This window comes from Arminella tubonensis, assembly GCF_003240585.1.
Classification (GTDB): domain Bacteria; phylum Pseudomonadota; class Alphaproteobacteria; order Rhizobiales; family Rhizobiaceae; genus Rhizobium; species Rhizobium tubonense.
The window spans coordinates 227,241-455,568 of record NZ_PCDP01000036.1; the positions used below are offsets into that span (position 1 = coordinate 227,241).

At 59.9% G+C, this 228,328-nt stretch carries 216 protein-coding genes, 2 pseudogenes and 2 riboswitches (1 of these 220 running past the window's edge); of the genes and pseudogenes, 117 read left to right on the forward strand and 101 right to left on the reverse strand.

The features are described 5' to 3' along the window. The 3 genes in view from cobN to cobO are tightly spaced (each overlapping or abutting the next) and all read left to right on the forward strand, a layout consistent with a single transcriptional unit that may run on beyond the window. A protein-coding gene (gene cobN, locus CPY51_RS15980) for a cobaltochelatase subunit CobN (protein ID WP_111161200.1) crosses the window boundary here: on the forward strand, positions 1–243 show its 3' portion. 3,798 nt of this gene lie to the left of the window's left edge; only the last 243 of its 4,041 coding nucleotides appear in the window; the start codon falls outside the window, past its left edge; it ends in the stop codon at positions 241–243. Beyond that, complete coding sequence (locus CPY51_RS15985) at positions 240–839, forward strand: dimethylsulfonioproprionate lyase family protein (protein WP_111161201.1); 600 nt, start codon at positions 240–242, stop codon at positions 837–839. Before cobN ends, CPY51_RS15985 begins: the two co-directional genes overlap by 4 nt. Further along, on the forward strand, positions 836–1,480 hold the full coding sequence (gene cobO, locus CPY51_RS15990) for a cob(I)yrinic acid a,c-diamide adenosyltransferase (protein WP_111161202.1): 645 nt from the start codon (positions 836–838) through the stop codon (positions 1,478–1,480). Before CPY51_RS15985 ends, cobO begins: the two co-directional genes overlap by 4 nt. Positions 1,481–1,570: 90 nt before the next feature. Here cobO and CPY51_RS15995 read toward each other — a convergent pair whose 3' ends face one another. The 3 genes from CPY51_RS15995 to CPY51_RS16005 all read right to left on the reverse strand — a co-directional run bounded on the left by CPY51_RS15995 (position 1,571) and on the right by CPY51_RS16005 (position 2,969). After that, entirely contained in the window at positions 1,571–1,873 is a 303-nt protein-coding gene (locus CPY51_RS15995) for a type II toxin-antitoxin system RelE/ParE family toxin (protein WP_111161203.1), read from the reverse strand. Further along, positions 1,870–2,118, reverse strand: a complete 249-nt coding sequence (locus tag CPY51_RS16000; RefSeq protein WP_111161204.1) for a type II toxin-antitoxin system ParD family antitoxin — start codon at positions 2,116–2,118, stop codon at positions 1,870–1,872. Before CPY51_RS16000 ends, CPY51_RS15995 begins: the two co-directional genes overlap by 4 nt. Positions 2,119–2,183: 65 nt before the next feature. Further along, positions 2,184–2,969, reverse strand: coding sequence for a TSUP family transporter (locus CPY51_RS16005; RefSeq protein ID WP_111161416.1), 786 nt, complete (start codon positions 2,967–2,969; stop codon positions 2,184–2,186). 206 nt (positions 2,970–3,175) lie between these two features. Between CPY51_RS16005 and CPY51_RS16010 the strand changes: the two genes are divergently transcribed. The 14 genes and pseudogenes from CPY51_RS16010 to CPY51_RS16075 all read left to right on the forward strand — a co-directional run bounded on the left by CPY51_RS16010 (position 3,176) and on the right by CPY51_RS16075 (position 16,453). Continuing rightward, the gene (locus CPY51_RS16010) at positions 3,176–3,538 is read left to right on the forward strand and encodes a cobalamin biosynthesis protein (RefSeq protein WP_111161417.1); all 363 of its coding nucleotides are present in this window, start codon (positions 3,176–3,178) and stop codon (positions 3,536–3,538) included. 346 nt (positions 3,539–3,884) lie between these two features. Beyond that, positions 3,885–4,844 carry a nucleoside hydrolase gene (locus tag CPY51_RS16015; RefSeq protein WP_111161205.1) on the forward strand — a complete coding sequence of 320 codons (960 nt, stop codon included), beginning with the start codon at positions 3,885–3,887 and terminating at the stop codon, positions 4,842–4,844. A 321-nt stretch (positions 4,845–5,165) separates the two neighbouring features. Then, on the forward strand, positions 5,166–6,008 hold the full coding sequence (gene cobA, locus CPY51_RS16020; protein WP_111161206.1) for a uroporphyrinogen-III C-methyltransferase: 843 nt from the start codon (positions 5,166–5,168) through the stop codon (positions 6,006–6,008). Further along, positions 6,005–7,312 (forward strand): cobyrinic acid a,c-diamide synthase CobB, encoded by a 1,308-nt coding sequence (locus CPY51_RS16025; RefSeq protein ID WP_111161207.1) that lies wholly within the window; start codon positions 6,005–6,007, stop codon positions 7,310–7,312. Before cobA ends, CPY51_RS16025 begins: the two co-directional genes overlap by 4 nt. Then, entirely contained in the window at positions 7,309–8,313 is a 1,005-nt protein-coding gene (gene cobD, locus CPY51_RS16030) for a threonine-phosphate decarboxylase CobD (RefSeq protein WP_111161208.1), read from the forward strand. Before CPY51_RS16025 ends, cobD begins: the two co-directional genes overlap by 4 nt. Then, positions 8,310–9,287 (forward strand): adenosylcobinamide-phosphate synthase CbiB, encoded by a 978-nt coding sequence (gene cbiB, locus CPY51_RS16035; protein WP_111161209.1) that lies wholly within the window; start codon positions 8,310–8,312, stop codon positions 9,285–9,287. The genes cobD and cbiB overlap by 4 nt, the downstream gene beginning before the upstream one ends. 147 nt (positions 9,288–9,434) lie before the next feature. Continuing rightward, positions 9,435–9,857: pseudogene (locus tag CPY51_RS16040) on the forward strand (L,D-transpeptidase); the annotation flags it as partial. A 238-nt stretch (positions 9,858–10,095) separates the two neighbouring features. Beyond that, positions 10,096–10,374, forward strand: coding sequence for an acyl carrier protein (locus tag CPY51_RS16045; RefSeq protein WP_046797252.1), 279 nt, complete (start codon positions 10,096–10,098; stop codon positions 10,372–10,374). 123 nt (positions 10,375–10,497) lie between these two features. Further along, entirely contained in the window at positions 10,498–10,971 is a 474-nt protein-coding gene (locus CPY51_RS16050) for a 3-hydroxyacyl-ACP dehydratase FabZ family protein (protein ID WP_111161211.1), read from the forward strand. A gap of 43 nt (positions 10,972–11,014) precedes the next feature. Beyond that, complete coding sequence (locus CPY51_RS16055; protein ID WP_111161212.1) at positions 11,015–12,220, forward strand: beta-ketoacyl-ACP synthase; 1,206 nt, start codon at positions 11,015–11,017, stop codon at positions 12,218–12,220. A 14-nt stretch (positions 12,221–12,234) separates the two neighbouring features. Beyond that, the gene (locus CPY51_RS16060) at positions 12,235–13,521 is read left to right on the forward strand and encodes a beta-ketoacyl-ACP synthase (protein WP_111161213.1); all 1,287 of its coding nucleotides are present in this window, start codon (positions 12,235–12,237) and stop codon (positions 13,519–13,521) included. 54 nt (positions 13,522–13,575) lie between these two features. Further along, positions 13,576–14,604: a zinc-binding dehydrogenase gene (locus CPY51_RS16065; RefSeq protein ID WP_111161214.1), complete on the forward strand. Its 1,029-nt coding sequence runs from the start codon at positions 13,576–13,578 to the stop codon at positions 14,602–14,604. A gap of 4 nt (positions 14,605–14,608) precedes the next feature. Beyond that, the gene (locus CPY51_RS16070) at positions 14,609–15,541 is read left to right on the forward strand and encodes a lipid A biosynthesis lauroyl acyltransferase (RefSeq protein ID WP_111161215.1); all 933 of its coding nucleotides are present in this window, start codon (positions 14,609–14,611) and stop codon (positions 15,539–15,541) included. Positions 15,542–15,712: 171 nt separating this feature from the next. Then, entirely contained in the window at positions 15,713–16,453 is a 741-nt protein-coding gene (locus CPY51_RS16075; protein ID WP_338049435.1) for a PAS domain-containing protein, read from the forward strand. Between the two features lie 52 nt (positions 16,454–16,505). Here CPY51_RS16075 and CPY51_RS16080 read toward each other — a convergent pair whose 3' ends face one another. After that, the gene (locus CPY51_RS16080; RefSeq protein WP_195909545.1) at positions 16,506–17,441 is read right to left on the reverse strand and encodes a zinc ABC transporter substrate-binding protein; all 936 of its coding nucleotides are present in this window, start codon (positions 17,439–17,441) and stop codon (positions 16,506–16,508) included. A 107-nt stretch (positions 17,442–17,548) separates the two neighbouring features. Between CPY51_RS16080 and CPY51_RS16085 the strand changes: the two genes are divergently transcribed. Genes CPY51_RS16085 through CPY51_RS16100 form a run of 4 tightly spaced genes read left to right on the forward strand, consistent with a single transcriptional unit; the run spans position 17,549 to position 20,683 of the window. Further along, positions 17,549–18,478: an ATP-binding cassette domain-containing protein gene (locus CPY51_RS16085; RefSeq protein ID WP_111161217.1), complete on the forward strand. Its 930-nt coding sequence runs from the start codon at positions 17,549–17,551 to the stop codon at positions 18,476–18,478. Beyond that, positions 18,471–19,298 carry a zinc ABC transporter permease subunit ZnuB gene (znuB, locus tag CPY51_RS16090; protein ID WP_111161218.1) on the forward strand — a complete coding sequence of 276 codons (828 nt, stop codon included), beginning with the start codon at positions 18,471–18,473 and terminating at the stop codon, positions 19,296–19,298. The genes CPY51_RS16085 and znuB overlap by 8 nt, the downstream gene beginning before the upstream one ends. Continuing rightward, positions 19,295–19,690: a Fur family transcriptional regulator gene (locus CPY51_RS16095; RefSeq protein WP_111161219.1), complete on the forward strand. Its 396-nt coding sequence runs from the start codon at positions 19,295–19,297 to the stop codon at positions 19,688–19,690. Before znuB ends, CPY51_RS16095 begins: the two co-directional genes overlap by 4 nt. A 51-nt stretch (positions 19,691–19,741) precedes the next feature. Beyond that, on the forward strand, positions 19,742–20,683 hold the full coding sequence (locus CPY51_RS16100; RefSeq protein ID WP_111161220.1) for an alpha/beta hydrolase: 942 nt from the start codon (positions 19,742–19,744) through the stop codon (positions 20,681–20,683). On the opposite strand, the gene CPY51_RS16105 is transcribed toward CPY51_RS16100, so the two are convergent. Further along, complete coding sequence (locus CPY51_RS16105; RefSeq protein WP_111161221.1) at positions 20,684–21,214, reverse strand: gamma carbonic anhydrase family protein; 531 nt, start codon at positions 21,212–21,214, stop codon at positions 20,684–20,686. 16 nt (positions 21,215–21,230) lie between these two features. Beyond that, positions 21,231–21,929 (reverse strand): fumarylacetoacetate hydrolase family protein, encoded by a 699-nt coding sequence (locus CPY51_RS16110; RefSeq protein ID WP_111161222.1) that lies wholly within the window; start codon positions 21,927–21,929, stop codon positions 21,231–21,233. Between the two features lie 230 nt (positions 21,930–22,159). Between CPY51_RS16110 and CPY51_RS16115 the strand changes: the two genes are divergently transcribed. Both CPY51_RS16115 and dusA read left to right on the forward strand, forming a co-directional pair. After that, positions 22,160–22,357, forward strand: coding sequence for a hypothetical protein (locus CPY51_RS16115; RefSeq protein WP_111161223.1), 198 nt, complete (start codon positions 22,160–22,162; stop codon positions 22,355–22,357). A 192-nt stretch (positions 22,358–22,549) separates the two neighbouring features. Beyond that, positions 22,550–23,593 (forward strand): tRNA dihydrouridine(20/20a) synthase DusA, encoded by a 1,044-nt coding sequence (gene dusA, locus CPY51_RS16120; protein ID WP_111161224.1) that lies wholly within the window; start codon positions 22,550–22,552, stop codon positions 23,591–23,593. A gap of 114 nt (positions 23,594–23,707) precedes the next feature. Here dusA and CPY51_RS16125 read toward each other — a convergent pair whose 3' ends face one another. Beyond that, on the reverse strand, positions 23,708–23,917 hold the full coding sequence (locus tag CPY51_RS16125; protein WP_111161225.1) for a cold-shock protein: 210 nt from the start codon (positions 23,915–23,917) through the stop codon (positions 23,708–23,710). Between the two features lie 557 nt (positions 23,918–24,474). On the opposite strand from CPY51_RS16125, the gene CPY51_RS16130 reads away from it, so the two are divergent. Then, on the forward strand, positions 24,475–24,897 hold the full coding sequence (locus CPY51_RS16130) for a cupin domain-containing protein (protein ID WP_111161226.1): 423 nt from the start codon (positions 24,475–24,477) through the stop codon (positions 24,895–24,897). 174 nt (positions 24,898–25,071) lie between these two features. Then, entirely contained in the window at positions 25,072–25,689 is a 618-nt protein-coding gene (locus CPY51_RS16135) for a J domain-containing protein (protein ID WP_420820705.1), read from the forward strand. A gap of 239 nt (positions 25,690–25,928) precedes the next feature. On the opposite strand, the gene CPY51_RS16140 is transcribed toward CPY51_RS16135, so the two are convergent. Together CPY51_RS16140 and CPY51_RS16150 are read right to left on the reverse strand one after the other, a co-directional pair. Next, on the reverse strand, positions 25,929–26,882 hold the full coding sequence (locus tag CPY51_RS16140) for a retron St85 family RNA-directed DNA polymerase (RefSeq protein ID WP_111161228.1): 954 nt from the start codon (positions 26,880–26,882) through the stop codon (positions 25,929–25,931). A gap of 217 nt (positions 26,883–27,099) precedes the next feature. Next, entirely contained in the window at positions 27,100–27,831 is a 732-nt protein-coding gene (locus CPY51_RS16150) for a retron St85 family effector protein (protein ID WP_146260138.1), read from the reverse strand. 502 nt (positions 27,832–28,333) lie between these two features. On the opposite strand from CPY51_RS16150, the gene CPY51_RS16155 reads away from it, so the two are divergent. Continuing rightward, entirely contained in the window at positions 28,334–28,549 is a 216-nt protein-coding gene (locus CPY51_RS16155) for a hypothetical protein (protein WP_111161419.1), read from the forward strand. Positions 28,550–28,725: 176 nt separating this feature from the next. Here CPY51_RS16155 and uvrB read toward each other — a convergent pair whose 3' ends face one another. Continuing rightward, positions 28,726–31,803, reverse strand: a complete 3,078-nt coding sequence (uvrB, locus tag CPY51_RS16160; protein ID WP_111161231.1) for an excinuclease ABC subunit UvrB — start codon at positions 31,801–31,803, stop codon at positions 28,726–28,728. A gap of 112 nt (positions 31,804–31,915) precedes the next feature. Beyond that, complete coding sequence (locus CPY51_RS16165; RefSeq protein ID WP_195909546.1) at positions 31,916–32,722, reverse strand: RDD family protein; 807 nt, start codon at positions 32,720–32,722, stop codon at positions 31,916–31,918. A 233-nt stretch (positions 32,723–32,955) separates the two neighbouring features. Here CPY51_RS16165 and CPY51_RS16170 point away from each other — a divergent pair, with 233 nt between their 5' ends. From CPY51_RS16170 to CPY51_RS16180, 3 genes are all read left to right on the forward strand, one after another. Continuing rightward, the gene (locus CPY51_RS16170) at positions 32,956–34,212 is read left to right on the forward strand and encodes an arsenic transporter (protein WP_111161420.1); all 1,257 of its coding nucleotides are present in this window, start codon (positions 32,956–32,958) and stop codon (positions 34,210–34,212) included. Between the two features lie 152 nt (positions 34,213–34,364). After that, positions 34,365–35,885, forward strand: a complete 1,521-nt coding sequence (locus CPY51_RS16175) for a DUF1800 domain-containing protein (protein WP_111161233.1) — start codon at positions 34,365–34,367, stop codon at positions 35,883–35,885. 99 nt (positions 35,886–35,984) lie between these two features. Further along, the gene (locus tag CPY51_RS16180; protein WP_244598698.1) at positions 35,985–37,163 is read left to right on the forward strand and encodes a DUF1501 domain-containing protein; all 1,179 of its coding nucleotides are present in this window, start codon (positions 35,985–35,987) and stop codon (positions 37,161–37,163) included. Here CPY51_RS16180 and CPY51_RS16185 read toward each other — a convergent pair whose 3' ends face one another. From CPY51_RS16185 to CPY51_RS16210, 6 genes are all read right to left on the reverse strand, one after another. After that, positions 37,164–37,502, reverse strand: a complete 339-nt coding sequence (locus tag CPY51_RS16185) for an ArsR/SmtB family transcription factor (RefSeq protein WP_195909547.1) — start codon at positions 37,500–37,502, stop codon at positions 37,164–37,166. After that, positions 37,489–37,935: an SRPBCC family protein gene (locus CPY51_RS16190; RefSeq protein WP_111161235.1), complete on the reverse strand. Its 447-nt coding sequence runs from the start codon at positions 37,933–37,935 to the stop codon at positions 37,489–37,491. The genes CPY51_RS16185 and CPY51_RS16190 overlap by 14 nt, the downstream gene beginning before the upstream one ends. Positions 37,936–38,015: 80 nt before the next feature. Beyond that, the gene (locus CPY51_RS16195) at positions 38,016–38,627 is read right to left on the reverse strand and encodes a LysE family translocator (RefSeq protein ID WP_111161236.1); all 612 of its coding nucleotides are present in this window, start codon (positions 38,625–38,627) and stop codon (positions 38,016–38,018) included. A gap of 84 nt (positions 38,628–38,711) precedes the next feature. Beyond that, complete coding sequence (locus tag CPY51_RS16200) at positions 38,712–39,524, reverse strand: AraC family transcriptional regulator (RefSeq protein WP_111161237.1); 813 nt, start codon at positions 39,522–39,524, stop codon at positions 38,712–38,714. An 11-nt stretch (positions 39,525–39,535) separates the two neighbouring features. Next, positions 39,536–40,126: a hypothetical protein gene (locus CPY51_RS16205; protein ID WP_111161238.1), complete on the reverse strand. Its 591-nt coding sequence runs from the start codon at positions 40,124–40,126 to the stop codon at positions 39,536–39,538. A gap of 2 nt (positions 40,127–40,128) precedes the next feature. Next, the gene (locus CPY51_RS16210; RefSeq protein WP_111161239.1) at positions 40,129–40,518 is read right to left on the reverse strand and encodes an acyl-CoA thioesterase; all 390 of its coding nucleotides are present in this window, start codon (positions 40,516–40,518) and stop codon (positions 40,129–40,131) included. Positions 40,519–40,724: 206 nt separating this feature from the next. Between CPY51_RS16210 and CPY51_RS16215 the strand changes: the two genes are divergently transcribed. The 4 genes from CPY51_RS16215 (at position 40,725) to CPY51_RS16230 (ending at position 44,438) form a co-directional block, all read left to right on the forward strand. Beyond that, complete coding sequence (locus CPY51_RS16215; protein ID WP_111161422.1) at positions 40,725–42,032, forward strand: extensin-like domain-containing protein; 1,308 nt, start codon at positions 40,725–40,727, stop codon at positions 42,030–42,032. 69 nt (positions 42,033–42,101) lie between these two features. Then, positions 42,102–42,359 carry a hypothetical protein gene (locus CPY51_RS16220; protein WP_111161240.1) on the forward strand — a complete coding sequence of 86 codons (258 nt, stop codon included), beginning with the start codon at positions 42,102–42,104 and terminating at the stop codon, positions 42,357–42,359. 394 nt (positions 42,360–42,753) lie between these two features. Then, positions 42,754–43,680 (forward strand): ABC transporter ATP-binding protein, encoded by a 927-nt coding sequence (locus CPY51_RS16225; protein ID WP_111161241.1) that lies wholly within the window; start codon positions 42,754–42,756, stop codon positions 43,678–43,680. After that, positions 43,677–44,438 (forward strand): ABC transporter permease, encoded by a 762-nt coding sequence (locus CPY51_RS16230; RefSeq protein ID WP_111161242.1) that lies wholly within the window; start codon positions 43,677–43,679, stop codon positions 44,436–44,438. The genes CPY51_RS16225 and CPY51_RS16230 overlap by 4 nt, the downstream gene beginning before the upstream one ends. A gap of 14 nt (positions 44,439–44,452) precedes the next feature. On the opposite strand, the gene CPY51_RS16235 is transcribed toward CPY51_RS16230, so the two are convergent. The 5 genes from CPY51_RS16235 to CPY51_RS16255 all read right to left on the reverse strand — a co-directional run bounded on the left by CPY51_RS16235 (position 44,453) and on the right by CPY51_RS16255 (position 46,908). Next, positions 44,453–44,872, reverse strand: coding sequence for a type II toxin-antitoxin system VapC family toxin (locus CPY51_RS16235; RefSeq protein WP_111161243.1), 420 nt, complete (start codon positions 44,870–44,872; stop codon positions 44,453–44,455). Next, positions 44,869–45,108 carry a FitA-like ribbon-helix-helix domain-containing protein gene (locus CPY51_RS16240; RefSeq protein WP_111161244.1) on the reverse strand — a complete coding sequence of 80 codons (240 nt, stop codon included), beginning with the start codon at positions 45,106–45,108 and terminating at the stop codon, positions 44,869–44,871. The genes CPY51_RS16235 and CPY51_RS16240 overlap by 4 nt, the downstream gene beginning before the upstream one ends. A gap of 78 nt (positions 45,109–45,186) precedes the next feature. Continuing rightward, the gene (locus CPY51_RS16245) at positions 45,187–45,888 is read right to left on the reverse strand and encodes a TIGR02281 family clan AA aspartic protease (RefSeq protein ID WP_111161245.1); all 702 of its coding nucleotides are present in this window, start codon (positions 45,886–45,888) and stop codon (positions 45,187–45,189) included. After that, positions 45,885–46,106, reverse strand: a complete 222-nt coding sequence (locus CPY51_RS16250) for a DUF1289 domain-containing protein (RefSeq protein WP_111161246.1) — start codon at positions 46,104–46,106, stop codon at positions 45,885–45,887. Before CPY51_RS16250 ends, CPY51_RS16245 begins: the two co-directional genes overlap by 4 nt. Positions 46,107–46,125: 19 nt before the next feature. Next, positions 46,126–46,908 (reverse strand): adenosylcobinamide-GDP ribazoletransferase, encoded by a 783-nt coding sequence (locus CPY51_RS16255; protein WP_111161247.1) that lies wholly within the window; start codon positions 46,906–46,908, stop codon positions 46,126–46,128. A gap of 136 nt (positions 46,909–47,044) precedes the next feature. Here CPY51_RS16255 and cobT point away from each other — a divergent pair, with 136 nt between their 5' ends. Further along, positions 47,045–48,061 (forward strand): nicotinate-nucleotide--dimethylbenzimidazole phosphoribosyltransferase, encoded by a 1,017-nt coding sequence (cobT, locus tag CPY51_RS16260; protein ID WP_111161248.1) that lies wholly within the window; start codon positions 47,045–47,047, stop codon positions 48,059–48,061. 124 nt (positions 48,062–48,185) lie between these two features. Then, complete coding sequence (locus tag CPY51_RS16265; RefSeq protein ID WP_195909555.1) at positions 48,186–48,569, forward strand: diacylglycerol kinase; 384 nt, start codon at positions 48,186–48,188, stop codon at positions 48,567–48,569. Here the strand turns inward: CPY51_RS16265 and CPY51_RS16270 are convergent, their stop codons facing one another. Beyond that, positions 48,570–50,099, reverse strand: coding sequence for a sensor histidine kinase (locus CPY51_RS16270; protein WP_111161250.1), 1,530 nt, complete (start codon positions 50,097–50,099; stop codon positions 48,570–48,572). Positions 50,100–50,223: 124 nt separating this feature from the next. Here CPY51_RS16270 and CPY51_RS16275 point away from each other — a divergent pair, with 124 nt between their 5' ends. The 3 genes from CPY51_RS16275 to CPY51_RS16285 all read left to right on the forward strand — a co-directional run bounded on the left by CPY51_RS16275 (position 50,224) and on the right by CPY51_RS16285 (position 51,995). Continuing rightward, positions 50,224–50,793 carry a thermonuclease family protein gene (locus tag CPY51_RS16275; RefSeq protein ID WP_111161251.1) on the forward strand — a complete coding sequence of 190 codons (570 nt, stop codon included), beginning with the start codon at positions 50,224–50,226 and terminating at the stop codon, positions 50,791–50,793. A 2-nt stretch (positions 50,794–50,795) separates the two neighbouring features. Then, on the forward strand, positions 50,796–51,440 hold the full coding sequence (locus tag CPY51_RS16280; protein WP_111161252.1) for a uracil-DNA glycosylase family protein: 645 nt from the start codon (positions 50,796–50,798) through the stop codon (positions 51,438–51,440). Positions 51,441–51,506: 66 nt separating this feature from the next. Next, positions 51,507–51,995: an Lrp/AsnC family transcriptional regulator gene (locus tag CPY51_RS16285; RefSeq protein ID WP_111161253.1), complete on the forward strand. Its 489-nt coding sequence runs from the start codon at positions 51,507–51,509 to the stop codon at positions 51,993–51,995. Positions 51,996–52,053: 58 nt separating this feature from the next. Here CPY51_RS16285 and CPY51_RS16290 read toward each other — a convergent pair whose 3' ends face one another. Then, positions 52,054–52,926: an NAD(P)-dependent oxidoreductase gene (locus tag CPY51_RS16290; RefSeq protein ID WP_111161254.1), complete on the reverse strand. Its 873-nt coding sequence runs from the start codon at positions 52,924–52,926 to the stop codon at positions 52,054–52,056. Positions 52,927–53,173: 247 nt separating this feature from the next. Between CPY51_RS16290 and CPY51_RS16295 the strand changes: the two genes are divergently transcribed. From CPY51_RS16295 to CPY51_RS16315, 5 genes are all read left to right on the forward strand, one after another. After that, on the forward strand, positions 53,174–54,142 hold the full coding sequence (locus tag CPY51_RS16295; RefSeq protein WP_111161255.1) for an aliphatic sulfonate ABC transporter substrate-binding protein: 969 nt from the start codon (positions 53,174–53,176) through the stop codon (positions 54,140–54,142). A gap of 213 nt (positions 54,143–54,355) precedes the next feature. After that, positions 54,356–55,324 (forward strand): aliphatic sulfonate ABC transporter substrate-binding protein, encoded by a 969-nt coding sequence (locus tag CPY51_RS16300; RefSeq protein WP_111161256.1) that lies wholly within the window; start codon positions 54,356–54,358, stop codon positions 55,322–55,324. A 31-nt stretch (positions 55,325–55,355) separates the two neighbouring features. After that, on the forward strand, positions 55,356–56,531 hold the full coding sequence (ssuD, locus tag CPY51_RS16305) for an FMNH2-dependent alkanesulfonate monooxygenase (RefSeq protein WP_111161257.1): 1,176 nt from the start codon (positions 55,356–55,358) through the stop codon (positions 56,529–56,531). A 26-nt stretch (positions 56,532–56,557) separates the two neighbouring features. Beyond that, complete coding sequence (ssuC, locus tag CPY51_RS16310) at positions 56,558–57,394, forward strand: aliphatic sulfonate ABC transporter permease SsuC (RefSeq protein ID WP_111161258.1); 837 nt, start codon at positions 56,558–56,560, stop codon at positions 57,392–57,394. Positions 57,395–57,404: 10 nt separating this feature from the next. Further along, the gene (locus CPY51_RS16315) at positions 57,405–58,214 is read left to right on the forward strand and encodes an ABC transporter ATP-binding protein (RefSeq protein ID WP_111161423.1); all 810 of its coding nucleotides are present in this window, start codon (positions 57,405–57,407) and stop codon (positions 58,212–58,214) included. Between the two features lie 146 nt (positions 58,215–58,360). Here the strand turns inward: CPY51_RS16315 and CPY51_RS16320 are convergent, their stop codons facing one another. The 5 genes from CPY51_RS16320 to CPY51_RS16340 form a co-directional block, all read right to left on the reverse strand. Next, entirely contained in the window at positions 58,361–59,176 is an 816-nt protein-coding gene (locus tag CPY51_RS16320) for a class I SAM-dependent methyltransferase (protein WP_111161259.1), read from the reverse strand. A 43-nt stretch (positions 59,177–59,219) separates the two neighbouring features. Further along, positions 59,220–59,486 carry an usg protein gene (locus CPY51_RS16325; RefSeq protein WP_111161260.1) on the reverse strand — a complete coding sequence of 89 codons (267 nt, stop codon included), beginning with the start codon at positions 59,484–59,486 and terminating at the stop codon, positions 59,220–59,222. Positions 59,487–59,703: 217 nt separating this feature from the next. Further along, the gene (locus CPY51_RS16330) at positions 59,704–60,534 is read right to left on the reverse strand and encodes an ABC transporter permease (protein ID WP_111161261.1); all 831 of its coding nucleotides are present in this window, start codon (positions 60,532–60,534) and stop codon (positions 59,704–59,706) included. Further along, on the reverse strand, positions 60,531–61,334 hold the full coding sequence (locus CPY51_RS16335; protein WP_111161262.1) for an ABC transporter permease: 804 nt from the start codon (positions 61,332–61,334) through the stop codon (positions 60,531–60,533). Before CPY51_RS16335 ends, CPY51_RS16330 begins: the two co-directional genes overlap by 4 nt. A 112-nt stretch (positions 61,335–61,446) precedes the next feature. Beyond that, positions 61,447–62,226, reverse strand: coding sequence for a transporter substrate-binding domain-containing protein (locus tag CPY51_RS16340; RefSeq protein ID WP_111161263.1), 780 nt, complete (start codon positions 62,224–62,226; stop codon positions 61,447–61,449). A 352-nt stretch (positions 62,227–62,578) separates the two neighbouring features. Here CPY51_RS16340 and CPY51_RS16345 point away from each other — a divergent pair, with 352 nt between their 5' ends. Next, the gene (locus CPY51_RS16345; protein ID WP_111161264.1) at positions 62,579–64,966 is read left to right on the forward strand and encodes an OmpA family protein; all 2,388 of its coding nucleotides are present in this window, start codon (positions 62,579–62,581) and stop codon (positions 64,964–64,966) included. Between the two features lie 48 nt (positions 64,967–65,014). On the opposite strand, the gene mobB is transcribed toward CPY51_RS16345, so the two are convergent. Genes mobB through CPY51_RS16360 form a run of 3 tightly spaced genes read right to left on the reverse strand, consistent with a single transcriptional unit; the run spans position 65,015 to position 67,094 of the window. Beyond that, positions 65,015–65,536, reverse strand: coding sequence for a molybdopterin-guanine dinucleotide biosynthesis protein B (gene mobB / locus CPY51_RS16350; protein ID WP_111161265.1), 522 nt, complete (start codon positions 65,534–65,536; stop codon positions 65,015–65,017). Further along, entirely contained in the window at positions 65,533–66,174 is a 642-nt protein-coding gene (gene mobA / locus CPY51_RS16355) for a molybdenum cofactor guanylyltransferase MobA (protein WP_111161266.1), read from the reverse strand. Before mobA ends, mobB begins: the two co-directional genes overlap by 4 nt. Before the next feature lie 8 nt (positions 66,175–66,182). Continuing rightward, on the reverse strand, positions 66,183–67,094 hold the full coding sequence (locus CPY51_RS16360) for a DMT family transporter (RefSeq protein ID WP_111161267.1): 912 nt from the start codon (positions 67,092–67,094) through the stop codon (positions 66,183–66,185). Between the two features lie 333 nt (positions 67,095–67,427). On the opposite strand from CPY51_RS16360, the gene CPY51_RS16365 reads away from it, so the two are divergent. Then, the gene (locus CPY51_RS16365) at positions 67,428–69,971 is read left to right on the forward strand and encodes a methyl-accepting chemotaxis protein (RefSeq protein ID WP_111161424.1); all 2,544 of its coding nucleotides are present in this window, start codon (positions 67,428–67,430) and stop codon (positions 69,969–69,971) included. Positions 69,972–70,038: 67 nt separating this feature from the next. Here CPY51_RS16365 and moaA read toward each other — a convergent pair whose 3' ends face one another. Next, positions 70,039–71,028, reverse strand: a complete 990-nt coding sequence (gene moaA / locus CPY51_RS16370; RefSeq protein WP_244598707.1) for a GTP 3',8-cyclase MoaA — start codon at positions 71,026–71,028, stop codon at positions 70,039–70,041. 205 nt (positions 71,029–71,233) lie between these two features. Between moaA and CPY51_RS16375 the strand changes: the two genes are divergently transcribed. Further along, complete coding sequence (locus tag CPY51_RS16375) at positions 71,234–71,608, forward strand: gamma-butyrobetaine hydroxylase family protein (protein WP_111161269.1); 375 nt, start codon at positions 71,234–71,236, stop codon at positions 71,606–71,608. A 93-nt stretch (positions 71,609–71,701) separates the two neighbouring features. Here CPY51_RS16375 and CPY51_RS16380 read toward each other — a convergent pair whose 3' ends face one another. Beyond that, positions 71,702–72,769 carry a sensor domain-containing diguanylate cyclase gene (locus CPY51_RS16380; RefSeq protein WP_111161270.1) on the reverse strand — a complete coding sequence of 356 codons (1,068 nt, stop codon included), beginning with the start codon at positions 72,767–72,769 and terminating at the stop codon, positions 71,702–71,704. A gap of 242 nt (positions 72,770–73,011) precedes the next feature. Next, positions 73,012–74,403, reverse strand: a complete 1,392-nt coding sequence (gene fumC, locus CPY51_RS16385; RefSeq protein ID WP_111161271.1) for a class II fumarate hydratase — start codon at positions 74,401–74,403, stop codon at positions 73,012–73,014. A 425-nt stretch (positions 74,404–74,828) separates the two neighbouring features. On the opposite strand from fumC, the gene CPY51_RS16390 reads away from it, so the two are divergent. Continuing rightward, a complete protein-coding gene (locus tag CPY51_RS16390) occupies positions 74,829–76,718 on the forward strand; it encodes a L,D-transpeptidase family protein (RefSeq protein ID WP_111161272.1) in 1,890 nt (629 codons plus the stop codon). 80 nt (positions 76,719–76,798) lie between these two features. Here CPY51_RS16390 and CPY51_RS16395 read toward each other — a convergent pair whose 3' ends face one another. Next, positions 76,799–77,476 (reverse strand): HAD family hydrolase, encoded by a 678-nt coding sequence (locus tag CPY51_RS16395; RefSeq protein WP_111161425.1) that lies wholly within the window; start codon positions 77,474–77,476, stop codon positions 76,799–76,801. A gap of 222 nt (positions 77,477–77,698) precedes the next feature. On the opposite strand from CPY51_RS16395, the gene rpiA reads away from it, so the two are divergent. The 3 genes from rpiA (at position 77,699) to gor (ending at position 80,551) form a co-directional block, all read left to right on the forward strand. Then, on the forward strand, positions 77,699–78,400 hold the full coding sequence (gene rpiA / locus CPY51_RS16400) for a ribose-5-phosphate isomerase RpiA (RefSeq protein ID WP_111161273.1): 702 nt from the start codon (positions 77,699–77,701) through the stop codon (positions 78,398–78,400). Between the two features lie 13 nt (positions 78,401–78,413). Further along, positions 78,414–79,019 carry a DUF2059 domain-containing protein gene (locus CPY51_RS16405; protein ID WP_111161274.1) on the forward strand — a complete coding sequence of 202 codons (606 nt, stop codon included), beginning with the start codon at positions 78,414–78,416 and terminating at the stop codon, positions 79,017–79,019. Positions 79,020–79,165: 146 nt separating this feature from the next. Continuing rightward, complete coding sequence (gor, locus tag CPY51_RS16410) at positions 79,166–80,551, forward strand: glutathione-disulfide reductase (RefSeq protein ID WP_111161275.1); 1,386 nt, start codon at positions 79,166–79,168, stop codon at positions 80,549–80,551. 41 nt (positions 80,552–80,592) lie between these two features. Here the strand turns inward: gor and CPY51_RS16415 are convergent, their stop codons facing one another. Together CPY51_RS16415 and CPY51_RS16420 are read right to left on the reverse strand one after the other, a co-directional pair. Continuing rightward, complete coding sequence (locus CPY51_RS16415; protein ID WP_111161276.1) at positions 80,593–81,909, reverse strand: TadE/TadG family type IV pilus assembly protein; 1,317 nt, start codon at positions 81,907–81,909, stop codon at positions 80,593–80,595. A gap of 244 nt (positions 81,910–82,153) precedes the next feature. After that, entirely contained in the window at positions 82,154–83,449 is a 1,296-nt protein-coding gene (locus CPY51_RS16420) for a TadE/TadG family type IV pilus assembly protein (protein WP_244598708.1), read from the reverse strand. A 440-nt stretch (positions 83,450–83,889) separates the two neighbouring features. On the opposite strand from CPY51_RS16420, the gene CPY51_RS16425 reads away from it, so the two are divergent. Beyond that, positions 83,890–85,263, forward strand: a complete 1,374-nt coding sequence (locus CPY51_RS16425; protein ID WP_111161278.1) for a class II 3-deoxy-7-phosphoheptulonate synthase — start codon at positions 83,890–83,892, stop codon at positions 85,261–85,263. 209 nt (positions 85,264–85,472) lie between these two features. Beyond that, positions 85,473–85,901 (forward strand): GFA family protein, encoded by a 429-nt coding sequence (locus CPY51_RS16430; protein ID WP_111161279.1) that lies wholly within the window; start codon positions 85,473–85,475, stop codon positions 85,899–85,901. A gap of 10 nt (positions 85,902–85,911) precedes the next feature. On the opposite strand, the gene CPY51_RS16435 is transcribed toward CPY51_RS16430, so the two are convergent. Further along, positions 85,912–86,442 (reverse strand): DUF1003 domain-containing protein, encoded by a 531-nt coding sequence (locus CPY51_RS16435; protein WP_111161280.1) that lies wholly within the window; start codon positions 86,440–86,442, stop codon positions 85,912–85,914. Between the two features lie 84 nt (positions 86,443–86,526). Further along, positions 86,527–88,458, reverse strand: coding sequence for an LTA synthase family protein (locus CPY51_RS16440; protein WP_195909548.1), 1,932 nt, complete (start codon positions 88,456–88,458; stop codon positions 86,527–86,529). A 177-nt stretch (positions 88,459–88,635) separates the two neighbouring features. On the opposite strand from CPY51_RS16440, the gene CPY51_RS16445 reads away from it, so the two are divergent. From CPY51_RS16445 to CPY51_RS16470, 6 genes are all read left to right on the forward strand, one after another. Continuing rightward, entirely contained in the window at positions 88,636–90,315 is a 1,680-nt protein-coding gene (locus tag CPY51_RS16445; protein WP_111161281.1) for an NAD+ synthase, read from the forward strand. Between the two features lie 6 nt (positions 90,316–90,321). After that, positions 90,322–91,152, forward strand: coding sequence for a TolB family protein (locus tag CPY51_RS16450; RefSeq protein WP_111161282.1), 831 nt, complete (start codon positions 90,322–90,324; stop codon positions 91,150–91,152). A 169-nt stretch (positions 91,153–91,321) separates the two neighbouring features. Then, positions 91,322–91,530: riboswitch (cobalamin riboswitch) on the forward strand. 42 nt (positions 91,531–91,572) lie between these two features. Then, the gene (bluB, locus tag CPY51_RS16455) at positions 91,573–92,268 is read left to right on the forward strand and encodes a 5,6-dimethylbenzimidazole synthase (RefSeq protein ID WP_111161283.1); all 696 of its coding nucleotides are present in this window, start codon (positions 91,573–91,575) and stop codon (positions 92,266–92,268) included. Positions 92,269–92,587: 319 nt separating this feature from the next. Then, positions 92,588–93,667, forward strand: coding sequence for a coiled-coil domain-containing protein (locus tag CPY51_RS16460; protein ID WP_111161284.1), 1,080 nt, complete (start codon positions 92,588–92,590; stop codon positions 93,665–93,667). 56 nt (positions 93,668–93,723) lie between these two features. Beyond that, positions 93,724–96,234, forward strand: a complete 2,511-nt coding sequence (locus tag CPY51_RS16465; protein ID WP_111161285.1) for a phosphocholine-specific phospholipase C — start codon at positions 93,724–93,726, stop codon at positions 96,232–96,234. A gap of 178 nt (positions 96,235–96,412) precedes the next feature. Beyond that, positions 96,413–98,842, forward strand: a complete 2,430-nt coding sequence (locus CPY51_RS16470) for a phosphocholine-specific phospholipase C (RefSeq protein ID WP_111161286.1) — start codon at positions 96,413–96,415, stop codon at positions 98,840–98,842. A gap of 114 nt (positions 98,843–98,956) precedes the next feature. Here CPY51_RS16470 and CPY51_RS16475 read toward each other — a convergent pair whose 3' ends face one another. From CPY51_RS16475 to CPY51_RS16490, 4 genes are all read right to left on the reverse strand, one after another. Next, positions 98,957–100,123: a DUF2865 domain-containing protein gene (locus tag CPY51_RS16475; RefSeq protein ID WP_111161287.1), complete on the reverse strand. Its 1,167-nt coding sequence runs from the start codon at positions 100,121–100,123 to the stop codon at positions 98,957–98,959. A 176-nt stretch (positions 100,124–100,299) separates the two neighbouring features. After that, entirely contained in the window at positions 100,300–100,944 is a 645-nt protein-coding gene (locus CPY51_RS16480) for an acyl-homoserine-lactone synthase (RefSeq protein ID WP_111161288.1), read from the reverse strand. A gap of 206 nt (positions 100,945–101,150) precedes the next feature. Then, on the reverse strand, positions 101,151–101,882 hold the full coding sequence (locus CPY51_RS33825; protein ID WP_111161289.1) for a helix-turn-helix transcriptional regulator: 732 nt from the start codon (positions 101,880–101,882) through the stop codon (positions 101,151–101,153). A gap of 161 nt (positions 101,883–102,043) precedes the next feature. After that, on the reverse strand, positions 102,044–104,356 hold the full coding sequence (locus CPY51_RS16490) for an NADP-dependent malic enzyme (RefSeq protein WP_111161290.1): 2,313 nt from the start codon (positions 104,354–104,356) through the stop codon (positions 102,044–102,046). A gap of 252 nt (positions 104,357–104,608) precedes the next feature. Here CPY51_RS16490 and CPY51_RS16495 point away from each other — a divergent pair, with 252 nt between their 5' ends. Together CPY51_RS16495 and CPY51_RS16500 are read left to right on the forward strand one after the other, a co-directional pair. Further along, entirely contained in the window at positions 104,609–105,415 is an 807-nt protein-coding gene (locus tag CPY51_RS16495; RefSeq protein WP_111161291.1) for a UDP-2,3-diacylglucosamine diphosphatase, read from the forward strand. Between the two features lie 149 nt (positions 105,416–105,564). Beyond that, entirely contained in the window at positions 105,565–106,803 is a 1,239-nt protein-coding gene (locus tag CPY51_RS16500; RefSeq protein ID WP_111161292.1) for an MFS transporter, read from the forward strand. On the opposite strand, the gene dgcA is transcribed toward CPY51_RS16500, so the two are convergent. Continuing rightward, positions 106,755–107,738: an N-acetyl-D-Glu racemase DgcA gene (gene dgcA, locus CPY51_RS16505; RefSeq protein WP_111161293.1), complete on the reverse strand. Its 984-nt coding sequence runs from the start codon at positions 107,736–107,738 to the stop codon at positions 106,755–106,757. The two genes, CPY51_RS16500 and dgcA, sit on opposite strands and share 49 nt — an antisense overlap. A gap of 112 nt (positions 107,739–107,850) precedes the next feature. Between dgcA and CPY51_RS16510 the strand changes: the two genes are divergently transcribed. The 4 genes from CPY51_RS16510 (at position 107,851) to CPY51_RS16525 (ending at position 111,933) form a co-directional block, all read left to right on the forward strand. After that, positions 107,851–109,011 (forward strand): ABC transporter permease, encoded by a 1,161-nt coding sequence (locus tag CPY51_RS16510; protein WP_111161294.1) that lies wholly within the window; start codon positions 107,851–107,853, stop codon positions 109,009–109,011. 82 nt (positions 109,012–109,093) lie between these two features. Further along, the gene (locus tag CPY51_RS16515; RefSeq protein ID WP_195909557.1) at positions 109,094–109,900 is read left to right on the forward strand and encodes an ABC transporter ATP-binding protein; all 807 of its coding nucleotides are present in this window, start codon (positions 109,094–109,096) and stop codon (positions 109,898–109,900) included. A gap of 9 nt (positions 109,901–109,909) precedes the next feature. Continuing rightward, positions 109,910–111,280 carry an MlaD family protein gene (locus CPY51_RS16520; protein WP_111161296.1) on the forward strand — a complete coding sequence of 457 codons (1,371 nt, stop codon included), beginning with the start codon at positions 109,910–109,912 and terminating at the stop codon, positions 111,278–111,280. A gap of 38 nt (positions 111,281–111,318) precedes the next feature. Beyond that, positions 111,319–111,933, forward strand: coding sequence for an ABC-type transport auxiliary lipoprotein family protein (locus CPY51_RS16525; protein ID WP_111161297.1), 615 nt, complete (start codon positions 111,319–111,321; stop codon positions 111,931–111,933). A 10-nt stretch (positions 111,934–111,943) separates the two neighbouring features. On the opposite strand, the gene CPY51_RS16530 is transcribed toward CPY51_RS16525, so the two are convergent. Then, on the reverse strand, positions 111,944–112,342 hold the full coding sequence (locus CPY51_RS16530) for an SRPBCC family protein (protein WP_111161298.1): 399 nt from the start codon (positions 112,340–112,342) through the stop codon (positions 111,944–111,946). Between the two features lie 197 nt (positions 112,343–112,539). On the opposite strand from CPY51_RS16530, the gene gndA reads away from it, so the two are divergent. Continuing rightward, a complete protein-coding gene (gene gndA, locus CPY51_RS16535) occupies positions 112,540–113,988 on the forward strand; it encodes an NADP-dependent phosphogluconate dehydrogenase (protein ID WP_195909549.1) in 1,449 nt (482 codons plus the stop codon). A gap of 74 nt (positions 113,989–114,062) precedes the next feature. Here the strand turns inward: gndA and CPY51_RS16540 are convergent, their stop codons facing one another. Further along, entirely contained in the window at positions 114,063–115,100 is a 1,038-nt protein-coding gene (locus CPY51_RS16540) for a LacI family transcriptional regulator (protein ID WP_111161300.1), read from the reverse strand. A gap of 446 nt (positions 115,101–115,546) precedes the next feature. Between CPY51_RS16540 and CPY51_RS16545 the strand changes: the two genes are divergently transcribed. From CPY51_RS16545 to CPY51_RS16590, 10 genes are all read left to right on the forward strand, one after another. Beyond that, positions 115,547–116,785, forward strand: a complete 1,239-nt coding sequence (locus CPY51_RS16545) for an ABC transporter substrate-binding protein (RefSeq protein WP_111161301.1) — start codon at positions 115,547–115,549, stop codon at positions 116,783–116,785. Positions 116,786–116,872: 87 nt separating this feature from the next. Then, a complete protein-coding gene (locus CPY51_RS16550) occupies positions 116,873–117,763 on the forward strand; it encodes a carbohydrate ABC transporter permease (RefSeq protein ID WP_111161302.1) in 891 nt (296 codons plus the stop codon). A gap of 11 nt (positions 117,764–117,774) precedes the next feature. Continuing rightward, positions 117,775–118,671, forward strand: coding sequence for a carbohydrate ABC transporter permease (locus CPY51_RS16555; RefSeq protein ID WP_111161303.1), 897 nt, complete (start codon positions 117,775–117,777; stop codon positions 118,669–118,671). 3 nt (positions 118,672–118,674) lie between these two features. Further along, positions 118,675–119,766: an ABC transporter ATP-binding protein gene (locus CPY51_RS16560; RefSeq protein WP_111161304.1), complete on the forward strand. Its 1,092-nt coding sequence runs from the start codon at positions 118,675–118,677 to the stop codon at positions 119,764–119,766. Positions 119,767–119,865: 99 nt separating this feature from the next. Next, positions 119,866–122,328 (forward strand): beta-mannosidase, encoded by a 2,463-nt coding sequence (locus CPY51_RS16565; protein WP_111161305.1) that lies wholly within the window; start codon positions 119,866–119,868, stop codon positions 122,326–122,328. Between the two features lie 95 nt (positions 122,329–122,423). Then, entirely contained in the window at positions 122,424–123,185 is a 762-nt protein-coding gene (locus tag CPY51_RS16570; protein WP_111161306.1) for a sugar phosphate isomerase/epimerase family protein, read from the forward strand. A gap of 12 nt (positions 123,186–123,197) precedes the next feature. Beyond that, positions 123,198–124,331, forward strand: a complete 1,134-nt coding sequence (locus tag CPY51_RS16575) for a Gfo/Idh/MocA family protein (protein ID WP_111161307.1) — start codon at positions 123,198–123,200, stop codon at positions 124,329–124,331. A 167-nt stretch (positions 124,332–124,498) separates the two neighbouring features. Beyond that, the gene (gene mgrA, locus CPY51_RS16580) at positions 124,499–125,530 is read left to right on the forward strand and encodes an L-glyceraldehyde 3-phosphate reductase (RefSeq protein WP_111161308.1); all 1,032 of its coding nucleotides are present in this window, start codon (positions 124,499–124,501) and stop codon (positions 125,528–125,530) included. Between the two features lie 104 nt (positions 125,531–125,634). Then, positions 125,635–127,245, forward strand: a complete 1,611-nt coding sequence (locus CPY51_RS16585; RefSeq protein WP_111161309.1) for a glycoside hydrolase family 43 protein — start codon at positions 125,635–125,637, stop codon at positions 127,243–127,245. A 188-nt stretch (positions 127,246–127,433) separates the two neighbouring features. Next, a complete protein-coding gene (locus tag CPY51_RS16590; RefSeq protein ID WP_111161310.1) occupies positions 127,434–127,733 on the forward strand; it encodes an RcnB family protein in 300 nt (99 codons plus the stop codon). A 104-nt stretch (positions 127,734–127,837) separates the two neighbouring features. Here CPY51_RS16590 and CPY51_RS16595 read toward each other — a convergent pair whose 3' ends face one another. After that, positions 127,838–134,179 (reverse strand): apolipoprotein A-IV repeat region-like domain-containing protein, encoded by a 6,342-nt coding sequence (locus tag CPY51_RS16595; protein ID WP_111161311.1) that lies wholly within the window; start codon positions 134,177–134,179, stop codon positions 127,838–127,840. 473 nt (positions 134,180–134,652) lie between these two features. Between CPY51_RS16595 and CPY51_RS16600 the strand changes: the two genes are divergently transcribed. Both CPY51_RS16600 and CPY51_RS16605 read left to right on the forward strand, forming a co-directional pair. Further along, positions 134,653–135,021 (forward strand): Hpt domain-containing protein, encoded by a 369-nt coding sequence (locus CPY51_RS16600; RefSeq protein WP_111161312.1) that lies wholly within the window; start codon positions 134,653–134,655, stop codon positions 135,019–135,021. A gap of 204 nt (positions 135,022–135,225) precedes the next feature. Beyond that, a complete protein-coding gene (locus CPY51_RS16605) occupies positions 135,226–135,546 on the forward strand; it encodes a 2Fe-2S iron-sulfur cluster-binding protein (RefSeq protein WP_111161313.1) in 321 nt (106 codons plus the stop codon). Between the two features lie 305 nt (positions 135,547–135,851). Here the strand turns inward: CPY51_RS16605 and CPY51_RS16610 are convergent, their stop codons facing one another. After that, a complete protein-coding gene (locus CPY51_RS16610) occupies positions 135,852–136,478 on the reverse strand; it encodes a DUF922 domain-containing Zn-dependent protease (protein ID WP_111161314.1) in 627 nt (208 codons plus the stop codon). A gap of 102 nt (positions 136,479–136,580) precedes the next feature. Here CPY51_RS16610 and folP point away from each other — a divergent pair, with 102 nt between their 5' ends. Genes folP through folK form a run of 3 tightly spaced genes read left to right on the forward strand, consistent with a single transcriptional unit; the run spans position 136,581 to position 138,320 of the window. After that, the gene (folP, locus tag CPY51_RS16615; protein WP_111161427.1) at positions 136,581–137,444 is read left to right on the forward strand and encodes a dihydropteroate synthase; all 864 of its coding nucleotides are present in this window, start codon (positions 136,581–136,583) and stop codon (positions 137,442–137,444) included. Further along, positions 137,441–137,809, forward strand: a complete 369-nt coding sequence (gene folB / locus CPY51_RS16620; RefSeq protein WP_111161315.1) for a dihydroneopterin aldolase — start codon at positions 137,441–137,443, stop codon at positions 137,807–137,809. The genes folP and folB overlap by 4 nt, the downstream gene beginning before the upstream one ends. Next, positions 137,802–138,320, forward strand: a complete 519-nt coding sequence (gene folK / locus CPY51_RS16625) for a 2-amino-4-hydroxy-6-hydroxymethyldihydropteridine diphosphokinase (RefSeq protein WP_111161316.1) — start codon at positions 137,802–137,804, stop codon at positions 138,318–138,320. The genes folB and folK overlap by 8 nt, the downstream gene beginning before the upstream one ends. 15 nt (positions 138,321–138,335) lie before the next feature. Here the strand turns inward: folK and CPY51_RS16630 are convergent, their stop codons facing one another. From CPY51_RS16630 to CPY51_RS16645, 4 genes are all read right to left on the reverse strand, one after another. Beyond that, positions 138,336–138,875: a hypothetical protein gene (locus CPY51_RS16630; RefSeq protein ID WP_111161317.1), complete on the reverse strand. Its 540-nt coding sequence runs from the start codon at positions 138,873–138,875 to the stop codon at positions 138,336–138,338. A gap of 132 nt (positions 138,876–139,007) precedes the next feature. Then, on the reverse strand, positions 139,008–140,093 hold the full coding sequence (locus CPY51_RS16635; protein ID WP_111161318.1) for a YcjF family protein: 1,086 nt from the start codon (positions 140,091–140,093) through the stop codon (positions 139,008–139,010). Further along, a complete protein-coding gene (locus tag CPY51_RS16640; protein WP_111161319.1) occupies positions 140,090–141,562 on the reverse strand; it encodes a YcjX family GTP-binding protein in 1,473 nt (490 codons plus the stop codon). The genes CPY51_RS16635 and CPY51_RS16640 overlap by 4 nt, the downstream gene beginning before the upstream one ends. An 81-nt stretch (positions 141,563–141,643) precedes the next feature. Next, on the reverse strand, positions 141,644–142,153 hold the full coding sequence (locus tag CPY51_RS16645; RefSeq protein WP_111161320.1) for a SixA phosphatase family protein: 510 nt from the start codon (positions 142,151–142,153) through the stop codon (positions 141,644–141,646). Positions 142,154–142,434: 281 nt separating this feature from the next. On the opposite strand from CPY51_RS16645, the gene dksA reads away from it, so the two are divergent. Next, positions 142,435–142,854, forward strand: a complete 420-nt coding sequence (gene dksA / locus CPY51_RS16650) for an RNA polymerase-binding protein DksA (protein ID WP_111161321.1) — start codon at positions 142,435–142,437, stop codon at positions 142,852–142,854. 132 nt (positions 142,855–142,986) lie between these two features. On the opposite strand, the gene CPY51_RS16655 is transcribed toward dksA, so the two are convergent. Further along, on the reverse strand, positions 142,987–144,348 hold the full coding sequence (locus CPY51_RS16655; protein ID WP_111161322.1) for a flagellar biosynthetic protein FliO: 1,362 nt from the start codon (positions 144,346–144,348) through the stop codon (positions 142,987–142,989). A gap of 351 nt (positions 144,349–144,699) precedes the next feature. Here CPY51_RS16655 and cckA point away from each other — a divergent pair, with 351 nt between their 5' ends. Next, positions 144,700–147,306 (forward strand): cell cycle histidine kinase CckA, encoded by a 2,607-nt coding sequence (cckA, locus tag CPY51_RS16660; protein ID WP_111161323.1) that lies wholly within the window; start codon positions 144,700–144,702, stop codon positions 147,304–147,306. A 24-nt stretch (positions 147,307–147,330) separates the two neighbouring features. Here the strand turns inward: cckA and CPY51_RS16665 are convergent, their stop codons facing one another. The 3 genes from CPY51_RS16665 to CPY51_RS16675 all read right to left on the reverse strand — a co-directional run bounded on the left by CPY51_RS16665 (position 147,331) and on the right by CPY51_RS16675 (position 150,209). Further along, complete coding sequence (locus CPY51_RS16665; RefSeq protein WP_111161324.1) at positions 147,331–148,227, reverse strand: DMT family transporter; 897 nt, start codon at positions 148,225–148,227, stop codon at positions 147,331–147,333. Between the two features lie 67 nt (positions 148,228–148,294). Then, positions 148,295–149,221, reverse strand: a complete 927-nt coding sequence (locus CPY51_RS16670; RefSeq protein WP_111161325.1) for a pseudouridine-5'-phosphate glycosidase — start codon at positions 149,219–149,221, stop codon at positions 148,295–148,297. Positions 149,222–149,264: 43 nt separating this feature from the next. Further along, positions 149,265–150,209, reverse strand: coding sequence for a carbohydrate kinase family protein (locus CPY51_RS16675; RefSeq protein WP_111161326.1), 945 nt, complete (start codon positions 150,207–150,209; stop codon positions 149,265–149,267). 240 nt (positions 150,210–150,449) lie between these two features. Between CPY51_RS16675 and recA the strand changes: the two genes are divergently transcribed. The 3 genes from recA to CPY51_RS16690 all read left to right on the forward strand — a co-directional run bounded on the left by recA (position 150,450) and on the right by CPY51_RS16690 (position 155,371). After that, the gene (recA, locus tag CPY51_RS16680; RefSeq protein WP_111161327.1) at positions 150,450–151,538 is read left to right on the forward strand and encodes a recombinase RecA; all 1,089 of its coding nucleotides are present in this window, start codon (positions 150,450–150,452) and stop codon (positions 151,536–151,538) included. Positions 151,539–151,708: 170 nt separating this feature from the next. Further along, positions 151,709–154,369, forward strand: coding sequence for an alanine--tRNA ligase (alaS, locus tag CPY51_RS16685; protein ID WP_111161328.1), 2,661 nt, complete (start codon positions 151,709–151,711; stop codon positions 154,367–154,369). Between the two features lie 141 nt (positions 154,370–154,510). Then, positions 154,511–155,371: an AraC family transcriptional regulator gene (locus CPY51_RS16690; RefSeq protein ID WP_111161329.1), complete on the forward strand. Its 861-nt coding sequence runs from the start codon at positions 154,511–154,513 to the stop codon at positions 155,369–155,371. Between the two features lie 34 nt (positions 155,372–155,405). Here the strand turns inward: CPY51_RS16690 and CPY51_RS16695 are convergent, their stop codons facing one another. The 3 genes from CPY51_RS16695 to CPY51_RS16705 form a co-directional block, all read right to left on the reverse strand. Continuing rightward, entirely contained in the window at positions 155,406–156,035 is a 630-nt protein-coding gene (locus CPY51_RS16695) for a glutathione S-transferase family protein (protein ID WP_111161330.1), read from the reverse strand. Positions 156,036–156,142: 107 nt separating this feature from the next. Next, the gene (locus tag CPY51_RS16700; protein WP_111161331.1) at positions 156,143–157,123 is read right to left on the reverse strand and encodes a LamG domain-containing protein; all 981 of its coding nucleotides are present in this window, start codon (positions 157,121–157,123) and stop codon (positions 156,143–156,145) included. 69 nt (positions 157,124–157,192) lie between these two features. Then, positions 157,193–158,404, reverse strand: a complete 1,212-nt coding sequence (locus tag CPY51_RS16705) for an NADP-dependent isocitrate dehydrogenase (protein ID WP_111161332.1) — start codon at positions 158,402–158,404, stop codon at positions 157,193–157,195. A 233-nt stretch (positions 158,405–158,637) separates the two neighbouring features. Here CPY51_RS16705 and CPY51_RS16710 point away from each other — a divergent pair, with 233 nt between their 5' ends. The 5 genes from CPY51_RS16710 (at position 158,638) to CPY51_RS16730 (ending at position 164,591) form a co-directional block, all read left to right on the forward strand. Next, positions 158,638–159,180, forward strand: coding sequence for a hypothetical protein (locus tag CPY51_RS16710; RefSeq protein WP_195909550.1), 543 nt, complete (start codon positions 158,638–158,640; stop codon positions 159,178–159,180). A gap of 68 nt (positions 159,181–159,248) precedes the next feature. Continuing rightward, entirely contained in the window at positions 159,249–161,234 is a 1,986-nt protein-coding gene (locus CPY51_RS16715) for an FUSC family protein (protein WP_111161333.1), read from the forward strand. Positions 161,235–161,327: 93 nt separating this feature from the next. Further along, positions 161,328–162,155, forward strand: coding sequence for an RNA methyltransferase (locus tag CPY51_RS16720; RefSeq protein ID WP_111161334.1), 828 nt, complete (start codon positions 161,328–161,330; stop codon positions 162,153–162,155). After that, the gene (murI, locus tag CPY51_RS16725) at positions 162,136–162,936 is read left to right on the forward strand and encodes a glutamate racemase (RefSeq protein WP_111161335.1); all 801 of its coding nucleotides are present in this window, start codon (positions 162,136–162,138) and stop codon (positions 162,934–162,936) included. Before CPY51_RS16720 ends, murI begins: the two co-directional genes overlap by 20 nt. A gap of 137 nt (positions 162,937–163,073) precedes the next feature. Further along, positions 163,074–164,591: a helicase HerA domain-containing protein gene (locus CPY51_RS16730; RefSeq protein WP_111161336.1), complete on the forward strand. Its 1,518-nt coding sequence runs from the start codon at positions 163,074–163,076 to the stop codon at positions 164,589–164,591. A gap of 3 nt (positions 164,592–164,594) precedes the next feature. Here the strand turns inward: CPY51_RS16730 and CPY51_RS33480 are convergent. After that, positions 164,595–164,726, reverse strand: a pseudogene (locus tag CPY51_RS33480) (TA system VapC family ribonuclease toxin); the annotation flags it as partial. Then, a complete protein-coding gene (locus CPY51_RS33485; RefSeq protein WP_111161337.1) occupies positions 164,719–164,940 on the reverse strand; it encodes a CopG family transcriptional regulator in 222 nt (73 codons plus the stop codon). The gene CPY51_RS33485 and the pseudogene CPY51_RS33480, both read right to left, overlap by 8 nt. 305 nt (positions 164,941–165,245) lie before the next feature. Here CPY51_RS33485 and rpsD point away from each other — a divergent pair, with 305 nt between their 5' ends. The 4 genes from rpsD to CPY51_RS16760 all read left to right on the forward strand — a co-directional run bounded on the left by rpsD (position 165,246) and on the right by CPY51_RS16760 (position 168,694). Next, positions 165,246–165,863, forward strand: a complete 618-nt coding sequence (gene rpsD, locus CPY51_RS16745) for a 30S ribosomal protein S4 (protein ID WP_111161338.1) — start codon at positions 165,246–165,248, stop codon at positions 165,861–165,863. A gap of 65 nt (positions 165,864–165,928) precedes the next feature. Beyond that, positions 165,929–166,858: a glutaminase gene (locus tag CPY51_RS16750; RefSeq protein ID WP_111161429.1), complete on the forward strand. Its 930-nt coding sequence runs from the start codon at positions 165,929–165,931 to the stop codon at positions 166,856–166,858. Positions 166,859–166,921: 63 nt separating this feature from the next. After that, entirely contained in the window at positions 166,922–167,797 is an 876-nt protein-coding gene (gene ttcA / locus CPY51_RS16755; protein WP_111161339.1) for a tRNA 2-thiocytidine(32) synthetase TtcA, read from the forward strand. A 72-nt stretch (positions 167,798–167,869) separates the two neighbouring features. Beyond that, positions 167,870–168,694 carry an inositol monophosphatase family protein gene (locus CPY51_RS16760; protein WP_111161340.1) on the forward strand — a complete coding sequence of 275 codons (825 nt, stop codon included), beginning with the start codon at positions 167,870–167,872 and terminating at the stop codon, positions 168,692–168,694. A gap of 57 nt (positions 168,695–168,751) precedes the next feature. Here CPY51_RS16760 and CPY51_RS16765 read toward each other — a convergent pair whose 3' ends face one another. The 4 genes from CPY51_RS16765 to CPY51_RS16780 form a co-directional block, all read right to left on the reverse strand. Continuing rightward, complete coding sequence (locus tag CPY51_RS16765; RefSeq protein WP_111161341.1) at positions 168,752–170,032, reverse strand: multidrug effflux MFS transporter; 1,281 nt, start codon at positions 170,030–170,032, stop codon at positions 168,752–168,754. A gap of 13 nt (positions 170,033–170,045) precedes the next feature. Then, positions 170,046–171,278, reverse strand: a complete 1,233-nt coding sequence (locus CPY51_RS16770; RefSeq protein WP_111161342.1) for a multidrug effflux MFS transporter — start codon at positions 171,276–171,278, stop codon at positions 170,046–170,048. Positions 171,279–171,416: 138 nt separating this feature from the next. Beyond that, entirely contained in the window at positions 171,417–171,752 is a 336-nt protein-coding gene (gene grxD, locus CPY51_RS16775) for a Grx4 family monothiol glutaredoxin (protein WP_111161343.1), read from the reverse strand. 270 nt (positions 171,753–172,022) lie between these two features. Next, positions 172,023–173,951, reverse strand: a complete 1,929-nt coding sequence (locus CPY51_RS16780; protein ID WP_111161344.1) for a methyl-accepting chemotaxis protein — start codon at positions 173,949–173,951, stop codon at positions 172,023–172,025. Positions 173,952–174,408: 457 nt separating this feature from the next. Here CPY51_RS16780 and CPY51_RS16785 point away from each other — a divergent pair, with 457 nt between their 5' ends. Next, positions 174,409–175,560, forward strand: coding sequence for a hypothetical protein (locus CPY51_RS16785; protein WP_111161430.1), 1,152 nt, complete (start codon positions 174,409–174,411; stop codon positions 175,558–175,560). Positions 175,561–175,585: 25 nt separating this feature from the next. Here CPY51_RS16785 and CPY51_RS16790 read toward each other — a convergent pair whose 3' ends face one another. From CPY51_RS16790 to CPY51_RS16805, 4 genes are all read right to left on the reverse strand, one after another. Beyond that, on the reverse strand, positions 175,586–175,819 hold the full coding sequence (locus tag CPY51_RS16790; RefSeq protein WP_111161345.1) for a BolA/IbaG family iron-sulfur metabolism protein: 234 nt from the start codon (positions 175,817–175,819) through the stop codon (positions 175,586–175,588). A 23-nt stretch (positions 175,820–175,842) separates the two neighbouring features. After that, positions 175,843–178,074, reverse strand: a complete 2,232-nt coding sequence (gene purL, locus CPY51_RS16795) for a phosphoribosylformylglycinamidine synthase subunit PurL (protein ID WP_111161346.1) — start codon at positions 178,072–178,074, stop codon at positions 175,843–175,845. Positions 178,075–178,201: 127 nt separating this feature from the next. Beyond that, positions 178,202–178,783 carry an acyloxyacyl hydrolase gene (locus tag CPY51_RS16800; RefSeq protein WP_111161347.1) on the reverse strand — a complete coding sequence of 194 codons (582 nt, stop codon included), beginning with the start codon at positions 178,781–178,783 and terminating at the stop codon, positions 178,202–178,204. Between the two features lie 134 nt (positions 178,784–178,917). After that, a complete protein-coding gene (locus CPY51_RS16805; protein WP_111161348.1) occupies positions 178,918–180,336 on the reverse strand; it encodes an aminotransferase-like domain-containing protein in 1,419 nt (472 codons plus the stop codon). 102 nt (positions 180,337–180,438) lie between these two features. Between CPY51_RS16805 and CPY51_RS16810 the strand changes: the two genes are divergently transcribed. Continuing rightward, a complete protein-coding gene (locus tag CPY51_RS16810; RefSeq protein WP_244598700.1) occupies positions 180,439–180,684 on the forward strand; it encodes a DUF1127 domain-containing protein in 246 nt (81 codons plus the stop codon). Positions 180,685–180,702: 18 nt separating this feature from the next. Here CPY51_RS16810 and CPY51_RS16815 read toward each other — a convergent pair whose 3' ends face one another. The 7 genes from CPY51_RS16815 to CPY51_RS16845 all read right to left on the reverse strand — a co-directional run bounded on the left by CPY51_RS16815 (position 180,703) and on the right by CPY51_RS16845 (position 186,749). After that, entirely contained in the window at positions 180,703–181,107 is a 405-nt protein-coding gene (locus CPY51_RS16815) for a hypothetical protein (protein ID WP_111161349.1), read from the reverse strand. A gap of 130 nt (positions 181,108–181,237) precedes the next feature. Then, complete coding sequence (gene purQ, locus CPY51_RS16820) at positions 181,238–181,909, reverse strand: phosphoribosylformylglycinamidine synthase subunit PurQ (RefSeq protein WP_111161350.1); 672 nt, start codon at positions 181,907–181,909, stop codon at positions 181,238–181,240. Continuing rightward, positions 181,906–182,163, reverse strand: a complete 258-nt coding sequence (locus CPY51_RS16825) for a hypothetical protein (protein WP_111161351.1) — start codon at positions 182,161–182,163, stop codon at positions 181,906–181,908. The genes purQ and CPY51_RS16825 overlap by 4 nt, the downstream gene beginning before the upstream one ends. 19 nt (positions 182,164–182,182) lie before the next feature. Further along, the gene (gene purS / locus CPY51_RS16830; RefSeq protein ID WP_111161352.1) at positions 182,183–182,425 is read right to left on the reverse strand and encodes a phosphoribosylformylglycinamidine synthase subunit PurS; all 243 of its coding nucleotides are present in this window, start codon (positions 182,423–182,425) and stop codon (positions 182,183–182,185) included. A gap of 18 nt (positions 182,426–182,443) precedes the next feature. Beyond that, positions 182,444–183,208 carry a phosphoribosylaminoimidazolesuccinocarboxamide synthase gene (gene purC / locus CPY51_RS16835; protein ID WP_111161353.1) on the reverse strand — a complete coding sequence of 255 codons (765 nt, stop codon included), beginning with the start codon at positions 183,206–183,208 and terminating at the stop codon, positions 182,444–182,446. A gap of 265 nt (positions 183,209–183,473) precedes the next feature. After that, positions 183,474–185,996: a sensor domain-containing protein gene (locus CPY51_RS16840; RefSeq protein WP_195909558.1), complete on the reverse strand. Its 2,523-nt coding sequence runs from the start codon at positions 185,994–185,996 to the stop codon at positions 183,474–183,476. Positions 185,997–186,194: 198 nt separating this feature from the next. After that, the gene (locus tag CPY51_RS16845) at positions 186,195–186,749 is read right to left on the reverse strand and encodes an RBBP9/YdeN family alpha/beta hydrolase (RefSeq protein ID WP_111161433.1); all 555 of its coding nucleotides are present in this window, start codon (positions 186,747–186,749) and stop codon (positions 186,195–186,197) included. A 260-nt stretch (positions 186,750–187,009) separates the two neighbouring features. Between CPY51_RS16845 and CPY51_RS16850 the strand changes: the two genes are divergently transcribed. Further along, entirely contained in the window at positions 187,010–187,810 is an 801-nt protein-coding gene (locus CPY51_RS16850) for a DUF2189 domain-containing protein (RefSeq protein ID WP_111161354.1), read from the forward strand. Positions 187,811–187,873: 63 nt separating this feature from the next. On the opposite strand, the gene purB is transcribed toward CPY51_RS16850, so the two are convergent. The 4 genes from purB to CPY51_RS16870 all read right to left on the reverse strand — a co-directional run bounded on the left by purB (position 187,874) and on the right by CPY51_RS16870 (position 191,649). Continuing rightward, positions 187,874–189,175: an adenylosuccinate lyase gene (purB, locus tag CPY51_RS16855; protein ID WP_111161355.1), complete on the reverse strand. Its 1,302-nt coding sequence runs from the start codon at positions 189,173–189,175 to the stop codon at positions 187,874–187,876. A 100-nt stretch (positions 189,176–189,275) separates the two neighbouring features. Next, a complete protein-coding gene (locus CPY51_RS16860; protein WP_111161356.1) occupies positions 189,276–189,788 on the reverse strand; it encodes a hypothetical protein in 513 nt (170 codons plus the stop codon). Then, the gene (rpe, locus tag CPY51_RS16865) at positions 189,775–190,461 is read right to left on the reverse strand and encodes a ribulose-phosphate 3-epimerase (RefSeq protein WP_111161357.1); all 687 of its coding nucleotides are present in this window, start codon (positions 190,459–190,461) and stop codon (positions 189,775–189,777) included. The genes CPY51_RS16860 and rpe overlap by 14 nt, the downstream gene beginning before the upstream one ends. Positions 190,462–190,566: 105 nt before the next feature. After that, a complete protein-coding gene (locus tag CPY51_RS16870) occupies positions 190,567–191,649 on the reverse strand; it encodes a branched-chain amino acid ABC transporter substrate-binding protein (RefSeq protein WP_111161358.1) in 1,083 nt (360 codons plus the stop codon). A 168-nt stretch (positions 191,650–191,817) separates the two neighbouring features. Between CPY51_RS16870 and CPY51_RS16875 the strand changes: the two genes are divergently transcribed. Both CPY51_RS16875 and CPY51_RS16880 read left to right on the forward strand, forming a co-directional pair. Continuing rightward, positions 191,818–192,312: a flavin reductase gene (locus tag CPY51_RS16875; protein ID WP_111161359.1), complete on the forward strand. Its 495-nt coding sequence runs from the start codon at positions 191,818–191,820 to the stop codon at positions 192,310–192,312. Between the two features lie 26 nt (positions 192,313–192,338). Further along, on the forward strand, positions 192,339–192,656 hold the full coding sequence (locus CPY51_RS16880; RefSeq protein ID WP_111161360.1) for a TfoX/Sxy family protein: 318 nt from the start codon (positions 192,339–192,341) through the stop codon (positions 192,654–192,656). Positions 192,657–192,710: 54 nt separating this feature from the next. On the opposite strand, the gene CPY51_RS32315 is transcribed toward CPY51_RS16880, so the two are convergent. From CPY51_RS32315 to CPY51_RS16910, 6 genes are all read right to left on the reverse strand, one after another. Continuing rightward, complete coding sequence (locus CPY51_RS32315) at positions 192,711–193,133, reverse strand: hypothetical protein (protein WP_146260139.1); 423 nt, start codon at positions 193,131–193,133, stop codon at positions 192,711–192,713. Positions 193,134–193,316: 183 nt separating this feature from the next. After that, complete coding sequence (locus CPY51_RS16890) at positions 193,317–193,739, reverse strand: NUDIX domain-containing protein (RefSeq protein WP_111161362.1); 423 nt, start codon at positions 193,737–193,739, stop codon at positions 193,317–193,319. A gap of 14 nt (positions 193,740–193,753) precedes the next feature. Beyond that, on the reverse strand, positions 193,754–195,343 hold the full coding sequence (locus tag CPY51_RS16895; RefSeq protein ID WP_195909551.1) for a DEAD/DEAH box helicase: 1,590 nt from the start codon (positions 195,341–195,343) through the stop codon (positions 193,754–193,756). A gap of 234 nt (positions 195,344–195,577) precedes the next feature. Continuing rightward, positions 195,578–196,876 carry a M23 family metallopeptidase gene (locus CPY51_RS16900; protein WP_111161364.1) on the reverse strand — a complete coding sequence of 433 codons (1,299 nt, stop codon included), beginning with the start codon at positions 196,874–196,876 and terminating at the stop codon, positions 195,578–195,580. Positions 196,877–196,994: 118 nt separating this feature from the next. Beyond that, positions 196,995–197,822: a ferritin-like domain-containing protein gene (locus CPY51_RS16905; RefSeq protein WP_111161365.1), complete on the reverse strand. Its 828-nt coding sequence runs from the start codon at positions 197,820–197,822 to the stop codon at positions 196,995–196,997. Then, positions 197,819–198,307 (reverse strand): peroxiredoxin, encoded by a 489-nt coding sequence (locus tag CPY51_RS16910; RefSeq protein ID WP_111161366.1) that lies wholly within the window; start codon positions 198,305–198,307, stop codon positions 197,819–197,821. Before CPY51_RS16910 ends, CPY51_RS16905 begins: the two co-directional genes overlap by 4 nt. A 137-nt stretch (positions 198,308–198,444) precedes the next feature. On the opposite strand from CPY51_RS16910, the gene CPY51_RS16915 reads away from it, so the two are divergent. Beyond that, on the forward strand, positions 198,445–201,858 hold the full coding sequence (locus CPY51_RS16915; protein WP_195909559.1) for a YhdP family protein: 3,414 nt from the start codon (positions 198,445–198,447) through the stop codon (positions 201,856–201,858). 48 nt (positions 201,859–201,906) lie between these two features. On the opposite strand, the gene tyrS is transcribed toward CPY51_RS16915, so the two are convergent. After that, positions 201,907–203,163, reverse strand: coding sequence for a tyrosine--tRNA ligase (tyrS, locus tag CPY51_RS16920; RefSeq protein WP_111161368.1), 1,257 nt, complete (start codon positions 203,161–203,163; stop codon positions 201,907–201,909). A 129-nt stretch (positions 203,164–203,292) separates the two neighbouring features. Here tyrS and CPY51_RS16925 point away from each other — a divergent pair, with 129 nt between their 5' ends. Continuing rightward, positions 203,293–204,417 carry an anhydro-N-acetylmuramic acid kinase gene (locus tag CPY51_RS16925; RefSeq protein ID WP_111161369.1) on the forward strand — a complete coding sequence of 375 codons (1,125 nt, stop codon included), beginning with the start codon at positions 203,293–203,295 and terminating at the stop codon, positions 204,415–204,417. 40 nt (positions 204,418–204,457) lie between these two features. Here the strand turns inward: CPY51_RS16925 and CPY51_RS16930 are convergent, their stop codons facing one another. The 3 genes from CPY51_RS16930 to CPY51_RS16940 form a co-directional block, all read right to left on the reverse strand. Then, positions 204,458–204,664 carry a toxin-antitoxin system HicB family antitoxin gene (locus CPY51_RS16930; RefSeq protein ID WP_111161370.1) on the reverse strand — a complete coding sequence of 69 codons (207 nt, stop codon included), beginning with the start codon at positions 204,662–204,664 and terminating at the stop codon, positions 204,458–204,460. A gap of 84 nt (positions 204,665–204,748) precedes the next feature. Beyond that, positions 204,749–205,081, reverse strand: a complete 333-nt coding sequence (locus tag CPY51_RS34095; RefSeq protein WP_206607257.1) for a putative toxin-antitoxin system toxin component, PIN family — start codon at positions 205,079–205,081, stop codon at positions 204,749–204,751. Between the two features lie 59 nt (positions 205,082–205,140). Further along, positions 205,141–205,818: an alpha/beta hydrolase gene (locus CPY51_RS16940; RefSeq protein WP_111161371.1), complete on the reverse strand. Its 678-nt coding sequence runs from the start codon at positions 205,816–205,818 to the stop codon at positions 205,141–205,143. A 222-nt stretch (positions 205,819–206,040) separates the two neighbouring features. On the opposite strand from CPY51_RS16940, the gene CPY51_RS16945 reads away from it, so the two are divergent. From CPY51_RS16945 to sufA, 8 genes are all read left to right on the forward strand, one after another. Continuing rightward, positions 206,041–207,207, forward strand: a complete 1,167-nt coding sequence (locus tag CPY51_RS16945; protein ID WP_111161372.1) for a cysteine desulfurase family protein — start codon at positions 206,041–206,043, stop codon at positions 207,205–207,207. A 147-nt stretch (positions 207,208–207,354) separates the two neighbouring features. Next, positions 207,355–208,824, forward strand: a complete 1,470-nt coding sequence (gene sufB / locus CPY51_RS16950; protein WP_111161373.1) for a Fe-S cluster assembly protein SufB — start codon at positions 207,355–207,357, stop codon at positions 208,822–208,824. A gap of 65 nt (positions 208,825–208,889) precedes the next feature. Then, the gene (locus CPY51_RS16955) at positions 208,890–209,231 is read left to right on the forward strand and encodes a GIY-YIG nuclease family protein (RefSeq protein WP_111161374.1); all 342 of its coding nucleotides are present in this window, start codon (positions 208,890–208,892) and stop codon (positions 209,229–209,231) included. Positions 209,232–209,332: 101 nt separating this feature from the next. Beyond that, positions 209,333–210,088 (forward strand): Fe-S cluster assembly ATPase SufC, encoded by a 756-nt coding sequence (gene sufC, locus CPY51_RS16960; RefSeq protein ID WP_111161375.1) that lies wholly within the window; start codon positions 209,333–209,335, stop codon positions 210,086–210,088. Positions 210,089–210,110: 22 nt separating this feature from the next. Next, entirely contained in the window at positions 210,111–211,412 is a 1,302-nt protein-coding gene (gene sufD, locus CPY51_RS16965; RefSeq protein ID WP_111161376.1) for a Fe-S cluster assembly protein SufD, read from the forward strand. A 14-nt stretch (positions 211,413–211,426) separates the two neighbouring features. Continuing rightward, the gene (locus tag CPY51_RS16970; protein ID WP_111161377.1) at positions 211,427–212,668 is read left to right on the forward strand and encodes a cysteine desulfurase; all 1,242 of its coding nucleotides are present in this window, start codon (positions 211,427–211,429) and stop codon (positions 212,666–212,668) included. A 10-nt stretch (positions 212,669–212,678) separates the two neighbouring features. Further along, complete coding sequence (locus CPY51_RS16975) at positions 212,679–213,059, forward strand: SUF system Fe-S cluster assembly protein (protein ID WP_111161378.1); 381 nt, start codon at positions 212,679–212,681, stop codon at positions 213,057–213,059. 77 nt (positions 213,060–213,136) lie between these two features. Further along, positions 213,137–213,526: a Fe-S cluster assembly scaffold SufA gene (gene sufA, locus CPY51_RS16980; RefSeq protein WP_111161379.1), complete on the forward strand. Its 390-nt coding sequence runs from the start codon at positions 213,137–213,139 to the stop codon at positions 213,524–213,526. A 27-nt stretch (positions 213,527–213,553) separates the two neighbouring features. Here the strand turns inward: sufA and CPY51_RS16985 are convergent, their stop codons facing one another. The 4 genes from CPY51_RS16985 to gcvT all read right to left on the reverse strand — a co-directional run bounded on the left by CPY51_RS16985 (position 213,554) and on the right by gcvT (position 218,412). After that, positions 213,554–213,865 (reverse strand): addiction module antidote protein, encoded by a 312-nt coding sequence (locus tag CPY51_RS16985; protein ID WP_111161380.1) that lies wholly within the window; start codon positions 213,863–213,865, stop codon positions 213,554–213,556. A 157-nt stretch (positions 213,866–214,022) separates the two neighbouring features. Continuing rightward, positions 214,023–216,887, reverse strand: a complete 2,865-nt coding sequence (gene gcvP / locus CPY51_RS16990) for an aminomethyl-transferring glycine dehydrogenase (RefSeq protein ID WP_111161381.1) — start codon at positions 216,885–216,887, stop codon at positions 214,023–214,025. Next, positions 216,887–217,249, reverse strand: a complete 363-nt coding sequence (gene gcvH / locus CPY51_RS16995) for a glycine cleavage system protein GcvH (RefSeq protein ID WP_111161382.1) — start codon at positions 217,247–217,249, stop codon at positions 216,887–216,889. Before gcvH ends, gcvP begins: the two co-directional genes overlap by 1 nt. 26 nt (positions 217,250–217,275) lie before the next feature. Further along, a complete protein-coding gene (gene gcvT, locus CPY51_RS17000) occupies positions 217,276–218,412 on the reverse strand; it encodes a glycine cleavage system aminomethyltransferase GcvT (RefSeq protein WP_111161383.1) in 1,137 nt (378 codons plus the stop codon). Positions 218,413–218,564: 152 nt separating this feature from the next. Further along, positions 218,565–218,653, reverse strand: a riboswitch (glycine riboswitch). 193 nt (positions 218,654–218,846) lie between these two features. Here gcvT and CPY51_RS17005 point away from each other — a divergent pair. Further along, entirely contained in the window at positions 218,847–219,392 is a 546-nt protein-coding gene (locus tag CPY51_RS17005) for a copper chaperone PCu(A)C (protein WP_111161384.1), read from the forward strand. Here the strand turns inward: CPY51_RS17005 and CPY51_RS17010 are convergent, their stop codons facing one another. Further along, on the reverse strand, positions 219,393–219,665 hold the full coding sequence (locus CPY51_RS17010; RefSeq protein ID WP_111161385.1) for a hypothetical protein: 273 nt from the start codon (positions 219,663–219,665) through the stop codon (positions 219,393–219,395). Between the two features lie 152 nt (positions 219,666–219,817). On the opposite strand from CPY51_RS17010, the gene crcB reads away from it, so the two are divergent. From crcB to CPY51_RS17045, 7 genes are all read left to right on the forward strand, one after another. Beyond that, complete coding sequence (crcB, locus tag CPY51_RS17015) at positions 219,818–220,195, forward strand: fluoride efflux transporter CrcB (RefSeq protein WP_111161386.1); 378 nt, start codon at positions 219,818–219,820, stop codon at positions 220,193–220,195. A 134-nt stretch (positions 220,196–220,329) separates the two neighbouring features. Further along, complete coding sequence (locus tag CPY51_RS17020; protein ID WP_111161387.1) at positions 220,330–221,325, forward strand: RluA family pseudouridine synthase; 996 nt, start codon at positions 220,330–220,332, stop codon at positions 221,323–221,325. Then, positions 221,322–221,975, forward strand: coding sequence for an HAD-IA family hydrolase (locus tag CPY51_RS17025; protein ID WP_111161388.1), 654 nt, complete (start codon positions 221,322–221,324; stop codon positions 221,973–221,975). Before CPY51_RS17020 ends, CPY51_RS17025 begins: the two co-directional genes overlap by 4 nt. A 9-nt stretch (positions 221,976–221,984) precedes the next feature. Continuing rightward, positions 221,985–222,770: an ATP12 family chaperone protein gene (locus tag CPY51_RS17030; protein WP_111161389.1), complete on the forward strand. Its 786-nt coding sequence runs from the start codon at positions 221,985–221,987 to the stop codon at positions 222,768–222,770. 57 nt (positions 222,771–222,827) lie between these two features. Further along, positions 222,828–223,313 (forward strand): hypothetical protein, encoded by a 486-nt coding sequence (locus CPY51_RS17035; protein ID WP_244598701.1) that lies wholly within the window; start codon positions 222,828–222,830, stop codon positions 223,311–223,313. 94 nt (positions 223,314–223,407) lie between these two features. Further along, entirely contained in the window at positions 223,408–224,940 is a 1,533-nt protein-coding gene (locus CPY51_RS17040; protein ID WP_111161390.1) for an acyl-CoA carboxylase subunit beta, read from the forward strand. A gap of 111 nt (positions 224,941–225,051) precedes the next feature. Beyond that, positions 225,052–225,447: a DoxX family protein gene (locus tag CPY51_RS17045; RefSeq protein WP_111161391.1), complete on the forward strand. Its 396-nt coding sequence runs from the start codon at positions 225,052–225,054 to the stop codon at positions 225,445–225,447. A 13-nt stretch (positions 225,448–225,460) separates the two neighbouring features. On the opposite strand, the gene sugE is transcribed toward CPY51_RS17045, so the two are convergent. From sugE to CPY51_RS17070, 5 genes are all read right to left on the reverse strand, one after another. Then, positions 225,461–225,775 (reverse strand): quaternary ammonium compound efflux SMR transporter SugE, encoded by a 315-nt coding sequence (gene sugE / locus CPY51_RS17050; protein WP_111161392.1) that lies wholly within the window; start codon positions 225,773–225,775, stop codon positions 225,461–225,463. 126 nt (positions 225,776–225,901) lie between these two features. After that, on the reverse strand, positions 225,902–226,735 hold the full coding sequence (fghA, locus tag CPY51_RS17055) for an S-formylglutathione hydrolase (protein ID WP_111161393.1): 834 nt from the start codon (positions 226,733–226,735) through the stop codon (positions 225,902–225,904). Beyond that, positions 226,732–227,199 (reverse strand): YaiI/YqxD family protein, encoded by a 468-nt coding sequence (locus tag CPY51_RS17060; RefSeq protein ID WP_111161394.1) that lies wholly within the window; start codon positions 227,197–227,199, stop codon positions 226,732–226,734. Before CPY51_RS17060 ends, fghA begins: the two co-directional genes overlap by 4 nt. Before the next feature lie 103 nt (positions 227,200–227,302). Continuing rightward, positions 227,303–227,878, reverse strand: a complete 576-nt coding sequence (gene gfa / locus CPY51_RS17065) for an S-(hydroxymethyl)glutathione synthase (RefSeq protein WP_111161395.1) — start codon at positions 227,876–227,878, stop codon at positions 227,303–227,305. 103 nt (positions 227,879–227,981) lie between these two features. Next, a partial coding sequence (locus CPY51_RS17070) for a zinc-binding dehydrogenase (protein ID WP_146260101.1) occupies positions 227,982–228,328 on the reverse strand: 347 nt, incomplete at its 5' end.

The window sequence follows — 228,328 nt, forward strand, 5'->3', positions numbered from 1 at the left end:
TATCTCTTTGCCTTCGCGGCAACGACAGGCGCCGTACGCGACCATCATTTCGAGGCAGTCTACCAGGCATTTGTCGCGGACAGCCTCGTTCGCAATTTCATGGAAGAGAAGAATCCCGCCGCACTGGAGGAGATGAAAGGCAAGCTGATGGAGGCAATCGACCGGCAGCTCTGGACACCGCGCAGTAATTCGGCGCGTTTCGACCTGATGGCGAACAAGCAAGGCAGGGAGATCCGTGCATGAAGTCGCCTGCCGACCTCCTCAACGGCTTTCGGAACTATCTCGAGTCCCTGAATGACGATGGGCTGTCCCGATTCTCCGACGGGTTCAACTGGGAAATGACAGAGCGGAAGTTGGCGCCACGCATTCTGCCAGTTGTCGGTTATCTTGAAACCCCGGCTCCGAATGTGGGATCAGCCGAGATGGAGTTGCTAGCTGGTCTCAAGGCTGCTGCCGGCGTGCTTCAGTGGGGGCAAACCTACGGAGCCGGCGACTTTGGGGCGGATTTTCTGGAGCGCTACGGCTGGGTGGAGCTTTTCGGCACGCGCGGGCATTTCGAGAGTGGGGAGATGGCCGGAGGTTTCCTCATGCTCGGGCCTGAGATCGTCTATCCGGATCACCATCACGTTGCCGAGGAAATCTACATTCCACTGACGGAGGGCTCTCTGTGGAGCAAGGACGGCGGCGCGTTTCAGCCCCGTACCGCGGGAGAGATCATCCATCACCCCTCCGACATCCGCCATGCCATGCAGACGCGGATCGAGCCGCTGGTGGCTATTTATCTCTGGCGCGGCGGGCCGCTGGCACAGAAATCAATAATTTCAGGGAGAAACCAATGAGCGAAGAAACGACGGAAACCGTTGCCGGCACTTTCAAGGTCGATGACGCCCGCCACGCGGACAAGATGGCCAAGAAGAAGGCTGCCCGCGATAAGATCATGGCGACGAAGACGGACCAGAAGGGCCTGATCATCGTTCACACCGGCAAGGGCAAGGGGAAGTCGTCGGCCGCCTTCGGGATGATCTTCCGGCATATCGCCCATGGAAAGCCCTGCGCTGTCGTGCAGTTCATCAAGGGCGCTATGTGGACGGGGGAGCGCGACCTGATCGAAAAGCATTTTTCCGATATCTGCCAGTTCCACACGATGGGCGAGGGCTTCACCTGGGAAACGCAGGACCGCGCCCGCGATGTGGCCGCGGCCGGTGCCGCATGGGAAAAGGCCAAGGAGCTGATCCGCGACGAACGGAACTCCATGGTTCTGCTCGACGAGATCAATATCGCGCTTCGCTACGACTATCTCGACCTCAACGAGGTGATCGAGTTCCTGAAAACTGAAAAGCCCCACATGACGCACGTCGTGCTGACAGGCCGCAACGCCAAGGAAGAGCTGTTCGAAATCGCCGATCTGGTAACCGAGATGGAGCTCATCAAGCATCCTTTCCGCTCGGGGATCAAGGGGCAGGCAGGGGTCGAGTTCTGACACCGCGCTTGGTGGCTTCGTCGAGCCTCGCGATGCCGGATGGGCCGACTGGATGCATCATCGCGTTGGGGTGGTAAAACGCACCGGTCTTCACGGCGCGATGTCAAAGAACCCCGGAATGTCCATTGTCTGATGCGGGACGCCGATAATGTGTATCTCGCCGGGAGCGATCAGATAGAAGATCAAATGCTGACCTTCCGGGAAGCAAAAATAGCCTTCTTGAATATCGAAGCGCTTCTTGCCCAAGCTCGGCTGCTCGGCAAGCCATGCGAAACGACTTTCAAGCTTGCGCAGATAGTCGTCGCGCTTTTTTCGACCCCAGGCCGCTTCCGTGTACCTGCCTATTTCCATCAGATCGCGAAGCGCACGCGGGGTTATGCGGTAGCGGCTCATCTCTCGCTATTGAGACTATCGATGACTGCATCGATGGTAAAATCTTGCACGAACTCACCTTTTCCCGCTTGCGCAGCGCCTTCGGCGAGATGACCGCGGAGCGCTTCAAGTCGTGCAAGGCGCTCTTCCATCGTTCGCAATGCATCACGAACAACTTCGCTCGCCGAGCCGTAGCGGCCGGTCGAAATCTGTTCGCGAATAAAACCTTCCCAATGATTTCCCAGGCTAAGACTCGTCGTTGCCATGCATCACCTATATTCATTTGGAATATATATGAATATAGCCTGACGCGCTGCAAAGATAAAGCCTGTTATATGCCCAGCCAGACCCTCACCGGATTGGCGGGGTCGGCGATCAGCTTGATGGCAAAGGCGAGGCAGACGATGACGAGCAGTGGCTTGATGATCTTCGCGCCGATGCGCATGGCGACCCGTGATCCGACCTGGGCGCCGAGGAACTGGCCGAGGCCCATGGTCAGGCCGATTTTCCAGAGGATCGCGCCGGAGAAGATGAAGACGATCAAGGCGCCGAGGTTGGAGCCAAAGTTCAGCAACTTGGTATGCGCCGTCGCCTTTAGCAGACCGAAGCCGGCAAGCGTCACGAAGGCGAGCATCAGGAACGAGCCGGTGCCGGGACCAAAAGCACCGTCGTAAAAGCCTATCAGCGGCACGAAGGTGAAGCCGAAAAGCATCGGCGCCATGCGCCGGTGTCTTTCTACGTCGCCGAGATTGGGCTTGAAGGCAAAAAAGATTGCAATGCCGATCAACAGGAAAGGCAAGATGATGCGCAGGACGTCGCTCGGCATAACGGTGGCGAGAGCTGCGCCCAGAGCACCGCCTATGACTGCCATCAGGGCCATTGGCAGCTGGGTGCGGAGCTTCACATGGCCTTTGCGGGCATAGGCAAGCGTTGCCGAGCCGGCGCCGAAGATGGACTGGACTTTGTTGGTTCCGAGCGTCTGCAGCGGCGGTATGCCGGCGATCAGCATGGCAGGCACGGTGATCAGCCCGCCGCCGCCGGCAATCGAATCGACAAAGCCGGCAAAAAAGGCAGCAACGAACAGGAGAAGCAGCAAATTGAGGGAAATGTCTTGCAAGGTGGGGCTCTGGAAATTGGAGGGCGTTGCCTTGTTGCATTGGTTGCGTTTTCCGGCAACCGTTGTTTCAGAGCGGAAGGCCAAATTGACGTTGTGACGGGCGAGCGCTAGACACGATCTCCACCACGTTTCAGAAAGTGCCTCGCTTGGCCGGTCGTTCACGGAGCCTCGATCCAACCATCAGTTCCGAGCGCTACGTGCTCGGCATGGGCTGCGAGCGCGGGGCTTCGCTAGTCGATGTGGCCGATCTCGCCGAGCGAACCTTGAAGCAGGCTGGCATCATGCCGAGCGAGATTATCGAGCTTGCGTCGATTGATATGAAAAGCGAGGAGCCGGCGATCCTCGCGATTGCCTCGCAACTCGGCGTCCCCGTCAAATTCTTCGATGCCGCCACCCTCGAAAGGGAAACGCCGAGGCTCGCCAATCCGTCGGAGCTTGTTTTTGCGCGCGTGGGGTGCCACGGGGTGGCCGAAGCCGCCGCTTTAGCCGCCGCCGGTCCCTCGGGGACGCTCGTGGTGCCGAAGATCAAATCCGCCTTCGCGACCGCGGCGATCGCAAAAATCGGCTGAACTTCTGGCGATCGAGGTAGCTTTGCGCACGACGCCGTTGGGTGCATGATCGCGAGTGTCACGATGTCGTCGTCCGTTCCCAACATATTGCCGAGGCAAATATTGCGCTTGGCATTCACGCCTGGCCCTATCCCTTTTGAAAGGCAGATCATGTTTCAATCGATGAAAATTTCAGTCGCCAGTGCCGCGATTTATCGGTCCAACTGCGGTCTTGCCCGTAAGCTGTGACCTAATCGCGCAAGACCGGATCAGACGTTGCAGAAACAGCGGCTGCCGGTATGGTGAGGCATTTCGCTGGTTGCTAATTGTCAGGCGCCGGCTGTTGCAAGCGTAACAAGGAACTATCATGCATAAGGTCATTTATGACACGGATCCGGGCGTTGACGACGCCATGGCTCTGCTCTTCCTCCACCGCCATCCTGAGATCGACCTGCTTGGCATTACCACAGTGTTCGGCAATGCCTCCGTGGAGACGACGACGCGCAATGCGCTGTTCCTGAAGCGCGAATGGGATATTCCATGCCCGGTTGCCAAGGGTGCAAGCGTTACGTTCGACCCTTCGCGTCACGAGCGGCCTTGGCCGACTTTCGTGCATGGTCACAACGGTCTCGGTGATATCGAAGTCCCCGCCACGATCGACCTGCCGACGGATCCGCGGCCGGCCTATCAGTTCATCATCGACACGGTTCGTGCCAATCCGGGCGAGGTGCGGCTGGTGGCTGTCGGCCGGATGACCAATCTGGCACTGGCGCTGAAGCATGATCCTGACATCGTCAGGCTGGTGAAGGATGTCGTCATCATGGGCGGCTCGTTCTATGTGCCCGGCAACGTCTCGCCGGTGGCGGAGGCCAATATCCACGGCGATCCGGAAGCTGCCGATGTCGTCATGACGGCGGCCTGGAACGTCGTGGTCATCGGCCTCGACGTCACGGCGATCACGACGATGAGCCGAGGCTATCTGGCCGACATGGCCAAGATTGGCGGCGAGGACGTTCAATTGCTCAATGAGCTGTCGCAGTCCTATATCGATTTCTACAAGCATGCGGTCGATGACGGCATGATGGTGCATGACAGCTGCGCGAGCGCCTATATCGTCGGGCCAGAGCTTTTCACGAGTATCAAGGGCCCGGTGCGTGTGGTCTGCGGCGGGATTGCCGATGGCCAGACTATCGTGAAGCCGGATGGCAAGCACTTTCCGCCGGGAGACTGGGACAACCTGCCGAGCCAGACCGTCTGCACCGGCATCCAGTCGGAAAAGGTCGTCGATCTCATCCGCGACACGATCCTTGGCGGCGCCAGCCGCTGACACCTGCGTCGAAGGGGGCGGCTCGGCCGCCTCGCTCTTCACTGTCCAAGCTCGACGCTCTATCTCCGAATCATTTCAGCCCCGTATCGCCGTATGCTCGTGTCGAGAGTGAGCGACCTCGCGAATTGATTCGGCTTGCCAGCTCAAGGTCCACGTCGCACAGGGAGAACGACATAGCGCTGCGATCGATGCATCGTCGACCGGGCTGTTCTATAGTCTGTGTTTGCACCGAAAGCTTGCCGTTTGGCGAGGCTGCGTCAGCCATTGGTGGGCAGCTTGCCGAGATTGCAATTTCGATTGTGCGGGCATAGGACAGCAGGGATGAACGATAGCGCATTTTCCAACCTCCCGGCCCTGGAGCCGGGCAGTGTCTGGCTTGTCGGAGCCGGGCCGGGCGACCCGGGGCTGCTGACGCTGCTTGCGGCGAAGGGACTGACGGAAGCCGACGTCGTGGTCCACGATGCGCTTGTCAATGACGAGTGCCTGAAGCTTGCTCGGCACGGCGCTCTGCTTGAATATGCAGGCAAGCGCGGCGGCAAGCCATCGGCCAAGCAGCGTGATATCTCGCTGCGGCTGGTCGAGCTTGCGCGATCCGGCAAGCGCGTGCTGCGGCTGAAGGGTGGCGATCCGTTCGTCTTCGGACGCGGTGGCGAGGAAGCCTTGATGCTGGTCGAGCACAATATCCCGTTTCGCATCGTTCCGGGGATTACGGCTGGTATCGGCGGGCTCGCCTATGCCGGCATTCCGGTGACGCATCGCGATATCAACCACGCGGTGACTTTTTTGACCGGGCATGATTCGTCGGGCCTGGTGCCGGACGCGATCAACTGGGAGGCTATCGGCAGGGGCTCTCCCGTGATCGTCATGTATATGGCGATGAAGCATATTGCCCAGATCAGCGCCAATCTCATTGCCGCCGGTCGATCGCCTGGCGAGCCGGTGGCGTTTGTCTGCAATGCCGCAACGCCTCAGCAGCAGGTGCTGGAAACGACGCTTGGCGAGGCGGAAGCCGCCGTTGCCGCCTCGGGCCTCGAGCCTCCGGCAATCGTCGTGGTCGGCGAAGTTGTCCGGCTGCGGCCTTCGCTGGACTGGCTGGGTGCTCTTTCCGGGCGCAAGCTGCAACCTGAAACGCCGCCGACGGCGGTCCGCAAGGTCCCGGCATGAGCGGCCTGTTGATCGCGGCGGCATCCTCCGGGTCCGGCAAGACCACGATTACGCTCGGTCTGCTACGCGCCCTTCGCAAGAGGGGCGTATCCGTTGCTCCCGGCAAGGCGGGGCCCGATTATATCGATCCGGCATTTCATACGGCCGCGAGCGGTACGCCCTGCCTCAATTTCGACCCATGGGCGATGCGCGGGGAATTGATATCAGCCAATGCGGCGTTGCATCGAAGCGGGGGACGGACCCTCGTCATCGAGGCGATGATGGGATTGTTCGACGGCGCGGCGGATGGCCGGGGAACCGCGGCCGATCTCGCGGCGATGCTGGCGCTTTCGGTCATTTTCGTTGTCGACGCCTCGCGGATGTCGCAGTCGGTCGCGGCTCTTGTCAGCGGCTTTGCCAATTTCCGCGCCGATATCCGCATCGCAGGCGTCATTCTCAACCGTGTCGGCAGCGACAGGCATGAGGCGATGCTGCGCCAGGCACTCGACGCGATCCGGATGCCCATAGTTGCCGTCGTTCGGGCCGACAAGGCGCTTGCCCTGCCGGAGCGGCATCTTGGCCTCGTCCAGGCGGGGGAGCATTCCGGGCTGGAGGCGTTCATCGAGCTCGCCTCGGAAGCCGTATCGGCGGCATGCGATTTCGACCTTCTTCTCCGCGCTGCGCAGCAGGGCAACGTCAAGGCCTCGACTGCGAATATCCCGCGATTGCCGCCGCTCGGCCGACGTATCGCCGTTGCGCGCGACATCGCCTTTGCATTTTCCTACGAGCACATGCTGCTCGGCTGGCGCCGGCGCGGCGCGGAAATCATGTTCTTCTCGCCGCTTGCCGACGAGGCGCCCGCGGCCGATGCGGACGCAATCTATCTTCCCGGCGGGTATCCCGAACTTCATGCCGGGACCATTGCGGCAGCGGCGACATTTCGGGCGGGGATGGCCGAGGCTGCCAGACGTGGCACCCGCATCTACGGCGAATGCGGCGGCTACATGGTGCTGGGCGAGGGGTTGGTCGACGCGGCAGGCACGCGGCACGAGATGCTTGGACTATTGCCGCTCGTCACCAGCTATGAGAACCGCAACCGGCACCTGGGCTATCGGCGGGTAACACCGCTTGCCAAGACTTACTTCGATCGCCCGATGACCGCGCATGAGTTTCACTATTCGACCATCGTCTCGGAGGGCGGCGCGGACAGATTGTTTGCCGTTACCGACGCTCTCCATGTAGATCTCGGACATGCTGGCCTTCGCCGGGGTAATGTGGCCGGCTCCTTTATGCATCTGATCGACCTCGCCGGGGATGCTGCATGAGCGTCAAGATCGTTCATGGTGGCGGCGTCACGGCGGCGGCGCGGCTTTATGGCGGGAGGCCGGAGGACTGGCTCGACCTGTCGACCGGTATCAATCCCAACCCCGTTGTCCTGCCCGATATCCCCGTTGCTGCATGGCATAGGCTGCCGGACCAATATCTGGTGGAGCAGGCCCGCGAAGCGGCGCGGCACTACTATCGCAGCGGCTACATTTCTCCCTTGCCGGTGCCTGGAACACAATCCGTCATTCAGCTTCTGCCTCGGCTCGTCGAGCCTGGAAGGCGGGTCGCGATCCTGGCTCCGACCTATGGCGAATATGCGCGCGCCTTCGAGACGGTAGGCTTTGCCGTCGATGCGATCGGGGATATCGAACTCGTCCGCGAGGACCATGCGATGGTCGTCGTCGTCAATCCGAACAATCCTGACGGTCGCGTGCTTTCGGTTGGCCGGTTGATCGCGCTTCATGCCGAGCTCAAGAGCCGAGGCGGGTTGCTGCTGGTCGATGAGGCATTCGGCGACATGTCGCCCGAGACGAGCCTTGCGCCGTACGCCATCGATATGCCGAACCTCGTCATCTTCCGTTCCTTCGGCAAATTCTTCGGCCTTGCCGGTCTTCGCCTTGGCTTTGCAATCGCGGAGGCGTCGATACTTGCAAGGTTCGAGGAGTGGCTTGGACCTTGGGCGGTCTCCGGGCCGGCCTTGTCGATCGCGACATCATTGCTCGCAGCCGATCCAAGTGCAGTCGCGAAGCGTATCGGCGAACGTCGGGCTGCGCTCGCGGAGGCGCTGGCGGCAGGCGGCCTTACCGTTGTCGGCGGTACGGATCTGTTCGCCCTCGTTGCCGATCGGCGCGCGAGCGACATATATACGCATCTGGCCCGGCACCACATTCTCGTCCGCAAGTTCGACTATGCCGCTGACTGGTTGCGCTTTGGCCTAGCTCCGGACAGCGGTGCCGACCAAAGATTGACGCAGGCCCTGTCTGATTTGGATAACCGATGATGGACGAACATGTGCTCATCCTGGTTCTGGCCCTGCTGCTCGATCGCATCATAGGCGATCCCGAATGGCTTTGGTCGCATGTGCCGCATCCGGTGGTGGTCTTCGGCAAGGCCATCTCGTTCTTCGACCGGAAGATGAACCTGAAGCGGCTGACGGCGTCCATGCGGCGGCGTAATGGTGTGATTGCGATCTTGCTGCTGCTGGTCGGCAGCCTTCTCGCCGGTTCGGTGCTGCACGCGCTGCTCGCCGTTTTCGGCTGGCTCGGCATCATGGTCGAGGCTTTGCTGGTCGCGATATTCCTGGCGCAGAAAAGCCTTGCCGATCACGTCAACGATGTTTCGAACGCATTGCGTAGCAGTGGACTTGCGGGTGGTCGACTTGCTGTCTCCCGCATTGTCGGCCGCGATCCCGAAACGCTTGATGAAGCTGGCGTCTGCCGGGCGGCGATCGAGAGCCTGGCGGAGAATTTCTCGGACGGCGTCGTGGCGCCGGCGCTGTGGTACGCCGTTCTCGGGCTTCCGGGGCTATTCATGTACAAGATGCTAAACACGGCAGATTCCATGATCGGCCACAAATCTGAAACCTATATCGACTTCGGCTGGGCCTCGGCCCGGCTGGATGACATTGCCAATTGGCCGGCAGCAAGACTGTCGATCGTCCTGATCGCCGCCGGCGCATTGGCCAAGAACGGTATCGCGGCGCTCGGCAATACGATTCGCGTGGCGGTTCGTGATGGAGGCCTGCATCGCTCGCCAAACTCGGGCCGGCCCGAGGCTGCGATGGCGGGCGCGCTCGATATCCAGTTGGCGGGACCCAGGGTCTATGGCGGGGAGACCGTTCGCGAACCGATGATCAACGGGGCAGGGCGCGATGTTGCCACTGTCAGCGATGTTGAAGCGGGGGTATCGATCTTTTATTCGGCCTGCTCCGTGCTCACTTTGGCGACCTTCATCTTGTTCCTTGCCCTGCTTTGATCAGCATTTCTCGAGGCCCTCAACAAGCTTGCGGCAGCTCGTCTTCGCCGGATGCAGCGTCTGTATTAAGCTAATATAGTCAAATTCCAGATAGCTTCTCCCCAGTCGAATACATCCCGATACAGGGACACGATTGAGGGGACGAAGATGAAGAAGTCGATGGCGGCGGTTGCCGCAGTTTTATGCTTGCAGTTTCATGCGGCTTCCGCAAATGCGGGGACGCTGGTCGCTGAAGTCAGCATTCCGACGCAGACGATGACCGTCACTGAGGATGGCGTTACCAAGTATCGCTGGAAAGTGTCGACCGCGCGCAAGGGGTATGTCACGCCAACCGGCTCCTACAGCGCGACCTGGCTTTCACGCGATCACCATTCGAAGAAATACGACAACGCGCCGATGCCCTATGCCGTATTCTTCGATGGCGGTTATGCGGTCCACGGCACCTTCGAGGTGAAGCATCTGGGCCAGCCGGCGTCGCATGGCTGTGTTCGTCTTCAGACCGAAAATGCTGCCAAGTTCTTTTCGCTGGCCTCCGAAGCGGGTTTGCGAAATACGCACATCATCATCAGCGGTGGCCCCGAGCTTGAGCGCGTTGCCAGCCGCGAGCCGGCTGTCGTTACACAACGCCGGTAGCAACCCGACGGTCTTGGCCGTCTGCCGCAGGCCTTCGCCGCATCGGCGAGGGCTTTCATTGCTGTTTAGGCAACAGTCTCCCCCCAAATTTCTACAGGCTCCGGCTGATACCATTGGCTTTTGGAATGGATTTCCCTATGACGAGGGTTGAACTATCATTTCAAGAGGTACGGGCGTGACTGCTACATTCGATAAAGTTGCCGACATCATCGCAGAGACGAGTGAAATCGATCGCGAGACGATTACGCCGGAGAGCCATACGATCGACGACCTCGGCATCGACAGCCTCGACTTCCTGGATATCGTCTTTGCTATCGACAAGGAATTCGGCATCAAGATTCCGCTGGAACAGTGGACGCAGGAAGTGAACGAAGGCAAGGTTTCGACCGAGGAATATTTCGTCCTCAAGAACCTCTGTGCCAAGATCGACGAGCTGCGCGCCGCCAAGGCCTGAGCGACCGTCCCATCTTTTTTAGCGCCCAGCCGCTCCGAAACATGGCGGCCGGGCGATTTCGTTCTTAAGTATCGTATCCCGCCCAGGCAATTCAGTCTTTGCCGGGCCGGATCGGAGGTGCTGATGCTGCTGGAATATTTCCAGATGATTGACCGGATCGAATCCGTCGATCTCTCCAAGGGCCTGTTGAAAGCCCGCTCCGTGGTTCCCGCCAACAGCCCTGTCTTCGAGGGCCATTTTCCCGGCATGCCGCTGGTTCCCGGCGTTCTCCTGATCGAGACAATGGCGCAGGCTTCCGGCATGCTGGTCCTCGCCGTTACCAAGTTTGCGGCAATGCCGTTCCTGATGACTGTCGACAATGCGAAGATGCGGACCTTCGTCGAGCCGGAGGCCGTGCTCGATATCGAGGCTGAGCTTGAGCACGACGGTTCAGGCTTTGCTGTTACCAAGGCGCGGATCACCATTGCTGGAAAGAAGGTCTGCGATGCGCAGTTGAAGCTGCGCACCATGCCGTTTAATGAAGTGCCGCTGGCCGATATCGTGCGCAAGCGGGCAGACGAGGTCGGGCTACTCGACGCCATCGCTGCCAGCGCGTAAGGACGCGCAGGCAAATGCGCGGCGCAGCCAAGAGGATTGATGCATGACGAAGGCTCCGAATGATGTGGTTGTGACGGGTGTCGGTATCGTCACCTGCCAGGGTGTCGGCAAGGATGCGCATGTCGCGATGCTGACGGCCGCCGGCGCACCGGCAACCATCGTCGAAACCGAGAAATTCAAGCCCTATCCGGTGCATCCGCTGCCGGAAATCGACTGGTCCCAGCAGATCCCCAAGCGTGGTGATCAGCGGCAGATGGAAAACTGGCAGCGCATCGGCGTCTTCACCGCCGGACTTGCGCTCGACGATGCCGGATTCAAGGACGACCTCGAAGCCTGTGGTAGCATGGACATGATCGTCGCGGCGGGCGGCGGCGAACGTGATATCAACGTCGATACGCTGATCGTCGACGAAGGCCTTAAGCGCAATGATCGGGAGTTGCTCCTGAACGAGAAGCTGACGACGGAATTGCGCCCGACATTGTTCCTGGCGCAGCTTTCCAACCTTCTCGCAGGCAACATTTCCATCGTTCACAAGGTGACAGGTTCCTCGCGTACCTTCATGGGCGAGGAAGCGGCAGGGATCTCCGCCGTCGAAACGGCTTTCCACCGCATAAAATCGGGCGAATCCAGTCATGCGCTGGTCGGCGGCGCATTTTCTGCCGAACGCCTCGACATGATTCTCCTGATCGGATCGATCAACGGCCACGCACTTGGCGACTGGCATCCACTGTGGTCGCGCAAGCCGGAGAACGGCGGCGGCATGATCGTCGGTTCGCTTGGTGCGTTCCTCGTGCTGGAATCGCGAGCCCATGCCGAAGCGCGAGGCGCGCGGATCTATGCGACCATCGATTCGATCGAAGGCGATCGCGGCAGTCGTGCCGATGGCAAGATGGAAGCGCGGATCGCGCGCATGTTCGACGATGCGAAGGATGCGCGTGGCGATGGCACTGTCGTATTTTCAGGCAGCACGGGTTTCCACGATCTCGCTGCTCGCGAGAAGGCGCTTCTGGAGGCGACGTTGCCGAACGCGGCGATCCGTGGCTACGGCGGTATCACCGGTCACGGGCTTGAAACGCAATTTCCCCTCGGTGTTGCGTTTGCAGCGCTGGCGCTTGCGAACAACGCCAAAGTGCCGCCATTCGACGCCGATAATGAAGTGCCGATGAAATCAGGCGCCCGGACAGCTGTCGTGACCACCGTTGGCCATGTGCGCGGCGAGGGCATCGCCGTACTTTCCGCAGAAGCGTGAGGAGTGACTGGAACATGACGACATCCGCCTACAGGGATCATCTGGGCCGCCCGATCGTCGCCGTCACCGGCATGGGCATCATCACGTCGCTCGGCCAGGGGCTGAAAGACAATTGGGATGCGCTGTCATCGGGCGTTTCCGGCATTCACAATATCACCCGCTTCCCGACCGACGGGATTTCGACGCGCATCGCCGGCACGGTCGATTTCATCGATATCCCGGCTCCGAACGCTGTCGAGCGCTCCTATGCCTTCGCCCGTGAGACGACGATCGAAGCCTTGGCGCAGGCCGGTCTCTCCGGAGATTTCAACGGCCCGCTGTTCCTTGCCGCGCCGCCGATCGAGCCGGAGTGGAGCGCGCGCTTCGAACTTGCCGACCGTTCGCCGCCGGCTGATCATCCCGGTGACGCGTATGACCGCTTCCTCGCCGCCATGCGCGAGCGTCCGGACGCGGCGTTCCACGAGGCCGCTCTGTTCGGCGCGATTTCCGAGCGGCTCGCAGACCGATTCGGTACGCGCGGCTTGCCGGTGACGCTGTCGACTGCTTGTGCTTCAGGCGTCACCGCGATCCAGCTTGGTGTCGAGGCGATCCGCCAGGGACGCACGACGCGGGCGCTGACGGTCGCGACCGACGGTTCGCTGAGCGCCGAGGCTCTGATCCGCTTTTCTCTGCTGTCGGCCCTGTCGACGCAGAACGATCCGCCGACAAAGGCATCGAAGCCGTTCAGCAAGGACCGCGATGGTTTTGTTATCGCCGAAGGTGCCGCGACGCTGGTGCTCGAATCGCTGGAGGCTGCAATTGCCCGCGGCGCCAAGATTCTCGGCATCATGAAGGGCTGCGGCGACAAGGCCGACAGCTTCCACCGCACCCGGTCGTCGCCGGACGGCGCGCCGGCAATCGCGACTATCCGCGCGGCGCTTGCCGATGCCGGCATGGACGAGACCGATATCGGCTATATCAACGCGCATGGCACCTCGACGCCGGAAAACGACAAGATGGAATATGGTGCGATGTCCGCGGTGTTTGGCGACCGTCTGCCGTCCATCCCGGTTTCATCCAACAAGTCGATGATCGGTCACACGCTGACCGCGGCCGGTGCCGTCGAGGCGGTGTTCTCGCTGCAGACAATGCTGGCCGGCACGCTGCCGCCGACGATCAACTACCACAATCCCGATCCGGCAATCGCACTCGATGTCGTGCCGAATACGAAGCGCGAAAAACAGGTGCACGCCATACTTTCGAACTCCTTCGGTTTCGGCGGGCAGAACGCCAGCCTTGTCATGGCGCTCGATCCGGCTTAGAGGCTGTCCTCAACCAAGAGATAGATACGACGCCTTCGGGCGAAGGGTTTTCCTATGCGCGCTTTGCAACTGATCGACGACCGTAAACTTGAGATCACCGACCTGCCGGAGCCAGATGCGCCAGGTCCTGGCGAAGTCACCCTGCGCGTCAAGGCCGTCGCCCTCAATCACATCGACGTCTGGGGTTGGCGTGGCATGGCCTTTGCCAAGCGCAAGATGCCGCTGGTGATCGGCGCGGAAGCGTCCGGCGTCGTCGAGGCGATCGGACCGGGCGTTGCCAGCGTACTGCCCGGGCAGCTCGTGTCGATTTACGGTGCACGCACCTGCGGTCTTTGCCGGGCGTGCCGGGAGGGTCGCGACAATCTCTGCGACCATGTCAGCGGCGTGCATGGCTTCCATCTCGACGGTTTTGCGCAGGAGAAGGTCAACCTGCCGGCGCGGCTGCTGGTTCCGGCGCCTCCCGGTGTCGACGCGATCGCTGCGGCACTTGCGCCCGTTACCTTCGGCACGGTCGAGCACATGTTGTTCGATAACGCCAAGCTCGAACCGGGCGAGACCATCCTCATCCATGCCGGCGGCTCGGGCATCGGGTCTGCCGCCATCCAGCTTGCCAAGAAGATAGGCTGCACCGTCATCACGACTGTCGGTTCCGACGACAAGATCGAGAAGGCGAAGGCGCTCGGCGCCGACCACGTCATTAATTACCGCGTCGATCGCTTCGAGGGCGTGGTGCGCAAGCTTACCAAGAAGGAAGGCGTCGACGTCGTTTTCGAACATGTCGGCAAGGACACCTGGGCGGGCTCCATGCTCTGCATGAAACGCGGTGGCCGGTTGGTCACCTGCGGTTCCACATCTGGCGTTTCGACCGAGATGAACCTGATGATGCTGTTCCAGCGGCAATTGAAGCTGCTCGGCTCCTTCGGATGCCGCATGGAAAATATGGCGGACGCGATGCAGAAGATGGCGCGCGGTTTGGTCCACCCTGTTATCGACACCGAAGTCCGGTTCGACGATATCGACCGGGCGCTGGAGCGGATGGAGTCCAGACAGATATTCGGCAAGATCATCCTGAAGATGGATTGATCTGTTGAAGCTGTTCATTACCCGCATCGTGCTTGCCCTGATGCGCTTTCGGCAATGGTCGATTGCGCAGGTCGCCTTCGGATTCCTCAATTTCCTGAAGCTGTTTCCGGCCGATGCCGGCATACGCTTCTCAGATAGGCTGATGCGAGCCATCGGCCCGCACATGGCCCGGCACAAGCTGATGCTGGCTAACCTGCGCAATGCGTTTCCCGAGAAGAGCGAGGCTGAGGTCGAGGCGATCGCCATCGGCAGTTGGGGCAACATGGGTCGGTTGGCCGCTGAGTATGTTTTCCTCGACCGGCTGTTCGATTTCGACCCGGCGAATGAAAAGCCGGGCAGGGTCGAGGTTTCGGGTATCCCGATCTTCCTCGATCTTCGCGACAACCCGCGGCCTTTTATCGTTTTTACTGCGCATACCGGCAACTTCGAGTTGCTACCGGTCGCCGGTGCTGCCTTCGGGCTTAAGGTGACGGTGCTGTTCCGCCCGCCGAACAACCCCTACGTGGCGCAGAAAGTTTTCGATTTCCGCAGCGAGCGCATGGGCCGCCTCGTGCCTTCACATGCCGGTTCTTCCTTTGCTTTGGCAAGGCAGCTCGAAGCAGGTGCAGGCGTCGGTGTTCTCGTCGACCAGAAATTCCGCAAGGGTGCGAAAACGAAGTTCTTCGGGCTCGATGTAAAAACCAATCCGCTGTTGCCGAAGCTTGTGCGGCAGTTCAATTGCGAGATTTACCCGGCACGCTGCGTGCGCCTTCCCGGCAATCGCTATCGGCTCGAGATCGAGCCGAAGATGGAGGTTCCGCGGGATATCAAAGGCAATCTCGATTTGCCCGCCACCGCTCAGATGCTGAACGACAAGGTCGAAAGCTGGGTCAGGGAAAATCCGGAGCAGTGGCTCTGGTATCATGACAGGTGGAATATCAAAAAGAAGATCCTTTAGTAGTTCTACTGAAATCAATACTACCTATGGGTGAATTCGATACCGGTTGTTGAACCCCGGTGCAAGTTATGTTACTCAGATTTACTTAAGTTCAGCCGCGATATCCAACCGCTGGCCTGGATGGATAGGTTCCTTTTGTGGACTTGGGTCGGGGGGCCTGAGTTCGCATCGATGGCAAATCAGGAGGGGATATTGCTAGCGCTCTTCCACGCTTTTTCGACAAAATGCGCACTGATGCGACGCGCCGTCAACACTGGCGACGACGAACTCGCTTACGCTCTCGACCGGGAGTTGGGCCCCTTATTCACGGCAATTATAGAATATCGGGCAAGCAGCGCGCTTGAAATCTACATGCAGCTGCAGTTCGTCAGCAACATCATCCGCGATGAGGCGGACGATCGCGCGTCGGTTATTCGCAACGCCCAGGCTCTATCCGTTCTGATCGACCGGTACTTTGCCGGCTCCAGCGCTCCGGCTTCCGATTCGCTGGTCGTGCTTCCGGCGCTGAAGACGGACCCCGATGCCGAGGAATTCGATCGCGGCCGTCTGCTCAACGATACGATCCTCGACAGCCTCCCCGATCGCGTCGTCGTTGTGACCCGAGATTACCGATATCTCTACAGCAACGCCGCGAACGGCGAATACCGGAAAATGAAGCCAATCGAGCTTATCGGTCGGCACGTCAAGGAGTTCATTGGCTCCGAGTTCTTCGAACAAACTGCCAAGCAGAAGCTCGATGCCTGCTTTGCCGGCGAGAATATCGACCATGTCTTCAGGGATGACATGACTGAAACAAGCGGCATGGCGCTGCGTTGCCGCATGACGCCGCTCAGGGACGATAAGGGGGGCATTTTTGCCGCCCTTCTGACGCTCCAGGATGTGAACGCGAAGACGAACGCGTTGGTCGGCTAATCTGGGCGACCTTCCGGACGGGGCAGCAAGCCGTTGTCTCCGGGAGTGGGCGCTAGCTGTCTTGCGAGAGGCAGGACTTCAGCGAGTTAGCTATTCCATGCATCAGGTCGAAATAGAGTTCCGGCCCTTCTTTCAGCGTCGCGGCTTCGGGATCGAGCACGCCTGATTTTGCTGACGTGCCTTCGATGACCACGTCGATCAGCCTCGGCTCGAATTGCGGTTCGGCAAAGACGCAGGTCGCGCCGAGCGTCGCGACCTTCTCATGAATCTCGGATATGCGTGCCGCGCCTGGGATAGCGTCCGGGCTGACGGTGATCGAGCCGGCGACGCGAACCCCATATTTACGCTCGAAATACTGGTAGGCATCGTGGAAGACGACGAAGGGCTTGTCCTTGACAGGCGCGACCGTCGCCACGATCTCCTTGTCGAGGGCATCGAGCCTGTCATCGAGCGCTGTCTGGTTCGCCTGGTAGGTCAGCGCATTGGCCGGGTCGGCCGCGACAAGCGTCGTGGTGATTTCGGCGGCCATTGCCTTGGCATTCATTGGGTCGAGCCAGAGATGGGTGTCGAACTGTTGCGCCGGATTGCCTGCATCTGCCGCGGGCTCGTCGCCGTCGTCATCGGCTTCGAAGGCGCCGCCCTCGCGGAACTTGAGTTTCTTTATTCCGGGAGCCTTGTCCAGCTCCGCGATGACTGCGTTGGAGCCGAGCGCCGACAGCGGCTTTTCGAGGAAGGCTTCCATGCCCGGACCCACCCAGAAGATCACCTTGGCCGCTTCAAGAGCCCGCGCATTCGAAGGTTTCAGCGAATAGGTGTGCGGCGAGGCGGCGCCTTCGACGATCAGGTCCGGCTTCCCGACGCCATCCATGATGGCCGCAACGAGCGAGTGGATCGGCTTGATCGAGGCAACGACCTCGGGCACGTCTCCTGCAAATGCAGCGCTCGAGAAAAGCAGGCCGGCGGCCAAAGTAAGGATGGCTTTTGCCATGATTGTCAGAAGCTCCGCTTGAATGCAGACCGTTATGTTATTACATCAATTGCGTAATGCTATAACGTGTGCGATAGCAGGACGCAACTGCGCAATCCGGAAAAAACATGCTTTCTCCCGTCCATGAACAGGCACAGGCGCTCGTATCGCTTTCCAATGTCGGCATCCTTCGCGACGGCCGGTGGCTAGTGCGCGGCATCGATTTTTCTGTTCGCCGCGGCGAGATCGTCACGCTGATCGGGCCGAACGGTTCGGGGAAATCCACCAGCGCCAAGGCTGCAATCGGCGTGCTGAAGCCGGACGAGGGACGCATCGAGCGACTTGCTGGCCTGAAGGTCGGTTATGTGCCGCAGAAGCTTTCGATCGACTGGACACTGCCGCTCACCGTGCGCCGGCTGATGACGCTGACCGGGCCGCTTGCCGAGCGCGAGCTGATGGCTGCGCTCGAGGCGGTCGGCATCCCGCATCTGGCCAGATCCGAGGTGCAGCATCTCTCCGGCGGTGAATTCCAGCGGGCGTTGCTCGCGCGCGCCGTTGCCAGGAAGCCTGACCTTCTGGTGCTCGACGAGCCGGTCCAGGGCGTCGACTTCGGCGGCGAGATTGCGCTGTATGATCTGATCAAATCCATCCGCAATTCAACCGGATGCGGAATTCTCCTCATCTCCCATGATCTGCACGTAGTGATGGCCGCGACCGACACCGTGATCTGCCTGAACGGGCATGTCTGCTGCCGGGGTACGCCGCAGGCGGTGAGCCAGAGTGCCGAATATGTGCGCCTGTTCGGCAGCCGCGCGGCGGCATCGCTTGCCATCTATAGCCACCATCATGATCACGCCCATTTGCCAGACGGGCGAGTGCAGCATGCGGACGGAACGATCACCGATCACTGCCATTCCGACGACGGGCACCATGATCATGGTCATCATCACGAGGGCGGGCATCATGATGATGTATCTGATCATCGGCACGGTTCCGACGAGGAGCTGACCGGCCGGGCTTCCCCAAGGGATAAGGCGGAGGGAGAGCGTCATGCTTGACGATTTTTTCCTTCGGGCGCTCGTCGCCGGTGTTGGGCTGGCGATCACGACAGGTCCGCTTGGCTGCTTCATCATCTGGCGCCGGATGGCCTATTTCGGCGACACGATCTCGCATTCCGCGCTGCTGGGCGTGGCGCTGTCGCTGCTTTTGCAGGTGAACCTGACGCTTGCAGTGTTTGTCGTTGCGGCCATCGTTTCCATCCTCCTGCTTTTCCTGCAGCGCCGGCAGGCGCTGTCCGCCGACGCGCTGCTCGGCATTCTGTCGCATGCGACGCTGGCAATCGGGCTGGTTATGGTCGCATTCATGACCTGGGTGCGGATCGACCTCATCGCATTTCTGTTCGGCGACATCCTCGCGGTGACCTGGACCGATATCGCCATGATCTGGGGCGGTGGCATCCTGGTGCTTGCTGCCATCGCCTGGCTCTGGAGGCCGCTTCTGGCGTCGACCGTCAGTTCCGATGTGGCTGAGGCGGAGGGCTTGCGGCCTGAGCGGGCGCGACTGTTCTTCATGCTGCTGATGGCTGTCGTTATCGCCATTGCCATGAAGATCGTCGGCATCATGCTGATAACCTCGCTGCTCATCATCCCGGCCGCCGCCGCCCGCCGTTTTGCCGCAACGCCTGAGACGATGGCTGTGCTTGCATCGCTGGTCGGCGCCGCGGCCGTCGTTGGCGGGCTCTTCGGTTCGCTTCGCTATGACACGCCTTCCGGCCCCTCCATCGTGGTTGCAGCGCTGATCCTGTTTATGATCAGCCTACTGCCGTTTGGCCGCCGAGGCAGCGCGCGGGTCGCGCAACAGGAAGGACAAGGCTCATGAACACGCCGCAGCTGACCAAGAACCAGACCCTCGTCTTTGATGTCCTCACCAAGGCCGAGGCGCCACTCAGCGCCTATACGATCCTCGACAAGCTGCGCGATAACGGTTTTCGCGCACCGCTGCAGGTCTATCGCGCGCTTGAGAAACTGCTTGAATACGGCGTCGTGCATCGGCTCGAGAGCATCAATTCGTTTGTCGCCTGCGCCCACCCGAACGAGGACTGCCACAACCACGGCCTGGTCGCCTTTGCCATTTGCGAGGGTTGCGGCCAGGTGATCGAATTCCACGACCACGAGGTCGATCACCGGCTGATGGACTGGCTCAAATCGCAAAAATTTAAGGCCGAGAAGGCAACCATCGAAATCCGTGGGCATTGTGCTACGTGTTCGTAATAAACATGTGGCATACGCCTGATCTGTATGGTCCGGCGGGGCAGGCTGACAATGGATTTGAAACGGCGAAATTTTCTGGCCGGCGCGGTGTTGGTCGCGGCCGCATCCCAGGCCAAGGCGGCAACGACAGCGCCTGACGCGACGCTGGAGGTCATCAACCTCTGGCCCGGCCAGCCGCCGGGTGGCGCCGGTCCGGCAGCGAGCGAAGATCTCACGCCTCGCGGCGCCCTCAGGCAGATTTCCACCCCGCGGCTGATCGTCCACAAGCCAGACAAGCCGAGTGGCGCGGCCATACTGTTATGTTCCGGTGGTGGGTACCGGAAGGTCGACATCGTCAACGAGAGTACTCCGGCTGCCATCTATTTTGCGTCGCGGGGCGTCACTGCGGTCGAACTCGTCTATCGCGTGCCGCAGGAAGGCTGGAGCATTCATGCGCCGTTCCTCGACGGCATGCGGGCACTGAAGATCATGCGTGCCGAAGGCGAGCGGCTGGGCATCGATCCGGCCCGCACCGGCGTTCTCGGCTTTTCCGCCGGCGGTCACCTGGCCGGGATGCTTGCGACGGGCGCTGCCGAAAGCTTCTACGTCCCGACAGACGATATCGACAGCCAAGTGCTGAAGCCGGCCTTCGCGACGCTGCTTTATCCTGTCATCACGATGATGGCGCCATTCGACCAGACGCAGAGCCGGCTGAACATCGTCGGCCGCCATCCTGCCCAGGATCTGCGCGAGGCGTTTTCAGTCGAGCGGCACGTGACCCGCGATACGCCGCCGATTTTCCTCGCCCACGCATTGGACGATCCGATCGTTCCTGTCGATCACAGCCTGATGATGTTTCAGGCTCTGCGCACGGCCGGCATCGAAACGGAAATCCACGTGTTCCAGTCAGGCGGCCACGGCTGGGGCATGGGCAAGACACGACCTGCAGTCCGCAGTTGGGCGCAGCTTGTCGAAACGTGGCTTCGTCTCAACGGAATGCTGACGACCGTCTGATCAGTCCAGTCGCTTCAGGTCCCGCGCAAAGCGCTGCCAGTTGGCTATATAGTTTGCCGCCGAGCGGCGTAGGCCTTCGATCGCTGCTTCGTCCAGCGTCCGAATGGCCCTTGCGGGCGAACCGATAATCAAGGATCCATCTGCAAATTCCCTGCCTTCGGTGACCAGCGCATTGGCGCCGACCAGGCAGTTCCTGCCGATCCTCGCACCATTCAGCACTGTCGCGCCCATGCCGATGAGGGAGTTATCGCCGATGGTGCAGCCGTGGACGATGGCGTGATGGCCGATCGTGCAGCCTTCGCCGATGGTCGTCGGAAAGTGTGGATCGGTGTGTACCATGACGCCTTCCTGGATGTTCGTCCCACGGCCGATCAGGATCGGCTCATTGTCGCCCCGCAGGATGGCGCAGAACCAGATGCCGACATCCTCGCCGATCTCGACCTGACCGATGACCGACGCATCGGGCGCCAGCCAATAGCGGTCGGGAGCGGGCGTCTTCGGTACAAGCTCGCCAAGGGCATAAAGCGGCATCGTCTTTCCTCCGCGATCAGATGACTGACAGGTCGAGCGACGCTACGCCTTCAACGCCGCAGGAGATGCGGTCGCCTCGTTTCACCGGGCCTACGCCTGCCGGTGTGCCTGTCATGATGACATCGCCGGGCGCCAGGGTGAAAAGCTTCGAAAGCTCGGCGATGATTTCTGGGACCTTCCAGATCATCTGCGCAAGTTTGCCCTGTTGCGCTCGCTTGCCATTCACCTCCAGCCAGATGCCGCCCTTGTCGGGGTGGCCGATCCGCTCGGCCGGGATCAGCGCGGAAACGGGCGCGGAATGTTCGAATGCTTTGCCGATCTCCCAGGGGCGACCGGCCTTCTTGGCCTCGCCTTGCAGGTCGCGCCGGGTGAAATCGATGCCGACGGCATAGCCGTAGATGCAGGCAAGTGCCTTGTCGGCCGAAATGTCGGCGCCGCCGGATTTCAACGCAATGACCAGCTCGACCTCGTGATGCACATCCGACGACAAAGGCGGGTAGGGAAAGTCTGCGCCCGCCGGCAGCAGATTGTCGGGATTTTTCTGGAAGAAGAACGGTGGTTCGCGGCTGGGATCGTGCCCCATCTCGATCGCATGATCAGCATAATTTCGCCCGACGCAATAGACGCGGCGGACCGGGAAGCGATCATCAGTTGCATCGATCGGCAACAGGACGGGCGCGGGGAGGGGAATGACGGTGGCGGGCTTTTCGGACATGCGTCAACTCTTCGAGCAATGAAAAACCTGTTGTCTTCCGATTCCATCGACAAGGCCAGCCACGATTTCGGGAGCAATAAAATCCACCCGCGAAATCGGTAAATATGCTATTGAAATCTCCGATCGGTCGTCGATCTGCTGAAAACATGGTTAATTTTTTAACTATTTGCCTGGTATGAAGGGAACGAATTCAACTATCTGTCCGTTTGAGCCGAATTGGGAGGAATCCAATGCTCTTCAAGCTGTTCAAGACCAGGTCCGTGGAAGTCAACGATATCGAAGCCTTCGATGTCGAGCGTTGCGAGGTCTTTCATCCCGCGATCGCCGACCTGATGGTCGCACAGGAAAAAGGCATTCGGCAATCTTCTCACGAGCGCGACTACGGTGTTGCACGCAAGGCAACGAGACTGCCGGCAGCCTTCGTCTAACCTCTCGTTTGTCAGGCCCAATCCTCCGCCCCGCCGGCCGCTAATTCTGGCCGGCACATGCTTTGGTGCTCATCTCGCTTTTTCCCTGTTTGCGCTGTATAAGGCCCGGACCAAGTCGGCCCCATCTCGCTACTTTCGCTTGCCAAATCTCCCGGCCGGCGACGCAGAGACAGACTAAAGATAAAGCGACACATGCAACAACAAGCGCAAATTCCTGCTTTGCAAGGAAAATCTCACTGCTCAAACGGCAAGATTTTAGCCGTTGCGCCCATGATCGACTGGACGGATCGGCATTGTCGTTATTTCCACCGGCAGATCAGTGGGGAGGCGCTGCTCTATACCGAGATGGTGGTGGCGGATGCGATCATCCATGGGCCGCGGGACAGGCTGCTCGGGCATGACGTTTCGGAGCATCCGCTGGCTCTGCAGCTCGGTGGGTCGGATCCGGCAAAGCTCACCGAGGCCGTTCGGATCGCCGAGGCGTATCGCTACGACGAGATCAATCTCAATGTCGGCTGCCCCTCAGATCGGGTGCAATCCGGAACCTTCGGCGCCTGCCTGATGCTGACGCCCGAGACGGTGGCAGCGAGCGTTGCGGCGATGAAGGCGGTGGCCAAGGTTCCTGTCACCGTGAAGTGCCGGATCGGCGTCGACGAGCAGGACCCGGAGCAGGCGCTGCCAGACCTGATGGAGCGCGTGCTCGACGTGGGCGCCGATGCGATCTGGATCCATGCCCGCAAGGCCTGGCTCAAGGGCCTTTCGCCGAAGGAAAATCGCGATATTCCGCCGCTCGACTATGAGATCGTCTATCGGATGAAGCAGCGCTTCCCGGATGTCTTCATCGGCATCAACGGCGGCATCCATACGCTTGACGAGGCGGTCGGTCATTTCGCGCATGTCGATGGCGTCATGCTGGGCCGCGCGGTCTATCAGAATGCGGCGCTTCTGGCTGAGGTCGACCATCGCATCTATGGCCATCCGGCGACCGAGGCGGACTGGACGCGGCTGCGCGACACGATGATGGCCTATGCCGAGCGGCATATCGCCCGCGGCGGGAGGCTGCACCACGTCGCGCGGCATATGGTCGGCCTATTCACCGGCCTACCCGGTGCGCGTCGCTATCGCCAGATATTGTCGACCGATGCGGGCAAACCAGGCGCAGGGCCCGAGGTGATCGCCGCTGCCTTTGCGGCTGTCGATCTTTCCTCTGGCCGAGATGAAGCGCTCTCCGCCTGATCGGCCTAACGCGCGGCCCCTTCGACGCGCCAACAACGGATATGTCGACAATAGAAAACGGCGCGCTTTTCAGCACGCCGTTTCGAAAATTTGCGTCAGCGATGATCGAGCAGATCAAGCCTGGATGTTGACTGCCTTCGGGCCCTTGCCCATGCGATCCGGCTCGGTGTCGAAGGTAACCTGCTGACCTTCGCGAAGCGACTGGATGCCAGAAGCCTGCAGCGCAGAGATGTGAACGAACACGTCCTTAGCGCCGCCATCCGGCGTGATGAAACCAAAACCCTTGTCCTGGTTGAAGAATTTTACGGTGCCCTTGGTAGCCATGGGATAGTCCTTTTCCCTGTAGTCCAGATATGCCCGGGGGTCGGTGCCCGGACGGCTTTTGCCTCTGCGAAAGTGCTCGGGCCGGTCGAGAAGTCACGTACGGGGAAAGAACGTCTACGCAGGCTTTGCCACATCAGTCCAGTCACCGGCAAGTAAATGCCCGAGAATTATTTCGTGCCAGTATTTATGCAAAAAAGCAAGTGGCAATATTTATGGGCGTTCCGGAAAGCGACGCATACCCCCCTGAAATCAAGGGTTTGGCTAAGGGATTCGCCGTGGGGCATAAGCGGTTTTCCCATTTTCGAACGTTGTCAAGCAAGCCAGCAGCCTCCTGAACGCGATCCACAGGGGGCACCCAAGCTAAAAACCTGCGATATTCTGAACACTCCAAAGCAACGAAGCAAGACAGTCGGCGACGTTGTTGTCCGGAGCGGGTTCGTCGCTGCTGCTTCGGAGCGGCGAGCCGTTGTCGGCGAGGGCCGGATCGTGCAATCTTCCCAAGTGGAGGCGATGGCTTCGGGCCGGTGCTCGATCCGCCCCTCGGAGGGGAAGTCTGCATGGTGGAGAAAATCACGATCGGTGGGCTGGAGCTGGAGTTCCTGCAGGAAAAGGACGGGACGGGCGGCAGCCTCGATTTCTTCAGGATGACCGTGCAGCCGAAGGCGAGGGTGCCGATTCCGCACTATCACGAGAGCTGGGACGAGACGGTCTATGGCCTCTCGGGCACCATCCTTTTCCGCGTTGACGGGAAGGACGCCCCCGTCGGGCCGGGCGAGTGTCTGTTCATACCGCGCGGCGCCGTCCATCATTTCAGCAATGATACGGCCGAGCCGACGACCTGTCTCTGCATCCTGACCCCCGGCGTGCTCGGGCCGGGGTACTTTCGCGAGATTGCGGCGCTGCTGGCCGGCGGACCGCCGGATCCCGCCGCGATGAAGTCGTTGATGTTGCGGTATGGGCTGGTGCCGGTGGTGGGCTGATTTGCCGGGAGGCGAGCGGGACGGCGGAGCGGGAGCGGCGAAATCTTCGAGGCGGAAATCGGGGATATCTCCGTCTCTCCACAATTTCGTCCCGACTGCGGCCGAATATGGCGCCGCCAACGGATGCCGAGGGGCTTGCTGCCCGGCGGGCAAGCCGTTAGGTCGGGAGCGAACGTGCAGGTAATGCGAAAGACAGGTGGCAGTGTGATCGATCCCTACGCAATGCTCGGAATTGAACGGGATGCCGATGGCGAGGCCGTCAAGACGGCGTATCGACAGGTGGCCAAGAGCGCCCATCCCGACAGCGGCGGCGATGCCGAGCAGTTCGGCCGGCTGCAGGCCTGCTACGACCTCTTGAAGGACCCGGTGCGCCGCAAGGTCTACGACGATACCGGCTATGATCCGCAGCTTGCCGATGTCCGAGACCTCGAGGGCGTTGTCGTGCTGGAAACGTTGATCAACGATTTCATCCTTGACGAGCGCGAGCCCGGCAGCTTCGACCCCGTTGCCGCCATGCGCCGCAAACTCTCCGACGACATCGTCAAGAGCCGCTTCCACATCCTCGAGCTCGAACGCCACCGCGCCCGCGTTCGCAAACACATCGACCGCCTCGGCCGCCGCCCCGAAGCCGACATCCTCGGCTCCATGCTCCGCGCCCGAACCCAGTCCATCGCCGACGCCATCCGCAAGGCGGAAGCCCAGATCGAGACGATCGAGCATGCATATACGATGCTGGAGGGGTATTCGTATGAGGTGGAACTGGTGGAGGTGAGGGGATTGGCTGCGGAGTGAGGTGGGATGAGACAGGCGGCGTATTGCTCTCACCAGTCACATCGCTCGCGGCAATTTAGCTTCAACCTGAACGGTGTCGCCTGCCATCTAGCACTGCGACGAACCATCTCGATTATCGACGGAGAACTTGTGTAGCCGGCCTATCTCCATGGATCGCCGTGCCTAGGGCCACATGCCGAATTCAAGATTAATCCGTAGTTTATCACCTGTTGGATACTGCCATGTAAAATACAGCAATATTAGCTCTCCGGTAGCGTCCTCGCCGGAATGTGAGTTTTTTGAATCTCCTCTATTAAAGTTGATCCGTATTTGATCCTCATTCTGCCTAAAAACTCGGGCTCACAGGCAAGAGAAAACGCAAGATATCCTTTGAGCTTACCCACGTCATTTGCGTCGAGCAACATCAGAGAATATTTGTGTATGAGGGATGAAATCATCCGTTTTCTTTCTCTACCAAGGGAAATTTTCCCAGATGGCGTAATGTTCAATCCGGTTATGTGCCTGCGTTGTCCAGTAGAATATATTCCTCTTTTACTCTCGTTGAATAGAAGTTTTGGTGATTTGCATTTTCTCACTGCGACTCTTATCGCTTTTTCCGCCTCTATTACGCTTTCCTTATTGCTTCCGGACAATGTTATGTCGTCCGCGTATCGGGTATAGGTGACGCCTATATCATTTGTTATTTGAAAAAATTGCTCATCGAGATCATACATTATTAGGTTGGACATTACTGGAGATGTAGGCGCGCCGATCGATAGGCAAATCGGCCTATTACTTTTCATTCCCCAGAACAGTACTTTTGCTGATAGTTCTACATCTTCTTTCGAAAGACTCGGAATGTGTACCTTTGCGTAATTCCTCCAATCGGTGGGTTTGATACTATGAAAAAAATCGGTAAAATCTAGCTTTAGTATTATTCTGTTTGCAGAATGAGATTGGACATTAGCAAATATGTTTGCGCCTTCTTTATATGCGGTTGCAGCCGAGTGGATCGGGAGCCTATTTAAGACCAGTCCAGCAATGTACCGCTGAACAATTTTAAGCTCCCGCGACGGCTGAGCTATTATGCGATCTTCGCCAGACCGCTTTTTAATTGGAAATTCCTTGTAGCGCGCGGGCGCATTGTAAATTAGCCGGTTAAGGTCCGACGCTCCGAGACCGGTTAGAATCGATAGTTCGTCAAAAAGGGTCATTGCTGATCCCCCATTGACCGGACTACGTACCGAATAACATGAGCAGGGGCACGCAAATCTCTCTTGATTGCTGCAACGACCTCGATCTTCCTTCGAACGGTATCGCGTTCAAGCGAGGTGCTTTTATAGCTGTAGCGGGCAATCGGATCTGTCTCTAGAAGCGGATGCCAATATACCTTGTTGCTGTAGGTGTAACTATTCACCCAACCCGCGATTTTCATACAATACAATTTATTTTTACGTCTCGTTGCGATGTTGCGACGCCAATTTCCCTCACGTAACCAAGTATTTCCGTAACGGAAATCGCCTTGGAAAGATGTATTATCCAAAGTATAATTCCAAAAATTTGAAAATTTTCACTGTTTCTAAATAAGAACTGTTCTGGATTTTGGCTAATCTGCGAGTTTACAAATTTTTTTATCGCGGAAAAATGACCTTGAATTGAAGACTTTATAATTTCTCCGTGCTTATTATTTCTCCACGGAAACGCTGCAATACGCCGTTCATCTTCCTTGAATATCTTTTGTACCGGACCGAACCGGACAAATGATTCTGCCTCGTAGTGTTCCGTTTTTAATATGACGCACGTGGAAGGTCTTATTTGATCAGAGGTGGCGAACGCACCTAGTTCCGCAAGCGAACCAGCACTTTCCGCGATCAAGAGTACTACCGATGCGATTACGGCTATATCTTCCTCGAAGCTAATAAGGTCGTTATATTCCGTGTCGCGATACAGTTGATTAGCTGCCTCGGCGAGGACTATTTTAGCTCTTATTTTTTCGCCGAGTTTCCTCTCGGTTAGCAAGTATTTGCGAAGACTAAGGGGTTTACTATCAATCCCTCCCATGAGCCCACCACACAGAAATACAAACTTCCTCACTCGTCTTAAGCGAAGGGAGTCAAAATCCAAATCGTTGTAAAATTGGATGAGTGGAGCAGGCGCTGACAACTTTTACTCTTTACCTCTGGAAGGTAGGAAGAAGACCGAGAGTTCACCGGTGGAACGAGGCGTAAGCCGAGAGGTGAACTCTCGGTCTTCTTCCTGCCGATAAACGCTCACAGTTTTAATTCCGTCTGGCTTACCGCCCGACGTAGCCGATCAACTCAGTTGACGACTCAAAACGCGTAAAGAGTATTTTTAAGGCTAATCACAAGAAAGATGCGTGTCAATCTTGCGGGAGTCGTTCTACCGCCCCGGCCCACCAATCTTCCTTGGCTGCGCCCCAGTCAGAAGTCGCGTCGCACTCTCTTCCCGCTGGCATGGTGCTTGGTAGTTTCAGACCTTCGACCTTCGCCATCCCCACTCGCAGGTCACAGAGTCATATACTTGCCCAAGAATGTGCTAAATTCGTCCACCAAAAGCGATGCTGATGTTGCGCTTGATCTCGCAAGAGATTGGCGTCACGGATCCAGGCATCGGCATGAAATCACAGCACACCGAGGTCAAGGCCATGCACAAATTCACAGTCACCGTCACACAGGAGATCGAAGCGGACACCGCCGAGGAGGCTGCGCTGTTGATGTACCAGGAGCTTACCAAGGGGCCGGCGCCTATCTATTATTCGGTCACGGATGAGGCGAAGGTGACAACGGATCTCGTGCTGGACAGGGAAAAGGCGGATGAATTCGCTGGTATCGATCACACTGCAGATCCGGGGAATTGGTAGGCAGGTGGGTTTGGTGAAATTGGGGGTTGGTGGCTGATCTCTCCGTTGTGGGAGATGTCCTGGAAGGGTGGAGGGGGTGTCGCGGCGTCGGGATTCGTGGAGGGTAGCCCCCCTCTGTCGGCTTTGCCGACATCTCCCCACAGGTGGGGAGATTGGGCTCGAGTGCTTGGCTTTTTCTACCGGCCCGGGCGGCCGGTCTTGCCTTTGGTTCGTTTGGTTCTCTGCTTTGTGTCCACCGCATCCTCATAGGAGCCTGCGCCCGGTTTGGCGCGGATGATTGGGCGGATACCCCCCTCTGTCACCTCCGGTGACATCTCCCCCACAAGGGGGGAGATTGGGCCGGCGCGTTCCGGCTGGCCTTCCATTCGTGGTGAGCGCTTGCCTGGTTCGATGGCCGGCTTTGCAGGCACCTTGCCTATGATGGGTTTTTCGGTGCGGCCGACGGTCATTTCGTCGAGGTCGTTCTTGCGGAACAGCGATTTGCGTGGCTCGGCGACGTCGCGGCCCATTTCGTCGAGGTTTGGTTTGCGGAAGAGGGGGCGGGCGGTGTCGGTGCCTGGGCCCATGTCGTCGAGGGATGGTTTGGCGAAGTAGGAGGCCTGCTGCTGCTCTCCCCCCTTGTGGGGGAGATGCCCCGGAGGGGCAGAGGGGGGTGAAGCGGCGTCGGGATTCGTGGAAGGTAAGCCCCCCTCAGTCGGCTTTGCCGACATCTCCCCCACAGGTGGGGAGATTGGGCCCGAGCGCTTGGTTGTCTTCTTGCCTCCTTCGATGGCCTTGGCTTCCTCGCGGGCCATCGGATCATCCATGACGGCGAGTTCGGCGGCCTTGAGGCGTTTGATTTCGTCGCGTAGGCGGGCGGCTTTTTCGAAGTCGAGGTCGGCGGCGGCGTCGCGCATCTGTTTTTCCAGCGCGTTGAGATGGGCCTGCAGATTGCCGCCGACGAGGTGGCCGCCATCGGCGAAGCCCTTGCCGGTGACGCCTGATATGTCGGCTCGGACGTGGTCGCGCTCGTAGACGCTGTCGAGGATGTCGGAGATCCGGGCCTTGACCGATTCTGGGGTGATGCCGTGCTCGGTGTTGTAGGCCACCTGCTTTTCGCGGCGTCTGGCGGTCTCGTCCATCGCCCGCTTCATCGAGCCGGTGATGTTGTCGGCATAGAGGATGACCTTGCCGTCGACGTTTCTGGCGGCGCGGCCGATGGTCTGCACCAGCGAGGTTTCAGAGCGCAGGAAGCCTTCCTTGTCGGCATCGAGGATGGCGACGAAGCCGCATTCCGGAATGTCGAGACCTTCGCGCAGAAGGTTGATGCCGACGAGCACGTCAAAGGCGCCCAGCCGGAGATCTCGGATGATCTCGATGCGCTCCAGCGTATCGATATCGCTGTGCATATACCGAACGCGGACGCCCTGCTCGTGGAGATATTCGGTCAGGTCTTCGGCCATGCGCTTTGTCAGCACGGTGACGAGCGTGCGGTAGCCGGCAGCGGCGGTCTCGCGGATCTCGCCGAGCACGTCGTCGACCTGGCTGCGGGCGGGGCGCACCTCGACCGGCGGGTCGATCAGGCCGGTCGGACGGATCACCTGCTCGGCAAAGACGCCGCCGGCTTGCTCCATTTCCCAATTGCCCGGCGTCGCCGAGACGGCGATGGTCTCGGGGCGCATGGCGTCCCATTCCTCGAAGCGCAGCGGGCGGTTGTCCATGCAGGAGGGCAGGCGGAAGCCGTATTCGGCCAGCGTCGCCTTGCGCCTGAAGTCGCCGCGATACATGCCGCCGATCTGGCTGACGGAGACGTGGCTCTCGTCGATGAACAGCAGGGCGTTGTCGGGGATGTATTCGAACAGCGTCGGTGGCGGCTCGCCGGGATTGCGGCCCGTGAGGTAGCGCGAATAGTTCTCGATGCCGGCGCAGGAGCCCGTGGCCTCGAGCATCTCGATATCATAGCGGGTGCGCTGCTCCAGGCGCTGCGCCTCCAGCAGGCGGCCGCCCTTTTCAAGCTCGGCCAGGCGAACGCGCAGCTCCTCCTTGATCGAGCGAATGGCGCCGTTCAGCGTCGGGCGCGGGGTGACATAGTGCGAGTTGGCGTAGATCTTCACGGATTTCAGATCGCCGGTCTTCTGGCCGGTCAACGGATCGAACTCGGTGATCGCGTCGATCTCGTCGCCGAACATCGAGATGCGCCAGGCGGCATCCTCCAAGTGGGCGGGGAACAGCTCGATGGTGTCGCCGCGGACGCGGAAGGAGCCGCGCTGGAAATCCATGTCGCGGCGCTTGTATTGCTGGGCCACGAGATCGGCCAGCAGCTGGCGCTGGTCCAGCCGGTCGCCGACGGTCATCTGGAAGGTCATGGCGGTGTAGGTCTCGACCGAGCCGATACCGTAGATGCAGGAGACCGAGGCGACAATGATGCAGTCGTCGCGCTCCAGCAGCGAGCGCGTGGCGGAGTGGCGCATGCGGTCGATCTGCTCGTTGATCGAACTTTCCTTCTCGATGAAGGTATCGGAGCGCGGCACATAGGCTTCCGGCTGGTAGTAATCGTAATAGGAGACGAAATATTCGACGGCGTTATCCGGGAAGAAATTCTTGAACTCGGAATAGAGCTGCGCCGCCAGCGTCTTGTTCGGCGCGAGAATCAACGCCGGGCGCTGCGTCGCCTCGATCACCTTGGCCATGGTGAAGGTCTTGCCGGACCCGGTAACGCCGAGCAGCACTTGGCTGCGCTCGCCGTTTTCAAGGCCCTCGACGAGGTCCTTGATGGCGGTTGGCTGGTCGCCGGCGGGCTCGTAGTCCGAGACCATGCGGATCTTGATGCCGCCTTCTGACTTTTCGGGCCGGGCCGGGCGGTGTGGCGCCCAGAGCTTGCCGTCCTTGAACAGCGGGTTGCCTGATTCGATCAGTGCCGAGAGCGCCTCGACCGTAGCGGTCACGGCCGTGCCGGCATTGCCTGCGTCCTCGAGCGACGTGTCCATGCCGGAGACGGGATTGAGGCCGGCAGCGGCGCGCGTCTTCGGGTCGGTGGTGCCGCCCATCGACGTTCCACGCCCGGATTTCGACGCTGCAATCTCGACCTTCCTCCGGTGTTTCCCGGCCTTGGAGGCGATCTGCCTTTGCGTCTCGATCCCCGAGAGCTCCGCCTCGGATTCCAGCTGCTTCACCCAGTCGGAAACGCCACCGGACAAGGGCGCGCCCTCGAAAGGTGCCTGCGGTGCTTCCTCGAAACCATTGGGGGCGGGGGATTTCTTCGTCGATTTTGCCATGGCCGGAATATGGAGCGCGTTCGGCGGAAAGTGAAGAGGGAGGAGTACAAAAGGGAAACGAAATTCAGTATTTTGTTTGGCTCCTGAAACCACCCGGCGGTCCGGCCCCGCGTCAGGTTCTCAACACCTTGCAGCCGCTGAACCGGTCGTAGAAGGTCTGGCCGCGCCAGACAGCGAGAGGCAACAGCCACCAGGTAAAGCCGGCTACGAGGATGGCACCGTAAATCCAAGGTGCTGTTCCCAGCGGCACGGCGGTGCCGTCGCGCATGGCGGCGACCATGTGGTCGAAGTTTGCGACCATGGGAGACTGCAACAGGAAAAACACCACAATGACGAAAACAAGGGCGATCAGGGGAAGGAATTTCAATACCTCGCGGAAGGTCGCCCCCTTGAGGGTCGGCAGATGACTATCGATAGTCGCGACCCGCAGCGACATGATCCTCTTGCCCAAGGTGCGTCGGCCGTTTGCCGTGAAGAAGGCGAAGGCGAGCGGAATGATCAGAAGCGGCATTAGCGAAGATAGCTGTCCGGCGCCGGTCGCGTCGATCGCGTTTCCGTTCTGGTCAATCTGTGTCGATACCGAACGTGTGTACGTCGACGCACCTGATGTGGTGACGACACTGGTCGTGAAATAACCGTTCGGAGGATGTCCGTCGAACTGGCTGACGCGACAGATCTGGTTGAGGCGTTTTTCGCCCGGCTTCAACGGCCATTGCGCTTCAACCTTGTCAACGAGCGGTCCTGTGGCGGCCTGCTCGCATGCAATACTATTAAAAGGCGAGAAACCTATGTTCCAAGGAGTGGCGAGCGCCAGAGCATAAAACAGGACGGTGAAAACGATCTGGATGGCTGTGACGTCGATGACATAGGCAAGGGCGCGCCGCCAGAAATAACGTGGTAACCCGGTAACGTCCTGCACGCGAATCCCCTAATGAATGAATGCATGCCGAGATAACATTGCCGGCTGCGGTGGCGTCAATCTCTGCGCGCAATTATTGCAGTGATCGCCCAGCAGTCGGTTTTGCTGGTCTCGTTCCGACTGCCAGCCCAAGTCTTGTCGGCAAACCGCGGCCGGGCTAGATGTTCGGCAATCGTCGAGCAATCGAAGACCGCAATAGTGCCCCGAACAGTGAGAAAGCCCAGACCGAATTGATCAACGCAATTTCATTGACGTGGGGTGTTGCCGGGCTGACGGCGCTGGGGGTGGTGGCGCGGCCTTTTCGCTGGCCCGAAGCCATCTGGGCGGCGTCGGGGGCTTTGCTCCTTTTGCTCCTCGGTCTCATCGGCTGGCAGGAGGCCTGGGCAGGTGTCATCAGGGGTCTCGATGTCTATCTGTTCCTGATCGGCATGATGCTGCTTTCGGAGCTCGCGCGCCGGGAAGGGCTCTTCGACTGGCTCGCAGCGGAAGCGACCGCCCATGCCAAGGGTTCGCCGATCCGTCTTTTCGTGCTGGTCTATGTCGTCGGCATTGTCGTGACCGTCTTTCTCTCCAACGATGCCACCGCGGTCGTTCTGACGCCTGCGGTCTATGCGGCGGCGCGGGCGGCCAAGGTCAAGGAGCCGCTGCCCTACCTGCTGATCTGCGCCTTTATCGCCAATGCCGCCAGCTTCGTGCTGCCAATCTCCAATCCGGCCAATCTGGTGATTTTCGGGGGCGGTCATATGCCGCCGCTGATGCGATGGCTTGGCACCTTCGCGCTGCCATCAGCCGTGGCCATCGTCGCGACATTCGGTTTGCTTTATTGGACGCAGCGGTCAGTGTTGGCGGCCGAGATCATCGCGCTTGACGTCGAGCAGCCGCACCTGTCCAAGAGCGCGAAGCTCGCCGCCGCCGGGCTCATCGTCACCGCCATCGTTCTTATCGCGGCTTCGGCAGTCGGGCTCGATCTCGGGCTGCCGACCTTTGCTGCGGGCGTTGTCACCGCCGCACTGATCGTCATCGTCAATCGCGAGAGCCCCGCAGAAATGTTGCGCGGCATTTCCTGGAGCGTGCTGCCGCTGGTTGCCGGCCTGTTCGTCATCGTCGAGGCGCTCGACAAGACGGGGGTGACACGCATGCTTGCCGACAGTCTCGCGCAGGGTGCGCAGGCGGCGCCGTCGCAAACTGCCGCCTTCGCCGGGGTCGCAGTGGCGTTCGTGTCCAATCTGGTGAACAACCTACCGGCTGGCCTTCTCGCCGGTAGCGCGGTTCAGCTGGCGGGGTCGCCGGACAAGATTTCCGGCGCTATCCTGATCGGCGTCGATCTTGGCCCCAATCTATCGGTCACCGGGTCGCTGGCGACCATTCTCTGGTTGAACGCGTTGCGGCGGGAAAATCAGCATGTCGGCGCCTGGCAGTTCCTGAAGCTCGGCATTGTCGTGATGATACCGGCCCTGCTGCTGTCTTTGCTGGCGCTCATTCTCGCCTAGGCGTTCAGCCTCGCAACGAGCTTGGGCGAGCGTGGGAATTACAAATTGTCCATGTCCGGGAAAAGCCGCAATTTCTATACAATCCCGACGCAATTGGCTGCCAGCCTGCCCGCAATTCCTGATCCTCGTGACCGGCCTTGCGGTGATATCAGATGAGCATTTCCTTTCAGACCATGGCGGCAATGCGCTTCGGCTACGGTTTTCGTCCGGGGGAGCCTGCGCCGGGCGACAGACAGGCAATGCTGGAGCAAATCCGGACTGGCCCGGCGGCGACACCGCTGTTTCCGATTGGCGGGGTCGACGAGCGCCGCCGGTTGATCGGGGAGACTGCCGATCGCCTGCGAGACATCCGCACAGCCGTCGGTGCCGACGATGCCAAGCGGGATCAGGAGCGCACCGTGTTCAGGGAGCTTGACCGCCGCTATCAGCGCGATATCGACGCACGCATCGCCCAGGCGGTGTTTTCGCCCAGTGGTTTTTACGAGCGGCTGGCCGGCTTCTGGACCAACCATTTCTCGGTCAGTGCGCAGAAAAGCCAGCCCATGAGATTGATCGTGCCGCTTTTCGAGGCAGAGGCGATCCGGCCAAATATCGGGGCGAAGTTTCCCGTGTTGCTGCGGGCTGTAATGCGGCATCCGGCCATGCTGATCTATCTCGATCAGTCGCAATCGCTAGGTCCGGATTCACCGGCCGGCATCAAGCGAAACAAGGGGCTGAACGAGAACCTCGCCCGCGAGCTGATGGAGCTGCACACGCTTGGAGCGGGCAGTGGCTATACGCAGGACGACGTGCGCTCGGCGGCCATGGTGCTGACAGGGATCGCCGTTGATCAGAGGGGCGCAACAGCGGACTTCCGTCCTGGGATAGCCGAGCCCGGAAGTCACGATGTGCTCGGCGTCAGCTATGGCGGCAAGCGGCGGACGGAGCAGGACTATCTTTCCATGCTCGACGACCTCGCGCTGAACCCGAAGACGGCGCAGCATATCTGCCGCAAGCTGGCGGTTCATTTCATCGCCGATGTGCCGCCGCAGGACATGGTCGATGCGATGGCCGACTGCTGGAGGAACTCCGACGGCGATCTTTCTGCGGTCTACGCCACCATGCTCGATCACCCGGCCGCATGGAGCGGCGAGGGCGCAAAGGCGCGTCAGCCCTTCGATTTCGTCGTCGCTGGATTGCGGGCGCTCAACCTCGAGAAGAACCCTGCGGCAGGAAGTCTTGCGCCGATGAGCGATGGGGAACCGGGCTCGATGATGGCCGGGGCCAACCCAGCGATGCAAGGCCCGCCGCCTGCCACGGGGATATTGTCCGGATTGGCCCCCGACGCCGTGAAGCTGCAGCAGGCGGCTATCGATGCCGGGTTCTACGTGCCGCGTGGCCTCGGGCTATATGCGTTGCGCCGGATGGGCCAGCCGACATGGCAGCCGCCGAGCCCGGCTGGGTTCCCCGAAGGTTTCGACGCCTGGGTGAACGCCAGCGAGCTTGCCGAGCGGCTGTCGTGGGCGCGTCGAGCGATCGGCCGATACGGAAAGCAGCACGACCCTCGGCAGTTTCTCAAGGACACTCTGGCGGATGCCGCCCGCGACGACACCATTCGCGTCGTCTCGCAGGCGCCCAACAGAACTACGGGCCTGACGCTGGTTCTGGCCTCGCCCGAATTCAACCGACGCTAAGGCATCATCAACCCCTCGGCGATGCCTTCGTTTTTCTTCGCATCAATTTTTCGACAAGCCGATTCCCAATTTTTCGAGCAATGCCCAAGGAGCAGGATGATGAGCAAGGAACTTTCCCTTTCGCGCCGCGGCTTCCTGGCCACTGCCTGCTGTCTGGCGGCGGCGCCCGTGTTCACGCCGCTGACCTTTGCGGCAATGCCTGGCGACAACCGCCTCGTGACGATCGTTTTGCGCGGCGCCATGGATGGGCTCGATCTGGTGCAGCCCTATGGCGAGGCATCCTTCGCCGGGCTGCGGCCCGATATTGCGATCGCCCCGGACAAGGGGTTGCTCGATCTTGACGGCTTCTTCGGCTTGCATCCGGCGGCGGCCGATCTCATGCCGCTGTGGCAGGCGAAAGAATTGGCCTTCATCCATGCCGTCTCCACGCCGTATCGCGATGCGCGCAGCCATTTCGACGGGCAGGACATGCTGGAATCCGGCGGAGGGCATGTCAGCGAGGAAAAGACCGGCTGGCTGAACAGGGCGCTGGATGTCATACCGCGTTCGACGGCGCGCAAGGCGATCGACATCAACACCTCGACCGAACTGATCCTCTCCGGTCCCAATATCGTCGACGTCTGGGCCTCGGATTCCACCTTCGGCGCGGCCGCGGACGAGCTGCAGTTCCTGACGCGCCTCTATGCCAACGATCCCGCCTTCGCCAAGGCCATGGACGAGGCGGTGCGGGCGGATAAATCGGCCGAGATGGGCACTATGCCGGGCGCCAAGCGCGGCGAGCAGATTACCGATATCGCGGCACTTGTAGGCAAGATGCTGCTTCGCGAATATCGCATCGCCAGTTTCTCGATCAATGGCTGGGACACGCATGTGCAGCAGGCGAGCCAGTTCAAGAAGGCAGCAGGTGACCTGACGCAGGCAGTGGTGACGCTGAAGAACACGCTCGGGCCGGATGCGTGGAAGACGACTGTCGTGCTTGCCATGACCGAATTCGGGCGCACCGTCCGACAAAACGGTTCCGGCGGCACCGACCATGGGACCGGCGGCTGTTGCCTGCTTGCCGGCGGCGGCATCAATGGCGGCAAGGTTCTCGGCAAGTGGCCGGGATTGAAGGACGGGCAGCTTCTCGACGATCGCGACCTGATGCCAACGGCGGATGTGCGCGAAGTGGCGGCAGCGATGCTATCCCGCCAATTCGACGTCAGGCCCGACGATCTGACGGCGAAGATCTTTCCAAGCCTCGATTTCGCAAAATCCTCGCAGTTCCTGCGGGTCTGATCAATCCTCCACAAACGTCCGAAGCCGGGAGAGGGCGTCGTCCCATTGTCGGGAAACGCTGTCGAGGTAGGCTCTCAGCTCGACAAACGGTTCCGGTTTGAAGGCGAACTGGCTTTCGCGGCCGATGCGCATGCTTTTGACGAGGCCCGCCTCTTCGAGGACGCGAAGGTGTTTGGTGACGGCCTGGCGCGTGATGTCGGTATCGGCCGACAGGCCGGCAATGGAGCGTGCCTGTCCATCGCTCAGCCGCGTCAGCAGCGACAGTCGCGTCCGGTCTCCAAGGGCAGCAAAGATCATGGCCGGATTTGCGCCGTGGGCGGCGATTCTATCGCTCAACATGCGCCTTGATGTTCTCCATCTGCATCGCCCATCCCTTGTCGTTCATCCGCAAGGCATCCGACCGGCGGTGCGGCGGCAGCGCGTCGAAGCCGGTTTCCACGACGGTCAGGTGTGTTCCCGTAGCAGTCGGCGCCAGCCGGAATTCGACCAGCGTCGGCGTCTCCTTCGAATAATCAACGTCGGGCTCGATCGCGTAGGGATGCCAGGTGAAGGAGAACAGGCGCGGCTCTTCCATGGCTTTGATCGTCGCCTGCCATTTGACATGCTCGTAGCCGGGATAGGTTATCTGGCCTGTCGCAAGGCGACCCGGCACGAAGGGCGCGTCCAGCTTGACCTTGAACCATTCGCCGAACTGTCTGTGATCGGTCAGCGCCCGCCAGACCCTGTCGACGGGTGCATTCAGCTCCATCGTTTTCTCAACGGTGTTTGTCATATCGGCAACCTCCTGGTTGCCCTTTACCTTGCCTCAAGAAATCGAGAATAGCAACCATCGGGTTGCGCTTTTTCGGGTCTTTATTGATGAGCAATCGCGAGCTTGAGGCCGAGCAGGCCGAAAGCTCCGGCAAATCCCCGGCGGAGCCAAAGCATGATGCCTGGCCGTGAGATCACGTAGCGCCGCGTGGCGGAGGCGAAGGCGCCGTATCCGACGAAGACGATAAAGGTCAGCAACATGAAGATCGCGGCTAATCCCAGCATGTAGGATGTCGGGTTCGGGATGTTCGCGGGCACGAACTGCGGCAGGAAGGCGAGAAAGAATATCGACAGTTTTGGATTGAAGATGTTGAGCAGGAAGCCGTTGACGACGATCTTCGTCGGAGGGACGGTTGCCTGCTGTTCCGATATCTGCAGGGCACCCCCTGATCTGAGTGTGCCCCAGGCCATGTAGAACAGGTAGGCGACACCGAGATATTTGATGATCTGGAAGGCCAAGGCGCTGGCGTGGAGGAGGGCGGCGAGCCCGACCACGCTTGCGGCGATGCTGGGGACTATGCCGAAGGTGCAGCCGAAGGCAGCAAGGATGCTGGCCCGCCAGCCTTTGCTCAGGCCATAGGCAAGCGTGTAGAGAACGCCCGGGCCGGGCAGAAGAATGACGATCATCGACGTCAGCAGATATTCAAGGGTCATGGGCGGCTCTCCGGGCTCTCCAGGGAAAACCATAGAAAAGCAGGTCGACCGGGTCCGCGTCTTGAACGGAATTGCAGGTGTCGATCAGTTCATCGCAACGGCATAAGCGCCGGGGGAGACGCCATAGTTGCGGATGAATATCCGGGTCATATGGCTTTGGTCCGCGAAACCGCTGTCGATCGCCGCGTCCGCCAAGGGCCTGCCGCCGGCAATCAGCCGCCGCGCGAGGTGGATGCGGCGCTGGATCAGGTAGGCGTGCGGTGTCAGGCCAGTGACCCTTGCAAAGGTGCGCAAGAGCTGAAACCGGCTCATGCCGCTTTCGCGTGCAAGATCGGCAAGTGTAAGGCTCGCTGCCGGATCGTCGTCTATCAGGGCTTTCGACCTTGAGATCGCCTTCGGGATCGGTTGCCGCGCCTCGAACCCTTTGGGTCCGGGCACGAGGTCGGCCAACAACCTCAGAAGAGTCTCTTCCCGGCGCATCGCCGCGCTGCCGTTTTCGTCGGCCGTCATTGCCGCAAATACAGCCTGGAAACGGTTGGCAAGATACGGCTCCGTCATGACCGGTCGCGAAAACTCGAAGTCGGCGATCTTGCCTTCGCTGATATCCAGGTGCAGGTCGGTGACTATCCGCGGGTCGAAATAGAGCATCTTCCAGGAGCGGCCGGTTTCGCCGATCGGCGTGCCGTCGTGAACCTCGCCCGGGTTGACGGTAATCATGTTTCCGGGGCCTGCTTCGACGATCCCGCGCCCGCTAAGCGACTTCTGCGCGCCGCGAAAGATCACGCCGATGCCAAACTGCTCGTGGGTGTGCTTCGGGAATACATGGCTGGTTTCCGCCTCGACGGCTTCCACACCGGCGAGGTTGCAGCGCTGCATTCTGAACTGGCCTGTTGCCATCCGTCATCTCCTCAGCCGAGCACGTCATAGAAACGGAAGATGAAGGTGATCTGGTAGATCAGGCCGATGCTGACGAAGATCGCCTGGAAGCGGCGATTGGCGGTGAGCGCCGCGACGACGCAGAGTACGATGAAGGCGGCGTTGCGGATCGGGTATTCCCAGCCGAGCGACTGGAAATAGGCATGGCCCTTGAGGAAGGTATCGACCAGGTCGACCGCGTAGGTCACGGCCAGAAGTCCGAAGAACCAGCGGCGGCGCGAGATGAAATATTCCTCGTAGCCGCCGTACTCGTCGACCGAGGTCGGGAAGAGCAGGACGCAGAGGAAGAAGAACAGGCAGCAGAAGCAGATCAGGAAGAGATAGACGCCGAAACTGATGACGGCGAGCGACTGCAGCCGGTATTCCCACCACCAGAAATGGATGATGAACAGGAACATCGACAGCACCCAGCCAAGCTGGACCAGGTAAACCCTGTGCTTGCCGGGCGACTGTACGAAGCCTGCCAGGCCGGTGAGCAAGCGGGCAAGGCTGAGGCTGATGACAATCGACATCACCGTCCTGATGTAGACGTAGATCTCCGCCGTACTTGCTGCCGATCCCATGCTCAGCCCTCCGGAGGCACTGCCTTCGGTTTTCCGTCTTCGTCGAGCGCTACCATGATGAAGGTGCCGGCCGTCACTTTTTCCATCTTCTCATAGCGAAAGCGCTGGGCCCAGGCTTCGACCGACAGCGTGATCGATGTCGTGCCGACCCGGGTGATGTGGGTGTAGATGCTCATCGTATCGCCGATCTTCACCGGCAGTTCGAATGCCATTTCCTTGACCGCCGCCGTCACGACGCGTCCCTTGGCGCGCTCGGCGGCGCGGATACCGCTTGCCAAGTCCATCTGCGCCATGACCCAGCCGCCGAAGATATCGCCTGCAGGATTGGCGTCGGCGGGCATCGCAAGCGTTCGCAAGGTCAGCTCGCCCCTCGGCTTTGCTATATCGGTCATCCGGTGGCTCCTGTCGGCGCGGGTGTTGATTCCCGACACCCTAGGCAATCGCGGCAGAATGGAAAAGACCTCCCTTGCAAAGGTCACACTAAGGCCCTTTCGCTGCCATGAAGAAGTAAGTCTTCATTTACCGTTTTTATTTAAATTTGAAGGAAATGCCGACCATTGCAGCGGACCTGGACTGGCAGCAGACGTGGATGGAGTATATGGCGTATTTTCCGTTTCTGCAGAAATCCCTGCTATCGCTGTTCCTGTCCTCCGCGCTGGTTGCCTGCTCGGCGGATAGCCTGATGCCGCCCTCGAGCGTCGGCAGCACGCATGTCAGCTCCATCCAGCCTCGCCGGGTTTCGCCGGCCATCGCTCCACAGAGGCAATACGCCTATTCCAGCAATACGGCGCCCGTCCGCTCCGCCTCGGTCGATTTTCTCGACACGCCAAATCTTGCCGGCCTTGGCCACGCTCCGGGGTCCCGGCAGCCTGTCGCACCGCAAGCGATGGAGAGTGCATCCAGCCAAAGCGCCCCGCCTGTGAATGCCGGAGAGAACGTGGCCTTCGCCAGCGGTAGCCGGCAGACCCCAATCCCGTCACAAGGCGTCAACATGGATGCCGGCCTCGGTGTAGAGCCGGCAGGCGGGCAGGGTGCTGAAGGTCAATCTGCCTCGGACCAGGCCGTTATCGGCCTGGCGCAGGAGGAGGAGCAGAACATCGCCGAGGGCAATTCCGACGAGCCCGTCGTCGACGGCATCGGCACTGACGACCCCACGCAGACGAACGGGCCGACGCGGGCAAATCAGCGCGCTCTGCCGCGTTCTGTAATGCAGGCGCAAATCAGCCAGAACCGGGCATGGCAACAGGGGCAGCAGGTTGCGATGCTGCCGCGCGCGCAGAACCCGATGCTTGCCCCGGAGCCCGACACCGCCCCGCAATCGACGCCGGCAATGCCCGGCATGATGCCTGCCTCGGAGCTGCAATGCCGCCAGGAACTCAAGCGGATGGGCGTGGTGTTCGAGGACAAGCCGCCGATCTCCAACGGTCCGTCCTGCCAGGTGCCCTATCCCGTCTCGCTTCGCGGCCTTTCCGGCGATATCGCCGTCAAGCCGGCGGTGACGCTGAACTGCCAGGTGACGCTCGCCTTTGCCAAATGGGTGAAGAACGAGCTCGCACCGGCTGCTCGCACGCGCTACTGGTCGGGCGTCGGCACGATCATTCCGCTCGGCGGCTATTCCTGCCGGCGCATGAACAACAGTTCGCAACGCTACAACCCGATGTCTGAGCATGCCCATGGCAACGCCATCGACGTCGGCAAGTTCGTGCTGAAGAACGGCCACGAGATCGACATTCGCAAGAAGGGCTTGTTCTCTTTCCGGGAAGGCGCACTCCTGAAGGCGGTCCGCTCGGATAGCTGCCGCTACTTTGACACCGTCCTCGGACCCGGCAGCAACCCGGAGCATTGGAACCACTTTCACTTCGACCTCCGGGAACGACATGGTGGCAGGCGCTATTGCAGCCTGTAATATCTATTCCGGGCGGATTTGCCGCGCTCGGTCGGCAGCACATCTCATCCAGCTCAAGGGAGCAATTGAATGGAAGAAAGAGTGCGGGGTAGGAGAAGGGGGCTCGGTATCGCGCTGGTCGCGGCTATCGTTGCAATTGTCGTCGTGTTCGGCGGGCGCTGGTATGCCTACGTCGCCTATGCGGACGATCCCTTCGACGAGGTCGGCATCGGTCTCAACATGATAATGCCGACGCCAATCCGCGAGATGGGGTGCGCGAAGCTGAAGGAACGCTTCGGTGACAAAACCTTGCCGCCGGCCGGCTGTGGCGTCAACGGCATGTGGTAGGTCAGGGGCCGCTCGGTACGGCGAAGCTTCGCGAAAAAAAGCCGGCGCTAGGGCCGGCTTGAATGGTGCTCAGCGATATAACAGGGTTTTGCTGGCTCCAAAAAATGAATTTGATATCGAAATGCGTTTGGTTGAAACAGAATCGGCAAAAAGGACTTTGAGTATGAAAGGCGGTTGCGTGCCGCTAAGGGGCGTTGGGCGGGGTGCGGCAGACGCCATCGCCTGACGGGGTTATCGCCCATGAAAGTCACGGTTTGATGACGTGCGGCGTCTGCAACTGATTGTTTGAGCCTGAACACACTGTTCGCGGCTGACGGGATGGCAAAAGCTGCTGCGACGGCTATATAGCGGGCAGTTGCCACCGAAATATTCGAAAAGCCTGATAAATCCCGCCATGACGCCAATCATATCAATCCGCAATCTCACCAAGACCTATGCCAATGGGTTTCAGGCTCTGAAGGGCATCGATCTCGACGTCGCCAAGGGCGAGATCCTGGCATTGCTCGGGCCGAACGGGGCCGGCAAGACGACGATGATCTCCATCGTCTGCGGCATTTCCAATCCGAGCGGCGGCACGGTGACGGTGGCCGGCCACGACGTGGTCAAGGATTTCCGGGCGACCCGCACGCTGATCGGGCTGGTTCCGCAGGAGCTGACGACCGATCAGTTCGAGACCGTCTGGAATACGGTGAGCTTTTCCCGCGGCCTGCATGGCAAGAAGCCCAACCCGGCCCATATCGAAAAGGTCCTGCGCGACCTGTCGCTCTGGGAAAAGCGCGATAACACGCTGCGCGAGCTTTCGGGCGGAATGAAGCGGCGCGTGCTCATTGCCAAGGCGTTGTCGCACGAGCCGCAGATCCTGTTTCTCGACGAGCCGACGGCCGGCGTCGACGTCAGCCTGCGCAAGGATATGTGGCATGTGGTCGAGGCACTGCGCGCCTCAGGTGTCACCATCATCTTGACGACGCACTACATCGAGGAGGCCGAGGAGATCGCCGACCGTGTCGGCGTCATCAACGGCGGCCGGCTTTTGCTTGTCGAGGATAAGAATAAGCTTATGGCGAAGCTCGGCCGCAAGCAATTGATCCTCGACCTGACCGAGCCGCTCGAGACATTGCCGGAATGCCTTGGCGGCAACGGCCTCTCGATCGGCGCCGGCGGCAATACGCTGATCTATGATTTCGATGCGGAGCACGAGCAGGCGCGCATAGGCACGCTGCTGACCAGCATCGGCGCCCAAGGCATTCACTTCAAGGACCTGTCGACACGGCAGAGCTCGCTCGAGGACATTTTCGTCCAGCTTGTGGGAGAGGACAAATGAACTTCGAGGCAGTCAAGTCCATCTATCTGTTTGAAATGGCGCGCACGCGACGCACGCTTCTGCAGAGCGTCGTTTCGCCTGTCATCTCCACGTCGCTCTATTTCATCGTGTTCGGGGCGGCCGTCGGCTCTCGCATCCAGGAGGTCGAGGGCATTTCCTACGGCGCCTTCATCACGCCGGGCCTGATCATGCTGACGCTGCTCGGGCAATGCATCAGCAACGGCTCTTTCGGCATCTATTTCCCGAAGTTCGTCGGCACTATCTACGAGCTACTATCGGCGCCCGTTGCAATGACGGAGATCGTGCTCGGCTATGTCGGGGCGGCGGCGACCAAGGGAATGATAATCGGCGTCATCATCCTGATCACCGCCAATTTCTTCGTGCACGTCACAATCCTCCATCCCTTCATGATGGCGCTGTTTTTCGTGCTGACGGCGGTCACGTTCAGCCTGTTCGGGTTCATGATCGGCATATGGGCAAAGAATTTCGAGCAGCTCAACCTGATCCCGATGCTCGTCGTACCGCCGCTGACCTTCCTCGGCGGCAGCTTCTATTCGATCAACATGCTGCCGCCCTTCTGGCAGGCGGTCAGTCACCTCAACCCGGTGCTATACCTCGTCAGCGGCTTCCGCTGGAGCTTCTACGGCATCGCAGACGTAAACCCGGCCATCAGCCTCGCGATGATCTCGCTGTTCCTGGTGATCTGCCTCGGAACGCTCGGGTGGATATTCAAGACTGGGTATCGGCTGCGGAACTGAAGAAGCTTCGCAGATCATTCACGCCACGGGTTGACGACGGGCACGCCGGCCGCAAGGAACGGAGAGATATCGCGTGTCGCGACAGTGAAGCCGCAAGTGGCGGCGATAGCGGCGACCTGCCCATCTGCCATGGAGATGGTGTGGCCACTGCCGCGTGCACGGCTCACCAGCGAGGCGTATGTGGCCGCTGCCTTCTCATCGAAAGGCAGGACACGCATTCCGAATAGTCCGGATATCAGCTCATTCAGAGCGTCGCCCAACCCGTCTTTCCGTCTGCCGTCCGGTAGGACTTCGATACCGACAAGCAGTTCGGCGAGACTTATGGCCGTCAAATACAGCGTCTCTACCGGTTGCCGATCCAGCCAAGCGACAACAGCCGAATCCGCGCCTGATTTCATTGGCTCAGAAACAACATTGGTATCCAGAATGATCATTCGAAGGTTGCCGGCTTCATCGGCGCCGGATCGCGGCTGACATCAAGATCAAGACCACCGAACCGACGGCCGAAAGCTGCCAATGCAGAGCCAACCTTGACGCTGTCGGCTGGATGAACCGCGTCCTCCAATATCGCCCTGATTTCAGCCTCGGTGCTGTGCCCGTTTTTGGCCGCGCGCAGCTTCAGCGCACGATGCGTCTCTTCAGGCAGATTGCGGATTGTCACTGCGACCATTCGACAAGCATCCTCGTGGTCGGAGAGTGATGATATCATTTTCGCGCGATGATATCAAACACGTTTCATCGAAACCCATCAATCCCTAAGCCGCAGTTCATCCGTCTGCATCTGCATCGAGCCGAGGGTTTCTAGGAAGCTCATGCCCAGCAGGCTCTGGTCGAGCTTGCCTTTCTCGGCAACGGTGGCGGCGACGTCCCGGCGCGAGATGGGGCCGATCGAGACGTCTCCGAGTTCGACAGGGGCGGCGCGAGCGCGGCCGTTGGCCGTCATCACGGTCATCGAGTAGTTAAGGTTTTCAGGAATGAGGCCGACGCGGGCGGCGTCGTCGTGCGACAGGGCAACCATGCTGGCGCCCGTGTCGACAAGCATCTCGATTTTCTGGCCATTGATCCTGACATCGGCTTCGAAGTGGCCGTTGAGCAGTTTGTGCAGGATGACCTCCTGGCCACCTTCGCTGGTCGTCACGACGAAAGCGCGTCCTGGGATCAGACCGGCAAGCAGGCGGTTGCCCACTTCCATTGCGTCGTGGCGGTATAGATAGGCGGTTGCAAGGGCGAGGATTATGACGAGCCAGATCAGGAGATTGCGCAGGGTCTCGCTGACGGTGCGGCGGCTTGCCCAGATGCCGGCGCTAAGCACCAGGGCGATTGGCAGCAGATAAATGACGCGTCCGAAATCGTTGTTGTCGATGCCGAGGGTTGTGCCGGTGTCGTGGTTGAAGACCAGAAGCGCCAGGCCGATGCCGAGCACGGCAAGGACGACGGTCAGGCGGTTCATACGGTGCTGCGCTCCCGTGCCAGCCGCTTTCGCAAAGTTTCCCTGCGCGGCTTGCGCTCCACGCCTTCGAGGCGGGCGGGCAAGGCCTCCATGATCTGGCTGCGCTGCTCATTGCTATAGAGCGTCCACTCGCCGATCTCTTCGCGCGTACGTCCGCAACCGAAGCAATAGCCGGTCTTCATGTCGATCGAACAGACGAGGATACAGGGTGTTTGCATGAGGCAATATATCGTCGCTTCAAATGCACATGGCAAGTGCGCAAAAAGTAGCGATTTCACAAATCTGCTGCGCCGCGCCGATGGTGTCCCCGGTGTGCCCCGACAGCCTCCGGCGTATGTGCGCGGTGAAAAAGACGGTGCAGAGGGCGACGACAAATAGGCTGATCATTGTGGATGTCAGCCCAACACCGGGCCACAGCAGGATCGCGGCGACAAGTGCCGCCGTCGCCAGGGCTACCCACATCGCCGAGCTATCGGGCCTGCCAGCAGCGGCTGCCACGCCGTCGCTTTTTGCGGAAGGCAGGGAATACCAGTGCCATACGAGGGCACCGCGACTGACGGCCGCGGCGGCCGGTATCGAGAGTGCGGCTGGTAGCGGCGGCAATCCGCGGGCAATCGCGGCAAGAGCCGCGGCTCGAAGTGCGAAGGAGAGGACCAGCGCGATTGCGCCATAGGTGCCGATACGGCTGTCCTTCATGATGGCAAGGCTGCGGTCGCGGTCCTTGCCGCCGCCAAGCCCATCCGCGGTGTCGCTGAGACCGTCCTCGTGCAGTGCGCCTGTCGTCACGGTCTGGATCGTCAAGGCGAGAAGGGCGGCCATCAGCGGATCGGCATGCAGCAGCAACAGGAAGCCGAACGCCAAGGCAGACGGCAGGGCGATGATCAGCCCCGCTACCGGAAAAGCACTGGAGATGCGGCCGAGATTGCCATCGTGGCCCTCGAAGACGGAGGACGGCACCGGAATGCGGCTGAGGAAGGCGAGGGCGCGGGCGATATCGGCGGCATAGTCCTTCACGCCCATAGGCTTCTATTGTCCTTTGCCCGTTGGGCTGCGACTGGTGGCGGCGCTTTTGGAGTTGTTCGCGCCTGCTTCCGTCATTAAGAGAGTCGCCAAGCAAAAAAGCTGATTTGGGACCAAAAGACAAGGAACCACCATCATGAGCGTCACCGGGCTTCCATTCGACGATTTCCGTGCGCTGTTGCGCGACCTGCCGGGACCCGATGCACGGGCGCTCGCCGATGCGCGCGAACGGGATGCGCAACTGACGAAACCGCCGGGTGCGCTTGGCCGCCTCGAGGAGATCGCCTTCTGGCTTGCGGCCTGGACCGGCCGCAAACCCTCCGTGACGCGCCCGCTTGTGGCCATCTTTGCCGGCAATCACGGGGTGACGAAGCAGGGGATAACGCCGTTTCCGCCTGAAGTGACGCAGCAGATGGTGGAGAATTTCGCAGCTGGCGGCGCGGCCATCAATCAAATCTGCGTCGCCTACGATCTCGGCCTGAAGGTGTTCGACCTTGCACTCGATTACCCGACCGGCGACATCACCGAGGAGCCGGCACTGTCCGAACGCGACTGCGCGGCAACGATGGCTTTCGGCATGGAGGCGATCGCCGGCGGCACGGACCTGCTCTGCATCGGCGAGATGGGCATCGGCAACACGACGATCGCCGCGGCAATCAATTATGCGCTCTACGGCGGGACGGCTGCGGAATGGGTCGGACCGGGCACGGGGTCCGAGGGAGAAATGCTGACGCGGAAGATTGCAGCCGTCGAGAAGGCGGTTGCCTTGCACCGAGATCATCTCGCAGATCCGCTGGAAGTCCTGCGTCGTCTCGGTGGCCGCGAGATTGCCGCGATGGCCGGTGCGATCCTTGCCGCGCGCGTCGAGCGCATTCCCGTCATAATCGACGGCTATGTGGCGACGGCTGCTGCCTCTATCCTCAAGGCTGCTAATCCGTCGGCTCTCGATCATTGCCTGATCGGTCATGTTTCCGCGGAACCGGGCCATCTGAAGGCGATAGAGAAGCTCGGCAAGACGCCGCTGCTGGCACTTGGCATGCGGCTCGGCGAGGGGACGGGTGCGGCTCTGGCCGCTGGCATCGTCAAGGCCGCCGCCGCGTGTCATTCAGGCATGGCGACGTTTGCGGACGCGGGTGTCGCCAATAAGCATTGATCCGGCAATCGACGGTGATGCCGCAGTGGACGTGGGATCGCCGGAGCTGCCGACTTGCCTAGCCCTCGACGAATAGGTATTCGCAGGAATGCTAAATAATGAGCCGGATAGGGAAATGGCGGAATTGTCGAAATCAGCGGTAACCAAGGAAACAGGGATCAGGCACTTCTTTGCGGCTGCCGGTTATTCCTGGGGTGGTTTTCTTAGAATCCTGCACGAGGCGGCGTTTCGCCAGGAGCTGCTGTTCTGCGTGGTTGCCCTGGCGATCCTGGCGCTGGTCGGTGCGACGCTGCCGGAAATCTTGATTTCGGTGATGCTGTTTCTCGGGCTTTTCGCTATCGAGGCGATGAATACTGCGGTCGAGGAAGTCATCGACAAGATATCGCCGGAGATATCGAGCGTTGGCAAGCATGCGAAGGACCTGGGCTCGTTCGCGGTATTCTGCATGCTGCTTGCCTGCGGGCTGCATCTGATCTTCACGACCGTCAGCCACCTCTTCTTCCACTGATCAGGCGAAGCTTTTCCTCTTGCGCCCGACAGTCAGTGCATCCTCGACGGCGGGCAGGCTCTGCAACACCCGCATTGCCGGCAGGATGGCGATTGCCTCGGTGCCTTCGCGCAGCTTCGATTTCAGGATGAATTGCCCGTCGTGCTTTGCAAGGATCGCCTGGACGATCGGCAGGCCGAGGCCGGTGCCCTGTTCGGCGCTCTTGATGGCGATCGAGCCTTGCCCAAAAGCAGAGAGAACGACCGGGATTTCCTCCTCCGGAATACCGGGGCCGTTGTCCTTGATGGAGACATACTGACCGCCGCCGGCTGTCCAGCCGACCTTGACGCAGATCTCACCGCCTTGAGGCGTGAATTTGACGGCGTTGGAGAGCAGATTGAGGACCACCTGGCGCAGCGATTTCTCATCGGCCCAGAGGGACGGGAGCTTTGGTTCGAACTGCTGTGAGATCGAGATATTCTTGGCGCGGGCGCGCAGCTGCACCATGCCGATGCAATCCTCGGCGATGTCGAGCAGGGAGATCGCCTCTTCACTCAAATCATACTTTCCGGCCTCGATGCGTGACAGGTCGAGAATTTCGTTGATGAGGTTGAGGAGATGCTGGCCGGAGCGGTGGATGTCGCCGGTATATTCCTTGTAGGTCGGATTGTTGAGCGGCCCCATGACTTCCGCCGACATGACTTCGGAAAAGCCGAGGATCGCGTTCAGCGGCGTCCGGAGCTCGTGCGACATTGAAGCGAGGAAGCGGGACTTGGCCAGGTTTGCTTCTTCTGCGCGGCGGCGGGCTTCGTCGGACATCGATTTGGCCACCTCGAGCTCGACGATCAGGTCGTCCTTTTCCGACTGGAAAGACAGGATCTTCAGGTTCGACTGGAAAAGGCGGTCGGTGATGAAGGTGAAGAAGACGACGGCGGTGACGAAGATCGCCATCAGGCCGAGATCAAGCGGCTCGCGCGTGAGGGCGACCCTGAAGCAGAGAGCAAGAACCGTCGGCGCGAAGGAAAAGAGGACTGCGCGCGGCAGCATGAAATTCGACATCGCGGTGACGCAGACCGCGGCCAGCAGCATTGCTCCCTTGTAGGCAGCGAAGGATTGACCCTCGCAGGTCGCGCAGCCCTGTATCGCGAAAAACGCCCAGCAGCAGCCTATCAGGACCTGCCCGAGGATCAGGATGCGTCGCCATTTGCGGGCGCTTTCGGAGGTGATTTCCTGTTTGGCGGCGCGCTTGGCGAGCAGCATGTTGATCGCATGCGCGCTCAACGTCAGGAATGCCCAGGTAAATATCTGAATGTCGCGGGTGAAATAGATGCCGAGACCGGCGATGATGACGACGAAGACCGGCATGATCGACGCGCCCTGCAGCATGGCGCTGATATGCATCGCGATCAGTTCGCGGTCGAAATTGCCGACATGACCGGTCTGCAGCCTTTCGCGCGTCTGTCGCACAGCCTTGGACACGGCCTTGTTGCGATGACTGCGCGATCGGTCAACGATGATTTTATCTGTCGATGTGCTGACGCCGTTACTCATGTGCACGTTGAAACTTGTTCTGCAGATGGCTACAGACTATTCGCCAATCGTTAAGAAGATGCTGCGTCGGCAATGATCTGTTTGCCATCTTTGCGAAGGATTTGTTTTTCAAGGAGGCAAAAGCGTGACGCGATCCGGTCGACTCAGTCGTGACGCGATCACCGCATTCGCGCTTCTGGGGCTGATTGCGCTCTTTGCAGCGATGTTGAACAACCGGCCGCAAACCACTCTATCGGGTGGATTTAACGTCATCGACGGGGATAGTTTGTCACGCAGCGGTGACCGCTTTCGGCTGGTCGGGATCGATGCGCCGGAATACCGGCAGCAATGTGAGCGGGATGGCGTGCATTGGCTCTGCGGGCAGGAAGCTCGGGCGCTGCTTGTTAAGCTTCTGCAGGGTGGGTCTATCGAGTGTCGTGGCAATGACCGCGACCGCTACGATCGGTTGCTTGTCACCTGCCGAACGAATGAAGATGACATCAACGCGGAGATGGTGAGGCGGGGGATGGCCGTTTCCTTCGGAAGCTATCGATCCGAGGAGAATGCGGCTCGGGCGGCGCGTGCCGGGATGTGGGCCGGCAATTTCGAGCGCCCGCAGGATTTCCGACGAGAGGAGCAGGCAGGTAGTCCCAAAGGGCAGGATCTGTTCGCGGCGGCGGCTGATTTCGTGAAGCGCCTGGCAGGATGGAACTGATGATGACGACCGAGGCCGGGCGCGAGGACGCGCTGCAGTTGCTGCGACGGGATATTTCCGCGTGCCGCGTCTGCCGCGATGCACCAGCGCGCGGGATGGAGTATCGGCTGCCGCATGAGCCACGACCGGTGGTCGTTCTATCGTCCAGGGCGCGGATTCTCATTGCCGGACAAGCGCCCGGCCTGAGGGTCCACCAAAGCGGCTTGCCATTCGACGACGCGTCGGGCGACCGGCTGCGCCAATGGCTGGGGGTCGATCGCGGGATGTTCTATGATGCGGAACGATTTGCGATGGTGCCGATGGGCTTCTGTTTTCCGGGCTATGACGCAAAGGGAGGCGATCTGCCGCCGCGCCGCGAATGCGCACCGCTCTGGCGCCAGGCCGCGATGGCCGCGATGCCGCAGGTCGAGCTCATCCTGACAGTCGGACAATATGCGCAAACCTGGCACCTGGGGTCGGTACGGATGTCGTCGATGACGGAGACCGTCGCCGAGTGGCGCCGCTATCTTCTGACGAACCGGTCTCCCGCGATGTTGCCGCTGCCTCATCCGAGCTGGCGTAATAGCGGCTGGCTGAAGCGAAATCCCTGGTTTGAAGCGGAGCTCGTGCCGGAGTTGCAAAAACGTGTGAAAATCCTGCTTTCTTGAAACAAGTTTCTTCGCATTTGTCGGAATCGGGTTATATAGAGAATATATTTCGAAAGGACATTGGGGATGGACCGTCTAGACAGAAAGATCCTGCGGCTTTTGCAGGAGGATTCAACGCTTGCAGTGGCCGATCTTGCCAAGAAGGTCGGCCTTTCCACGACACCTTGCTGGCGGCGCATCCAGAAGATGGAAGAAGACGGCGTCATCCGCGGCCGCGTAGCGTTGCTCGATCCGGTCAAGGTCAACACCAAGGTCACCGTCTTCGTTTCGATCCGCACCAGCAGCCACTCGATCGAATGGCTGAAGCGCTTTTCCGAGGTCGTCTCGGAATTTCCCGAAGTGGTGGAATTCTACCGCATGAGCGGCGATGTCGATTATCTGCTGCGCGTCGTCGTGCCTGATATCGCTGCCTATGACGCGTTCTACAAGCGGATGATCGCCAAGATCGAGATCCGCGACGTGTCCTCGGTCTTCGCCATGGAGCAGATCAAGTACTCGACCCAATTGCCGCTCGATTATATGATCCTGGACAACGCCAAGTCGCACGACGAGTGAGAGCTTCTGAATTGGAAGCGACAACGCCCGCGCAATGCGGGCGTTGTCAATTGGGCAATCACTTCCGATCGAGCCGTGCCAATAGCGACGACGTATCCCAGCGTTTGCCGCCCATCGCCTGGACGTCGCCGTAGAATTGGTCGACGAGGGCCGTCACCGGAAGTTTGGCGCCGTTGCGGCGGGCTTCGGTGAGGACGATGTCGAGGTCCTTACGCATCCAGTCGACGGCGAAGCCGAAGTCGTATTTCCCGGCATTCATCGTCTTGTGGCGGTTTTCCATCTGCCAGGAGCCGGCGGCGCCCTTGGAGATCACCTCAATGACCTTTTCGATATCGAGGCCGGCCTGCTTGCCGAAATGGATGCCTTCCGCCAGACCTTGAACGACGCCGGCGATGCAGATCTGGTTGATCATCTTCGTCAATTGGCCGGATCCGACCGCGCCCATCAGCCCGACCATCCTTGCATAGGCATCGATCACCGGCTTTGCCTTGTCGAACGTTGCCTCGTCACCACCGCACATGACGGTCAGCACGCCATTTTCAGCACCCGCCTGACCGCCTGAGACCGGGGCGTCGATGAAGCCGCAACCTTTTTCCTTGGTCGCGGCAAAAAGCTCGCGCGCGACTTCGGCGCTGGCCGTGGTGTTGTCTATGAGGATCGCGCCGGATTTCATGGCCGGAATTGCGCCGTCCTCACCGATCGTTACGGACCGCAGGTCGTCGTCATTGCCGACGCAGGTGAAGACGAAATCAGCGCCTTCTGCAGCTGCGGCAGGTGTCGGGGCGGACTTTCCGCCATATTGCTTCACCCAGGCGTCCGCCTTGGCGGCGGTACGATTATAGACAGTGATGTCGTGGCCGCCCTTGACCGCGAGGTGTCCTGCCATGGGATAGCCCATGACGCCCATGCCGATGAACGCGACTTTTGCCATTCTTGAACCCTTTCTGAAACTCGGCTTCGAGGCTTAGCGGAAAGGTGAAAGAGGGGGAAGGGTGTTTGCCGCTTCGGCGCGCTGCGTGTGGATGCCCGAACGAGAATTCCTCGTTTCCGGCGTTTGGCGGAATTGCAATTCGCCAGAGGGCGCGACCTAGAAATATATATTGTCGATAAATTTGATGGAGTTGCCATTCTTAGGCAATGGATTTGATGCTTTGCTCTTTTAAAAAAAAGGAATTTTCATGATTTCGCGTAGATACACTCTTGGCCTCCTCGGTGCATTTGCTGCATCCTCCGTCCTTTCAGCCATGCAGCCCGCCCGCGCGGCGACGGCGACAAGCTTCCGGATAGGCTGGCAGAAGAGCGGGGTACTTGGGCTTGCCAAGCGCGAAAAGGCACTTGAGACCCTTTTGGCTGAACGGGGGATTTCGGTTGAGTGGGTGGAATTCACATCTGGCCCACCGTTGCTGGAAGCGCTTGGAGCAGGTGCACTCGACTTCGGCGCAACAGGCGACATACCGCCGCTGTTCGCCCAAGCTGCCAACGGAGATTTGCTCTATGTCGGGCTATATAAGGGGAGCCCTGAAGGTCTGGCCATTCTGGTTCACAAGCAGTCTAGTATTCAGTCGCTTGCTGATCTCAAGGGCAAGAAGGTGGCTTTCAAGCGCGGCACGGTCGCGCATAACCTTGCCGTCGATGCGTTGCGTAAGGCTGGTTTGACGACCGAGGATATTGAGGCCATCGATCTTTCGCCGCCCGACGCGGCGGCGGCATTCAAAACCGGTAGCATAGACGCGTGGGTAATATGGGATCCCTATCTGGCGCTCGTTGAGGCTGACCCCAATACCCGGATCCTGTCCACCGCACGTGGTATTGTTGATACCTATAGTTTCTTCCTGGGCAACGGCGATTTCACAAGGTCGAACCCAAAGGTCATCGCAGATGTCATCGATGAGTTGCGGAAGGTCGGCACCGCCGCTCAAGGTCGCCTTGACGAAACGCTTGCCGCATTGTCAGAAATTACCGGCATATCGCCGGAGGCGACGCGGGTAACCTATACGCGTCCCGGCTATGATCTTGGCAACGTTTCAACGATCACGGATGACGCAGTCGCCCACCAGCAGAATCTTGCCGACGAGTTTTATGGACTGGGGATCGTGCCGAAGAAGCTCAACGTCAGCGAGATCGTCTGGAGACCCAAAGCGAGCTGATCGGCTCAGCTTCGCCCTGGCGCTCAAAACATGATGCCGGACCCCTGGTCTCGGCAAAAATATTCCACGCAGCCAAGAAGAATAGAAAATCCCTATTGTCGATCTAATCAGTGGTCTATGCGACTATCGGCCTTATCGAGCGGGCCCCGATGCCGGCTGTTTTGAGGGAAGGCGGCTGCTTGTTCGAGCCGCATCAAGCTGGAAGGGATTTTCATGATCACGCGCAGAAGGATATTGGGACTGATCGGTGCCGCTGCTTCGGTCGCGCTTTTGCCTGAGGTAAGGGGCGCAAGCGCCGCGACTGGCCCCACCCTTCGGATCGGCTGGCAGAAGTTCGGCGTCGTGGCGCTGGCCAAGAGCACCGGTGCGCTTGAAAAGCGGTTTGCCGACAAGGGCGTGACCATCGAGTGGAACGAGTTCACCTCGGGGCCACCGATCCTCGAGGCGGTCGGCGCCGGCGCTCTCGATTTCGGCATCACAGGCGATGTGCCGCCACTGTTTGCGCAGGCGGCAGGCGGCGATCTGCTTTATGTCGGCGCCTACAAGGGGCCGGCAGCGTTTCATGGCTTGCTCGTGAAAAAGGACGCGCCTTACCAGAAGATCGAAGATCTGAAGGGCAAGAAGGTCGCTTACAAGCGCGGTTCGAGCGCCCATAACTTCGCCATCAAGGCGCTGCGCAAGGCCGGGCTGACGGTGTCCGATATTACCGAAGTCGATCTTGCGCCGCCGGATGCCGCTGCTGCCTTCAAGAACGGCAGCATCGACGCCTGGGCGATCTGGGACCCCTTCTTCGCGGTGACGGAAGCCGACCCGGAAACGCGGGTGCTGACGACATCGGAAGGCATTCTCGACAACTGGGGCTATTTCCTCGGCAACGGCGCCTTCACGGCAAAGAATCCCGAACTGATCGCCGAAGTCATCGATGAACTCGCCAAGGTTGGCGCGGCGGCTCAGGGCAACCTCGACGGCACCGTCAAATCGCTGTCGCAGATCACCGGCGTTCCTGCCGCCATTACCCGCGTGACGCTCACCCGCAGCCAGGCCGATCTCGGCAAGGTATCGCTGGTGCCGGACGAGGCGCTTGCCTACCAGCAGGCGCTTGCCGACGATTTCTACAGCCTCGGTATCGTGCCGAAGAAGCTCAATGTCAGCGACATCGTCTGGCATCCGAAAGCAAGCTGATCTCCTCGAATACGGAAACAGGACAATACCTATGACCGCGACTTCCAAGCCCATCGATTTTCTCTGGTTCATCCCGACATCCGGCGACGGCACCTATCTCGGCTCTGCCGATCTCAACCGGAGCACCGACATCGGCTATCTGACGCAGATCGCCCAGGCGGTCGACAGGCTCGGCTACTCCGGCGTCCTGCTGCCGACGGGCGTTGCCTGCGAGGAATCCTTTGTCACGGCGGCCGCGCTTGCCGCCCACACGCAGAAACTGAAGTTCCTGGTGGCCATCCGCCCAGGAACTGCTTCGCCCGCCTATTATGCTCGTCTTGCATCGACGCTCGATCGCGTCTCCAACGGGCGCCTGCTGCTGAACATCGTGGTTGGCGGCAGTCCGGCCGAGCTTGCCGGCGACGGCATCTATCTTGAGCATGATGAGCGCTATGCTCATGCCGACGAGTTCTTCCATGTCTTCGAAGAGCTGATGGAGAAAGGATCGTCGACTTTCGAGGGCAAATACATCAAGGCAACGAACGCGCGCCTCGGGCTGCCGCCGGTCCAGTCGCCGCGCCCACCTCTCTATTTCGGCGGTTCGTCGGATGCGGGTGTCGATTTCTCGGTTGGCCGTGTCGACAAGTATCTCACCTGGGGCGAGCCACCAGCGCAGGTCGCCGAGAAGGTCGAAAAGGTTCGTGCCGCCGCCGCCCTAAAGGGCCGCGAAGTCAGCTTCGGCATTCGCCTGCACTTCATCGTCCGCGAGACCGAAGAGGAGGCGTGGGCGGCTGCAGACCGGCTGATTTCCCATCTCGACGACAAGACCATCAGCGAGGCGCAGGAGCGCTTCGTCAAGGAGTCCGACTCAGTCGGCCAGAAGCGCATGGCAGCGCTGCATGGCGGCCGACGCGACAAGCTCGAAGTCTCGCCGAACCTCTGGGCCGGCGTCGGGCTGGTACGTGCCGGTGCCGGTACGGCACTGGTCGGGACTCCGAAGACAGTCGCGGCGCGGCTACGCGAATATCAGGAGATCGGTATCGAAACCGTGATCGGCTCCGGCTATCCGCATCTGGAAGAGGCCTACCGGGTGGCAGAGCTCCTGTTTCCGGAACTCGGGCTCGTCCGGCAGGAACAGCGCTCGAACTTCGACAACGAGTTCGGCGCCAAGCAGGTGTTTGCCGGTGGCAGCCATGGCGGCAATCTGAAGGTCGTGTCCGGATCCTGATCCGGTTGCACGCGAGGAGACCGACCATGGTGGCATTCGACGCATCACTCGTACGGGGCAAGCCGCGGAGCAAATCCCGCGGCAGCGGCTCCGCTGCTGCTGCGGCATCGGCGGAGCGGCTGGTGCCGTATCTCGTGCCGGTGCTGGTTGTTGCCGTCTGGCAGATCGCGTCGTCGGCCGGGTGGATTTCCTCGCGCATCATGCCGTCGCCGGCCGACGTCGTGCTCGCCTTCTGGCAGACGACGATCTCCGGTCAGTTGCCGAGGGATATCGCCGTCAGCGCAGGACGGGCGCTGGCTGGTCTCTTCGTCGGCGGCGCGATCGGCTTCCTGCTCGGGATCGCCAACGGCGTGTCACGGCTGTCGGAACGGCTGACCGACACGACGCTGCAGATGCTCAGGACCATTCCGCACCTGGCGATGATCCCGCTGGTCATCCTCTGGTTCGGGATCGGCGAGGAATCGAAGCTGTTCCTGACATCGCTCGGCGTGCTTTTCCCTGTCTATCTCAACACCTATCATGGCGTCCGCAATGTCGACCGCGACCTTATCGAAATGGGACGGGTCTACGGCATGAGCAACTGGACGCTGTTTCGCAAGGTGATCTTTCCCGGCGCGTTGCCCTCGATCTTCGTCGGCCTGCGCTATGCACTGGGCATCATGTGGCTGACGCTGATCGTGTCGGAATCTATCGCGGCATCGTCAGGTATTGGCCATATGGCCAACAATGCCCGCGAATTCATGATGACCGACGTGGTCGTCCTATCACTGGTGATCTACGCCGTGCTCGGTAAGCTGGCGGATGTCGTCGCCCGAGCCCTGGAGCGCAGGGCACTCCGCTGGAACCCGGTCTATCAGCATTGAGGACGAGATGATGAATGTTGTTACCCACGAGCGTTTCCGTGCCGCCGAAGTCGACGACCTCGGGCCGCGCCCCGTCGCCGCAGGCGCTGCCGCCATCCGCGTCAGGGGTCTCGAAAAGGATTTTGGCGACAACAAGGTGTTGCGCGGCATCGATCTCGACATTCCCGCCGGGCAGTTCGTTGCGATCATCGGCAAGAGCGGCTGCGGAAAGAGCACGCTTCTGCGCATTCTGATGGGCCTGGACCAGCCGACCGACGGTACCTTGAGCTTTGAAAGCGCCGACCGCTCGGCGACGCCGAATGCGCGAATCGTGTTTCAGGAGCCTCGGCTGCTGCCCTGGCTGACCGTCGCGGACAATGTCGCTGTCGGCCTCGGCGAGGGTGTCTCGAAGCCAGCGGGCAGGGCGGAGGCTGCTGCCGTCCTTTCCGAGGTGCAGCTTTCGGAGAAGGCGGGCGATTGGCCGGCGCAACTTTCCGGCGGCCAGAGGCAGCGCGTGGCTCTTGCTCGCGCACTGGTCAGCAAGCCCGGCGTGCTGGCGCTCGACGAGCCGCTCGGGGCTCTCGATGCGCTTACGCGCATCAGCATGCAGGAACTTCTGAACCGCGTCTGGCGCGAGCTGGGCTTCACGGCAGTTCTCGTCACTCACGACGTCAGCGAGGCCGTGCATCTTGCCGACCGCGTCGTCGTGCTGGACGAGGGACGCATCACGCTCGATATAGCCGTTCCGCATCCCCACCCGCGCCGGCACGGCAATCCGGCGTTGGCGGAACTGGAGGGCAAGCTGCTTGCCGCCATTCTGGGCGAGGGGCGGACGTCTTAACCTCCCCCTTGATGGGGGAGGTCGCGCGGAACACGCGGGTGGGGGTGATTGTTGGGTGTCACCAAAGGTCACCCCACCCCGGCACTTCGTGCCGACCCTCCTCATCAAGGGGAGGGTGAACCTCAGGGCCCGCCGAAAGCTGGCCGTTAGGCCAGCCGGGCAATCACGAGATGCCCCGGGGTCGGCTCGCCGTCCTGCATGCGGACATTGATGTCGGTGATTTCGACCAGTTCGAAGCCGGTGGCTGTCAGGCGTTCGCGAACGTAACTTTCGGAATGGGCAAAGCGCTGATGCGGGCCGACCATATAGGGGCGGCCTGCCATCGTGGCTTCGGGCAGGGTCTCGGACGAGAAGATAAACAGGCCGCCTGGCTGTAGATTTTCGGCGGTACCGAAGAACAGTGGTTCGAGGGCGCCGAGGTATGGCAGCACGTCTGTCGCCGTGATGATGTCGAACGCCTCATCGTCATTGTCCTCGAGGAAATCCTCGACCTCGGCGACGTAAAGCGTCTCGTAGATATCCTTTTCGTGGGCGACTTCGACCATGTTCTCGGAAAGGTCAATCCCGGTCATGTCAGCGACGATGTCGCGCAGCGCGCCGCCTGTCAGGCCGGTGCCGCAGCCGAGGTCGAGAAGACGCTTGAAGGGGCCGAGCCCGAGTGCCTGCAGGCGCTGGCGCACCAGCATCGGCACGTGATAGCCGAGTTGCTCGACGAGTACGTCCTCGAAGACCTCAGCATGTTGATCGAACAGCGTCTCGACATAGGCGTCGGGCGCTCTTGCGGGCGTTTCGCCCCGGCCCATGGAGGCGATGCGAACGGCGGCGCCGCCGTGATCCTCCGGGTCGATAGCGAGCACATCGGTATAGGCGGCTACCGCGGCGTCGATATCGCCGGATTTTTCCAGCGCCAATGCACGGTTATAGGCTTCCGCGAGCGCGTCTTCGTCGATTTTCTTTTTCATGCGCGCCTTTTATGCCGAGGCAAAAGGCGCCGCAACCGCTATTTCAGTTCAGGATGAATTCGCCTTTCAGCGCCCGCCAGTCCGTGGCGGAGATCAGCCTGCGATGAACGTAGCGGACAGAGTGCAGAGGCCCGTCCAGTTTCTCCTGCCAGAATTTGAGGAAGCCGTGCATCTCCGGAAAATCCGGAGCCAGATCGTAGTCCTGCCAGAGATAAGTCTGGAGGATCGCCGGATGGTCGGGCATTCGATAGAAAATCTGCGCAGTCGTCAGTCCGTAGCCTTTCAGTTGCAGTTCCATTTCCTTGTGCATGAGCTCTCGCTTTCTGTTCCCACATTTTCGGTGACTCGCGGTCATCCGGGGGATGACAAGTGGTCACACCGGGGATGACAAGTCGTCACCCCCAAATGAGAACATGCCACGCTTAACCTAAGCTTTACAATTCTGTCGTAAATGCAATTTTTGTTACGAATATCAATATGTTAGCAGCGTGCGTGGTTGAGTGCTGCCAAGCCCCAGTCGTCGGCGTTCAGCGCTTCAGATGGCGCGTCAGCCGCGCCTCGAACCAGGCCCAGAGGTGACGAAGCGCTTCGACGATCGACAGGTAGAAAATCGCGGCCCAGAGGTAGGTCTGGTAGTCATATGTCTGCGAGAATGCGTATCGCGTCTCACCCATCAAATCGAGCACGGTGATGATGGCGACGACGGCCGAGCCCTTGATCAAAAGGATGATCTCATTGCCGTAGGGCCTTAGCGCCACGATCAGCGCCTGCGGCAGGATGATCTTGTAGAAGGCGACCAGCTTGTGGATGCCGAGCGAGGCTGCTGCCTCATGCTGGCCGCGATGGACGCTCTCGATCGCGCCTCGCAGGATTTCCGTCTGGTAGGCTGCCGTGTTCAGCGTCATCGAGAGGAGGCCGCAATACCAGGCCTCGCGGAAGAACCACCAGAGGCCAACGCTCTGCAGCTCGGGACGAAAGCCGCCGAGGCCGTAGTAGAGCAGGAACAGCTGCGCCAGCAGCGGCGTGCCGCGGAAGATATAGACATAGACGTAAGCAAAGCCGCTGAAGATGCGATTTCTCGACATGCGGGCGAAGGCCAGCGGAACTGAAAGCAGGGCGCCGAAGATCACCGAAAAGATCACGAGTTCGAGCGTCGTCATCAGGCCATGCAGGTAACGGGGCCCGAATTTGAAGAACTTCTCGTTGTCCCAGTTCGTGACCATCATCAGCAGCAGCGCTAGGCCGAGCAAGGCCCATAGGCCGACAACGAAATAGCCGACGACACGGGCGGTGGTAACCCTTTTCATCAATTCCGGCGGTGCCGGCTGTGCCGGGATAAGGGCTTCCGCGTGGCTCATCGGCGAACCTCCGAACGCTTGGTCCAGCGATCGATGAAGCCGAGACCGATCGACGAAATGACGGCCAGCGCGAGATAAAGAATGCAGGCGAGCATGTAGAAAAAGAATGCGTCCTTGGTGACCCTGACGGCGATGCCCGTCTGGCGCAAAATGTCGGAAAGGCCGATGATCGAAACGTAGGACGTGTCCTTCAGCAGGTTCATCCAGAGGTTCCCGAGGCCCGGGAGCGCGATGCGGATCAATTGCGGCAATACGATCAGCCTCATCGTGCCGACACGATGTAGGCCAAGCGAATCTCCGGCCTCGTATTGTCCCTTGGGGATCGCCCGAAAGGCCGAGAGCAGCACCTCGGCGCAGTAGGCGGAGAAGACGACCGATAAGGCGAGCATGCCGGCGACGAATGCGTTGATTTCGACGCGTCCGTTATATCCGAGCCCGGACAGGGCGGACTGGATCAGGATCTGCATGCCGTAATAGACGATGAAGAGTGTCAGAAGCTCGGGCAGGCCGCGGAATATCGTGGTGTAGATGCCGGCGGCAAGACGGACGGACTTTTCTTCCGATTGCTGGCCGAGGGCGACGATGAAGCCGATGAGCAGGCCGACCGGCAGCGTTGCGAGCGCGACGATGATCGTGACCTTCAGGCCCAGTCCTATCTCGTCGCCCCAGCCGGCGTCGCCGCAGGCGAGAATCGTATTTGAGCCGAACAGGGTGAAGAGGCCGGCAGGGCCGCACATCGGGTCAAGAATAGTGCTCAGCCAGTCCCAGAACGAGCCGAGCGCGGAAAACAATCCGCTCATGCCATATTTTCCCCTCGCGACTTTTTGCCGCTTTCATCTTGCTGCAACAGTTCAACAAAAATGGCGGAAGAGCAAGTCTTCCGCCACGATGTTTTCTCAAGGAAACAAGCTATCAATCGCCGTAAACGTCGAAGTTGAAATACTTGTCCTGGATTTTCTTGTAGGTGCCGTCGGCGCGGATCGCGGCGATGGCAGTGTTGAGCTTGTCCTTCAGCGGATCGCCCTGGCGAACGGCGATGCCGGCGCCTTCGCCGTTGATGACCTTGTCGGTCGGCAGGGTGCCAAGCATCTTGCAGCATTTGCCGGCGTCCGAGGCGACCCATTCGGACAGAACGACGACATCGTCGATGACGGCGTCGATACGGCCGTTGGCGATATCGAGCTTGTACTCGTCAGCCGTCGGATAGAGCTTCAGTTCGACGTCCTTCAAGTGGGCGGTGGCGTAGTTGGCGTGGGTCGTCGAGGACTGCGCGCCGATGGTCTTGCCCTTGAGCCCGGCATCGGTCGCTTCGGTTACCGTGGAATCCTTCGGCACGGCGATAGCCGGTGGCGTGTTGTAGATCTTGCTGGTGAAGTCGACGCTTTTCAGGCGCTCAGGGGTGATCGACATCGAAGAAACGATGGCATCGAACTTCTTGGCCTGGAGAGCCGGGATGATACCGTCGAAGTCCTGGTTGATGAACGAGCACTTGACCTTCATCTGGTCGCAGAGAGCATTTGCGATATCGATGTCGAAGCCCTGGAACTTGCCCGCGGAATCCAGCGACTCGAAGGGTGGGTAGGTGGCATCGGTGCCGATGACCAATGTATCGCCTTCAGCCATGGCGACGCCGGCGAAGAGCGACATCGCTGCAAGTGAAGCGGCGGCGAAGAAACGGGTTGAATTACGCATGTGGGTCCTCTCTGTTGGTACCGCGTGGTGTTGTTGTTTTCCGTGCGCGGCTATCAGGGACGGCGCTTGGCTCGCCCCGGCTCGATAATTTTCCTCTTTTCTCGGAAATTGCAACTGGAATTACGAAGTGGTGGTGCGGCGCACAATGCGGCTCGTCATCCAGAAGCTGAACGCAACCCTGTTGGCGCGTTCATAGCGGGTTAATTCGATGTTTCCTATGACCTGGGGAACAAAGGTGGGCTTGGCGCGATTCTGCCCCGGCTTGACCGCAAATAGGCCCCGTTGTGACGCGATACCCCGGCACCGTCCGGCTTCAAGTGAGAACGGCAAAAGAATTTTATGAGGAGACCCAATGGGTAACAGATCCAGATTGTTCGCCAGCGCAGCCTTTCCCTTGCTATCGCTATCGTTGATGTTCCAGCCCGCCGGCGCAGCATTGCTCCAGCAGGGCGCCGCAAATACCGTCGCCCGACAGGTTGCCGAAGGAGGTTCGGTCGAGGTCGCGCAGCAGGCAGCGCCGGACGCGGGCGACGCTGAACAGGAGCTCCTCAAGAAGAAGAAGGCCGAGGAGGGACAGGCTCAACCGGAGAAGAAGCCGGAAAAGCACGAGCCCGCTGCCGAAAAACCGGCTGCTGAGCCTGAAGCTCCCAAGCCTCCTAAACAGGAAGCCCCGAAGCAGGAAGCGCCGAAGCCAGCGCCCGCCGCCGAACCGGAAGCCGCGCCAAAGCCGAAGGCTGCAGCCGAGCCGGCTGCTCAGCCGGAAGCCCAGCCTGAAGTCAAGAAGCCACACAAGCAGAACGCCGAAGAGCAGGCCCAGCCTGAGGCCGCGCCGAAGCCGAAAGCCGCCGCCGCCGAACCACAGGCAGCGCCGGCCGAACCGGCGCCGGCTGCTGCCCCGGAAGGCAAGCCGAAGAAGCATCAGAAACCTGCCGAACAGGCGGCCGAACCGGCACAGACGCCAGCAGCTAAGGCCGCCGCCGAGCAGCCGACCGCTACCGCAGCTCCGGCTGCCGAACCGGCTGCCCCAACGCAGCCTGACGGCCAGCCGAAGAAGCATCACAAGCCTGCAGAACAGGCCGCCGAGCCAGCTCAGGCCGAGGCTCCCGCTACCGTTGTTCCGACCGCACCTGCAGCGCCGGCCCAGCCGGCCGAAAAGCCGGTTCACAAACAGCCTGCGGAACAGGTCGTTCCCGGCACCGAGAAGCCTCCGGTTCCAAAGACCGAGGGTGCCAAGGAGCCTGCCAAGCAGCAGCAGGGCGAACAGCCCGCGGCAACGCCAGGAACCGAGAAGCCGGCCGCGCCCAAGACCCAGGCTGAAGGCCAGCCGGTAGCCCCGGCGGCGCCCGGTGAAAAGCCCGCGGCGCCCGCCGATGCAGCAGCCCCTGCAACACCCGCAAGCGGCGCGGCTCCGGCGGCAAATGCCGCTCAGCAGGCGGCACCGGCGTCAACAGGCGGAGAAACCGTCTCGCCGCAGGAACTCGAGCGTCGCAAGAAGATTGCTGAGAATCCAACCGCTGCAAGCGCCGGCACGGGACCTGTCATTCTGCCGGTCCAGAACGGTGCCGCAGTCCTCGACAGCGACAAGGATGCTGCTCGACGCGGGCATCACCAGCGTAACGGCCAGGAGCCGCAGGTTCCGGGCCAGCCGGCACAGGCCGGACAGCCGTTGGCGCCTGCAGGGCAGGGCCAGGCCGACCAAGGTCAGGCTCAGAACGGCCAGCGGCCTCCGGCACCGGCCAATGTCAGGGCGCCGACCTCGGATGCAGACGCACAGCGGGCTCCCGGTGGAAACCAGGCACCGGCGATCAAGGTCGAGGCCATCACCCGCGATCAGGGACGGCGGATGGATCAGCGGCCGAATTTCGATGCGCCTGACGGCGCCCGGATCGGGGATCGCCAGAACGACCGCGTGATCATCAACTTCGGCGACGACGTCTTTGTCCGTCACGATGACACCCAGCGTTTTACCCGCGACGGAGAACGGCCGACCTACGAGCAGCTCGATCGCGACCGTTATCGCGAGACGATCGATCGTCCGGACGGCGATCGGATCATCACAGTTCGCAATCGCTATGGCGACATCATCCAGCGTTCGCGCATCGACGGCCGCGGCCGTGAGTATGTGTTGTTCTATTCGCCGGAGCTTGAAGACCGGCCCAACCAGGACGATTACTACCGCGACCCCGGCGACGACCTGCCACCGATGCGCCTGCGCATTCCGCTGAACCAGTACATCATCGATACCAGCGAGGATCAGAACCAGGACTACTACGACTTCCTGCGCAAGCCGCCGGTCGAGCCGGTGGAGCGCGTCTATTCGCTGAACGAGGTGCGTTACTCTGCCCGTATCCGCGACAAGGTGCGTCGTATCGATCTCGATACGATTACATTCGCCACGGGCAGCGCCGAAATTCCCATGGTGCAGGCTAAGACCCTGCGGGGGATTGCCGATGCGATCGGCAAGGTCGTCAAGCAAGATCCGACCGAGACCTTCCTGATCGAGGGCCATACGGATGCCGTCGGATCGGACCAGAGCAACCTCATCCTTTCGGATCAGCGCGCTGAATCGGTCGCCAACGTGCTTACCGACGTTTACGGCATACCGCCGGAAAACCTGGCAACGCAGGGCTATGGCGAGCAGTACCTGAAGGTGCGGACAGATGGCCCCGAACAGGAAAACCGTCGCGTCACCATTCGCCGCGTGACGGCACTGGTTCGCCCGGTCGCCTCGAAGAACTAAATCGCTTCTGATTGAAGATGATAAAGGCCGTCGGGAAACCGGCGGCCTTTATGTTTGCGGCGGCTGGAGATCGACTGTCGTGGCTATGAAATTGGCGATCGCCATCGTGTCGTCGAGGTCGAATACCGGAAGCGTCGCGTCGCCGACCAAGTGGTCTGCAGCGATCGCCAATATATGCGGATCCTGCGGCGCCAAGGGTTCGCGGTTTGCGGCGTCGAGACGCCGCGCCTCGATCTTGGGGATGGGTTCCCGCTTGTACCCCTCGATCAGCACGAGGTCGCAAGGGGCAAGCCGGGCCAGGATCTCCTCGAAAGAAGGCTCCGGCGCGCCGCGCATCTCGTGCATGATGGCGTATCGGGTTCCCGAGACGAGCGCGACTTCATGGGCGCCCGCCTCGCGATGGCGAAAACTGTCGGCGCCGACCTTGTCGATATCGAAGTCATGGTGCGCATGCTTCATGGTGGAGATGCGGTAGCCGCGACGAGTGAATTCGGCCACCAGCCGAACGGCCAGGCCGGTTTTCCCAGAGTTTTTCCAGCCTGCAATTCCAAAGATTTTGGGTGCGGTCATCGAGGGAGAACCTGCAGCCATTGTTCCGCCTCCTTGAGATCATCAGGCGTATTGACGTTGAAGAACGGGTCGAGCGCGCCATGGGTCGTCTCGATCATTTCAAACTCCACTCTCCGAACGGTATGCCGCGCCAGGAAATCACGCATTCTGCGCTTTTCGTCGGCCAGAAGCCAGTTTTCCAGCTCGTCGGCGATTGCGACGGGCCAGAGACCGAAGACGGGATGGTCGCGGTCTTGAGATGTGGCGATGGCAATAGCTTGCGCTCCGTCAAGCGATGCGGCCAGACTCGACACGAGATCTTCCGGCAAGAACGGGCTGTCGATCGGCACAGTCACCACATATGTCGCTTGCGGGTGACTTGCGGCCGTATCGCGCAAGGCGGCCAGCACCCCGGCGAGCGGCCCGGCCTTGCCGGGAATGGTGTCGGGGATCAGCCGTAATCCCAGCGCCTCAGGCCAATCCGGATCGGCGTTGAGTGCGAGAGCCGAAACCTGGGGCGAGATCCGCGCCTTGATGCGCGCGAGCAGGCTTTCTCCACCGAGATCGGCAATAGCCTTGTTGCGTCCCATTCTGCTGGAGCGGCCGCCGGCAAGTATGACGCCCGGGATTGTCTTCGGATCGATCTTCAACACGCTCATTTTCAGTCTCAGGCTGGAATTCGCGCCGTCGATTCCGTAGCGACCTTGTTGGCGAGATTGCGCCGGCTCTCGCGGTAGAAGGTATAGAGACCGGAGGCGATGACAATGGTGGATCCGATACCGGTCCAGACATCGGGCATCTCACCAAAGAAAATCATGCCGAGCAGTGCCGAGAAGATGAGGCTGAGATAACGCAGCGGAGCGACGACCGATATTTCGCCGGTGCGCATGGCCTGGATCGCCGTCTGGTAGCCGATCAGCACCGTGACGCCGGCCAGCGCGATATGCGACAGCGACGTGATGCTGACCGGTTGCCAGCCGCCGAAGGGTACGATGCAAAGACCGCCGATGGCCGACACCGAGATAGCGGTGCAAACCGTTACCATCAGCGACGGGATATCCTTGCTGACGCAGCGCGTCGCCAGATCGCGGGCTGCGGTAATGAACATGCTGGCGACCACGAGCAGGGCCGCAGCGGTGAAGCCCTCCGGGCCTGGGCGGATAATGATCAGCACACCGAGAAAGCCGACCACGATCGCCGACCAGCGCCGCCAGCCGACCGGCTCTTTCAGGAACAATGCCGCGCCTAGCGTCACCGCGAGCGGGATCGCCTGCAGGATCGCCGAGGCGTTGGCGATCGGCATCATGCCAAGCGCGGTGATGTAGGTAACGGCTGCCAGTGCCTCGCAGATCACCCGAAGCATGATCATCGGCTGCAGGACGACGCGCCAGGAGCGAAGGGCGCCAACCCTTCGCGCCATCAGGTAAACGAGGATACTGGTGATGATGCCGCGCAGGAACATGATCTCGCCGGCGTTCATCACCGAGATGACGGACTTCGACAGGGCGTCGCCGCTCGAAAACGCCGCCATTGCCGCGGCCATGTAGAGCGCGCCCTTGCTGTTGTTCGTCAATGTCATGAGAGATTCCCGAGCTTCCGTACGGCACTCTGTACTTCGGAAAGCTGCGGAATGAAATCGGGCCGGCCGCAGCCTAGATCAAATTCGATTTTGCATTGCAATGCAGGTTGAGCGAGCCCTGAACAGGCCGTCTCCGGGTAGAAAAATCGCCTTCCGGCGCAATTTGCCATATGATTACATGCTTTTATGCCCGCGATTAATCGTTATTCAACCTTATTTCCCGAGATTTATGTTAAGTTTTGCATGAAGCGAAAACATCGACCGAAACGCGACGGGAATGTGATCCTGCCAACGCCGGACATCTGGTTTCTGGCCAGTACATTGGGGCGCGGCATGTTTTCCATCGATCGTCTGTTGCAAGGTCGTCGTATCGTCACGAAGGTCCTGATTTTCGTCGTACCGCTGGTTGTGCTGATCGCCGGTGTCGGCCTTCTCGGTTATCACACCGCCAACATCCTCAATGGACATATGACGGTCACGCGGGCGACGATCGGCAATATCAGTGATTTCGAAAACCTGCAGGCGGCGCTCCAGGAATTCACGACCTCCCCGACCGATGAGACGCGCAAGGCGCTGACTGCCAAGATCGATGCCCAGGAAGATGGCGTGCAGCGCCTCAATGGCCTGCTGCCGACCGACGAGCAGCGACAGAAGGTGGCGATCGTCAGCGCGCTTGCCGCAAAAATGCGGACCCAGGCGGCGACGCTCTGGGCGCTGAAGCAGAAGCAGGACGAAAGCATCGACGCCATCGCCAAGGCGGTTCAGGGCATTGCGGCCAATGGACAGGCCGCGGCAAAGCAGATCGACATCATCCGCAAGGATTTCGGCGACAAGGAGACCTTCGCCAAGGAACTGCTCTACGACTCATCCGCCTTCAAGGCGCTGATCGACAAGATGGGCAAGCTCCGGGTGCAGGTGCAGATGTCCGCGGATTCGAATGAGGAAATATCGGATGCGCGGCTTTATCTCGATGCGATCCTCAAGCAGCTGACCGCCTCTCAGGCACTCGCCTCCAAACGCGGTGCTCCGTTCATTGCGACCGTTGCCGATGCGGCCGGCAAGTTCGACGCGATCCTGAAAGGCAGCGACAGCGCCGACCAGAAGGTCCAGAATTTCGCTCCGATCCTCCAGGTGTTCGTCAAGAGCGAAGGCGACATGTCGCTGCAGGCGACCAAGAACAGCGACATGGCCGCCGACCGCTTCGTCAGCCTGGACAAGATCATCGATGGCCAGAAGGAATTGCTCAACTATGTCGACCAGGCTCTCCGGCTGATCGACCGCCTGCAGCTTCATGAGAGCCGGATGGTCAACCTGCGCGACGATGCTTCGCGCGCCGTTGTACTCGCCGATCTCAAGGACCTGACAGATGCCGGCGCCAAGATCACCGAGCTCGGCCAGACGAACAGCACGATGCGCGACTTTGCCCCGCACAACAAACCACTGAGCGACGGCCTCGAAAAGGCTTCCGCCGACATGATGCAGTCGGCTGCGGACTGGAAGAAGACCCGGATCGAGTCGAACGCCATGCTGTCCGACGCCATGTCCTCGCTTCGCACCTTCGTCGCCCAGGCCCAGGAAATCGGCAAGGAAGACAGCACGCGTTCGGCCAATGTCTCGGTCTTCGTGATGATCCTCGGCACGCTTCTCGCCATCGCCGGTGGCCTGATGCTGGTGGAGGCGCTCCGTGCGCCGCTGAAGCGCGTGACGGAAATAATGACGCGGCTTGCCAGCGGCGACCTCGAGGTTGCGATCGACGGCCGCAACCGCGGCGACGAGATCGGCGACATGGTCCGCTCGGTCAGTGTCTTTCGGGATGCTGCAGTCGAGAACGTCCGCCTGGAACGCGAGGCCGAGACTGCGCGCACGATTTCGGCCGAAGACGCCGAGCGTCGCGGTGCCGAGCGCGCCCAGATCGAGGCCGAGCAGAAGCAGGCGCTGACGGCGCTGGCCGACGTGCTCAGCAAGCTTGCCGACGGCAATCTCGAAGACGAGATGCGCGAGGATCTTTCCGCCGACTTCATCGACATGGCTTTCACCTACAACCACGCAATCCAGGCACTACGCCAGACGCTTGCCGACGTGCGCACGACCGCCGAGGAAATCAAGGGCGGGACCGGCAACCTGGCAAGCTCCGCCGACGATCTGGCGCGCCGTACCGAACAGCAGGCGGCAGCCCTCGAACAAAGCTCGCGTGCGCTTCGACACCTCAGCGCCGTGGTCAGTTCCACTGCCGACCGTGCCAAGCAGACTGCGGTGACCGTCAACGAGACGCAGGCCTATGCCACGCAGTCCGGCGAAGTCGTCGCCAAGGCGGTCGGTGCGATGGGCGAGATCAATCGTTCCTCGGAGAAGATCAGCAATATCATCAGCGTCATCGACGAAATTGCCTTCCAGACCAATCTCCTGGCGCTCAACGCCGGCGTCGAGGCGGCGCGGGCAGGCGAGGCGGGTCGTGGATTTGCCGTCGTCGCGCAGGAAGTCCGAGAGCTGGCGCAGCGTTGCGCCAATGCCGCCAAGGAGATCAAGGGACTGATCTCGGCAAGCTCCGCCCAGGTCCAGAACGGCGTCCTGCTGGTCGAACAGACAGGGTCCGCACTGACGCAGATCATCCACCACGTCACCGGTGTCCAGCAACTCGTCGCCGAGATTTCCGCTGCAACCGCCGAGCAGTCGACGGGCATCGCCGAAGTCACGCACGCGGTGAACCAGGTGGAACTGATCACCCAGAAAAATGCCGCGATGGTCGAAGAGAACAACGCCGAAATCCACGGCCTGCGCCAACGCGTCGACCTGCTAGCCGACAAGATCGATCGCTTCCGCACGGGCGACGCCGAGGGCGAGGCGGACTATCAGGGCTATGATTATCGGGCTGCGTAAAGCGTTCAGCGATCGATGAGAATTCGGAAGGCCGGGTCTTGCCCGGCCTTTTCGATTCCCCGTCTTGTCACCCGCCGGTGACGCTCATGTGGCGGGCGACGGCGGGTCGGTTGTGGGTGCGATCTATGATGAAGTCGTGGCCCTTCGGCTTGCGGGTGATGGCCTCGTCGATGGCGGAGTAGATGAGGGCGTTGTCTTCGGACGTGCGTAGTGCCGAGCGCAGGTCGGCGGCGTCGTTCTGGCCGAGGCACATGTAGAGTGTGCCGGTGCAGGTAACGCGGACGCGATTGCAGCTCTCGCAGAAATTATGGGTCAGCGGCGTGATGAAGCCGAGCCTGCCGCCGGTTTCCCTGACCGTCACGTACCTGGCCGGTCCACCGGTCGCGTAGGCGCTGTCAACGAGCGTGAACTGTTTCTCGAGATCGGCGCGCAGTTCCGACAGAGGCAGGTAGCGATCGGTACGGTCTTCGTCGATCTCGCCCATCGGCATCGTCTCGATCACGGTCAGGTCCATGCCGCGACCATGGGCGAAGCGCAGGATTTCGGGTATCTCGCCCTCGTTGAAGCCCTTGAGAGCGACGGTGTTGAGCTTGATCTTCAATCCGGCCTTCTGGGCCGCGTCGATGCCTTCCATCACCTTCGACAAGTCGCCCCAGCGGGTGATTGCGTGGAATTTGCCCGGATCCAGGGTGTCGAGCGAGACATTGATGCGGCGGACACCGCAGTCGTAGAGCTCCTGGGCATGCCGGGCGAGCTGCGAGCCATTGGTGGTGATGGTCAGCTCGTCGAGTGCGCCTGCCTGCACCTGGCGACCGAGCTCGCGCACCAGGAACATGATGTTCTTGCGCACCAGCGGCTCGCCTCCGGTAAGACGGATTCTCCGGACCCCTTTGGCGATGAATGCCGAACAGAGGCGGTTCAGCTCTTCGAGGGTCAGAAGGTCCTTCTTCGGCAGGAAGGTCATGTTTTCCGACATGCAATAGGTGCAGCGGAAATCGCAACGGTCGGTGACGGAAACACGCAGATAGGTAATCGCCCTGCCGAAGGGATCGATCATTGGCGACGCGTCTGCCGAGAGCGGCGATGCGTTGCCGATTGAACCCGGGCCGATGGAACCTACGATGCTATTCACAATAATCTCCGTAATGACCTTAATGTGTGCTTAGGTGATTGTTGGGTCAAGGGAAACTGCTGAGAAAGACACTTGCGCGCCAAAGACCGCCAGCCTACTCCTGCGGTCTCAGATGAAGGGTGGGAAATCGATGAGCGATGTTTGGCCGACCGAGTTGCGGGTTTCGAAGGATCGGCATCGCCTGCTGGTGACTTTCAACGACGGAGCGAGCTTCGATCTTTCCGCCGAGCTCATGCGCGTGCTTTCGCCCTCGGCGGAGGTACAAGGGCATGGTCCGGGCCAGAAGGTCACGGTTCCGGGCAAGCGCAATGTCGCGATCATCTCGATGACGCCAACCGGCAACTACGCGGTGCGCGTCGGCTTTGACGACATGCACGACACGGGCATTTTCACCTGGACCTATCTGCGCGAGCTTGGAGAGAATGCCGCCGCACTTCTGGCCACCTACGAGGCGGAATTGAAGGAAAAGGGCATGAGCCGCGACGTTTCGGAAAAGCCGCGGTAACGGGACGGGCAGACCGATGGTGCCGCTCCCTCTGGTCGCCTGCCGGCCGCTAAGCTCATGCCAGCCGGAAGTAAAGGGTATGTTGGGCGCCGCTCAGCCCTTGTAGATCAGCCAGCTCTTGCTGAAATCCTTCTGCATTCCCTGTTGGTAATGGGAAGAGCAGTTCCGGCCCGAATTCTTGGCGACATACAACGCAATGTCGGTGTTGCTATAGAGCTCGCCCGGATCAGCGGCTTCGGAACCCATGCAGATGCCCAGCGAGATTGTCACCGGACCATAGTCGACGCGGGTGCGGGAATTCTTGAACGGCGTCGTCTCGAGCGTGCGGCGGATGCGTTCGCAGACCGCCATGACTTCCTCTGACGTGTTGCCCTCGATGATGAGTGCAAATTCCTCGCCGCCGGTGCGGGCAACGAAGACGTCGCGCCGGACGTTTGAACGGATGACGGAGGCCACGGTCGCCAGGATCTTGTCGCCGACCGGGTGACCGTAGGTATCGTTGATCTTCTTGAAATTGTCGATATCGGCCAGCACCAACGCCGTCACCGGCTTGGTCATCGGATTGTCGAAGACGGTGGCAAGACGGTCGTCAAAGGCGCGGCGGTTGGATAGGCGCGTCAGCGAGTCTGTATTGGCGATGCGCTTGTATTCGTCCAGTTCCTTGCGGACCAGGTCCATCTCCTGCGAGCGCTGAGCGACGTTTTCGACCGTCTTCTCGCCGTGCGCCATGGTGGAGCCGGTCGCCTCGCTGAGGATGTCTATAGCGCTGCTCAAGAGGTCGCTGCTGGTAGTGGTCTTGGAATTGATGCGGTTGACGGTTTCGCCGAGCAGCTTGTTGTAGCTGGCGAGCGACGTCTGCTCCTGCTTCAGCACGCGAAGCACGCCGTCGAGTTCCGAAATCAGACGCGAATGCGCATCGTCGAATACGACGCCGGCATTGTGCGAGAAATACTGGGATCCGACCTTGTCGAGCTCTTCCTGCGTCGCGTTGCTGCCGAGCGCGGCAAGCTCGCGGGTCAATGCGGGATTGGATCCGATGTAAGCCTCGTAGAAGAGCTCGTAATTACGTGGGATCGGTGCGACGCCCATGGATCGCATGGCAAAGGTGATCTGCCCCGCCACGTCGGGAACTTGCGCCTTGGGCGCAAACACCGTGCTCATCCGCGAACTCCTGAAATAATTCAAATTGTCCTTATTTTTTGTTACCTTAAAATTCTTTTGAAAAGATTAAGAGAATGAGTATCAAAGATTATTCAAAGTCTATGGATATCGCCGTTACTTGCCGGCGCCTAGTTGAAGCTGCTGTAGAAAGTCATCTTGAAAAGGAAAAAAGAGACGCCGTGGAGGCGCCTCTTTTCTGATCGAGCTGAGTTCTGAACTTCGCATCCCCAGTCAGGTTGCAATCACTTCGGCCCGATCATCGTTTCCGGCCGGACGATGGCGTCGTACTCTTCAGAAGTCACCAGCCCGCTTGCCAACGCTTCTTCCTTCAGTGTGGTGCCGTGCTTGTGGGCCGTCTTCGCAATCTTGGCGGCGTTGTCGTAGCCGATCTTCGGCGCCAGCGCCGTTACCAGCATCAGCGAGCGTTCCAGACCTGCCTTGATATTATCCTCACGCGCCTCAATGCCGACAACGCAATTGTCGGTGAAGGAGACGGCGGCGTCGCCGAGCAACTGGACCGACTGGAGGAAATTATAGGCCATCATCGGGTTATAGACATTGAGTTCGAAATGGCCCTGGCTGCCGGCGAAGGTGAGGGCGGCATTGTTGCCGAAGACATGGGCGCAGACCTGCGTCAGTGCTTCGCATTGGGTCGGATTGACCTTGCCCGGCATGATCGAGGAGCCGGGTTCGTTCTCGGGCAGCGACAGTTCGCCGAGGCCGGCGCGCGGGCCGGAGCCGAGGAGGCGGATGTCGTTGGCGATCTTGAAAAGGCCGGCGGCCGCGGAGTTGATCGCGCCATGGCTGAACACCATCGAGTCGTGCGCAGCCAACGCCTCGAATTTGTTCGGCGCTGTAACGAAGGGAAGGCCGGTAATGCTGGCGATCTCGTCGGCGACCTTCTCGGCAAAGCCGATCGGTGCGTTGAGGCCGGTACCGACTGCCGTCCCACCCTGAGCCAGTTCGCAAAGGCCCGGCAACGTCAACTCGATGCGCTTGATCGCCGAGGCGACCTGCGCGGAATATCCCGAAAATTCCTGGCCAAGCGTCAGCGGCGTCGCATCCTGCGTGTGGGTGCGGCCGATCTTGATGATATGCGCAAACGCCTTGACCTTGACCTCGAGCGCCGCGTGCAGATGCTTCAAGGCGGGGAGCAGATGGTGGACGATCTGTTCGGCGCAGGCGATGTGCATCGCGGTCGGATAGGTGTCGTTCGACGACTGGCTCATGTTGACGTGATCATTCGGATGGACAGGCTTCTTCGAGCCCATGACGCCGCCGAGCATCTCGATGGCCCGGTTGGAGATGACCTCGTTGGCGTTCATGTTCGATTGCGTGCCTGATCCGGTCTGCCAGACGACCAGCGGGAAGTGTTCGTCAAGCTTGCCGTCGACCACTTCCTGCGCTGCCGCCGCGATCACTTTGCCGAGTTCCGGATCGAGCTGGCCGAGTTCCACATTGGCGCGGGCGGCAGCCTGCTTGACGATGCCGAGCGCGCGGACGATCGACAGCGGCTGCTTTTCCCAGCCGATCTTGAAATTGCCGAGCGAACGTTGCGCCTGCGCCCCCCAATAGCGGTCGCTGGCCACTTCGATCGGGCCAAAGGTATCGGTTTCCGTGCGGGTCGAAGTCATTGACGTTGTCTTTCCTAATGCTGTGGACGGGGCAAAGAGTTGGTGCCGTTTATAGGTCCGATCGGCGCTCAATAAAACAGTCGAAATCGGTCTTTTGTGATGTCAGCTGTCATGATTGCTTGGGGCGGCGGAAGGTCGTGCCTTTTATGACACTGTTGGTAGATATTCGTTTTTCGTCCACCGGACGTCTTCAAAATGCAGCATAAAATGGAGTAAAAAATTAACTAATAATTTCATAATTTTGTGTGAGCTAAACAGCGAGTGACGCTGCGTCTTTCTCACGTAAAGTTGAGGTGCCGAAACGTCGGCAAGACGGTGCCGTTTTGTTTTAATTGATTGAGCGATGTTCTACAATTGCGTCAATTGATCTGGACATCGACTCGCCTGCGCGAAGCTACAGCATGAATACGGGGACTGATTTGAGAATGACACTTTTGACGAAAGCCGCAGCATCCGTACTTGCACTTTCCTGCAGCATGGCAGCGATGGGCGCCACGTCGGCGAACGCGATGACGTTCATGGATTTCATCCGTGGCGGCAGGGGAAATGCGCAGCAGCAAAGCACGATGGTCAACCCGACCATGCCGATCGCGCCGGTGCCAGGTGACAGCCAGGTGAAGGGGCCTTTGCCGACTGTCGATGCGCCGCGCTACTATACCTACAAGGCCGAGCCGATGCGTCTGGTTGCGACCGGAAGGTTCGCAGATCCCGTCGTTACGGGTGCCGTTGCTGACGCGTCGACCACGCCGGTCAATGTTGATCCGTCGAACGCTCAGCGTCGGTCTCTGGCCGAAGCCAAGGTGATGGCGACCAATGACGTCGCCAAGGCACTGGAGTCCTACTATGGCGACGGCAGCAGGCCGCTGGTCTGGGTCTCGGACAGCGGAGTGAACGACAGCGCCAAGGCGGCTCTTGCCGTGCTGGCTGATGCCGGTTCCGTGGGGCTTGACCCGGCAGACTATGCCGTGCGCGTCCCGACGATCGATAGCGGCAGCGTCAATCCGGCAGATCGCGATCATGCGCTGACGCAGTTCGAACTTTCGCTGTCCGCCAAGGTCCTCGCCTATGTGCAGGACACTATCCGCGGTCGGCTCGATCCCAACAAGATATCCGGCTATCACGACTTCAAGCGCAAGGACGTCAAGCTGGACGCGGTGCTGAAGCTCATCAAGGCGAGCCCCGACGTTGCGGCCTACCTGAACAGCCGCTCTCCATCGAATCCTGAATTCCTGGCGTTGAAGGCCGAACTTGCCAAATTGAAAGCTGCCAGCAGCAACGATGGCAGCCACCTGTCGATCACGCTGAGCGGCATCATCAAGCCGGGCGACAGCTCGCCGCAGATCGCCAATATCATCAAGGGTATCCAGCAGCGCGGTTCCGATGCGCTTAAGGCCGATCATGCAGCTGTTCTCGCCTCCTATCAGCAGACGCCCGAATACACGCCCGACCTCGTCTCGCTGGTCGAGGGTTTCCAGAAGGAAAAGGGCCTGACGGCAGACGGCGTGATCGGACAATCGACGGTTCGCGCCATGGTCGGCGAAAACAGCAATGCCAAGATCCAGAAGCTGAACATTGCGATGGAGCAGATGCGCTGGCTTCCGGCCGATCTCGGCCCGCGCTACGTCTTCATCAACCAGCCGGCCTACATGGTCTATTACCACAATAACAACAAGGAAGAGCTGGCGATGCGTGTCGTCGTCGGCGGCAAAGCGCACCAGACCTTCTTCTTCGAAGATCAGATCCAGACCGTTGAATTCAACCCCTATTGGGGGGTTCCGCAGTCGATCATCATCAACGAGATGCTGCCGAAGCTGCGCGCCGATCCGAACTATCTCGACCGGACGGGCTATCAGGTCGAGGTGAACGGGCATGCTGTTCCGTCGTCCAGCGTCGACTGGTACGGCTCGACGAAGTCGATCGCCGTTCGCCAGCCGCCAAGCAGCGACAATGCGCTGGGCGAATTGAAGATCCTCTTCCCGAACAGCCATGCGATCTACATGCATGACACGCCGTCGAAGAGCTTCTTCAAGAAGGACATGCGCGCGCTTAGCCACGGCTGCGTCCGTCTCGCCGACCCACGTGCGATGGCTGCGGCGGTGCTGAACACAACGGTCGCCGACGTCGCCAAGCAGATCGCAAACGGTGAAAACAAGGCCGTGCCGGTGCCGCAGAAGGTACCTGTCTACATCGCCTACTTCACGGCGTGGCCGAACAAGGATGGCGTCGTACAGTATTTCGACGACGTGTACGATCGCGATGCCGCCACACAGAAGGCATTCGACATCACGACCAAGGCGCGCGGCGCACAGATCTGATCTGTCCAACCGCGGCCAATCAGAAGGCGGCCCACTGAGGCCGCCTTTTTCGTTTTTGTCTTGCCGATTCAGGCGCGTTTTCAGGCTCTTGCAAGCAGTCCTTCGACCAGATCTGGCGTCAGCTCGTCGAAGTGGGCGATGATGTGGCTTGGGCCTAGCGTTTCAACGGCGACGTCGGAGTAGCCGAAGGGAACGGCGATCGAGGGTACGCCGGCGTTGCGGGCGACCAGCATGTCGTTGAGGCTGTCGCCGATCATCACGGTGCGGTCGAGTTTGCCGCCGGCGCGCTCCACGGTGCCGATGAGGTGCTGTGCTTCGGGCTTGCGAACCGCAAACGTGTCGCCGCCGGTGATCGCGTCGAAATAGTGCGTCAGCTCGAGTTTTGCGATCAGCGTCGTCGCCAACGATTCCATCTTGTTGGTGCAGATTGCAAGCTTGAAGCCGTTTGCCTTCAAGGCGTCCATGGCCGCGATGACGCCTGGAAACGGCTTGCTGTCACCGGGCATCGTGTCCGTGTAGAAGGCGACCAAGCGTTCCAGCAGTGGCGGCAGCGCTTCGGGGGTGAGGGGATGACCCCGCAGCCTGCAGGCGCTCTCGATCATCGCCTGCGCGCCATGCCCGACGAGGTGGGTCAGGTCTTCGTAGCCGACCGGTGCAAGGTCGAGGGCCGCTATGGTGTGGTTGAGGCTGGCGACGAGATCAGGCGCTGTGTCGATCAGCGTACCGTCGAGATCGAATACGACGAGAGGAAATGTCACGGGGGAACGACCTTTGAAAATGATAGCCAGAAGGAACATTCCCGCAGTAGAAGATCGTCCGGCCAAATGCAACGGCACCACTCGCGGGTATGCCTCCGGCTGGCGCCAATAGCGGCTTTCCCGGTGGTTGGCATTTCTTTCGGAGGCCGCTATTTTGGCTTTCGTTTGCCGGGAGAGCCGTGTAAACAGCACTCCAACGGAACGATCGGGAGCACGTGGCGCATGGACGCCCGCGAAATGAAGATCAAGGCTGCGGAGGCGGCTCTCGCTTATGTCGAGAGCGGCATGCGGCTTGGAATCGGAACGGGCACCACGGCCGAAGAGTTCGTAAGGCTTCTTGCAGAAAAGGTCGCGGATGGCCTGAAGGTGGAGGGCGTTCCGACATCTGAGCGCACCGCAAGGCTCTGCGTCGAACTGGGTGTGCCGTTGAAGTCCCTGGACGAACTTCCGGAACTCGATCTTACGATCGACGGTGCGGACGAGGTGGATCATTCGCTGCGGCTGATCAAGGGCGGCGGCGGTGCGTTGCTGCGCGAAAAGATCGTGGCGGCCGCATCGACGCGGATGATCGTCATCGCCGACGAAAGCAAGGTCGTGGAGACGCTCGGCGCCTTTCCCCTGCCGATCGAGGTCAACCCTTTCGGGCTTGCTTCCACCCGTATCAAGATTGAAAAAGTTGCCGCTCGGCTCGGCCTTTCCGGCGAATTGCGCCTTAGGCAATCCGGCAGCGAGAACTTCATGACGGATGGCGGCCACTTCATCATCGACGCATCTTTTGGCCGCATTCCTGAGGCAGAGGCGCTATCGACTGAGCTGAATTCGATCCCCGGCGTTGTCGAACACGGGCTCTTCATCAACATGGCTACGCTTGCAATCATTGCCGGTCCGGCAGGCGCGCGGACGCTGCAAGCGAAAAATACATAGGAGCATTGAACACATGATCAAAATAGCGCGTCTTGGCCGTTTTGCCGCTGCGACCATCGTTCTTTCCGGCATTGCGTTTGGCGCAGCCAACGCGCAGGAAGTCTCCGACGAGCAGATCAAGGCAGCACGTGCTGCGATCGAAGCGCTTGGGGTCACTGCCCAGTTCGACAACATTCTGCCTAATCTTGCAGAGCAGTTGAAGAGCACGATGATCCAGGCCAATCCGGACCTCGAAAATGTGATCAGCTCGACCGTCGACCAGCAGGCGCTCATTCTGGCCGCCCGCCGGGCAGACCTCGAGCGGGAAGCCGCCTCGACCTATGCCAAGGCCTTCAGCGTTGAAGAGTTGAACGCCATCGCTGCATTCTACACCTCGCCAGCCGGTAAAAAGCTCCTGAAGGACGGGCCGATCGCCACGCGCGAGCTCTACAAGGCCGCCGATATCTGGGGGCAGGGCATCTCTCGCGATCTCGCCAACCAGAGCGGTGCTGCGCTCGACAAGGTCGTCGTGAGGGCGCCAGCCGCTGCTCCTGCAGCCACCGACGCTACGGCTGCACCCGCACCGGCGGCACCGAAGCCTGCGGCCGCACCGAAGCCTGCAGCGGCTCCGAAGAAGTAAATCTCTTCCCTATTCGAAAATGAAGAGCCCGGGTTTTCCGGGCTTTTCTTTTTGCCCCGGCGCTCCCTATATCAGGCTCTGTTACAAGCGCTGTCTACCAGCTTCTCCACGCGGTTCGCCGCGTCTCTTTCCGCAGGAGTTATCGAATGTCTTCCTATGATTATGATCTTTTCGTCATCGGTGGCGGCTCCGGCGGCGTGCGCAGCGCACGCGTGGCGGCATCGCTCGGCAAGAAGGTCGGGATCGCCGAGGAGTATCGGTATGGGGGCACCTGCGTCATTCGCGGATGCGTGCCGAAGAAGCTGTTCGTCTATGCGTCGCAATATCACGAGCATTTCGAGGACGCGACCGGCTATGGCTGGACTGTCGGCGAGAGCACGTTCGACTGGAAGAAGCTGATCGCAGCGAAGGACAAGGAAATCGCGCGGCTGGAGGGCCTCTATCGCAAGGGTCTCGACAACGCCAAGGCCGATATCCTCGATACTCGGGCCGAGCTGGTCGACGCCCACACCGTACGGCTGGTGAAGACGGACAAGACGGTAACCGCTGACCGGATCGTCATCGCTGTCGGCGGCGCACCGAACCATCACAGCGCACTACCCGGCCACGAGCTCTGCATTTCGTCGAACGAGGCCTTCCACCTCGAGGAGTTGCCGAAGTCGATCCTCATTGCCGGCGGCGGCTACATCGCCGTGGAGTTCGCCAATATCTTCCACGGCCTCGGCGTCAAGACGACGCTGATCTATCGCGGCGCTGAAATCCTTTCCCGCTTCGATCATGACATGCGCCAAGGTCTGCATGAGGCAATGGTCGCCAAGGGCATCCAGATTCTTTGCCATGATGTCATCGAGGAGGTGAGCAAGGTCGAGGGCGGATTGCAGGCTCGGACGATGAAAGGCGAACTGCTCGATGTCGACGTGGTGATGCTGGCGCTCGGCCGCGATCCGAATACCAAGGGCCTTGGCCTCGAGGCTGCAGGCGTGAAGACCAATGAGCGCGGCGCCATCGTCGTCGACGATTATTCACGTACATCAGTACCGAACATCTATGCTCTGGGCGACGTCACCGATCGGGTACAGCTGACGCCGGTGGCGATCCACGAGGCGATGTGCTTCATCGAGACCGAATACAAGAACAACCCGACCAAGCCGGACCACGATCTGATCGCGACCGCAGTCTTCTCACAGCCGGAGATCGGCACTGTCGGCCTGAGTGAAGAGGAGGCTTCCAGGCGCTACAAGGCGCTTGAGGTCTACCGCGCCCAGTTCCGGCCGATGAAGGCGACGCTGTCGGGACGGAACGAAAAGATGATCATGAAGCTCATCGTCAATGCCGAGGATCGCAAGGTGATCGGCGCCCACATTCTCGGCCACGACGCCGGCGAGATGGCCCAGCTACTCGGCATCACGCTGAAGGCCGGCTGCACCAAGGATGATTTCGATCGGACCATGGCTGTGCATCCGACGGCATCCGAGGAACTGGTGACGATGTACTCGCCGAGCTATCGCATCATCGACGGAAAACGGGTCTAGACTGGCACCGAAGGCAAATCACAGGGGCTGGATTTCGCCACTTAGCTCGTGATGCGCGCACTGGCGACGGCCTTTTGAAAAAGGGCCTTCATCGCGGCATCAATGCCGTCCGTTGGACTGACCTCGAAATACAGGTCGGGGCTCGCGCATTCCTCCATCTTGCTGCCGATGGAGGTCTGGAAGGGTGCTATCCAATAGTTGTAAAAGCCGTTGGTGGGTAGCGGCAAGTAGGTAGTGTAGAGCACCGCTATCTTGATTTTGCGATCCTTCAGCTTCTTGCAATAGCTGGTGTCGATAGGTTCTATGCATCGCGTCGCGTCTTTTAGCTTCTTTGTGCAGCCCTTGGGCTTATTGCTATCTCCGACGCCATCTCCAACAAAATAGACGATCTTCTGCGGCTGCGTATTGCTGGAGCCATCGCCTGCCGTGTCGATTTCCTTGTCGATCTTAGTTAGTGCTTCGTCGAAGCTTGTCAGCTGATCGTCTTTGTAGCCCTGTCTGGGGATGCTCATCAACGTGATATTTTCGGTGGCTTTTGCGACGGCGGCAAGGTCGGATGTCAGTTTGGATACCGTATAGAGATTGGCATCCATCGCCGTCTGGCCGAATGTGTATGCGGCCATGCGGAAGCGATTGGCACCTGGATCCGATGCGTTTTTTGCAAGCGCTTTCGTCGCCTTGGCTACGACATCAATGCGGATCGTAGCCCCGATGTTGCGCGCGAGGTTATAGTAGCTATTCTTATCCTCGACACCGGTCTCGGAAACGATGTGGCATGCAAATGCGCAATTGGCATCGTCCTTGTTTTTCGCTGTTGCAGCCACCATCATTGCAACATCGGCGGAGGTGGCGCCGACACCCATCGACGGGGTATTATCGAGCAGCATGTAGAAATCGATGAAGGTTGCTGTTTGATACTCTGCCGTCGCGGTTCCTGAAATCTTGATCGTGTCCCTGCCGAGGATGCGGAGGAATGTGGTTGGTATCGAGGCGTTGAATGTGACGTTCGACTGCAGCATAACGCCTTTCTTCGTCACGCTGACGTCTACGTTCACCTTGTCGGCTTCGATGCCGACGGTCCTTTGAGCAAAGAACAGGTTTTTCGCGTCGGAGGGTCCTACGGCAACGGCACCGTCCGATGACATGGCCACGGCTGCTTTGAAGGCGGGAGATTTCTCCGCAATCGAGCCGACAGCGGCCGCATCGGCGGCGGTGAAGAGTTGCGTCCTGACACTCAGTGCGTTGGAAAAATCAATCGCCAGACCTGCGGCACCGAGAAGCGGCACTATCAACAGGGCTGTGATCAGGCCAAAATTGCCGTCCCTGCAGTTCCAGAAGCGCTGCCAACGATTCTCCATGATCTGTCTACCCACCCACCAGTTGCAATTCGCGGCAAGGGAGAAGCCTGACGGCTAGTCGATCGCTGCGTTCACTTTACAGGCATAGGTAGTGCTTCTGAATAATCAGAGAAATTATGTGGTAAGCGCCTGGTAAATCCGACAGCGATTATTTAGCAATTTAGTCGCTGACGTGCCATTGCAATGCGCTTCCGACAGAAGGGGTCGATCGCGGAAGCGGCGCAATCGACCTGGCCTTTTTCCATCAATTCGTCAGTCTCGGATTTTGCAGGATGCGCAGGAAAAGCGCATTCATGGCGTCGCTGATACCTTCTGTCGGGCTGACTTCGAAATAGTATCCCGGTGAGGCGCAGGATTGCATCCTTGTTGCAATCTGGCTCTGGAATGGCGCTATCCATTGCTGGTACCAGGCGTTGTTCGGCAGCGGCAGGTAGGTGGTGTAGAGCACGGCGATCTTGATGCCGCGGTTCTTCAGGGGCTGACAGAAAGACGTGTCTATCGGTTCCTGGCAACGTCCGCCGGTTGTCGGCTCCGTGCAAGTATTCGGCTTGTTGCTGTCGCCGACCCCGTCGGTGACAAAGAAGACGACCTTTTCAGGGTCCAGGCTGCTCGTGCCGTTGCCGGGCGTCGGGATGCTCGCGCTCAGCTGCGTCAGGGTGTTGTCGAAATCGGTTTGTTCGTCGTTGTTGTAGTTCTGTTTTGGCGTGGTCATCAGATCCACGGCGTCGGTGTACTGGCTGACCTGCGCCATGTCCGATGTCAGGGCCGAGACCATGGTGAGCCCTGCTTTCTCGGCAGCGGCGCCGAACGTATAGACCGCCATCCGGTACTGATCCGCCGCGGTGCGGGTGTTGACCGCCGTTGTCGTCAGGCTCTTCGTCGCCTCGCGGACCACGTCGATGCGCAACGTGACGCCGAGGCTCTTTGCCAGAGCGTAGTAATTATTGCTGGTATCCATCTGGTGGCAGGCAAAGGCGCAGCTGTCGCTGGTATTGCTTTCCATCTTCGCGACGTCCTTGGGTGTCGCGCCAACGCCCATGGAGGGGGTGTTGTCGAGAAGCATGTAGAAATCGATATAGGTCGCCAGCTGGTTCTGCGCCGATGCGTTACCGGAAACAGTTATAGTATCCTGCCCGAGTATACGCATGAAGGTGGTTGGAATGGTTGCCGTGAAGGTCACATTGGATTTCACGGTGTTGGCGGTCTTCGTAACGTCGATGTTGACGTTTACTGCGACATCCTGCAGCGATCCATCATCCTGTTCCTGACCGAAAAACAGCTGTTTGGCATCGGCCTGCGCGAGGCTCACCGAGCCGTCCGAGGGCATGATCATCGCCGCCGCCATGCCCGGTGATTTCTCGGCGAGCGAGCCTGCGGCTGCGGCGTCGGCGCTGGAATAGAGCTCGTTGCGGATGCTGACGGCGTTCGAGACGTCGACGGCCAAGCCTGCGGCGCCGATCAGAGGCACCATTACCAAGGCAGTCATGATTCCGAAATTGCCGTCTCTATCGCTGCAGAAGCGCTGCCATAAGCTCCACATAAACAGCCGCATCCCACGTCGCCCTTTGTGCCAACTCGGTCGTGACCACCACGGCCTTTAATTCCTAATTTGATTGTATTTGGAAAAGCTAAATACCCGGCAAAGCAATCTGGTGAGCGACTGGTAAACAAGAAGCCGCAGATTCTGCGTATTCGCCAGTCGCTGGCGGCGCGGGTGGGGTCGTGATCGTCGCAGGAAGGCGTTCTGCGTGACGTCGTCCCGACGATTCCTGCCGTCCTCGAACGCAGGGACGTCCGGACGTTTGCAGGCGCGACCGTTCGCTCCTGTCTGATGGATTGGCGCGGCTTAAACACACAGAAATCTCGTAACGGACGGCTTGCACGGATGCTATGCAAGCCGGTCTCAAAGGTTTATAAGCCGCCGTTATTTAACGACGACGGGACATCCGGCGGAGACCGGCTTTGAGACAGGTGAGTGAAATGGCACAGAATTGGACCCCGAACAGTTGGCGGCAGAAACCGATCCAGCAGGTGCCGGAATATCCGGACAAGGCAGCACTGGCAGCGACCGAAGCCCAGCTTGCAACCTTTCCACCGCTCGTTTTTGCCGGTGAAGCTCGTCGTTTGAAGAAGCACCTCGCCAATGTCGCCGAGGGCAACGCTTTCCTGCTTCAGGGCGGTGACTGCGCGGAGAGCTTTGCCGAACACGGCGCTGACAATATCCGCGATTTCTTCCGCGCTTTCCTGCAGATGGCGGTGGTCCTGACATTCGGCGCCCAGCTGCCGGTAGTCAAGGTTGGCCGTATTGCGGGACAGTTCGCAAAGCCCCGCTCGTCGAATGTCGAGAAGCAGGGTGACATCACGCTGCCGGCTTATCGCGGCGATATCGTCAATGGCATCGAGTTCACCGAAAAGGCGCGCATTCCGGACCCGGAACGCCAGCTGCTGGCCTATCGCCAGTCGGCTGCGACGCTGAACCTTCTGCGCGCCTTCGCGATGGGTGGCTATGCGAACCTTGAAAACGTGCACCAGTGGATGCTGGGCTTCGTAAAGGATAGCCCCCAGGGCGAGCGCTACAAGAAGCTGGCGGATCGCATCAGCGAAACGATGGACTTCATGAAGGCGATCGGCATCACTGCCGAGAACCAGCCGAACCTGCGCGAGACGGATTTCTTCACCAGCCACGAGGCTTTGCTTCTTGGCTATGAGGAAGCGATGACACGTGTGGATTCCACCTCGGGCGACTGGTACGCCACGTCAGGCCACATGCTCTGGATCGGTGATCGAACCCGTCAGCTCGATCATGCGCATGTCGAATACTTCCGTGGGATCAAGAACCCGATCGGCCTGAAGTGCGGCCCGTCACTGACGCCTGACAACCTGATCGAACTGATCGACGCCCTCAATCCGGCCAACGAAGCCGGGCGCCTGACGCTGATCTGCCGCTTCGGCTACGACAAGGTGGCGGACAGCCTGCCGAAGCTCATTCGCGCCGTCGAACGCGAGGGCCGCAAGGTCGTCTGGTCCTGCGACCCGATGCATGGCAACACGATCACGCTCAACAACTACAAGACCCGGCCGTTCGAGCGGATATTGTCGGAGGTCGAGAGCTTCTTCCAGATCCATCGTGCGGAAGGTACGCATCCGGGCGGCATCCATATCGAGATGACCGGCAAGGATGTCACCGAATGCACCGGCGGCGCCCGCGCCGTCACTGCCGACGACCTGCAGGATCGCTACCACACCCATTGCGACCCTCGCCTCAATGCCGACCAGGCACTGGAACTTGCCTTCCTGCTGGCAGAGCGCATGAAGGGCGGCCGCGACGAGAAGCGGTTGGCTGCCAACGGCTGACGGTTTCCGTCGGGAAATATTCTTGAGAACGGGCCGGTCTTCGATCGGCCCGTTTTCGTTTCCGCCTCGGCGTGCATTCAGAACTGGAGCCGAGAGGCTGCGGCAGGATCAATCGCCTTGATTGATCCGATCATTCTTTTCCATTTGACGCAGGCCTAGGCACGCGTGACGTTGCGACCCTGCGCAGGGCAGCAACAAGAGGGGAAGCCATGGCCGACGAACAGCATGGGGGATCGTGCCTTTGCGGCGCCGTTCGTTTCAGGACCAACGGAAAACTACGGGAGGTGGTGGCGTGTCACTGCTCGCAATGCCGGAAGCAAACCGGGCTCTACTACGCCGCGACCAACGTTTCGGTCGACCAGATCGAAATCGAGGGTGAGGATCACATCACCTGGTATCGCGCGAGTTCGTTCGCGCGACGCGGCTTCTGCAATGTCTGCGGCTCGGCGCTGTTCTGGGTAGCGGACGGCGCTGACGAGATCTCGATCATGGCAGGCCTGTTCGACGAACCGAGCGATCTGAAGCTTGCCTACCACATCTATTGTGCCGACAAGGGTGATTTCTATGAAATTAGCGACGGCCTGCCGCAATACCGCCAGGGCCGGCCCGGCCTATTGACCGCGGGGCCATCGGATTGATGGTTGTCTCTCAGCCCTTGGCCGCCAGGATCGTGGTCAGTTGCGAGACCTCCTGCCGCAGCGAAGACAGCTCCGTCAATACCTGCAAGTCGATCTTCTGGTGTAGCGACAGGACTTCGAGCTCCGCCTTGAGATTGACTTCGTAGTCCTTGGCCGCCTCGAAGCGGTCGCGCTCGGTCTGGCGGTTCTGCGACATCATGATGATCGGCGCCTGGATTGCGGCGATCATCGACAGCAGGAGGTTGAGGAAAATGAAGGGGTAGGGGTCGAAGGCGCGGGTGGCGAGGACGATGGTGTTGATCACCGTCCAAACCGCGAGGAACGTGAGAAAGGAGATGATGAAGCCCCAGGAGCCGCCGATACGAGCGATATCGTCGGCCAGGCGCTGGCCGACCGACGCTTCGGCTGACAAGGCCGCATTGACATCAGTCGAGATGATCTTGCGTTCGTGTGCCTTCTTCAGCACGCGCTTTTCGATGTCGCCGAGTTCTTCGGCAGGCTTGTCGAAATGGGTGTGAACGAAATTCGGTAGGTTATACATGCCTGGCTCCGCGGGCTAATCGTCTTCGGCGCCAGTATTCTTCTGTCGGGGTAAATTGCAACTTGAAAACGGCTATTGCTTGCATCAGGTACTCTGGCCGGTGAGCCAGGCGTGCGATGGAAAGAAGCGCCCCAACCCGTATTCCTTGCCGAACATCATGTCGTGTTGCAGGTAGCGATAGTCCCGCATCACCGGGTCGATGGATTTGTCTTTCAGCACCCAATTCGGAAAAGTCTGGTTGTCGCGCGTCGCCAGCTGGTAGCGGTCGATGATGCCGTATTTCTTCTGAACGCGGCCGAGGAGGCCGGTGTAGAACGGATGCTCGAAACCGGCTGTCTTCAGGACATTGTAAGGGATGAGGGCAGGGCTGATGGTGCCGACATCCTTGCGTACGCCCTTCTTGCTCGACCAGATGACCAGCGGTGTCTCGTGCTCGCGTTTCATCACGTCGAGTGCGGCCTTGCGGGTCGCAACCTGCTCAGGCATGTAGCCGGTATCGGGGTACACCGTCCCGAGTGGCGGCAAATGGTCACCCCAGAGGACGATGATCGTCTCCCGTTCGCGCTTGGACGCCCAGTCCATCAGCATCTTCAGGCTTGCATCGGCTTCTTTCACGCCCTGGGTATAGGTCGCCAGCGTCTCGCGATCGGCATCGGTCAGGGTGCTCCCTTTAATGTCAGTCGTGTTGTTCTCGTAGCGATGGGCCTCGTAGGGGCCGTGGCCTTGAAGCGTAACGGCGAAGAAGAAGAACGGCCGTTCCTCTTCCTCGCCTTCATGCATGATCTCCTTCATCAGGGAATCGTCGGAGGCGAACATGCCGCGTTTCTCCATCGGCGGCAGCGTTTCCTCGGTTCGAAATTCCTCGAAGCCGAAATCCCGATAGACCTCGTTCCGGTTCCAGAACCACCCGCTGAAGGGATGAAGCGCGCGGGCTGCATAGCCTTCGCCCCGGAAGAAGGTGGCAAGCGAAGGGAGCTGGCGACGAACATATTGCTGATAGGGAATGCTGCCATAGGGCAGGAAGGCGTTGGAGAAACCGGTAAGCGCTTCGAACTCGACATTGGCAGTCATGCCGCCGAACTCCGGCGAGAACACGTATCCCGACTGAGCGGCACGGACGTTGGGCAGCGGATCGGGTGTGAAGGTCAGGTTGGAGATGCGCGTCGGATCCCAGAACGATTCGCTCATCAGCATGATCACATCGGGCTTTTCGCGCGGACCGGAGAGATAGCCGTAGTTTCGGGCCGGAATGGCGTCGATCGCCTCCCTCGCATAGCCTGCCGGCGCCTGAACATGTGCCATCGGCACATTGAGCGAGAAGGCCATGATGAAGCCGTTATGGCTATAATTCTCCTTCTGGTCCCACATGATCGGAATGACCTGGAGATGATCGCGCATTGCCGAATATTGCGAATAATCCATCAGCGAAACGAAGGCGGCAAAGACCGGAAGGCAGATGGATAGTCGCGTAAGGCGAGCGCGGCGCGACAGCACTTGGAAATGTCGCCACGCATAGCGCCAGAGCAGCGCAAGCGCGACTAGCGCGACGACAATGCCGATGGCAACCGCCACGGCGGTCCCCGGGCGGTCCTTCACGATAACCGGCATGAGTTGCATGATCTGGCGGGCGAAAAGAAAATCCGATGGGTAGAGCGGATCGGACAGATAGTGCTGCTTCTGGCTGGAGACGATCGCCGGGATTATGGCCAGCGGCACGACGACCAGCGCCGATTGGTAGGCGCGGCCGAACAAGGCATCGAGCGACAGCATGACCAGGATGAGCACGCCGACTGTCGTGTAGCCCGGGCGCCCCGGCGATACCATAAACGCCGGAATATCCCGGAAGGAGCCGCGAGCAATCCACTCCACCGCGACAACCGTGGCTACAGAGATCGTGAACGAAAAGGCAAGACTGGCCGCGAGACGAGCGGCGGGAGACTGATCTTCCGACAGGCCGTGGCGCGCAAAAATGCCGAACCTGCGACCCGACGCGGGCTTGTTGACCAACGCGACCAACGCTATCTCCAAATTTCATAAATCTGTCTTATTACTGTCACATCGCCTATATGAACGCTAGATGAACTATGAGCTTTCAAGGCCTTGTGATCGCCGCGTTATTTTCTGATCGCTCCGATCAATAATTGTGATGCCCGCGGCGTTGCAGAGGTCACGCACCAGCGCTAAATGTGTGGCATGACAGAACAAACTTCCATCACCCAGGCGTTCCGCATCGCGGTCGCGCAACTCAACCCAACGGTCGGCGATGTCGCGGGCAACCTTGCCAAGGCACGCGAGGCGCGCGCCGATGCGGCGCGGGAACGCGCGCATCTCGTCGTGTTCACCGAGCTGTTTCTTTCAGGCTATCCGCCTGAGGATCTTGTGCTGAAACCGGCTTTCATCCGTGCCTGCCTGAAGGCTGTGGAGAGCCTTGCCGCCGATACGGCGGATGGGGGCCCGGGCGTCGTAATCGGATTTCCGAGGCAGGACGAGACCGGACGCTACAACGCCATCGCGGTTCTGGATGGCGGCAAGATCATCGCCATCCGCGACAAGGTCGATCTGCCGAATTATGGTGAGTTCGACGAGAAGCGTGTCTTCGACCAGGGAGCGATGCCGGGCCCGGTGAACTTTCGCGGCGTCCGCCTCGGCATCCCGATCTGCGAGGATATCTGGGGTGAGCTCGGCGTCTGTGAGACGCTGGCCGAAAGCGGCGCAGAGATCCTGCTATCGCCGAATGGATCGCCATATTTTCGCGGCAAGGTAGACATTCGCCATCAGGTCGTTCTGAAGCAGGTGATCGAGACCGGGCTGCCGATGATCTATGCCCACCAGGTCGGCGGTCAGGACGAGCTTGTCTTTGACGGCGCCAGCTTCGCCTTCAACGCCGACAAGTCGCTGGCCTTCCAGATGAGCGAGTTCGAGGTGGCGCTGGCGGTGACGACATGGAGAAAGGGCGACGCCGGTTGGCACTGCGCCGAAGGTCCGATGTCGCATATTCCCGAACACGAGGAGGCCGATTATCGCGCCTGCCTGCTCGGATTCCGCGACTACGTCAACAAGAACGGCTTCAAGACGGTCGTGCTCGGCCTCTCCGGCGGCATCGATTCGGCCATTTGCGCTGCGATCGCGGTGGATGCGCTCGGCGAGGAGCGGGTGCGCACGGTGATGCTGCCCTACCACTACACGTCGGAGGATTCGTTCAAGGATGCGGCCGATTGCGCGAGAGCGCTCGGTTGCCGGTACGATATCGTTTCAATCGAGGAGCCGGTGGAGGGCTTCAGCTCGGCGCTTGCCGGCCTGTTCGAAGGTACTGAAACCGGCATCACCGAAGAGAACTTGCAGAGCCGTGCCCGCGGGACGATCCTGATGGCGATCTCCAACAAGTTCGGCTCGATGGTTGTGACCACCGGCAACAAATCGGAGATGTCGGTCGGCTACGCCACGCTCTACGGCGACATGAACGGCGGTTTCAATCCGATCAAGGACCTCTACAAGATGCAGGTCTATGCGCTGGCGCGCTGGCGCAACGCGCATGTGCCGCCGGATGCGCTCGGACCATCGGGCGAAGTGATTCCGGTCAACATCATCGACAAGGCGCCATCGGCGGAGCTTCGCCCCAACCAGACGGACCAGGATTCGCTGCCGCCTTATCCCGCGCTCGACGATATCCTCGAATGCCTTGTCGAAAACGAAATGGCAGTTGACGAGATCGTTGCCCGCGGCCATGACGTGGCGACGGTCCATCGCATCGAGCATCTGCTCTATCTTGCCGAATACAAGCGCCGCCAATCGGCGCCGGGTGTGAGGATCACCAAGAAGAACTTCGGTCGCGACCGACGCTATCCGATCACCAACCGGTTCCGGGACAGGTAATAAATAATGCGCAGTTCAGTCGAGATCTACAACATCCGCACCGGCGAGAACGGGGTGGTGTGGCAAACCGATCAGCTGCTGGAGGCGCCCAACTTCTCGCCGGATGGAAGCTATCTATTGGTGAACGGTGACGGCCAGCTTTACCGGATCCCGCTTGACGACGGCGACGAGCTTGAGGAAGTCGATACGGGTTTTGCCGTCAGGTTGAACAATGACCACGGGATTTCACCTGATGGTTCGCTGATTGCGATCTCCGACAAGACAATGTTCGGAAAGTCCTGCATCTATGTGCTGCCATCCGAGGGCGGCACGCCGCGACAGGTGACGACGAACCTGCCGTCTTACTGGCATGGATGGTCGCCTGATGGTAAGCGCGTCACCTATTGCGGCATCCGTGACAATGTCTTCGACATCTATACCAATTCTGTCGAGGGCGACGACGAGCTCCGGCTGACGCATGGGGAGGGCCGCAATGACGGTCCTGATTATTCTGCCGACGGGCAGTGGATCTATTTCAACTCCAGCCGCACCGGTCTCATGCAAATATGGCGCATCCGCCCCGACGGCAGCGACGTGCAGCAGGTGACCGACGACAATTACGGCAACTGGTTTCCGCACCCGTCGCCGAATGGCGACAAGGTGCTTCTGATCTCATACGACGCCGATGTGTTCGACCACCCGCGCGACCTGAATGTGCGGTTGCGGCTCATGGACATGGACGGCAGCAATCTCGTCACGCTGTTCGAGCTTTTCGGCGGGCAGGGCACGATCAATGTGCCGAATTGGTCGCCTGACGGCGATGAATTCGCCTATGTCAGGTACGAGCCGGTCGCCTGATACGGTCTGGGAACAGGCCTAACTAGCGCATGTAGAAATCCTAAGTCGATCGGCAGCCGCGGCGAGAGAAGTCGGCAGCGAGGAAATTGCCGCGCTTCTGAGGCGAACCCGGTCATTCTGAGGTTTGGTGCAAGCCGCTGCGATCCACTTGCATTCGGCTGATGGATCGCGCATAGCTTTGCGATCAGGTGCCCGCGCGAGCGGGAGAATCGGGAAGCCGGCGAAATTCCGGCACGTGCCCAACGCTGTGAGGCGGATGATTGCCGCGGGGAAGAGATGACCGCTCTTTCAATAGTTTGCCACTGGTTGTTAAACCGGGAAGGCAGCGGCAGCCAGACGAAGCCAAGTCAGAAGACCGGCCTGATACGATAGACTGATCCGCGCGGACGGCGGCTAGGTCGGCATTGTCAGGGATAAACGATGCGACCCGATCCGAAGGACGTTCTCGTCCACGCGCAAGCCTTTTCCGCGACTGAGCGTGAAGCCGTCTACCGCGCCATCGAAACCCGGCGTGACGTCCGCGACCAGTTCCTGCCCGAACCATTGCCCGACGATCTGATCGGTCGGTTGCTTGGTGCCGCTCACAACGCACCCTCCGTGGGGTTCATGCAGCCGTGGAATTTCATACTGGTTCGGGATCCCGATGTTCGCGAGGCCGCCTGGCGGGCCTTCAGCCGCGCGAATGAAGAAGCGGCGCTGATGTTCGATGGAGAACGGCGCGACACATATCGCTCGTTAAAGCTCGAGGGCATCCGCAAGGCGCCGCTCAGCATCTGCGTTACCTGCGATCCCGACCGCGCCGGCAGCGTCGTGCTGGGGCGCACCCACAATCCAAAAATGGACGCATTTTCGACGGTCTGCGCCGTTCAAAATCTCTGGCTCGCCGCGCGAGCCGAGGGGGTGGGCGTCGGTTGGGTCAGCATTTTTCACGATGCCGACATCCGTGCGCTACTCCGCATCCCCGAAAGGATCGAGATCGTTGCCTGGCTATGTCTCGGCTTCGTCGATGAACTATATCGAGAGCCGGAGCTCGCGGTAAAGGGTTGGCGGCAACGATTGCCGCTCGACGAGCTGGTGTTCCATGATCGCTGGCAAGAAGCCGACGCCAGGCTTTAACCGGTCGAGTAGACGCTCGTAGGATGACCGTGCGCCGAGCCCCGTCGATAATGGAATTTCAGTCGAAACCGCTTTTTTGGCTTCCTACGTGTTTCGGCTAGGCGACCTGCAGCTGTGACTAGTCTCTCGTCATACTTTCAAAAAACCGTCATCAGAATTTTACGAACCGTCGCTATCCCGGCCTTTTGAACCGCAAGACATTTTCAGTTCTACCGCTACGGCTCGTTCGCTAGCTTAGCCTTTTGGACACAGACAAGGGCGTGCCGATAGTGGCCGTTTTCGTCAAAGCTTTATTATAATTATTTTTTGGAGAGCGATTTTGAAGTATCGATTTTATCTACTATCGCCGCTGGTTTTCATTGCGGCCTGCAATGGGTCTGACCAAGGGTCGAACCAGGCAAAACAGGTCTCACAATCCACTTTCGACACGCAGGCCGCCGAACTCGACAAGGCTAGCAAGACGATTGCCGATCTTACGAGCACCGTCCAGACCGTCAGCGGTGAAAGAGACATTCTTGCGAAGAAGAACGCCGAATTCGTCACTACCATTCAGACCTCAATCAGAGAAAAGGACGTCGTTGCTGCAGAACGCGACCAGCTCAACCAAACAATCCAAGTGATATTGAAGGAAAAGAGCGATATCACCGATAAGCTGACGCAGGCCAAGGCGGATTTGGTCGATGCGGCAAGCAAGCGAGATGCGCTACAAGATGGATTGGCAACGACGGATGCTAATCGAACCAACCTAACGGCTACCCGAGATGCCCTGCAGGCACAGCTCGCCACGGCCAAAACCGATCTGACCACCAGGATCGCTGAACGAGATGCTCTGCAAGCACAGCTTGACGCCGCGCAAGGCGACAAAACTGCCCTGCAGGCTCAGCTCGCCACGGCCAATACCGATCTGGCCACCAGGATTGCCGAACGGGATGCACTGCAGACACAGCTTGATACGGCCCAAGGCGACAAAACTGCCCTGCAGGCACAGCTCGCCACGGCCAATACCGATCTGGCCGCCAGGGTTGCCGAACGGGATGCTTTGCAAGCACAGCTTGATACGGCCCAAGGCAACAAATCTGCCCTGCAGACACAGCTCGACAAGGCCAATGCCGATCTGACTACCATGACGAGCGCCCGGGACGATCTGCAGACGCAATTGACAAAGGCCAACACCGATCTGACCACCGTGACGAGCGCGCGAGACGCGCTGCAAATTCAGCTTGGGGAAGCTAATACCGCCCTAGCCAAGGCGAATGAAGCGATGGTTGATTTGCAAAATAGACTTCAAAGTACACAGGTAGATCAACAGAAGGCGATCGCAGATCGTGATGCTTCGAACGCAAAATTACTTCAGTTTGCCAAGAATGTTTGCGAACCGAAGGTGCCGCAACTCCAGTAATTTTTACTGAAATATTCAAAGATCCGAAAATTATATTTTACTAGCAGGATATTATTATGAATAGACGCGATTTTATTAAGAAGCTGGGGCTTGCCGGCACCAGCGCGGCAGCCTATGCCGCGTGTTCCGCCTACATGCGCGAGGCTCTTGCGCAATCGACACATACGATCGACGATCTTTTGACGGCGACTGCCGAATGCAAGACGCAAGGCTCGCTTGAAGATATCGAGCATGTCGTCTTCCTGATGCAGGAAAACCGGTCCTTCGATCATTATTTCGGGACGTTGCGGGGGGTACGCGGGTTTGGCGATCCGCGCCCTTTGACGATGCGGGATGGGCAACCAATCTGGTATCAGCTGCAATCAGGAGCTACATCAACGCCCCCCGCTGCGACGGCCCAAAGAATTAGACCATATCGCATGCCCAACAGTGCGGCCAACAAGCCGATCGACGACACCAGTCCCGAGGGAACTGTCGGTGGTGTGTTTGTAACGGACCCGGCTCACGACTATATGAGTGGCATCGGCGCTTGGAACAATGGTCTGAGCGACAAGTGGATCTCTAAAAAGGGGATCGTTTCGATGGCGCATTATACGGAAGCCGATATCCCCCTTTATTTCAAGTTGGCCAAGGCATTTACATTGTGCGACGCATATTTCTGCTCAATCAATGGTCCAACAGACTGTAACCGCAGCTATTTTTATGCGGGAACCAGCAATGGCAAGAACAGCAACAGTCCGTTCAGCGGCGTAGCAGACAGTGTTGGCACAGCAGGCAGGGCAAACTGGAAGACCTATCCCGAGAGACTGGAGGATATCGGAGTCAACTGGAAATTCTACCAGGACGGTTTGACCTGGACAGGAGACCCCTTTGCCGGGAACTACGGCGACAATACGCTCGAATATTTTGCGCAATACAGGGCAAATTTTTCCGCGACCTCGGCTGATCCGGCTTACTACGCTTCGATCAACAAGAAGAACCAGCGCGTCAATTCAGTTCTCCGGACTGATCCGAACAAGCCGTCGCAATTCGAGCAGGATATTATTGACGACAAGCTGCCGGCCGTTTCCTGGATCGCCGCTCCTGAAGCCTTTTGTGAACACCCGAAATGGTCGCCGCATCTGGGCGAATATTATGTTCACGAAATTCTGCGCGCGTTTACCGCCAACAAGGAGGTCTGGAAGAAGACAGTCTTCATCATCACCTATGATGAGAACGGCGGCTTTTTCGACCACGTTCTTCCGCCGGTTCCACCATTGAGCAGCAGCATCGGAAGCACTTCACCTGCGATAACCGTGACAAGTGGCACAACGACACGGGACGTCAATTCAGAGGCAACGGCCAGCAGCAGCAGTCAGCCGCTGGGCATGGGAATACGGGTGCCGACGCTTGTCATTTCGCCGTGGAGCGCCGGCGGGCGCGTTTGCTCTGAGGTTTTCGATCACACCTCGGCCATTCAATTCGTCGATTCCTGGCTCAGTGCAAAAGGCAAGCAACCCAAGAATACGAACTTTCCCGGGATTTCATCCTGGCGTCAGGCCATATCAGGTGATCTGACCAGCGCACTCGATTTCAACAGGGTCGTACCGCTCGTGGATACGGCTTCGGTGGTCGATACCGCCCGTCTGGGTGTCGCTTTCAACGCGACCCAAAAGACGAATGCAAACAATGCCGGCGCTTTGTCTCCAAGCCTCGGCAATTTCAACGCCGATCCGGACAAGGACAAGCTTACCCCGTCAAAGCAGGACAAGACACGCTGCGAAATTTTGCCGCTCGGATATGACTTTTTCGTCGGCGCTTATATCAGGGCTGCGAGCGGTGGCTCGGAACGTGTGGAATACCCCATCACCAATCGGGGCAAGCTTGCTGCGTCCTTCTATGTCATTCCCTATGACAGGACCGGCGCGTTTCCGGGAGATGGCCCCTGGTTCTTTGCTATCGAAGGGGCGAGGGGTGCCCCTGTGACGATCGCTGCCGATGCCGGTGCCTACGCCGCGTTTGGAGCAGCAAACGCAACCACTAAAAACTACTCCTATGCGGTCCACGGTCCGAACGGGTATTTGTTCGAATTCAAAGGCAGCGCGGCAAGTGCCACGGAACGACAACTGGCCGATATCATGGATGCCGTTTCAGCCGATGACGGCAAGACCATCCGCTTTACGCTCAACTGGCCGGGGGCCAATGGTTCTTTGAAGGTGATCAATGCCTATACGGGCGATTTCAAGACTGTCTCCGCTGGAACAGCCGCGGCTTCCATAACTGTCGACATCCCAACCGCCGACGGCTGGTATGACGTTGCCTTTGTCGATGCCGTCAACACGTCATCGCGCTATTTGCGGCGCTACGCCGGGCATCTCGAGAATGGCAAGATCAGCAGGAGCGATCCTGCAATCGGCAAACTCTACAATGCGATCTCTCGCATCTATGAGGACATTCCGGTGATCATCGCGGCGGTGGCACCCGTGGCTGGAGGAGCCGCGGCGGCAACGCCACCGGCGGCTGTCGCGGCTAGCTCTCCGGCTGCGCCGACGCCTGCTTCCGGTGGGGCGACGCTGCTGAACCTTTAGGGATTTGATGCGAGGCAGGCGGTCATAGGTCGCTTGCCTCGCAGTCATGATTTCAGAAAGCCGTCATCGCAACTATACGCATTGCCGCTATCCGCGGCAGCCGATCCTGCAAGTTCCATCAGTATTATTGACGTATTCAAGTTTTTGAAAACGCACGGTTAATTTTCAGGATATTATTATGAACAGACGCGATTTTATTAAGAAGCTGGGGCTTGCCGGCACCAGTGCTGCTGCCTATGCCGCATGTTCTTCCTATATGCGGGAAGCGCTGGCGCAATCGACAACTACGATCAACGATCTCCTGACGACAGACATGCATTGCAAAGGATCGCTCGAAGATATCGAGCATGTTGTGCTGCTGATGCAGGAAAATCGCTCGTTCGATCATTATTTCGGCACGCTACGCGGCGTGCGCGGGTTTGGTGATCCCAGGCCTTTGCGCATGAGGGACGGCGAGCCGGTCTGGCATCAAGCGCAGGTTGACCCAAAAGCGCAGAGAGTGCGGCCTTATCGTTTGCCTAGCACAGGCCCGAAGCCGGTGGACGATGCCAGCGATCCCGGAACCTCAGGCAACGTCTTCCTTCAGGACCCTGCACACGATCATTCCACCGGGCTTGCCGCGTGGAACAATGGCCTGAATGACAAATGGATATCCCAAAAGCAAATCGTCGCGATGGCGCATTATACCGAGGCGGATATTCCGCTTTATTTCAAACTGGCTAAGGCTTTTACCCTTTGCGACGCTCATTTCTGCTCGCTGAACGGCCCAACGGACCCCAACCGCAGCTATTTCTGGACGGGAACGAGCAAGGCCAACAATGAGAACTTTTCCTTTAGCACCTTGGCTTTGTTCGGTTCGTTTGGGAGCGATTGGAAGACCTATCCGGAAAAACTGGAGGATATTGGTGTAAGCTGGAAGTTCTACCAGGATGGCTTGGGATGGCCTTCTGATCCGTTCGATGGAAATTACGGCGACAATACAATCGCATATTTCAAGCAGTTCCAGAACAAGACAACAGTGAAATACGCCAAAGCCCAGAGCGTGAACTCGATCCTTCGGAAAACGGCCAATGTACCTTCGCAATTCGAGCAGGATATAATCGACGACAAGCTTCCGGCGGTCTCATGGATCGTTGCGCCAGAGGCATTTTCCGAACATCCGAAGTATCCGCCCCATTTCGGGGAGTATTATGTCCATGAAATCCTACGTGCGTTCGCTGCGAACAAGAAAGTCTGGCAGAAGACGCTCTTCCTGATCACCTACGACGAAAACGGCGGCTTCTTCGATCATGTGCTCCCGCCGGTCGCTCCAATGAAAACAACGGACGGGCTTGTATCCCCGGGGATTAAATTGACGCCTGCGACCGCCCCGACCGATATTAATTCGGAGTCGACGCAGGCAACGACCGGCTGGTTCGCTTCTGCCGGCGAGCCTCTCGGCATGGGAACTCGCGTACCGACGCTGGTCATCTCCCCCTGGAGTATAGGCGGAAGGGTCTGCTCCGAGGTTTTTGATCACACCTCCTTTATCCGTTTTCTCGATACCTGGCTGATCGCCAGGGAGCTTCAGGCAAAAGACGCGCCGGTCTTCTCCAATATTTCCTCCTGGCGTCAGGCGATAGCCGGCGATCTGACGAGTGCGTTGGATTTTGACCGGCAGAAGCCGACAAGTGAATTGGCTGCGGTGATCGATCCGACCCAGCCGGCCGTGATCCTGACAGATACACAGCGGGCGAATGTCAGAGCCACCGGGGCCTTCTCGCCGAATATGAATACGGTCAATGCCGATCCGGACAAGGATAAACCTGTAGCAGCGAAGCAGGACACGACTCGCTGCGATATTCTTCCGATCGGCTATGACATGCAGGCCTTCGTCAGGTTCACAAGCGATGCGTCAAAAAAATTGCAGTATACGTTTAGAAACCGCGGCATGCTCGGCTCATCGTTCTATGTCATTCCTTATGACAAGGACGACGCCCCCTTGCGTTACAGCATCGAAGGCGCAAAGGCTGGTGGAGCGCCGGTAGAGCTGTCCGACAAGGTCCCGATAACGCAAAGACCCGGCGGTACGCCCGGCGACTATTCCTATGTGGTCTACGGGCCCAACGGCTATTTGTTCGAGTTCAAGGGCAACGCGCTCGCTGGTACTGAAGGGTTCATGCCGGACATTGCCGATGTGAAGTCATTGTCGGAGGGAGGCAGCGTCGAGTTTGGCCTCGATTGGCCAGCGGTAAACGGCAAGGTGAAGGTGATCGATGCCTATACGGGCAGGACCAAGACCGTTGACGCAGGGACGCGCACGGTTGAGGTGGTGACCGCGGATGGCTGGTATGATGTGGCCTTCGTTGATGCCAACAACACCTCGCGCTATCTGCGTCGCTACGCCGGGCATCTGGAAAACGGCAGGATCGGCAAGAGTGATCCGGCTATCGGCAGGCTCTACAACGCAGTCACACGCGTTTACGAGGGCATTCCTGTGATGACGGCGACTGCAACGCCCGTGGCAGGGGGAGGCGGCGCAGCGGCAGCAACCCCGCTGGCCTCCCCGGTTGCCGGACCGGCAGTCGCGACGCCGCCTTCCGACGGCGCAATACTGTTGAACCTTTAGGAGTGGGATGCGAGGCAGGAGCCATCGATCGCTTGCCTCGCATCCGCTATCGGATAAGCCCTTTCGACTTTCACTGTCGCGGCATCGAGGTTGCTGTGGGATGGCCGATCGGGCCTACTGCGCCGGTTGGGGTCCGGGCGTTGCCGGATGTTTCAGGTCGATCTTGCCCTGTTCGGTCGACAGGAACTGTGGGCCCACCTGGCGTACCTTGCTGGAAGGATCGTAAGGTCGATCCTCCGGCGTCTTGATGGGTTCGCTCTTCGCGGCCGATTGCGGGGCAGGTGCCTGCGGCTTGATCGTCTGGATGTTTGTGATGGAACTCTCCGGCTGGCCTGTGACAACCGAGGGCGCGCGCGCGCCGGGTTGCGGATCGCTCATGGCCTTTTCGCGCCTTATCTCATCGTAATAGGCCGACATGTTGCAACTGCAGGAGGATTTTTCGCCGGGCGGCCGCTTCTTGTAGGCGAAGGCATAGGGCATTGCGCTATAGGGCGCTCCCGTCGCCGCCGAGATCATCTGGGTGGTTTCCTGGTTCGGCAGATAGTGGAAGAAAAGCTCGGTCTGGATGCCTGGACACATCTTGGCGCAGCTGTCCGCGTCGCGCTGGAAATCGGCCGCCGTCGCGTCAGGGGTCATGGGAAAGAAGCCGCCGTCGCAGGTTCGCACGCAGACGGTGCGGACGCTGGCTCCGTAGGCCCCGGCGGGCGAGCCGTAGGCATTCTGCGGCAGGCTCCGACCGCCGATCGCCGGCCTCGGCGATGTCTCGTCCAACGGCGGGAAAAACGTGTCGGTTCGCATCGCCTGTTGATCGGGCGTCGGCGGCGGGTCTGTTCGATTGGTGATGATCGTGTCGCCGTCCGTTGATACCGGTTGATCGCAGCCATTGTCGCGAAGCGCCGTTTCCAGCTCGCTGCGCAACGCGTTGTCCGATCCGCCGCTGGCGTCAGCTCGCCGATCCATCAAGTAGCGCAGGTCCTGCTGCATGCGATCGATAGAGCTTCCGATCTCGTCACAGGCGGCCGCATCGTTGGCATCGGCGATTGCAGAGCCTTCGGGGGAGCAGCCGCGATCGCGCAAGTCGCTGCGGGCCTTGCTGATTTCCGAAACCTGTTCGGCAATTGCGTTCGAATACTGCCGTGCCTGATGGGTCGTCCCGATGGTCTCGCTGACGTCGGCGAGCCGCCCGCGCAAATCCTCACAGACGGGATTCATCTGCGCCGCAACCGGCGCCGCCGCCATCAGCGACGCCAGAAATATAAAGGAAACGTTCCGGTTGCGCATCACGTCCCATCCTTGATCAGGGCATCGATCAGGGTCTTCGATCGGGGGGTTGCGCATGCGCCAGCATGAGCAATGCACCCGTCTTTGCTATACAGTATTCCGTCTTAATAAGATGCTGAAGGACCTAGTATCGATTGCCGGGTTTTCCAGCCCCGCATCCGGTGGCGATGATGATATCAAGCGGCGCGCGCAAGGGCCATCGTCGTCGGCGCTGCAAGGACAGTGCCGTCGATCTCGGCGACGGCCTTCATGCGTGACAGCAGGTCCTCGTTGACCTCCCAGGAGACGGCAACGGCGTGGACCGAGCCGATCTTCTTCGGTTCGCCGATGCGCTCGCCCGGGCAGCCCATGCGACGGAACATGCGCTCGAGGAACACATCGGTGACCGTTACGATGTGCGACAGGCCGGAGGTGAGCCCAAGCTCGCCGACGCCACACATCAACTCGGCCGCCGCCACCGTCACCTGGTTCGAGGCACGGTCCTGCGAAATCTCCGGATCGATGCAGAAGCGGCTGGACTCCCAGACGGCGGCGCTGCGGATTTCCGGATTGTGACCAAGGAGGATCGGGAAGGTATCGTCGAGCATGTTCGGTCCCAGCGTCGGCAACAGTCTGAGCGCGCCGCGCAACCTGCCAGTCTGGTCAGAATAGGAGAGTACGTAAATCGGGTTCGACAGATCGTAATGGTCGATCTCCCATTCGCCGTCGACCAGGACGTCCCACTTTAGAAGGTCGTGAAAGACGCGCTTGCGCAGCCGGAACATCTCGTCCATCGCGCCGAGATGATGATGGCGGGTGGTGCCGCTGAAAAGTTTGATCATGCCAGTCTCCGTTGGTTGTTTTCGACGGAAGACTGGCAAATGAGGCAGGGTCGCCATACTGGCACTTGTGACAGTGGAAGAAGCGACGGCTCGACGCTAGAGCTATTTCCGATTTGATCGAATCAGCCTTGAGGACATAACCTTTTGTTTTTCAACAATTTCGTTCGCGGAATCCGCGCTCGGAAAACACGCCAGGACGCTGTATATCAGCAATGCGGGATCAGGCCGCGCCAGACTGCTTCCGCTACTGCCTGGGTGTTGGATACGACATTCAGCTTTTCGCGTGCGTTGCTCATGAAGAACCGGACGGTGCGTTCGCTGATGCCGAGGATGATGGCGATTTCCCAGTAGCTCTTGCCGGCTGCCGACCAGCGCAGCACTTCGCGTTCGCGTGGGGTGATCAGTCGGAGCTCGTCGTCACTAACGGCCCGCGGTCGATCGGCGTCGATCATCGCGGCATGGAACAGAGATGCCAGCGTCTGAATGTCACGACCGAAGCTTCTGAGGAAAAACGGCATCTCGTCGGCGGCAAGCGGGATACAGATGGATAGGGCAGCGGCGCGCGAAGCGCGTGAAAGTAGCGGGTAAGAAATGCCCTCCGCCGGGATGTCGAGTAGCACCGCACGCGTGAGTAACGCTTCTGCTGCCGGCATCTGTTGACGCAAGGTCCCGTGATCCACCGGTCGCACTGATGAAGCGACGAATCTCAACGGCGGCAACAGCAGGTTCAGCCCAACGCCTCCCAGGGCGTGGGCCTGATCATGGGAGAGCGTGTGGTGCAGGCGGTGAAGGAGCGTGGACTGCGAGAAGGGGATAATGTCGATGTAGAGAAGATGGGCGATGCCGTAGGTGGCCCGCATTCGCTCGAAAAAATCCTCAGGCTTGACCGGTTTGCTCTGCTCCAGCCAATCGAACAGTTCGAAGTATCCCTGGCGCATTGTTCAACTCGAACGAAGAAGATCGACGAGTCGAACGGTGCCAACTCAAGGTTGAATTGTCCAGTAGATAAAGGGGGGATTTACCGATTTTCACACTTTAAGCGAGGAAGTTATTGCTTCGCCCGTTTTCGCGCGAGCGAAGTTGGATTCCCCCTGTGGGATCAAGCCGGTTGTGACGCTTCGACCACCGCAAGAGCCGCCATATTGACGACGCCGCGCGAAGTGACCGACGGCGAGAGGATGTGGGCGGGCATGGCTGTTCCGAGCAGGATCGGTCCGACATGCAGGCCGTCGGTCATGGTCTTGACGACGCCGAGCGTGATGTTGGCCGCGTCGAGATTGGGGAAAACCAAAAGGTTCGCCTCGTCAGAGAGCGTGCTGTCCGGCATGACGCGCCGGCGCAGGCTTTCAGAAATCGCGCTATCGCCGTGCATTTCGCCGTCAACCTCGAGATCCGGTGCGGCTTCGCGGATGAGTTGCAGCGCATTTCGCATCTTTGTGGCGCTTTCCGATTCGCGGGAACCAAAGTTCGAATGGGAGACTAGCGCGACACGGGGCGTAATGCCGAAGCGCCTGATTTCTTCTGCCGCGAGCACCGCCGATTCGGCAATCTCCTCGGCCGTTGGATTGAAGGTCACGTAGGTGTCAGTGTAGAAAGTAGCGCCGCGCTGGGAGATCAGCAGGCTGAGCGCCGAGAAGTCGCGGACATCCTTGCGCTTGCCGATGATCTGGCGAACGCTGCGCAGGTGCTTTTCATAGCGCCCCTCGAGGCCGCAGATCAGCGCATCGGCGTCGCCCCGCCGCAGCGCCAGCGCACCGATGACGGTCGTGTTGGTGCGCACGATCGTCCGAGCCGCTTCCGGAATAACGCCGCTGCGGCCGACCAGCGAAAAGAACAGATCTGCATATTCGCGGAAGCGCGGATCATCCTCGGGATTGATGACCGCGAAGTCCGTGTGCGGCCTGATTTTCAGGCCATAGCGCTTGAGGCGCGTCTCGATGACGGAGGGTCGGCCGATCAGGATCGGGACTGCAGTGTTTTCTTCGAGCAGCACCTGGGCGGCGCGCAGGACTCGCTCGTCCTCGCCTTCCGAGAAAACGACGCGCTTGCGTTCCGCCGTCTTGGCTGCCGCGAAGATCGGCTTCATGACGAAGCCCGAACGGAAGACGAAACGATTGAGCTGGTCGAGATAGGCGTCGAAATCGGCGATCGGGCGGAGTGCCACGCCGCTGTCCGCAGCGGCCTTGGCGACGGCAGGAGCGATGCGCAGGATCAGCCGGGGATCGAAGGGCGAGGGGATCAGATAGTCAGGCCCGAAGATAAGCGTCTCGCCGGAATAGGCGCGGGCGGCCACGTCGGATGGCTCTTCGCGGGCAAGGGCAGCAATCGCCCGGACCGCGGCCATCTTCATTTCCTCGTTGATCGTCACGGCGCCACAATCGAGCGCGCCGCGGAAGATATAAGGGAAACAAAGGACATTGTTGACCTGGTTCGGGAAGTCCGAACGGCCGGTACAGATCATCGCGTCGGGCCGGGCAGCCCGGGCAAGGTCCGGCATGATTTCGGGCGTCGGGTTAGCGAGAGCCATGATCAGCGGCTTTTCGGCCATCTGCACCAGTAGATCCGGCTTGAGCACGCCGGCTGCTGAAAGACCGAGGAAGACGTCGGCGCCGGCGATGGAATCGGCAAGCACGCGGTTGTCGCTCTTCTGGGCATAGATGGATTTCCACTCGTCCATCAATTCGACGCGGCCTTCGTAGACCAGGCCTTCTATGTCGTGGACCCAGATATTTTCCCGCTTCGCGCCGAGGATGACCAAAAGGTTGAGGCAGGCAAGCGCTGCCGCACCGGCGCCTGACGCGACGATCTTGATCTCCTCGATCTTCTTTCCGGCAAGCTCCAGCCCATTGAGGATAGCTGCGGCGACGATGATGGCGGTGCCGTGCTGGTCGTCGTGGAAGACCGGGATCTTCATCTTCTCGCGCAGGCGGCGTTCGACGTCGAAACACTCCGGCGCCTTGATGTCTTCCAGATTGATGCCGCCAAAGGTCGGTTCCAGCGCCGAGATCGTGCTGACCATCTCGTCGACGGTCGGGGCCTCGATCTCGATGTCGAAGACGTCGATGCCGGCAAATTTCTTGAAGAGGACGGCCTTGCCTTCCATGACCGGCTTGGATGCGAGCGGGCCGATGTTGCCGAGGCCGAGAACCGCGGTTCCGTTCGAAATCACGGCGACGAGATTGGCGCGAGCGGTGTATTCCGCCGCCATTGCCGGATCGTCGCGGATGGCGAGACAGGGGGCTGCGACGCCAGGGGAATAGGCAAGCGCGAGGTCGCGCTGGTTGCCGAGCGGCTTGGTCGCCTGGATCTCGAGTTTGCCGGGACGCGGGTAGCGATGGAAGAAAAGCGCCTGTTCGTCGAGATCGCCACTCGTCATGTTCTTTTGCGCCTTCGATCCATCATGCGTGTCCATTACGCGTCTCCGTCTTATCACGTCGGTGTCGATTTGAGAGTCCCTTGCATACATCAATCAGCCACGGCGCACAGTACGGAATTGTGACGGAGGACAGGTTTTATGCATGGTCCCATATTCCCGATCCAGCGACCGTCGCACACCGCTTGATACGCCGATGAAAAGGCATCTGTCATCATCCTGAAACACGAGTCTGATTTTGGATGGGTTAACGATGGATAGGGAGCGGACACCAGGTTCGTGATGGAAACAATGGACGTCAAGCGCTTTCGTACGCTGTTCATTTCCGATGTACATCTTGGCTCGAAGGCCGCGAAGGTCGATTTTCTGCTGGATTTCCTGCGTCACCACGAGGCCGACACGATTTTCCTTGTCGGCGATATCATCGATGGCTGGCGATTGAAGCGAAACTGGTATTGGCCGCAGGACTGCAACGATGTCGTGCAGAAGTTGCTGCGCAAGGCGCGCAAGGGTACCCGCGTCGTCTATATCCCCGGCAATCACGACGAATTCCTGCGCGATTTCCCCGGCACGCATTTCGGCGGCATCGAGGTTGCCCAGCGAGCAATACACGAGACCGCCGACGGCAAGAAATATCTCGTCCTGCACGGCGACGAATTCGACGTCGTCGTCCGCAATGCCCGGCTGCTCGCCTATCTCGGGGACTGGGCCTACGACATGGCGATCCTCATCAATATCGGTCTCGCGGCTGTCCGCCGCAAACTCGGCATGCCGTACTGGTCGTTTTCGGCCTGGGCGAAGCTGCAGGTCAAACATGCCGTCAATTTCATCGGCGAGTTTCAGCGCGTCGTCGTCGAGGAGGCAAAGCGCAACAATGCCGACGGTGTCATCTGTGGTCATATCCACCACGCTGTGATCGAGGATCTCGACGGTATTCGCTACATCAATACCGGCGACTGGGTTGAAAGCTGCACTGCTATCGCCGAGCACGAGGACGGCACGTTCGAGCTTATTACTTGGCGCGAAATACTCGATGTTGCGCCCGCCATGGCTCTTCTTGAAGACCTGCGCGAACCGCTTGGCGCCCAGGCTGCCTGAGGCGGCAGTAGCCGGCCCGTCAGGGCCTGGCGTTGCAAATGGAATACGCCTGGTATTTTTTCTGAAACGTTTCCGGAAAGACTATTTCTCGCCATAGTCGTACCCAGGATGCCGTGATAGAAAATTCTGAAGTTCCCTTCAGGTCTGTCATGATTCCCGCGACAAAAACGATTCCCGCGTCCAATGCTCTGGCGGGCGAGGGTGCGCCTCCTCACTTTCGGTTGCGCAGTGCCTTGTCCTATTGCGCTCCATTGATCGTCAATGGAGTGGCGCTGCCGTTCTTTCCGGTCTGGCTGGCGACATTGCATTTCAACGATCGCGAGATCGGTATCATCCTTGCGGTTCCTCTGGTGGTGCGCGTTCTCGTTGCGCCTGTTGTAGCGATGATTGCCGACAGGATGAACGAGCGTGCCAACGTGCTCGTATGGTCGGGTGCCTTGTCCTTGCTGACGGCGATCGCGCTCTATTGGACGAGCGATTTCTGGCCGGTGCTGTTTGTCTACGCGCTGCAGGGTGCGACTTATGCCCCCTACATACCGATCGTCGAATCGATCACCATTTCAGGTGTTCGGCGCTGGGGGCTCGACTATGGCTCGATGCGGGTCTGGGGTTCGATCGCCTTCATCTTCTCTACGTTGATCGGCGGTCAGATGATCGGGCAATGGGGCGGCGGCACGGTGCTGCCGGTGATGGTTGCAGGCTTCATCCTGACGACCGCGATGGCGGTTTTCTGCCCACGGATCGGTCCGACACGCCGTCGCAACATTCCGATCAATATCCAGGCGCCGGTCGGCAGTTCGCTGCGCAATCCGCAGCTTCTCGTGACCATGATCGGGGTGTCGGTCCAGCAGTCCAGCCATGCCATGCTCTATACGTTTTCCTCCATCTACTGGCATCAGCTCGGTTTCTCCGGAACTCAGGTCGGCATCCTCTGGAGTGCCGGCGTTTTTTCAGAAGTCATGGTTTTCTTCCTGTCGCGGCGGCTCAGCCGTCGCTTCAGCGCCTGGACACTGATCCGCTTCGGCTCGGCGATGTGCATCTGCCGCTGGATACTTTTCCCGATGAACCTCGGCTTCGTCGGTTATTTCGTGCTCCAGTGTTTCCACTCCTGCACCTATGCCTTCGTGCACACCGGCATCCAGCGACGCATCGTGGCGACCGTACAGGAAACACAGGAGGCTTCGGCGCAGGGGGCGTATTATTTCTATAACGGCATGTGCCTGGGCCTGATGACCGTCGCCTCGGGCTATCTCTACGCCTGGCTCGGCCTTGCCAGCTACTACGTGATGGCCGGCGTTGCGGCTTTCGGCCTCGGCATGGTGATGATCGCCTATTATCTTCAGCCCCAGAGCGCCGTTGTCGGAGGAAAGACCAGGGAGGCTTCGTAGCGCAGACCTGGATCGCGGTCTCGGGCGAGGAGCAGCGGTCCATCAAGGTCGACGAATTCGGCATCTTGCGCCAACAGCACGGCAGGCGCCATCGCAAGCGAAGTTCCCACCATGCAGCCGACCATGACTTGAAAGCCGAGGCGTTGGGCCTCCTTCTTCATGACGAGCGCCTCGGTAAGGCCGCCTGACTTGTCGAGCTTGATGTTGATCGCGTCGTAACGATCGCGCAAGGCCGCAAGGTCGCCAGTCTGGTGCACGCTCTCGTCGGCGCAAACGAGGATCGGCCGCTTGATCTCGCCAAGCATCGCGTCCCGGCCGGCCGGGAGGGGTTGTTCGACCAGTGCGACGCCTGCCTCGGCGGCTATCTGCAAGTGGTGGACGAGAACATCTTCGGGCCAGCCCTCGTTGGCATCGAGAATGATCATCGCATCGGGCGCCGCCGAGCGGACGGCGCGTATCCGGCTCTCGTCGTCGCCGGTGCCGACCTTGACCTTCAGCAGAGGCCGGTGGGCATGCTCCCGCGCTTGCGACGCCATAGCCTCCGGTTCGCCCATCGAGATTGTGTAGGCCGTTGTCAGCGGCTTCGGGTCGGTGATGCCGAGGCGGCTGGCGACGGACATTCCGGTGCGCTTCGCTTCCAGATCCCAGAGCGCGCAATCGACCGCATTGCGCGCAGCTCCGGGCTTCATGGCCTCAAGCAGATCCGACCGCGACAGGCCGGTCTCGATGCTTCCGCGGATCGCCTCGATCTCCGCGACGACGCTTTCAAGGCTTTCGCCGTAGCGCCGATAGGGCACACATTCGCCATGTCCCGCCCATCCATCCGCCACAATCGTGCAGGTGACCACCTCGGCTGTGGTTTTACTGCCACGGGAGATGGTGAATGTACCCAATATAGGGAATGAATTCATTTGGATATCGACATGTAGCGGCATAGTTTGATGGTCCCTTGCATGGAAATCGTGGACGGACTGAGTATATGTATCGCATTGAGCGTCGAACGAGAGTCCCTGAGTCGGCGATTATGCCGCGAGCCGCGAAAGACGCATGAGTTTGAAAGCTGCCGAAGACAAAGCTGATCAGCCCACGATCGACGACGAAGCCGACGGCTCCGGACACCGATATCGGCTCGAAGGCAGTTGGCGTAGCGCCGGCATCCACGGGGTGCTGCGCAAGATCGACGAGCTTTCCAAGCGCAGTAGCGGCGGAGCCGTGGTCATAGATCTCGCCGGACTTTCCGATGTGGATACCGCAGGCGCGCTCCTCATCCGCCGCTTGAAGACGAGCCAGGAAGCGCACGGTGCGACCGTGAGCATAGAGGGTTCCGATGCGCATGTTGACGAACTGCTGACTGCATTCACCGACGACACAAACGATGTGAAGGCGGAGCAAGGGCCGAAGGCTGGACTATTGGAGCGCATGTTCGCGCCCATCGGCGAGGTCGCCGTCGATCTCTGGGACAACGCGGTTGCCGCGATGTACATCCTCGGCTCGGCCGTGCGCGGTGCACAGCTGAAGTTCGGGCGTGGAAGCGGTGTTTCGCCGGCATCGATCGTCAACCAGATCGACCACATGGGCGTGCGCGCCGTGCCGATCATCTTGCTGATGTCCTATCTGATCGGCGCGATCATCGCGCAGCAGGGCGCATTCCAGCTCCGCTATTTCGGCGCCGAGGTCTTCGTCGTCGATCTCGTCGGCATTCTGCAGCTGCGCGAGATCGGGGTGCTGTTGACTGCAATCATGATCGCAGGCCGCTCGGGTAGCGCCATCACTGCCGAAATCGGTTCTATGAAAATGCGCGAGGAGGTCGACGCTCTCAAGGTGATGGGGCTCAACCCCGTCGGCGTCCTGATCTTTCCGCGGCTCGTTGCGCTAACCGTGGCGCTGCCGCTCCTGACCATTCTTGCCAATTTCGCGGCTCTGCTCGGAGCGGCCACGGTCACCTACCTGTATTCGGGCATCACTTTCGCCACCTTCGTGTCCCGGCTGCACGAGGCGATCAGCCTTTCCACCGTCATCTCCGGAATGATCAAGGCGCCGTTCATGGCGTTGGTGATTGGGATTGTCGCCGCCGTCGAAGGCCTTAAGGTCGGCGGCAGTGCCGAATCACTTGGCCAGCACGTTACTTCGTCTGTCGTGAAGTCGATTTTCGTCGTGATCCTGATGGACGGGCTTTTTGCAATGTTTTACGCAGCCATTGATTTCTGAGGGACACTATTTGAACGCGCTTCAGCCAGAGAGGGACGACAGACAGGATGAGCACGGTCGGAACGACCGTGATCGCGATGTCGTGCTCTCGGCACGCGGCGTCACCGTTTCCTTCGGATCGAAGGTCGTGCTCGACAAGCTCGATCTCGATATCTACCGCGGCGAGATATTGGGTTTTGTCGGCGCTTCCGGCGCCGGCAAGTCGGTATTGATGCGCACCGTCCTCCGGCTGTTGCCGCGGCAGGGCGGGATGATCAAGATTCTTGGCGAGGACTATGATTCTCTGGACGAGCCGGAACGCAACAAGCTCGATATGCGGCTTGGGGTACTGTTCCAGCAAGGCGCGCTGTTCTCGTCGCTGACGGTCAAGGAAAACATCCAGGTGCCGATGCGGGAATACCTCGACCTGCCGGCAGCATTGATGGACGAGCTTGCGCACCTGAAAATTCGCATGGTCGGCCTGGCAGCGGATGCCGCCGACAAATATCCATCGGAACTCTCCGGCGGCATGATCAAGCGCGCGGCGCTGGCGCGGGCCCTTGCGCTCGACCCAGACCTGGTTTTTCTCGACGAACCGACATCGGGCCTCGACCCGATCGGCGCCGCAGAATTCGACGAACTCATCGCCAAGCTGCGGGACACGCTCGGGCTCACCGTCTATATGGTGACACACGACCTGGACAGCCTGTTCTCGGTTTGCGACCGTATTGCCGTACTCGGACAGAAACGCGTGCTAGTGGAAGGGACGATCGACGACATGCTTGCCTGCGACGAGCCCTGGGTGAAATCATATTTCCGGGGCAAGCGCGCACGATCGATCGTACCGACAGACCGGGTCGGACATAAAGCCGGCAACGACGGCGCTGCAGCTTATAGCCGTGAGAAGTGACTGGGGACCATGGAAACCAAAGCCAATTACACCATCGTCGGACTTTTCACGGTACTTGTCATCGCCGCGGCCTTCGGTTTCGTCTACTGGATGGCTGAATTCGGCCGTGGGGGACCGATGGCCGAACTGGTCGTTCGAATTCCCGGCTCTGCCAACGGTCTGAGCGTCGGTTCGCCGGTGCGCTTCAACGGCATCCAGGTCGGCGGCGTCAAGAGCCTGTCGATCGACGCCGATGATCCGCGCTATTCGCTCGCTTTCACCGAAGTGCGCGCCGATGCTCCGGTTTCCGCCTCGACCAAGGCCGTGCTGGAAATCCAGGGTCTGACCGGTGCCGCCTACATCGAGCTCTCGGGCGGCGGAAACGGCGACGAAAACATTCTCAAGCGATCGATCGAAACCGGCAAGCGCGCGGTGCTCCTGGCGGATCAGTCGAGCGTCACCAACCTGCTTGCCACTGCCGACAAGATACTCAACCGTGCCAACGACGCCATCGGCGATGTGCAGGGCTTCGTCAAGGATGCGCGCGGACCGCTGACCGATACGCTGCGCAATGCCGACAAGTTCTCCAAGGCGCTTGCCGACAATTCCGACAATATCGACAAGTTCCTCGTCAGCATCGGCAAGCTCTCCGAGACATTTACCAGCGTTTCCGCCAAGGTCGATTCGACGTTGGATGCGATCGAGAAGCTTGTTCGCTCCGTTGATGCGCAGAAGATCAACGATGTCGTCAACAACGCCGACAGACTCGCAAAGAACGTTGCCGATGCGTCGGACGACCTGAAATCCACGATCGCCAGCATCAAGCAGACATCGGATACCTACAACGAGTTTGGCAAGAAGGCGCAATTGACGCTCGATCGTGTCGATGCGCTGGTCGCCCAGATCGATCCGGCGAAGGTCAAGGGTTCGATCGACGACATTTCGCAGGCAACCAAGGACGCCCGCGTTGCCATCGCCTCGATCCGCGATGTCGCCAACACAGTGTCCGCCCGCCAGAAGGACATCAGCCAGACCATCCAGGATGTCTCGCAGATGGCGAACAAGCTGAACTCGGCCTCGACCCGCGTCGACGGTATCCTGATCAAGGTGGATGCGCTGCTTGGCACCGACAATACGCAATCGCTGTTTGCCGAGGCACGCGACACGCTGACCTCCTTCAAGAAGGTCGCCGACAACCTGAATTCACGGATCGGGCCTATTGCCGACAATCTGCAGAAATTCTCGTCCGGGGGCCTGAATGACGTCCAGACACTCGTTAACGACACGCGGCGGACGGTTCAAAATCTCAACGACACGATCAGCAATTTCGATCGCAATCCGCAGCGCCTGCTCTTCGGCGGCGACACCGTCAAGCAATATGACGGTCGGACACGGCATTGACGAGTGGTAGGGACGGTTTCCAAGGGGTTAAGCGCAATATGATCGGATATGGTTCGGTTCGGCTGAAGTCGGTGGCGCGAAAAGCGGCCGTCGCCCTGCCTTTGCTTGCGGCGTTGCTGAGCGGTTGCGGCGGTGGAGCGAAGAACGATACCTTCGATCTGTCTGCAGACGTCACCGGCAAAGGGCCTGCTGCACACGGCAAGCAAATCCTCATTCCGCCGCCGACGGCGCTGAGCGCGCTGGACAGCAACCAGATCGTGGTTCGGGTGACACCGTCGGAAATCCAGTATCTGGCCAAGGCGCAGTGGAGCGACAAGCTCAGCCGCATGGTGCAGTCGAAGCTGGTCGAGGCTTTTGAAAATTCCGGTAAGGTCGGCGGCGTTGGCGTACCGGGGCAGGGCCTGGCGATCGACTATCAGGTCGTGACAGACATCCGCACCTTCGAGATCAATACCGGAGCTCAGCACGCGGCCACCGTCGAGATCTCGGCGAAGATCCTCAATGACAAGACCGGCACCATCAAGACGCAGGAGGTCTTCCGCAAGGTCGTGCCGATCGGCGCCAGCGACAACAACGGCTACGTCAAGGCATTGGACGCCGCGTTTGCAGCCGTGACGTCGCAGATCGTCGATTGGACGCTCAAAGCGATCTGAGCGATTCTGTTCAACGCTCCATCAACGTCTTCAGGGCATGAAGATCCCTGGCGACGTGATCTGCATCGGCGGTAAACTGTTCATCGGTCATTCCCGGTAAACGGAGAAGCGTGAACATTACCTCGCAGCCGTCGCCGTTCGGAACGACTCTCAAGGCGTTGTAGACGCGCAGGCCGGATTCGATGGTTACTGTATGGTCGAGCACGCCGAATTTGTTGCGTGGTACGAAGCTGACGCGGACGCGGCCGAGCACGCCGCTGGCGATCCAGTCCGGACCATCCGGCTCCAGCCCGGAGGCAAGGCCGGATGCCCAGAGGGGCATGTTCTCGGGCCGAGCGGCAAAGTCATAGACCTCCTGCCAGTCGTGATCGATGGAGATGTGGACAATTTTTGCGGCCATGACCGACATTGGGTTGTCTCCTCACTGATTTGTCTTTGCCTTGCTGTTTCCCGCTGTCAAAGCGGTTGATGACCGGCTTCCAGACAGGCGGCCTTCAAGGATTTGCCTGATCCTACGCCAGTGCTGCACGGTCCTGTCAATGAGCCGGATTCGGCGTTTCGAAGGCTTGCCGTTTTTCCATCGGGGTGCCACAACATCCGTCCCGAATGACATATTGGAGGTTTGTCGTGGAAAAGGCAGAAATCGGACTGATCGGTCTGGCGGTCATGGGATCGAATCTGGCGCTCAACATTGCCGAGAAAGGCAACAGGATCGCGGTCTTCAACCGGACAGCTCATGTAACCGATGAATTCTACGCCAATGCAGGGGCGCTCAAGGACAGGATCATCCCCTGCAAGACGATCGAGGAGTTTGTCGATGCGATCCGCCCACCGCGGCCGATCGTCATCATGATCAAGGCCGGCGAGCCTGTTGATCAGCAGATGGCGGCGCTGCAGCCGCATCTCGACAAGGGCGACATCATGATCGATGCCGGCAACGCCAATTTCCGTGATACCATGGCACGCTTCGACCGCCTCAAGGATACGGGCCTGACTTTCATCGGCATGGGCGTTTCCGGCGGCGAGGAAGGTGCACGTCACGGCCCGTCGATCATGGTCGGCGGTACGGAAGACAGCTACAAGCGCGTCGAGAAAGTCCTGACCTCGATTTCCGCGAAATACAATGACGAGGATTGCTGCGCCTGGCTCGGTACGGACGGCGCGGGGCATTTCGTCAAGACCATTCACAACGGCATCGAATATGCCGACATGCAGATGATCGCCGAAATCTACGGCATCCTGCGTGATGGGCTTGGCAAGAGTGCTGCGGAGATCAGCGGCATCTTCGGCGAATGGAACAAGGGTCGGCTCAATTCCTACCTCATCGAGATCACCGAGAAGGTGCTTGCCGCCAAGGACCCGACCACCGGCAAGGCGATGCCCGATGTCATTCTCGACAAGGCCGGCCAGAAGGGCACCGGCAAATGGTCTGTCATCGAAAGCCAGCAGATGGGCATTCCGGCGACCGCCATCGAGGCGGCAGTCGCTGCCCGCAGCCTGTCGTCGATGAAGGAGCAGCGCGAGGCTGCCGAAAAGATCTTCGGCGCCCCGAGCAACTCGTTCCCGATGGCGTTCGGGCCTGATCTCCTCAGGGATCTGGAACTGGCATTGTTTGCCGCGAAGATCGGGGCCTACGCGCAGGGCTTTGCCGTCATGGCCGAGGCGTCGCGCGAGTTTAAATGGAACCTGCCGATGCCTGTTATCGCCAAGATCTGGCGCGCCGGCTGCATCATCCGCTCGCAATTCCTCGACGAAATCACCAGCGCTTTCACCAAGTCGCCTGATGCCGCGAACCTAGTGGTGACGCCTGCCTTCTCGGCGATGGTCAAGGAGTCGCTTCCTTCGCTGCGTCGGGTCGTCGCTGCTGCCGTGACCGCCGGCCTTCCTGTTCCGGCCCTGGCTTCGGCACTCGGCTATTTCGATGCCTACCGCCAAGCCCGCGGCACGGCGAACCTAATCCAGGCCCAGCGCGACTTCTTCGGCGCGCACGGCTTCGATCGGGTCGACGGCAAGGATATCCATCATGGTCCTTGGGGCAGCGGCGCCAACGGCTGATAGCCACGTCGCCTGAAATCAGAAAGCCCGCCTGGAATTTTCCGGCGGGCTTTTTTTCTGATCGAAATTAGACGCTATCGGCTCTTTGGCCAGACCGGCGGGCTGATGCTCTGCAGTTGTTCCGGCTCTGCGCCGTCGATGCGGGCGATGACGGCTCTCGCGAGCTCCCTGCCGGCGTGACGAACGTCCTCGTAGATCGTGATGATTTCCGGGCGGATCCAGTTGAGGATCTCAGCGGATTGTTTGGCAACCATATCGACATCGGTGCCGAGGCGTCTGCCCGCCGCCTCGACGCCGGCATTGATGGCGATCGCGCCGCTGCCGGCTGAAGAAATTATGCCGTCAGGCGCGTTCGCGGAGCGCATCAGCGCCTCTACCGCGTCGCGGATGTCGTTAAGCGGCGTGTCGATGGTGACCCGCATGTGAACTTCCTCCGCGCCGAAGTCGTGCAGCCCCGTCTGGAACCCTATGCGGGTATGGGAATAGAAGGAGAGTTTGCTCGGCGGCTGCAGGAGCGCGATGCGGCGACGCCCCCTGGCAACGAGCGCCCGCACCGCCTCATAGGCAAATGCCTCGTTATCGAAATCGTGAAAGGGATGGGCGATGTCCATGTCCGTCCTGCCGTGGGTGGCAAACGGCATGTTGCGCTCCGACATCAGGCGGACGCGCGGATCATCGGGCTCGATGCGCGTGATGATAACACCGTCGGCCGAGCCGGTATCGAGGATGTAGCGCACAGGAACCATGGTGTCCTTGCTGTGCGAATGCGGCACCACCACCAGGTGATACTGGGTCTCGGCAAGAACCTCTGATATTCCGAAGACCATCTGGCTGGTAAAACCCATGATCTCCTCATCAACGCTCAGGACCAGGGCGATGACGTTGGTCTTGCCGGTCCTCAGGCGGACACCGGCACGGTTCGGTTGGTAGCCGAGCTGGCTTGCGACCATCCGCACCCGTTCCTTGGTCTCGGCGCCGATGTCAGGCGCATCCTTCAAGGCGCGCGACACAGTCGTCACTCCGAGCCCGGTCATGAAGGCTATGGTCTTGAGCGTCGGTCGCTCCGGTACCGTGGCCGGGGCTCTTCCGCCTGATTTCTGCTTGGTGTCCATTGCGCCCAACGCCGACTTGAAGACCCATCGCCTTATAACGCCCGCGGCAAAGCTGCAAGCTTGAACGAGATGACGTCGTCGCCTTTCAAACTGGAAACTGTAACGATACAGTAAAAATGTCCAGTGCCCTTCGCTGCCTTTTCAGAATACAGGGATTGCTGGTTGAAACGGCGGATGAAACGGGCATTCACTGCCGCTCCGACCGCAGTTCGAATGGTCTGTATATTTTGACAACTAAATATATGAAATAAAACAGATAATTACCTCTATTTTGTAGAGCATATCTGATAGAGCTTTTACTCCAAAGATGCGTCTTCGCGCTCGAGAAAATCGCAAGCATAGATAGAATTCTCGATCTCCACGCAAAAACGTTGGGAAGGCGGTTGCGCGATCAAACCGATTGAACTAGGTTTTTACGGCAACGTTTCAGTGAGGGAGGAGAACTCATGAATATTCGTTTGATGGCAGCCGCATTGCTGGCTTCCGTCGCGATTTCCGCCGTTTCGGCAAATGCGACAGATCTTGAGGTTACACACTGGTGGACATCCGGCGGCGAAGCTGCGGCCGTGAAAGTTCTGGCCGACCAGTATAACGCGCTTGGCAACAACAAATGGGTGGATGGTGCGATCGCCGGCGCTGGCTCGACCGCCACGCCGCTGATCGTCACCCGAATACTTGGTGGCAATCCTATGGGGGCGACGCAGCTCAATACGGGGCGCGACGCCGAGGAACTGGTCAAGGCCGGTCTGATGACCGATCTGACAGAGCTTGCGGAGAAGGAACACTGGAAGGACATCATCCGTCCGGCCAAGCTGCTCGACGCATGCACCTACGAAGGTCACATCTATTGCGTGCCGCTCAATATCCACTCCTGGCAGTGGATGTGGGTCAATCGCCACGTCTTCGAAGACAACGGCATGAAGGTTCCGACGAACTGGGACGAATTCGCCGCAGAGGCGCCGAAGCTGAAGGACAAGGGCATCGTTCCGCTGGCGACCGGCGCTCCCTGGCAGGTCGACGGCATCCGCAGCGTCATGCAGGTCGGCATCGGCGGCAAGGATCTCTATCTCGCCATCAATCAGAAGAAGAGCGAAGAGGCCGTGCGCAGCGCCGACAACCGCAAGGTCTGGACTGCTTTTGCGCAGGCGCGCGACATGGTCGACGAAAGCTATTCCGGCCGTGACTGGAACATGGCAACGAATATGGTGATCGAAGGCAAGGCTGCCGGGCAGATCATGGGCGACTGGGCGCAGGGCGAATTCGGCGTTGCCAAGAAGGTAGCCGGCAAGGATTACGATTGCCTGCCGGGTCTCGGCTTCCACGGACTGCTGGATACGGGCGGCGACAGCTTCTACTTCCCGAAGAACACCAATCCGGACATCACCAAGGCACAGTTGGAACTGGCGAGCATGCTCCTTTCCAAGGAGACGCAGGTCAAGTTCAACCTTGCCAAGGGTTCGCTACCGGTGCGCGGCGACGTCGACCTGACGGCGGCCAATGCCTGCATGAAAAAGGGCCTTGAAATTCTGGCGACGCCGGAAAACGTTCTGCCCGGCACCACGCAGATGCTGACGCCCGACACGATCGGCCAGTTGACCGACCTGTCGCTGCAGTTCTTCAGCTCGAAGATGTCGGTTGACGACGCGGTCAACAAGCAGGCCGACATCATCAAGCAGGCGCAATAAGCCAGAAGCATCTCAATATTCGAGACGGTCTTGCGAGGTCGGCGGGTTTTCCGCCGGCCTTGGCGACGCCGCCAAGGGAGGTATCCGATGGCGCATGCGCATCGTCCGTTCCGTCTGTTCCGCAATCTCAACGCCAAGATCGCCGCCATTCCCATGATCCTGACCGTGATCGTGGTGTTCGTCGGCTGCACGGTCTGGACCGTGATCTATTCCTTCACCGACTCGAAGCTTCTGCCGAGCCAGAACTTCATCGGGCTCGCCCAATATCAGCGTCTGTTCACGACGGATCGGTGGGACGCATCGATCAGTAATCTTGCGATCTATGGCGTGCTTAGCCTGATCTTTGCCTTCGTCGTCGGCTTCATCCTGGCAGTGCTGATCGATCAGAAGATCCGCTTTGAAAATACCTTCCGCACGATCTTCCTCTATCCCTTCGCGCTGTCATTTATCGTCACCGGCATTGTCTGGCAGTGGATACTCGACCCGGCGCTCGGCGTTCCAAAGCTGCTGCAGGACTGGGGCCTTCCCGGCGGCGGCGTTTCTCTGCTCGGCAATCAGCAGACAGTGCTGATAGCACTTGTGATCGCCGGCCTTTGGCAGGGAACGGGTCTCGTCATGATACTGATGCTCGCAGGGCTTCGCGGCATCGACGGCGAAATCTGGAAGGCGGCCCGCATCGACGGAATACCTGCCTGGCGCACCTATATCTTCATCGTCATCCCGATGATGCGCGGCGTTTTCGTAACGACCCTCGTCATCGTCGCCTCAGGCATCGTGCGGGTCTACGACCTTGTCGTCGCCATGACCAAGGGCGGTCCGGGCTTTGCCTCGGAGATGCCGGCCAAATACGTATTCGACTTCATGTTCCAGCGGTCCAATCTCGGCCAGGCGCTTGCCGCGTCGACCGTGATGCTGGTCACCGTTTTCATCTTCCTGGTGCCGTGGGCTCTGATCGAGTTCCGCCAGAAGCGCAGCTAAGGGAGACCTTCATGGCTATAGCGACATCAATCGAACCGTCAGGCGCCAAGCCCGGCAATCGCTTTGCTCCACGAACGATCATGCTTTACGGCATTCTCGGCCTTGCGGCGATCTACTATCTGATCCCGCTCTACGTGATGGTGGTCACGTCGTTGAAGGGCATGCCGGAAATAAGGATGGGCAACATTTTTGCCCCACCCATGGAGATCACTTTCGAGCCCTGGGTAAAGGCCTGGAGCGAGGCGTGCACCGGTCTCTATTGCCACGGTATTCAGGTTGGATTCTGGAACTCGGTCAAGATTCTGGTCCCGAGTGTCATCATTTCCATCGCCGTTGCCTCGGTGAATGGCTATGCACTGGCCAACTGGCGCTTCAAAGGGTCGGAGGTATTCTTTACCGTCCTGCTGTTCGGCGCCTTCATTCCCTATCAGGTCATGCTCTATCCATTGGTGATGGTGCTTCGGTCGCTCGGTCTCTTTTCCACATTGGGCGGAGTCGTCCTCGTCCACACCATTTTCGGCATGCCGATCAACACGCTTTTGTTTCGCAATTACTTTGCGGCGCTTCCCCCTGAGCTTTTCAAGGCGGCAAGGGTTGACGGGGCGGGGTTCTGGCAGATTTTCCTGCGCATCATGGTACCGATGTCGCTGCCGATTTTTTGTGTCGGCATGATTTTACAGATCACCGGCATCTGGAATGATTTCCTGTTCGGTGTCATCTTCGCCGGCACGCAAAACTACCCGATGACTGTACAGCTGAATAATATCGTCAATGCTGTGCAGGGAGTGAAGGAATACAACGTCAATATGGCCGCCACGCTTCTGACCGGTGCGGTTCCGCTTATTGTCTATTTCGTGTCCGGACGACTTTTCGTCCGGGGCATCGCCGCCGGCGCAGTAAAGGGTTGATCAATGAACAGCAGTGTTTCTATCAAGGAATTGTCGCTCAATTTCGGATCGGTCAAAGTCCTAGAAAATCTCAATCTTGAAATCAACGATGGCGAGTTTCTGGTTCTCCTGGGCTCTTCCGGCTGCGGCAAGTCAACGCTTCTCAACTGCATTGCCGGCCTGCTCGACATTTCCGAGGGGCAAATCTTCATCAAGGGCAAGAATGTCACCTGGGAAGAGCCGAAGGATCGCGGCATCGGCATGGTGTTCCAGTCCTACGCGCTCTATCCGCAGATGACGGTGGAAAAGAATCTGGCCTTCGGACTGCGTGTCGCCAAGATGCCGCAGGTCGAGATCGACAAGCGGATCGCCCGCGCCGCCGACATCCTGCAGATCCAGCCGCTGTTGAAGCGCAAGCCTGCCGAACTCTCCGGCGGCCAGCGTCAGCGTGTCGCGATCGGGCGCGCTTTGGTGCGCGACGTCGATGTCTTCCTGTTCGACGAGCCGCTGTCGAACCTCGATGCCAAGCTTCGTTCCGAGTTGCGCGTCGAGATCAAGCGACTGCATCATTCTCTGAAGAATACGATGATCTACGTCACCCACGACCAGATCGAAGCGCTGACGCTGGCCGATCGCATCGCCATCATGAAGAGCGGTGTCATCCAGCAGCTCGACGAACCGACGACCATCTACAACGCGCCGCGCAACCTGTTCGTTGCCGGCTTCATCGGCTCGCCGTCGATGAACTTCCTGCATGGCGAACTGGTCGATAACGGCGGCAAAACCGCGTTTGCCACCAACGGCGTGAAATTTTCGCTCGATGCCTACGCCACGTCGGAGCCGCTGAAGCCCGGTCGCAAAGTGATCCTCGGGGTTCGGCCTGAGCATATCAAGGTCAACGAAGATCTGGGTCCAGGCACCGAAGTGCACGATGCGGTGGTCGACATCGAAGAGCCCATGGGCGCTGACAACCTTTTGTGGATCAAGCATGCCGGCCATACCATGTCCGTGCGTATCAATGGCGCGCGACGCTTCGCGGCCGGCACACCGGTGAAGCTCGTTTTCGACATGTCGCTGGCGTCTCTCTTCGACGCGACCACAGAGGACAGAATCTAACGCCGGCAACAGCACGCGTCTGGCCGTGCCATCGGAGCCCTTTGTCGCACTGCGACAGGGCCGGCCATGCCAGCGAATCAAACGTGAAAGACAGCTAATATGATGCTCGTTTCAGCAACTCCAGTCATCGATCTCGCCGGTGCGTGGCGGCTTTCGTCACCTGGCAGCGATCACGACGTTTCCATGGCCGTGCCGGGGGATGTGCACTCGGCGCTGCATGCCGCAAATGTCATCCCCGATCCGTATTTCGCTCGCAACGAGCAGGTCGTGCAGTGGGTGGCTCAGCGCGACTGGGTGCTCGAGCGTAGCTTCGCGCTCGCTGATACCGACGGCGACTGGTACCTGGATGTCGACTACCTCGACACGATCGCGACGGTTTTCGTCAACGACAGCATCGTGCTCGAGGCCGACAATTGCTTCCGCCGCTATCGGCCTGACGTGTCGAAGGCGCTGAAGCAGGGTGTAAATACCATCCGCATCCTGCTTCGTTCCAGCATTGTCGCCGGGGCCGCGCTGCAGGAAAAGCAGCCGTTCTACATCCCCTACAGCACCGCCAACTCACCGATCCCGAACGGCAATATGTTGCGCAAGCCGCAGAGCCATTTTGGCTGGGACTGGAATATTGCGGTCGCACCTCTTGGCCTCTACGGCACCGTCGCCCTCAAGAGGCTCGATACCGCGCGCATCGAGAGCGTCGTGAGCAGGCAGTTTCACAACGAGGACGGTTCGGTCGACCTGCATGTTTCCACAACCTTCTTTGCCAAGGCTCAAGGGGTCGCCCAGGTCTATTTCTCGCTCGACGACGAGCGTGTGCGTCTCGATTGCGGCATTGCAGCGGGCGAGACGGTCGTCACGCATGTCTTCCACATCGAACAACCCCGACTGTGGTGGCCGGCGGGCAGCGGCGAACAGGCGCTCTACGATATGTCGGTCGACATCCCGTCTGAAACCGTTACCCGAAAGATCGGCCTTCGCACGGTCGAGCTAGTTACCGACAAGGATGAGGCCGGCAGCCGCTTCGCGTTGAAGATCAACGGACGCGAGATCTTCTGCCGCGGTGCCAACTGGATACCGGCGGACGCCTTGTTCTCGCGCTCGAGCCCTCAGCAAACCGAAGACCTGCTGCAATCGGCGGCCGATGCGAACATGAACATGATCCGCATCTGGGGCGGCGGGTTCTACGAGCACGACTGGTTCTACGATATCTGCGACCGGCTCGGCCTGATGGTCTGGCAGGATTTCATGTTCGCCTGCAATCTTTATCCCTCGACCGGCGATTTCCTCGAGAATGTCGAGATCGAGGTCGGTTATCAGGTGAAGCGGCTGGCGACACATCCGTCGATCACACTCTGGTGTGGCGATAACGAGCTTGTCGGCGCACTCACCTGGTTCGAGGAATCGCGCAAGGATCGCGACCGCTATCTGGTCTCCTATGACCGTCTGAACCGCACGATCGAGCAGGCGATGAAAAAGGCCGCTCCCGATGCGATCTGGTGGCCGTCGAGCCCTGCCTCCGGCTTGCTCGATTTCAACGACGCCTGGCATGCCGATGGTTCGGGCGACATGCACTACTGGTCGGTTTGGCACGAGAACAAGTCGTTCGACAATTACCGCACGGTGCACCCGCGCTTCTGCTCCGAGTTCGGTTTCCAGTCCTATACGTCGCTGCCGGTCATCAAGACCTATGCCGAGGCCAAGGACATGAACGTTGCATCGCCCGTCATGGAGCTGCACCAGAAGAATGCCGGAGGCAACGAGCGCATCGCCGCGACGATGTTCCGCTACTTCCGCTTTCCGAAGGATTTCCCGAACTTCGTCTATCTCAGTCAGATCCAGCAGGGTCTCGCCATAAAGACCGCGGTCGAATACTGGCGATCGCTGAAGCCGCATTGCATGGGTACGATCTACTGGCAGCTCAACGACACCTGGCCGGTAGCCTCCTGGTCAAGCCTTGACTATGGCGGCCGCTGGAAGGCGATGCACTATCTGGTGCGCCGGTTCTTCCAGCCGGTAACTGTGGCTGCAATCCCATCCGAGGACAATTCGACGATCCGCTTCTCGCTGGTCAACGATACGATGGAGGATATCAGCGTCGACCTTTCCATCTCGCTGGTCACGATGAGCGGGGAGGTTAGCCTGCTGACATCGGTACAGGCGATCTGCTCCCCGGATGCGGCGGTAACCGCGACTTCGATCGCTGCGTCGCAGGTTCCCGCAGATTGCATTCTGACGTGGCACTTTACCACATCGAACGGGATGGGCGGGCAGGGGCATTATGTCCACGGCACCTATAAGGCGCTTGAGCTCGAACCCGCTGGTCTGACGGTGCTGCGCGAGGAGATCGAGGAGAATGGTACGATCGAACTGACCGTGGCGGCAAAGGGTCTGGCATTGTTCGTGATGATCGAGAGCGAGACAGACGGGCGCTATTCCGACAACGCCTTTGACCTGACGGCGGGAGAGAGCCGGCGGATCGTGTTCACGCCTTCCGTGCCGCTGACGTGCGGCGTTGTTCCGGAGTTCCGCTTTTACGACCTGCAGTCCTGCCAGTCGGTGGACTAGTCAATAATACCGCCACCACGTGGCGGCATTCCAGGCTGGTGGCCCAACCGCCAGCCAAGAAGAGAGGCCCCGAGGGGCCAGTGGAGGAGAAATCGATGACGAAACTTGGTTTTCAGCTTTATAGCGCCCGCAACCACCCGCCTTTTTCCACCGTCTTCGCCAAGGTCGCAAAGGCCGGCTACAGCGAAGTCGAAGGCTATGGCGCGATGTATGCCGAACTCGACGACGCAGGACTTTCGGCCATGCGCGCCGAGCTCGACAGGAATGGTTTGACGATGCCGACCGGCCATTTCGGCCTCGACATGCTGGAAGGCGATCCGCAGCGCGCGTTGAAGATCGCCAAGGCGCTCGGCGTCGAATCGATCTATGCGCCGCACATCATGCCCGACCAGCGTCCCAGGGATGCCAAGGGCTGGCACGCATTCGGCGAGCGCCTTGAGAAAATCAGCAAGCCTTTCAAGGATGCCGGGCTGGATTTCGGCTGGCACAATCATGACTTCGAGTTCGTCAAGCTTGATGACGGGTCAGTGCCCATGGACCAGATATTTGCTGGCGGACCTGGCCTGTCATGGGAAGCCGATATTGCCTGGGTCATCCGCGGCGGCGCCGATCCTTTTGCCTACATCGAAAAATACGGGCCGCGGATCACATCGGTCCACGTCAAGGACGTGGCGCCTGCCGGCCAGAACGAGGATGAAGGCGGCTGGGCCGATGTCGGCCACGGCACCGTCGACTGGGCAAAGCTGATGCAGGCGCTGAGAAAGACCGGCGCCCGCCACTACGTTGTCGAACATGACAATCCGAACGATCTTGACCGCGTCGTGACGCGCTCGATCGCTTCCTTCAAGACCTACTGAGCAGGACAGATCATGGCCAAGGAACTCGGCGTCGGCATCATCGGATGCGGCAATATCTCCACCACCTACTTCTCTCTCTCGCCTCTCTTCAAAGGGCTCAAGGTCCTCGCCTGCGCGGATATCAATATGAATGCCGCGGAACTGCGGGCGGAGGAATACGGCGTCAAGGCGCAGACGATCGATGAGCTTCTCGCCAATGACGAGATCGATGTCGTCGTCAACCTGACGATCCCCGACGCGCATTTCCCGGTATCCAAGCGCATCCTCGAAGCGGGGAAGCACGTCTATTCGGAAAAGCCGCTCGTGCTTTCGCTCGATCAGGGCGAGGAATTGCGCCGCATCGCCAAGGCGAAGGCGCTTGCCGTCGGTTGCGCGCCCGATACCTTCCTGGGTGGAGCGCACCAGCTTGCCCGTAAGTTCCTCGATGATGGCGGCATCGGGCGGGTCACCTCCGGCGCGTGCTACGTGATGAGCCCGGGCATGGAGATGTGGCACCCGAACCCCGATTTCTTCTTCCTGCCGGGTGCGGGCCCCATCCTCGATCTCGGGCCTTATTACATCGCCAACCTGATCAACCTCATCGGCCCGGTGAAACGCGTCGGCGCGCTGACCTCGATGGCGCAAACGACCCGCACCATCACCAGCCAGCCGCGAAGCGGCGAGACCATTCCGGTGAAGACGCCGACGACGATCCAGGCTCTGCTCGAATTCGTCAGCGGTGCAACTGTCACGTTGACCGCGAGCTGGGATGTCTGGTCGCATCGCCACGCCAATATGGAACTCTACGGCACCGACGGCACGCTCTATGTACCGGATCCAAATTTCTTCGGTGGCAAGGTTGAGGCCAGCGGCCGCGACAAGGACATCAAGGAACTCGACAGCTGGGATCATCCCTTCGGCATCGCCAATCAGGAGAGCCCGCAGGGAGCCCGCGCGAACTACCGCACGGCCGGTCTTGCCGACATGGCGGCATCGCTGATCGACGGGCGCGATGCCCGCTGCTCGCTGGACAGGACGCTGCACGGCGTCGATGTGATGACCTCGATCCTGAAGTCGGGAGAGGAGGGCCGCTTCGTCGACCTGACGACAACTTGTACACAGCCGGCCGCATTGGGCATCGAAGAGGCACAGGCGCTCTTGAAGTAACTTACCGAAGGGCTAATGTCCGCGCGGGCTTGAATGCCCGCGCTTTTTGTTTGCAGGACCGGGCGTCCATAGAGGCCATGACGGCGCTGCAATTGTTGCTTTATGCGGCGCTCCACGGAAATCGAAAGCGGTTTCGCGAGCGTCGTCCTCGGAAGGATTTTAAGATAATGGCTTGGCAACCGTCGGAAGACCGTTACTCGAAGATGAAATACAACAGGACCGGTCGCTCCGGCCTGAAGTTGCCGGCGGTTTCGCTTGGCCTCTGGCACAATTTTGGTGGCGATACCCCGCATGACCGCAAGGTCGACATGTGCCGCACCGCTTTCGATCTGGGCATCACCCACTTCGATCTCGCCAACAACTACGGCCCGCCGGCGGGTTCGGCTGAAACCGCCTTTGGCGAGATTCTGCGTACTGATTTCGCCGGCCTGCGCGACGAGCTCATCATCTCGTCGAAGGCTGGCTACGATATGTGGCCGGGTCCATATGGCGAATGGGGCAGCCGCAAATACCTGATCGCTTCATGCGACCAGAGCTTGAAGCGCATGGGTCTCGATTATGTCGACATCTTCTATTCGCACCGCTTCGACCCGGAAACGCCGCTTGAAGAAACATGCGCAGCGCTCGACCATATCGTCCGCTCCGGCCGCGCCCTCTATGTCGGTATCTCTTCCTACAATTCGCAGCGCACCCGCGAGGCGGCCGCGATCCTGAAGAGCCTTGGAACGCCCTGCCTGATCCATCAGCCAAGCTATTCGATGCTCAACCGCTGGGTCGAGGACGACGGGCTGATCGATACGCTCGATGAGCTCGGCGTCGGCTCTATCGTCTTTTCCCCGCTGGCACAGGGCATGCTGACGACGAAATATCTGAGCGGTATCCCGGAAGACAGCCGCGCTGCGCAAAACCATTTCCTCAAGAAGGACTTCATCCGTCCGTCGATCATCGACAACATCCGCAAGCTGAACGGCATCGCCGAGAAGCGCGGGCAGACGCTGGCGCAAATGGCGATTGCATGGGTTCTGCGCGGTGGCCGCGTGACTTCAGCGTTGATTGGCGCCAGCCGCTCGTCGCAGATCGTCGATTGCGTTAACGCGCTTGCAAACGCCGAATTCACAGCCGAGGAGCTGAAGGAGATCGACGTCTACGCCCGCGAGGCCGACATCAATCTCTGGGCAAAGTCCGCCGAGCGCGAGTAGGCGCTGATTGCCGCCCAGTATTCTCGGCGGCTGTCACTTAGAACTTGCGCGTCGCCTTCGGGCGGCGCGCACCATGTCTTGCCTTTGGAGGAGGTGGCCGCGTCATGATCCGCAATCCCATTTTGCCAGGTTTCAATCCCGATCCGTCGATCTGTCGTGTCGGTGAGGATTACTATATCGCGACATCGACCTTCGAATGGTATCCCGGCGTGCAGATCCATCACTCGCGCGATCTGGTCAACTGGACGCTCGTGCGGCGCCCGCTGGAACGCAAGGCCCAACTCGACATGCGCGGCGAACCTGATAGCTGCGGCATCTGGGCTCCCTGTCTCTCCCATGCCGACGGCCAATTCTGGCTCGTCTACACCGACGTCAAGCGCTACGACGGCAACTTCAAGGACGCGCATAATTACATCGTGACCTCGCCGAGGATCGAGGGCGAATGGTCCGACCCTGCCTACGTTAATTCGTCGGGGTTTGACCCATCGCTGTTCCATGACGACGACGGCCGCAAATGGTTCGCCAACATGCAATGGAACCATCGCTCCGAAGGCTATGGCGGCGCGCCGAAAACGCCGGCCTTCGACGGGATACTGCTGCAGGAGTGGGACGCGCAAAGCAAATCCCTGATCGGGCCGATCAAGAACATATTCGCCGGCAGCCCGCTGGGTCTGGTCGAGGGGCCGCATCTCTTCAAGCGCAACGGCTGGTACTACCTGACGACGGCCGAGGGTGGGACTGCGTACGAGCACGCAGTGACCATGGCGCGCTCGCGCAGCATCGACGGGTCCTACGAGATGCACCCGAACATCTACCTGATCACATCGAAGGACCATCCGGAGGCGGCGCTGCAGCGGGCAGGGCACGGGCAATATGTCGAGACGCCTGATGGGCAATCCTATCATACGCATCTCTGTGGACGGCCGCTCCCACCACATCGTCGCTGCACACTCGGCCGCGAGACGAGCTTGCAGAAATGCGTCTGGAAAGAGGACGAATGGCTCTATCTCGAGAACGGTACAGTCGTTCCTGACGTCGAGGTTCCGGGATTGAATGGTGCCGTGCCGAGCGAGAAGCCGCGTCGAGCCGACTATAATTTCGATGGCGGAAAACTACCGGCGGACTTTCAATGGCTGCGCACGCCGCGGCCGGAGCGCCTGTTCAGCCTGACGCAGCGGCCGGGCCATCTCAGGCTTTTCGCCCGCGAAAGCATCGGTTCGTGGTTCGAGCAATCGCTCGTCGCCCGGAGACAGGAACATCATCGCTTCCGCGCTGCGACGGTGATCGAATTTGCGCCGGATACCTATCAGCAGGTGGCGGGGCTGACGCATTACTACAACCGCTTCAAGCTGCATGCGTTGGCCGTCACGCTGCACGAGAAGCTCGGTCGCTGCCTGACAATCCTTTCCTGCGCCGGCGACTATCCGGATGGTCGCCTGACCTTTCCGATCGGGGGCGGCGTTTCGATACCCGACGGGCGCATTCAGCTGTCGATGGAAGTGACAGACAACGACCTGCAGTTCTTCTGGCAAGCCGAAGGCATGGGCGCCTGGCAGGCGATCGGACCGGTTCTCGATGCCGGCGTGATCTCGGACGAGGGTGGACGTGGGGAACACGGCTCTTTCACCGGCGCTTTCGTCGGCATGTTCGCGTTCGATACATCGGGCCGGGCTCAGATTGCCGATTTCGACTGGTTCAATTACGACGAGCTCTAAGCGCTGCGTTTGCAATGCCCGGATTGACGAGCGGATCAGCCGGGCATTTCCCCGGGTGGTGAATTGCGAGATTAAGAACCTGTCCTAACCGTTAGATTCTTATTACGAAAATGTAATATTAACTTCAGTTTCCGTTCATAACTTCTGGCCTAGTTTCGGCTCGTGAAAAACACGAGGAAACACCAAAAATGAACAGGTTCTTCTCCATTCTTCTGGCTGCGTCCGTTCTGGCTACGCCGATTGCCTTCTCTTCCGAAGCAGGTGCCGCGCCGTATTATCGCGACAACCATCATGGCCCAAGGCATGAGAGCTGGGTCCGCGGTCATCGCATCTCGGATATGGATCGCCGTCGTGCGGCGTCGATTGACTATCGTCGCTATCGCCTGCAAGCGCCGCCGCGCGGCTATCGTTGGGTTCGCGTCGACAACAGCTTCCTGCTGATTGGCCTCACCAGCGGTCTGATCTCCAACGTCGTGATCGCTCGCTGATCAGCTCATTGGTTGTCGCTAGCCATTCAGCCGGCGATCAGATGGCGAAACAAAAAATCCCCGGCATGCCGGGGATTTTCTCGTTTGGTGACTGCATACCTCAATCAGTCGAAGCGTCCGGCGGCGTGCGCAAGCATCGTGTAGACCTTGCCGGTGTCGGACGTCAGGTATGACTGGGTGACGGTCTTGTCGCGATCGGTGCGGGCGACGTCTGCCAGCAGCTTTTCGAAATCGCCGATGTAGCGGTCCACCGCGGTGCGGAATTCCGGCTCGCGCTCATACTTGCGCTTGATCTCGTCGAAAGTCTGCTGGCCCTTCAGCGTATAAAGACGGCGCGTGAAGACATCCTGCTCGCCACGCTGGTAGCGGCGCCACAGATCGACCGAGGCGTCGTGATCGATTGCGCGGGCGATATCGACCGACAGCGAATTCAATGATTCAACGACGTGGCGCGGGTTTCGGCTGTCGTTGCTGCGTGACGCCGGAGCGCCGGCTTCGGGGGCGGATGCCCTCGGAGCGGCAGAGCGGGCGGGCGCTGCCTCGGCAGCGTCATCGCGGGATGCGCCGCGCAAGAGATCGCTGATCCAGCCACCGCCCGGCGAGAAACCGGCTGCGGGTTCCTGACGTGCGGGCGCCTGGGGAGGCGCTGAACGCAGCTGAGGGGCCGCGGGTTGTTCCGGCTGGATAGAGCCGCGCAGGCCGGCGGTCTCGATAGGCTGCTGAACTACCCGTTGCGGCGCAGGTTGCTGCACCGGAGCCGGCTGTACGATGGCCTGGGGTGCCGGCTGCGGTGCGACAATAGGCTGAGGCGCCGGACGCGGGCGAGGTGCCGGGTGGACGTCTACAAGCGCACGGGCAACCGGCTCGGAAATCTCGAGCTGCTGAGCCGACTTGCCGACCAGCTGGGAGATATCCTGGAGTGCCTTGATCTGCTCGGCGACAGCGCGGCGCATGGCAGCGGCGCTTTCTTTGGCTTCTTCGGGAAGATCGAAGGCGCCGCGCTTCAGTTCGCTGCGCGTCATGTCGAGTTCCTTGCGGATCTCGCCAGCGGAGCGACGGATTTCGTCGGTGGCGCCCGAGAAACGGCCGATTGCTTCGTCGACAGCGACGCGCAGTGTTTCGCGCAACTGCTGAGCCGCCGTGTCGGAGGTCTTGCCGGCATCGGTCAGCATACGCTCGACATCGGAGAGCGAGGCGGTCAGTCCGCCGCGAAGGCGGTTCGTCAGCTCGGTGGATCGGCGTTCGGCATTGGCGAAGGTGTTGTCGATCGTCTGGTTGGCGTCTTCGCCAGCCTTGTTCAGCGCTTCGCGCATTGCCTCGGCGGTCTGCTGCGTGCGCTTCTCGGTATCAGAGAGTACGCGGCCGATATCGGCGAAGGACGATTGCACGCCTTCACGCAGGTTGCCCGAAACCTGGTTGGAACGCTGCTCGGCGCGGTCAAAGGCGCTGTCGACCATGTTGCCGACGGCGCGCATGGTGTTTTCGATCTCTTCCGAACGCTGCACGAGACCGACTGCCAGACCCTGGAGTGCGCTTTCGCGCTCTTCGAGCGTGGTTACGAGGTTCGACTGGGCAGCCCCCAGAAGCTGCGAGGCCTGCGTCAGCACCTTGGAGTGCTCGTCGAAGCGGCCGATGATGCCGCCGACCTGTGCGAGCGTATGGCCGGATACGTCGGAGAGCTTGTCGACCTTGCCTTCCAGAAGCCGCGTCGAGGCGGAGACCATTTCGGCGGCCTTGCTTGCCGAGTCCGCAAAGCGCGACGTCGTCGAGCCCAGGCGGTTGTCTACGGCGGAGAGCTCCTCGGATGCCTGGTTCAGCATGCCGACGATTGTCGTGTTGTTGTCCGCCAGCCGTTCGATCAGGCTGTTGACGTTGGCCAGCAGACTGTTTTCCAGCGCGTTGACCGTGCTAGCGGCATTTTCGGTACGGGCCGAGATCGCGGCCAAGGTGTCGTTGGTGCGGGATGCGATCGCGTTGATGAGGGCCGCGTTTTCAGTCCGCAGGCGGTCAGACGCTTCCTGTGCCGCCGCCGTGATGCGGCCTGCAGCTTCGGTACCGGTTTCCGCGTAGCGCTCGATGATTGGGCGAGCCGTCTCGTCGATGAGGCGGGTCAGCTCGCTGGAGCGACCAGCCAGCATGGAGTTCAGTTCACGAGTACGTTCGTCAAGGCCGGTGCGGATCGAGTTGCCGCGCGCTTCGAGCGCCTTGTCGGCGTTGGCCATCGTGGCGTCGATCTCGCTGATATGCCGGGTAAGGTCCGAACGGATAGAGCTGCCGCGGGCCTCCAATGCCTTGTCCACGTCTGCAAGCGTCGCGTCGATCTCGCGGACACGTTCGTCGAGACCGAGGCGGATGGCGCTCGCGCGCTCTTCGAGGGCACGCTCCACCTGCGCCATGGTCGAGGCGATCTCTTCGCTTCCGCCTGAAAGTGTCGTGCGGATGGATGCGCTGTGAGCTTCCAGCGAATTTTCGGCGTCGGAAAGCGCCCGCGATATGGCATTGACCTGCCTGCCGACCAGCCCTTCGGCTTCGGCGACCTTGTTGACGATCGCATTGCCGGCTTCGGAGAAAGTCTGGGCAACGGCTGCGGCCTGGCTTGCAAGGCGGCTCTGCGTCTCGGAGACGCGATTGACGATCGCCTCCGAACGCTCATCCATGATGCGGGTAAAGCTTTCGCTGCGGCTGCCGAGCTCGTCGGCGAACTGCTGGCCGGTGCGGGCAAGCTGCTCCGTCGTACGCGTCGCTTCATCGTCCATCCCCTGCGCAGCGTCGGCCACAGCCGTGCGCAGCGTGGTGGCAAGGTTGGTCGCCTTGCCTTCAATGGTGCGGTTGACAGCTTCGAGGCCGACGTTGAGCGCGCGATCCATCGTCGACAGGCGTTCGTCGATACGTGCGGTGCCGCTGTCGAGCGCCTGGCTTAGGTTGGTCGTGCGGCCGTCGATGGTATCGGCGAGCGTCGAGGCTTTGGTGCTGATGGTGTCCGCCATGCGGGCTGCAGCGGCGTCGCCGGCGCGGTCGATCTGAGAGACGCCGTCGTTGAGGCTTGCTGCGAGCTTGTTGCCGGCGGCATCGACCTGTTCGGCAATGCTGTCGACGCCATCGCGGATGCGGTTTTCAAGCGCGGAAAGGCCGGCTTCGACACGGGAACCCGTCTCGGTAAACCGGCTGGTCATGCCGTCGATGGACCCGCTGAGATTGCCGGAGAAAGCTTCGGCCGTGCGGGAAATTTCAACGACCGTATCATGGAAGCTGCCGGCTATGTTGCTGGTGCTTTGGCGCAAGCGGTCCTCGAGCGAGAGGGCGCTGGTGTCGATCGTGTTTCGGATCGAGGCTTCGCGGTCTTCCAGCGACATTTCCAGCATGCTGATGCTGGTTGCGATCGAGGCGCCGATAGTGGTGACCTGATCGGAAAGTGTTCCGTCGATCTGTGCATGCGCTTCACGGAGTGTGATGTCTATCGCGTTGCTGCGGTCCTCAAGCGTAGCGCGCAGGCGGTCGTGGGCCAAAAGCAGGCTGCCGTCCATCTGCGACAGTCCGCTGCCGATGGTGTCTTCAAGTCGGCGCGTCGTATCGGAGAGGGCATTTTCGATGCGGCCGGCCGAGCCACCGATCATAGTCTCGATGCGGTCGCCGCCGGTATTGAGTACGCCGGTCAATGCGTCAGTGTGAACGCTCAGCGACCGGTCCAGCCGTTCCTGATTGTCGACATAGGCAGCGCGGATCGTCTCGGCCTTGTCGCTGAGAGTGCCGGCGACACGGGCTTCGGCACCAGCTACGCTGTCGAGGATCGCGTTGGTACGCGCTTCCAGAGCGGTATCGAAGCGGTTCTGTGTTTCGTCGAGCGAAATTGCCAGAGCCATGGTCTTCTCGTCGAGCACATCGCCAAGGCGGATGTGGCTGCCGCTGACGGCTTGCGTAATGGCGTCTGCACGGCTTGCGAGCGTTTCGTCGAGGCGAGCGTGGTTTTCGGCCAAGGCAAGGGTCAACGCCTTGGTCTTGTCATCCATGGCGTCGGTAAAGCGTGCGTGGCTCTCGGAGACAGTGCCGCTGATTGCATCGACCTGGTTGTTGAGCGTATTTTCCAGACGGGACTGGCTGTCCGAAAGCGAGATCGCCAGTGCCATTGTCCGCTCGTCGAGCGCGTCGGTCAGGCGCTCGTGGCTACCGGACACCGCGTTGATGATGGTCTCGGAGCGATTGGCAAGCGTCTGTTCGAAGCGCGACTGGCTGTCTGACAGGGCACCGAAGAGCGCGCCGCTGCGTTCGGCCATGACAGCGTCGATCCGTTCGTGGGCCGAGCCGAGCGACTGCGTGATCTCGCTGGTGCGCGCCGACAATGTCTCGTTGAGCGCCCCTGTGCGGCCGACGAAAGCGGCCGTCAGATCGTCGGTGCCCGATGCGAGAGCCGAGGTGATGCCGGAGGTTGCCGCCTGGAGAGCCGTCGTGAATTCGCCCGAGCGCGCGGCAAGCGTGCTGGCGAGTTCATTCGAGCGGCCGGTAAAGGCGGTGTTCAGTTCGTCCGTGCCGCTCGCGAGCGCCGTGGAAACGTCCAGTGTCGCTGCCTTGAGCGCGGAGGTGAATTCGCCGGAGCGCGCGGCCAGTGCTTCGTTGAGTTCGCTGGCGCCGCCTGTAAGGGCTGCATTGAGGCTGCTGGTGCCGCTTGTCAGTGCAGAGGAGATTTCGCGGGTGGCGCCTTGCAGGGCTGCGGTGAATTCGCCGGTCCTGTCCTGGAGAGCCGAGGTGATTTCCTCTGCCTTTGAGCCGATGGCGCTTTCCAACAGCTCATGTCCGGTCGAAAGCGCCGTTTCCAGCGCGAAGGACTGGTCGGTGAGTGACGACCCGAGGCGCTCGATGCTGGAGTTGAGTATGCCGTCGATCGCATCCGATCCGCCTGCAAGCGTTTCGTTGATGCGCGCAAGGCTTTCCATCAGCTTGCTGTCGAGCGAGCCGGCACGCTTGTCGAAGGCGTTGGCAAATTCGGAGACGCGCTCGTCGAAACTCGTCGAAAGATGCGCGACAGTCGTCTGAAGACGCTCCTCGAAGAAGCCCGAGCGCAGATCGAGATCCATGATCGTCTCGTCGGCGGTCGACTGCAGGCTCTGGCGGAAGCTCGCGCCTTTTTCGTCAAGGGCGCTGTTCAGCTTGGCAAGGACATTGTCGAGCGAGCCGGTGATGGTGCGTTCGCCGCCGGTGAGGCTTTCGCTGATCTCGCGGGTGCGGGCAATGAGGGTCTCGTTGAGCTGGCGGGCGCGGTCGTTGAGGGCCGCGTTGAGCTTCTCGGTGTTGGCGTCGAGCGTCGAGGCACGTGTCTCGAACTGGCTGAGAAGTATGCCGCCGCGCTCGGACAAGGTCGCAGACAGGCTTTCCAACCGTGAATCGAATTCCTCGTTGAGCGCAAAGCCGGACGCATTGAGGTTCTGCAGCAGGCTGTCGGTCTTGGCCGCGAGAAGCGATCCAAGTGCCTGGATCGCGCTGTCCGATCTCTCGGTCAGCGATGCGGCGCGCGTATCGATCATGGACGCGAAGGCTTCGCCCGAGGTTGCCAGGCGCACCGAGATTTCCTCTGTCGCAAGCGACAGGTCTTCCTTGATCTGATCATGCACGCCAACGATCGAGGAGCGGATGCGTTCTGCATGGCTGACGATGGCGTCACGCTCGGAGCCGAGCTCATGAACGAGGCCGCGGACGCGCAATTCATTATCGGCATAGCTGCGCTCGAGCGCGTTCACCTCGGAATGGACGAGCGTTTCCAGCTCTGTGGCGCGGGCGATGGTGCGCTCGATACCTTCGTTCATCGCGGAGACTTCGCGACGCACGGCCTGGCCGACCGTCATGACGCGCTCGGAGGCGATCGTTTCCGGTTCGGACAGACGCAGTGCCACTTCAGCCATGGAGCGGGCGGCGTTGCGCATGTCCTGGGCGCGGGCAATCATGATTGCGAATGCGTAGAAAAGAAGAACCGGGACGACGATGCCAACGAGACAGGCGATGACGCCCGGCAGCGCGAGGAGATTGGCGACCGAGCGGATTTCCCAGATTTGCGGCGAATAGAGCAGGAACGTGAGGCCGACACCACCGAGGATCCAGAGTAGCGAGATAATCGTCGCATTGCGGACCGCGCCGCTCACCGACGCGCCGTCGATCGATCTCAGAATGGATGCGGAACTCGCACGGCTGGCGTCATTGGCCGGGGAGAAGGTCGGCGTCTTGGCGGCCTCGGGAGTGCGTCCGGCCGCTGTGTTCCTCGCAGCGGCTCTGCGCGCCATCTCTTCCGGAGTCTGCTTGGCACGCGGATTGGATGTCTCGGACACTTTGGCCTCCGTGGCGTCCGGTCTCGGACCGGTGCGAGATGGTATACCTTCATCGCTGAAGTCGATCTGCAACGCTTCGTCCAAGGCCTTGAACGCCTTGTCTTCGATCGACTCGCTGTATTTGTTGTTTGCCATACGCTTACGCCTCGTTACTACTCACTCTGGCCCAGGTGTTTTTCCTGAGATCCGCCCAGATCGGAAACGCACCAGACCAGTCTTCCCAAGTCCTCAGGTTTCCCATTCGCGAGCCCCGAATTCCCATTACATTTCAGAGTGGAACCGTTTTTACAAACAGAGGTGTCAAAACATTACCACTATCCACCGCTTGGGCAAAGACGGGTGCAGGAAACCCAACGTACTAGTATCGTAGTGACACATTCCCTAAACTGTTACAATTAATTCGGTGGCTTCCGAATGGTCGCGTTAAGCACTTGTTAACACTTTTCAAATCAACGCATTGCCGAAAAGCTAATAATTCCGCGATGTTTAACGCGCATTAACCATAACGGTAGATTTCCGCCTTCAATGTGCCGAAATTTAACTCGATGGCCATGCCGACGCCGCAACCATGCGGCAACTCCAAAAACACAAAATGGGAGAATTGGCACATGGCAGCACTCAACATCGCATTTGAAGCCCCGGATAATTCCCGCGGCACCGGCCCTTCTAAGGAACGCCCGATCGACCTTGTCCATCTGGCAAAGCAGACGATGGGCGACAAGGTTCTGGAAGTCGAGGTCCTTCAGATGTTTGCCCGCCAGGCGCGCGCCTGTCTCCAGGAGATCGGCAGCGGCAATCCGGAGAAGGCGACCGCAGGCGCACATCTGCTGAAGGGTGCTGCAAGTGCGGTCGGGGCCTTCAAGGTCGCGCAGGCTGCGGACGCCTTCGAGGATCGCATCAACGATGCATCGCGCATGGCTGCTGTCGGCGCCGCGGTGGTCGATGCCGAAAACTTCATCCTGAAGCTCTGCCGCTGAGATCTGGCGGCGCCTGCGCCTTGATCTAAATGCTGCCGTCCCGGGCGGGGCGGCGCGATTAGCTCCATCTCCCCAAATATCCGGTCGAGTGACATGGCGGGGCGCTGAAAGCGCTTTCGCTGCCTGCGATGTTGACTGCCCTTTAGAATTGTTGGAAGAAAAATTCCGGACCTGTCCTCGCACTCAATACCGGAATTCATTGACATGACAAAACTGACCATCGTCGCTTTCGACGGCATTCGCTTCGACCTCGATGTCACCGAGGGGTCCACCGTGATGGAAAACGCCGTGCGCAACTCCGTCCCTGGAATAGAGGCTGAATGCGGCGGCGCCTGTGCCTGCGCCACCTGTCATGTCTATGTCGACGATGCCTGGGTCGAAAAAGCCGGTCCGCCGGCGCCGATGGAAGAGGATATGCTCGACTTTGCCTATGACGTTCGGCCGAGCTCCAGGCTTTCCTGTCAGATCAAATTGACGCCGGCGCTCGACGGGCTGGTCGTTCACGTTCCCGAACGCCAAGCCTGAACAAGCGAGACGGCCAATCCCCCAAAAAAAACCTCGCTCTGCTCAGAGCGAGGCTAGTGGGGCGCATCACCAACAGGCGAGGGAGGAAACACCTGCGGCGTCGGACGCGCCAGGAGAACCTGGACAAACCGGACGCAGAACTAATCGGCTGGTGAGAAAGTGTTGAGCATAAGAGAGCGCGATTCTTAACTCTCGTAAAGTTCAAAGACGACAAGAGCGAAGCTATTGTCGCAAGCTGTGACATGTTTCGCACAGGTTTTTCGGGCGAATTCCAAGGGATTTTGCATCGAAGGTGAAGAAATCGCTCAGTTTTCGGTGTTTTTCGAGATGGATCGGTAATTCATCAGCCGTTGTATCCGATTTCGGAAATTTGCGGCCTCGATCATGTCGAAGCGTGCCTGATCCTTGTCGTGATCTTCAATGTTGCGGGCTGATTCGGCGTTGACCTTTTCCTGGAGCAGGTCGCAATTCGGTTCCGACCGCAGGCCGAGGATGGCCTTTTCGGTCATGCGCGCATGCTCCCGCGCGATTTCCGCGTGCCGTTCCTCATGGCGTCTGATGTCGGCCGAGAGTGTGTCCCAGACCATGGAAAGCTGTTTCGACGCGTGGCTGCGGTCTCGCCAACGCGGCAAGATGATCTCCGTATCGACAGTCACCTTGACGCCGCCGATACGGCATCGGCCGTCTTTCTCGACATAGGTTGCCTGGCCTCCGAACCGGATTCTCGTTGCACCGGGATGATGGCTGCTTGCGCCGATGGTTGTCGGTCCGCGGGCGTTCAGCGCCGCATCCAGCTCGTCGGCGGTGTTGCCGGCGATGTCGAAATACGAAAAGGTTTTTTGCGCAACGACTTCGGCCGACGCCGCCCCGCTCACGCCGCATAGCAACAAGACGGCCAGCGGAAAGCGGGCATGACGGAAGGCGAGACGCATTCGTTGGGGTACCAGGTTGAACTTTGCGAAAGCTTGCGGCATAGCCACTACGAGCGCAATATCGAAGCGGTATTTTTTTATTTTCCAACGGGATGGACGTTTGTGACGGAGCTTCACGGCAATCGCTGGCAGGTGGCGCATGGGCGCAGTCTCGAGCTTGGCCGGTCGAGCTCGATCATGGCGATCGTCAATGTCACGCCGGATTCCTTTTCGGATGGTGGCCGCTTCGAAGCTGTCGACGCGGCGGTTGCGCATGCGCTAGCCTGTGTCGCCGAGGGCGCGCAGATCGTCGATATCGGCGGCGAGTCGACCAAGCCGGACGCCGATCCGGTTAGCCCGACGGAGGAACAGGGACGCGTGCTGCCGGTTATCGAGGCGTTGCGCGGCAAGACCGACGCGCTCCTATCGGTTGACACCTATCGCGCCGACACGGCCCGTCTGGCCATTGGTGCCGGCGCACACATCGTCAATGATGTATTCGGTCTGCAGCGGGAGCCGGAACTTGCCCACATCGCTGCCCAGACCGGCGCTGGGCTCTGTATCATGCACACAGGCAGGGATCGGCAAAAGCTCACCGACGTTATCGACGACCAGGTGGCGTTTCTCGATCGATCACTTGCTATCGCGGCCGCCGCCGGCGTGCCGCGCGATAACATCGTACTCGATCCGGGATTTGGTTTTGCCAAGGATGTCGAAGAGAACCTGGAACTGATGACACGCTTTGACGCGCTGCAGCGGTTCGGGCTGCCACTGCTCGCCGGCACCTCCCGCAAGCGCTTTATCGGTGCGGTCACTGGGCGTGACGCTTCCGACAGGGATGTCGGAACGGCTGCCACAAGCGTCATCCTGCGCATGCAGGGCGCCGCTATATTTCGGGTGCATAATGTCGCATTCAACAGGGACGCACTGGCGGTCGCGGATGCTATTCTGGCAACGCGGGCGAAATCACGGGAAAAGTCATCATGACCGGCATCTACACCATCACGCTTCAGAACTGTGCCTTCTTCGCGCGTCACGGCGTCCATGACGAGGAGGAGTTCCTCGGCCAGCGGTTTTTCGTGGACGCGGAACTCGACGTGGTTGCCGGCGATGCGCTTGAGAAGGATTCGATCGAGGACACGGTCAACTACGGCATCGCATTCACTGTCATCGAGGAGATCATCACCGGCAAGCGCCGCTATCTGATCGAGTCTCTGGCGGTCGATGTGGCCAAGGGGCTGTGCAATCGTTTTCCGCAGATCCGCAGGGCGAAGATTACGGTGCGCAAGCCTAATGCGCCGGTCCCCGGCGTTCTCGACTATGTGCAGGTGAGTGTTGAGCATCTTGCCTGAGAACGGATTGGCCAGGGCGACGCTTGGTCTCGGTGGCAATATAGGAGATCCGGTCCAGGCGATGGCGTCTGCGCTGCGGAGCCTTGATGCGCGTGCCGACTGCCAGATCGTTGCCGTGTCACGCCTCTACCGGACGCCACCATGGGGCAAGACCGACCAGTCGTTCTTCTACAATTCCTGCGCCGCTGTCGACACGACCCTGGACCCGGAAACGCTGCTGGGCGTCTGTCTAGGCATCGAGCGAGAGATGAAGCGGGTCCGCATCGAGCGCTGGGGACCGCGCACGATCGACATCGACATCCTCTCCTATGGCGACATTGAGAGAGAAGCTACGAGCCTCCAGCTTCCGCACCCGAGAATGACGGAGCGCGGCTTCGTTCTGATGCCGCTGGCGGATTTCGCGTCGGAGATGGTCGTCGGGGGACGACGAGTGTCGGATTGGCTTCGCGACGCCGATGTGCAGGGCATAGAGATTGCCGACGAGGCGACCGACTGGTGGAAAAACGGCTGAGGTGAAGGGCTTGCCTTACTGAATGGAGCCGACGGTCATGTCGTCGACGGACCGCTTCAGGCTGAGACCGATGACCGGCACCATCTGCTCCTCGACCTTGACCGAGATCGTCACGTTCATGGACTTGTCGTCCTGCAGGCGGGCGACCATTACGCCGTTCAGCTTCTGGCGGTTCAGGCCGACGACGACGGCGCTATCGTTGACGGTACCGGATACCACGTCGAGGCCCTTGCCGGCGGAACCGTCGAGGAACTTGCCCTTGTAGGTGCCATCGCCTTGCGTGATTTCGGCTGACATGGGCTGCTGGAAAACGCCGACGCGGCATGTGCCGTCGAGCTTGATGCCGGTGCTGGTGCCGTCCAGCGCCGTGCCCGTCAGGTTGCAGGTGAATTTCGTGCCCTTATACTTGCCGGCGACGATTTCGCCCGGGCCGCGCCATGCGCCTGCTACGGACTGAAAGAAAGCCTTGTCACGAGGTGCCGCATCCGCCCAGTCACCAAGAGACAGGGTAACCGCGGCGAGGCCGCATACGATAAAGAGCTGGCGCGAAAACATTGGCTTTCCCTAGCGAAGGAGGAACCGGCCTGGCGAAGAATAACCGGAAACTGTTCCCGAGTTTTGCCGTAGAATGGTTAATGCTTGGTTTCCAAGCCTGTTAAATCAGCACCATTCCGGGCAATTCGGCGCTTAGCGGCTGTTACCACCAGGAGTGAGATCGCCGATGAAATCGCTGATGCCGGGTCGCTTCAATGCCTTGAACGGCAATGGCCGGCAGAGGTCCATCGCAGCAATGCCGATGCGGGCTGTCATCATGCCGTTGACGACACCTTCGCCAAGGCGTGCCGAGAGCTTCGAGGCAATGCCGTGGCCGAGAATTTGCTGCACGAGGCCGTCGCCAACGGCGATGGAACCTGTGACCGCCAGATGGGCGAGCACGTCGCGCATGAGCTTGAACATGCCGAGCGTTCCTGGGCGGCCGCCGTAGAGGTCGGCCATGGAGCGTATCAGGCGCGCGGATTCGTAGAGAACGTAGAGAAGGTCGACGACTGCGCGGGGGCTGACGGCCGTGACCACGGAGACGCGCTTGGATGCCCCGAGGATAAGGGCACGGGCCTGACGGTCGAGCGGACCGAGCAGCTCACGCTCGGCAAGCATGACCAGATGCGGCGCGTCGATGATGTCGTCCTCGGTTGCTTTCAGGGTTGCGCGACCCTTGGCAGTTTCAGGCTTTGCCGCCAACAAGGTCGTCAGACGCTCGACCAGGGCTCTTGCACGGGTAGCCCTCGTTTCGAGAAAGGCAGCCTCGGCCTCTACCTTGATTGTCTGTACCGCAGCCAGCCGCATCATGCCGGCGGTCTCGCGGACGATGATGGCGAGCACGGCAAGAATGCCGATCGCCAATACCGTCAGTGCCGTGTAGCCCAGCCAATCGGCGCGGGTGAAGAGGCTTTGGATCAGATCGTCGATCCATAAGCCGAAGGCGAGCGATAGAAGCGCGCCGAAGGCGCCAAAGGCGATCTTGGCAAAGGAGAAGCGGCGGCGCGGAGCAGGAACGACTGCGAGACCTGTGCCGGGAGCAGACAGCTCCGGATTGAGGAATGGGTCTTCCTCGTCAGGCGTCAGCGTGATTTCCGCTTCGAAGCTTTGCGGTTTCCGCTTTGCCCGGGCAATCTCCGGATCAGGACGTACCTCGGCCTGGTGCTCGGGTTCCAGCGAAAATGCTGCCGGTCGGCGTTGGGGCCTGTTAGGTTCGTCGATGGTCGGTTTCGTCATGCGAGACGGTCTCCGAGCAGAAACTGCATGGCCCGATCGAGCCGGATATGCGGGATGGATAGCGTCACGCCGCCGGTCTCGTCCAATTGCGGCGGCCGGAAGCGGACGACGTTCAAGTCAGGCAGGCGCGCCTTGTCCGGACTGCCGTCGAGCGCTTCGAACAGCCATTTGGGATTATCGGGCAGGTCGCCGGGAAAGATCGCGGTCTTGCGAAGGCCGTCAAATACCTCGCCGTTGATCTTTTCCTGGTCCATCGGCGTGCCGACGATGACGGGGAGCATGTGGCCGTCATTCTTGACCGTTGCCTCGCGGGTGGCGCGGATCGAGGCGAGGGCCATGACGTCGATGCCGGCGCCGCTCATGCCGATGCGCTCGATGGCGCGTTCGACAAGGCGCCTTGTCAGGATTTCCAGCCGGTCGTGGCTTTCGTGATGCAGGTGGTCGGCCTTGGTGGCAGCGACCAGCACCCGGTCGATGCGGCGGCCGAGAAAAGCGGAGAAGAAGGAGTTTGTCCCCGGGCGAAAGCAGGCGAGCACGTCGCTCAGCGCCCGCTCGAGGTCCTGAACTGTCTCCGGACCACGGTTGATTGCCTGCAACGCGTCGATGAGGACGATCTGGCGATCGAGGCGGGCAAAGTGCTCGCGGAAGAAGGGTTTCACGACAACCGACTTGTAGGCCTCGTAGCGCCGCTCCATCATCGCCCAGAGCGAGCCTCTCAGCGAACTTCCTTCCGACGGTGGTACGAGCGGTGCAAATGTCAGTGCCGGCGAGCCGTCGAGGTCGCCCGGGAGCAAGAAACGGCCCGGCGGCAGGGTCGACAGCGAGCGTTCATCGGATTTGCAGGCTCGGAGATAGTCAGTAAAGGAGATCGCGAGGTCGCGGGCGCGCATTTCGTCGGCAGCAGCACTCACGTCGGCGGAGCGGGCCATCGTCAGCCAGTCGCGCGACAACTCGGCACGAACCCCGGTCTCGGCCAGCGCCAGCGTCTCTTCGCTGAAGGTGCGATAGTCCTTGGCAAGCAAGGGCAGGTCCAGCAGCCATTCGCCGGGATAGTCGACGATATCGATGGAGAGACGTCCCGGCGAAAACAGCCGGTTCCAGCCGCTGGCGCTCTGGTACTCGAGTGTAATGCGCAGCTCTGAAATTGCGCGGGTCGAATCCGGCCATATGCGATCTTTCACCAGCGCGCGGATATGGTCCTCGTATTGAAAGCGCGGAACGGCATCATCGGGTTGTTGCTCGAGCCGAACGGCGGAGACCCGACCCGACTGCACCGGCTCGAACAGCGGCAGCCGCCCGCCGTTGAGCAGATTGTGGACCAGCGACGAGATGAACACAGTCTTGCCGGAACGGGAAAGACCGGTGACGCCGAGACGGATCGTCGGATTGACGAGGCTCGTCGCCCGATCTGCCAGATTGTCGAAGGCGATCAGCGCGTCGTCGGTGAAGGATGTCAGGCTTGGCGGCAAGGCGGGATCCCGGGGTTACGGCTCAAGCGCAATATAGGAAGCGTTGCAAGGCTCGGAAAGGAGCAGGCGGCCGTGCCTTGCCTATTCGCTGACGAAGTCGGCGAGAAGCCAGCCGTTGCTTGCCGCGCCTGCATCCTCAATCGGCTCGAGAACCGCAAGCCCCGCCGTTGGAAAACCCTTCGGCAATGCCTTTGCCAGTGCGTCGTGGCCAATCAGCGCTTCGAGCGTCTGCAGGATGTTGGGATTGTGCCCGACCAACATCACCGAATTAACCGTTGTCTGCGCTGCCAGAAGGGCCAGGTAGGTTTCCCGCGTGCCGTTGTAGAGCGAATCCACGAAGCGGAACTCGACGGATGGGTCGAGGGAGCGGCGAACGGCTTCTGCTGTCTGCCGGCATCGGGCAGCTGTCGAGGAAATGACCAGCTCGGGTCTATATCCCTTGTCAACGGCCTGGTCGGCAACGATCTCCGCTGCCGCAAAGCCATTGTCGTTGAGCGGGCGGTCAAAGTCCCGCCCTCCGGATTGGGCAGCAGCTGCCTCGGCGTGGCGTAATAGATAAATCCGAAACGGCGGGGGCGAGATGCTGGTCATGGGATAGATTTCCAAGGTGAGAATAGTTCCTTGACGTAACGTCTGTAAGGGCGCTGCGTCAACCACGGCCCGTCAAGCAACGTTGCCTGCAAAGCTTCGGTCACGCAATGATTACACTCCGGCATAGTTTCAGCGATCGCAAATATATGGTGAAAAAATAGACATTTAGCTGAATTCTGTGACAGATTTAAAATTCTGTTCAGCGCTTCTATTAGGCTTGAATCGATACCACAGGTTGGGATATACACCCGCCAGATGAGATGTTCTTCAGGAGAATCGCGTTGAGTGAGAAGATCGATCTTAGTAGTTATGTCCCCTCGGAAGACGAGGAGTTCATGAACTCGCAGCAGAAGGCATATTTCCGAGCTAAATTGGTTGCTTGGAGAAATGACATCCTCAGAGAAGCGCGGGAAACGCTCGAGCATCTAGCCGAGGAAAGTGCCAACCATCCGGATCTCGCCGACAGGGCGTCGTCTGAAACCGACCGCGCCATCGAACTCAGAGCCCGCGACCGTCAGCGAAAGTTGATTTCGAAAATCGATGCAGCGATGCAGCGGATCGACGATGGGACCTATGGCTATTGCGAGGAAACCGGCGAGCCGATCGGTCTGAAGAGATTGGATGCCCGGCCGATAGCGACGCTTTCCATCGAGGCGCAAGAGCGCCATGAGCGCCGCGAAAAAGTCTATCGCGACGAATAGTCGGTCCGCGCAAGCTGATCGAAGAGATGCTAGGCACGGCGATCCATCGTCGTGCCTTTTTTGCTTTACGTAGCCAGACGCGCCTTTTGCGCCTGAAGAGTGCTTCCGCGTGGGGTAAGTCGACCCCCAGGCCTATTTATCGCGGTTGACGCTCATCTCGCCGAAGATGCGTGCGACTTCGCGCTGCAAGGTGCTGTCCGCGCCGGTCAGTGGGGCCATTTCGGGATCGCGGCGTTGGCCAGGCACGGGCTGCGCAGCATTCGGGCCTGGAGGAACAGGCGCATTGGGGATGATGCGTTGTGCCGACAGATTGTTCGACATTTCCGCTTCGAGGATGCTTTCGAAATCGATGCCGAGGTCGCGCGGCTTTGCGGCCTGAACTGTATCTGTGGAAGCTGTGTCCAACGACACGACAGGAGCGGGGGTCTGTCCGGCGTTGCCGTCCTGCGGCGCGACCGGCACGCCATCGGCAACGACCGGCATGCTCTGCGCCGGCGACGACATCTGCGGCTCGCGCTCTTCCGGGACAAGAACACGGTGGCGGGCTGCGTCGAGGATGTCGGCGGCTTCTGCCTCTTCGTTACGCTGGTACACCGCTGGTTCCGGCCGGCGTTCGGACCTTATCGACACCGGCTCAGGCGGTTGAGGCTCTTCCACTGGCGGCGGAGGGGGGCGACGGACCGGCTCGAAGGCGGCTGTCTGTTCAGGACGGTGTCTAGGCTCGAAGGCCGGGACCGACGGCACATGCGGCTTTTCAGTCGGCACCACCGGCGCCGGCGGTTCGACGGCGATGGGATGCGGACTGGAAAGCTTGATTACCGGAGCGGGATCGTCGGCGAATTTGGCCGGCGGAACAGGAGCTACAACAACCGGCTCCGGTCTTTCCGCCGGCGGGATTTCCGCGCGTACCGGCTGGACCTCTAACGCAGGGGCCGGGCGATGAGGCGGCTCAGGCGCGGCGGGTTCCGGAGCATATGGTTTTTCAGGTGGACTTGCCGGCTCGGACGGGGACTGCGCGACTGCCGGCTTCGGCGGCGCGACCTCGGGCGGGGGCGTCGGCGCTACCGGAGCCGCTGCCACTTCCTCGGCGCTCTCCATTTCAATAGCGCGGGGCGTTTCTCTGGGTGGTTCGAGGCGCGGAGGTGGGGACATAGTTTCATTGGCGACGAGTGTCTCAAAGGAGGCATTGGGCGCCAGAGCGATTTTCGCTGCGGAGATGCCGGATTCGATGACGATATCAGTCGGCCCGCCGATCATGATCAAATGTTCGACCCCGTCGCGGCGAACCAGCACAAGTCTGCGGCGGGCATCGACGGCGGCGGCGTCCAGCACCTGCAGTCGCGGCTGCCGGTTTCGACCGCCTCGCACGAAGGGAGACGGCGCACGGCTGCGCAAGAGCCAAAGAACGGCGATCAGGATCAGAAGAGCAATTCCGACCCCGCCTGCTGCGATAAAGAAACGATTACCATAGGCCCCGACGATTTCGTCCAACATTCCGCGATACTCCGTTTTTCCGACGACCGTCGAGGACGGTAGATTTCGACGGCAGCTGCATCACCCCCACCACTGCCCTGATATAACGGCAATCATATGAACAGGTTGCCGCCTGAGACAAGATGCGATCAGCCTTCACGTGGCGATCGAAGGTCGAATTCGGCGTGCCTTGGCCGTCTTTCGAGGTATATCTGACCAAGCTGGCACAGTTCCTTGTGAATTCAAGCCTTTCTGGTCACGCGGCGCTTTTTGCCGGTTCGGCAAATTGCTAAGTAAAGATTCGAAGTCCCGATTCTGGGGATCCGTCAAGACCATTGCCGGGACGCGGAACCGGGCGGAGGCGAGGGGTCCATGACGAAGCAGCGTCTGTCCGACGAATATAGCGTGCCGCTGGTGGATCGCGGGGTACGTTCGGGCACTGTTCTGCGCATCATCCTGCTTGCGCTGGTATTGATTGCGGCCGCAGCCGCGTTCGTCATATTCAAGAATTCGCTCGACAACGAGATGGTGCTGGGCGCGCTTGGCATCCTTGCCATGGTCGGCATCTTCTTTCTGGTTTCGTCGGTGATCGGCTTTGTCGAGGTCATGCCGCAGACACAGTCCGACAGCCTGGCGCGGTCTTTCCTCAACAGCCATCCGGACGGCACCCTCATCACCGACGAGAAGGGCCGCATCGTCTATGCCAATGCAGCCTACGGCGATCTGACGGGAGCCAAGAAGACGACCGAGGTGCAGTCGCTCGAGACTTTGCTGTCGCGCAATCGCGAATCCAACGAGGCGCTCTACCGGCTTTCCAATGGGCTTCGGGAAGGCAAGGAGGGGCGGGAGGAGTTCCGTCTGCTGAAGCCGCTCGGTCCCGTCGGCAGTAGCGGCTCCGGCGCGCACTGGTACCGGCTGAAGGCACGGACGCTGCCGGCCGAGGGTGGCAAGGAGCTGCATATCTGGCAGATCACCGACATCACCTCGGAACGCGACGACCAGGAGCGGTTCTTCAAGGAGCTGCAGAACGCGATCGATTATCTCGACCATGCACCTGCCGGCTTTTTCTCGGCCGGTCGCAAGGGAGAGATATTCTACCTCAACGCAACGCTCGCCGAATGGCTCGGCCTCGATCTTACCAAGTTCAGCCCGGGCTCGATCGCAATCGGAGACCTGGTGGCGGGCGAGGGCCTTGCCTTGATCCAGTCGGTGCAGGCCGAGCCGGGCTTCAAGAAGACGGTGACGCTCGATCTCGACCTGAAAAGGGCGAACGGCCAGAGCCTGCCGGTGCGGCTGGTGCATAGCGTCACCTCGATGCGCGACGGAGCGCCGGGCGAAAGCCGGACGATCGTGCTTGGCCGCCAGAAGGACGACGACAACGACCAGTCAGCCTCGGTTGCCGCGATGCGGTTCACGCGCTTTTTCAACAACACGCCGATGGCGATCGCCTCCGTCGACGGACAGGGGCGGATATTGCGCACCAATGCGCCGTTCCTGAAGCTGTTCTCCAATGTCGTTTCCCGTGACGATATCGAGCGGGGCGCGACGCTCGAGACCATCTTCAGCGAAAGCGAAAGGCCGAAGCTCGCCCAGGCTTTTGCCGCTGCCAAGGATCGCCAGGGCGACATCCCGTCGATCGATTCGCGAAACCCGAATGACGAGACACGACACTTCCGCTTCTACATCAATGCAGTCATCGAGCAGAGCGACGAGGCACCTGAGGAGGCGGCGATCGTCTATGCCGTCGAAGTCACCGAGCAGAAGGCGCTCGAGACGCAGATGGCCCAGACCCAGAAGATGAACGCAGTCGGCACGCTTGCCGGCGGCATTGCGCACGATTTCAACAACGTGCTCACCGCGATCCTGTTGTCTTCCGACCATCTGCTGCTTCAGGCACGGCCGGCCGACGCCAGCTTTGCCGACCTGATGGAAATCAAGCGTAACGCCAATCGCGCCGCAGTTCTTGTCCGGCAGTTGCTGGCTTTCTCGCGAAAGCAGACGATGCGGCCAACGGTGCTGAACCTCACCGATGTCATCGGCGACCTGCGCATGCTGGTCGAACGGCTGCTTTCGGGCACTCGGGTCAAGCTCGACGTTGAATATGGCCGCGATCTCTGGCCTGTCAAAACCGACCTTTCGCAGTTTGAGCAGGTGATGATCAATCTCTGCGTCAACGCCCGCGACGCGATGCCGGAGGGCGGCAAGCTGACGCTACGGACGCGTAACCTGCCGGCCGATGAAGTGCCTGCCTTCAACTACGCATATCTGCCGCATGAGGACATGGTACTCGTCGAAGTCAGCGACAACGGTACGGGTATCGCGCCAGAGATCATGGACAAGATCTTTGAACCGTTCTTCACCACAAAGGATGTCGGCAAGGGCACCGGGCTGGGGCTTGCCATGGTCTACGGCATCGTCAAGCAGTCCGGCGGCTATATCCAGCCGGAATCGGAGGTCGGCAAGGGCACGACGTTCCGCGTCTTCCTGCCCCGGCATATCATCGAGGTGATACCGGGCGTCGATGGCGATGCCGCGCCGGGGATAGAAGCACCGCCAATGGGCCAAAGCCAGATGCCGTTGCCTGCGGTGGAGCCGACCGATCTGACCGGCAAGTCCGCCGTGGTGCTCCTCGTCGAGGACGAGGAAGCCGTGCGCCGTGGCGGCAAGCGCATGCTGGAAACGCGCGGCTATACGGTCCACGAGGCCGGCTCCGGGGTCGAAGCGCTCGAGATACTCGAAGAACTCGAGGGCAAGGTGGATGTGGTCGTCTCCGATGTCGTCATGCCGGAAATGGACGGTCCAACGCTGCTTCGGGAGCTTCGGAAGATATACCCCGACATGAAGTTCATCTTCGTCTCCGGCTATGCCGAGGATGCCTTTGCGCGCAACCTGCCTGCAGACTCCAAGTTCGGCTTCCTGCCAAAGCCGTTCTCGCTGAAGCAGCTCGCGGTCGCCGTTAGGGAGATGCTGGACAGCTGATGATGTTGCCCGGCAGGCTGAGGTTCAGCCGCGCCGGGCGATCAGAATGCCCAGCAGCACGACTGCGCCGCCGACCGCCTGCAGGGGGCCGATTGCTTCGCCGAGCAGCGTCCAGGCTAGGATGGCGGCGACGACCGGCTGCAACAACAGTGTGAGCGATGAGAAGGCCGCAGGCAGATATGCCAGGGCGTAGGTGATGGCCACTTGGCCACCGGCATGACTGATGAGGGCGAGCCCGACCAGGATAGACCAGCCGAAAGCGGTCGCTGGAATGAGATTACCCTCGAAGAAGAGCGCGACGGGCAAAATGCAGATGGCTGCCACAGCCGTGCTCCAGACCATGATCCGAAGGGTATCGAACCGATTGCGCAGCCGGCCTATGACGAGGATATAACCGGCATAGAAGACGGCGGCGAGCGTAGCCAGCCCGTCTCCCCCGAGGTCGCCGTTGGCAAGGCCTGCAAGCCCTCCCTTCAATATGACGATGCCGAACATGGCAGCCGCAAGACCCGCCAGAAATGTGCCTGTTACTCTGGCGCGAAGAAACAGCCAACCGATCAGCGTTACGAAAACCGGTGCCAGATTGGCAAGCAGCGTCGCTTTGGCGACGGATGTAATATGCAGCGCCACATGCCACAGGATCAAATCGCTGGCGAGGAAAAGCCCCGGGAGCGCGAGCAGGGCGCAATCCGCGAGACTTTGGGGACGAGCGTCCCCTGGCTGACGTTTGATCGCCGATACGACGAGCAGTGGTATCAACGCCAGCGCGACGCGCCAGAACCCCGTCGTCATCGGGCCGACTTCCGACAGCCGCACGAAGATCGGCGATCCTCCGATGGCAGCACCACCGAGGATCAGGGCCGCAAGAGGCAGGCGACCTCCCTTCGACGGGGCGGGGACGACGGTACTTGCATTTGACACGCTGGAGCCTCGTGGCTAACGTTCTGCGCGGCGCCGAAAGCGGCGGGCTTGAAGTTTTCGGCGGTGCTCAGTCGGTCAGGGCGACCGCTATTTCGGCGGCGAGACGGGCGTTGTTTTCAACCAGCGCGATGTTGGTCTTCAGGCTGCGGCCTTCGGTCAGGTCGAAGATGGTACCGAGTAGATAGGGCGTCACGGCCTTGCCGGTGATTTCGTCGCGCTCGGCGCTATCGAGCGCTCGTTCGATGTAGATTTCCATTTCGCCGCCGGGTATTTCGTCCGCTTCAGGCACAGGGTTGGCGATCAGCATGCCGCCGTCGATGCCGAGCTGATCGCGGGTCTTCTGGAAATTGGCGATGGCGGCTGGGCTGTTCAGAGTCAGCGGGCTCGGAAGGCCGGATTCGCGCGACCAGAAGGCCGGGAATTGCGTGGCGCCGTAAGTGACAACGGGCACGCCGCGGGTTTCGAGGACCTCCAGCGTCTTCGGAATGTCGAGAATTGCCTTGGCGCCGGCGCAGACGACGATGACGCCGGTGCGGGCCAGTTCCTCGAGATCAGCCGAAATGTCGAAGCTCTGTTCGCCGCCGCGATGGACGCCGCCGATGCCGCCCGTTGCAAAGACCTTGATGCCGGCGCGGGCGGCGGCGATCATGGTCGCAGCGACCGTCGTGGCACCGGTGCGGCGTTCGGCGATGGCGAAGGCAAGGTCCGCACGCGATACCTTCATCGCATCCGTCGTCTGCGCCAGGCTTTCAAGCTCCGCTGGCTCAAGCCCGATATGCAGCGTGCCGTGAATGACCGCTATGGTCGCCGGCACGGCGCCTTCTTCGCGAATGATCGCCTCGACGCTGCGCGCCATCTCGATATTGCCGGGATAAGGCATGCCGTGGGTGATGATGGTCGACTCGAGCGCAACGATCGGCGCGCCGCGTTGTTTTGCAGCCGCAACTTCCTTCGAATAGGAGATCGGCAGATCCGGAGAAATCGGCTTGGTCATGGTCGCGTCCAGTAATTTAGAATGGAAAGGGTTGTTTCAGGCTTCATGACAGCATTTCGGCCTTGGGAACAAGAGCCAGCATCGTCTTCAGCAGTTCTGGCGACAGATTTTCGGCAGTCGCAAACGGCGATTGAACCGTAATTGCGGCGGCTGCGACACCATGCCGAACGGCTTCTGAAAGATCGAGGCCGGCCAAGAGGGCTGATAAAACGCCGGCCGCCAGCGAATCCCCGGCGCCCGTGACGTCGGCTATGTCCTCCACCGCCGGCGGCTGCAGGCTGACCATCTCGCTTTCCGAGAATGCGACGACCGGGCGCTGGCCGCGTGTGATGACGCCGCCCTTCAGGCCGAGCGCCCGCAGCTGGTCGATCCATTGCAGCGCGTTTTCCGGCCGACTTTGTGTCAGCGCCGCGGCCTCCGCCTCGTTGAGGAAGAGATAGTCGACCCCCGCTATGCAGGCGTTCAGCCGCACCACCTTGGCCGGCGAAATTGCGATTGCTGCAAGAGGCTTTGCGTCTTTTGTGGCGCGCGCGGCGATCGCTGTCAGCGTCTCAGTCGGCAGGTTGGCGTCGCAAAGAATGAGATCGGCTTCGTCGAAGGCGTCGCGCACCGAGCGGATCATCAGCCGACGCGGCCCGAACAGCCTGTAGAGCTCCATGTCGGCGAGCGCGATGACGAGATTACCGTCGTTTTCGAGTATGGCCGTATAGCTTGGTGTCTTGCGGTCGAGGAAGACGAAGGGCCGGTCGTCGACACCGGCCTGACGAGCGGCCTCCGCCACCATCTCGCCCGTCGCATCGCCGCCGCGCGGCGAGATCATCCGGACGTCGAAACCCAGCCGCGCCAGATTGCGTGCCGCATTGAAACCGCCGCCGCCCGGCTCCTCGAACCAGGCGCCGGGATTGCTGGAACCTGGCGCCGTGTCGCCGGATATGCGACCACGCCGGTCGATATGGGCGCCACCGAGGACGAGAATCTTCTTAGCCATTGCGCGCGGTCCTATCGTCCGAAAGGGCGAATCGAGCCTGCCGGATACCCCTGGCGTGAGGTGGGTACCGACGGGTAAGTGATTGCGACGAAAGAAGAAAACAAATATCGAACAAAGCTCATTTTACCTTTTTCTTTCAATCGGTTGGCGGACGCTTGCAGAAGCGGAACAAATCAGGTACAAACTTCTCATCAACTGCTTCATTGCTTGGGCGGCTTCAATAACCTAAAGGTGGATCGAATGTCACAGAATAGTTTGCGGCTCGTAGAGGACAAATCGGTGGACAAAAGCAAGGCGCTCGAAGCGGCACTCTCACAGATAGAGCGGTCGTTCGGCAAGGGCTCGATCATGAAGCTCGGTTCGAACGAGAGCATCGTCGAGATCGAAACGGTTTCCACCGGTTCTCTTGGTCTCGATATTGCCCTTGGCGTTGGCGGATTGCCTAAGGGTCGTATCGTTGAGATCTACGGTCCTGAAAGCTCCGGCAAGACGACGCTGGCGCTACAGACCATTGCCGAAGCCCAAAAAAAGGGCGGTATCTGCGCGTTCGTCGACGCCGAGCATGCTCTCGATCCGGTCTATGCTCGCAAGCTTGGCGTCGATCTGCAGAACCTTCTGATCTCGCAGCCTGACACCGGCGAACAAGCCCTCGAAATTACCGATACGCTGGTGCGTTCCGGCGCAATCGACGTCCTGGTCATCGACTCGGTCGCCGCGCTGACGCCACGTGCCGAAATCGAAGGCGAAATGGGCGACAGCCTGCCAGGTCTTCAGGCGCGGCTTATGAGCCAGGCACTGCGTAAGCTGACAGCTTCGATCTCGCGCTCGAACACGATGGTCATCTTCATCAACCAGATTCGCATGAAAATCGGCGTCATGTTCGGTTCGCCGGAAACGACCACCGGCGGCAATGCGCTGAAGTTCTATGCTTCCGTTCGTCTCGACATCCGCCGCATCGGCGCCGTCAAGGAGCGCGACGAGGTCATCGGCAACCAGACGCGCGTCAAGGTCGTCAAGAACAAGATGGCGCCTCCCTTCAAGCAGGTCGAATTCGATATCATGTATGGCGAAGGCGTGTCCAAGACAGGCGAACTCGTCGACCTTGGCGTCAAGGCCGGGATCGTCGAAAAGTCAGGTGCGTGGTTCTCCTATAACAGCCAGCGTCTCGGGCAGGGCCGCGAGAACGCCAAGATATTCCTGCGCGACAACCCCGATCTGGCCAATGAAATCGAAACGCTGCTGCGCCAGAACGCCGGCCTCATCGCCGACAAGTTCCTGCAGAACGGCGGCCCGGATGCGAATGACGGCGACACCGCCGCCGAGATGTAATCCGGCGGTCTGCTCTGGCGCTCAGCCTTCGGCGAATTCGAACCGGCCGCACTCTCGATAAGAGATGTGCGGCCGGTTTCGTTCGTGCGGCTGGACAGGGCAGGGGGCGGACGATAAAAGCCCAATGGATTTGAAATATACCTGCCTTCGGCAGCAATGAAGGGCATAGCATGAGCGGCGTGAACGAAATCCGGTCGACCTTCCTCGACTACTTCAAGACGAACGGGCACGAGATCGTTCCGTCAAGCTCGCTCGTTCCACGCAACGACCCGACATTGATGTTTACCAATGCCGGTATGGTGCAGTTCAAGAACGTCTTTACTGGAGCAGAGAACAGGCCCTACAAAACCGCGACCAGCGCCCAGAAATGCGTGCGGGCCGGCGGCAAGCACAACGACCTCGACAATGTCGGATATACGGCGCGCCACCATACGTTCTTCGAAATGCTCGGCAATTTCTCCTTCGGCGATTATTTCAAGGAGCGCGCGATCGAGCTCGCCTGGAACCTGATCACCAAGGAATTCGATATCGATCCGAAGCGGCTGCTGGTGACGGTCTACCATACGGACGACGATGCCTTTAACCTCTGGAAGAAGATCGCCGGATTGTCGGACGACAAGATCATCCGCATTGCGACCAGCGACAATTTCTGGGCGATGGGCGATACCGGCCCCTGCGGTCCCTGTTCCGAGATCTTCTACGATCACGGAGATCATATCTGGGGTGGCCCTCCAGGCTCGCCTGACGAGGATGGCGATCGGTTCATCGAGATATGGAACCTCGTTTTCATGCAGTTCGAACAGCTGTCGAAGGATGAGCGCGTGGCCCTGCCGCGGCCGTCGATCGATACCGGCATGGGCATCGAGCGGGTTGCCGCCCTCCTGCAGGGCAAGCACGACAACTACGATATCGATCTTTTCCGCGCGCTGATTGAGGCATCCGAGGAAGCGACTGGCGTCATGGCCGAGGGCGAGCATCGCGCGAGCCATCGGGTTATTGCCGACCACCTGCGCTCGTCGGCCTTCCTGATCGCCGATGGCGTCCTGCCGTCGAAAGAGGGTCGCGGCTACGTGCTTCGCCGTATCATGCGTCGCGCCATGCGCCATGCACAGCTGCTCGGCGCCAGGGATCCCTTGATGTACAAGCTTCTGCCGACGCTGGTGCAGGAGATGGGCCGCGCCTATCCGGAACTGATACGTGCGGAATCCTTGATCTCGGAAACGCTGAAGCTCGAGGAAAACCGGTTCCACAAGACGTTGGAGCGCGGCTTGTCCTTGCTTTCCGATGCCACGTCGACGCTATCGAAGGGCGACAGCCTCGATGGCGAGACCGCCTTCAAGCTTTACGACACCTATGGATTTCCGCTCGACCTGACGCAGGATGCGCTTCGCGAGCGCGGTATCGGCGTCGATATCAGCAGCTTCACCAATGCCATGGAGCGCCAGAAGGCCGAGGCCCGCTCGCATTGGGCCGGCTCCGGCGACAAGGCGGCCGAGACGATCTGGTTCGAGCTCGGGGAGAAGCACGGCGCAACGGAATTCCTTGGCTATGACACCGAGACGGCGGAAGGCGTGATCCTTGCGATCGTCAAGGACGGCGTCGCCGTCGATAGCGCCGCGGCTGGGGACAACGTCCAGATCATCGTCAACCAGACGCCGTTCTACGGCGAGTCGGGTGGCCAGATGGGCGACACCGGCGTGATCGCTGGCGATAATGCAAAGCTTGAGGTCAGCGATACGCAGAAAAAGGGCGACGGTCTTTTCTCGCATGTCGCCACGGTTTCCGAGGGCACGATCAAGGTCGGCGATGCCGTTGCCTTGACGGTGGATCATACCCGCCGCAGCCGCCTGCGTGCCAATCATTCGGCAACGCATCTATTGCACGAAGCGCTCCGTGAGGTCCTGGGGACGCATGTTGCCCAGAAGGGTTCGCTCGTTGCGCCCGAACGCCTGCGTTTCGACGTTTCTCATCCGAAGCCGATGTCTGCCGAAGAGCTGAAGATCGTCGAGGATATGGCCAATGAGATCGTGCTGCAGAACTCGCCTGTCACGACGCGGCTGATGAGTGTCGATGATGCGATTGCCGAAGGTGCCATGGCACTGTTCGGCGAGAAATACGGCGACGAAGTTCGCGTGGTCTCAATGGGCGAAGGCGTGCGCGGCGTGAAGTCGAACCGGCCTTATTCTGTCGAACTCTGCGGCGGTACGCATGTGTCGGCGACCGGCCAGATCGGCCTTATCAGGGTTCTGTCCGAAAGCGCAGTTGGCGCCGGCGTTCGCCGCATCGAGGCCGTGACTGGCGTGTCGGCCCGGGATTATCTTGCCGAGCAGGACGACCGCGTAAAGACGCTTGCCACAGCTCTCAAAGTACAACCAAGCGAGCTCGTGGCCCGCGTCGAGACATTGATGGACGAGCGACGCAAGCTGGAACGCGAGCTTGCCGATGCAAAGCGCAAGCTCGCGATGGGCGGTGGGCAGGGCGGATCCGCCGATGCCGTTCGCGAGGTCGGTGGCGTGAAGTTCCTCGGCAAGGCGATTGCCGGCGTCGATCCCAAGGACCTCAAGGGTCTCGCTGATGACGGCAAGACGAGCCTTGGCTCCGGGGTCGTTGCGCTGGTCGGCGTGTCCGACGACGGCAAGGCGAGTGCAGTCGTAGCCGTGACGCCGGATCTGGTTGGCCGCTTCAGCGCCGTCGATCTGGTTCGCGTCGCGTCTGCAGCGCTCGGCGGCAAGGGCGGCGGCGGCCGGCCCGACATGGCGCAGGCAGGCGGCCCGGATGGCTCAAAAGCCGACGAGGCCATCGAGGCGGTTGCCACTGCGCTTGCCGGGTAGGTGAGACGCCGGATTGAGTTTCATAGCGGCGGGAGCTTATCGGCTTCCGCCGTTTGCTTTTTGCGGCGTTGCCAAGTCAGCAGGATTTGTCAAATCGGGTTATGCTTTTCTGTGGGCGATCGAATTGCATGAGGTTCCGATATGAATGGCGAAGCGGCATGGGCACTTTATGAGACCCGTCTCCGACGGGTTTCCGCCTATATCCACGAGCACCTGGATGAAGAGCTCGACATGGATAGACTGGCCGAAATCGCCTGCATGTCGAGCTATCACTGGCACAGGATCTATCGGGCGATTTACGGCGAGACGCTCGCCGCCACGGTCAAGCGGTTGCGGTTGCACCGCGCGGCCGGGGATATCGTCCGGACGGATCTCGCCGTCAGCAAGATTGCAAGGCGATCTGGTTATCCCAATCTCCAGTCGTTCAATCGCATCTTCAAGTCAGTCTACGGCATGCCGCCGGCGCGATATCGGAAAGAGGGAAGCCATAGGATCTTCGAACCCAACGAAAACGGAAAGGCCAACGCCATGTTCGACGTCACGCTTCGCACCATTCCCGCTGTCGATCTGATCGGTATTCCCCACATTGGCTCCTATATGCAGATCAGCCAGGCTTTTGAAATACTGGGCGGCACCTTGAACGCCCGCGGCCTGATCAGTCCCGATATGAAAATGATCGGCGTTTACCTCGACGATCCGGATATCGTGCCGGCCGAAAAACTGCGCTCCTTTGCCTGCGTCACGGGCGGATCCGAGGTTCCGGCCGAACCGCCGCTTGTGCGTCGTGCCATCGAGGGCGGCGAGTACGCCGTCCTTCGGCACAAGGGGCCTTACGCGGATATGCACAAGGCATATCAGTGGCTCTACGCCGAGTGGCTTCCGGCCTCGGGCCGACAGCTGCGCGACTCTGTCATGTTCGAAGACTACATCAACAATCCTCGGGACGTAGGGCCAACCGAGTTGTTGACGGATATCTACATGCCGCTACAGAAGGCAGCATGAAGGTGACCATATTCGACGGCTATAGGTCGTTGGGTTAATGCATACTCTGTTGCGCTGGGATCGCGGCGTTGTCTATTTCCGTTGCGCGGCGATAGGCATCGCGATTGCTGACGCGTTCCCAGTAGTCGATGAAGGCCGGCCGCTTCTCGATCGAGCCGAAGCGGAGGCCCCAGCCGACTTGCGAGCCGACATAGACGTCGGCGGCCGTGAAGCGGTCGCCGACGACATAGGGCGTGCCGGAAACCGCCTGTTCCAGCGCGTCCATTGCCTCGTCGAAACGTCCGCAGCCGATCATCCGTAATCGGTCCTTCGGCGGCTCGAACCCAAGGGCACGATTTGTCACTGCCATTTCCAATGGGCCGGCCGCAAAGAACATCCAGCGATAGTAGGGACCACGCTCATCGGCGGCCGGTGCCAGATCGGCGTCCGGAAAGGCTTCGGCCATATAGGCGCAGATCGCCGCACATTCGGTGACGACGGTCTCGCCGTGGCGGATCGCAGGAACCTTGCCCATCGGGTTGACGGCGAGGTATGCCGGCGCCTTCATCGTCGTGCCGAAATCGAGATATTCCGTGTGGTAAGGAACGCCTGTCTCTTCCAGCATCCAGCGGGCGATGCGCCCGCGCGACATCGGGTTGGTATAGAACGTGATCTCTTTAGACATGACGCGCTCCTTCTTGATACGGGATGGAGGAGGCGGAGTGTAGTCAGTTCGGCTTGACTTGTGGAGTCGGGGCCTAGGACCAGTTGGCCATAGGCCCCGACGATCAATTATTTCGGGCAAGCGCCGTTCTGGGTTTTTGGTCCGCATGTTCCTGAGGAATCCTGCGGCACATAAAATGCGTTCGAACCGACGCCGGCGGCGGCCTTTACCTCAGCAGAACTGAGGGCTCGGGTTTCAATATCGACTGCTGCGATGGTTCCTTGCAGCTGGCCCGCCAGACCGCTCCCAATCTGATCGAGAGCGAATGTGCCGTCCCACGTGCCCGTACCCGTTTGAACGCCATTGAGGTACATTGTCAGCTTCTTCGAACTTCTGGTCACGGCGACATGCGCCCACTTGTTTGGGGAGACAGTCGTATTGGAGACTACCGCGTCGGTGATGCCGTTGTACAAGCGCGGCGCCCCTCCGTAGAAGTTCAAATCCGCAGCACCTCCACGAAAGAGCCCGTCCGCGTTCGTTGGGGGTGTCCGGGTAATAAGAGTCCGGGCCGCCAGCGTAAAATCCTTGTCCAAGGCAACGATCGGCGTTGTCTTGGTGTTGGATTGTATCGCCGAGCTCTGGATCAGATTGTTGATTTCCAGTGCGCTCAACGACCTTTTGTAAACGCGAACCTCATCCAGCGCGCCGTTCAGCCCTCCCGCAGCGGTTTTTCCAACGCCGTCGACGGTGAAGGTCCCGGCCTCCCATGCGCCTGATCCCGTCTTCAATCCATTGACATAGATGGCAAGGTCTTTTCCTGAGCGGGCGACCGCGATATGGGTCCAGACACCGCTGTTGACGGGAGCGATCGAAGTCACGGCATCCGAACCGATGTAGAGTCGAGGGAAGCCGTTATATAGATTTAGATCGTAGCCTTCCCTGGAATGGAACAACCCGTCGCTGTTGCTCGGAGTGCCATTGGTCTTTATCCAACTTGCTAATGTGCCTCGTAAAAGCGCTGATAAGCTGCCCAGAAAGGCTCCCAGGCCGAGCGGTCGGATTGCTGCAGCGGACGAACGGTCGTTGTGCTCATCGTTGAAAGACCTCAATTTGCTCCTGAAACAGAGACGGCGGAGAAATCCCCGCCGCCATCGTTCGATTTGCTGTTGCGAAGGGCCTTATGCCATCGCCTTCTGCAGGTTCTCGTCGATCTTGTCGAGGAAAGCCTCGGTCGACAGCCAAGGCTGGTCTGGGCCGATCAGCAGCGCCAGGTCCTTGGTCATGAAGCCCGACTCGACGGTGTCCACGCAGACTGTTTCGAGCGTCGTTGCGAACTTTGCGAGTTCGGCATTGTCGTCGAGCTTGGCACGATGAGCAAGGCCACGGGTCCAGGCGAAGATCGAGGCGATCGAGTTTGTCGAGGTCGCCTGGCCCTTCTGGTGCTGGCGATAATGGCGGGTAACCGTGCCGTGGGCAGCTTCCGCTTCGACGGTCTTGCCATCTGGCGTCAGGAGAACCGAGGTCATCAGGCCGAGCGAGCCGAAGCCCTGGGCGACCGTGTCAGACTGGACGTCGCCGTCGTAGTTCTTGCAGGCCCAGACGTAGCCGCCTGACCACTTCAGCGCGGATGCGACCATGTCGTCGATCAGGCGATGTTCGTAGGTGATGCCGGCTTCTGCGAACTGGTCCTTGAATTCGTTCTGGAAGACCTCCTCGAACAGGTCCTTGAAGCGGCCGTCATAGGCCTTGAGGATGGTGTTCTTGGTCGACAGGTAAACCGGCCACTTGCGCATCAGGCCGTACATCATCGAGGCGCGGGCGAATTCGCGGATCGAGTCGTCGAGGTTGTACATTGCCATGGCGACACCTGAACCCGGCGCGTTGAAGACTTCCTTCTCGATGACAGCTCCGTCTTCGCCGACGAACTTGATCGTCAGCTTGCCCTTGCCCGGGAAGCGGAAATCGGTGGCGCGATACTGGTCGCCGAAGGCATGGCGGCCGACGACGATCGGCTTGGTCCAGCCCGGAACGAGGCGCGGCACGTTCTTGCAGATGATCGGCTCGCGGAAGATGACTCCCCCGAGGATGTTGCGGATGGTGCCGTTCGGCGACTTCCACATTTCCTTGAGGTTGAATTCCTTGACGCGGTCTTCGTCCGGCGTGATCGTCGCGCACTTGATGCCGACGCCGTATTTCTTGATGGCGTTGGCGGCGTCGACGGTCACCTGATCGTTGGTCGCGTCTCGGTTCTCGACGGAAAGATCATAGTAATCGACGTCGATATCGAGGTAGGGGAAGATCAGCTTATCCTTGATAAGCTGCCAAATGATGCGAGTCATTTCGTCGCCGTCGAGATCGGCTACGGGGTTGGCGACCTTGATCTTCTTCATGTATCTGCCTCGTTTTGCTAATGGGACCGGCTGTCCGGTGAGTGGGAGTAAAGTCTCTCGCGCTATAGCACCGCAAGCCTGGAACGCAAAGCCGGAAGCAGGCCGGAAACGGCGTTTTTGCGTTCACAAAAGCCATCGTGCAACCAGTCATTTTCGAGGGCTGCGGCATTGCCAAAGCAACGGATGGAGCTAATGTCGGGCAGATGTTTCAAGGATATTCACGGAAAATTCCCATGCCCAAATTCGCCGCGATGGCGCTCTCAACCTTTTTCCTTTCGCTCGCATCAGGAACTCTGGCGGCATCGGCCGCCGACGTTGTCGCTCCGGTCAAGGAGGTCATGGATGCGACGGCTGCCAACTGGGCCGGTGGCGACAGCGAATGGCAGGACCTCTTCGGCCCCGACAAGCTCAACCATCTCTACAGCAAGGATTTCATTGCGAAATACGAGGCCGCATCGAAATTTCCAGCTGTCGACGACGATGGCATCTCTCCGTTTGATTACGACGTGATCGTTCAGGGGCAGGATGCGTGTCCGCTTGAAGATGTGACCATCAAGCCGGGTACGCCGGCGAACGGCAAGACCGAGGTTATCGCGCAGTTCAAGAAGCAGACCTGTATGGGAACGGATGCCGCAAACCAGGCCTTCTCGGTCGTGCGGTTCGAAGTGCTGGAAGAGGACGGCAAGCCCGTCATCGACGACATCCTCACCGTCGACGAAAATGGCAAGGACAGCTCGCTCAAGGAGACGATGGACAGCATAGTCAAACAGCAATAGCGGTTCGACCGAATGCGGGCCGAAGCGGTCTCCGGCTCTGGAGATCCTATCTTTAGAGAAGGACATTCATGCAGCTTGGGCATCAGCTTCGCGACTGGCTGGCCGCCAACGATCCGGCCTTTTCGCGACTGCGCCAGGCCCTGCGCGTAACGCTTACCATCGCGTTTTCCTTTTCGATTTTATTCGTCATCCACATCGTCCTCGTGCCGCTTCCGACGGTTGCCTATGCACTCGGTATTCTTCTGTCGATCCAGGGTGGATTGACCGTTCGCGACAAGCTGCCTTCCGAGCAGCTGGTGACAAGGCTGATCGGCTGTCTCGCCGGTGTCGTGGCGGTCAGTCTGGCGGCAACGCTCGAAAGCGACCGCTATCTCACCGACTTTGCCTTCCTCGCGATCATCTTTGCCGCGAGCTGGGGCCGGGCGCTTGGCGTGCGCTGGAACGCCGTCGGCATGTTTGCGTTCATGTCCTATTTCATGGGAGCTTATTTTCATCCGACGTTCACCGAGATGCCGCTTGTCGCATTGGGTTGCCTGGTGTCCGTGCTGGTGGCGCATGCCGTTCGGATTTTCCTGCTTCCCGACAATTGGCGGCGCGATCTTTCGCGGGCACTTGAAAGCGTGGCGGGCAGGGTCAACCAGATGTTGCTGGAGCTTGCCGTCAATGTCAGGAATGGAAATCTCTCGGAGGCCGGATTTCGCGCGCTGACACAGTCGGAAGAGCGGCTGAAGGAAGCGGTCCTGATGGCCGAGAGCTTCATCCCGAAGCCGACCGACGATGCGCTTGCGGGTGATACGCCGGCCTCAGAGATCGCCATGCGCCTGTTCGACGTGCATCTGGCCGCAGAAAGCGTGATCGTGCTCAGCCAGCAGAGTTCGCCGACGTTCGCACTGGTACATGCCGTGATCGAGCATGACGCAGCATTGATGGCTTCGGAGACGGCCGGCTTCGAGACAATGGACGATGCCGGCCGGTCAGAGACCATCCGCGCGCTGATCTGGCTGCGCGACGCCCGCGATGCGTTGCTTGAGACCATCGAAGTCGGACGCCGGACCAGCTTCAGCGGCGTCGAGAGCGGCGAGACCACGGGTGCCGGACCGATAAAGTGGCCGAAGATGTCGTTCGACGATCCCGCCATGCGATCGGCGGTGCAAATCACGGTCGCGACCGGGCTTGCGATGGCGATTGGCCTGATGCTGTCGCGGGAGCGCTGGTTCTGGGCGGTGCTGACCTCTTTCCTCGTTTTCAGCAATACCAGCTCCCGCGGCGATACCGCGCTCAAGGCCTTGCAGCGTTCGGTCGGCACGGTGCTCGGGATAGCGATCGGCATGTTGCTGGCCGTGCTGGTCGTCGGGCATACTGTCCTAGCCATTGCGATCTCGGTCGTTTCGATCTTTCTCGCTTTCTATTTCCTGCAGGTCTCCTATGGAGCGATGACTTTTTTCATCACCATCGTCCTCTGCCTGATCTACGGCATGACGGGGGCGCTGACATTCGACGTGCTGAAACTTCGCGTCGGCGAGACTATCATCGGCGCGTTGGCGGGGACCTTGGTCGCCTTCTTCGTGTTCCCGTCGCGTACGCGCGGCGCGCTCGATTTAGCATTGTTGAAATGGTTCGACGCGCTGCGTGCGCTGATGAATGCGGCCTTCGGCAATGGTCCAGGACTTGAGGTCATCCAGCTCTCGCAGGTTCTCGACGCCGCCTATCGCGATGTGACAACGGCTGCCAAGCCGCTCGGCTCGACGTGGTATCTCGTCAGGCGTCCCGGACATATCCGCCAGACGCTGGCGATTTTCATGGGCTGCACCTACTGGGCGCGCGTGTTTGCAAAGAACATCGCCTTTTCTCGCGATGACCCGAATGGCCAGATTCGCGACAATGTTCAGGATACGCTGCGCAAGCTGGACGAAATTTCACCGCGTGGCTCCGATTGCTTTTTCGTCACCCGAAAGACGCCACGCTCAGCCGGGCGGCATCTGCCGTTGTCGCGCGGCGGCACGCGGCTGGGTATCGAAATGGTGGGATCGATGCTGGACAGGCTTTATCCCTGACGCCGGGCGTCTGCCGTTTGGGCTTGCCGTTTTTCGGCGGCACGGCTATTTCGCTGGAGAATTGCGCGGTACTAGCGCGCCAGGGATAATTTCATGTCGGGAACTAACAGCGAGCGCGAGCTTCTGGCCGAAGGGCCGGTCATCATTCTGGTCGAGCCTCAGATGGGCGAGAACATCGGCATGGTGGCACGTGCCATGGCCAATTTCGGCCTTGCCGAACTCAGGCTGGTCAACCCGCGGGACGGCTGGCCGAACGACAAGGCCCAGGCGGCAGCATCGAATGCCAATCACGTTATCGAAGGAACGCGCGTTTTTGCGACGCTGGAAGAGGCGATCGCGGATCTGAATTTCGTCTATGCTACCACGGCGCGGGAACGCTACGGCTACAAGCCCGTGCGGTCTCCGGTCGTTGCGGCCGAGACGCTGCGGGTGAAGTTCGCTGCGGGTGAGGGGGTTGGCATACTGTTCGGCCGCGAACGCTGGGGTTTGACCAACGAGGAAGTGGCGCTTGCAGACGAGATCGTCACTTTCCCCGTCAACCCCGCCTTTGCGTCGCTGAACATTGCCCAGGCGGTGTTGCTAATGTCCTACGAGTGGATGAAATCCGGGATGGAGGACCTGAGCGCGACCGCCTTTGCGGCGAACCGCCAGCGGCCATCGACCAAGGAGCAGTTGTTCGGGCTGTTCGACCAGGTCGAGGAGGCGCTTGAATCGCGCAACTATTTCCATCCGGTCGAGAAAAAGCCGAAAATGATCGACAACCTGCGTGCAGTGTTCTCGCGCCAGGCCTTTACCGAACAAGAAATCAGCGTGTTGCGCGGGGTAATCTCCTCCCTCGACCGGTTCCCGCGGAAATTGCCGCGCGGCAGCCGGACTGCTGCAATCAAGGAAAAACCGAGCGATGACAGCGCCGACGATTGAGCTGAAACCCGTCCTGGTGTTTGACAGTGGCATCGGGGGGCTGACGGTGCTGCGCGAGGCACGGGTTCTGATGCCGGAGCGGAGTTTCATCTATTTCGCCGACGATGCCGGTTTTCCCTATGGTGGCTGGGAAGAGCAGGCGCTGAAGGAACGCATCATCGGGCTCTTCGCGCAGCTACTGCGGGATTATGACCCGCAAGTCTGCATCATCGCCTGTAACACCGCCTTCACGCTCGTCGGCGCCGACCTGCGGGCTGCATTCCCACAAATGACCTTCGTCGGCACCGTGCCGGCGATCAAGCCGGCGGCGGAGCGGACGCGCTCCGGCCTTGTCTCCGTGCTGGCGACGCCCGGTACCGTCAAGCGTGCCTATACGCGCGACCTGATCCAATCTTTCGCAAGCCAATGCCATGTCCGTCTGGTCGGGTCTGAGAACCTGGCGAGGATGGCTGAGGCCTATATTCGTGGCGACACGGTTTCGGACGACGCCGTTCATGCCGAGATCGACCAGTGTTTCGTCGAAAAAGACGGCCGCAAGACCGATATCATCGTGCTTGCCTGTACCCACTATCCGTTCATGGCCAACCTGTTCCGACGGTTGGCGCCGTGGCCGGTCGACTGGCTCGATCCGGCCGAGGCTATCGCCCGTCGCGCCCGCAGTCTCGTTCCGCAAGTCGCAGACGCAGTCCACCCGGATAATTTCGACTTCGCTGTGCTGACCTCCGGCAACCCCGATTTTGCGACAAGGCGGCTGATGCAGGGGTTTGGGTTGAGGGCTTGAGCGCTTCGAAAACAATCCCTGTGAATTTCCCAATTGCTTTCGCGTAAGCTCGTGAATTCTCTGATAGACGGGGTCGCGGCGTTCCAGGAGAATGGACGTTCGCGCATTTATTGAGTCTGTCTGAACGAGGTGAGGCATTGCAGGTCGGTATCGACATGGGAACGGCGTCCGGCGGGACTTCGGCCACGCTCGATATCGAGGAACTGCTGGCGACGCGTCTGCTTGTCCAAGGCAATTCCGGGTCCGGCAAATCGCATCTGCTTCGTCGTCTGCTCGAACAATCGGCGCAGTGGGTGCAGCAGTGCATCATCGATCCCGAGGGTGATTTCGTCACACTGGCCGACAAATTCGGCCATGTGATCGTCGATGGCGAACGCTCGGAGGCGGAACTCACCGGCATCGCAAATCGTATCCGTCAGCATCGGGTCTCCTGCGTCCTGACGCTCGAGGGCCTTGATGTTGAGCAGCAGATGCGCGCCGCGGCCGCCTTCCTCAACGGCATGTTCGATGCCGATCGGGAATATTGGTATCCGGTTCTGGTCGTGGTCGACGAGGCGCAGATGTTTGCGCCATCAGTGGCCGGCGACGTTTCCGAAGATGCGCGCAAGATGTCGCTGGGCGCCATGACCAACCTGATGTGCCGTGGCCGAAAGCGCGGCCTTGCCGGCGTCATCGCCACGCAGCGGCTTGCAAAGCTTGCAAAGAACGTCGCGGCCGAGGCGTCGAACTTCCTTATGGGCCGCACATTTCTCGACATAGACATGGCGCGCGCCGCAGACCTGCTCGGCATGGACCGTCGCCAGGCGGAGATGTTCCGCGACCTGAAGCGCGGCAATTTCGTTGCCCTTGGGCCGGCTCTGTCGCGGCGACCGCTGCCGATCACCATCGGCACGGTCGAGACGTCGGCACGTTCTTCCAGTCCCAAGCTGATGCCGCTTCCCGATGCCAAGCCGGATGTCGAGGACCTGATCTTCACGCCCGATCCGGAAGAGTTCCTGCGCCCCGTTACGCGCCGGACGCCGCCGGCGCCGCGGCCGACGACTGATATCCTCGCCGAGCTTTCACGCTCGGCTCCGGCGGGAGCGACATCGGTCACCGAACCGCGCCCCGGCCGCGCAGAAATCTCGAAGGAAGATCGCGAGGAGCGGCTTGGCGCCGTGCTCTCCGAGATCCTCGATGATCCAGGTTCGGCGTTCAGAACCGATTCGGTGCTCTATCAGGAGTTTCTTGTCCGGCTTCGCATGCGCCGCGTACCCGGGCCGCCTTTGGCGCTTCCGGATTTCCGTCGTCGCGTGGCGATTTCGCGCTCCGGTGTCGATGTCGCGACGGCGGAAAGCGACAGCTGGGCCACGGCACTGTCGCTATCATCGGGGGTCACCGATGATCTGCAAGGCGTGTTCCTGATGCTTGCCAAGGCTGCCATCCGCGGTGAACCCTGCCCATCCGACGCCCGTATCGCCCGCGCCTACGGCACGCATTCGGCCCGGCGCGCCCGCAGGCTGCTGAGCTACTTCGAGGAGCAGGGAAGCGTCGTCGTCCATACGGATTTCGGCGGCAAACGCATCGTCGCCTTTCCTGACATGGACTGCCAGACCGCACCGGGCGATCCGAATGCTCCCGATGTAGCCGACGGCGAGCAGACGGCTGCGGAGTGAAAGCTATCTTGTCTGGTTGCCAATGACGTGAAGAGCGTCTTTCCCGCCCTTTACCGCGACGACGGAAAGACGCCGATCAAGTGTCGCGAGGGCGCCCCCGTGAAACCGTGCGAGGGCGAGCAGGTAGCTATCTGTGCTTGTTGACAAACTCCAGCGTTATCGGAGGGCTTCCCGGCTTAGCTATCAGGAGGGGAATGCCATTTCGCTCCTGGACTGGCTGGGCTTGATTGAGTTGACGGCGAGCCAAATCAGAAATTACTTGTCCTACGCTGCGCCCCTGTTGCGCAGCTATCACATTAGCGGCTGCCAGCACGTCGTCATCTATAGCTATAGCTAAGGTGGTTCGCATTGCGATCGTTTCCACACGCGTCAGTCATCGCGCATCATTGTCAGATAATCAAATGGCGCTCAATTTGCTTTTCGGCGCGCATAGGCGGATTTCCCGCTGTCCCAGTTGACAATTCCATGACTTCTGCCTAAACACCGCCTCAACGCCGGGCAGAAATGTCCGGTGTTTTATTTGACATGTCCCGTGGTTTGTCCGTTCGCTAATGTGACGAACCTGTCAGAACTCTTAAATCAGGGTTCAGAGGAGGGCGTGTTTCCTTAACCGGTTTGGTAACAGACCGGTTTAACACTATGAAAGGAAATACGATGAGCAAGCGCGAATCGTCCAAGTACAAAATCGACCGCCGCATGGGCGAGAACATCTGGGGCCGCCCGAAGTCCCCGGTCAATCGCCGCGAATACGGCCCAGGCCAGCACGGCCAGCGCCGCAAGGGCAAGCTTTCCGACTTCGGCGTTCAGCTCCGCGCCAAGCAGAAGCTCAAGGGTTACTACGGCGACCTGCGCGAGAAGCAGTTCCGCGCCATCTTCGCCGAAGCCGACCGCCGCAAGGGCGACACGTCCGAGAACCTGATCGGCCTGCTGGAGTCGCGTCTCGATGCGATCGTCTACCGCGCCAAGTTCGTTCCGACGGTCTTTGCTGCCCGTCAGTTCGTCAACCATGGCCACGTTACGGTCAACGGCGTTCGCGTTAACATCGGTTCTTACCGTTGCAAGGCCGGCGACGTTATCGAAGTTCGTCAGAAGTCGAAGCAGCTTGTTACGGTTCTTGAAGCCGTGAGCCTCGCTGAACGCGATGTTCCTGACTACATCGAAGCCGACCACAACAAGATGGTTGCTACCTTCGCCCGCGTGCCGACCCTTGCCGACGTGCCTTACGCCGTCGTCATGGAACCGCATCTGGTCGTGGAATTCTATTCGCGTTAATAGACGCGGATCATTTCGAACGGAAAGCCGCTCATTTGGGCGGCTTTTTCGCATTCGGAGGATGGATGATGGATCTGCAAGCGATACTGGACGGCATTCACGCCGAGCTCTTGCCCCGTCTGGGCGAGGGAAAGGTTGCCGATTACATTCCAGAACTGGCCAAGGTCGATCCACGGCAGTTCGGCATGGCGATCGTGACGGTGGATGGCCAGGTCCATAGCGTCGGCGACGCGCAGGCGCCGTTTTCGATCCAGAGTATTTCCAAGGTTTTCATGCTGACGCTGGCGCTCGGCAAGGTCGGCGAGCAGCTATGGACCCGCGTCGGGCGCGAGCCCTCGGGTTCGGCCTTCAATTCGATCGTGCAGCTCGAGCATGAGGCGGGTATTCCGCGCAATCCCTTCATCAATGCCGGCGCCATCGCCATCAGCGATGTCGTGCTGTCCGGCCATGCGCCGCGCGAGGCGATCGGCGAGTTGCTGCGGTTTGTCCGCTATCTCTCGGACGATGAGGCGGTGACTATCGACGAGAAGGTGGCACGCTCCGAGACGCAGACCGGCTTCCGCAACTTCGCGCTGGCCAACTTCATGCGCTCCTACGGCAATCTCGACCATCCGGTGGAGCACGTGCTGGGCGTCTATTTTCACCAATGCGCGCTCTCGATGAACTGCCAGCAACTCGCGAAGGCGGGGCTCTATCTTGCGGCGCGAGGCACCAACCCGCTTACCGGCCATTCGGTCGTCTCTCCGAAGCGGGCGCGGCGCATCAATGCCCTGATGCTGACTTGCGGTCACTATGACGGGTCGGGGGACTTCGCCTATCATGTCGGCCTGCCGGGCAAGAGCGGCGTCGGCGGCGGCATCATGGCCGTGGCGCCCGGTATCGCCTCGATTGCGGTATGGTCGCCGGGCCTGAACAAGGTCGGCAATTCGCAGCTGGGGGCAGTCGCCCTGGAAATGCTCGCAGCGCGTACCGGATGGTCTGTGTTCGGCGATTGAGCCGGTGTTTTCCCGTGGCAATTTCTGCTATGGGCTGCGGCAAGATTTCGATGGGACGGCAAGATGAACATTGCAATATCAGCAACTGGCGACCCGGATGTCGAATTGGAGGAGAGCGGGGCCGCTTCGCATCCGCTGTTTGCTGACGTTCCGCGTTCCGTCTCCTTCAACAAACTGCGCAAACGGCTGTTGCGCCAGGTGCGCCAGGCTTTCGACGATTTCGACATGCTGAAGGGGCAGCAACGCTGGCTGGTCGGTCTCTCAGGCGGCAAGGATTCCTACGGGCTGCTGTCGATCCTGCTCGATCTCAAATGGCGCGGCCTGCTGCCGGTGGAGCTCATTGCCTGCAATCTCGACCAGGGCCAGCCGAATTTTCCGAAGCACGTCCTGCCTGACTATCTGACCAGGATCGGGGTCCAGCATCGCATCGAATATCGCGACACTTATTCGATCGTGAAGGAAAAGGTGCCGGAGGGCGGGACCTATTGCTCGCTCTGTTCGCGTCTGCGCCGCGGCAATCTCTATCGCATCGCCCGCGAAGAGGGGTGCCAGGCGCTGGTGCTTGGTCATCACCGCGAGGACATCCTCGAGACCTTCTTCATGAATTTCTTTCACGGTGGCCGATTGGCATCGATGCCGGCAAAGCTGCTGAACGACGAAGGCGACCTGATGCTGCTTCGGCCGCTTGCCTATTGCGCCGAGGACGATCTTGCCAAATTTGCGGTGGCGATGGAATTCCCCATTATTCCCTGCGACCTCTGCGGGTCACAGGACGGCCTCCAGCGCAATGCGATGAAGGACATGCTTGCCGATATCGAACGGCGCATGCCGGGCCGCAAGGACACGATGCTGCGGGCGCTGGCGCATGTTAACCCGTCGCACCTGCTTGATCCGAAACTTTTCGATTTTTCCGGGCTCTCCGTCACCGAGCCGTCGTGAAACCTCGGCTAGGTGCGCTAGTGCCTTCGCGAGAGTCGGCACGGAGCACTACCATCTAAAGGACGAGCAAAAATGGCATCGACGATCGACATCACTGCCTTGGCAGACTTGCTGCGACATGCAGCGCAGCAAGAGATTCTTCCGCGCTTCCGGCGACTGGGCAAGGGTGACATCCGTATCAAGAGCGAGGCGACCGATCTTGTCACCGAGGCCGACGAGCGGGCGGAACGGCTGATCAAGGCGGAGGCGGCGCGGCTGTGGCCGGACGCCGTATTCATCGGCGAGGAATCGGTCGCGGCCAACCCGGCGCTGCTCGACACGCTGGAAGGCGCGGAGTTGGCGATTGTGGTCGATCCGGTCGACGGGACATTCAACTTCGCGTCAGGCGTTCCGGCTTTCGGCGTCATGGCCGCTGTCGTTGCCAAGGGCGAGACGGTTGCCGGCATCATCTTCGATCCGATGGGCGACGATTGGGTCATAGCGGAGAAGGGCGGCGGCGCCTGGCTGCGTCGCCCAGGCGGCGAGGCGGAACGCTTGTCTGTTGCCGTGCCGGTGGCGCTTGAAAACATGGTCGGGATGGCCTCGACCGGCTTTGTGCAAAAAGACAAGCGTGCGGAAATCATGGGCAATCTGGCCAAGGTCCGCTTTGTCGCGAACTATCGCTGCGCGGCCCATGAATACCGCACCTTTGCCGGCGGCCATGTGCACTATCTCATGTACAACAAGCTTATGCCCTGGGATCATCTTGCCGGAACATTGATCGCCCAGGAGGCGGGCGGATATGCGGCACGGTTCGACGGTTCCGCCTACCTTCCGCACCACTTTGACGGCGGGCTGCTGATCACGCCCGACAGGGAATCCTGGGAATTGATGCGGCGCGAAGTCTTTACCGTCTGATCAACACTCTTCATTGCTTCAAAGCCCGCGCAGAGCCTTGCGCGGGCTTTTGCTTGATCAGACGTGGCCGGCACCGGGATCCAATTGCGGGTCGTCGCCGGGATGCGAAAACAGCCTGCCGTTTTCCGCCCAGAGGGTCGATGCGATCGTCAGCAGGCCGAACACCGCGAAGCCCGCAAATAGCGGCCGCACTGTTCCGTCAAACATCTGGCCGACCGCGCCGCCGACAAGCGCGCCGCCGGTGGTCGATACGCAGCCGGTGATTGCCGTTGCTGTTCCCGCGAGATGTCCCATTGGTTCCAGGCAAATCGCCGTGAAGTTGGTGGCGATGACCGCAAACATCATCAGCAGGATGGTGAACGCGATATAGCTGTAGACGAACTGCGGCTTGCCCCCTAGCGCCACCATGAAAGCAAAGGCGGCGACCAGGGTGAAGATGATCAATGCCGCGTGCGAGATCCGCCGCATGCCGAAGCTACGGACAAAAATGCCGTTGGCGAAGTTGGCGACTGCGATGCCTGCGGCCGTGGCGGCGAAAGCTATCGGCAGCCACTCGCCGAGACCGTAGACTTCGCCGAAGACCTGCTGCACCGATGTGATGTAGGCGCAGATGACACCGCTGAACAGTGTCAGGCCAATCATATAGCCGCAGGTGATGCGATTGGTCAGAACGGTTTTGAAGCCTGAGGTTACCGAGACCACCGAAAGAGGCAAACGTTCCTCGATTGGGAGCGACTCCCGCAATCGCAGGAATGCCCATGCGAACAGGATGGCGCCGATCGAGCCGAGGAGGATGAAAATCCATTGCCACTCGGCATAGGTCACGATCAGCTGACCGACCGATGGCGCCACGATCGGCACGATCATGAAGACGATCATGACATAGGACATCACGCGCGCCATCTCACGACCGCCGAAGCAATCGCGAATGATTGCCATGGTGGTGATGCGTACGGCGGCGGCACCGACGCCCTGCGCGAATCGCAGGGTCAGCAGCATGGCGAGGCTGGTGCTCCAGGAAGCGGCGAGCAATGTCACGCTGTAGAAGGCGAGGCCGCCCAGCAGGATCTTGCGACGGCCATAGGTGTCGGACAGGCTGCCGAATACGAGCTGCGAAATGCCGAAGCCGAAGAAGTAGACGGCTATCACCAGCTGCGTGTCGTTGGCGTTGACCACTCCCAGCGATCGGCCCATCGCCGGAAGTGCAGCCAGCATGCTGTCGATCGCCATCGCCACGCTTGCCGTCATCAACGCGATGGTGACGATGAACTCGAACACGCCGAGCCCTATGCGGGCGGAGCCCTGTGGTTCCACTGAAGGCAGATGGGTGGGGTTCATTGTGGTCAGCCTATCAGTGGAGGGCAAGGGAAGGATCGGCGGATGGCGGTGCGTTCTGTGGGCGGAACAGCTTGCCGTTTTCCGCAATCAGCACGAAGAACAGGCCAATGACGGATACCGAGAAATAGCCGACGACCATGGGCGTTGCCGTTCCATCGAAGTGCTGGCCGATCGCGGCGCCAATCAGAGCGCCGCCGACCGTGCTCATGAAGCCAAGGACGGAAGATGCCGTGCCCGCGACATGGCCGAGCGGCTCCATGGCCAGCGAGTTGAAGTTTGACCCGATCCAGCCGAACTGGAACATGGCCAGCGCAAAGAAGATCATGAACAGCGGAAACGGCATCGGTGCTGGACCGAGAAGCTGGATGATCAGCCAGATGCAGGTGATGCAGACGAATCCCAGCAGCGCCGCATGCGACAGGCGCCGCATGCCGAAGCGGCCAACCAGCTGCGAATTGATGAAAGAGGAAAACGCCATGAACAGGGCCACGCCGGAAAAAGCGAGGGGCGAATAGATGCCGAGCTTGTAGATGCCGACATAGATCTGCTGGGCGGAATTGATGAAGCCAAACAGGGCACCGTAGAGGAAAGTGCTGGCGATCGTGTAGCAGAGGGCGACGCGGTTCGTCAGGACGATCGCGAACCCCGCGGCGACCGAACGGACGGTAAATGGACGAACATCTTCCGGGTGCAGCGTATCGGGCATTCGGAAGTACATCCAGACGAGCACGCAAGTGGCCACCGTTGCGATGAAGACGAAGATCATGTGCCAGGTCGCGAACAGCATGATGATCTGGCCGGTGCCTGGTGCAATGACTGGAACGATCATGAACACCATCATGATGAGCGACATGACCTCGGCCATCTGCCGCCCGCCGTAGATATCGCGCACGATGGAAATGGTGATCACGCGGGTCGCAGCGGCACCGAGGCCCTGGATGAAGCGCAGCGTCAGCAGACCGACAAAGGAGGGGATCACCGCAATGCCGATGGCGGAACAGATATAGACTACCAGGCCGATCAGCAGCGGTAGCCGCCGACCAAACCGATCCGATAGCGGTCCATAGAAAAGCTGGGCACCGCCGAAGCCAAGCAGATATGCTGAAACGATATACTGCCGGTGATTTTCGTTGTCGACGCCGAGGCTGGCGCCGATCTGCTGCAGAGCCGGCAGCATGATGTCGATCGCGAGCGCATTGATTGCCATCAGCAGGGCCGCCAGCGCGATAAATTCAGCTTTGCCCATGGGCGTGCGCGCGGCGGACACAGCTTGCGAAGAGTTCGTCACAACATAGATCCCATAAACATGCCAAGGCGCTGCCGGGAGGCAGCGCCTTCTTATTCAAACGGATTGTGGAAACCGGGCGGAGTGCCCGGTGACCGGTCAGGCGGCGCCGCGAACGGTTATGCCGTGTTCCTGTAAATGCTGCTGTAATTCGCCCGCCTGGAACATTTCGCGGATGATATCGCAGCCACCGATGAACTCACCCTTCACATAGAGCTGAGGGATGGTGGGCCAGTTCGAGTATTCCTTGATGCCCTGACGGATTTCCGCATCTGCCAGAACATTCACACCCTTGTAGTCGACGCCGATGTAATCGAGAATCTGCACGACCTGGCCGGAGAAGCCACACTGCGGAAACTGCGGAGTGCCCTTCATGAAAAGAACGACGTCGCTGCTCTTTACTTCATTGTCGATGAATTCGTTGATGCCGCTCATAAATGTTCCTTTCACATGCGGGGTCAAGGCCCGCAGCTTCGTTCGTGGAATTTAAATAGCATGTGGTGGTTCGATTTCCAGCCGCAATAACGCATGGCCGATATTTTTCATCGCGGGACCGGGCACGGATGCAACACCGGCTGTCACGAGACGTCGAAGCGCCTGGAGGAAGACATTCACGTCGTGGGCCACCATCCGCAATGTCGCGGATGGTGGCTTTTGAGGTTTCACATTTCTCGTCGCCTTGCTAGTCGACGAGTGTAGCCGGCATCAGAACTCTTCCCAGCTTTCCTTGACTGCGGCTTGACCGCCGAAAGCCTTTGCGACCTGCCCAGCCAGGCGACGCACTGGTGGCGAGGTTGGTTCATGCCTTCCGCCTGCCGCGTTGACTAGTCGAGGCCGACCCGTTGTGCCAAGCTGGAATTGGCCGACCAGTTCACGCAACTTGCCGCTTTCGGAGGCAAGGGAGGCGCCTGCCGCGTTCGTCTGCTCCACCATGGCTGCATTCTGCTGGGTCACCTGATCCATTTGATTTACAGCGGTATTCACCTCGGCGAGGCCCAACGATTGCTCTTTGGCCGAGGTCGCAATCGCGTCCATATGCTGGTTGACGGTGACGATATAGCCTTCGATCGTCTTCAGCGACTCTCCCGTCTCACGCACCAGCCTGACACCGCTTTGAACTTCGACGCCGGAAATGTGGATCAATGCCTTGATCTCCTTTGCAGCCTGCGCCGAACGCTGGGCCAGTTCACGTACCTCCTGTGCCACGACCGCGAACCCTTTGCCGGCATCGCCCGCCCTTGCTGCTTCAACACCGGCGTTCAAGGCAAGAAGATTGGTTTGGAAGGCAATCTCATCGATGACACCGATGATGTTGGAAACCTGGTTGGAGGACTGTTCGATCTTTTGCATCGCGTCGACGGCGTTGGCCACGACCTTGCCGGACTCAGCGGCACTTGCGTTAGCCTTGACGGCCACCGTGCGCGCTTCTTCGGCACGTCCGGAAGAGCTGGTTACATTCGCGGTGATTTGATCCAGTGCGGCCGCGGTCTCTTCGAGGGAGGCGGCCTGCTGTTCGGTGCGTCTGGACAGGTCGTCCGCGCTCTGGCTGATTTCACGCGAGCCGCTATCAATGGCAACGGTCGCCTGGGCAACGGCCTGCAGTGTCTCGCCAAGCTGCGCCACCGCGCCATTGAGGTCGTGGCGAAGGTTTTCAAAATCCGGTGCGAAAGGCTCATTCAGCTGGAACACCAAATCCCCTGACGCAAGGCGCCTCAGACCCGCAGCCAAACCCGCCGTCGCCTCCTGGAGCCGTCTCTGAGCAGCCGCCTCCGCTTCTGCGGTCAGGCTTATGCGGTCCGCTTCAGCCTGGTTCCGCAGGGCTTCGGCGTTTTGCTCCAGCCGCGCTTTTTCGATCGCTGCCTGGCGGAAGACCTCGACGGAGTGCGCCATATTGCCGACCTCGTCCCTTCGTCCTATGCCGGGAACCGTCACCGCGGTGTCGCCGGCGGCAAGCTTCATCATTGTTTCATTTATGCCGCGCACTGGTCGGACAATATTGCGGCTCAAGAAGAGGAGGCTAAGGGTGGCTACGACAACCATGGCCAGTCCGCCGCCAATGATTGACGCGCGGGCTGTCGCGCTCGCGGCAGCGGCTCTTGCCTCTCGCTCGCTCAGAAGTCCGGATTCTGCTTCCGACATTTCCTTTACCTTGGCGCGGATACCGTCCATCGACTGTTTTCCGGCACCTGATATTTCCAACTGGCGGGCAGCCTCAATCGTCGCCGGGCTTTTCATATGGGCTTTTTCGGCATCGACGATCGTCGACGTCCAGATCTTGGCCAGCCTATCGAGCTCATCAAGGCGTTTCTGTTGGATCGGGTTATCTGATGTCAGCGTCCGGACCTTGGCGAGTTGTTCGCCATAAGTGGCCGCACCAACCTCCTGCGGATCAAGAAATTTTTCGCTGCCGGAAATGACATAGCCGCGCATGCCTGTTTCCTGATCGACCATTGCGGCCATGATCGCGTTCAAGCCGCCAAGGACTCTATAAGTATGGTCGGTCCAGGAGGCAGTTTGTTCCTGACTCGTCATGGATCTGAAGCTAACCGTCGTGACGGCGAGGCTGATAAGGATGAGCACCGACAAGCTCAAAGCGATCTTTCCTAAAATTCGTAAATTCATAAAAATAGACATCCGAATTCTCCAATAATTTAAAACGCCGTCGAACGGACTCGCTCTCCTCTCCGCCAATCTGTTCTAAGGCGTTGCGAATATAGTCGGCGGCGGAGGTCATTTCGGCCGCGGAAAAAAGGAAATGCCGTCACCTGATGTTGGGCATGGCATCGGTATTAATCATAAACATTTACATGGATTTAACGTCGATTGTTAATCTAATATGCCTACTATTTTGCGTAAAGCGATGATAAATAATCCATAGATCGAATGACTCGTCGCTGCACAACTGAAGGTTGCTTATGGGCGCCCAGCGGTCACAGACTGGTGCACTTCTTGCTGTCAATTCCAGTAAGTTTGGGTTAGCTAGCTGCCAAATTGATCCGTCAGGCGCGATGGCCTGCGACGCGATGCCATGAAAAAGCCTGCAGAGGGTGGTGCTGGCAGCGGTCCGCATACCCATCTCATCGGAAACAGTATGAATCGCATTGCAAAAAGGGTGGTTCTCCACTTCCCTGGCTTCGAACCCCTAGATGCCGCGGCCCACCGGGCTCGCTACGGTCGGTCCGCAAGACAGAGTGCCTCGGCATGGGACTATTCCGCAGAAATGGGTGAGCTGGAGGACTTCGGCGCTGCTCCCTATTTCGATATCAGGACAAAGGGCGAAGAGTGGGAGACTCACAGCCGAATCCATGTGCTTGACCACAACGAGATTGTGACGCGGCTGAACGGCCGCAATCTGCTGGTTCGACTTTTAACGGGTTACCTTGCAGCGTTGCGTGTTGCGTTCGGCGGAGGATTGGTCGGCTACTTCCGTCATGCCTGGCGCTTCGGCCTGTTTTTCATCTTCCCATTTTTGCTCATCCTCATCGGACTGCTGATCAGCCTTGCAATCGTGCTCGCGCCGCATGTTGCCGGCCTCCCCAACTGGACCCTGCTTCTCGCCGTGCCGATAGCAACTGCATTCTTTGTGTATCTCTTTGCGCCGCAGGCCGAGCGGTTACACACCATGCATCTCTTTTCCGATTGGGAGCTGGCGGTGGCGATGGGCGGTTCGAATGACGCCAGCGTCGAGCGTTGGATCGAGGCTTGTGCGGCAAGTGCCCGCAAGGCCTTCGACGAGCCCGCGGATGAATACGTAGTTTCATCGCATAGCATGGGTTCAAGTGCTGCGGCACACGTGATCGGCTTGCTTCTGGAGCGCGAGCCGGATCTTTTTGCCGGCAAGCGCGTCGTCTTCAGCACGCTCGGCAGCGCGATCCTGCAGTGCGCATTGCTGCACTCGGCGTCCGTTCTTCGCTCTCGCGTAGGAGTGATCGCCCGTTGCAAACAGATATTCTGGACCGACGTCCATTGCCTGACCGATGCCATCCACTTTTACAAGGCGCAGGTTGCGGCTCTTTGCGGGGAGAGTGAGGCACCACAGGCGACGATTGTCTTCATACGCTTCAAGACGATGCTGACTGAAGAACATTATCGCCGGATCAAGATGGATTTTCTGCGGGTGCACCGCCAATATGTGCTCGGTCCGGACCGTCGAGCGGCCTTCGACTTCACGCTCATGACGGCGGGGCCGTTGCCGGCGTCCGATTTTGCCGGTTTTACACAGTCGAAGATGCCCGCTCTATAAGCGGGCATCGGTCTATAGTGTGATTTCAGTCCGGTGCCGATGTCTGCAGAGCCAAGGCATGCAAGACGCCGCCCATGTTGCCCTTCAGGGCGTCATAGACCATCTTGTGCTGTTGCACACGGCTCTTGCCGCGAAAGACCTCTGCCACGACCTCTGCAGCATAATGATCGCCATCGCCCGCCAGGTCACGGATCGTCACTTTTGCACCGGGAATGCCGGACTTGATCATGTCTTCGATGTCGCCGGGATTCATGGGCATGCTGGATAAAACCTCATTCTTGTCTATTCGGCAGCTACAAGAGTACTGCCATCCATGAATTCAGGAAACCATGATTCATGGGCGTCGCGCAACCGATTGACGGGCAAGGACAGGATATCGTCGATCGCAAGCGTGTCGCCGCCGACCTTGCCGAGACGACGGAATGGGATACCGGCGCCCTCGGCGTTTATGCAGACGTAGTCCGCCAGGTCCGGCTTGACCGCGAGCACGTAGCGCGCCTGGTCTTCGCCGAAGAGCAGGGCATGTGCCGGGCCCTTGCATTCCGACAGATCGATCTGCAGGCCCTTGTCCGAAGCCATGGCCATTTCGGCGAGCGTCAGTGCGAGACCGCCGGAGGAGATGTCATGGCACGCGGTAACCTGGCCGTTGCGAATGGCGGAGCGGACGAAATCGCCGTTGCGACGTTCGGCGAAGAGATCAACTGACGGGGCAGGGCCGTTGATTTCTCCGAGGATGTCGCGGAGATAGATCGACGAGCCGAGGTGGCTGCCGTCGACACCGATCATCAGGATGTGATCGCCTTCGGAGGCGCTGCCGATACGGGCCATCTTGCTCCAGTCTGGCAGGAGCCCGACGCCAGCAATCGTCGGCGTCGGCAGGATCGCGACGCCGTTGGTCTCGTTGTAGAGCGACACGTTGCCGGAAACGATCGGGAAATCCAGCGCTCGGCAGGCTTCGCCGATACCGCGGATGGCGCCGACAAGTTGCCCCATGATCTCCGGTTTTTCGGGATTGCCGAAATTGAGATTGTCGGTCGCAGCCAGCGGCTCTGCGCCGGTTGCCGTGATGTTGCGCCAGCATTCGGCTACGGCCTGCTTGCCGCCCTCGAACGGGTCGGCCTCGACGTAACGCGGCGTCACATCCGAGGAGAAGGCGAGCGCCTTTGTCGGATGGCCCTCGACGCGGACGACACCGGCGTCGCCGCCGGGAAGCTGCAGCGAGTTGCCCTGGATCAGCGTATCATATTGCTCATACACCCAGCGACGGCTGGACTGGTTGGCCGATCCTACGAGTTTCAGCACGGTCTGGCCATAATCCGCGGGTGCCGGGACCAGATTGGCGGGAAGGGCGGCACGTTTGTCGGCCTCTCGCCACGGCCGGTCATATTCCGGCGCCTGGTCGCCGAGATCCTTGATCGGCAGGTTGGCGACTTCCTCGCCCTGATGGAGGACGCGGAAACGCAGGTCGTCGGTGGTCTTGCCGACGATCGCGAAATCAAGGCCCCACTTGACGAAAATTGCCTTGGCTTCCCCCTCCTTCTCAGGCTGGAGGACCATGAGCATGCGCTCCTGGCTCTCGGACAGCATCATCTCATAGGCGGTCATCCGCTCTTCGCGGACGGGCACCTTGTCGAGATCGAGCTCAATGCCGAGGTCGCCCTTGGCGCCCATCTCGACGGCCGAGCACGTCAGGCCGGCAGCACCCATGTCCTGGATGGCGATGACGGCGCCGGTCTGCATCAGTTCCAGGCAGGCTTCCAGCAGGCACTTTTCGGTGAAGGGATCGCCGACCTGGACGGTTGGGCGCTTTTCCTCGATCTGCTCGTCGAATTCCGCCGATGCCATCGTGGCACCGCCAACACCATCGCGGCCGGTCTTGGCGCCGAGGTAGACGACGGGCAGACCGACGCCCTTTGCCTCGGACAGGAAGATGGCATTGGACTTTGCCAGGCCGGCTGCAAACGCGTTGACAAGGATGTTGCCATTGTAGCGGGCGTCGAATTCGACCTCGCCGCCGATTGTGGGCACGCCGAAGGAATTGCCGTAGCCGCCGACGCCGGCGACAACGCCTGAGACGAGATGGCGCGTCTTTGGATGGTCCGGCTCGCCGAAGCGGAGCGCGTTCATAGCGGCGATGGGGCGCGCGCCCATGGTGAAGACGTCACGCAGAATGCCGCCGACGCCGGTCGCCGCGCCCTGGTAGGGTTCGATATAGGACGGGTGGTTGTGGCTCTCCATCTTGAAGACTACGCAATCGCCGTCATCGATATCGACCACGCCGGCATTTTCGCCCGGCCCCTGGATAACGCGGGTGCCCTTGGTTGGCAGCGTGCGCAGCCACTTCTTCGAGGATTTGTAGGAGCAGTGCTCATTCCACATTGCCGAGAAGATGCCGAGCTCGGTGAATGTCGGCTCGCGGCCGATCAGATCCAGGATACGCTGATACTCGTCGGGCTTGAGGCCATGAGAGGCCACGAGTTCGGGGGTGATCTGGATCGAGTTGGAAAGTGTCATGAGCGCTTGGGAGTCCTTGGCCGAAAGGGTTTAGGGGTCTCTTTAGCGCATGTGAACCGGTCGTGCGACAGGAAAATGGCCGCCATTCACAGCGGCGGCCATCAGGCATGCAATCGGATTTCGGAAATCAGAACTTGTAGCCGACCATGAGACCGGCGCGGGTCATGCCGCCGTTTGGGCCGTCGCAGAGATTGGCATGCGATGAGTGTGCCACCTGCGCCATTAGGCTCCAGTGATTGTCGAAATTATAACCGGCGCCAACATATTCGTGGAAGAGCAGGTGACAGCCGAGCTTGGGGCCATCGTTTTCATCAGTGAGATTGCCGTTGTGAACCACGCCGCCAAAGCCGGCCTCGGTAAAGACCTTGCTCGAATAGGTCATGGTCCAGGAGAGGCCGCTGTAGAGCTGGCTTGCTGATCCGCCTGTCCCGATCGAGGTGCCGAGATGAATACGTGGATGCGACAGTTGCTCTTTCCAATCGCCGGCCGGGTCATAGCCGAACGGATTGAACAGCACCTGGACCTCTGGGAACACACCACTTTCGTGGTCATGTCCGGTCTGGATCGATCCACTGGCGCCAAATCGCATTTCGTCGAATATCTTGGTGTCGCCGGCAACTGCCGGCTGGTTCGCGAACGGGCCCAACAAGGCAAATACCGAAACTGCCGCCGCCGAAAAACGTCGGCCGAATCTGACCCGTTGGTGCATGAAAAGAATCCCCCGAATCTCTGCGAATCGCGCACGTATTAGCTAATTGGTAGCATCAAGAAGGGGGAGGTAAAGAAGGTGCGTAAGCATATTATTCTTTTCGAATTCTATGCGGCTAAACTGCAACAGTTGTGTCAGCTATAGCTGTCGTAACTCGCAGAGCCGTTTTCCAGTAACCTTCGGAGCGTCATGAAGCCAGCTGTTACTTCTTCTCTGCTCTGCGGCGAGGAGAAGGCGACGCGAATGCGATAGTAAGCCTTCTCCGTTCGTGCAGCTTTGAACTCGTCCTCGTCGTCGACAAGAACGCCTGCAGCGAGCGCAGCGTTCTTGAAAGTGCCGGACAGCCAGGGTTCCGGCAGCTTCAGCCACAGAAACGGCACATGCGGGTCCGACTGGAATTCGAATCCGGCAAATGCCTCTCGTGCGATCGCCTCGCGAGCGCGTATTTCCTCGACGGCTTTTCGGCGAAGCACCGGCGCGTGGCCGCTGAGGACGAGGCGGGCGCCTGTTTCTGCCAGGATGAAGGGCAGTCCGCCCGTGGTCATCTTGTGGGTGACCTTGACCCGCTGGGCAAAATGCGGCGGGCAGGCGACCCATCCGCCACGCAGGCCCGCAGTTACTGATTTTGACAGGCCGCTTACCAGAAAGGTCCGCTCAGGCGCGATACTTGCCAATAGCGGGTTCGCGTCTTCCGTCATACCGCCATAGATATCGTCCTCGATCAGCCACACGCTATGGCGCCGCGCGATGGCGGCGATTGCGCGGCGCCGTACCTCCGGCATGGTCGTCAGGGTGGGATTGTGCGCCGTCGGCATCAGGAAGGCGAGGCGAGGATGTTGCTGCTGGCAAAGACGCTCGAAATCGTCGGGGATCATGCCGTGTTCGTCCGAGTCGACGAGGATGGAACGGCGGCCCAGCAGCCGTGCGGCACGGCTGACCTGCGTGTAGGTCAGGGTCTCGAAGACGATCTTGTCGCCGGGCGACGTTACCGCAGAAATGACCGCGATGGCGGCTGCGTGCGCGCCAAGTGTCGGCACGATATTCTCGACCGCGGCCTGCCAGCCATTGCGACTTAGCCATATCTGGCCGGCCTGATACCAGCTGGCGGGGAAGCTGCGGGAATAGGACGATATTTCCACGCGGCGATCACGGCTGATGTCGGCAAAAAGCTGACCGATGATTTCACCCTGGCCAATGTCCGGTGCCGCGGTGGTATCGAAGCGGATACTGGCGACCGGTGCGTCGACGCCACGCGTCCCGGAGAGCGCCTGGGTTATCGGGTCGATCTGTTGAATTGGCTGGCTGTTGCTGCGATCGAGCACATAGGTGCCGCGTCCGACCTCGCCCGCCACGAGCCCACGTTCGTGCACCAACGCATAGGCTCGACTGATTGTCCCTATTGTCACCCCGATGTCGAAAGCGAGATTGCGTTGCGGTGGCAGCTTCGCACCCGGCGGCAATACGCCGTGCGATATGGCGGTCTCTATGCTGTCGGCGACCCGGATATAAACCGGCCCGCTTCCGTTCGATATGTCAGGAAGCCAATTTGTCATGGTGACAATCGATAGATTGAATAGCAATCAGAGTCAATATTAGAAGAAAATGCACCGCAAAGCTAGTCTGCGGCGTAGTTCGACTAATTGGTGGTCAGTAAAATGGGTACAATAGATACAATGTCTTCCGATGAAGAGCATCTCCGCCTGTCAGGCTCGATCGGCGTTGCGGGTTGGAAGTCGATGCGTGCCATCGCCTCCTGGCTCCTTGAGGAAGCCAGGATCTGGGCGAGCAAGCGCGCGAGCCGGAAGGTGCTGCGGGATCTAACCGACGGTGAATTACTCGACATCGGGCTCACCCGCAGCGAGGCGAACCGCGAAGTGAACAGGTCGTTTTTCTGGGATTGATGCCTACCGAAGGCGGTATCAGCAGCTCTTCGCGCCGCCCGCCCAGCGATTGACGTCGTTGGTGATCCGAGCGGATGCCGGGCCGCTCATCATCGGACCGAAGGCCTCCATCCTTGCCGGGTTACCCTCGGCCTGCACGACAAGCAGCGGACGTCCTGCAGGATTGCTGCGTGGAACGACGAGGATACGTGGGCGACCCGTGTAGGAATTGAGCTCCGGTGCCAACGAGTAACTTGCGAATGCCGGATCGGAAGACTTGAACCAGCAGCCGTTGGCACTGACGGCCACTCGTTCCATCGTCGACAAAGCGCTGTGAGCATCTGTGGTGACGATCGGCGCTTTTGACTGGCAGGATGCAATAAGCGTAGCCAGGGCGGCGACGGCAGAGGCGGCGTAGAAACGGCTGGAAAGGCTGAAGCGCATCGATTTATCTTTCGTCAGGCAGGAGTTGGATGCTCGTAGAGCAAGGCGGCAAAAAGGGGAATCCCTTTCCGCCACTGTCGTTCGACGAATGAACGTCGTTTGCGTTCTCTGGAATTGACGGTTGAATACCTCAGGCCGCTATCACGTCGAGCGCCGAGGCGAAAAGTCCGCGGCCATCTGAACCGCCGTGAGCGGATTCGATGAGATTCTCGGGATGCGGCATCATACCAAGCACGTTGCCCCTGGCGTTTATGACGGCCGCGATGTCGTTCATCGAGCCATTCGGGTTGGTGCCTTCGGCATAGCGGAACACGACCTGGCCATTGCCTTCGATCGTGGACAGGGTCTCGCTATCGGCGAAGTAGTTGCCGTCGTGATGGGCAATCGGGCAGCGGATGATCTGACCCTTGGAATAGGCACGCGTGAAGTCCGTCTCGGCATTGGCGACTTCGAGTTTGATTTCCTTGCAGACGAACTTGAGCGAGGCGTTGCGCATCAAGGCGCCTGGCAGCATGCCTGCTTCGACCAGAATCTGGAAACCGTTGCAGACGCCGAGAACCTTCACGCCTTTGTCGGCCTTCTCCCTGATTGCCTGCATGACCGGCATGCGTGCAGCAATCGCGCCACAGCGCAGGTAGTCGCCGTACGAAAATCCACCGGGAATGACGATCAGGTCGACATCGGGGATTTCCGTCTCGGTCTGCCAGACGGTGACTGGAGCCTTGCCCGAAATCTTGGTCAGCGCCGCGATCATGTCGCGGTCACGATTGAGGCCTGGAAGTTGGACGACGGCTGATTTCATGGGTGCGGTTCAAACCTTGCTTGTGCTTCTGCGAGTTCGCGCAGTTCCAGACGATTTTCGATGCGATCGAGGCGATCCAGGATTTGCGTATTGACCGAATGCAGGTTGTTTATGTCACCCTGCATGACATGCATATGGTTGCGAAGGCCGTTTATATCGTTTCGCATATCGCGTTGGCCCTCTTTCAAAGAGGAGATATCAGCCTGAATCCTTCTGAGAATCTCAAAAAGCAGATCTTGATTCAATTCAGTCATCCGGCTTTCTCCACAACCTTCAGTCGAGAGAAATCGTATAGTTCTCGATCACCGTGTTTGCGAGGAGTTTTTCGCACATTGCCTTGATGTCGGCTTCGGCGCGGGTTTTGTCGACGCCGTCGAGCGTAAGGTCGAATACCTTGCCCTGCCGGATCTGGTCGACGCCTTCGAAGCCGAGCGCGCCGAGCGCTCCTTCTATAGCCTTGCCCTGGGGATCGAGAACGCCGTTCTTCAGCGTGACTGTTACGCGAGCCTTGATCACGATTGTCCTTTCGTGCCTTTACTTGACGAGAACAGGGCCGGTGCCGCGCACAGGCTCGTTTTCATTGATGATACCGAGACGGCGCGCAACTTCGGAATAGGCTTCCAGAAGCCCGCCCAGGTCGCGGCGAAAGCGGTCCTTGTCCATCTTCTCATGGGTTTCGACGTCCCAAAGACGGCAGGAATCAGGCGAGATCTCGTCTGCTAGGATAATGCGCATCATGTCACCTTCAAACAGGCGGCCGCATTCGATCTTGAAGTCGACGAGCTGGATGCCAACGCCGAGGAAGAGGCCGGTCATGAAGTCGTTGACACGGATGGCGAGCGCCATGATGTCATCGAGTTCTGCAGGGTTCGCCCATCCGAAAGCCGTGATGTGCTCTTCCGAAACCATCGGGTCGTTCAGCGCATCGGACTTGTAGTAGAACTCGATGATCGAACGCGGCAGGACTACGCCTTCCTCGATGCCGAGGCGCTGCGCAAGCGAACCGGCGGCGACATTGCGCACGACGATCTCAAGCGGAATCATCTCCACTTCCTTGATCAGCTGCTCGCGCATGTTGAGGCGGCGGATAAAGTGTGTGGGAATGCCGATCTTGTTCAGATGGCTGAATATATATTCGCAAATGCGGTTGTTCAGAACGCCCTTGCCGTCGATGACTTCATGCTTTTTCTTGTTGAACGCGGTGGCGTCATCCTTGAAAAACTGAATCAATGTTCCCGGCTCAGGTCCTTCATACAGGATCTTGGCCTTGCCTTCGTAGATACGGCGGCGACGGTTCATCTTGTTATTCTCTGTAGTTGGCGCCCTTGGGACAGCGCAAGTGGATCGATCTCTGGGCGTCCCCATAAAGGAAAAGAAGGGAATTCACAATCCGCCCGTGCCTCCTTCCGAGGGATTCCGCCGTGGGGCATTTATCGCAACGAGAATCGCAAGCTTTCTTAGGCTGTTCTACAGGCTTTTGTTTGACGATGGAATGAACCGTCGGGAATACTTCACAGACTTACGGAACTATCCCGCAATAGCCGGCACCGAATATGGATCTCGTTCAGCGCAATGCGCGCTTCAATTCCTGCTGGATAACCCGGGCGCCGCGATCATTGGCGCGCCAGCTTTCGCCACGAATGAAGGCTGGGATGTCGGCTGCCGCCATGGGACGGGCGAGGGCATAGCCCTGGAGATTATCGCATCCGAGCTCGGCAAGGATATGGGCATGATGCATAGTCTCAACGCCCTCCGCCGTCACACGGATGCCGAGCGAGCGGCCGATCTCGATGATGGAGCCGACGAGACGTCGCTGTTCGGCGGATTGCGGCAGCGGCTTGATCAGTTCACGGTCGATCTTCAGCGTCTTCGGGCTCAGCCTCAGCAGGCTGACGATCGACGCGTGTCCCGTGCCGAAGTCATCAATCTCGATGTCGACGCCAAGCTTCTTCAGCTGCTTGAGGTTGGCGATCGAGGCATCGTTGCATTCCTCCAGCGAAATGGATTCCAGCAATTCGAAGGAGACAGTTCCGGGCTTGATCTTCAGTGCACGGATGGTCTTTGCAAGTGCCGGGTCGGCTAGGCGGCGGGCGGACACGTTGACTGAAATCTTCGGAATATCGACGCCTGCCTCGCACCATTGGCGATGGTCGGCAAGCGCCTGCTGCAGCACTAGAGCGTCCAGGGTAGCCACGACATCGAGATCTTCGGCAATCGACAGGAAGCGGTCCGGGCCGAGAAGGCCGCGGACGGGATGATTCCAGCGTATCAAGGCTTCCGTCCCGACGACGTCAAGCGACCGCGCGCAGAATTGCGGCTGATAGAACGGCACGAATTCGTGGCGCTCGATGCCGAGCAGGATCTCATCCGAGAGGCGCTTTGTGGTGACGATGTGATGCTGGGCGTCAAGGGAGAAGAACTCATGTCGGTTGCGGCCACCGCCTTTGGCGCGGTAGAGAGCGATATCGGCATTGAGCAGCAATTGCTTGGCATCGAGGGTAGGGCCGCTATCGCAGGCGATGCCGATACTGGCGCCGAACCGGCAGTCATGGGTTTCATAGCGAACGGGCCTGCGGAGCTCGCGAATAATGTGGGCGGCGAGCGCGGATATCTTCTTGGAGAAGCGATCGTACTTGCAGACAGCCACGAATTCGTCGCCACCGATCCTCGCCACGAAATCGCCACTGCCGACGTTGCTTCGCAGGACGTCCGCGGCGTGCTTCAGCATCATATCGCCGGCGCGATGGCCAAGCGTGTCGTTGATCTGTTTGAAGCGGTCGAGGTCGATGTGGAGAATGACCAGCATTGAACCATCCGCCTTGCATTCGGCCGAACGCTGCTCCAGCGTCTTGTCGAGATAGCGGCGGTTCGGCAGGCCAGTCAAATGATCGTGCAGGGCGATGTGCTCGATCTGCTCCTTGGCCGTCTCAAGCTCAAGATTGCGCGCCTCGGCAAGATCCTTGGAGCGCTTAAGTTCGTCCCGCAAAGCGACCTCGGCCGTCACATCCCAATTGGCACCGATCATCTTGCGGCGGCCGCGGTCATCGACAAAAGGTGCTGCGCGGGCACGGATGACGCGCTCTTTCTTGTCCGGGCGGATGATGCGGAATTCGTGCATGAATGCGTCGTCGCTTTCAAGATGGGCGTCGACACGCTTCAGTACCCGGTCCCGGTCTTCCGGATGTAGCGTCGTCTCCCAAAAGTCGCCGGTCTTGATGCTCGGCGTTCCTTCCAGGCCATAGATCGACATCAATCTGTCGTCCCACTCGACTTCGTCTTTTTCGATATCTGCCTCGAATACGCCGATCCTTGAAATCTCGAGCGCCAGATTCAATCGCCGTGACGTGTTTGCCAACAGCTCTTCGGCCAGTTTTCGCTGGGTGATATCGGCGTCGGTGCCGATGATACGGGTGGGAATGCCGTCCTCATTCCATTCGACGCAGGCACCGCGGCATTCGATCCAGATCCAGTGGCCATCCTTGTGGCGCTCACGATAGCTGAAAGCGCTATAGTTGAGATCACCTGCATTCTGACGCTCGATGGCCGCCAGAACATAGGTCCGGTCATCCGGGTGAACGTTGAGAATCCAGTTGTCGAGAGCGGCGTTGAACTCTGCGTCTGAGACGTAGCCGCGGATTTTTCGCCACGTCTCGGAATAGATCATTCGGCCGTTGGTGAAATCATGGTCCCAGACGCCAAGCTCGGAACTGATCAGAGCGGAGTTCCACCGCGCTTCCCGTTCTCGGAGGTCATCGTGCTCCTGCTTTTCGCGATCGACGTCGGCAAACTGGAGGAAGGCCAAAGCTTCGGCCGTCTCCCAATCCGCCGGTGGTGAGAAGAATGTCGGCTTTACCCAGAGGCTTTGACGATCCCGACCGAAGATGCGCAGGAGCGACAGATCGGATACTTCGTTGCTGGTCAACCGTTCGAGAGACTGCGAAAAAGCGATGCGGTCTTCGTCGAGCACGAAGGCATCGATGTTTTTTATCTCACTGCTGTCAGGAGGTCCGCAAAGTCGGCAGAAGGCGGTGTTGGCGTAGACGACCCGGCGGCTTTCCAAAGCGAAGGCAACGGTTGCCACCGGCATTTCATGCAAAATGCCGAAAGGGTCCGTCGAAACATTGGGAAAGAGCGGCCGGTCTTTTAGAAACCAAATCAATGGGCACACCTGTGCGAAACTCACTGCAGTGTGCCTGCATTATGTTAAGTAGCTCTTAAGCCCGGATACCGCCGAACATAATTGGCGTTTGTAACCCTATGATGTCGCTCAGAAACTTGACCCGGTTCAAGGCTTCAACTTGCTGAGAAACTGGGCGAATGCCATCGTGCCCTCGGGCCATGGACCATGGCCGGAATCGGCATTGATATGGCCGGCTTCCCCTGCATCCATCAGCACCGATCCCCAGCTGCTGGCGATGTCGTCGGCATGTTCGTAGGTGCCGAAGGGATCGTTTCGACTGGCGATCGTCATGGAAGGGAACGGCAGCGGGTCGCGCGGGTAGGGACCGAACGTCATCAGATGCTTCGGGCGGATATCCGGGTTTGCGACGTCAGGCGGAGCGACGAAGAAGGCGCCGGCGACCGGCTTGCGGAAATGGGGAATCGCATGAAGGACTGAGGGCACGCCGAGCGAGTGCGCTACCAGCACCACCGGCCGCGTTGAGGCATTGACTTCCTCGGCGATCCGCGCGGCCCATTCTTCGCGCACCGGCTTCGACCATTCGGCCTGCTCGACGCGTCGCGCGGTGCTGAGCTTTTGCTCCCAGCGCGTCTGCCAGTGGTCGGGTCCGGAATTGGTGTAGCCGGGGATGATGAGGATATCTGCGTCGGAAGCTTTCATGATCCTGCCGATTTGAGAAATGGGGGCGTAGGAGTCAAGGGAAAACGCGACAAATGCGGCAGAATTTGCTATCGTCTTGACATGCCGGTAGCGGCTGACGACGTCGGCGCGAGATTCGTCCGGGTTTCGAACCGCCTGCCTGGCTGGCCCAATATCCCTCATCACGATGGAGAGAGGGCCTTGAGCGCGTTAAAGATTTGCTGCGTTCCTAGCATGTCGGGAGGATGTGCTTCGCAGCAAGCTCCAGGAGGAGAAGCACAATGGCAGCATTCCATGTCATGGCCGGCGCAGAAAATACATTCGTGCGTCCGGTCGTCCGCAAGATAACGGTAGCCGATATCATCGATTGCTTGAGGCGCGGCCTCGAGGATTTCAGCGAAAAGCCATCTCATTATGTCTTTCTGTGTCTCCTTTATCCGATAGCCGGCATCGTGCTTGCGGCATGGAGTTCCGGGGCAAATCTCCTGCCATTGCTGTTTCCATTGATGTCCGGCTTCGCGCTGCTTGGCCCGCTTGCGGCCATCGGTCTTTATGAGATCAGTCGCAGACGCGAGACCGGGCAGGACACCTCCTGGCGACATGCGTTCGACGTTCGGCATTCGCCAGCGCTGCCCTCGATCATAGCTGTCGGGCTTATGTTGTTTGCACTGTTCATTGCATGGCTCGTTGTCGCGCAAATGATCTATGCAGCCTATTTCGGTGATGCGGTTCCGGCGTCCGTGTCATCCTTCCTGTCAGACGTCCTGACGACGCCTCGGGGCATGTCGCTTATTCTCTGGGGCAATCTGACTGGCCTTGTCTTCGCGGTGATCGTGCTGGCAACTACCGTCGTCGCCTTTCCGCTATTGCTCGACCGGGATGTCGGTGCGGTTGCGGCGGTCGATGCCAGTGTCCGGGCGACCCTTGCCAACCCTATACCCGTGGCGCTTTGGGGCTTGATTGTCGCGGGCCTGCTCGTCCTCGGAACGATACCGATCTTTGCGGGCCTTGCCGTGGTGATGCCGATCCTCGGCCATTCGACCTGGCATCTCTATCGCAAGCTGATCGCTCCGGTCGCCTGAGGTCGACAAAAGCACAAACGCCGCCGGGGTCACCGGGGGCGTTTGTAAGCGTTCACATCTGTATCAACCGAAGACGCGCTTGAAGATCGTGTCGACGTGCTTGGTGTGGTAAGCGAGATCGAATTTCTCGCGGAGTTCCTCTTCCGACAGCGCCGCGCGCACTTCGGTGTCGGCCAGCAGTTCCTCGAGGAAATCCTTGCCCTGTTCCCAGACCTTCATCGCATTGCGCTGAACGAGGCGGTAGGAATCTTCGCGCGAGACACCGGCTTGTGTCAGGGCGAGAAGGACGCGCTGCGAGTGAACAAGTCCGCGGAACTTGTTCAGATTGTTCATCATGTTCTCGGGGTAGACGAGCAATTTATCGATGACGCCGGTCAGGCGTGCCAAGGCGAAGTCGAGGGTGATCGTGCCGTCCGGTCCGATCATGCGCTCGACGGACGAGTGCGAGATGTCGCGCTCGTGCCAGAGTGCCACATTTTCCATGGCCGGAATTGCATAGGAGCGCACCATGCGGGCAAGGCCGGTCAGGTTCTCGGTCAGCACTGGATTGCGCTTGTGCGGCATGGCTGAAGAACCCTTCTGGCCGGGCGAGAAATATTCCTCGGCTTCCAGGACTTCGGTGCGCTGCAGATGGCGGACTTCGGTGGATAGGCGCTCGATGCAGGATGCGACGACGCCGAGAGTTGCGAAATACATCGCATGGCGATCGCGCGGGATTACCTGGGTCGAGACGGGTTCGGGCTTCAGTCCAAGTGCTGCTGCAACATGCTCCTCGACGCGAGGGTCGATGTTGGCGAAGGTGCCGACGGCGCCGGAGATGGCGCAGGTGGCGACTTCCTCGCGGGCAGCAACGAGGCGCGCACGGCAGCGCTCGAACTCGGCATAGGCCAGGGCCATCTTGATGCCGAAAGTGATCGGCTCGGCGTGGATGCCGTGCGAGCGACCGATTGTCACGGTATCCTTGTGTTCGAACGCGCGGCGCTTCAGCGCTTCCAGCAGCTTGTCGACATCGGCGATCAATATATCGGTGGCGCGGACGAGCTGGACATTGAAGCAGGTGTCGAGCACATCGGAAGACGTCATGCCCTGATGCACGAAGCGGGCGTCCGGGCCGACGATTTCCGACAGATGCGTCAGGAAGGCGATGACGTCATGCTTGGTGACGGCTTCGATCTCGTCGATGCGGTCCACGTCGAATGTGGCCTTGCCACCCTTTTCCCAGATTGTTTCAGCTGCAGACTTCGGGATCACGCCGAGTTCGGCGAGGGCGTCGCAGGCATGGGCCTCGATCTCGAACCAGATGCGGAATTTGGTTTCTGGCGACCAGATGGCGACCATTTCCGGTCGGGAGTAGCGCGGGATCATGGGCTCTCAGCTTTCTTCGAAGGCGGGAAGGGAATGCTTTGCGGCCCCTGTAGCAAAGAAGCCGGACAATCTCAACTTGCCGGCCTCATTAAGCGGTGGCTCAACGCGTGCGCCTGGCCAGGTAGAGGCTGGTGACCAGCAGAAACGGCAGGCCGAGCGGCATGAAAAGCCGGCTGCCAAGAACGGCGAACTGATAGACCGCGCTGGCGCCCGTGAACGCGAACTGGAACATCCAGACCAGCGATCCGAAAGGTGCGTGCCAACGCGAATAGAAGATACGGTAGTCCATGGCGAAGAGGAAGGCGGTCATCGCCATCGTGCCGAGCGAAAGCCACAGGACGAAGGCGGCAAAGCGTGTTTCTGTAGGCTTGCTGTAGGCGGAGAACCGAGCGACGGAGATCGAGCAGGGCCAGGCCAGCAACCCGCCCAGGAAATAGAGCACTACCAGATCGAGGGCACTATCCGTCTGCAGTCCGTTACGGCAATAGATAGCAAGACTGGCGGAGAAGGCCATCATCACACCCCAGCAGAGTGCTCCAAGCACCAGCAAGGGCAGGGGCGGTACTGCGGCTGCAAAGCGACCTCGGGGTCTTGCGGGCTCAACTTGCGCCAACGCGGCCTCGTTCCGCTGCAGCGCGCAGGTCACCCACGGTCTTGCGGTAGGCCTCGACCGACTCGCCTTTGAAGATTGCCGATCCGGCGACGAATACGTTGCCGCCGGCGGCAGCGATCATCGGGGCTGTCTCCGTCGTAACGCCGCCATCGACTTCGAGTTCGATCGGGCGATCGCCGATCAGCAATTTTGCGCTCCTGATCTTGTCCGTCATCGCCGGGATGAACTTCTGGCCGCCGAAGCCGGGATTGACCGACATGATCAGGATCAGGTCGACATCATCGAGCACGTTTTCGATCGCGGAAAGCGGCGTTGCCGGATTGAGGGTGACGCCGACTTTCTTGCCGAGATGTCGAATTGTCTGAAGCGAGCGATGGAGATGCGGTCCTGCCTCAGCGTGAACAGTGATCCTGTCGCAACCGGCCTTGGCAAATGCCTCGAGATAGGGGTCGACCGGCGAGATCATCAGGTGGCAGTCGAACACGGCATTGGTATAGGGGCGCAACGACTTGATGACGTCGGGGCCGAAGGAGATATTCGGCACGAAATGACCGTCCATGATGTCGAGATGGATCCAATCGGCGCCGGCCTCGGTCACGTCGCGTACTTCCTGCCCGAGATTGGCGAAGTCTGCGGCGAGGATGGATGGTGCGATGCGGATCGGCAGTGTCATGGGCGGTAGCTCCATCAGTGGCTGTTTCGGTTTGGCTTATCACCCGATCGTGGGGCAAACAACCAAGCGATCGGTAACATCGACGCCCGGCGCAATGCGAGATCGTTAGTCGGTGGCTCCATCTGCCGGCTGGAAATCCTTGCCGTTCCAGCGAAGAACTCGATAGGGATTTGCGGTGAGTTCGTGATTGGCTCCGAAGGCAATGGGCCCAAGCGCGGTTTGCCAGGTCGTACCGATCAGTTTGTCGAGAAGAGGCTTTTTTTCTGCAATCGTAGCTTCGACGACCTGGCTGGCAATCGCAGCGGCGGCGGCTGCGCGCAGCACATAGCCTTCCGGTTCGATGCCCTTGTCGCGCAGGGCCTTGGCTGCGGCAAGTCCCGGCGGAAGCGTCGCGTAGGTGGGAAGGGTGACTGCCTGAACGCCTGCAGCCAAAGCCAGCGGCTGATCTGCGGCGCGCATAGCATCGCCGCCCATGAGTACCAGCGGTATCTTCTCGGCAGCGGCATCTCGGGCAAGGATTGCCACATCGCTGCGGTCGCCGCCGATGAAGACATTGGTTGCGCCAGCTTTCCTTAGCCGGCGTACAAGGCCGATCTGCTGTTCCTGTCCCGGCCGGTAGGTATCGACAAAAACCGGCTTCAGGCCTTGCTCTTCGAGCGCATTGCGCACCGCCTCGACCAGTTCGCGGCCATGGATTGTCCCGTCGTCAATCAGTGCGATCGGCTTTGCAGCCCATTCCCCGATGATGGTTTCGACCACCTTTTTCGCCTCGGCGCTGTCGATCGGGGCCAAGCGGAAGAGCGGCCACCCGTTTTTCAAGGCATCTTCCATCAGGATATGCGAGCGGACGGAGACGGTAATTGCCGGGATGCCTGCATCCTTCAGCTTCGGAAGCGCACCCTCGAGCGTTTCGCTGCAGAGAAAACCGATGGCGATCTGCACCTTGGCCTTGATCAGGGCGTCGGCAACAGCCTGGCCGCTATTTTCCGTGCAGGGCTCGTCGACGGGGACGATGGTGTTCTTGGATGTTTCGGATTCGAAGCCCGCGCCGGCGGTGATTTGAGCGCCGAGCGAGGCATAAGTGCCCATCTGTGGCGCGACGACGCCGATTGTCACCCCGGCGGCATGGCTGCTTCCCGCTGCAAGCAGCAGCGAGACCAGAAGCAGTATGCCACGCACATCGTTCATCGAGCAGGATACCCAGGGAATTTCTCCTGCTCTTTTATCTATCCAGTGCGGCCCGTCAAAGAAAAACCAACGAATTCCGACCGTTTTGTCATCTCCCATTGTAGAAAAGCTAACGCATGGTAGCCATATTGGCTCAAAACGGTAGATCCGGAATGCGGGAGAAGATGGTTGTTGGATAGGCAGCAGATGGACCCGGCGCATTATCGCGATGCCATGAGCCGCTTTGCCGGCCATGTGCAGTTGGTGACGACTGTGCTCGGCAAGGAGCGGCGCGGCGTAACGATCACGGCCGCCTGCTCGGTGTCCGACAATCCGGCAACGGTGCTCATCTGCCTCAACAACAGCAATGCGAAGAACGAGATCTTTTTCCGCAGCGGCATTTTCGCGTTGAATACGCTGGGCGCGCACCATCAAACCTTGGCCGACGCTTTTTCCGGCCGGACGAACCTGACGACGGACGAGCGTTTCGCATCCGGAGACTTCGACACGCTTGTAACCGGCGCCCCGACGCTGGTCGATTCGCTCGCCACCTTCGACTGCCGGGTTAACGAAATCACCCGCGGTTCGACCCACAACATTCTTTTTGGCGAGGTCGTGGCTGTCCGCTTCAGCGAGGCAAGGCCGGCACTGCTCTATATGAACCGCGACTATCACTCACTATAAGCTGTCCGAGCCACAGGATTTCAGCGATGAACAATACCGATATCGAGGAGATGTTTTCGGCGCTCGGACCCGTGACGATCAAGCGGATGTTCGGCGGCAAGGGTATCTATCATATGGGTCGCATCATCGCGATCGAGCTTCGTGACGAGATGATGCTGAAAGTGGATGCCGTCAGCGCGCCAGAGTTCGAGGCGGCCGGCGCCAGGCGCTGGGCCTATGAGGGCAAGAAGGGCAAGGCAGTCAATATGCCCTATTGGTCGATCCCCGAGGATGCCTATGACGATCCCGATATTATGGCGCACTGGGTGCGGCTGGCCTACGAGGCGGCGCTGCGGGCGGAGTGAGGTGTGGGAACCGAGCGAACCGATTTTTCGGCACGCTCGATTTCGTCTGAGTTATCAATCAGGTGCCACAAGATTTTTCGGGGGAGAAGCTTTGTACTGCTTTTCGACGGCGTCCCGTGGCTGCGCGCTATACTGTTGTTTTACGTCCAGATTTTTTTGGGGTACCGAAGTCGACGAGCCCTGAATTACCTTGCCGGAAGGTTGCATGTTCAAAGTATCTTTTTTCGGGCTGAGGCCTTTCACAATCGCCGGGCAACCTTTGGACTTCTTTACATTTCGGCTCGAGCAATCCCAGAGTCCAGTTGTTGTGTCTTTTGACCAAGTCCCGGCCATGCAGAGCATGGTGCAGTCTTTGCCAAAGTCATGCGACTCGTTTACTGCCGCATAGCTGCTCGCGCTAAAGGAAAACATTGCAACTGTTGCAACTGCAGCAAATATAGAAGATTTAATATTTGATTTTGCGGAAATATTATTCATTTATTCCTCACATTAATTTAGAATATTCTTATTTATTTACATTTTTACTTTAAGTCTGGCGAAGTGAACCTTTGATGAACGACCAAACACCGCGCTGCCGTTCCAGCAAGAGATTCCGGGCGCGGGAGCCCTCTGGGTGCCAGCCGATGTCGGGCCAACGAACGCCAGCCATACCGAGGGCGTCTAGTAAAATTCGTCTTCGCTAAGATGAGCGATTGCCGCGCGGGTAAAGGCGGAGAGGGGCGAGGGGAGGTCGTGGGGGCCGAACCAGCCGAATTCGGAAAGTTTGTCGGGCTCGGCAAGACGCGGCTGGCCGCTGAACTCGGAGGTTAGGTAGATCAGCGAAATCCAATGCTGGTTGTCGGCGGCGATGATCTGTTCGGTGGTGCAGAGCAGCTCGACATGACCGACCGTCAGGCCGGTTTCTTCCTCGGCTTCGCGACGCGCTGCCGTTTCAGCCGGCTCCATATGGTCGACCTTGCCGCCGACTATATTCCAATAGCCGGCTTCGGGCGCCTTGAGACGCTTATAGAGGAGCAGCTTGCCATCGCGGAGGATCGCAAGGCCGGTTCCAAGTCCTGGAAAATCGATGCCGGGTTTCCCCATTGGGCCGAAGACCGTTAGGCCTTGGCGCCGGCGCTGGCAACGATCAGCATGAAGGCAGGGATATCTTCGCCGAAGCCGACAGGTGTCGGGCCGTCATCCTGGTCGCGGTGATAACGGGCGCGGCGTTCGCGATTGTCGTCGTTTGCAGCCGGGATGGGCCGGGCATTGTTTCGCGAGCCGTTATGGCCACGGCCATTGTCGTGAGACCTGTTGTTGTCGGACCTGTTGTTTTCGGACTTGCGCTCGTTTCTCACGGTCTCGACCTTTACTGGTGCTGGTATGAATGCGGGTGCTGGTACGGATGCTGCGATTTCGATCGGCTGTTCGACGCGAGTATCCGCCGTATCGATATCAGATTTGTGAACCGGAGCGCTGCGGCCCCTGCCACGGCTGCGATCGCGGTCCTTGTCGCGGCTGCTGCTGGCGCGGCGGGGACGCTCGTTGTCGTTGCCTTCTTCGGCCGGCGGCAAGGCGTTGAGATCGCCGTTCAGCCACTCGATTTTCTGGCCGATGAGCTTCTCGATCGAATCAGTGTGCTTCGTCTCGCGCTTGGTGACAAGCGTAAAGGCGGCGCCGGAGCGACCGGCACGGCCGGTACGGCCGATACGGTGGACGTAATCTTCGGAGTGGATCGGAACGTCGAAATTAAAGACGTGGCCAACATCAGGCAGGTCGAGGCCGCGGGCAGCGACATCGGAGGCGACGAGAAGCTGGATCTGGCCGTCACGGAAATTCTGCAGCATCGTCGTGCGCGAGCGCTGGTCCATGTCGCCGTGCAGCGCGCCGACCGAGAAGCCATGGCGCTCGAGCGAGCGGAAGAGATCAGCCACGTCCTTCTTGCGGTTGCAGAAGATGATGGCGTTCTTCAGGTCCGTCTGGGCGCGGATGAGATCGCGCAGCGTTGCGCGCTTTTCGTAATCCTTGCCGTGAGTTGCGACGAAACGTTGAGTAACTGTTGTCGCAGTCGACGCTGGGAGAGAGACTTCGACACGCTCCGGGTTCTGCAGGAAGCGGTCAGCGAGCTTCTGGATTTCTGCCGGCATCGTTGCCGAGAAGAACAGGGTCTGGCGCGTAAAGGGAATAAGTTTGGCGATGCGCTCGATGTCAGGAATGAAACCCATGTCGAGCATACGGTCGGCTTCGTCGATGACGAAGATCTCGACGGCGCTCATCAGAAGCTTGCCGCGCTCGAAATGGTCGAGCAACCGGCCGGGGGTGCAGATCAGCACGTCGGCGCCGCGCTCAAGCTTGCGGTTCTGGTCCTCGAACGAAACGCCACCGATGAGAAGCGCGATGTTCAGGCGGTGGTTCTTGCCGTATTTCTCGAAGTTTTCCGCAACCTGCGCAGCGAGTTCGCGCGTCGGCTCGAGGATCAGCGTGCGCGGCATGCGTGCCCGGGCGCGTCCGTTCTCGAGAAGGGTCAGCATAGGCAGAACGAAGGAAGCTGTCTTGCCCGTGCCGGTCTGTGCGATGCCGCAGATATCGCGGCGCTGAAGCGCAAACGGAATGGCGCCGGCCTGGATCGGTGTAGGGATGGTGTAGCCCGCGTCGGTGACAGCGGAAAGGACTTTTTGGCTCAGGCCAAGGTCAGCAAATGTGGTCAAAGGGAGGACTGTTTCCGTTCCGGTTCGGTCGACACTGATGAGTCGACGGGCGTTGTGTGCCGCAATGCAGCGCGACATAGTCCCAAATGCCCCGGAAGTCAAGAAAAGCGGAAGCCTGGTGCGGCGCATCGGTTAAAGATGCCGCAATTTTTTGGCTAGATTTGCGCTTGTTGCGCGTTTGTCACATTTTATAGCTGGAAAAAGCCAAAGTGGCAAAGTCTTATTCGCCTTCAGCTACTTGATATAGCTGGCCAGCTTGATGCCGGCGTTGACGAAGTACATCGGATCGATGGGATTGCCGTTCTCGCGGACTTCGTAGTGCAGGTGGGTTCCGGTCGAGCGTCCGGTGCTGCCGGCCAAGCCTACGGTATCGCCGGTTTTCACTGCGTCCCCGACGCGCACCAGGATTTCTGCCATGTGGCCGTAGCGGGTGGTGATCCCTTCTCCATGGTCGATCTCGACCATGTTTCCGTAACCGCCTGCCCAGCCCGCCGAAACGATCTTGCCGGGCGCTGTCGCCCTGACCTTTTCTCCCGGGCTGAAGTGAAAGTCGGTTCCGGTGTGGAGGGCCAGCTTGCCGAAGAACGGGTCCTTGCGGTTGCCGAACGGACTGGTGATCAGTTTGCCGGGAGCAGGGTTGCGGAACGGCAGGCTTTCGACGGTGCCGCGGGCGGCTTCAAGTCGTGTCAGCGCGGTATCGAGATCTGCCATCGAGCGTTCGAACTGGTCCGCGCTTTGGGGTGCGACAAAGGGCCCACCGACGCCGCCGTCATCGTCCATGCTGACTGCGGTGCCTGCGGGAACGGTCACGCCGACGTGCTTGACAATCGACTGGATGTTGTCGGCCGTCTCGGATGCGCCTTCGGTCAGGTGCTGAACGCGGCTCAGCTGGTCTTGCTCGATGTGCTTCAGCGAAAGAGTGACCTTGGAAAAGACCCGATCGGCACGGTCTGCGACAGTTTCAGGGGCGGGCACGTAGGCCAGGGTCGTGTTCTCGGGAGTGACGTCCGCAGGGCTGCCACTGGCAAGCGCTGTCTCGATCACCTTCAGCCCGCCGGTCAGCGCGGCATGGTCGTTCCGCGGCGCCGGAGCGCTTGCGGTTGCCGGAGTATCCTTGTCCATCAGGCCGGAATTTTCTGCGCGGTCGAGAAGCGCGTCGAGCTTTCCGTGGCGGGATGACAGCGCCTGCTGCTGTTCGATCAGCTTGTCGACCTTGTCTTCGACCACCTGCTGGTCGAGAAGCTGTCGGGAGGTTACGCGGTCGACTTGTGCGCGAAGGGCAGCGATGCGATCCTCGTAGTCGTATTGCATGCGCGCCTGGCGGGCCATGGTGGCGCCGATGAGGTCGTCGCGCAGGACCAGATAGGACGTGGCCAACAGGTAGCCGATGGTGATGACGCCGACGAAACAAAAGGCGAGGGCAGTCATCCAGGGGCGGATCGTCATGTGACGAAGATTGTCGCCGCTGGCAAGGATGATGACGTGTTGCTGCGCACGCTTACCGAAAATCCGGCTTTGATGCCCGTTCGTCACGGAGAATCTCCCAATTGTGCTGTCAGCACCGTTTGGTTGATTACGCACTGTTAAGGTTAATATTTCCTTTCCATAGGCCGGTGCGTCGAGTGCCTGACGTCCGTTTTCCCTTTTAAAATCAGGCGTTACTGGTCGCCGTCAAGGAGCGGTAGAAAGACGGCGTCAATCCGGCCTCGGCGCGTGCGATATCATTGAATGGGGCCTTCAGCGGGCCTCGGAAATTGGCCCGGACGAGTTCGTGGAATGTCCTCGCCGGATCCCGTTTTTCCCGGGCACAAAGAAAGCGGAACCACTTGGCACCGACAGCGACGTGACCCTTTTCATCGTTGTAGATGATGTCCAGAACGGCGGCACTTTGGAGATCTCCGGTCTCTCGCATCTTTGCCTGCAGAGCGGGCGTGACGTCGAGGCCGCGGGCCTCGAGTATCAGCGGCACCACGGCAAGGCGTGCGGTCAGATCGTTGCGGGTTGCGTGCGCCGCCTGCCAGAGCCCGTCATGAGCTGGAAGGTCGCCGTAATCGGCACCAAGATCCCGCAGGCGCTCGCGGATGAGTTTGAAGTGCTTGGCTTCCTCGAACGCGACCTGCATCCAGCCGTCGAAGAATGAACTGGGCACCTGTTCGGTCGCAAAACGAGCGACGATGTCGAGCGCGAGATCCACTGCGTTGAGCTCGATATGGGCGATCGCGTGCAGCAGCGCGACGCGGCCCTTGACGCTGTGTAGCGACCGCTTTTCCATCTGTTTCGGCGGGATCAGTTCCGGTTTCGCCGGCCGGCCCGGGCGATCCGGCAGATCGGGGTCCAGCGGCGAACGCAGCGAGAGTTTGCGCGCGAACCAACGTGTCGTCGTTTGTTGCGTGATTTCGGTCTTTTTATCTAGGTCGGCTGAGCGCATCGCAGCGATCGCTCCGCCGCGAAGCGAGATAATGTCGGTACCTGCGATCATGGATTAATCGATAGTGCTTCTAATTCACGGACGGTCTTGAGAACGTCCTCGGCGTGCCCGTCGACCTTGACCTTGCTCCAGATTTTCGAGATTCGGCCATCGGGTCCGAGCAGGAAGGTCGTGCGTTCAACGCCCATGTATTTCCTGCCGTACAGGCTCTTTTCCTTCCAGACGCCATAAGCCTCAAGGGTGCCTCGGCCCTCGTCCGATGCGAGGATAACGCCGAGTGCGCGCTTCTTGATGAATTTGTCATGGCTTTTCGCCGAATCCGGCGACATGCCGATAACCACCGCGCCAGCGCGATCGAACTCTGGCAGGAGCTGGGTAAAGGCTATCGATTCGGTGGTGCAGCCGGACGTATCATCTTTGGGATAGAAGAAAAGAACGACGGGCTTGCCTTCAAACTCGGCGAGACTGACACGGCCGCCGCCGTCGCGCGGGAGATTGAAGTCGGGAGCCAGCGTGCCAACGTCTAGTTCAGCCATGGATAATCTTTCTTTTGCCGGTATTTTGGATGACTATGTCACCCGTCGATATATACTACCGATATATAGCGAAGCGGTATGTCGTCCAGCCGAGACACGGCGTCACCCGGAAAATAGCAAAAGATATAAAGGGACGCATTGGAGTGATCCGCGGCGAAAAAGTTACGTTCCGGAAGAAGGATCTGGTTCCACTCGAGGACCTGCCGTCCTCGCAGGTCGAGGACCCGATGGTTGTGAACTGCCCGCCGCGTCGCCGCCGCTCGCAGTCGCATATCTGGCATGTCTGCAGGATGACATTCGTCTTCGGGGTTTTCATCCTGCTGATCATCGGCGCTATCGTGGGCACGGTCGAGAGCGGCGTATTCGACGAGCCTCTGTCGCGCAAAGCCCAGGAAGCACTCGATGCGGCCATAGGGCCACGCTACAAGGCCGAAGTCGGTACCACTGTCGTCCGCTTTACCTCGCATCTGAGGCTGGCACTCGAAGCCCGCAACGTCAACGTGGTCGATCAGGAGAGCGGCAAGCATCTCTCGACCATGGGGGCGGTGCGCATGGTCCTCGACCCGCTGGCTTTGGTCGAGGGACGCTTCGTCGTCGTCACGGTTCAGGCCAGCGGTATAGCGCTCGATACTGCCCTTTTGCCTTCGGGAGACCCCATCGATCCGGCGAACCTGCGCGTCGACGACATTCCGGTCGGCATCGAAGAAATTTTCTCGAACCTCGACCTCCTGCAGCACTTTGCCGAACGCGGTGGTACCGATGCGGTCGAGATCTCCGGCCTCGCGCTCAAGATCGCACGTCAGGACGGAGGCGCCCCATTGTCGGTCGTGGTCAACAAGCTGACATTTACCCGGCCAGGACCGAATTCGCTCGATCTCAAGGGACAGTTGTCGATCGACGGCGCAGTGGCTACGCTCGATGTCATCGCGCGCCAGGAGGCCGATCGACCTTCGTCGTTGACCGCGACCCTCAGCCATCTGGATCTAACGCCGCTGACGCTCGCTTACGATGCTCTTGGGCAGCCTCGCCAAGGCATCAACAGTTTCGCCGATGTGACTGTGACCGCGGTTCGAGGTTCCGATTCGGTTCAGCCGAAGCTGAAGGCGTCGATCGATCTCAAGCCCGGCCAGATCTACATGGACCGCGACAGACAGGATCTGAGCGGCGCGAGCATCAATCTCGCCTATAATCCGGACCATAAAACGCTGGAGATCGATAAGTCGGTGGCTCGATTCCAGGCGACGACGGTTCCTTTCACCGGCGCCCTGATCGATCTGGATCGTATCGATCCGACTGCCGAAAAAGGCTTCGGCGTCGATTTTCTGATCAGCGGCGGGTCCGCAGCGCCTGTGGCGTCCGGCGAAGCGCCACTCAGCTTCGACGGGCAGGCAAATGGCCGCTATATGTCGGCCGCCAAGGAGCTGCAACTCGACAAGGTCGGCATCATAACGCCGCTCGGCTCGCTGTTTGGCTCACTGCACATGCGCCTCCGGCCGGGATCGCCCGAGATCAGCTTCGCAGCGCAGGCGGATACGTTGCAAACCGCAGCGGTGAAGCAACTCTGGCCCTTCTGGATGGCGCCTAAAGCGCGGACCTGGGCGCAAACCAACCTGTTCGGCGGAACGATCACCAACGGGACGATTTCCGTATTCATTCCGGAAGGCAAGCTGGCACAGGCGGCAAAGACGGGCGATATGAGGCTTGCAGCAAACGAGCTGCACATCGCCTTCGACATCGCGGGCACCCGTTTGAACGTGCCGGGCGAGATTCCGCCGATCCGCGACACGGTGGGTCATTTCGATCTCTCCGGTCCCACGGTCAAGGTGGATATCGCCAGCGGCACCTCCTATTTCGCCTCCGGCCGCTCGGCGGCACTTGGCCCCAGCACGTTTTTCATTCCGGAAACCCATGACAAACCGTTGATGGCGCAGATGAAACTTGCCGTTTCAGGAACGGGAGACGCCATCGGCGAACTGCTGACCTTCAAGCCGCTCCGCGTGCTGCAGCGTACCGAATTCAAGCCTGAAGACTTCAACGGCAAAATCCAAGCCGACGTGCAGGCGACCATAGGGCTGGTGGACGAGCAGAAACCCCCACCGCCTGTTTGGAAGGCCACTTTGCATCTCGACGACGTCGATGTCCTGAGGCCGTTCGACGGCCGACGGATATTTAACCTCAACGGCCGGATAGACGCGGATCCGCAGCAAGTGCATCTGAACGCCGACGCGCAGATTGACGGCGTGCCCGCGAAAATAGACATGATCGAGCCCACCGAAGCCAACTCCGGCGTTAAACGGCAAAGGGTGATCACCGCGACGCTGACCGACCAACAGCGTGACAAGGTCATGCCGGGCCTCTCGGATATCGTCAACGGGCCGGTCGCATTGACGCTGACGCGGATAGACGACGACCGGCAAAACGTGAAGATCGATTTGACGAAGGCCTCGCTGACAATGCCGGTCATCGGTTGGTCGAAGGGTAGCGGCATTTCGGCAAGCGCGGAGTTCGAGGCCTCCGGTCCCCCGGATCAGACCTCGCTGAAGAATTTTTCGCTGAAGGGCGATGGTTTTGGCGCGAATGGCGATCTGGTGGTCAGCAAGGGCGGCCTATCATCCGCAGATTTTTCCAGCGTCAAGCTGTCCGGTATTGATGACTTCGCGCTCGCGGTCAAACGTGGCAAGGGTTCGTACGATGTCTCGGTATCGGGCGATTCCGCAGATGTCCGGCCTATTCTGGCGCGGATGAAATCGCCTTCGGGTGGCGTCGACAACGCCGCGGTTGATGTCACCGTTCACGCCAAGCTCGACAAGGTCGTCGGATTCAACGACGAATCGATCGGAAACTTCAAGGCGCTCTTTGCCATATCGGACGGTCACGTCACTGCTGCCGATCTATCGGGCGTCACCCGCAGCGGCGAAGCCGTCGTCAGCGAAATGACCAAGGGCGGCGCCAACGGCACGATCCATGTGACAAGTGGCGATGCCGGGGCGATTGCCCGTTTCGCCGATATATATCGCCATATGCGCGGTGGGCTGCTGAACCTGTCGCTCCGCTCTACGGGCGAGGATTCCTGGGACGGATCGCTCGACATACGCCGTTTCTCGATCACCAATGAAAAGCGTCTTCAGTCGATTGTCTCGACGCCAAGCGGTCGCAACGGCCAGAGCCTGAACTCCGCGGTCAAACAGAACATCGACACGAGCGCGCAGAATTTCCAGCGTGCCTTCGCCCGGCTGTTCGTGCGCAAGGGCGTCGTCGCGATCGAGAATGGCGTGGTGCGCGGCGATCAGGTCGGCGCGACGTTCCAGGGCACGGTCAAGGATAAGAACGGCAATACCGACATGACCGGCACCTTCATGCCGGCCTATGGTCTCAACCGGCTGTTCGCGGAACTGCCGATTATCGGTTTCATCCTCGGCAACGGCAGCGACCGTGGTCTGATTGGCATCACCTTCAAGCTGACGGGCGATTTCGACGCGCCCAACCTGCAGATCAACCCGCTGTCGATCATCGCCCCCGGCGTTTTCAGGCAGATCTTCGAATTCCAATGAAAAAGCCGGCGAGCGCGCCGGCTTCGGAATGCGAAAATGTCGGGGCGCTCAGGCTGCGGGGCGGATGAGGATGTGCTTCTTCTTGCCGAGCGAGAGCTTGATGACCCCGTCGGCGGTAATTTCTCCGCTGCCGATCATTCTGCGCTCGTCGCTGACAGCCTGGTCATTGATCCGCACCGCGCCGCCCTGGACGTGACGACGGGCTTCACCGTTCGAGCCGGCAAGCCCGGCACGCACGATCAGGGACAAGAGGCCGATACCTGCCTCCAATTCGGATGAAGGCACATCGACCGAAGGCAGATTTTCTGCAACGCCGCCTTCCTCGAATGTCTTGCGCGCCGTCTCCGCAGCCTGTTCCGCTGCTTCTCGGCCATGCAGGATCGCCGTCACCTCGGTCGCAAGGATCTTCTTGACCTCGTTGATCTCGGAGCCTGCGAGTGCAGAGAGACGGGCGATCTCGTCCATCGGCAGCGTCGTATAGAGCTTGAGGAAGCGCGATACGTCGGCATCCTCGGTGTTGCGCCAGTACTGCCAGAAGTCATAGGCCGACAGCATGTCGGCATTCAGCCAGACGGCGCCGGTAGCCGACTTGCCCATCTTGGCGCCCGAAGAGGTCGTCAGTAGCGGCGATGTCAGTGCATAGAGTTGCGGCGTCCCCATGCGGTGACCAAGGTCAATACCGTTGACGATATTGCCCCATTGGTCGGAGCCGCCCATCTGCAGGCGGCAGTCATAGCGCTTGGCCAGTTCGACAAAATCATAGGCCTGCAGGATCATGTAGTTGAATTCGAGGAACGACAGCGACTGCTCGCGCTCGAGGCGCGTCTTGACGCTGTCGAACGAGAGCATGCGGTTGACCGAGAAGTGGCGGCCGACGTCGCGCAGGAATTCGAGGTAATTCAGCGAACGCAGCCATTCGGCATTGTTGATCATCAATGCGCCGGTCTTGCCTTCGCCGTAGCTGAGGTAGTTCGAAAACACGCGCTTGATCGAGGCAATGTTGCTCTCGATCGTATCGACGGTCATCAACTGGCGCGATTCCTCCTTGAAGGATGGATCACCCACCATGCCGGTGCCGCCGCCCATCAGGGAAATGGCGCGATGACCGGTCGCCTGCAGCCAATGGAGCATCATGATCTGGATCAGCGATCCGGCATGAAGGCTCGGCGCAGTCGGATCGAAGCCGATATAGGCGGTCACGGTTTCCTTGGCGAACAGGTTGTCGAGGCCGCTTTCATCCGAGATCTGATGAACGAAGCCGCGCTCTTGCAGGGTGCGAAGGAAATCTGATTTCAGCTGGGACATGGTCTCTTCTCTGCGACGCCCCGCAACAGGGCAAGGCGACGAAAACGCTATTGTTGAACTGTCGCGGCGCGTTTAGCACTGTTTTGGCGAAAGTGCACTATTGGGCATTCAATGTTTTTGCGAGGATCTATGGGCAGGGTGAGAACGGCGATCGGTCTGATGAGCGGCACTTCGATGGACGGTATCGACGTTGCCCTCCTGCGTACCGATGGCGCGGACCTGGTGGAGCGTGGGCCGAGCCTCTACGTCCCCTACGACAACGCCCTGCGGGGCCGATGGAAGAGGGCCCTGGAAACCGCAAAAACAATCCGCGAGCGGCGGGAGAGGCCTGGCGACCTTGCCGATGCTGAACAAGCGCTGACCCTTTGTCATGCCGCTGCGGTCAAATCCTTCCTCCTGCGCAATCGTCTTTCGCCTGAGGATGTCGACGTCATTGGCTTTCACGGCCAGACCGTGCTGCATCGTCCGGACGAGGGGCTGACGGTGCAGATCGGCGATGGGCCGCTGCTGGCGGAGGAAACCGGGATCGATGTGGTTTACGATATGCGCGCCAACGATATGGTTCATGGCGGCCAGGGGGCGCCGCTCATTCCCATTTATCACGCGGCGCTGTCGGCCAATCTGCCCGAGGAGTTCGCAGCCCCTGTCGTCTTCGTCAATATCGGCGGGATCTCCAATCTGACCTATGTGGGCGAGGATGGCGTTCTCTCCGCTTTCGACAGTGGCCCTGGAAACATGTTGATCGACCAATGGATCGAGGCACATACCGGCCATGCCTATGACCGCAACGGTGAGACGGCGGCGCGGGGCAGTGTCGTTCCGGCGCTGAGCCACCGTTATCTCGGAAGCCCCTTCTTCTCGGGCAATCTGCGACGGTCGCTTGATCGGAGCGACTTTCGACCGCCTGTTAAGGGCGAGGTGTCGATCGAGGACGGTGCACGAACGTTGGCACACGTTACGGCAGCTTCGATCGTGAAACTGTCGGACTACCTTCCGCAGGCGCCGAGGACCTACGTCGTCTGCGGAGGCGGGCGGCTCAATCCTGTTATCATGGCGGAATTTGCGGAACTGGCTGCAAGAGACGGCGCCCGCGTCATCGCGGCGGAATCAGCCGGTTTCGATGGGGGGAGCATGGAAGCGGAAGCCTGGGCCTACCTCGCTGTCCGTTCGCTCGACGGCTTGCCGCTGACGTTTCCGGGGACGACGGGGGTGAGGGAGGCGGTTAGCGGCGGGGCGCTTGCGAGAAGAGGCTAACTGAACAAGAGCGCAGAGACTCTCGCTCAACGACGAGTCACTATCGACGCAGCAATGAGAGCGCTTCGCTTTCCAGACCCTCTCCTGCTTCGGCGCGCTTGCGAAAGCGAATTTCTGCGTCGTATTCGACAATGATCGAATTCGTTACCGACGCTAGAAGTTCAGGGAGGCTGACGCCCTTCTCGGCCGCAATCTCCTCCATTTTTTCATGCACTTCCTCTGGAACCTGGAATGTTATGGCGTTCATCGACCCAACTCCGAGCAAAATGCTTCCGGCGAAATGATACCAATGTGTTCGAAGCGAAGATTCTGATTTCGAAAATCACGTTGGTTACTGGTAACAATATAGCCCGCATTTCCAGCAACTGCCAACTCGACAAGAATTGTCGCCCTCGTCGCGCAAATTGGGTCGCCACTTGAAGTAAACGGCGCACCATTCGCATCTACTTATGAATACGTTGAAAAGCAGCTGCCTTTCGGCGAAGTTCAAACGCGCTCGTTCGAACAGATCGTCTCTTGCCAAGACATCTTCATATTCAAGAAAGAGAGCTGCTCCCATTATTGGGCTCGCCTGCCTGTCAATACAAGCTGCAATAACCGACGATGCATAGCCTTTGCCGATGCACGCGCTGATAAATACGTTAGTATCGATGACAACCCTCATGACAGGAGATTGCCATCTGATACCGATTCGTCAACCTGTTGCGACAGTGAAGACTGGCTTTATCTGATCCGCTTGGCAGCTGGTTCCGGTACGAGTTCGCCGTTGAGGCGGCGGTCGAGGTAGTCTTCGCATTCGCCCATCAGGGTATCTACCTGGCCATTGAAGAAGTGATTGGCGCCCGGGACGATCTTATGGGTGATCAGGATGCCCTTCTGCGACTTCAGTTTCTCGACCAGACCGTTGACGTCTTTTTCGGGGGCGACCTTGTCGGCGTCGCCATTGATGATGAGGCCGGAAGACGGGCAGGGCGCCAGGAACGAGAAATCATAGATGTTCGGCTGCGGTGCGATCGACATGAAGCCTTCGATCTCGGGGCGGCGCATCAGAAGCTGCATGCCGATCCAGGCGCCGAAGGAATAGCCCGCGACCCAGCAGCTCTTGGAATCCGGATGCAGGCTCTGCACCCAATCGAGCGCGGATGCGGCATCCGAGAGTTCGCCGCCGCCGTGGTCGAATTCGCCCTGGCTGCGGCCAATGCTGCGGAAATTGAAACGAAGCGTGGTAAAGCCGCGCTTCTGGAACATATAGAATAGTTGGTAGACAATCTGGTTGTTCATCGTCCCGCCGAACTGCGGATGCGGATGCAGCACAAGGGCGATCGGTGCGCTTTTTTCCTTAGAGGGCTGATAGCGGCCTTCAAGACGGCCTGCTGGGCCGTTGAAAATGACTTCGGGCATCGATACTCCGTACCTGATTTTCTGCGTTCATATCATGCGCAACGCAGCAAGTTGACTTGACGAATGCGCTCATCTTTTCTAGAACGCAGTTTAGAACAGTTCGAAACTTTGCATGATCTTCCACGAGTGGTGGAACGTGTCATAAGGCAAGCCCGGCGGAAATTACAAGAAAAATGAGCCGGGGCTCCCAAACGGTACAATTGAGGCAGGAAAACTAAGGTCATGGCGGCATCGCGCCTCTATCTTGACTGGAATGCCACCGCACCGCTCCACCCGGCGGCGCGCGATGCGATGCTGCGCGCCCTCGATCTGTTTGGAAATCCAAATTCGGTTCACGGCGAAGGCCGCGCGACCCGCGCAGCCATCGAAGCCGCCCGCCGACAGGTGGCGATTATTGCCGGCGCCGAGCCGTCGCATGTGGTTTTCACCAGCGGTGCCACGGAAGCTGCCAATATGGTGCTGACGCCAGAATTTCGGATGGGCCGCACGCCGCTGGCGATCGGTCACCTTTATGTCTCGGCAATCGAACATCCGGCCCTGCGCGAAGGCGGACGCTTCCCTAAGGATAGGGTCAGCGAAATTCCCGTCACGTTTGACGGCGTGGTCGATCTCGCGGCGCTCGAGGCTCTGCTTGCCGGCCATGACAAGGCGACGGGCTTGCCGATGGTCGCGATCATGCTTGCCAATAACGAGACCGGGATCATCCAGCCGGCGCGAGCCGCGGCCGACATCGTGCAGGCGCATGGCGGTATCTTCGTCGTCGATGCGGTTCAGGCGGCCGGTCGCGTGCCGGTCGATATCAATGGGATCGGCGCGGACTTCCTGATCGTCTCGTCGCACAAGATCGGTGGTCCCAAAGGCGCCGGTGCGCTCGTCTCACGCGGCGAAGTGTTGATGCCCAAGCCGCTCATTCATGGTGGCGGCCAGGAAAAAGGTCACCGCTCGGGGACGGAGAATTCGTTGGCGCTCATCGGCTTCGGTGCCGCGGCGGCAGCGGCGGTCGCGGAATTCGAGACGCGTAATGTTGCGATCGGCGCGCTTCGCGATCGGCTGGAGAGCGGCATGCGGCTCGCCGCGCCGGACGTCATCATCCATGGTGCTGAACAGAGCCGGGTGCCAAACACCTGCTTCTTCACGCTTCCAGGATTGAAGGCCGAGACCGGGCAGATCGCCTTCGATCTGGAAGGGGTTGCACTGTCTGCGGGATCCGCCTGCTCGGCCGGCAAACTGGGCGAAAGCCATGTGCTCGTTGCGATGGGTCGCGATCCGCAGTTGGGCGCGCTGCGCATTTCGCTGGGCTTTGCGACCACGGATGAAGAGATCGATCGAGCTATCTCGGTCTTTGCCAAGATTGCCGGACGGCGAAAGCCTGCGGGCGTCGCGGCTTGACTAACTAGTAAATTTGAGGAAACGCAAATTTACTCTTGCCAATCGGGCTGAAAAGTCCCCTTTGGCCACCTACATACGAGCAAGCGCAAGTTTGCTTAAACGTTGACAAGCTGCCGGACCTTGTATCCGGCGAGATTGGAGAACGACATGGCTGCGGTTCAGGAAACAATCGATCAGGTTCGTCTGATCGATGTGGACCAGTACAAATACGGTTTCGAGACCATCATCGAAATGGACAAGGCACCCAAGGGCCTTTCCGAAGACATCATTCGCTTCATTTCGGCCAAGAAACAGGAGCCGGAATGGATGCTGGAATGGCGTCTCGACGCCTATCGCCGCTGGTTGACGATGGAAGAGCCCACCTGGGCGCGCGTCAACTATCCGAAGATCGACTTCAACGACATCTATTACTATGCCGCGCCCAAGAGCACGCCGGGTCCGAAGTCGATCGATGACGTCGATCCGGAGCTTCTGAAGGTCTACGAGAAGCTTGGTATTCCGTTGCGCGAACAGGAAATTCTCGCTGGCGTCCAGACATCGCGGATTGCGGTCGATGCGGTGTTCGACAGCGTTTCCGTTGTAACGACGTTCAAGGAAGAACTGAAGAAGGCCGGCGTGATCTTCATGTCGATCTCCGAGGCGATCCGCGAGCATCCGGAGTTGGTGAAGCAGTATCTGGGCACGGTCGTGCCGCCGACGGACAATTACTATGCGACGCTGAATTGCGCTGTCTTTACCGACGGCTCGTTCGTGTATGTCCCAAAGGGCGTTCGCTGCCCGATGGAGCTGTCGACCTACTTCCGCATCAACGAGAAGGGCACCGGCCAGTTCGAGCGCACGCTGATCATTGCCGAGGAAGGTGCCTATGTGTCCTACCTCGAAGGCTGCACCGCGCCGCAGCGCGACGAAAACCAGTTGCATGCCGCCGTGGTTGAGCTTGTTGCGTTGGACGATGCACAGATCAAGTATTCGACTGTCCAGAACTGGTATCCCGGTGACAAGGACGGCAAGGGCGGCATCTACAATTTCGTCACCAAGCGTGGCGATTGCCGTGGCGACCGTTCGAAGATTTCCTGGACGCAGGTCGAGACCGGCTCGGCCATCACCTGGAAGTATCCGTCATGTATCCTGCGTGGCGACGACAGCCGCGGCGAGTTCTACTCGATCGCCGTTTCGAACGGCCATCAGCAGATCGACAGCGGCACGAAGATGATCCATCTCGGCAAGAACACCTCGAGCCGCATCGTTTCGAAGGGTATCGCCGCCGGCGTCTCGAACAACACCTATCGCGGCCAGGTCTCGGCTCATCGCAAGGCATCGAACGCCCGTAATTTCACCCAGTGCGACTCGTTGCTGATTGGGGACAAGTGCGGGGCCCACACGGTGCCCTATATCGAGGCGAAGAATTCGACGGCGCAGTTCGAACATGAAGCGACAACCTCGAAGATCTCAGAGGATCAGCTGTTCTATTGCCTGCAGCGCGGCATTCCAACCGAAGCGGCGATCGCGCTGATCGTCAATGGTTTCGTGCGCGAAGTGCTGCAGGAACTGCCGATGGAATTTGCTATCGAAGCACAGAAGCTGATCAGCATTTCGCTGGAAGGCAGTGTGGGATAAGGGCTTAAGTAGCACGTCATCCTCGGGCTTGTCCCGAGGATCTGCGGTGGTCGAAGGACGGCGGGATGAGTGGAGTCGTCTACATGATGTCTGATAAACCGCGCGGCGTCATATACACAGGCGTGACGAGCGATTTGCAGGGACGCGTGTGGGAGCATCGCAACGAAACTCAGCAGGGTTTTACGCAGAAATACAAGGTGAAAAATCTTGTGTGGTTTGAAACCCATCCTAACATTGTGCTGGCGATCCAGCGGGAGAAGTCGCTGAAGCGCTATCTGCGTGAATGGAAGATCGAGCTCATCGAAGGTTTCAATCCAACATGGATCGATCTTTACGAGAGTATCGCTGCACTGGAAAATGTCTATCGACCGCATCCGAATACGAGGCAATGGGGCGATTACAATTGACGATTTAGATCCTCGGGACAAGCCCGAGGATGACGGATCAAGACGGTACCGATGGTCAACTAGGCCGCCCTCGAAACCGTTCTACGAACAGGAAGAATATTATGCTTGAAATCAAGAACCTGCACGCCCGCATCGCCGAAGACGGTACCGAGATCATTCGTGGTCTGAATTTGACTGTCAAAGCCGGGGAAGTCGCTGCGATCATGGGGCCGAACGGGTCTGGCAAGTCGACGCTGTCCTATATCCTCTCCGGCCGCACTGACTATGAAGTGACGGAAGGTGACATTCTTTATAACGGTGAGAGCATTCTCGAGCTGGATGCCGCCGAGCGTGCATCGAAGGGCATTTTCCTTGCCTTCCAGTATCCGGTCGAAATTCCGGGTGTTGCCACCATGCAGTTTCTGAAGGTGGCGATGAACGAACAGCGCAAGGCGCGCGGCGAGGAAGAGCTGAAGACCCCTGATTTCATGCGTCTCGTCAAGGACGCTGCCGGCAAGCTGCAGATCAATACCGAGATGCTGAAGCGTCCGCTCAACGTCGGCTTTTCCGGCGGGGAGAAGAAGCGTGCCGAGATCCTGCAGATGGCGCTGCTGCAGCCGAAGCTTTGCGTGCTCGACGAGACCGATTCGGGCCTCGACATCGATGCGTTGAAGGTCGTTGCCGATGGCGTCAATGCGCTGCGTTCGCCAGATCGCGCCGTGATCGTCATCACGCACTATCAGCGCCTGCTCGACTATATCATCCCCGATACGGTCCACGTCCTCTACAAGGGACAGGTGATCAAATCCGGCGACAAGACGCTGGCCCACGAACTTGAAGCCAATGGATACGCCGACATCATTGGCGCTGCAGCCTGATAGGGCGGAAAGGACGACGTCGATGAATATGCAGACGACGACCCGCCTCACCGCCGCGGAAACAGCGTTGATCGAGGCCTATAACAACCAGCTTGGCGAACTGCCCGGCAATGGCGACGTGTTCGCGACCCGGGACCGATTGTTGGACGAGCTGAAGACAACCGGCCTTCCGACGCGGCGCATCGAAGCCTGGCACTACACCGACCTGAAGAACCTGTTGCGCACGGTACCTGCCGAGAGCGGCACGGGAAACGTGGCGGAACTGCCACCTTTGGTCGAGGGCTCGGCCGTGCTGTCGGTCCTGCAGGGCCAGACCAGCGTCAAGGCTTCGGTCGATGGTGTAAGCGTTCGCTCCTATGCCGACGGCCTGCTTGACGGCAGCGCCGTCGCTGGCCTCGCGGCGCTGGGCGCCGATGACGCGATCGGGCGGATCAACGGAAGTTTCGTTCGCGACGGCTATGTCGTCGAGATCGCGGAAGGCGCCGAACTCGAGGCGCCGCTGGAGGTGCAGTTCGTCCACGTGGGCGGCCAGATCCACAGCCGCCTGCCGGTCAGCTTCGGCGCCGGCTCGAAGGTAACGCTGATTGAACGTCACCAAGGGGTGACGGCGAACGCCGCACCGGTGACGGCGAGCGGAGGCGCGGCTCTGGTGTCGGCGATCAGCGAAGTCCGCATCGGCGACGGCGCAGAGGTGACGTGGATCATCCTGCAGCAGCAGGGTGCCGACGATACGCACCTCGGACAAATCCGCATCGATCTCGGCAAGGACGCCAAGCTCAAGCTTTTCGTCATCAATGCCGGCGGCGAGCTGGTGCGGCAGGAACTGCATATCGCGGTGACGGGCGAGGGCTCCGATCTGCAACTGCGCGGCGTCAACCTGCTCGGTGGCGAGACCCATACTGATATCACTCTGGTTCTCGGCCATGACGTGCCGAATACGACATCGACCGAGATCGTCCGCAGCGTAGTATTCGATCGCGCTCGCGGCGTTTTCCAGGGGATGATCCGGGTGGCACCCGACGCGCAGAAGACCGACGCGAAGATGGCGTGCAACACGCTCCTGATGTCGGATGATGCGGAATTCTCGGTCAAGCCGGAGCTTGAGATCTTCGCCGATGACGTTCAGTGCGGTCACGGCGCGACGGTTACCGATATCGATGCCAACCATCTCTATTACCTGATGGCCCGCGGTATTCCGGCAAAAAAGGCGCGAGCGATGCTGGTCAACGCATTCGTTGCCGCAATCGTCGAGGAACTGGAAGACGAGGCCGTCGTCGAGGCGCTGGAAGGCGTCATTTCGACCTGGCTCGAGAAGCACGCCTGATTGGATCGACTGCCATGGACAAGATAGTACCCGCGACTGCCTACGATGTTGAGGCCATAAGGCGGGATTTTCCGATCCTGTCGACGAAGGTCTATGGCAAGCCGCTGGTCTACCTCGATAACGGCGCCTCGGCCCAGAAGCCTCAGTCTGTCATCGATGCTATCTCGCATGCGTATTCCAGCGAATATGCCAATGTGCATCGCGGCTTGCATTTTCTGTCCAACGCAGCGACCGACGCCTATGAGGCCGCGCGGGAAAAGGTGCGCCGCTTCCTGAATGCGCCTTCCGTCGACGACATCGTCTTCACCAAATCTTCCACCGAGGCGATCAACACGGTCGCCTATGGCTGGGGCATGCCGAAGATCGGCGAGGGCGACGAGATCGTCGTTTCGATCATGGAGCACCACTCCAACATCGTGCCGTGGCATTTCATCCGCGAGCGCCAGGGTGCAAAGCTCGTTTGGGTGCCGGTCGACGAGGAGGGTGTTCTTGATGTCGACGCGTTCGAGAAGAGCCTGACCGAGCGGACCAAATTGGTGGCGATCACGCATATGTCGAATGCTCTCGGCACGGTTGTTCCGGTGAAGGAGATATGTCGCATTGCCCATGAGCGGGGCATTCCTGTTCTGGTTGACGGCAGCCAGGGAGCGGTGCATCTGCCCGTCGACGTGCAGGACATCGATTGCGACTGGTATGTCATGACGGGCCACAAGCTCTATGGACCCTCGGGCATTGGCGTCCTCTACGGCAAACAGGACCGGTTGCGCGAGATGCGGCCGTTCCAGGGCGGCGGCGAGATGATCTTTGACGTTACCGAGGAGGCGGTCACCTATAACGATCCGCCGCATCGTTTCGAGGCGGGTACGCCGCCGATCGTGCAGGCGATCGGTCTTGGCTATGCGCTCGACTATATGGAAAGCGTCGGTCGCGAGGCAATCGCCCGCCATGAGGCTGATCTGGCCGCTTATGCCAATGAACGTCTGCGTTCGATCAATTCGCTGCGGATATTCGGTAATGCTCCGGGCAAGGGGGCTATCTTTTCCTTTGAACTCGCCGGCATCCACGCTCATGATGTCTCGATGGTGATCGATCGCCAGGGCGTTGCGGTGCGTGCCGGAACGCATTGCGCCCAGCCGCTCTTGAAACGCTTCGGCGTCACCTCCACATGCCGTGCATCGTTCGGCATGTACAATACCCGCGCCGAAGTCGACGCACTGGCCGATGCGCTGGAACATGCGCGCAAGTTTTTTGCCTGAGGATACCGCTATGAGCCTGGACGAAAGCGAACAGAAGATCGACGTGCGCGAAGGCATCGTGCATTCCAGCATTCCGCCGGAGGAACTGGCGCGTCTCAGCGACGACGTGATTTCTGCGCTGAAGACGGTCTATGATCCGGAAATCCCGGCTGATATTTTCGAACTCGGCCTGATCTACAAGATCGACATCGAAGACGACCGCATGGTGAAGATCATGATGACGTTGACCGCGCCCGGCTGCCCGGTTGCCGGCGAAATGCCCGGCTGGGTCGAAAATGCCGTTGGCGCCGTCGAAGGTATCTCCGGCGTCGAAGTCGCGATGACCTTCGACCCGCCATGGACTCCGGACCGCATGTCGGAAGAAGCACAGGTGTCGGTGGGCTGGTATTGATCCGTTTACCGGCAGCGACTACATTTTAGTTGACGAAGCATCGGGCCTTGAACCCGGTTGCGAAGGAGAATGAGCCGATGGGCTTTGCAGTGATGACCATGACCGACACGGCGGCTGAGCGCGTGAAGGCGATCGTCGGGAATTCCGGATCGGATGCGAAGGGCGTGCGCGTCGGAATCAAGAAGGGCGGCTGCGCGGGGATGGAATACACCATCGATCTCGTCACCGAGCCGAATGCCAAGGACGATCTGATCGAACGCGACGGCGCCAGGGTCTGGGTCGAGCCATCGGCAGTGCTGTATCTTCTCGGCACGGAAATGGGCTTCGAGATGACCACGCTGCGCTCCGGGTTCACCTTTACCAACCCGAACCAGACATCTGCCTGCGGCTGTGGCGAATCGGTGGAGCTCAAGCCCGCCGATCTCGCGGCGCTCGCCGCCCAGCGCCAGGGCGAACCTGCGCACTGAAGCGGCATCCGACAATCTGTTCTATTCTCAGGCGGCTGGTTGGCCGCCTGATTCGTTTGTGGGCATAGAGGTCAATTTCAGTCCGAGCGCCTTGACGACCTTGAGTATCGTCGAAAATTCCGGATGCCCTTCGCCGCTCAAAGCGCGATAGAGCGCCGACCTGTTCATGCCGATCTCGCGGGCGAGTTGGCTCATGTTGCGAGCCCGGGCGACGGTGCCGAGTGCCTTGGCGATAAACCGCGCGTCCTCTGTCTCGAAAGCTGCCGTCACGTAGTCATGAAATGACTGGCCATTGTGCGAAAAATCGCCATTGCCGTCGTCCGTTGTCCCCAGCGCCATTTATATCCCCTTCAGTCGCAGTTCTGCGATTTGGTGCAAGAGCCCCCGACTCTTTGCTGCACCAACTCGGTCTGCCTCCAGTAAAGGCATTTGGCAATAGATTTATGTCAGAGATAGAGGAAACGGCCGTAACCGTTTCCTCTATTTTGCGTTTTGCCTATTCAGCCGCTTCCGCATATGCCTCGACGGGCGGGCAGGCGCAGATCAGGTTGCGGTCGCCGTAGACATTGTCGACGCGATTGACCGGTGACCAGTATTTGTCGACGCGGAAGGCGCCGGGCGGGAAGCAGGCCTGTTCGCGCGAATAGGGCCTATTCCATTCGCCGACGAGATCCTCGACAGTGTGCGGGGCGTTCTTCAACGGGTTGTTTGCCTTATCCATGCGCCCGTCCTCGATGGCCCGGACCTCTTCGCGGATCGCCAGCATCGCTTCGCAGAAGCGGTCGAGCTCGGCCTTGGTCTCGGATTCGGTCGGCTCGATCATCAGCGTGCCGGCAACGGGCCAGCTCATGGTCGGAGCATGGAAGCCGCAGTCGATCAGGCGCTTTGCGACGTCGTCCACGCTCACGCCGGCGCTGTCGACCAGCGGGCGGGTATCGACGATGCATTCATGTGCGACGCGTCCGGTCTTCGACTTGTACAGCACGTCATAAGCGCCCTTGAGCCGGGCAGCGATGTAGTTGGCGTTGAGGATTGCCACCTTGGTTGCCTGCGTCAGCCCTTCGCCGCCCATCATCAGGCAGTAGCTCCAGGAGATCGGCAGGATCGACGCCGAGCCGAAGGCTGCCGCCGAGACGGCGCCCGGGCGGCCGTCGGTCTGCGGATGGCCGGGCAGATGCGCGGCCAGATGCGCCTTGACGCCGATCGGACCCATACCCGGACCACCGCCGCCGTGCGGGATGCAGAAGGTCTTGTGGAGGTTCAGGTGGCTGACGTCGGAGCCGATGTCACCGGGGCGAGACAGGCCAACCATGGCGTTCATGTTGGCGCCATCGAGATAGACCTGGCCGCCGTGACCGTGGACGATTTCGCAGATGTCACGGACGGTTTCCTCGAAGACGCCGTGGGTCGAAGGATAGGTGATCATGCAGCAGGAAAGGTTGGCCGCGTTCGCCTCCGCCTTGGCGCGGAAATCCTCCATGTCGATATCGCCGTCGTCCCGGACCTTGACGACAACCACTTTCATGCCGGCCATCTGAGCGGAAGCTGGATTGGTGCCATGCGCGGATGTCGGGATCAGGCAGACGTCGCGATGGTCGTCGCCGTTTGCAAGATGGTAGTTGCGGATCGTCAGGAGGCCCGCATATTCGCCCTGCGCGCCGGAATTCGGCTGCATGGAGAAGGCGTCGTAGCCGGTAACGGCGCAGAGCTTGTCGGTCAGGTCGTCGATCATCTCGCGATAGCCGAGTGCCTGATCGTCTGGCACGAACGGATGGATATCGGAAAATTCCGGCCAGGTGATCGGCAGCATCTCTGCCGTGGCATTCAGCTTCATGGTGCAGGAGCCGAGCGGGATCATCGAGCGGTCGAGCGCGAGGTCACGGTCGGAGAGCCGCCTGATATAGCGGGTCATCTCGCTTTCGGCGCGGTTCATATGGAAGATCGGGTGGGTGAGGTAGCCGCTGGTCCGGAGCAGGCCTTTCGGAAGTCGATAGCCGGGCTCGAAATCGGCGATGACAAAATTACCGCCAAAAGCGCGCCAGACGGCCTCGAGCGTTGCCGGGCGAGTGCGTTCGTCCAGGCTCATGCCGATCTTGGTGTCGCCGACCTTGCGCAAATTGACGCCTTCGGCGACCGCGGCTCGCAGGATCAGGCCTTGCATGTGACCGACGTCGACGGTGATCGTGTCGAAGAAGGTGTCGGGCTCGATCGTGTATCCAAGCTTTTCCAGCCCCTTGGCCATCAGCACGGCTTTCTGATGAACCTGCTGGGCAATGGCCTTGATGCCCTGCGGGCCATGGAAGACGGCATACATCGAGGCCATGACAGCCAGCAGAACCTGCGCCGTGCAGATGTTGGATGTCGCCTTTTCACGGCGGATGTGCTGTTCGCGCGTCTGGAGGGACAGGCGGTAGGCGCGGTTGCCGCGGGAATCGACAGATACCCCGACAAGGCGACCGGGCATCGAGCGCTTGTGTGTATCTTTGACCGCCATATAGGCCGCGTGCGGGCCGCCGTAGCCGACCGGCACGCCGAAGCGCTGCGACGAGCCGACGGCGATGTCGGCGCCCATTTCGCCGGGAGATTTCAGCAGCGTCAGCGCCAGTGGATCGGCAGCGATGACGGCAATCGCGCCTGAGGCGTGCAGCTTGCCGATGACATCGGTGAAATCGTGCAGATGGCCGTGGGTGCCGGGATACTGAAAGATCGCGCCGAAGACGTCTGACGGAACCAGATCGGTCAGCGGATGGCCTATGATGACCGTCCACCCGAGCGGCTCCGCACGGGTCTGGATGAGGGCGATCGTCTGCGGGTGGCAATCGGCATCGACGAAGAACGCCTTCGCCTTGGACTTGGCCACGCGCTCGGCCATGGCCATCGCTTCGGCGGCGGCGGTTGCCTCGTCCAGCAGCGAGGCATTGGCGACGTCGAGACCGGTCAGGTCGCAGATCATCGTCTGATAGTTGAGCAGCGCCTCAAGGCGACCTTGACTGATCTCGGGCTGGTAGGGCGTATAGGCGGTGTACCAGGCCGGGTTCTCGAGGATATTGCGCTGGATGACCGGCGGCGTGATCGTGCCGTAGTAGCCTTGGCCGATGAGGGAGACGAGCAGCTTGTTCTTGTTGGCGATCTCACGCAGCTTGTCCAGCGCCTCGCGCTCGGTCATTGCCGCACCCCAGGTCAGCGGCACTTTCTGGCGGATGGATGGCGGCAGCGTTGCGTCGATCAGTCCGTCGAGGCTGTCATAGCCGATAACCCTGAGCATGTCGGTCATCTCCTGCGGAGATGGACCGATATGGCGTCGGTTGGCGAAATCATAGGGCTGGTAGTCGGTGAATGTGAATTCGGTCGGCGTATTCATTATGCGGTGAGCTCCTTGTAGGCCGCTTCCTCGAGCAGGCCATCAGCATCGCCGGCGTTCTTGAGCTTAAGCTTGAAGAACCAGCCGTTGCCCATCGGGTCCGAATTGACCAGCGATGGATCGGCGACAATGGCTTCATTGACTTCGACAATCTCGCCGTCGAGCGGACAATAGACCTCGGATGCCGCCTTGACTGATTCGACCGTCGCCGCGTCGTCGCCCTTGGAGAAGTTGGCGCCGACGTCAGGCAGCTCGACAAAGACGAGATCGCCCAGCTGTTCGGCGGCAAAGGCGGTAATCCCGACCGTTGCGATGACACCTTCGATTTTCAGCCATTCATGATCTGCGGTAAATTTCAGCATGATATATCCTCTCTCCATTATCAAATTCAGCGTTTGTAGGTCGGTGTGACGAAGGGCAGGGCGCTGACGGTAACGGGCAGATACTTGCCTCGTACTTCCGCGAAGACCTGCGTACCCGGCAATGCGTGGCTTGTGGGGACATAGCCCATGGCGACGGGGAATTCGGTGCTTGGTCCGAAGCCGCCGGAGGTGACTTCGCCGATCTCGGTCTGGCCGGCTGCATCGGCATAGAGCTTGGCGTGACCACGCACCGGCGCCTTGCCCTCGGGCTTCAGGCCAACGCGGCGGCGGGGAGCGCCGTTTTCCAGTTCCTGGAGGATGCGGGTTGCACCGGGAAAACCGCCGGCGCGAGCGCCGCCGATGCGGCGGGCTTTCTGGATCGCCCATTCCAGCCCGGCTTCGACCGGCGATGTCGTCTTGTCGATATCGTTGCCGTAGAGACAAAGCCCGGCTTCCAGGCGAAGCGAGTCGCGGGCGCCGAGACCGATCGGTTGGACATCGGGGTGCTCCAGCAGCCATTTCGCCACGGTCTCGGCTTTGTCGGCCGGGATGGAGATCTCGAAGCCGTCCTCGCCGCTATAGCCCGAGCGCGACACCAGACAGGGGACGTCGTGCAGGCCGACATCGCGCACATCCATGAACTTCATGTCGCAGAGGCCGGCCCACAGTTCTACCAACACCGCCTGCGCGCGGGGTCCCTGCAGGGCGACCAGCGCTCGATCGAGCAGGGTGATTTCGCAGCGGTCGCCGATATGGGTTTGGAGATGAGCAAGATCCTCGTGCTTGCAGCCGGCATTGACGACGACATAGAAATGGTCGCCTCGATTGGCGATCATCAGGTCGTCGAGGATGCCGCCGTTTTCATCGGTGAAGAAGCCGTAGCGCTGCCGGCCGGGCTTCAACCCGACCAGATCGACCGGAACGAGGCTCTCGAGTGCCAGTGCGGCGTCCTCGTTGTTGCCGGAGCGGGCGCGGACAATGACCTGGCCCATATGGGAAACGTCGAACAGGCCGGCGGAAGTACGAGTTTGGATGTGCTCCTTCAGCACGCCGGACGCATACTGGACCGGCATGTCATAGCCGGCAAACGGAACCATGCGGGCTCCGAGCGCGACATGCAGGGCGTGCAAAGGGGTCTTCTTCAGGGCAGCGGTCTCGTCCAAATGACGCCTCCGGGTTAGCGCTTGGTCGAAAAGCGCGGGCTCAAAATTTCGGCACGAATATGCGCCTCACGATGAGCCCCCTCTGTCCGTTCGCCTGAGATTGTTATCCCTTCGGCGAGCGCCTCGAGGGCGCTTCTCTCCAGAGTTCCGTCTGCCCCCAGCTGGTCCTTTGGCCTGAGAGTTTCCGGGGCGGTTGCTCCTTCGGCACCGGCTTGCGGCCGGATTCTCCCAACTGGGTCGGCTGCCATTATCCGGTGGCAGTTTGTCTTGGCAAGCTTAAATGTCGCCGCTAAACAAATTTCTGTCGTTGCCGCCTTGCTGGACACCCGCAACGAGGCGGCGTGTCATGATGCCGCGCGCCAAAAATGGCTTTGCAATCACGCCGCGGGCGGCTATCCCATGAGCCGATCATAGTGAATGCCACGGAGTTGTTCATGAGCCGTCCACGCCTTATTGCCGTAGCGATATTTTCGTCTATTGCCGTCTTCTCGCTGTCGGTCGCTGTAGCCGACGCTCAGCAAGCTGACGACATGAGCAAGATGCCCGGCATGAAGATGCAGATGAGTACGGCGAAGGCGCCGGTCGGGGCTGCTGCCGCCAAGCTTGGCGATCTCGATCTGAGCGGCGGTTATGTCAAGGCGATGCTGCCGGGCCAGCCCGTCGGCGGCGGTTACGTGACGATCCATAATGGCGGCAGCAACGACGACCGACTGGTTTCCGTCAAGTCAGGCGATGCCGGCAAGGTTGAGCTGCATGAGATGAAGATGGAAGGCGACATCATGAAGATGCGAGAGCTGAAGGAGGGTATCGCCGTGCCCGCCGGCGCAACCGTGTCCCTGTCGCCGAACACGCTGCATATGATGTTCAAGCAGGTGAAAACGCCGTTCAAGCAGGGAGCAACAGTGCCGGTGACTCTGACGTTCGAAAAGGCCGGTGCTGTCGAACTTGCGCTGCCGGTCACGTCGGCCAAGGGAAACTAGCTAGTCGTTCTCGGCATAGGACTCGATCGCGTGTCTCAATGTCGATCGCGGCTGACTATTTCCCTGGGTCATCAAATCCAACGCCACTGACGTCGACTGGATGACCAGCGTCGGGCTTTCGATATCATTGTCGGTGGCGCCATCGCGCTCCTGGCGCTTCTGAAGCTTTCTCGCATCACGCGCTGCAATGCTCGAGGGCACGAGAACCGGAGGCTTGGCGACGTCAGCAGCCCAGGCCGCCATGTAGGCGGATACGTTTACGACCTCGACCATTGCGTTCGTCCAACATTGAAAATCAGCCTTCATCTTATTTGGCGGGCCTTCACTTACGGCTAAAAAAGCCGATAGGATTTTAGCAATCGTCGATCCTCATTTTCCGGGCCTGTTGATTGGCAGAAGGTTTTCGATGCGGTAATCAGATTTCCATGATTCAAGTCTTGCTCGTCGCCTTCGGCGGCGCAATCGGTTCCGTTTTCAGATATTACGTCGGCGTCTGGAGCATCAGGCTTGCCGGACCGGCCTTTCCGTGGGGAACGTTGACGGTCAATGTGGTCGGCTCGTTCATAATCGGCGTGCTTGCGGAGCTCATCGCTCGAAAGTTCGGTGGGTCGACGGAGCTGCGGTTGTTGTTGATGACCGGCCTCGTCGGCGGGTTCACGACGTTCTCCGCGTTTTCACTCGATACGATCGGGTTGCTCGAGCGCGGCGAGGCTTTCATGGCAATTGTCTATGTGGCCGCAAGCGTTGGCCTGTCCCTAGCGACGGTGTTTGCGGGCCTGACTTTGGTCCGTGCCCTCGTCTGACACCTGAGCTTCCGTCACCGGAATCTCTAAAATGGCTAGTGGTGGACGATTCCAGTTTCCACTTTGCGGCAAAATGCTCTAAAGCGACCTGAAAAGGCTGGCTTTGCCGTGCCTGACAGTTTGAAAGAAGAAGTATGGCCGGAATTGAACACATCATGGTCGAGCCGGACGAATCCGGCATGCGCCTCGACCGCTGGTTCAAGGTGCATTTTCCCGGTCTCGGTTTCGGGCAGCTGCAGAAGCTGCTTCGCTCGGGCCAAGTGCGCGTCGACGGCGGGCGGGTGAAGACCGATGCCCGCGTGCAGCCGGGGCAGGTGGTTCGTATCCCGCCGATGGATGTCGATGCGAAAGTCGTCAAGGGCGGTCCGATCAGCGGCGGCGATCTGAAATATTCCGATGACGACGAGCTGCTTACGCGCATGCTGCTGCACGAAGACGAAAAGGTCTTCGTACTCAACAAGCCGGCAGGCCTCGCGGTCCAAGGTGGGTCCGGCCTTCACCGTCATCTCGACAAGATGCTGGAAGCATGGACCAGCAAGAAGGGCGAGAAGCCGCGCCTGGTCCATCGTCTCGATCGCGATACGTCGGGCGTGCTCGTTGTGGCGCGAACGCGTGGCGCTGCGCAGAAGTTGACCGCCGCCTTCCGCGAGCGCGATACAAAGAAGACCTACTGGGCGCTGGTCAAGGGCGTGCCGCGCAAGCATGAAGACAAGATCTCGACCTGGCTGGTCAAGGAAGCGACGCCTGATGGAGACCGCATGCGGGTCGCCAAGCACGGCGAGGACGGCGCCGATCACGCTATTACCTATTACCGCGTCCTTGAGATGGCGGCACAGAGCCTCGCCTGGCTCGAGATGGAGCCCTATACCGGTCGTACGCACCAGCTGCGCGTCCACGCGTTGCATATGGGTCATCCGATCATTGGCGATCCGAAATATTTCGAGGACGATCCCAATTGGGACTTTCCGGGCGGCGTCCAGAAGCGGCTGCACCTGCATGCTCGCCACATCGACATCCCGCACCCGAATGGCGGGCGTCTGCGCATTACCGCACCGCTGCCGCCGCATATGGTGCAGACCTGGAATCTTCTGGGCCTCGACCTGTCCGGCGTTGAACGGGACGGCAAATGAAACTCGTTCTCTTCGATTGCGATGGCACGCTTGTCGATAGCGCCCGGCTGATCCACGAGGTCATGGCACGCACCTTCGTGGCTTTCGGCCACAAGCGCCCCGACCTGGCACTGACGAAGTCGATCATTGGCCTTTCTCTCGATATCGCCATTGCTCGCATGCTGGGAAAGCCGCATGTCGACGACGAGGCGGTGGCGATGACGGCGCACTACAAGTCCATCTACGTCGACGTCCGCGGCGAAGCCGATATGGACACGCCGCTCTTCGACGGCATCAAACCGCTGATCGAAGCGCTCATTGGCCGCAAGGAACTCCTGATCGGCGCCGTGACCGGCAAGTCTCGTCGCGGGCTGACGCAAATTCTCGACATGCATCAGTTCGCGCAGCACTTTGTGGTGTCGCGCACGGCGGACGATTGCCCTTCGAAGCCGCACCCGGCGATGGTAACGGAATGCTGTAGCGAGACCGGCGTTGACCCGCATGATACGATCGTCATCGGCGATGCGATCTTCGATATGCAGATGGCAAAGTCCGCAGGCGCAACGGCTATCGGCGTCGCCTGGGGTTATGCCGCCATCGAGGATTTGCTCGCCAATGGCGCAGATGCGATCGCGCATCATCCGAACGATCTTTTGAGCCACATTGTTTAAGGTGACGCCATGCGCGACCTTCTGACCGATTTCACAGAAAACCTGAGCGATCCGGATCCCGTACGCCGGGCACAGATCGCCATGAAGAAGCCGCTGCCGAAGCGGTTCTACAAGGAAGTTGGTATTCGGGAGGGCGAAGCCGGCTTTGCGATCGAGCTTGACGGCAAGACCGTCAAGACGCCGGCGCGCAGACCTTTGGCCGTGCCGACCGAGGCGCTGGCCTTGCTCGTTGCCGCCGAATGGGAGCGGCAGGTCGACGTCATCAATCCGACGATCATGCCCGTGACGCGTCTGGTCAACACGGCGCTTGACGGCGTGGCCGACGACCGCGAACCGGTCTTTCAGGAAATCGTCCGATTTTCGAACAGCGACCTGCTCTGCTACCGGGCGGACGCGCCGGAGAAACTCGTCGAGCGACAGTCGCTACGCTGGGGGTCAGTAGTCGATTGGGTCCAGGATCGTATCGGTGTACGGTTCATTCTGGTCGAAGGTGTCATTCATCGGGAGCAACCGGTGGAGACGCTGGCGGCTTTCGCGGCGGCGTTGCGCAAATATGATTCAGCGCTGGAATTGGCGAGCTTGCATACCGTCACATCGCTGACAGGCTCGGCGCTCCTTGCCTTCGCATTCGCGGAAGGTCGATTGACGCCTGACGAGGTCTGGTCGGTGGCGCACCTCGATGAGGACTGGACGAATGAGCAGTGGGGCAGCGATGCCGCGGCGGAACATCGTCGAGCTGCGCGGTTTGTGGAGTTTCAGGCAGCGACCGACATTTTTTCAACGGTTCAGCCCTAATACTGTTGATTTGCAAGCCGTTATAGCGAAGGTTACCGTTCATAGACGGGCGGAACCATGACGGGGAATAGAATAGTGCTTTGGCTGATGCCGCGGACATGGCGTATCCTTACGGGATGCCTGGCGCTGACCGCTTGCTCGCAATTTTCGTCACTCAAGCCGCCACCTGATCCGGTCTATGACGTGCGCAGTGCCGTTGTCGTTTCCGGGCCGGGAATTGCGCCGGCGCTTCTCACTGCAACCAACGATCGCATCAACGCGGCGATTGCGGCGACAACTCACAATACGACCCTGCCATCAGTCGTACTGACCGTTCATGTCGTCCAGGTCGAGAAGGCGCAAGGCTTCCAGCACGATCGCAACACTGCAAAGATCAACATCGATGCGACGTCGGTAGACACTGGTTCGGTCATTGCCGTCGCTTCCCTCGAAACCACGACATTTTCCCCCGATACCAGCATTGTCGATGATCTGATGGCGGAAGATATCGCCGCTCGTATTCGCTCTACCTTTGCGCTGAAGACGCCGCCGCTGGGCAGCTGATGCCAGAGAAATCCGGCAGGTACCGGCTTCATTCGCCCCCTTCAAAGGCTGCAGTCCACGTGCTAAGCCGGGTAAGTGACGAAGGGAATTTTCCATGAAAGAAGTGCTTCACGAACTGGAACGCCGGCGCGAAATCGCCGGGCTTGGCGGCGGTCAGGCGCGTATCGACGCGCAGCATAAGCGCGGCAAGCTGACGGCTCGCGAGCGCATCGAGCTTTTTCTCGATGAAGGCTCGTTCGAGGAATTCGGCATGTTCGTGGAGCACCGCTCCAGCGACTTCGGCATGGAGAAGAACAAGATCGCGGGTGACGGCATCGTTACCGGCTGGGGAACGGTCAGCGGCCGCACCGTTTTTGTCTTCGCCAAGGATTTCACTGTTTTCGGCGGGTCTCTTTCCGAAGCGCATGCGGAAAAGATCATCAAGGTTCAGGAGATGGCGCTCAAGAACCGCGCGCCGATCATCGGGATCTATGACGCGGGCGGCGCCCGCATCCAGGAGGGGGTCGCGGCGCTCGGTGGCTATGCCGAGGTGTTCCAGCGCAACGTATTGTCGTCAGGCGTCATTCCGCAGATTTCGGTCATCATGGGACCGTGCGCCGGCGGCGACGTCTATTCGCCTGCGATGACGGACTTCATCTTCATGGTGCGCGACACCTCCTATATGTTCGTGACAGGTCCGGATGTCGTGAAAACCGTGACCAACGAGACGGTGACCGCCGAGCAGCTTGGCGGCGCATCGATCCACACGACGAAGTCCTCGATCGCCGATGCCGCCTTCGACAACGATATCGATACCCTGCTGCAGGTGCGCAGGCTCATCGACTTCCTGCCACTGTCGAATACCGCGCCTGTGCCGGAGATCGAATGCTACCAGTCTGTCACCGAGATGGACATGTCGCTCGACACGCTGATCCCGGCGAACGCCAATAAGCCCTACGACATCAAGGAATTGATCCTCAAGACGGTGGATGAAGGCGATTTCTTCGAAATACAGGCGAGTTTTGCCAAGAACATCGTCTGCGGCTTTGGTCGGGTCGAGGGCTCGACGGTCGGTTTCGTCGCCAATCAGCCGATGGTGCTTGCGGGCGTGCTCGACAGCGACGCGTCGCGCAAGGCCGCGCGCTTTGTCCGCTTCTGCGATTGCTTCAACATTCCGATCGTCACCTTCGTCGACGTGCCGGGATTCTTGCCGGGGACGGCGCAGGAGTATGGCGGATTGATCAAACATGGCGCCAAGCTGCTCTTCGCCTATGCGGAGGCGACAGTGCCGAAGATGACGGTCATCACCCGCAAGGCGTTCGGTGGCGCTTACGACGTCATGGCATCGAAGCACCTGCGAGGCGACATCAACTACGCATGGCCAACGGCGCAGATCGCCGTAATGGGTGCCAAGGGGGCCGTCGAGATCATCTTCCGCAAGGACATCGCGGACGCTGACAAGATCGCGGCACATACCAAGATGTACGAGGATCGCTTTCTATCGCCCTTCGTCGCTGCCGAACGGGGCTATGTCGATGAGGTGATCATGCCGCATTCCACTCGAAAGCGCATTTCGCGGGGCCTCAAGATGCTGCGCAACAAGGATCTCTCCAATCCCTGGAAGAAGCACGACAATATCCCGCTGTGACCAGAAGTCGCGGATTTTACACGAAAAATTGATGAGCTGTCAGAAGCTGTGTCTTCACGCCTGCAAGTGTGCAGGCTAACGGTGGGCGGGAGCCTAAAACTGGAGAATCGCATGGCACTTTCGGACCGCTTGAACCAATACCAACCCTACGCACTGACCGTGCTTCGTATCGTGACCGCACTTCAATACATCGAACACGGTACGCAGAAGCTTTTCAATTTCCCCGCAAGTGCCCAGGCGGCAACCGGAAGCCTGCCGCCGCTAATCCTGACGGCCGGTATCCTTGAGGCCTTGGGCGGCTTGCTATTGCTCCTCGGTCTTTTCACCCGTCCGGTGGCGTTCATCCTCGCCGGCCAGATGGCTTTTGCCTATTTCATGGCGCATTTTCCGCGCGATTTCTTCCCGGCAAACAACGGCGGCGACGCTGCTATCTCGTTCTGCTTCATCTTCCTGTACCTGGTATTCGCTGGTCCGGGCCTTCTGGCTATCGATAACCGCCAGAAGTAACCATTGGCCGGGCTCAGGCAGTCAGCTTGAGGCCGGCAATTCCAAGGACGATCAGGCCGATACAGGTGAGCCTGACGGCGGTGGCGGGGTCGCCCAGCAGCCATATGCCAACGAGAACGGTTCCAACGGTGCCGATGCCTGTCCAGACCGCATAAGCAGTGCCCATCGGTAGCGTTTTAACGGCCAAGCCGAGAAGCACGACGCTGATTACCATTGAAATGACGGTGAGAACCGTCGGCATGGGCTTCGAGAAGCCTTCGGTGAACTTCAAGCCGACCGCCCAGCCGACCTCGAACAGACCAGCCACAAAAAGCAGAAACCAAGCCATAAAACGCTCCATCCAAAAGAGCGAGGCCGTCCCCGCGGTGTGGTACGAACGCAAGGTTCGCTGCAGCCGTCTGCCAGGTCGGATTTATATCTTGTCCGGCTCCGGTTCAAGATCGTATCGAGGATATCAGCTCAAACGATCAGCATGCCATTTCAAATGCTCGTCCATAAATGTCGAGATGAAAAAGTAGGAGTGGTCGTAGCGCTCGTGCATGCGCAGCGTGAGTTCGATGCCGGTTCCTTTGATTGCCTCCTCGAACAACCATGGGCGCAGGCCGGTTTCGAGATAGGCGTCGGCCTTGCCCTGGTCGATGAGAAACTCCGGAAAGCGGGCACCGTCGTTGACCAGAGCGCAGGCATCATATTGCCGCCAGCTTGATCGGTCGTCGCCCAGATATTTCTCGAATGCACCCACCGACCAGTCTGCGGTCGACGGCTCGACGATCGGTGCGAAGGCGCTGCAGCTCCTGAAGCGGTCAGGATTTTTCAGGGCGATCGTCATGGCGCCGTGGCCGCCCATGGAGTGACCGAAGATGCCCTGGCGGCTCATGTCGATGCGAAAATGCTGGCTGACGAAGGCTGGGAGTTCTTCGGTGACGTAGGTGTACATCCGGAAATTGGTCGACCATGGCGTCTCGGTGGCGTCGACATAGAAGCCGGCGCCTTTGCCCATCTGCCAGTTGGTCAGCTCGTCCGGCACATCGTTGCCGCGCGGGCTGGTGTCGGGGCAGACGATGATCAGCCCGAGCTCTGCCGCCATGCGCCGGTATTCGCCCTTGTCCATGACATTGGCATGGGTGCAGGTCAGGCCGGACAGATACCATACGACGGGGCAGGGCTCACGGATCGCCTGTGGCGGTACAAAGACGGCAAACGTCATCTCGCACTGGCAGGCCTCGGATTCATGCGAATACACGCCCTGCATGCCGCCGAAGGCGGTGCTCTGGGAAAGAACTTTCATGGTCGTTCTCCGGTCGGTGGTGCGTAGGCCTTGGCCCGTCGGCACAGGCGGTCGAAGGTTTCGAGAAAGCTCGAGCGGTCGCGGGGGCTGAAGGCCGCGTTGTAGCCTTTGCTTTCACCGGTTTCGCGCAGATGGGCGCCGAGATCGCGCATCGCCGTCGCCATGCCGATATTGGCCTGATCGAAGACCCGCCCCGTCGGACCTGTCACCAGAGCGCCGGTGGCGACGCAGCGTCCCGCAAGCGGCACATCGGCGGTAATGACGACATCGCCCGGGCCGCAATGCTCGGCGATCCAATTGTCGGCGGCGTCAAACCCGTTTGAGACAATGACGTTTTTTACCATCGGGTCGCGCGACGGCCGCAGGCCTGAATTGGCGACAAGGGTCACCTCCATCCCATGCCGCTCGGCAACCTTCAGGATTTCCGGCTTTACCGGGCAGGCATCTGCATCGACATAAATCATTCGTTCGCAATCAGGTTCGACGGAGGGCACTGCGCATCTATGCGCCACGCAGTGCGATTGATTGTTTCACTCCTTAAATCAATTTCGATTCAGAGCGTTATAGCTATTCTCTAAGAGTTCCGGCTTTTTTCGCCACCCAAGTGGAGATGACGTCCATCAGGGTCGGCGAGAGGCAGTCGTAGGGTTCAAGGTGAAGCTCCCGCAGCCGGGAACGCACGCCTGCCATGGCGGAGGGCGGGGTACCGGTCTCGATGATCGACGAGACGAAAGCCGCAAAGGTCGGTTCCGGCCAGCCGCTTTCCTGGAAGCGCTCGGGATGGATGAAGTCCAGGCCCTTGAAGGCATGGTCGCGCTCGACGGGACCGTACATATGGACTCCGCATTTCGTGCATGCATGGCGTCTGATCAGCGCCTCGGGATCGACGATCTTCAGTTTGTCGCCGTTTTCGAGAACGGTGACATTTTCATGCGATGTGACGGCGACGACCGAGAATGTGGCTCCCGCTGGCTTCCAGCATTTGGAACAGCCGCATGCGTGATTGTGCGCGATCGCTCCCTTGATCGCGACTTTGACAGGACGGTCGGTGCAGGCGCAGACGAGCGTCCCACCCTTGAAATTGGCCTGCCCCGGCTTCACTCCCTGGTCGAGCGCCGGATGTATCGATACTTGACTTGGCATGTTCAGCTCCTCCTCCTTAGCTGCCCACGGCCCCCAAATCAGGTTCGATTTGCGAAAAGACCGTTGGCCATTTCAAAGTAGCGCCACGCTTGCTGCATCCTCCTCAGTAAAGCACGACGCTTCGAATGCTCTCGCCGGAATGCATCAGCTCGAAACCTTTGTTGATGTCTTCGAGCGGCATCGTATGGGTAATCATCGGGTCGATCTGGATCTTGCCTTCCATGTACCAGTCGACGATTTTCGGTACGTCGGTGCGGCCACGTGCGCCGCCGAAGGCCGTGCCCATCCAGGTGCGGCCAGTGACGAGCTGGAACGGGCGGGTGGAAATTTCCTGGCCGGCGCCGGCAACGCCGATGACCACGGATTTGCCCCAGCCGCGATGCGATGCCTCAAGCGCCTGGCGCATGACCCTGGTATTGCCGGTGCAGTCGAATGTGTAGTCAGCGCCGC

Excerpts from the sequence above, each read along its gene's own strand:
- dusA (WP_111161224.1), top strand. The coding sequence starts at position 22,550 with ATGCAACAACAAGCGCAAATTCCTGCTTTGCAAGGAAAATCTCACTGC.
- CPY51_RS16490 (WP_111161290.1), bottom strand. The coding sequence starts at position 104,356 with ATGGACACGCATGATGGATCGAAGGCGCAAAAGAACATGACGAGTGGC.
- CPY51_RS16315 (WP_111161423.1), top strand. The coding sequence starts at position 57,405 with ATGAATGTTGTTACCCACGAGCGTTTCCGTGCCGCCGAAGTCGACGAC.
- CPY51_RS16510 (WP_111161294.1), top strand. The coding sequence starts at position 107,851 with ATGAGTTTGAAAGCTGCCGAAGACAAAGCTGATCAGCCCACGATCGAC.
- ttcA (WP_111161339.1), top strand. The coding sequence starts at position 166,922 with ATGAACATTGCAATATCAGCAACTGGCGACCCGGATGTCGAATTGGAG.
- cbiB (WP_111161209.1), top strand. The coding sequence starts at position 8,310 with ATGATGGACGAACATGTGCTCATCCTGGTTCTGGCCCTGCTGCTCGAT.
- CPY51_RS16280 (WP_111161252.1), top strand. The coding sequence starts at position 50,796 with ATGACGACCGAGGCCGGGCGCGAGGACGCGCTGCAGTTGCTGCGACGG.
- CPY51_RS16210 (WP_111161239.1), bottom strand. The coding sequence starts at position 40,518 with ATGACCGATATAGCAAAGCCGAGGGGCGAGCTGACCTTGCGAACGCTT.
- sufB (WP_111161373.1), top strand. The coding sequence starts at position 207,355 with ATGGCTGCGGTTCAGGAAACAATCGATCAGGTTCGTCTGATCGATGTG.
- CPY51_RS16290 (WP_111161254.1), bottom strand. The coding sequence starts at position 52,926 with ATGGCAAAAGTCGCGTTCATCGGCATGGGCGTCATGGGCTATCCCATG.
- purQ (WP_111161350.1), bottom strand. The coding sequence starts at position 181,909 with ATGAAATCAGCCGTCGTCCAACTTCCAGGCCTCAATCGTGACCGCGAC.
- CPY51_RS16380 (WP_111161270.1), bottom strand. The coding sequence starts at position 72,769 with ATGAGCACGGTGTTTGCGCCCAAGGCGCAAGTTCCCGACGTGGCGGGG.
- CPY51_RS16065 (WP_111161214.1), top strand. The coding sequence starts at position 13,576 with ATGCGCGCTTTGCAACTGATCGACGACCGTAAACTTGAGATCACCGAC.
- CPY51_RS16060 (WP_111161213.1), top strand. The coding sequence starts at position 12,235 with ATGACGACATCCGCCTACAGGGATCATCTGGGCCGCCCGATCGTCGCC.
- sufA (WP_111161379.1), top strand. The coding sequence starts at position 213,137 with ATGGGCTTTGCAGTGATGACCATGACCGACACGGCGGCTGAGCGCGTG.
- CPY51_RS16000 (WP_111161204.1), bottom strand. The coding sequence starts at position 2,118 with ATGGCAACGACGAGTCTTAGCCTGGGAAATCATTGGGAAGGTTTTATT.
- CPY51_RS16320 (WP_111161259.1), bottom strand. The coding sequence starts at position 59,176 with ATGAAAAAGAAAATCGACGAAGACGCGCTCGCGGAAGCCTATAACCGT.
- CPY51_RS16765 (WP_111161341.1), bottom strand. The coding sequence starts at position 170,032 with ATGAACCCCACCCATCTGCCTTCAGTGGAACCACAGGGCTCCGCCCGC.
- CPY51_RS16215 (WP_111161422.1), top strand. The coding sequence starts at position 40,725 with ATGGCGTATTTTCCGTTTCTGCAGAAATCCCTGCTATCGCTGTTCCTG.
- CPY51_RS16715 (WP_111161333.1), top strand. The coding sequence starts at position 159,249 with ATGCAGCTTGGGCATCAGCTTCGCGACTGGCTGGCCGCCAACGATCCG.
- CPY51_RS16110 (WP_111161222.1), bottom strand. The coding sequence starts at position 21,929 with ATGTCCGAAAAGCCCGCCACCGTCATTCCCCTCCCCGCGCCCGTCCTG.
- CPY51_RS16570 (WP_111161306.1), top strand. The coding sequence starts at position 122,424 with ATGACGAAACTTGGTTTTCAGCTTTATAGCGCCCGCAACCACCCGCCT.
- CPY51_RS17030 (WP_111161389.1), top strand. The coding sequence starts at position 221,985 with ATGCGCGACCTTCTGACCGATTTCACAGAAAACCTGAGCGATCCGGAT.
- CPY51_RS16780 (WP_111161344.1), bottom strand. The coding sequence starts at position 173,951 with ATGTCTATTTTTATGAATTTACGAATTTTAGGAAAGATCGCTTTGAGC.
- CPY51_RS16115 (WP_111161223.1), top strand. The coding sequence starts at position 22,160 with ATGCTCTTCAAGCTGTTCAAGACCAGGTCCGTGGAAGTCAACGATATC.
- CPY51_RS16555 (WP_111161303.1), top strand. The coding sequence starts at position 117,775 with ATGGCTATAGCGACATCAATCGAACCGTCAGGCGCCAAGCCCGGCAAT.
- CPY51_RS16695 (WP_111161330.1), bottom strand. The coding sequence starts at position 156,035 with ATGTCTAAAGAGATCACGTTCTATACCAACCCGATGTCGCGCGGGCGC.
- uvrB (WP_111161231.1), bottom strand. The coding sequence starts at position 31,803 with ATGGCAAAATCGACGAAGAAATCCCCCGCCCCCAATGGTTTCGAGGAA.
- CPY51_RS16255 (WP_111161247.1), bottom strand. The coding sequence starts at position 46,908 with ATGGGCGTGAAGGACTATGCCGCCGATATCGCCCGCGCCCTCGCCTTC.
- CPY51_RS16815 (WP_111161349.1), bottom strand. The coding sequence starts at position 181,107 with ATGCGCTTCAGCCTTTCCAGCCGTTTCTACGCCGCCTCTGCCGTCGCC.
- CPY51_RS16810 (WP_244598700.1), top strand. The coding sequence starts at position 180,439 with ATGGGTACAATAGATACAATGTCTTCCGATGAAGAGCATCTCCGCCTG.
- CPY51_RS16600 (WP_111161312.1), top strand. The coding sequence starts at position 134,653 with ATGGCAGCACTCAACATCGCATTTGAAGCCCCGGATAATTCCCGCGGC.
- CPY51_RS16430 (WP_111161279.1), top strand. The coding sequence starts at position 85,473 with ATGGCCGACGAACAGCATGGGGGATCGTGCCTTTGCGGCGCCGTTCGT.
- fumC (WP_111161271.1), bottom strand. The coding sequence starts at position 74,403 with ATGACTTCGACCCGCACGGAAACCGATACCTTTGGCCCGATCGAAGTG.
- CPY51_RS16250 (WP_111161246.1), bottom strand. The coding sequence starts at position 46,106 with ATGCAAACACCCTGTATCCTCGTCTGTTCGATCGACATGAAGACCGGC.
- CPY51_RS16905 (WP_111161365.1), bottom strand. The coding sequence starts at position 197,822 with ATGATCGCAGGTACCGACATTATCTCGCTTCGCGGCGGAGCGATCGCT.
- cckA (WP_111161323.1), top strand. The coding sequence starts at position 144,700 with ATGACGAAGCAGCGTCTGTCCGACGAATATAGCGTGCCGCTGGTGGAT.
- CPY51_RS16155 (WP_111161419.1), top strand. The coding sequence starts at position 28,334 with ATGCACAAATTCACAGTCACCGTCACACAGGAGATCGAAGCGGACACC.
- mgrA (WP_111161308.1), top strand. The coding sequence starts at position 124,499 with ATGGCTTGGCAACCGTCGGAAGACCGTTACTCGAAGATGAAATACAAC.
- CPY51_RS16285 (WP_111161253.1), top strand. The coding sequence starts at position 51,507 with ATGGACCGTCTAGACAGAAAGATCCTGCGGCTTTTGCAGGAGGATTCA.
- CPY51_RS16690 (WP_111161329.1), top strand. The coding sequence starts at position 154,511 with ATGAATGGCGAAGCGGCATGGGCACTTTATGAGACCCGTCTCCGACGG.
- CPY51_RS16140 (WP_111161228.1), bottom strand. The coding sequence starts at position 26,882 with ATGACCCTTTTTGACGAACTATCGATTCTAACCGGTCTCGGAGCGTCG.
- CPY51_RS17045 (WP_111161391.1), top strand. The coding sequence starts at position 225,052 with ATGGCACTTTCGGACCGCTTGAACCAATACCAACCCTACGCACTGACC.
- CPY51_RS16075 (WP_338049435.1), top strand. The coding sequence starts at position 15,713 with ATGGCAAATCAGGAGGGGATATTGCTAGCGCTCTTCCACGCTTTTTCG.
- purB (WP_111161355.1), bottom strand. The coding sequence starts at position 189,175 with ATGATCCCGCGCTACTCCCGACCGGAAATGGTCGCCATCTGGTCGCCA.
- CPY51_RS16080 (WP_195909545.1), bottom strand. The coding sequence starts at position 17,441 with ATGGCAAAAGCCATCCTTACTTTGGCCGCCGGCCTGCTTTTCTCGAGC.
- CPY51_RS16470 (WP_111161286.1), top strand. The coding sequence starts at position 96,413 with ATGAACAGACGCGATTTTATTAAGAAGCTGGGGCTTGCCGGCACCAGT.
- CPY51_RS16225 (WP_111161241.1), top strand. The coding sequence starts at position 42,754 with ATGACGCCAATCATATCAATCCGCAATCTCACCAAGACCTATGCCAAT.
- cobA (WP_111161206.1), top strand. The coding sequence starts at position 5,166 with ATGAACGATAGCGCATTTTCCAACCTCCCGGCCCTGGAGCCGGGCAGT.
- CPY51_RS16975 (WP_111161378.1), top strand. The coding sequence starts at position 212,679 with ATGAGCCTGGACGAAAGCGAACAGAAGATCGACGTGCGCGAAGGCATC.
- CPY51_RS16785 (WP_111161430.1), top strand. The coding sequence starts at position 174,409 with ATGAATCGCATTGCAAAAAGGGTGGTTCTCCACTTCCCTGGCTTCGAA.
- CPY51_RS16565 (WP_111161305.1), top strand. The coding sequence starts at position 119,866 with ATGATGCTCGTTTCAGCAACTCCAGTCATCGATCTCGCCGGTGCGTGG.
- CPY51_RS16245 (WP_111161245.1), bottom strand. The coding sequence starts at position 45,888 with ATGAACCGCCTGACCGTCGTCCTTGCCGTGCTCGGCATCGGCCTGGCG.
- dgcA (WP_111161293.1), bottom strand. The coding sequence starts at position 107,738 with ATGCCGCTACATGTCGATATCCAAATGAATTCATTCCCTATATTGGGT.
- CPY51_RS16015 (WP_111161205.1), top strand. The coding sequence starts at position 3,885 with ATGCATAAGGTCATTTATGACACGGATCCGGGCGTTGACGACGCCATG.
- CPY51_RS16630 (WP_111161317.1), bottom strand. The coding sequence starts at position 138,875 with ATGTTTTCGCGCCAGCTCTTTATCGTATGCGGCCTCGCCGCGGTTACC.
- CPY51_RS16985 (WP_111161380.1), bottom strand. The coding sequence starts at position 213,865 with ATGGCGCTGGGGACAACGGACGACGGCAATGGCGATTTTTCGCACAAT.
- cobD (WP_111161208.1), top strand. The coding sequence starts at position 7,309 with ATGAGCGTCAAGATCGTTCATGGTGGCGGCGTCACGGCGGCGGCGCGG.
- ssuC (WP_111161258.1), top strand. The coding sequence starts at position 56,558 with ATGGTGGCATTCGACGCATCACTCGTACGGGGCAAGCCGCGGAGCAAA.
- CPY51_RS16945 (WP_111161372.1), top strand. The coding sequence starts at position 206,041 with ATGGCGGCATCGCGCCTCTATCTTGACTGGAATGCCACCGCACCGCTC.
- rpiA (WP_111161273.1), top strand. The coding sequence starts at position 77,699 with ATGGACGCCCGCGAAATGAAGATCAAGGCTGCGGAGGCGGCTCTCGCT.
- CPY51_RS16420 (WP_244598708.1), bottom strand. The coding sequence starts at position 83,449 with ATGTGGAGCTTATGGCAGCGCTTCTGCAGCGATAGAGACGGCAATTTC.
- purL (WP_111161346.1), bottom strand. The coding sequence starts at position 178,074 with ATGACACTTTCCAACTCGATCCAGATCACCCCCGAACTCGTGGCCTCT.
- crcB (WP_111161386.1), top strand. The coding sequence starts at position 219,818 with ATGATTCAAGTCTTGCTCGTCGCCTTCGGCGGCGCAATCGGTTCCGTT.
- CPY51_RS17035 (WP_244598701.1), top strand. The coding sequence starts at position 222,828 with ATGACGGGGAATAGAATAGTGCTTTGGCTGATGCCGCGGACATGGCGT.
- CPY51_RS16205 (WP_111161238.1), bottom strand. The coding sequence starts at position 40,126 with ATGGGATCGGCAGCAAGTACGGCGGAGATCTACGTCTACATCAGGACG.
- sufD (WP_111161376.1), top strand. The coding sequence starts at position 210,111 with ATGAATATGCAGACGACGACCCGCCTCACCGCCGCGGAAACAGCGTTG.
- CPY51_RS17020 (WP_111161387.1), top strand. The coding sequence starts at position 220,330 with ATGGCCGGAATTGAACACATCATGGTCGAGCCGGACGAATCCGGCATG.
- CPY51_RS34095 (WP_206607257.1), bottom strand. The coding sequence starts at position 205,081 with ATGAGGGTTGTCATCGATACTAACGTATTTATCAGCGCGTGCATCGGC.
- CPY51_RS16345 (WP_111161264.1), top strand. The coding sequence starts at position 62,579 with ATGGGTAACAGATCCAGATTGTTCGCCAGCGCAGCCTTTCCCTTGCTA.
- rpe (WP_111161357.1), bottom strand. The coding sequence starts at position 190,461 with ATGACACTGCCGATCCGCATCGCACCATCCATCCTCGCCGCAGACTTC.
- mobB (WP_111161265.1), bottom strand. The coding sequence starts at position 65,536 with ATGACCGCACCCAAAATCTTTGGAATTGCAGGCTGGAAAAACTCTGGG.
- CPY51_RS33485 (WP_111161337.1), bottom strand. The coding sequence starts at position 164,940 with ATGCGAACCACCTTAGCTATAGCTATAGATGACGACGTGCTGGCAGCC.
- CPY51_RS16955 (WP_111161374.1), top strand. The coding sequence starts at position 208,890 with ATGAGTGGAGTCGTCTACATGATGTCTGATAAACCGCGCGGCGTCATA.
- CPY51_RS16130 (WP_111161226.1), top strand. The coding sequence starts at position 24,475 with ATGGTGGAGAAAATCACGATCGGTGGGCTGGAGCTGGAGTTCCTGCAG.
- CPY51_RS16055 (WP_111161212.1), top strand. The coding sequence starts at position 11,015 with ATGACGAAGGCTCCGAATGATGTGGTTGTGACGGGTGTCGGTATCGTC.
- CPY51_RS16325 (WP_111161260.1), bottom strand. The coding sequence starts at position 59,486 with ATGCACAAGGAAATGGAACTGCAACTGAAAGGCTACGGACTGACGACT.
- CPY51_RS16710 (WP_195909550.1), top strand. The coding sequence starts at position 158,638 with ATGCCCAAATTCGCCGCGATGGCGCTCTCAACCTTTTTCCTTTCGCTC.
- CPY51_RS16365 (WP_111161424.1), top strand. The coding sequence starts at position 67,428 with ATGTTTTCCATCGATCGTCTGTTGCAAGGTCGTCGTATCGTCACGAAG.
- CPY51_RS16095 (WP_111161219.1), top strand. The coding sequence starts at position 19,295 with ATGAACACGCCGCAGCTGACCAAGAACCAGACCCTCGTCTTTGATGTC.
- CPY51_RS16220 (WP_111161240.1), top strand. The coding sequence starts at position 42,102 with ATGGAAGAAAGAGTGCGGGGTAGGAGAAGGGGGCTCGGTATCGCGCTG.
- grxD (WP_111161343.1), bottom strand. The coding sequence starts at position 171,752 with ATGAGCGGCATCAACGAATTCATCGACAATGAAGTAAAGAGCAGCGAC.
- murI (WP_111161335.1), top strand. The coding sequence starts at position 162,136 with ATGACAGCGCCGACGATTGAGCTGAAACCCGTCCTGGTGTTTGACAGT.
- CPY51_RS16890 (WP_111161362.1), bottom strand. The coding sequence starts at position 193,739 with ATGGGGAAACCCGGCATCGATTTTCCAGGACTTGGAACCGGCCTTGCG.
- gor (WP_111161275.1), top strand. The coding sequence starts at position 79,166 with ATGTCTTCCTATGATTATGATCTTTTCGTCATCGGTGGCGGCTCCGGC.
- CPY51_RS16010 (WP_111161417.1), top strand. The coding sequence starts at position 3,176 with ATGGGCTGCGAGCGCGGGGCTTCGCTAGTCGATGTGGCCGATCTCGCC.
- CPY51_RS16190 (WP_111161235.1), bottom strand. The coding sequence starts at position 37,935 with ATGACAAACACCGTTGAGAAAACGATGGAGCTGAATGCACCCGTCGAC.
- CPY51_RS16790 (WP_111161345.1), bottom strand. The coding sequence starts at position 175,819 with ATGCCCATGAATCCCGGCGACATCGAAGACATGATCAAGTCCGGCATT.
- CPY51_RS16435 (WP_111161280.1), bottom strand. The coding sequence starts at position 86,442 with ATGTATAACCTACCGAATTTCGTTCACACCCATTTCGACAAGCCTGCC.
- CPY51_RS16235 (WP_111161243.1), bottom strand. The coding sequence starts at position 44,872 with ATGATCATTCTGGATACCAATGTTGTTTCTGAGCCAATGAAATCAGGC.
- CPY51_RS16930 (WP_111161370.1), bottom strand. The coding sequence starts at position 204,664 with ATGAACGCCATAACATTCCAGGTTCCAGAGGAAGTGCATGAAAAAATG.
- CPY51_RS16940 (WP_111161371.1), bottom strand. The coding sequence starts at position 205,818 with ATGCCCGAAGTCATTTTCAACGGCCCAGCAGGCCGTCTTGAAGGCCGC.
- CPY51_RS16125 (WP_111161225.1), bottom strand. The coding sequence starts at position 23,917 with ATGGCTACCAAGGGCACCGTAAAATTCTTCAACCAGGACAAGGGTTTT.
- CPY51_RS16545 (WP_111161301.1), top strand. The coding sequence starts at position 115,547 with ATGAATATTCGTTTGATGGCAGCCGCATTGCTGGCTTCCGTCGCGATT.
- CPY51_RS16805 (WP_111161348.1), bottom strand. The coding sequence starts at position 180,336 with ATGACAAATTGGCTTCCTGACATATCGAACGGAAGCGGGCCGGTTTAT.
- CPY51_RS16605 (WP_111161313.1), top strand. The coding sequence starts at position 135,226 with ATGACAAAACTGACCATCGTCGCTTTCGACGGCATTCGCTTCGACCTC.
- CPY51_RS16840 (WP_195909558.1), bottom strand. The coding sequence starts at position 185,996 with ATGCCGGTGGCAACCGTTGCCTTCGCTTTGGAAAGCCGCCGGGTCGTC.
- CPY51_RS16575 (WP_111161307.1), top strand. The coding sequence starts at position 123,198 with ATGGCCAAGGAACTCGGCGTCGGCATCATCGGATGCGGCAATATCTCC.
- CPY51_RS16185 (WP_195909547.1), bottom strand. The coding sequence starts at position 37,502 with ATGTTGAGCGATAGAATCGCCGCCCACGGCGCAAATCCGGCCATGATC.
- mobA (WP_111161266.1), bottom strand. The coding sequence starts at position 66,174 with ATGAGCGTGTTGAAGATCGATCCGAAGACAATCCCGGGCGTCATACTT.
- CPY51_RS16475 (WP_111161287.1), bottom strand. The coding sequence starts at position 100,123 with ATGCGCAACCGGAACGTTTCCTTTATATTTCTGGCGTCGCTGATGGCG.
- tyrS (WP_111161368.1), bottom strand. The coding sequence starts at position 203,163 with ATGTCCCAGCTGAAATCAGATTTCCTTCGCACCCTGCAAGAGCGCGGC.
- CPY51_RS16610 (WP_111161314.1), bottom strand. The coding sequence starts at position 136,478 with ATGCGTCTCGCCTTCCGTCATGCCCGCTTTCCGCTGGCCGTCTTGTTG.
- CPY51_RS16750 (WP_111161429.1), top strand. The coding sequence starts at position 165,929 with ATGATGGATCTGCAAGCGATACTGGACGGCATTCACGCCGAGCTCTTG.
- CPY51_RS16800 (WP_111161347.1), bottom strand. The coding sequence starts at position 178,783 with ATGCACCAACGGGTCAGATTCGGCCGACGTTTTTCGGCGGCGGCAGTT.
- CPY51_RS16850 (WP_111161354.1), top strand. The coding sequence starts at position 187,010 with ATGGCAGCATTCCATGTCATGGCCGGCGCAGAAAATACATTCGTGCGT.
- CPY51_RS16540 (WP_111161300.1), bottom strand. The coding sequence starts at position 115,100 with ATGGACACCAAGCAGAAATCAGGCGGAAGAGCCCCGGCCACGGTACCG.
- recA (WP_111161327.1), top strand. The coding sequence starts at position 150,450 with ATGTCACAGAATAGTTTGCGGCTCGTAGAGGACAAATCGGTGGACAAA.
- CPY51_RS16340 (WP_111161263.1), bottom strand. The coding sequence starts at position 62,226 with ATGCGTAATTCAACCCGTTTCTTCGCCGCCGCTTCACTTGCAGCGATG.
- gcvH (WP_111161382.1), bottom strand. The coding sequence starts at position 217,249 with ATGCTGAAATTTACCGCAGATCATGAATGGCTGAAAATCGAAGGTGTC.
- CPY51_RS16770 (WP_111161342.1), bottom strand. The coding sequence starts at position 171,278 with ATGGGCAAAGCTGAATTTATCGCGCTGGCGGCCCTGCTGATGGCAATC.
- CPY51_RS17025 (WP_111161388.1), top strand. The coding sequence starts at position 221,322 with ATGAAACTCGTTCTCTTCGATTGCGATGGCACGCTTGTCGATAGCGCC.
- cobO (WP_111161202.1), top strand. The coding sequence starts at position 836 with ATGAGCGAAGAAACGACGGAAACCGTTGCCGGCACTTTCAAGGTCGAT.
- gndA (WP_195909549.1), top strand. The coding sequence starts at position 112,540 with ATGACATATTGGAGGTTTGTCGTGGAAAAGGCAGAAATCGGACTGATC.
- moaA (WP_244598707.1), bottom strand. The coding sequence starts at position 71,028 with ATGATCGATCCCTTCGGCAGGGCGATTACCTATCTGCGTGTTTCCGTC.
- cobT (WP_111161248.1), top strand. The coding sequence starts at position 47,045 with ATGAGCGTCACCGGGCTTCCATTCGACGATTTCCGTGCGCTGTTGCGC.
- CPY51_RS16825 (WP_111161351.1), bottom strand. The coding sequence starts at position 182,163 with ATGACTGAATTGAATCAAGATCTGCTTTTTGAGATTCTCAGAAGGATT.
- CPY51_RS16240 (WP_111161244.1), bottom strand. The coding sequence starts at position 45,108 with ATGGTCGCAGTGACAATCCGCAATCTGCCTGAAGAGACGCATCGTGCG.
- CPY51_RS16550 (WP_111161302.1), top strand. The coding sequence starts at position 116,873 with ATGGCGCATGCGCATCGTCCGTTCCGTCTGTTCCGCAATCTCAACGCC.
- gfa (WP_111161395.1), bottom strand. The coding sequence starts at position 227,878 with ATGCCAAGTCAAGTATCGATACATCCGGCGCTCGACCAGGGAGTGAAG.
- ssuD (WP_111161257.1), top strand. The coding sequence starts at position 55,356 with ATGACCGCGACTTCCAAGCCCATCGATTTTCTCTGGTTCATCCCGACA.
- CPY51_RS16375 (WP_111161269.1), top strand. The coding sequence starts at position 71,234 with ATGAGCGATGTTTGGCCGACCGAGTTGCGGGTTTCGAAGGATCGGCAT.
- purC (WP_111161353.1), bottom strand. The coding sequence starts at position 183,208 with ATGAACCGTCGCCGCCGTATCTACGAAGGCAAGGCCAAGATCCTGTAT.
- CPY51_RS16925 (WP_111161369.1), top strand. The coding sequence starts at position 203,293 with ATGGGCAGGGTGAGAACGGCGATCGGTCTGATGAGCGGCACTTCGATG.
- CPY51_RS32315 (WP_146260139.1), bottom strand. The coding sequence starts at position 193,133 with ATGAATAATATTTCCGCAAAATCAAATATTAAATCTTCTATATTTGCT.
- CPY51_RS16675 (WP_111161326.1), bottom strand. The coding sequence starts at position 150,209 with ATGGCTAAGAAGATTCTCGTCCTCGGTGGCGCCCATATCGACCGGCGT.
- CPY51_RS17040 (WP_111161390.1), top strand. The coding sequence starts at position 223,408 with ATGAAAGAAGTGCTTCACGAACTGGAACGCCGGCGCGAAATCGCCGGG.
- CPY51_RS16870 (WP_111161358.1), bottom strand. The coding sequence starts at position 191,649 with ATGAACGATGTGCGTGGCATACTGCTTCTGGTCTCGCTGCTGCTTGCA.
- CPY51_RS16390 (WP_111161272.1), top strand. The coding sequence starts at position 74,829 with ATGACACTTTTGACGAAAGCCGCAGCATCCGTACTTGCACTTTCCTGC.
- CPY51_RS16590 (WP_111161310.1), top strand. The coding sequence starts at position 127,434 with ATGAACAGGTTCTTCTCCATTCTTCTGGCTGCGTCCGTTCTGGCTACG.
- CPY51_RS16910 (WP_111161366.1), bottom strand. The coding sequence starts at position 198,307 with ATGGCTGAACTAGACGTTGGCACGCTGGCTCCCGACTTCAATCTCCCG.
- alaS (WP_111161328.1), top strand. The coding sequence starts at position 151,709 with ATGAGCGGCGTGAACGAAATCCGGTCGACCTTCCTCGACTACTTCAAG.
- CPY51_RS16195 (WP_111161236.1), bottom strand. The coding sequence starts at position 38,627 with ATGACCCTTGAATATCTGCTGACGTCGATGATCGTCATTCTTCTGCCC.
- CPY51_RS16085 (WP_111161217.1), top strand. The coding sequence starts at position 17,549 with ATGCTTTCTCCCGTCCATGAACAGGCACAGGCGCTCGTATCGCTTTCC.
- folB (WP_111161315.1), top strand. The coding sequence starts at position 137,441 with ATGACCGGCATCTACACCATCACGCTTCAGAACTGTGCCTTCTTCGCG.
- CPY51_RS16655 (WP_111161322.1), bottom strand. The coding sequence starts at position 144,348 with ATGTTGGACGAAATCGTCGGGGCCTATGGTAATCGTTTCTTTATCGCA.
- rpsD (WP_111161338.1), top strand. The coding sequence starts at position 165,246 with ATGAGCAAGCGCGAATCGTCCAAGTACAAAATCGACCGCCGCATGGGC.
- CPY51_RS16635 (WP_111161318.1), bottom strand. The coding sequence starts at position 140,093 with ATGACGAAACCGACCATCGACGAACCTAACAGGCCCCAACGCCGACCG.
- CPY51_RS16525 (WP_111161297.1), top strand. The coding sequence starts at position 111,319 with ATGATCGGATATGGTTCGGTTCGGCTGAAGTCGGTGGCGCGAAAAGCG.
- CPY51_RS16645 (WP_111161320.1), bottom strand. The coding sequence starts at position 142,153 with ATGACCAGCATCTCGCCCCCGCCGTTTCGGATTTATCTATTACGCCAC.
- CPY51_RS16705 (WP_111161332.1), bottom strand. The coding sequence starts at position 158,404 with ATGAAGAAGATCAAGGTCGCCAACCCCGTAGCCGATCTCGACGGCGAC.
- CPY51_RS16480 (WP_111161288.1), bottom strand. The coding sequence starts at position 100,944 with ATGATCAAACTTTTCAGCGGCACCACCCGCCATCATCATCTCGGCGCG.
- CPY51_RS16200 (WP_111161237.1), bottom strand. The coding sequence starts at position 39,524 with ATGGCAACAGGCCAGTTCAGAATGCAGCGCTGCAACCTCGCCGGTGTG.
- CPY51_RS16050 (WP_111161211.1), top strand. The coding sequence starts at position 10,498 with ATGCTGCTGGAATATTTCCAGATGATTGACCGGATCGAATCCGTCGAT.
- CPY51_RS16670 (WP_111161325.1), bottom strand. The coding sequence starts at position 149,221 with ATGACCAAGCCGATTTCTCCGGATCTGCCGATCTCCTATTCGAAGGAA.
- CPY51_RS16425 (WP_111161278.1), top strand. The coding sequence starts at position 83,890 with ATGGCACAGAATTGGACCCCGAACAGTTGGCGGCAGAAACCGATCCAG.
- CPY51_RS16415 (WP_111161276.1), bottom strand. The coding sequence starts at position 81,909 with ATGGAGAATCGTTGGCAGCGCTTCTGGAACTGCAGGGACGGCAATTTT.
- CPY51_RS16450 (WP_111161282.1), top strand. The coding sequence starts at position 90,322 with ATGCGCAGTTCAGTCGAGATCTACAACATCCGCACCGGCGAGAACGGG.
- CPY51_RS16180 (WP_244598698.1), top strand. The coding sequence starts at position 35,985 with ATGAGCAAGGAACTTTCCCTTTCGCGCCGCGGCTTCCTGGCCACTGCC.
- znuB (WP_111161218.1), top strand. The coding sequence starts at position 18,471 with ATGCTTGACGATTTTTTCCTTCGGGCGCTCGTCGCCGGTGTTGGGCTG.
- CPY51_RS16360 (WP_111161267.1), bottom strand. The coding sequence starts at position 67,094 with ATGACATTGACGAACAACAGCAAGGGCGCGCTCTACATGGCCGCGGCA.
- CPY51_RS16295 (WP_111161255.1), top strand. The coding sequence starts at position 53,174 with ATGATTTCGCGTAGATACACTCTTGGCCTCCTCGGTGCATTTGCTGCA.
- CPY51_RS17010 (WP_111161385.1), bottom strand. The coding sequence starts at position 219,665 with ATGGTCGAGGTCGTAAACGTATCCGCCTACATGGCGGCCTGGGCTGCT.
- CPY51_RS16595 (WP_111161311.1), bottom strand. The coding sequence starts at position 134,179 with ATGGCAAACAACAAATACAGCGAGTCGATCGAAGACAAGGCGTTCAAG.
- CPY51_RS16300 (WP_111161256.1), top strand. The coding sequence starts at position 54,356 with ATGATCACGCGCAGAAGGATATTGGGACTGATCGGTGCCGCTGCTTCG.
- CPY51_RS16880 (WP_111161360.1), top strand. The coding sequence starts at position 192,339 with ATGAACAATACCGATATCGAGGAGATGTTTTCGGCGCTCGGACCCGTG.
- CPY51_RS16495 (WP_111161291.1), top strand. The coding sequence starts at position 104,609 with ATGGACGTCAAGCGCTTTCGTACGCTGTTCATTTCCGATGTACATCTT.
- CPY51_RS16585 (WP_111161309.1), top strand. The coding sequence starts at position 125,635 with ATGATCCGCAATCCCATTTTGCCAGGTTTCAATCCCGATCCGTCGATC.
- CPY51_RS16100 (WP_111161220.1), top strand. The coding sequence starts at position 19,742 with ATGGATTTGAAACGGCGAAATTTTCTGGCCGGCGCGGTGTTGGTCGCG.
- CPY51_RS16270 (WP_111161250.1), bottom strand. The coding sequence starts at position 50,099 with ATGAGTAACGGCGTCAGCACATCGACAGATAAAATCATCGTTGACCGA.
- CPY51_RS16445 (WP_111161281.1), top strand. The coding sequence starts at position 88,636 with ATGACAGAACAAACTTCCATCACCCAGGCGTTCCGCATCGCGGTCGCG.
- CPY51_RS17060 (WP_111161394.1), bottom strand. The coding sequence starts at position 227,199 with ATGATTTATGTCGATGCAGATGCCTGCCCGGTAAAGCCGGAAATCCTG.
- CPY51_RS16845 (WP_111161433.1), bottom strand. The coding sequence starts at position 186,749 with ATGAAAGCTTCCGACGCAGATATCCTCATCATCCCCGGCTACACCAAT.
- CPY51_RS16335 (WP_111161262.1), bottom strand. The coding sequence starts at position 61,334 with ATGAGCGGATTGTTTTCCGCGCTCGGCTCGTTCTGGGACTGGCTGAGC.
- gcvP (WP_111161381.1), bottom strand. The coding sequence starts at position 216,887 with ATGAATACGCCGACCGAATTCACATTCACCGACTACCAGCCCTATGAT.
- CPY51_RS16405 (WP_111161274.1), top strand. The coding sequence starts at position 78,414 with ATGATCAAAATAGCGCGTCTTGGCCGTTTTGCCGCTGCGACCATCGTT.
- fghA (WP_111161393.1), bottom strand. The coding sequence starts at position 226,735 with ATGAAAGTTCTTTCCCAGAGCACCGCCTTCGGCGGCATGCAGGGCGTG.
- sugE (WP_111161392.1), bottom strand. The coding sequence starts at position 225,775 with ATGGCTTGGTTTCTGCTTTTTGTGGCTGGTCTGTTCGAGGTCGGCTGG.
- CPY51_RS15995 (WP_111161203.1), bottom strand. The coding sequence starts at position 1,873 with ATGAGCCGCTACCGCATAACCCCGCGTGCGCTTCGCGATCTGATGGAA.
- CPY51_RS16760 (WP_111161340.1), top strand. The coding sequence starts at position 167,870 with ATGGCATCGACGATCGACATCACTGCCTTGGCAGACTTGCTGCGACAT.
- CPY51_RS16025 (WP_111161207.1), top strand. The coding sequence starts at position 6,005 with ATGAGCGGCCTGTTGATCGCGGCGGCATCCTCCGGGTCCGGCAAGACC.
- CPY51_RS17005 (WP_111161384.1), top strand. The coding sequence starts at position 218,847 with ATGAGCCGTCCACGCCTTATTGCCGTAGCGATATTTTCGTCTATTGCC.
- CPY51_RS15985 (WP_111161201.1), top strand. The coding sequence starts at position 240 with ATGAAGTCGCCTGCCGACCTCCTCAACGGCTTTCGGAACTATCTCGAG.
- CPY51_RS16105 (WP_111161221.1), bottom strand. The coding sequence starts at position 21,214 with ATGCCGCTTTATGCCCTTGGCGAGCTTGTACCGAAGACGCCCGCTCCC.
- CPY51_RS16530 (WP_111161298.1), bottom strand. The coding sequence starts at position 112,342 with ATGTCGGTCATGGCCGCAAAAATTGTCCACATCTCCATCGATCACGAC.
- CPY51_RS16230 (WP_111161242.1), top strand. The coding sequence starts at position 43,677 with ATGAACTTCGAGGCAGTCAAGTCCATCTATCTGTTTGAAATGGCGCGC.
- CPY51_RS16175 (WP_111161233.1), top strand. The coding sequence starts at position 34,365 with ATGAGCATTTCCTTTCAGACCATGGCGGCAATGCGCTTCGGCTACGGT.
- bluB (WP_111161283.1), top strand. The coding sequence starts at position 91,573 with ATGCGACCCGATCCGAAGGACGTTCTCGTCCACGCGCAAGCCTTTTCC.
- CPY51_RS33825 (WP_111161289.1), bottom strand. The coding sequence starts at position 101,882 with ATGCGCCAGGGATACTTCGAACTGTTCGATTGGCTGGAGCAGAGCAAA.
- CPY51_RS16465 (WP_111161285.1), top strand. The coding sequence starts at position 93,724 with ATGAATAGACGCGATTTTATTAAGAAGCTGGGGCTTGCCGGCACCAGC.
- sufC (WP_111161375.1), top strand. The coding sequence starts at position 209,333 with ATGCTTGAAATCAAGAACCTGCACGCCCGCATCGCCGAAGACGGTACC.
- CPY51_RS16520 (WP_111161296.1), top strand. The coding sequence starts at position 109,910 with ATGGAAACCAAAGCCAATTACACCATCGTCGGACTTTTCACGGTACTT.
- CPY51_RS16500 (WP_111161292.1), top strand. The coding sequence starts at position 105,565 with ATGATTCCCGCGACAAAAACGATTCCCGCGTCCAATGCTCTGGCGGGC.
- CPY51_RS16330 (WP_111161261.1), bottom strand. The coding sequence starts at position 60,534 with ATGAGCCACGCGGAAGCCCTTATCCCGGCACAGCCGGCACCGCCGGAA.
- CPY51_RS16970 (WP_111161377.1), top strand. The coding sequence starts at position 211,427 with ATGGACAAGATAGTACCCGCGACTGCCTACGATGTTGAGGCCATAAGG.
- CPY51_RS16560 (WP_111161304.1), top strand. The coding sequence starts at position 118,675 with ATGAACAGCAGTGTTTCTATCAAGGAATTGTCGCTCAATTTCGGATCG.
- CPY51_RS16720 (WP_111161334.1), top strand. The coding sequence starts at position 161,328 with ATGTCGGGAACTAACAGCGAGCGCGAGCTTCTGGCCGAAGGGCCGGTC.